General features: G+C 68.5%; 216 protein-coding genes and 1 other RNA gene (2 of these 217 cut by a window edge). 104 read left to right on the top strand and 113 right to left on the bottom strand.

The features are described 5' to 3' along the window. The 3 genes in view from chlG to LHU95_RS13965 are tightly spaced (at most 49 nt apart) and all read right to left on the bottom strand, a layout consistent with a single transcriptional unit that may run on beyond the window. A protein-coding gene (gene chlG, locus LHU95_RS13975) for a chlorophyll synthase ChlG (protein ID WP_248707572.1) crosses the window boundary here: on the bottom strand, positions 1–226 show its start. Its footprint begins 662 nt before the window's first position; 226 of the gene's 888 nt are visible here — the first part of the coding sequence; the start codon lies at positions 224–226; its stop codon lies beyond the left edge, outside the window. A 4-nt stretch (positions 227–230) separates the two neighbouring features. Next, positions 231–1,634, bottom strand: coding sequence for a transcriptional regulator PpsR (gene ppsR, locus LHU95_RS13970; protein ID WP_248707571.1), 1,404 nt, complete (start codon positions 1,632–1,634; stop codon positions 231–233). 49 nt (positions 1,635–1,683) lie between these two features. Beyond that, the gene (locus LHU95_RS13965) at positions 1,684–2,463 is read right to left on the bottom strand and encodes a cobalamin B12-binding domain-containing protein (RefSeq protein ID WP_248707570.1); all 780 of its coding nucleotides are present in this window, start codon (positions 2,461–2,463) and stop codon (positions 1,684–1,686) included. A gap of 338 nt (positions 2,464–2,801) precedes the next feature. Between LHU95_RS13965 and bchF the strand changes: the two genes are divergently transcribed. From bchF to LHU95_RS13875, 18 genes are all read left to right on the top strand, one after another. Beyond that, positions 2,802–3,293 carry a 2-vinyl bacteriochlorophyllide hydratase gene (gene bchF / locus LHU95_RS13960; protein ID WP_248711560.1) on the top strand — a complete coding sequence of 164 codons (492 nt, stop codon included), beginning with the start codon at positions 2,802–2,804 and terminating at the stop codon, positions 3,291–3,293. Next, positions 3,290–4,618 carry a ferredoxin:protochlorophyllide reductase (ATP-dependent) subunit N gene (locus LHU95_RS13955; protein ID WP_248707569.1) on the top strand — a complete coding sequence of 443 codons (1,329 nt, stop codon included), beginning with the start codon at positions 3,290–3,292 and terminating at the stop codon, positions 4,616–4,618. Before bchF ends, LHU95_RS13955 begins: the two co-directional genes overlap by 4 nt. 4 nt (positions 4,619–4,622) lie before the next feature. After that, on the top strand, positions 4,623–6,188 hold the full coding sequence (bchB, locus tag LHU95_RS13950) for a ferredoxin:protochlorophyllide reductase (ATP-dependent) subunit B (RefSeq protein WP_248707568.1): 1,566 nt from the start codon (positions 4,623–4,625) through the stop codon (positions 6,186–6,188). A 34-nt stretch (positions 6,189–6,222) separates the two neighbouring features. Further along, complete coding sequence (locus LHU95_RS13945; RefSeq protein ID WP_248707567.1) at positions 6,223–9,780, top strand: magnesium chelatase subunit H; 3,558 nt, start codon at positions 6,223–6,225, stop codon at positions 9,778–9,780. Between the two features lie 80 nt (positions 9,781–9,860). Beyond that, positions 9,861–10,691, top strand: coding sequence for a ferredoxin:protochlorophyllide reductase (ATP-dependent) iron-sulfur ATP-binding protein (bchL, locus tag LHU95_RS13940; protein ID WP_248711559.1), 831 nt, complete (start codon positions 9,861–9,863; stop codon positions 10,689–10,691). Further along, positions 10,691–11,389 carry a magnesium protoporphyrin IX methyltransferase gene (gene bchM, locus LHU95_RS13935; RefSeq protein ID WP_248707566.1) on the top strand — a complete coding sequence of 233 codons (699 nt, stop codon included), beginning with the start codon at positions 10,691–10,693 and terminating at the stop codon, positions 11,387–11,389. The genes bchL and bchM overlap by 1 nt, the downstream gene beginning before the upstream one ends. After that, a complete protein-coding gene (locus LHU95_RS13930) occupies positions 11,386–12,807 on the top strand; it encodes a PucC family protein (protein ID WP_248707565.1) in 1,422 nt (473 codons plus the stop codon). The genes bchM and LHU95_RS13930 overlap by 4 nt, the downstream gene beginning before the upstream one ends. Before the next feature lie 20 nt (positions 12,808–12,827). Next, a complete protein-coding gene (gene puhA, locus LHU95_RS13925; RefSeq protein WP_248707564.1) occupies positions 12,828–13,607 on the top strand; it encodes a photosynthetic reaction center subunit H in 780 nt (259 codons plus the stop codon). Next, positions 13,604–14,254: a photosynthetic complex putative assembly protein PuhB gene (puhB, locus tag LHU95_RS13920; protein WP_248707563.1), complete on the top strand. Its 651-nt coding sequence runs from the start codon at positions 13,604–13,606 to the stop codon at positions 14,252–14,254. Before puhA ends, puhB begins: the two co-directional genes overlap by 4 nt. Continuing rightward, complete coding sequence (puhC, locus tag LHU95_RS13915; RefSeq protein ID WP_248707562.1) at positions 14,254–14,697, top strand: photosynthetic complex assembly protein PuhC; 444 nt, start codon at positions 14,254–14,256, stop codon at positions 14,695–14,697. The genes puhB and puhC overlap by 1 nt, the downstream gene beginning before the upstream one ends. Then, positions 14,697–15,032 (top strand): hypothetical protein, encoded by a 336-nt coding sequence (locus LHU95_RS13910; RefSeq protein ID WP_248707561.1) that lies wholly within the window; start codon positions 14,697–14,699, stop codon positions 15,030–15,032. Before puhC ends, LHU95_RS13910 begins: the two co-directional genes overlap by 1 nt. Beyond that, on the top strand, positions 15,029–16,102 hold the full coding sequence (gene acsF, locus LHU95_RS13905; RefSeq protein WP_248707560.1) for a magnesium-protoporphyrin IX monomethyl ester (oxidative) cyclase: 1,074 nt from the start codon (positions 15,029–15,031) through the stop codon (positions 16,100–16,102). Before LHU95_RS13910 ends, acsF begins: the two co-directional genes overlap by 4 nt. Positions 16,103–16,114: 12 nt before the next feature. Next, positions 16,115–16,930 (top strand): putative photosynthetic complex assembly protein PuhE, encoded by an 816-nt coding sequence (gene puhE, locus LHU95_RS13900; RefSeq protein WP_248707559.1) that lies wholly within the window; start codon positions 16,115–16,117, stop codon positions 16,928–16,930. 23 nt (positions 16,931–16,953) lie between these two features. Continuing rightward, positions 16,954–18,165, top strand: a complete 1,212-nt coding sequence (gene hemA, locus LHU95_RS13895; RefSeq protein ID WP_248707558.1) for a 5-aminolevulinate synthase — start codon at positions 16,954–16,956, stop codon at positions 18,163–18,165. A gap of 47 nt (positions 18,166–18,212) precedes the next feature. Further along, positions 18,213–19,265: a magnesium chelatase ATPase subunit I gene (bchI, locus tag LHU95_RS13890; protein WP_248707557.1), complete on the top strand. Its 1,053-nt coding sequence runs from the start codon at positions 18,213–18,215 to the stop codon at positions 19,263–19,265. Further along, entirely contained in the window at positions 19,262–20,935 is a 1,674-nt protein-coding gene (locus tag LHU95_RS13885; RefSeq protein ID WP_248707556.1) for a magnesium chelatase subunit D, read from the top strand. The genes bchI and LHU95_RS13885 overlap by 4 nt, the downstream gene beginning before the upstream one ends. Continuing rightward, positions 20,932–21,819, top strand: coding sequence for an alpha/beta fold hydrolase BchO (gene bchO, locus LHU95_RS13880; protein ID WP_248707555.1), 888 nt, complete (start codon positions 20,932–20,934; stop codon positions 21,817–21,819). Before LHU95_RS13885 ends, bchO begins: the two co-directional genes overlap by 4 nt. Then, on the top strand, positions 21,819–22,856 hold the full coding sequence (locus LHU95_RS13875; protein WP_248707554.1) for a phytoene/squalene synthase family protein: 1,038 nt from the start codon (positions 21,819–21,821) through the stop codon (positions 22,854–22,856). The genes bchO and LHU95_RS13875 overlap by 1 nt, the downstream gene beginning before the upstream one ends. On the opposite strand, the gene LHU95_RS13870 is transcribed toward LHU95_RS13875, so the two are convergent. The 12 genes from LHU95_RS13870 to LHU95_RS13815 all read right to left on the bottom strand — a co-directional run bounded on the left by LHU95_RS13870 (position 22,857) and on the right by LHU95_RS13815 (position 34,452). Next, the gene (locus LHU95_RS13870) at positions 22,857–23,645 is read right to left on the bottom strand and encodes a DUF2189 domain-containing protein (RefSeq protein WP_248707553.1); all 789 of its coding nucleotides are present in this window, start codon (positions 23,643–23,645) and stop codon (positions 22,857–22,859) included. A gap of 176 nt (positions 23,646–23,821) precedes the next feature. Then, positions 23,822–24,883: a photosynthetic reaction center cytochrome PufC gene (gene pufC, locus LHU95_RS13865; RefSeq protein WP_248707552.1), complete on the bottom strand. Its 1,062-nt coding sequence runs from the start codon at positions 24,881–24,883 to the stop codon at positions 23,822–23,824. A 14-nt stretch (positions 24,884–24,897) separates the two neighbouring features. Beyond that, positions 24,898–25,854, bottom strand: coding sequence for a photosynthetic reaction center subunit M (pufM, locus tag LHU95_RS13860; RefSeq protein ID WP_248707551.1), 957 nt, complete (start codon positions 25,852–25,854; stop codon positions 24,898–24,900). A 17-nt stretch (positions 25,855–25,871) separates the two neighbouring features. Continuing rightward, a complete protein-coding gene (gene pufL / locus LHU95_RS13855; RefSeq protein WP_248707550.1) occupies positions 25,872–26,696 on the bottom strand; it encodes a photosynthetic reaction center subunit L in 825 nt (274 codons plus the stop codon). A 224-nt stretch (positions 26,697–26,920) separates the two neighbouring features. Further along, entirely contained in the window at positions 26,921–27,100 is a 180-nt protein-coding gene (locus tag LHU95_RS13850; RefSeq protein ID WP_248707549.1) for a light-harvesting protein, read from the bottom strand. Between the two features lie 66 nt (positions 27,101–27,166). Continuing rightward, positions 27,167–27,352 (bottom strand): light-harvesting protein, encoded by a 186-nt coding sequence (locus LHU95_RS13845; RefSeq protein WP_248707548.1) that lies wholly within the window; start codon positions 27,350–27,352, stop codon positions 27,167–27,169. A gap of 140 nt (positions 27,353–27,492) precedes the next feature. Next, positions 27,493–28,950, bottom strand: coding sequence for a chlorophyllide a reductase subunit Z (gene bchZ / locus LHU95_RS13840; RefSeq protein ID WP_248707547.1), 1,458 nt, complete (start codon positions 28,948–28,950; stop codon positions 27,493–27,495). Further along, positions 28,950–30,449, bottom strand: a complete 1,500-nt coding sequence (gene bchY / locus LHU95_RS13835) for a chlorophyllide a reductase subunit Y (RefSeq protein WP_248707546.1) — start codon at positions 30,447–30,449, stop codon at positions 28,950–28,952. The genes bchZ and bchY overlap by 1 nt, the downstream gene beginning before the upstream one ends. Positions 30,450–30,452: 3 nt before the next feature. Beyond that, positions 30,453–31,379: a chlorophyllide a reductase iron protein subunit X gene (locus LHU95_RS13830; RefSeq protein WP_248707545.1), complete on the bottom strand. Its 927-nt coding sequence runs from the start codon at positions 31,377–31,379 to the stop codon at positions 30,453–30,455. A 44-nt stretch (positions 31,380–31,423) separates the two neighbouring features. Continuing rightward, complete coding sequence (gene bchC / locus LHU95_RS13825; RefSeq protein ID WP_248707544.1) at positions 31,424–32,311, bottom strand: chlorophyll synthesis pathway protein BchC; 888 nt, start codon at positions 32,309–32,311, stop codon at positions 31,424–31,426. 144 nt (positions 32,312–32,455) lie between these two features. Beyond that, the gene (locus LHU95_RS13820) at positions 32,456–33,583 is read right to left on the bottom strand and encodes an acetylserotonin O-methyltransferase (protein ID WP_248707543.1); all 1,128 of its coding nucleotides are present in this window, start codon (positions 33,581–33,583) and stop codon (positions 32,456–32,458) included. A 2-nt stretch (positions 33,584–33,585) separates the two neighbouring features. Next, on the bottom strand, positions 33,586–34,452 hold the full coding sequence (locus tag LHU95_RS13815) for a polyprenyl synthetase family protein (RefSeq protein ID WP_248707542.1): 867 nt from the start codon (positions 34,450–34,452) through the stop codon (positions 33,586–33,588). A 168-nt stretch (positions 34,453–34,620) separates the two neighbouring features. Here LHU95_RS13815 and LHU95_RS13810 point away from each other — a divergent pair, with 168 nt between their 5' ends. Next, the gene (locus LHU95_RS13810; RefSeq protein ID WP_248707541.1) at positions 34,621–35,583 is read left to right on the top strand and encodes a carotenoid 1,2-hydratase; all 963 of its coding nucleotides are present in this window, start codon (positions 34,621–34,623) and stop codon (positions 35,581–35,583) included. 29 nt (positions 35,584–35,612) lie between these two features. After that, positions 35,613–36,410, top strand: a complete 798-nt coding sequence (locus LHU95_RS13805; protein WP_248707540.1) for a class II aldolase/adducin family protein — start codon at positions 35,613–35,615, stop codon at positions 36,408–36,410. 49 nt (positions 36,411–36,459) lie between these two features. Here LHU95_RS13805 and LHU95_RS13800 read toward each other — a convergent pair whose 3' ends face one another. After that, the gene (locus LHU95_RS13800) at positions 36,460–38,709 is read right to left on the bottom strand and encodes an HlyD family efflux transporter periplasmic adaptor subunit (protein ID WP_248707539.1); all 2,250 of its coding nucleotides are present in this window, start codon (positions 38,707–38,709) and stop codon (positions 36,460–36,462) included. Beyond that, positions 38,702–40,198, bottom strand: coding sequence for a TolC family protein (locus LHU95_RS13795; protein ID WP_248707538.1), 1,497 nt, complete (start codon positions 40,196–40,198; stop codon positions 38,702–38,704). The genes LHU95_RS13800 and LHU95_RS13795 overlap by 8 nt, the downstream gene beginning before the upstream one ends. A gap of 155 nt (positions 40,199–40,353) precedes the next feature. Between LHU95_RS13795 and LHU95_RS13790 the strand changes: the two genes are divergently transcribed. Continuing rightward, on the top strand, positions 40,354–40,581 hold the full coding sequence (locus LHU95_RS13790; protein ID WP_248707537.1) for a hypothetical protein: 228 nt from the start codon (positions 40,354–40,356) through the stop codon (positions 40,579–40,581). Here the strand turns inward: LHU95_RS13790 and LHU95_RS13785 are convergent. From LHU95_RS13785 to hisI, 7 genes are all read right to left on the bottom strand, one after another. Further along, positions 40,535–41,707 carry an ABC transporter permease gene (locus LHU95_RS13785; protein WP_248707536.1) on the bottom strand — a complete coding sequence of 391 codons (1,173 nt, stop codon included), beginning with the start codon at positions 41,705–41,707 and terminating at the stop codon, positions 40,535–40,537. The two genes, LHU95_RS13790 and LHU95_RS13785, sit on opposite strands and share 47 nt — an antisense overlap. Positions 41,708–41,762: 55 nt before the next feature. Then, a complete protein-coding gene (locus LHU95_RS13780) occupies positions 41,763–42,443 on the bottom strand; it encodes an ABC transporter ATP-binding protein (protein WP_248707535.1) in 681 nt (226 codons plus the stop codon). A gap of 123 nt (positions 42,444–42,566) precedes the next feature. Further along, positions 42,567–43,682: a lipid-A-disaccharide synthase gene (gene lpxB / locus LHU95_RS13775; RefSeq protein ID WP_248707534.1), complete on the bottom strand. Its 1,116-nt coding sequence runs from the start codon at positions 43,680–43,682 to the stop codon at positions 42,567–42,569. 10 nt (positions 43,683–43,692) lie between these two features. Next, positions 43,693–44,568 (bottom strand): carbon-nitrogen hydrolase family protein, encoded by an 876-nt coding sequence (locus LHU95_RS13770; protein WP_248707533.1) that lies wholly within the window; start codon positions 44,566–44,568, stop codon positions 43,693–43,695. Beyond that, positions 44,565–45,200, bottom strand: a complete 636-nt coding sequence (locus LHU95_RS13765) for a GNAT family N-acetyltransferase (RefSeq protein WP_248707532.1) — start codon at positions 45,198–45,200, stop codon at positions 44,565–44,567. The genes LHU95_RS13770 and LHU95_RS13765 overlap by 4 nt, the downstream gene beginning before the upstream one ends. Beyond that, positions 45,197–46,177 carry a GTP-binding protein gene (locus LHU95_RS13760; protein WP_248707531.1) on the bottom strand — a complete coding sequence of 327 codons (981 nt, stop codon included), beginning with the start codon at positions 46,175–46,177 and terminating at the stop codon, positions 45,197–45,199. The genes LHU95_RS13765 and LHU95_RS13760 overlap by 4 nt, the downstream gene beginning before the upstream one ends. Continuing rightward, the gene (gene hisI, locus LHU95_RS13755; RefSeq protein ID WP_248711558.1) at positions 46,174–46,578 is read right to left on the bottom strand and encodes a phosphoribosyl-AMP cyclohydrolase; all 405 of its coding nucleotides are present in this window, start codon (positions 46,576–46,578) and stop codon (positions 46,174–46,176) included. Before hisI ends, LHU95_RS13760 begins: the two co-directional genes overlap by 4 nt. Before the next feature lie 69 nt (positions 46,579–46,647). On the opposite strand from hisI, the gene LHU95_RS13750 reads away from it, so the two are divergent. After that, positions 46,648–47,109 (top strand): Fur family transcriptional regulator, encoded by a 462-nt coding sequence (locus tag LHU95_RS13750; protein ID WP_248707530.1) that lies wholly within the window; start codon positions 46,648–46,650, stop codon positions 47,107–47,109. On the opposite strand, the gene LHU95_RS13745 is transcribed toward LHU95_RS13750, so the two are convergent. The 7 genes from LHU95_RS13745 to LHU95_RS13715 are packed head-to-tail and all read right to left on the bottom strand — an operon-like array spanning position 47,091 to position 52,731. Continuing rightward, complete coding sequence (locus tag LHU95_RS13745; RefSeq protein WP_248707529.1) at positions 47,091–47,372, bottom strand: cupin domain-containing protein; 282 nt, start codon at positions 47,370–47,372, stop codon at positions 47,091–47,093. The genes LHU95_RS13750 and LHU95_RS13745 overlap by 19 nt on opposite strands. Positions 47,373–47,429: 57 nt before the next feature. After that, positions 47,430–49,076 (bottom strand): molybdopterin-binding/glycosyltransferase family 2 protein, encoded by a 1,647-nt coding sequence (locus tag LHU95_RS13740; RefSeq protein WP_248707528.1) that lies wholly within the window; start codon positions 49,074–49,076, stop codon positions 47,430–47,432. Beyond that, complete coding sequence (locus LHU95_RS13735) at positions 49,073–49,747, bottom strand: XdhC family protein (RefSeq protein WP_248707527.1); 675 nt, start codon at positions 49,745–49,747, stop codon at positions 49,073–49,075. The genes LHU95_RS13740 and LHU95_RS13735 overlap by 4 nt, the downstream gene beginning before the upstream one ends. Next, entirely contained in the window at positions 49,744–50,058 is a 315-nt protein-coding gene (locus LHU95_RS13730) for an XdhC family protein (protein ID WP_248707526.1), read from the bottom strand. Before LHU95_RS13730 ends, LHU95_RS13735 begins: the two co-directional genes overlap by 4 nt. Then, entirely contained in the window at positions 50,055–51,248 is a 1,194-nt protein-coding gene (locus LHU95_RS13725; RefSeq protein WP_349292621.1) for a VWA domain-containing protein, read from the bottom strand. The genes LHU95_RS13730 and LHU95_RS13725 overlap by 4 nt, the downstream gene beginning before the upstream one ends. Beyond that, positions 51,245–52,123 carry a MoxR family ATPase gene (locus LHU95_RS13720; protein ID WP_248711556.1) on the bottom strand — a complete coding sequence of 293 codons (879 nt, stop codon included), beginning with the start codon at positions 52,121–52,123 and terminating at the stop codon, positions 51,245–51,247. The genes LHU95_RS13725 and LHU95_RS13720 overlap by 4 nt, the downstream gene beginning before the upstream one ends. 8 nt (positions 52,124–52,131) lie before the next feature. Further along, positions 52,132–52,731, bottom strand: a complete 600-nt coding sequence (locus tag LHU95_RS13715; RefSeq protein WP_248707525.1) for a carbon monoxide dehydrogenase subunit G — start codon at positions 52,729–52,731, stop codon at positions 52,132–52,134. Positions 52,732–52,865: 134 nt separating this feature from the next. Between LHU95_RS13715 and LHU95_RS13710 the strand changes: the two genes are divergently transcribed. The 5 genes from LHU95_RS13710 (at position 52,866) to LHU95_RS13690 (ending at position 57,620) form a co-directional block, all read left to right on the top strand. Next, on the top strand, positions 52,866–54,257 hold the full coding sequence (locus tag LHU95_RS13710) for a sodium:proton antiporter (RefSeq protein WP_248707524.1): 1,392 nt from the start codon (positions 52,866–52,868) through the stop codon (positions 54,255–54,257). A gap of 49 nt (positions 54,258–54,306) precedes the next feature. Then, positions 54,307–55,224 (top strand): methylisocitrate lyase, encoded by a 918-nt coding sequence (gene prpB, locus LHU95_RS13705; RefSeq protein WP_248707523.1) that lies wholly within the window; start codon positions 54,307–54,309, stop codon positions 55,222–55,224. A gap of 145 nt (positions 55,225–55,369) precedes the next feature. Then, a complete protein-coding gene (locus LHU95_RS13700) occupies positions 55,370–56,464 on the top strand; it encodes an acetoin utilization protein AcuC (RefSeq protein WP_248707522.1) in 1,095 nt (364 codons plus the stop codon). 8 nt (positions 56,465–56,472) lie between these two features. Next, positions 56,473–56,946: a DUF192 domain-containing protein gene (locus tag LHU95_RS13695; RefSeq protein ID WP_248707521.1), complete on the top strand. Its 474-nt coding sequence runs from the start codon at positions 56,473–56,475 to the stop codon at positions 56,944–56,946. 191 nt (positions 56,947–57,137) lie between these two features. Beyond that, positions 57,138–57,620: a hypothetical protein gene (locus LHU95_RS13690; protein ID WP_248707520.1), complete on the top strand. Its 483-nt coding sequence runs from the start codon at positions 57,138–57,140 to the stop codon at positions 57,618–57,620. Between the two features lie 215 nt (positions 57,621–57,835). Here the strand turns inward: LHU95_RS13690 and LHU95_RS13685 are convergent, their stop codons facing one another. The 4 genes from LHU95_RS13685 to LHU95_RS13670 form a co-directional block, all read right to left on the bottom strand. Further along, complete coding sequence (locus tag LHU95_RS13685; protein WP_248707519.1) at positions 57,836–58,273, bottom strand: SgcJ/EcaC family oxidoreductase; 438 nt, start codon at positions 58,271–58,273, stop codon at positions 57,836–57,838. Then, positions 58,273–58,707 carry a hypothetical protein gene (locus LHU95_RS13680; RefSeq protein WP_248707518.1) on the bottom strand — a complete coding sequence of 145 codons (435 nt, stop codon included), beginning with the start codon at positions 58,705–58,707 and terminating at the stop codon, positions 58,273–58,275. The genes LHU95_RS13685 and LHU95_RS13680 overlap by 1 nt, the downstream gene beginning before the upstream one ends. Before the next feature lie 139 nt (positions 58,708–58,846). Beyond that, the gene (locus tag LHU95_RS13675; RefSeq protein WP_248707517.1) at positions 58,847–59,380 is read right to left on the bottom strand and encodes a lipocalin family protein; all 534 of its coding nucleotides are present in this window, start codon (positions 59,378–59,380) and stop codon (positions 58,847–58,849) included. Continuing rightward, positions 59,380–60,267, bottom strand: a complete 888-nt coding sequence (locus LHU95_RS13670) for a polysaccharide deacetylase family protein (protein WP_248707516.1) — start codon at positions 60,265–60,267, stop codon at positions 59,380–59,382. The genes LHU95_RS13675 and LHU95_RS13670 overlap by 1 nt, the downstream gene beginning before the upstream one ends. A gap of 235 nt (positions 60,268–60,502) precedes the next feature. Here LHU95_RS13670 and cydD point away from each other — a divergent pair, with 235 nt between their 5' ends. From cydD to recQ, 4 genes are all read left to right on the top strand, one after another. Next, positions 60,503–62,095: a thiol reductant ABC exporter subunit CydD gene (gene cydD, locus LHU95_RS13665; RefSeq protein ID WP_248707515.1), complete on the top strand. Its 1,593-nt coding sequence runs from the start codon at positions 60,503–60,505 to the stop codon at positions 62,093–62,095. Continuing rightward, a complete protein-coding gene (gene cydC, locus LHU95_RS13660) occupies positions 62,085–63,731 on the top strand; it encodes a thiol reductant ABC exporter subunit CydC (RefSeq protein ID WP_248707514.1) in 1,647 nt (548 codons plus the stop codon). The genes cydD and cydC overlap by 11 nt, the downstream gene beginning before the upstream one ends. A 61-nt stretch (positions 63,732–63,792) precedes the next feature. Next, complete coding sequence (locus LHU95_RS13655; protein WP_248707513.1) at positions 63,793–64,191, top strand: OmpA family protein; 399 nt, start codon at positions 63,793–63,795, stop codon at positions 64,189–64,191. 14 nt (positions 64,192–64,205) lie between these two features. Then, entirely contained in the window at positions 64,206–66,014 is a 1,809-nt protein-coding gene (recQ, locus tag LHU95_RS13650) for a DNA helicase RecQ (protein ID WP_248707512.1), read from the top strand. 92 nt (positions 66,015–66,106) lie between these two features. On the opposite strand, the gene hemF is transcribed toward recQ, so the two are convergent. Beyond that, complete coding sequence (gene hemF / locus LHU95_RS13645; protein WP_248711555.1) at positions 66,107–66,985, bottom strand: oxygen-dependent coproporphyrinogen oxidase; 879 nt, start codon at positions 66,983–66,985, stop codon at positions 66,107–66,109. Between the two features lie 262 nt (positions 66,986–67,247). Between hemF and petA the strand changes: the two genes are divergently transcribed. From petA to LHU95_RS13610, 7 genes are all read left to right on the top strand, one after another. Next, on the top strand, positions 67,248–67,808 hold the full coding sequence (gene petA / locus LHU95_RS13640; RefSeq protein ID WP_248707511.1) for a ubiquinol-cytochrome c reductase iron-sulfur subunit: 561 nt from the start codon (positions 67,248–67,250) through the stop codon (positions 67,806–67,808). A gap of 78 nt (positions 67,809–67,886) precedes the next feature. Next, on the top strand, positions 67,887–69,173 hold the full coding sequence (locus tag LHU95_RS13635) for a cytochrome b N-terminal domain-containing protein (protein WP_248707510.1): 1,287 nt from the start codon (positions 67,887–67,889) through the stop codon (positions 69,171–69,173). A 4-nt stretch (positions 69,174–69,177) separates the two neighbouring features. Then, positions 69,178–69,939, top strand: coding sequence for a cytochrome c1 (locus LHU95_RS13630; protein ID WP_248707509.1), 762 nt, complete (start codon positions 69,178–69,180; stop codon positions 69,937–69,939). A 144-nt stretch (positions 69,940–70,083) separates the two neighbouring features. Continuing rightward, a complete protein-coding gene (locus LHU95_RS13625) occupies positions 70,084–71,286 on the top strand; it encodes a pyridoxal phosphate-dependent aminotransferase (protein ID WP_248707508.1) in 1,203 nt (400 codons plus the stop codon). A 135-nt stretch (positions 71,287–71,421) separates the two neighbouring features. Beyond that, positions 71,422–73,503 carry an elongation factor G gene (fusA, locus tag LHU95_RS13620; protein WP_248707507.1) on the top strand — a complete coding sequence of 694 codons (2,082 nt, stop codon included), beginning with the start codon at positions 71,422–71,424 and terminating at the stop codon, positions 73,501–73,503. Positions 73,504–73,617: 114 nt separating this feature from the next. After that, positions 73,618–73,860 carry a hypothetical protein gene (locus tag LHU95_RS13615; protein ID WP_248707506.1) on the top strand — a complete coding sequence of 81 codons (243 nt, stop codon included), beginning with the start codon at positions 73,618–73,620 and terminating at the stop codon, positions 73,858–73,860. Positions 73,861–74,608: 748 nt separating this feature from the next. Continuing rightward, positions 74,609–74,866, top strand: a complete 258-nt coding sequence (locus LHU95_RS13610) for a BLUF domain-containing protein (protein ID WP_248707505.1) — start codon at positions 74,609–74,611, stop codon at positions 74,864–74,866. A 31-nt stretch (positions 74,867–74,897) separates the two neighbouring features. Here the strand turns inward: LHU95_RS13610 and LHU95_RS13605 are convergent, their stop codons facing one another. Both LHU95_RS13605 and LHU95_RS13600 read right to left on the bottom strand, forming a co-directional pair. Next, a complete protein-coding gene (locus LHU95_RS13605) occupies positions 74,898–75,239 on the bottom strand; it encodes a cell division protein ZapA (RefSeq protein WP_248707504.1) in 342 nt (113 codons plus the stop codon). A 14-nt stretch (positions 75,240–75,253) separates the two neighbouring features. Continuing rightward, complete coding sequence (locus LHU95_RS13600; protein WP_248707503.1) at positions 75,254–75,493, bottom strand: hypothetical protein; 240 nt, start codon at positions 75,491–75,493, stop codon at positions 75,254–75,256. Positions 75,494–75,546: 53 nt separating this feature from the next. Between LHU95_RS13600 and LHU95_RS13595 the strand changes: the two genes are divergently transcribed. The 5 genes from LHU95_RS13595 to LHU95_RS13575 all read left to right on the top strand — a co-directional run bounded on the left by LHU95_RS13595 (position 75,547) and on the right by LHU95_RS13575 (position 79,401). Next, positions 75,547–75,984: a hypothetical protein gene (locus LHU95_RS13595; protein ID WP_248707502.1), complete on the top strand. Its 438-nt coding sequence runs from the start codon at positions 75,547–75,549 to the stop codon at positions 75,982–75,984. A gap of 56 nt (positions 75,985–76,040) precedes the next feature. After that, positions 76,041–76,961, top strand: coding sequence for a class I fructose-bisphosphate aldolase (locus LHU95_RS13590; protein WP_248707501.1), 921 nt, complete (start codon positions 76,041–76,043; stop codon positions 76,959–76,961). Positions 76,962–77,014: 53 nt separating this feature from the next. Further along, positions 77,015–77,731 (top strand): TSUP family transporter, encoded by a 717-nt coding sequence (locus tag LHU95_RS13585; protein ID WP_248707500.1) that lies wholly within the window; start codon positions 77,015–77,017, stop codon positions 77,729–77,731. Between the two features lie 39 nt (positions 77,732–77,770). After that, positions 77,771–78,727 carry an MBL fold metallo-hydrolase gene (locus tag LHU95_RS13580; RefSeq protein ID WP_248707499.1) on the top strand — a complete coding sequence of 319 codons (957 nt, stop codon included), beginning with the start codon at positions 77,771–77,773 and terminating at the stop codon, positions 78,725–78,727. Between the two features lie 104 nt (positions 78,728–78,831). Then, positions 78,832–79,401, top strand: a complete 570-nt coding sequence (locus LHU95_RS13575; protein WP_248707498.1) for a transposase — start codon at positions 78,832–78,834, stop codon at positions 79,399–79,401. A 5-nt stretch (positions 79,402–79,406) separates the two neighbouring features. Here LHU95_RS13575 and LHU95_RS13570 read toward each other — a convergent pair whose 3' ends face one another. Further along, positions 79,407–80,468 carry a nitronate monooxygenase gene (locus tag LHU95_RS13570; RefSeq protein ID WP_248707497.1) on the bottom strand — a complete coding sequence of 354 codons (1,062 nt, stop codon included), beginning with the start codon at positions 80,466–80,468 and terminating at the stop codon, positions 79,407–79,409. An 86-nt stretch (positions 80,469–80,554) separates the two neighbouring features. Between LHU95_RS13570 and glmM the strand changes: the two genes are divergently transcribed. The 6 genes from glmM to LHU95_RS13540 all read left to right on the top strand — a co-directional run bounded on the left by glmM (position 80,555) and on the right by LHU95_RS13540 (position 85,670). Next, positions 80,555–81,931, top strand: coding sequence for a phosphoglucosamine mutase (gene glmM, locus LHU95_RS13565; protein WP_248707496.1), 1,377 nt, complete (start codon positions 80,555–80,557; stop codon positions 81,929–81,931). Continuing rightward, on the top strand, positions 81,928–82,734 hold the full coding sequence (gene thiD, locus LHU95_RS13560) for a bifunctional hydroxymethylpyrimidine kinase/phosphomethylpyrimidine kinase (RefSeq protein ID WP_248707495.1): 807 nt from the start codon (positions 81,928–81,930) through the stop codon (positions 82,732–82,734). The genes glmM and thiD overlap by 4 nt, the downstream gene beginning before the upstream one ends. A 1-nt stretch (position 82,735) precedes the next feature. After that, the gene (locus tag LHU95_RS13555) at positions 82,736–83,671 is read left to right on the top strand and encodes a C4-dicarboxylate ABC transporter (RefSeq protein WP_248711554.1); all 936 of its coding nucleotides are present in this window, start codon (positions 82,736–82,738) and stop codon (positions 83,669–83,671) included. Positions 83,672–83,684: 13 nt separating this feature from the next. Further along, positions 83,685–84,173 (top strand): ureidoglycolate lyase, encoded by a 489-nt coding sequence (locus tag LHU95_RS13550; protein ID WP_248707494.1) that lies wholly within the window; start codon positions 83,685–83,687, stop codon positions 84,171–84,173. 35 nt (positions 84,174–84,208) lie between these two features. Then, entirely contained in the window at positions 84,209–84,898 is a 690-nt protein-coding gene (locus LHU95_RS13545; RefSeq protein WP_248707493.1) for a glutathione S-transferase family protein, read from the top strand. Between the two features lie 73 nt (positions 84,899–84,971). Next, positions 84,972–85,670 (top strand): DUF1223 domain-containing protein, encoded by a 699-nt coding sequence (locus LHU95_RS13540; RefSeq protein WP_248707492.1) that lies wholly within the window; start codon positions 84,972–84,974, stop codon positions 85,668–85,670. A 247-nt stretch (positions 85,671–85,917) separates the two neighbouring features. Here the strand turns inward: LHU95_RS13540 and LHU95_RS13535 are convergent, their stop codons facing one another. From LHU95_RS13535 to LHU95_RS13520, 4 genes are read right to left on the bottom strand one after another with little or no spacing between them, the layout of a single operon-like run. After that, positions 85,918–86,499 carry an aminodeoxychorismate/anthranilate synthase component II gene (locus LHU95_RS13535; RefSeq protein WP_248707491.1) on the bottom strand — a complete coding sequence of 194 codons (582 nt, stop codon included), beginning with the start codon at positions 86,497–86,499 and terminating at the stop codon, positions 85,918–85,920. A 33-nt stretch (positions 86,500–86,532) separates the two neighbouring features. Further along, the gene (locus tag LHU95_RS13530; RefSeq protein ID WP_248707490.1) at positions 86,533–87,417 is read right to left on the bottom strand and encodes a hypothetical protein; all 885 of its coding nucleotides are present in this window, start codon (positions 87,415–87,417) and stop codon (positions 86,533–86,535) included. Between the two features lie 60 nt (positions 87,418–87,477). Then, positions 87,478–88,974: an anthranilate synthase component I gene (gene trpE / locus LHU95_RS13525; RefSeq protein ID WP_248707489.1), complete on the bottom strand. Its 1,497-nt coding sequence runs from the start codon at positions 88,972–88,974 to the stop codon at positions 87,478–87,480. A 1-nt stretch (position 88,975) separates the two neighbouring features. Then, positions 88,976–90,856, bottom strand: a complete 1,881-nt coding sequence (locus tag LHU95_RS13520; protein WP_248707488.1) for a peptidylprolyl isomerase — start codon at positions 90,854–90,856, stop codon at positions 88,976–88,978. Between the two features lie 105 nt (positions 90,857–90,961). On the opposite strand from LHU95_RS13520, the gene tpiA reads away from it, so the two are divergent. Beyond that, complete coding sequence (gene tpiA / locus LHU95_RS13515) at positions 90,962–91,699, top strand: triose-phosphate isomerase (protein ID WP_248711553.1); 738 nt, start codon at positions 90,962–90,964, stop codon at positions 91,697–91,699. A gap of 65 nt (positions 91,700–91,764) precedes the next feature. On the opposite strand, the gene LHU95_RS13510 is transcribed toward tpiA, so the two are convergent. From LHU95_RS13510 to LHU95_RS13490, 5 genes are all read right to left on the bottom strand, one after another. Continuing rightward, positions 91,765–92,457, bottom strand: coding sequence for an NUDIX domain-containing protein (locus LHU95_RS13510; RefSeq protein WP_248707487.1), 693 nt, complete (start codon positions 92,455–92,457; stop codon positions 91,765–91,767). Next, on the bottom strand, positions 92,450–93,265 hold the full coding sequence (locus LHU95_RS13505; protein WP_248707486.1) for a nitroreductase family protein: 816 nt from the start codon (positions 93,263–93,265) through the stop codon (positions 92,450–92,452). The genes LHU95_RS13510 and LHU95_RS13505 overlap by 8 nt, the downstream gene beginning before the upstream one ends. Continuing rightward, the gene (locus LHU95_RS13500; protein ID WP_248707485.1) at positions 93,262–95,274 is read right to left on the bottom strand and encodes an acetate--CoA ligase family protein; all 2,013 of its coding nucleotides are present in this window, start codon (positions 95,272–95,274) and stop codon (positions 93,262–93,264) included. The genes LHU95_RS13505 and LHU95_RS13500 overlap by 4 nt, the downstream gene beginning before the upstream one ends. A gap of 76 nt (positions 95,275–95,350) precedes the next feature. Beyond that, positions 95,351–96,505, bottom strand: a complete 1,155-nt coding sequence (locus tag LHU95_RS13495; RefSeq protein ID WP_248707484.1) for an acyl-CoA dehydrogenase family protein — start codon at positions 96,503–96,505, stop codon at positions 95,351–95,353. Between the two features lie 2 nt (positions 96,506–96,507). Then, entirely contained in the window at positions 96,508–97,416 is a 909-nt protein-coding gene (locus LHU95_RS13490) for an SDR family NAD(P)-dependent oxidoreductase (protein ID WP_248707483.1), read from the bottom strand. Between the two features lie 127 nt (positions 97,417–97,543). Here LHU95_RS13490 and LHU95_RS13485 point away from each other — a divergent pair, with 127 nt between their 5' ends. Continuing rightward, positions 97,544–98,365: a sulfite exporter TauE/SafE family protein gene (locus tag LHU95_RS13485; protein WP_248707482.1), complete on the top strand. Its 822-nt coding sequence runs from the start codon at positions 97,544–97,546 to the stop codon at positions 98,363–98,365. Between the two features lie 6 nt (positions 98,366–98,371). On the opposite strand, the gene LHU95_RS13480 is transcribed toward LHU95_RS13485, so the two are convergent. The 9 genes from LHU95_RS13480 to LHU95_RS13440 form a co-directional block, all read right to left on the bottom strand. Further along, entirely contained in the window at positions 98,372–98,740 is a 369-nt protein-coding gene (locus tag LHU95_RS13480; protein ID WP_248707481.1) for an iron-sulfur cluster assembly accessory protein, read from the bottom strand. A gap of 12 nt (positions 98,741–98,752) precedes the next feature. Then, positions 98,753–99,109, bottom strand: a complete 357-nt coding sequence (locus LHU95_RS13475; protein ID WP_248707480.1) for an SUF system Fe-S cluster assembly protein — start codon at positions 99,107–99,109, stop codon at positions 98,753–98,755. Further along, positions 99,102–99,566, bottom strand: coding sequence for a Fe-S cluster assembly sulfur transfer protein SufU (gene sufU / locus LHU95_RS13470; RefSeq protein WP_248707479.1), 465 nt, complete (start codon positions 99,564–99,566; stop codon positions 99,102–99,104). The genes LHU95_RS13475 and sufU overlap by 8 nt, the downstream gene beginning before the upstream one ends. Further along, positions 99,563–100,810, bottom strand: coding sequence for a SufS family cysteine desulfurase (locus tag LHU95_RS13465; protein WP_248707478.1), 1,248 nt, complete (start codon positions 100,808–100,810; stop codon positions 99,563–99,565). The genes sufU and LHU95_RS13465 overlap by 4 nt, the downstream gene beginning before the upstream one ends. Before the next feature lie 58 nt (positions 100,811–100,868). After that, complete coding sequence (gene sufD, locus LHU95_RS13460; RefSeq protein ID WP_248707477.1) at positions 100,869–102,128, bottom strand: Fe-S cluster assembly protein SufD; 1,260 nt, start codon at positions 102,126–102,128, stop codon at positions 100,869–100,871. Between the two features lie 5 nt (positions 102,129–102,133). Continuing rightward, the gene (sufC, locus tag LHU95_RS13455; protein WP_248707476.1) at positions 102,134–102,874 is read right to left on the bottom strand and encodes a Fe-S cluster assembly ATPase SufC; all 741 of its coding nucleotides are present in this window, start codon (positions 102,872–102,874) and stop codon (positions 102,134–102,136) included. A 3-nt stretch (positions 102,875–102,877) separates the two neighbouring features. Further along, positions 102,878–104,332, bottom strand: a complete 1,455-nt coding sequence (sufB, locus tag LHU95_RS13450; protein WP_248707475.1) for a Fe-S cluster assembly protein SufB — start codon at positions 104,330–104,332, stop codon at positions 102,878–102,880. An 8-nt stretch (positions 104,333–104,340) separates the two neighbouring features. Further along, positions 104,341–104,796 (bottom strand): SUF system Fe-S cluster assembly regulator, encoded by a 456-nt coding sequence (locus LHU95_RS13445; protein WP_248707474.1) that lies wholly within the window; start codon positions 104,794–104,796, stop codon positions 104,341–104,343. Between the two features lie 67 nt (positions 104,797–104,863). Then, entirely contained in the window at positions 104,864–105,964 is a 1,101-nt protein-coding gene (locus LHU95_RS13440; protein WP_248707473.1) for a ring-opening amidohydrolase, read from the bottom strand. 87 nt (positions 105,965–106,051) lie between these two features. Here LHU95_RS13440 and LHU95_RS13435 point away from each other — a divergent pair, with 87 nt between their 5' ends. Next, positions 106,052–106,936: an alpha/beta hydrolase gene (locus tag LHU95_RS13435; RefSeq protein ID WP_248707472.1), complete on the top strand. Its 885-nt coding sequence runs from the start codon at positions 106,052–106,054 to the stop codon at positions 106,934–106,936. Continuing rightward, the gene (locus LHU95_RS13430) at positions 106,936–107,529 is read left to right on the top strand and encodes a nuclear transport factor 2 family protein (protein WP_248707471.1); all 594 of its coding nucleotides are present in this window, start codon (positions 106,936–106,938) and stop codon (positions 107,527–107,529) included. Before LHU95_RS13435 ends, LHU95_RS13430 begins: the two co-directional genes overlap by 1 nt. Here LHU95_RS13430 and LHU95_RS13425 read toward each other — a convergent pair. Further along, entirely contained in the window at positions 107,519–108,001 is a 483-nt protein-coding gene (locus LHU95_RS13425; protein ID WP_248707470.1) for a CinA family protein, read from the bottom strand. The two genes, LHU95_RS13430 and LHU95_RS13425, sit on opposite strands and share 11 nt — an antisense overlap. Further along, positions 108,001–108,636, bottom strand: a complete 636-nt coding sequence (locus LHU95_RS13420; protein WP_248707469.1) for a DsbA family oxidoreductase — start codon at positions 108,634–108,636, stop codon at positions 108,001–108,003. The genes LHU95_RS13425 and LHU95_RS13420 overlap by 1 nt, the downstream gene beginning before the upstream one ends. Before the next feature lie 41 nt (positions 108,637–108,677). On the opposite strand from LHU95_RS13420, the gene pobA reads away from it, so the two are divergent. The 3 genes from pobA to LHU95_RS13405 are packed head-to-tail and all read left to right on the top strand — an operon-like array spanning position 108,678 to position 111,659. Further along, positions 108,678–109,838: a 4-hydroxybenzoate 3-monooxygenase gene (gene pobA, locus LHU95_RS13415; protein ID WP_248707468.1), complete on the top strand. Its 1,161-nt coding sequence runs from the start codon at positions 108,678–108,680 to the stop codon at positions 109,836–109,838. Positions 109,839–109,842: 4 nt separating this feature from the next. Further along, the gene (locus tag LHU95_RS13410; protein WP_248707467.1) at positions 109,843–110,790 is read left to right on the top strand and encodes a Gfo/Idh/MocA family oxidoreductase; all 948 of its coding nucleotides are present in this window, start codon (positions 109,843–109,845) and stop codon (positions 110,788–110,790) included. Then, positions 110,787–111,659: a 3-keto-5-aminohexanoate cleavage protein gene (locus tag LHU95_RS13405; RefSeq protein WP_248707466.1), complete on the top strand. Its 873-nt coding sequence runs from the start codon at positions 110,787–110,789 to the stop codon at positions 111,657–111,659. Before LHU95_RS13410 ends, LHU95_RS13405 begins: the two co-directional genes overlap by 4 nt. Positions 111,660–111,683: 24 nt before the next feature. Here LHU95_RS13405 and LHU95_RS13400 read toward each other — a convergent pair whose 3' ends face one another. From LHU95_RS13400 to LHU95_RS13355, 10 genes are all read right to left on the bottom strand, one after another. Then, a complete protein-coding gene (locus LHU95_RS13400) occupies positions 111,684–112,823 on the bottom strand; it encodes a benzoate/H(+) symporter BenE family transporter (RefSeq protein ID WP_248707465.1) in 1,140 nt (379 codons plus the stop codon). A 5-nt stretch (positions 112,824–112,828) separates the two neighbouring features. After that, positions 112,829–115,114: a penicillin acylase family protein gene (locus tag LHU95_RS13395; protein ID WP_248707464.1), complete on the bottom strand. Its 2,286-nt coding sequence runs from the start codon at positions 115,112–115,114 to the stop codon at positions 112,829–112,831. Position 115,115: 1 nt separating this feature from the next. Beyond that, positions 115,116–116,081, bottom strand: coding sequence for a tripartite tricarboxylate transporter substrate binding protein (locus LHU95_RS13390; RefSeq protein ID WP_248707463.1), 966 nt, complete (start codon positions 116,079–116,081; stop codon positions 115,116–115,118). 21 nt (positions 116,082–116,102) lie between these two features. Next, the gene (locus tag LHU95_RS13385) at positions 116,103–117,314 is read right to left on the bottom strand and encodes a M20/M25/M40 family metallo-hydrolase (RefSeq protein ID WP_248707462.1); all 1,212 of its coding nucleotides are present in this window, start codon (positions 117,312–117,314) and stop codon (positions 116,103–116,105) included. Positions 117,315–117,316: 2 nt separating this feature from the next. Continuing rightward, positions 117,317–118,216 (bottom strand): tripartite tricarboxylate transporter substrate binding protein, encoded by a 900-nt coding sequence (locus tag LHU95_RS13380; RefSeq protein ID WP_248707461.1) that lies wholly within the window; start codon positions 118,214–118,216, stop codon positions 117,317–117,319. A gap of 80 nt (positions 118,217–118,296) precedes the next feature. Beyond that, positions 118,297–119,685 carry an amidohydrolase family protein gene (locus LHU95_RS13375; protein ID WP_248707460.1) on the bottom strand — a complete coding sequence of 463 codons (1,389 nt, stop codon included), beginning with the start codon at positions 119,683–119,685 and terminating at the stop codon, positions 118,297–118,299. Then, positions 119,686–120,654, bottom strand: coding sequence for a D-2-hydroxyacid dehydrogenase (locus LHU95_RS13370; RefSeq protein ID WP_248707459.1), 969 nt, complete (start codon positions 120,652–120,654; stop codon positions 119,686–119,688). It lies immediately after the preceding gene. Further along, positions 120,651–121,700: an alpha/beta hydrolase gene (locus LHU95_RS13365; RefSeq protein WP_248707458.1), complete on the bottom strand. Its 1,050-nt coding sequence runs from the start codon at positions 121,698–121,700 to the stop codon at positions 120,651–120,653. The genes LHU95_RS13370 and LHU95_RS13365 overlap by 4 nt, the downstream gene beginning before the upstream one ends. Before the next feature lie 72 nt (positions 121,701–121,772). Then, positions 121,773–122,282 (bottom strand): BPSL0067 family protein, encoded by a 510-nt coding sequence (locus LHU95_RS13360; RefSeq protein ID WP_248707457.1) that lies wholly within the window; start codon positions 122,280–122,282, stop codon positions 121,773–121,775. 78 nt (positions 122,283–122,360) lie between these two features. Beyond that, positions 122,361–123,434 (bottom strand): trypsin-like peptidase domain-containing protein, encoded by a 1,074-nt coding sequence (locus LHU95_RS13355; protein ID WP_248707456.1) that lies wholly within the window; start codon positions 123,432–123,434, stop codon positions 122,361–122,363. 85 nt (positions 123,435–123,519) lie between these two features. Between LHU95_RS13355 and LHU95_RS13350 the strand changes: the two genes are divergently transcribed. The 3 genes from LHU95_RS13350 to LHU95_RS13340 are packed head-to-tail and all read left to right on the top strand — an operon-like array spanning position 123,520 to position 126,485. Next, positions 123,520–125,874 (top strand): heavy metal translocating P-type ATPase, encoded by a 2,355-nt coding sequence (locus LHU95_RS13350; RefSeq protein ID WP_349292620.1) that lies wholly within the window; start codon positions 123,520–123,522, stop codon positions 125,872–125,874. Continuing rightward, the gene (locus LHU95_RS13345) at positions 125,871–126,260 is read left to right on the top strand and encodes a MerR family transcriptional regulator (RefSeq protein WP_248707455.1); all 390 of its coding nucleotides are present in this window, start codon (positions 125,871–125,873) and stop codon (positions 126,258–126,260) included. Before LHU95_RS13350 ends, LHU95_RS13345 begins: the two co-directional genes overlap by 4 nt. 12 nt (positions 126,261–126,272) lie before the next feature. Continuing rightward, complete coding sequence (locus LHU95_RS13340; protein WP_248707454.1) at positions 126,273–126,485, top strand: cation transporter; 213 nt, start codon at positions 126,273–126,275, stop codon at positions 126,483–126,485. 225 nt (positions 126,486–126,710) lie between these two features. Here the strand turns inward: LHU95_RS13340 and LHU95_RS13335 are convergent, their stop codons facing one another. The 3 genes from LHU95_RS13335 to LHU95_RS13325 form a co-directional block, all read right to left on the bottom strand. Then, a complete protein-coding gene (locus LHU95_RS13335) occupies positions 126,711–127,499 on the bottom strand; it encodes a Bax inhibitor-1/YccA family protein (RefSeq protein WP_248707453.1) in 789 nt (262 codons plus the stop codon). A 124-nt stretch (positions 127,500–127,623) separates the two neighbouring features. Next, positions 127,624–130,122, bottom strand: a complete 2,499-nt coding sequence (locus tag LHU95_RS13330; protein WP_248707452.1) for an FtsX-like permease family protein — start codon at positions 130,120–130,122, stop codon at positions 127,624–127,626. Then, on the bottom strand, positions 130,119–130,838 hold the full coding sequence (locus LHU95_RS13325; RefSeq protein WP_248707451.1) for an ABC transporter ATP-binding protein: 720 nt from the start codon (positions 130,836–130,838) through the stop codon (positions 130,119–130,121). The genes LHU95_RS13330 and LHU95_RS13325 overlap by 4 nt, the downstream gene beginning before the upstream one ends. Here LHU95_RS13325 and LHU95_RS13320 point away from each other — a divergent pair. The 11 genes from LHU95_RS13320 to LHU95_RS13270 all read left to right on the top strand — a co-directional run bounded on the left by LHU95_RS13320 (position 130,837) and on the right by LHU95_RS13270 (position 143,611). Then, entirely contained in the window at positions 130,837–131,493 is a 657-nt protein-coding gene (locus tag LHU95_RS13320; protein ID WP_248707450.1) for an arylesterase, read from the top strand. The two genes, LHU95_RS13325 and LHU95_RS13320, sit on opposite strands and share 2 nt — an antisense overlap. A gap of 31 nt (positions 131,494–131,524) precedes the next feature. Then, complete coding sequence (gene thpR / locus LHU95_RS13315; RefSeq protein ID WP_248707449.1) at positions 131,525–132,061, top strand: RNA 2',3'-cyclic phosphodiesterase; 537 nt, start codon at positions 131,525–131,527, stop codon at positions 132,059–132,061. 53 nt (positions 132,062–132,114) lie between these two features. Further along, positions 132,115–132,474, top strand: coding sequence for a DUF2946 family protein (locus tag LHU95_RS13310; RefSeq protein ID WP_248707448.1), 360 nt, complete (start codon positions 132,115–132,117; stop codon positions 132,472–132,474). Positions 132,475–132,540: 66 nt separating this feature from the next. Continuing rightward, the gene (locus tag LHU95_RS13305; RefSeq protein ID WP_248707447.1) at positions 132,541–134,595 is read left to right on the top strand and encodes a TonB-dependent receptor; all 2,055 of its coding nucleotides are present in this window, start codon (positions 132,541–132,543) and stop codon (positions 134,593–134,595) included. Between the two features lie 12 nt (positions 134,596–134,607). Then, a complete protein-coding gene (locus LHU95_RS13300) occupies positions 134,608–135,102 on the top strand; it encodes a YcnI family protein (protein WP_248707446.1) in 495 nt (164 codons plus the stop codon). An 80-nt stretch (positions 135,103–135,182) separates the two neighbouring features. Further along, positions 135,183–135,413, top strand: a complete 231-nt coding sequence (locus LHU95_RS13295) for a hypothetical protein (protein ID WP_248707445.1) — start codon at positions 135,183–135,185, stop codon at positions 135,411–135,413. A gap of 25 nt (positions 135,414–135,438) precedes the next feature. Continuing rightward, entirely contained in the window at positions 135,439–135,912 is a 474-nt protein-coding gene (locus tag LHU95_RS13290) for a copper chaperone PCu(A)C (RefSeq protein ID WP_248707444.1), read from the top strand. Positions 135,913–135,974: 62 nt separating this feature from the next. Further along, positions 135,975–136,769, top strand: coding sequence for an enoyl-CoA hydratase/isomerase family protein (locus LHU95_RS13285; RefSeq protein WP_248707443.1), 795 nt, complete (start codon positions 135,975–135,977; stop codon positions 136,767–136,769). 108 nt (positions 136,770–136,877) lie between these two features. Next, positions 136,878–140,237, top strand: coding sequence for a transglutaminase family protein (locus LHU95_RS13280; RefSeq protein ID WP_248707442.1), 3,360 nt, complete (start codon positions 136,878–136,880; stop codon positions 140,235–140,237). Beyond that, entirely contained in the window at positions 140,230–142,680 is a 2,451-nt protein-coding gene (locus LHU95_RS13275; protein ID WP_248707441.1) for a circularly permuted type 2 ATP-grasp protein, read from the top strand. The genes LHU95_RS13280 and LHU95_RS13275 overlap by 8 nt, the downstream gene beginning before the upstream one ends. Positions 142,681–142,732: 52 nt before the next feature. Further along, positions 142,733–143,611, top strand: coding sequence for a transglutaminase family protein (locus LHU95_RS13270; protein ID WP_248707440.1), 879 nt, complete (start codon positions 142,733–142,735; stop codon positions 143,609–143,611). Between the two features lie 174 nt (positions 143,612–143,785). On the opposite strand, the gene LHU95_RS13265 is transcribed toward LHU95_RS13270, so the two are convergent. The 4 genes from LHU95_RS13265 to pdxH all read right to left on the bottom strand — a co-directional run bounded on the left by LHU95_RS13265 (position 143,786) and on the right by pdxH (position 147,823). Then, positions 143,786–144,493: a pirin family protein gene (locus LHU95_RS13265; RefSeq protein ID WP_248707439.1), complete on the bottom strand. Its 708-nt coding sequence runs from the start codon at positions 144,491–144,493 to the stop codon at positions 143,786–143,788. A 336-nt stretch (positions 144,494–144,829) separates the two neighbouring features. Next, positions 144,830–145,708: a universal stress protein gene (locus LHU95_RS13260; RefSeq protein WP_248707438.1), complete on the bottom strand. Its 879-nt coding sequence runs from the start codon at positions 145,706–145,708 to the stop codon at positions 144,830–144,832. Positions 145,709–145,739: 31 nt separating this feature from the next. After that, on the bottom strand, positions 145,740–147,245 hold the full coding sequence (locus LHU95_RS13255) for an AAA family ATPase (protein ID WP_248707437.1): 1,506 nt from the start codon (positions 147,243–147,245) through the stop codon (positions 145,740–145,742). Then, complete coding sequence (pdxH, locus tag LHU95_RS13250; RefSeq protein WP_248707436.1) at positions 147,245–147,823, bottom strand: pyridoxamine 5'-phosphate oxidase; 579 nt, start codon at positions 147,821–147,823, stop codon at positions 147,245–147,247. Before pdxH ends, LHU95_RS13255 begins: the two co-directional genes overlap by 1 nt. An 81-nt stretch (positions 147,824–147,904) precedes the next feature. Here pdxH and fabI point away from each other — a divergent pair, with 81 nt between their 5' ends. Then, on the top strand, positions 147,905–148,744 hold the full coding sequence (gene fabI / locus LHU95_RS13245; RefSeq protein ID WP_248707435.1) for an enoyl-ACP reductase FabI: 840 nt from the start codon (positions 147,905–147,907) through the stop codon (positions 148,742–148,744). A 10-nt stretch (positions 148,745–148,754) separates the two neighbouring features. Continuing rightward, the gene (locus LHU95_RS13240) at positions 148,755–149,261 is read left to right on the top strand and encodes an N-acetyltransferase (protein WP_248707434.1); all 507 of its coding nucleotides are present in this window, start codon (positions 148,755–148,757) and stop codon (positions 149,259–149,261) included. Here LHU95_RS13240 and LHU95_RS13235 read toward each other — a convergent pair whose 3' ends face one another. Both LHU95_RS13235 and LHU95_RS13230 read right to left on the bottom strand, forming a co-directional pair. Next, complete coding sequence (locus tag LHU95_RS13235; protein WP_248707433.1) at positions 149,262–150,992, bottom strand: cation:proton antiporter; 1,731 nt, start codon at positions 150,990–150,992, stop codon at positions 149,262–149,264. Between the two features lie 39 nt (positions 150,993–151,031). Then, positions 151,032–151,292 carry a hypothetical protein gene (locus LHU95_RS13230; RefSeq protein WP_248707432.1) on the bottom strand — a complete coding sequence of 87 codons (261 nt, stop codon included), beginning with the start codon at positions 151,290–151,292 and terminating at the stop codon, positions 151,032–151,034. Positions 151,293–151,342: 50 nt separating this feature from the next. Here LHU95_RS13230 and aroC point away from each other — a divergent pair, with 50 nt between their 5' ends. Next, positions 151,343–152,461, top strand: coding sequence for a chorismate synthase (gene aroC, locus LHU95_RS13225; protein WP_248707431.1), 1,119 nt, complete (start codon positions 151,343–151,345; stop codon positions 152,459–152,461). 81 nt (positions 152,462–152,542) lie between these two features. Then, complete coding sequence (locus tag LHU95_RS13220; protein ID WP_248707430.1) at positions 152,543–153,757, top strand: hypothetical protein; 1,215 nt, start codon at positions 152,543–152,545, stop codon at positions 153,755–153,757. 120 nt (positions 153,758–153,877) lie between these two features. Here the strand turns inward: LHU95_RS13220 and LHU95_RS13215 are convergent, their stop codons facing one another. Next, positions 153,878–155,521, bottom strand: a complete 1,644-nt coding sequence (locus LHU95_RS13215; protein WP_248707429.1) for an ABC transporter substrate-binding protein — start codon at positions 155,519–155,521, stop codon at positions 153,878–153,880. A 244-nt stretch (positions 155,522–155,765) separates the two neighbouring features. Between LHU95_RS13215 and LHU95_RS13210 the strand changes: the two genes are divergently transcribed. After that, positions 155,766–157,040 (top strand): hypothetical protein, encoded by a 1,275-nt coding sequence (locus LHU95_RS13210; RefSeq protein WP_248707428.1) that lies wholly within the window; start codon positions 155,766–155,768, stop codon positions 157,038–157,040. A gap of 237 nt (positions 157,041–157,277) precedes the next feature. Here LHU95_RS13210 and LHU95_RS13205 read toward each other — a convergent pair whose 3' ends face one another. Next, positions 157,278–157,952 carry a cytochrome b/b6 domain-containing protein gene (locus LHU95_RS13205; RefSeq protein ID WP_248707427.1) on the bottom strand — a complete coding sequence of 225 codons (675 nt, stop codon included), beginning with the start codon at positions 157,950–157,952 and terminating at the stop codon, positions 157,278–157,280. Between the two features lie 67 nt (positions 157,953–158,019). Here LHU95_RS13205 and LHU95_RS23390 point away from each other — a divergent pair, with 67 nt between their 5' ends. The 8 genes from LHU95_RS23390 to LHU95_RS13165 all read left to right on the top strand — a co-directional run bounded on the left by LHU95_RS23390 (position 158,020) and on the right by LHU95_RS13165 (position 165,853). Continuing rightward, complete coding sequence (locus LHU95_RS23390) at positions 158,020–158,796, top strand: hypothetical protein (protein WP_283094260.1); 777 nt, start codon at positions 158,020–158,022, stop codon at positions 158,794–158,796. Between the two features lie 76 nt (positions 158,797–158,872). Further along, on the top strand, positions 158,873–161,203 hold the full coding sequence (locus tag LHU95_RS13195; RefSeq protein WP_248707426.1) for a xanthine dehydrogenase family protein molybdopterin-binding subunit: 2,331 nt from the start codon (positions 158,873–158,875) through the stop codon (positions 161,201–161,203). Between the two features lie 88 nt (positions 161,204–161,291). Then, positions 161,292–161,540 carry a type II toxin-antitoxin system PrlF family antitoxin gene (locus tag LHU95_RS13190; RefSeq protein ID WP_248707425.1) on the top strand — a complete coding sequence of 83 codons (249 nt, stop codon included), beginning with the start codon at positions 161,292–161,294 and terminating at the stop codon, positions 161,538–161,540. Positions 161,541–161,727: 187 nt separating this feature from the next. After that, positions 161,728–161,934, top strand: coding sequence for a hypothetical protein (locus LHU95_RS13185; protein ID WP_248707424.1), 207 nt, complete (start codon positions 161,728–161,730; stop codon positions 161,932–161,934). A 57-nt stretch (positions 161,935–161,991) separates the two neighbouring features. Further along, the gene (gene hisS / locus LHU95_RS13180; RefSeq protein WP_248707423.1) at positions 161,992–163,245 is read left to right on the top strand and encodes a histidine--tRNA ligase; all 1,254 of its coding nucleotides are present in this window, start codon (positions 161,992–161,994) and stop codon (positions 163,243–163,245) included. After that, positions 163,242–164,294 carry a peptide chain release factor 1 gene (gene prfA, locus LHU95_RS13175; protein WP_248707422.1) on the top strand — a complete coding sequence of 351 codons (1,053 nt, stop codon included), beginning with the start codon at positions 163,242–163,244 and terminating at the stop codon, positions 164,292–164,294. Before hisS ends, prfA begins: the two co-directional genes overlap by 4 nt. Next, positions 164,291–165,178 carry a peptide chain release factor N(5)-glutamine methyltransferase gene (prmC, locus tag LHU95_RS13170; protein WP_248707421.1) on the top strand — a complete coding sequence of 296 codons (888 nt, stop codon included), beginning with the start codon at positions 164,291–164,293 and terminating at the stop codon, positions 165,176–165,178. The genes prfA and prmC overlap by 4 nt, the downstream gene beginning before the upstream one ends. 138 nt (positions 165,179–165,316) lie before the next feature. Then, positions 165,317–165,853 carry a DUF4167 domain-containing protein gene (locus LHU95_RS13165; RefSeq protein WP_248707420.1) on the top strand — a complete coding sequence of 179 codons (537 nt, stop codon included), beginning with the start codon at positions 165,317–165,319 and terminating at the stop codon, positions 165,851–165,853. A 260-nt stretch (positions 165,854–166,113) separates the two neighbouring features. On the opposite strand, the gene LHU95_RS13160 is transcribed toward LHU95_RS13165, so the two are convergent. The 9 genes from LHU95_RS13160 to LHU95_RS13120 form a co-directional block, all read right to left on the bottom strand. Beyond that, the gene (locus LHU95_RS13160; RefSeq protein ID WP_248707419.1) at positions 166,114–166,899 is read right to left on the bottom strand and encodes an SDR family oxidoreductase; all 786 of its coding nucleotides are present in this window, start codon (positions 166,897–166,899) and stop codon (positions 166,114–166,116) included. 84 nt (positions 166,900–166,983) lie between these two features. Beyond that, positions 166,984–168,336, bottom strand: a complete 1,353-nt coding sequence (locus LHU95_RS13155; RefSeq protein ID WP_248707418.1) for an SAF domain-containing protein — start codon at positions 168,334–168,336, stop codon at positions 166,984–166,986. Positions 168,337–168,361: 25 nt separating this feature from the next. After that, on the bottom strand, positions 168,362–169,648 hold the full coding sequence (hisD, locus tag LHU95_RS13150) for a histidinol dehydrogenase (protein WP_248707417.1): 1,287 nt from the start codon (positions 169,646–169,648) through the stop codon (positions 168,362–168,364). Between the two features lie 121 nt (positions 169,649–169,769). Continuing rightward, positions 169,770–170,453: an ATP phosphoribosyltransferase gene (gene hisG / locus LHU95_RS13145; RefSeq protein ID WP_248707416.1), complete on the bottom strand. Its 684-nt coding sequence runs from the start codon at positions 170,451–170,453 to the stop codon at positions 169,770–169,772. Continuing rightward, positions 170,453–171,715 carry a UDP-N-acetylglucosamine 1-carboxyvinyltransferase gene (murA, locus tag LHU95_RS13140; RefSeq protein WP_248707415.1) on the bottom strand — a complete coding sequence of 421 codons (1,263 nt, stop codon included), beginning with the start codon at positions 171,713–171,715 and terminating at the stop codon, positions 170,453–170,455. The genes hisG and murA overlap by 1 nt, the downstream gene beginning before the upstream one ends. Positions 171,716–171,865: 150 nt before the next feature. Further along, the gene (locus tag LHU95_RS13135; RefSeq protein WP_248707414.1) at positions 171,866–173,095 is read right to left on the bottom strand and encodes an HlyD family secretion protein; all 1,230 of its coding nucleotides are present in this window, start codon (positions 173,093–173,095) and stop codon (positions 171,866–171,868) included. Positions 173,096–173,098: 3 nt separating this feature from the next. Further along, positions 173,099–173,521, bottom strand: coding sequence for a hypothetical protein (locus LHU95_RS13130; RefSeq protein WP_248707413.1), 423 nt, complete (start codon positions 173,519–173,521; stop codon positions 173,099–173,101). A 116-nt stretch (positions 173,522–173,637) separates the two neighbouring features. Next, positions 173,638–174,192, bottom strand: coding sequence for a dCTP deaminase (gene dcd / locus LHU95_RS13125; protein ID WP_248707412.1), 555 nt, complete (start codon positions 174,190–174,192; stop codon positions 173,638–173,640). A 167-nt stretch (positions 174,193–174,359) separates the two neighbouring features. Next, positions 174,360–175,268, bottom strand: coding sequence for a polysaccharide deacetylase (locus LHU95_RS13120; protein ID WP_248707411.1), 909 nt, complete (start codon positions 175,266–175,268; stop codon positions 174,360–174,362). A 73-nt stretch (positions 175,269–175,341) separates the two neighbouring features. On the opposite strand from LHU95_RS13120, the gene LHU95_RS13115 reads away from it, so the two are divergent. Next, on the top strand, positions 175,342–175,728 hold the full coding sequence (locus tag LHU95_RS13115) for a nuclear transport factor 2 family protein (RefSeq protein ID WP_248707410.1): 387 nt from the start codon (positions 175,342–175,344) through the stop codon (positions 175,726–175,728). On the opposite strand, the gene LHU95_RS13110 is transcribed toward LHU95_RS13115, so the two are convergent. Next, positions 175,725–176,702 carry a tripartite tricarboxylate transporter substrate binding protein gene (locus LHU95_RS13110; RefSeq protein ID WP_248707409.1) on the bottom strand — a complete coding sequence of 326 codons (978 nt, stop codon included), beginning with the start codon at positions 176,700–176,702 and terminating at the stop codon, positions 175,725–175,727. The two genes, LHU95_RS13115 and LHU95_RS13110, sit on opposite strands and share 4 nt — an antisense overlap. A gap of 125 nt (positions 176,703–176,827) precedes the next feature. Between LHU95_RS13110 and LHU95_RS13105 the strand changes: the two genes are divergently transcribed. Then, complete coding sequence (locus tag LHU95_RS13105) at positions 176,828–177,817, top strand: tripartite tricarboxylate transporter substrate-binding protein (protein ID WP_248707408.1); 990 nt, start codon at positions 176,828–176,830, stop codon at positions 177,815–177,817. A 51-nt stretch (positions 177,818–177,868) separates the two neighbouring features. Here the strand turns inward: LHU95_RS13105 and LHU95_RS13100 are convergent, their stop codons facing one another. Both LHU95_RS13100 and LHU95_RS13095 read right to left on the bottom strand, forming a co-directional pair. Continuing rightward, complete coding sequence (locus LHU95_RS13100; protein ID WP_248707407.1) at positions 177,869–178,642, bottom strand: class II aldolase/adducin family protein; 774 nt, start codon at positions 178,640–178,642, stop codon at positions 177,869–177,871. 66 nt (positions 178,643–178,708) lie between these two features. Further along, complete coding sequence (locus LHU95_RS13095; RefSeq protein ID WP_248707406.1) at positions 178,709–178,912, bottom strand: hypothetical protein; 204 nt, start codon at positions 178,910–178,912, stop codon at positions 178,709–178,711. A 164-nt stretch (positions 178,913–179,076) separates the two neighbouring features. On the opposite strand from LHU95_RS13095, the gene LHU95_RS13090 reads away from it, so the two are divergent. Both LHU95_RS13090 and LHU95_RS13085 read left to right on the top strand, forming a co-directional pair. After that, complete coding sequence (locus LHU95_RS13090) at positions 179,077–179,871, top strand: 3-hydroxybutyrate dehydrogenase (protein ID WP_248707405.1); 795 nt, start codon at positions 179,077–179,079, stop codon at positions 179,869–179,871. Next, positions 179,871–180,932, top strand: a complete 1,062-nt coding sequence (locus LHU95_RS13085) for a patatin-like phospholipase family protein (RefSeq protein ID WP_248707404.1) — start codon at positions 179,871–179,873, stop codon at positions 180,930–180,932. The genes LHU95_RS13090 and LHU95_RS13085 overlap by 1 nt, the downstream gene beginning before the upstream one ends. 12 nt (positions 180,933–180,944) lie before the next feature. Here the strand turns inward: LHU95_RS13085 and LHU95_RS13080 are convergent, their stop codons facing one another. Both LHU95_RS13080 and LHU95_RS13075 read right to left on the bottom strand, forming a co-directional pair. Continuing rightward, positions 180,945–182,396 carry a M81 family metallopeptidase gene (locus LHU95_RS13080; RefSeq protein WP_248707403.1) on the bottom strand — a complete coding sequence of 484 codons (1,452 nt, stop codon included), beginning with the start codon at positions 182,394–182,396 and terminating at the stop codon, positions 180,945–180,947. 55 nt (positions 182,397–182,451) lie between these two features. Further along, entirely contained in the window at positions 182,452–185,382 is a 2,931-nt protein-coding gene (locus LHU95_RS13075; protein WP_248707402.1) for a bifunctional [glutamine synthetase] adenylyltransferase/[glutamine synthetase]-adenylyl-L-tyrosine phosphorylase, read from the bottom strand. Positions 185,383–185,405: 23 nt separating this feature from the next. On the opposite strand from LHU95_RS13075, the gene LHU95_RS13070 reads away from it, so the two are divergent. From LHU95_RS13070 to radC, 4 genes are read left to right on the top strand one after another with little or no spacing between them, the layout of a single operon-like run. Then, entirely contained in the window at positions 185,406–189,470 is a 4,065-nt protein-coding gene (locus LHU95_RS13070) for a hypothetical protein (protein ID WP_248707401.1), read from the top strand. Positions 189,471–189,529: 59 nt separating this feature from the next. Further along, positions 189,530–191,617 carry a methyl-accepting chemotaxis protein gene (locus tag LHU95_RS13065; protein WP_248707400.1) on the top strand — a complete coding sequence of 696 codons (2,088 nt, stop codon included), beginning with the start codon at positions 189,530–189,532 and terminating at the stop codon, positions 191,615–191,617. Positions 191,618–191,668: 51 nt separating this feature from the next. Next, positions 191,669–193,918 carry a molybdopterin cofactor-binding domain-containing protein gene (locus tag LHU95_RS13060; protein ID WP_248707399.1) on the top strand — a complete coding sequence of 750 codons (2,250 nt, stop codon included), beginning with the start codon at positions 191,669–191,671 and terminating at the stop codon, positions 193,916–193,918. 55 nt (positions 193,919–193,973) lie between these two features. Continuing rightward, positions 193,974–194,777, top strand: a complete 804-nt coding sequence (gene radC, locus LHU95_RS13055; protein ID WP_248707398.1) for a DNA repair protein RadC — start codon at positions 193,974–193,976, stop codon at positions 194,775–194,777. A 5-nt stretch (positions 194,778–194,782) separates the two neighbouring features. On the opposite strand, the gene LHU95_RS13050 is transcribed toward radC, so the two are convergent. The 4 genes from LHU95_RS13050 to LHU95_RS13035 form a co-directional block, all read right to left on the bottom strand. Continuing rightward, positions 194,783–195,301: a GNAT family N-acetyltransferase gene (locus LHU95_RS13050; protein WP_248707397.1), complete on the bottom strand. Its 519-nt coding sequence runs from the start codon at positions 195,299–195,301 to the stop codon at positions 194,783–194,785. A gap of 63 nt (positions 195,302–195,364) precedes the next feature. Then, positions 195,365–195,706: an SMR family transporter gene (locus LHU95_RS13045; protein WP_248707396.1), complete on the bottom strand. Its 342-nt coding sequence runs from the start codon at positions 195,704–195,706 to the stop codon at positions 195,365–195,367. Then, positions 195,703–196,656: a glycosyltransferase family 2 protein gene (locus LHU95_RS13040; RefSeq protein WP_248707395.1), complete on the bottom strand. Its 954-nt coding sequence runs from the start codon at positions 196,654–196,656 to the stop codon at positions 195,703–195,705. Before LHU95_RS13040 ends, LHU95_RS13045 begins: the two co-directional genes overlap by 4 nt. Then, positions 196,653–197,426, bottom strand: coding sequence for a class I SAM-dependent methyltransferase (locus tag LHU95_RS13035; RefSeq protein ID WP_248707394.1), 774 nt, complete (start codon positions 197,424–197,426; stop codon positions 196,653–196,655). The genes LHU95_RS13040 and LHU95_RS13035 overlap by 4 nt, the downstream gene beginning before the upstream one ends. A 91-nt stretch (positions 197,427–197,517) precedes the next feature. On the opposite strand from LHU95_RS13035, the gene LHU95_RS13030 reads away from it, so the two are divergent. From LHU95_RS13030 to LHU95_RS13015, 4 genes are read left to right on the top strand one after another with little or no spacing between them, the layout of a single operon-like run. Next, the gene (locus LHU95_RS13030) at positions 197,518–198,342 is read left to right on the top strand and encodes a MaoC family dehydratase N-terminal domain-containing protein (RefSeq protein WP_248707393.1); all 825 of its coding nucleotides are present in this window, start codon (positions 197,518–197,520) and stop codon (positions 198,340–198,342) included. After that, entirely contained in the window at positions 198,335–199,273 is a 939-nt protein-coding gene (locus tag LHU95_RS13025; RefSeq protein ID WP_248707392.1) for a DMT family transporter, read from the top strand. Before LHU95_RS13030 ends, LHU95_RS13025 begins: the two co-directional genes overlap by 8 nt. After that, a complete protein-coding gene (locus LHU95_RS13020; protein ID WP_248707391.1) occupies positions 199,257–200,165 on the top strand; it encodes a DMT family transporter in 909 nt (302 codons plus the stop codon). Before LHU95_RS13025 ends, LHU95_RS13020 begins: the two co-directional genes overlap by 17 nt. Continuing rightward, positions 200,162–201,037 (top strand): MBL fold metallo-hydrolase, encoded by an 876-nt coding sequence (locus tag LHU95_RS13015; RefSeq protein WP_248707390.1) that lies wholly within the window; start codon positions 200,162–200,164, stop codon positions 201,035–201,037. Before LHU95_RS13020 ends, LHU95_RS13015 begins: the two co-directional genes overlap by 4 nt. A gap of 118 nt (positions 201,038–201,155) precedes the next feature. Here LHU95_RS13015 and LHU95_RS13010 read toward each other — a convergent pair whose 3' ends face one another. The 6 genes from LHU95_RS13010 to LHU95_RS12985 all read right to left on the bottom strand — a co-directional run bounded on the left by LHU95_RS13010 (position 201,156) and on the right by LHU95_RS12985 (position 205,801). After that, positions 201,156–201,404, bottom strand: coding sequence for a ribbon-helix-helix domain-containing protein (locus LHU95_RS13010; RefSeq protein ID WP_248707389.1), 249 nt, complete (start codon positions 201,402–201,404; stop codon positions 201,156–201,158). A 2-nt stretch (positions 201,405–201,406) separates the two neighbouring features. Continuing rightward, positions 201,407–202,792 (bottom strand): class II fumarate hydratase, encoded by a 1,386-nt coding sequence (locus LHU95_RS13005; RefSeq protein ID WP_248707388.1) that lies wholly within the window; start codon positions 202,790–202,792, stop codon positions 201,407–201,409. 115 nt (positions 202,793–202,907) lie between these two features. Further along, complete coding sequence (locus LHU95_RS13000) at positions 202,908–203,306, bottom strand: VOC family protein (protein WP_248707387.1); 399 nt, start codon at positions 203,304–203,306, stop codon at positions 202,908–202,910. A 4-nt stretch (positions 203,307–203,310) separates the two neighbouring features. Further along, on the bottom strand, positions 203,311–203,700 hold the full coding sequence (locus LHU95_RS12995) for a RidA family protein (protein ID WP_248707386.1): 390 nt from the start codon (positions 203,698–203,700) through the stop codon (positions 203,311–203,313). Between the two features lie 197 nt (positions 203,701–203,897). Then, the gene (locus LHU95_RS12990; protein WP_248707385.1) at positions 203,898–204,137 is read right to left on the bottom strand and encodes a DUF1272 domain-containing protein; all 240 of its coding nucleotides are present in this window, start codon (positions 204,135–204,137) and stop codon (positions 203,898–203,900) included. Then, positions 204,137–205,801 (bottom strand): fumarate hydratase, encoded by a 1,665-nt coding sequence (locus tag LHU95_RS12985; RefSeq protein ID WP_248707384.1) that lies wholly within the window; start codon positions 205,799–205,801, stop codon positions 204,137–204,139. The genes LHU95_RS12990 and LHU95_RS12985 overlap by 1 nt, the downstream gene beginning before the upstream one ends. A gap of 110 nt (positions 205,802–205,911) precedes the next feature. Between LHU95_RS12985 and LHU95_RS12980 the strand changes: the two genes are divergently transcribed. Beyond that, positions 205,912–208,170, top strand: a complete 2,259-nt coding sequence (locus LHU95_RS12980; RefSeq protein ID WP_248707383.1) for a DUF3604 domain-containing protein — start codon at positions 205,912–205,914, stop codon at positions 208,168–208,170. Further along, positions 208,140–209,129 carry a tripartite tricarboxylate transporter substrate binding protein gene (locus LHU95_RS12975; RefSeq protein ID WP_248707382.1) on the top strand — a complete coding sequence of 330 codons (990 nt, stop codon included), beginning with the start codon at positions 208,140–208,142 and terminating at the stop codon, positions 209,127–209,129. The genes LHU95_RS12980 and LHU95_RS12975 overlap by 31 nt, the downstream gene beginning before the upstream one ends. Positions 209,130–209,152: 23 nt before the next feature. Here the strand turns inward: LHU95_RS12975 and LHU95_RS12970 are convergent, their stop codons facing one another. Beyond that, entirely contained in the window at positions 209,153–209,647 is a 495-nt protein-coding gene (locus LHU95_RS12970) for a ClpXP protease specificity-enhancing factor SspB (protein WP_248707381.1), read from the bottom strand. Positions 209,648–209,792: 145 nt separating this feature from the next. Next, positions 209,793–210,129, bottom strand: a transfer-messenger RNA (tmRNA) gene (gene ssrA / locus LHU95_RS12965). Between the two features lie 36 nt (positions 210,130–210,165). On the opposite strand from ssrA, the gene thyX reads away from it, so the two are divergent. From thyX to LHU95_RS12950, 3 genes are read left to right on the top strand one after another with little or no spacing between them, the layout of a single operon-like run. Beyond that, positions 210,166–211,104 (top strand): FAD-dependent thymidylate synthase, encoded by a 939-nt coding sequence (gene thyX, locus LHU95_RS12960; protein WP_248707380.1) that lies wholly within the window; start codon positions 210,166–210,168, stop codon positions 211,102–211,104. Next, entirely contained in the window at positions 211,094–211,732 is a 639-nt protein-coding gene (locus LHU95_RS12955; protein WP_248707379.1) for an HD domain-containing protein, read from the top strand. Before thyX ends, LHU95_RS12955 begins: the two co-directional genes overlap by 11 nt. Next, positions 211,729–212,613 carry a ribokinase gene (locus tag LHU95_RS12950; RefSeq protein ID WP_248707378.1) on the top strand — a complete coding sequence of 295 codons (885 nt, stop codon included), beginning with the start codon at positions 211,729–211,731 and terminating at the stop codon, positions 212,611–212,613. Before LHU95_RS12955 ends, LHU95_RS12950 begins: the two co-directional genes overlap by 4 nt. Here the strand turns inward: LHU95_RS12950 and LHU95_RS12945 are convergent. The 3 genes from LHU95_RS12945 to LHU95_RS12935 are packed head-to-tail and all read right to left on the bottom strand — an operon-like array spanning position 212,610 to position 214,418. After that, on the bottom strand, positions 212,610–212,963 hold the full coding sequence (locus LHU95_RS12945; protein ID WP_248707377.1) for a cupin domain-containing protein: 354 nt from the start codon (positions 212,961–212,963) through the stop codon (positions 212,610–212,612). The two genes, LHU95_RS12950 and LHU95_RS12945, sit on opposite strands and share 4 nt — an antisense overlap. Further along, a complete protein-coding gene (locus LHU95_RS12940) occupies positions 212,956–213,303 on the bottom strand; it encodes an MmcQ/YjbR family DNA-binding protein (RefSeq protein WP_248707376.1) in 348 nt (115 codons plus the stop codon). The genes LHU95_RS12945 and LHU95_RS12940 overlap by 8 nt, the downstream gene beginning before the upstream one ends. Continuing rightward, on the bottom strand, positions 213,300–214,418 hold the full coding sequence (locus LHU95_RS12935; RefSeq protein WP_248707375.1) for an Mrp/NBP35 family ATP-binding protein: 1,119 nt from the start codon (positions 214,416–214,418) through the stop codon (positions 213,300–213,302). The genes LHU95_RS12940 and LHU95_RS12935 overlap by 4 nt, the downstream gene beginning before the upstream one ends. A 313-nt stretch (positions 214,419–214,731) precedes the next feature. On the opposite strand from LHU95_RS12935, the gene hflK reads away from it, so the two are divergent. The 3 genes from hflK (at position 214,732) to LHU95_RS12920 (ending at position 218,349) form a co-directional block, all read left to right on the top strand. Continuing rightward, positions 214,732–215,808, top strand: coding sequence for an FtsH protease activity modulator HflK (gene hflK, locus LHU95_RS12930; protein ID WP_349292619.1), 1,077 nt, complete (start codon positions 214,732–214,734; stop codon positions 215,806–215,808). Beyond that, complete coding sequence (gene hflC, locus LHU95_RS12925; protein ID WP_248707373.1) at positions 215,805–216,686, top strand: protease modulator HflC; 882 nt, start codon at positions 215,805–215,807, stop codon at positions 216,684–216,686. Before hflK ends, hflC begins: the two co-directional genes overlap by 4 nt. Before the next feature lie 109 nt (positions 216,687–216,795). Then, positions 216,796–218,349 (top strand): DegQ family serine endoprotease, encoded by a 1,554-nt coding sequence (locus LHU95_RS12920; RefSeq protein WP_248707372.1) that lies wholly within the window; start codon positions 216,796–216,798, stop codon positions 218,347–218,349. Positions 218,350–218,423: 74 nt separating this feature from the next. Here the strand turns inward: LHU95_RS12920 and LHU95_RS12915 are convergent, their stop codons facing one another. From LHU95_RS12915 to LHU95_RS12900, 4 genes are all read right to left on the bottom strand, one after another. Further along, complete coding sequence (locus LHU95_RS12915; RefSeq protein ID WP_248707371.1) at positions 218,424–219,290, bottom strand: glycosyltransferase family 2 protein; 867 nt, start codon at positions 219,288–219,290, stop codon at positions 218,424–218,426. A 10-nt stretch (positions 219,291–219,300) separates the two neighbouring features. Next, positions 219,301–219,873 carry a hypothetical protein gene (locus tag LHU95_RS12910; protein WP_248707370.1) on the bottom strand — a complete coding sequence of 191 codons (573 nt, stop codon included), beginning with the start codon at positions 219,871–219,873 and terminating at the stop codon, positions 219,301–219,303. Continuing rightward, a complete protein-coding gene (locus LHU95_RS12905) occupies positions 219,870–221,381 on the bottom strand; it encodes an aldehyde dehydrogenase family protein (RefSeq protein ID WP_248707369.1) in 1,512 nt (503 codons plus the stop codon). The genes LHU95_RS12910 and LHU95_RS12905 overlap by 4 nt, the downstream gene beginning before the upstream one ends. Before the next feature lie 153 nt (positions 221,382–221,534). After that, positions 221,535–222,305 (bottom strand): methyltransferase domain-containing protein, encoded by a 771-nt coding sequence (locus LHU95_RS12900; protein ID WP_248707368.1) that lies wholly within the window; start codon positions 222,303–222,305, stop codon positions 221,535–221,537. Between the two features lie 179 nt (positions 222,306–222,484). Between LHU95_RS12900 and LHU95_RS12895 the strand changes: the two genes are divergently transcribed. Continuing rightward, positions 222,485–223,684: the 5' portion of a CaiB/BaiF CoA-transferase family protein gene (locus LHU95_RS12895; RefSeq protein WP_248707367.1), read on the top strand. It continues 6 nt past the right edge of the window; the window shows 1,200 of its 1,206 coding nt (coding positions 1–1,200); its start codon is at positions 222,485–222,487; the stop codon falls past the right edge of the window.

Here is a 223,684-nt window from a genome sequence, read left to right as displayed (position 1 = left end):
CGTCCACATGGCGGTCGAACCAGTCATTCACCGCCTGGCTGGTGGCGCAGACCATGGGCCCGGCCAGCAAGAGGCCGAGTGCCGCATAGCCCCAGCGCCCCTGCATCGGCGCACCCGAGGCGACGACGCCGCAGAGAAACGCCCAGACCGGCGGGAACCAGGTGACCGGCTTGAACAATTCCAGCACGGCGGACCAGTCCGGACGGGTGAGGGTGGTACCGGACATGCGGCTATACCTCCTCATCCGCATCGGCTTCGCCGATGCCATAGCGCCGCAGCTTCACGTAGAGCGACTGGCGGGAGAGGCCGAGCATCTCGGCCGCCGAGGCGCGGTTGTTGCCGGTGAGATCGAGGGCCGCCTCGATGGCCAGCTTTTCGATCACGTCGGTCGCTTCGCGGACCAGCTCCTTGAGCGGCACCCGGCCGACGAGGTCGGTGAGCTGGCCGGCCGGCGGCAGGGCGGGGCCCGTATCCGTGTTGCTGGCGGGGCGGGTGCCGATATCGCGGATGGTGAAGCCAAAGCAGGTCTGCCCGCCATCCAGCACCGAGACGGCCGAGACTTCGACATCTGCCTGCGAACCCTGGTCGCCGCGCAGGATGGTGCGGAACATGCGCACCGGGCCGCGGCCGCGCACCTGGGCCAGCAGCACATCGAGCTCGATGGATTGGCGGCCCAGGAAGCGGGAGAGTTCCTCGCCGCGCGCCTGCGCCTCATTCGGCAATTCGGCGAGTTCAAGGAAGGCCGGATTGGCGGTGATGATCCGCCCATCGGCGCTGATCAGCACGAAGGCATCGGGCGTGCTCTCGACGAAATCGGCCAGACGGGTGCTGGCCTGCGGCGCGGCGAGCGGCTGGCGCTCAGCGCCCATGAAAGCGAGGCGGACCAGAAAGAGCGAGCTGCGCTCATGCCGCAGCAACGAGGCGGAGAGCAGCACCTCCCGCGCCGAGTCGGCGAGGGTGACGCGGCGCTCTTCCGCCGTGCCGGCGGCGCGGACGGCCGCGAGCAGGGCCTCGATTCGCGGCCGCTCCTCGGTGGCGAAGGCGTCGAGGAAGCTGGGCTCGGCGCCGAACAGGCGATCAGCCGCCAGATTGGCCTCCAGCACGCGCAGATTGGCGGCATCCAGCACCAGAACGGGCTCGCCCGACATCTGGAATAGCAGGCGGTAGCGTGTCTCGGCCTGGCGCAGGCGGCCATATTCCCGCTCCATAGCCTGCTGCGCCTCGACCAGGCGTTGCTGCAGGGAGGCGAGCAGCCGCAGATCCCGCGCGAAAACGATGCTGCGGTCAGACCCCGTGACGTGATTGGCCGCGCACAGCAGCGGCAGGCTGAGGCCGTCCAGGCCGCGCAGATTCAGGTGACGCCAGCGCGGCATCTCCTGTGCGGCGGCGCCGGTCAGCATGTCATGCACCTTGCCGCGGCTGTCCTCGGCCACGGAATCGGAGAGGACACGGCCCACCCACGCCTTGCGCCCACCCAATGCGGCGGCAAGGTCGGCATTGCCGAAGGCCATGTCGCGGATCACACCTTCACCATCAATCACCAGCGTCGCGTCGGCGGCGGCGGCAATCAGGCGCGATGCGGCTTCCGCATCCATGTCTCCAAGCGACTGGCCCGGGGTGCCAAATCCCAACACGCGATGTGCGATCCTTACGGGGTCAGGGTTGAAAGCGGGTTCGCGCGGCTCATCGCGCGCCAGCCATGAGCGCCACCAGGGCTTCGGCCCGGCTCAGCGCCTCGGCCGCGTCGGACGCGGTGGCATCGGCGCCGGCGGCGGCCGCGATTTCGGGATGCGCCAGCAAGGCCGGCCCGCCCAGCATGACAGCCACCTCGGGGTTGCGGGAATGCTTGCGGATCGCGGCGATCTGCCCGGCCAGGCCCGGCAGGTTCTCCGAGGAACCGGCGGAGATCGCCACCACGCCGAACCATTGCGAGGAGACGAGGGCGATCAGCGTCTCCATGCTGTCAATGCTGTCATCCACGATGGCCCAGCCGCCGGCGCGGAAGAATTCCGCCACCATGGCGATGCCCAGGCTGTGCTGGCTGCCGATGGCGGTCATCATCAGGGCGGAGCGCCCACCACCGATGGTGCTGGCCGTAACCAGGCCCGGGGCCAGCGCGCGCAGCTGCTGGTGCAGGATGATCATGCCGAGTGTCACCTCGACGAAGGTGCAGCGGTCTTCCTCCCACCATTCGCCCAGGCGGCGGGCGATCAGTGTCAACAAAGTCAGACAAAGGGTCTCCGAGGATTGGCCAGACGCACGGCGGCGGGCGATGACCGTGGCCAGCGCCTCACTCTCGCCGCGGCTGACGGAACCGGTCAGGCGCTCGATCTCTCCGACATCCACGGCCTGGCGCAATTCGGTGAGCAGGGGGAGGACCTCCTGGCCCACCGCGCGCTCGATTTGCCGAGAGATGACCTCGAGGCGACGGCCATAAATGGCTTTGGCGAGCGGTCGTTCCATGGTTCTGATCCGGGTGATTGGGGCCGCGTGCCTCACCGAGCTTTGCATCATGTAATCGGCTTCCTCAAACACCCGTCTGGTCGGATCATCGTCCGGCGCGTCGAACATTGTCAATTGATCTTTACGTCAATCTTGCTTGACACCAGGGAGGGGCCTCTCCTAGCCTTCGGATATCCAAAGGGAGCCGAGACGGCCGGGAGATGCGAGTGGTTCGGACAAGTTCTGACCCGAAAAGCAGCCCAGGCATCGCGCTCCCGCAGCGGAGGGGTAGTCCAAAGATGCTTTCCAACCCGGTTCTCGATCGTCTGATCAACGCGGTGGACTCTTGCCCTTACGGCATGGCGTCGGGCCGCAAGCACAAGCATGCCCAGCAGCGCGCCCCGCTCTACACCGTTGAGGAGAAGGCCCGCCGCGACGCGACGCCCTGGACGCTGGTGCAGGGCATCCTGGCCCCCGTGCAGTTCCTGGTCTTCATGGTCAGCCTGGGCCTGGTGATCCGCTACCTCGGCAGTGGCGAGGGCCTGGCCTGGGCCGAGGGCTCCATCGTCCTGAAAACGCTGCTGCTGTACACGATCATGATCACCGGCTGCATCTGGGAGCATGAGGTTTACGGCAAGTACCTCTTTGCCCCCGCCTTCTTCTGGGAAGACGTGTTCAGCATGCTGGTCCTGGCCTTGCACACCGGCTATCTGGCCGCGCTGTTCAGTGGGTGGGGTGATACGAATTTCCAGATGTGGCTGGCCCTTGCCGCCTATGCCGCCTACGTCATCAACGCCACGCAGTTCATCCTCAAGCTGCGCGCCGCGCGCCTGCAGGCCGCAACCGCATGAGTGTCACTCTCGACCGTACCGTCGAGGCCGGCTGCGACTCGCGCCCCATCCTGCGTGAGCGTGGCCAGCGCGAAGTCTTCTGCGGGCTGACCGGCATCGTCTGGATGCATCGCAAGATCCAGGACGCCTTCTTCCTCGTGGTCGGCAGCCGCACCTGCGCGCATCTTCTGCAATCGGCCGCCGGCGTCATGATCTTCGCCGAACCGCGTTTCGCCACCGCCATCCTCGATGAGCGTGACCTCGCGGGCCTGGCTGACGCGCAGGAAGAGCTGGACCGCAATGTGACGCGCCTGCTGGAGCGCCGGCCGGACATCAAGCTTCTGTTCCTGGTGGGCTCCTGCCCGTCCGAGGTGATCAAGCTGGATCTGGCCCGCGCGGCGCAGCGGCTGGATCGCCGCTTCAATGGGGTGCGCGTGCTGAATTATTCGGGCTCGGGAATCGAGACCACCTTCACCCAGGGCGAGGATGCCTGCCTCGCTGCACTGGTGCCGGAACTGGCGCAGAGCGATGCGTCGCAGCTGCTGGTCGTCGGTGCGCTGGCCGATGTGGTGGAAGACCAGTTCATCCGCCTTTTCGCCGCCATGGGAATCGAGCGCGTGGCCTTCCTGCCCTCGCGCCGCGCGGGTGGCATGCCGGTGGTTGGGCCGGGCACGAAGTTCCTGCTGGCGCAGCCTTTTCTCGCCGAGACGGGGCGCCTCCTGGAAGCTCGCGGCGCACAGCATCTGCCGGCCGTTTTCCCGCTGGGGGCCGAAGGCACGACGCTCTGGCTGCGTGCCGCGGCCGAGGCGTTCGGCATCAGTGATGGGCACTTCCGCGAAGTGACCGCGGCGGGCGAGGCGCGGGCGCGCCAGGCGCTGGCGGCCCCGCGGGCGCGCTTGGCCGGAAAATCCGTGTTCTTCTTTCCCGACTCGCAGCTGGAAGTGCCGATGGCGCGGTTCCTCACACGCGAATGCGGCATGCAGGCGATCGAGATCGGCACGCCCTATCTGCATCGTCAGCACCTCGCGCAGGAAATGCCGCTGCTGCCGGAATCGGCGCTGATCTCCGAAGGCCAGGATGTCGAGAAGCAGCTGGATCGCTGCCACGCGGCACGGCCTGATCTTGTCGTGTGTGGCCTCGGCCTTGCGAATCCGCTGGAGGCGCAGGGCATCACGACCAAATGGTCCATCGAGCTCGTCTTCACCCCCGTGCAGGGCTACGATCAGGCGGCGGATCTCGCTGGCCTTTTCGCGCGTCCCTTCGCGCGGCGCGACCTGCTGAGGGTGCCTTTGGCCGAGCGGCCGATTCACGCCTCCGGGCAAAGCCCTGCGGCGATCGGACGCTAACGCCATGCAACTCACCCTCTGGACCTATGAAGGCCCGCCGCATGTCGGCGCGATGCGAATCGCCGCCGCGATGGAAGGCCTGCATTACGTGCTGCACGCCCCGCAGGGCGATACCTATGCGGATCTGCTGTTCACCATGATCGAGCGGCGCAATACCCGCCCGCCCGTGACCTACACCACCTTCCAGGCGCGTGACCTGGGCGGCGACACGGCGGAATTGTTCAAGACCTCGCTGCGCGATGCCTATGCGCGGTTCCAGCCCGAAGCGATGCTGGTGGGCTCTTCCTGCACGGCGGAGCTGATCCAGGATGATCCGGGTGGCCTGGCCGCGACATCGGGCCTGCCGATTCCCGTCATCGCGGTGGAATTGCCCGCCTACCAGAAGAAGGAAAACTGGGGTGCGGCGGAGACGCTCTACCAGGTGATCCGGCGCTTCGCGGTGAAGATGGAGCGCGCGCCGGGTGCGGCACCGCGCTGCAATATCCTGGGGCCGACCGCCCTTGGTTTCCGCCACCGCGATGACATCAAGGAGGTGCGCGGCCTGCTCGCGCGCCTTGGCGTCGAGGTGAATGTGGTCGCCCCCTTGGGCGCGCGCCCTTCGGATCTGGCGCGGCTGGGCGATGCGGATTTCAACGTGGTGCTCTACCCCGAGATCGCGGGCCAGGCGGCGTCCTGGATGCAGCGGAATCTCGGCCAGGAATTCACCCGCTGCATTCCCATCGGCGTCGGCGCCACGCGCGATTTCATCACGGAGGTGGCGGGCCTTGCTGGCATTGATGCCAGTGAGTTCCTGGCCGAGGAGACGTCGCGCCTGCCCTGGTATTCGCGCAGCGTGGACAGCACCTATCTGACCGGCAAGCGCGTCTTCATCTTCGCCGATGCGACGCATGCCGTGGCGGCAGCGCGTGTCGCGGCCGAGGAGCTGGGCTTCCAGGTGGTCGGGCTGGGCACCTATTCGCGCGAACAGGCGCGGGATGTGCGCGAAGCGGCCAAGCGCCACGGCCTCGAGGCGCTGATCACCGATGACTATCTGGAGGTTGAGGCCGCCATCGCCGCCGCCCAGCCCGAACTCGTGCTCGGCACGCAGATGGAGCGCCATGTCGCCAAGCGCCTCGGCGTGCCTTGCGCCGTGATTTCAGCGCCGGTGCATGTGCAGGATTTCCCCGCGCGCAACTCTCCGCAAATGGGATTTGAGGGTGCGAACGTCCTGTTCGACACCTGGGTCCATCCGCTGATGATGGGCCTGGAGGAACATCTCATCGGGATGTTCCGCGAAGATTTTGAATTTCACCATGAGGCTGCTCCCTCGCATCTCGGCCATGCCGCGACCGCGATCCCCGAGAGGGTTCAGGAGCCTGCCCCGGCGGAGCTTTCCGCCGTGCCAAGCCTTGCTGTGGAGCTTCCGGCCGAGACGGTCTGGAGCGCTGACGGTGAGAAGGAATTGAAGAAAATTCCCTTCTTTGTCCGCGGCAAGGCGAAGCGCAACACGGAGCGCTTCGCTGAGATGAACGGCATCCGTACCATCACGGTAGAGACCCTGTATGACGCAAAAGCACACTTCTCCCGCTAAGGGGGGGCAACCCCTCAACTTCGTCATCGTGACCATGGATGGTCACTTTGGTGCTGCGGTTGAGCGTGCCCAGGCGGAACTCGCGGCCGAGATGCCGGGGCTTCGCCTCGTGGTCCACTCGGCCGATGAGTGGGCGAGCGACGCGCATGCGCTGGCCGCCTGCCACGCGGATATCGCCCGCGCCGATATCGTGATTTCCGCCATGCTCTTCCTCGATGATCATGTGCGCATGGTGATGCCGGCGCTGGAAGCGCGCCGCCCGCATTGCACGGCCATGGTGGGCATGATGTCGGCGGGAGAGGTCGTGAAGCTCACGCGCCTCAATCGCTTTGACATGTCGGTCGAGGCGAAGGGCGTGCTGGGCATGCTCAAGAAGCTGCGCGGCTCCAAGGGCCCGAAATCATCCGGCGCGGGCCAGATGAAGGTGCTGAAGGAGCTGCCGAAGCTGCTGCGCTTCATCCCGGGTGTCGCCCAGGACGTGCGGGCCTACATGCTCTGCCTGCAATACTGGCTGGCCGGCTCCTCCGAGAACCTGGCCAATCTGGTGCGGATGCTGGCACATCGCTACGCCGACGCGCCGGTCGCCAAGCCTGGCAAGCCGGTCGAGTATCCGGATATCGGCCTGTATCACCCGCGCATCGCCGGGCATTTCGCGGATGACGTCGCGGCATTGCCGCGTGTGGCCCAGCCCCAGGGCCGGGTTGGCCTGCTGGTGCTGCGCTCTTATGTGCTGGCCGGCAATGCCGGGCATTATGACGGCGTCATCGCCGAATTCGAGAAGCGCGGCATCGAAGTGGTGCCCGCCTTCGCCTCCGGCCTGGATCAGCGCCCGGCGGTGGAGCGCTTCTTCATGCGGGACGGCAAGGCGACGGTGGATGCCGTGGTCTCGCTCACCGGGTTTTCGCTGGTGGGTGGCCCCGCCTACAATGATGCGCGCGCGGCCGAGGCCATCCTCGGCGCGCTCGATGTCCCCTATATCGGTGCGCATCCGCTGGAGTTCCAGCCGATCTTCCAATGGCGCAAGGACCCGCGCGGGCTGACGCCGGTCGAGGCGACCATGATGGTGGCCCTGCCGGAGCTGGACGGCGCCATCATGCCGATGACCTTTGGCGGACGCTGCGGCGCCACCACGCCCACGGATCGCTGCCCGGGCTGCGATGGCGTCTCCTGCGGGCGTGACATGGTCGCGCATTACGAGCGCGCCGGCATGCTGGCCCAGCGCGTGGCGAAGGTGATCATGCTGCGCCGCAAGGCACGGGCGGAGCGCCGCGTCGGCATCGTGCTGTTCAACTTCCCGCCCAATGCCGGCAACACGGGCACCGCCGCCTATCTCTCCGTGTTCGAGAGCCTGCACGCGACGATGCTCGGCATGCGCGATGAGGGCTACACCATCGAAGTGCCGGAAACGGTGGATGCGCTGCGGGAGCACATCATCAACGGCAATCGTGAGACCTTCGGCGCGCTCGCCAATGTCGGCGCGCGTGTCACCACGGATGATCACGTTCGCAAGCAGCGCTGGCTGGGCGAGATCGAGAAATCCTGGGGCCCCGCACCAGGCCGCCAGCAGAGCGATGGCGCTTCCATCCATGTGCTGGGTGAGCGCTTTGGCAATGTCTTCGTCGGCGTCCAGCCGGGCTTCGGCTATGAGGGCGACCCGATGCGGTTGCTGTTCGAGCATGGCTTCGCGCCGACCCACGCCTTCGCCGCCTTCTATCGCTGGCTGCAGGAAGATTTCCGCGCCGATGCGGTGCTGCATTTCGGCACCCATGGCGCGCTGGAATTCATGCCCGGCAAGCAGGCCGGCATGTCGGCCGAATGCTGGCCCGACCGGCTGATCGGCGACCTGCCGAATTTCTACCTCTACGCCTCCAACAACCCCTCCGAGGGCATGCTGGCCAAGCGGCGCGCGGGCGCCACGCTGATCAGCTACCTGACACCGCCGGTGGCGAGTGCGGGGCTCTATCGCGGCCTGATGGACCTCAAGGCCAGCCTGGATCGCTGGCGCGCGCTGGAGCCCGATACGGATCCCGCGATGCGCGCGAATATGGCGCAGCTGGTGCAGGCGCAGGCCGCGGCCGTCGAGTTGGCCGAGGCCGAGCCCGCCTGGGAGGCTGAGGCCTGCGAAGTCCGCATGATGAAGCTGACGGCCGAATTGCTGGAGCTGGAATACACGCTCATCCCCTATGGCCTGCACGCGTTGGGCAAGCCGATGAGCGCGCAGCAGCGCATCGAGATGCTGAATTCAGCCGGCGTGACCGACCCGGCCGAGCGCGAGCGCCTGGATCACCTGCTGGCGACCGAGCATGAAATCCCCGCGATCCTGCATGCGCTGGATGGCGGCTACACGAAGCCGGCTCCGGGTGGCGATTTGCTGCGCACCACGGATGTGCTGCCCACCGGCCGCAACCTGCATGGCTTTGATCCCTTCGCCATCCCCTCGACCTTCGCGATCCAGGATGGCGCGCAGCAGGCCGACCGCCTGCTGGAGCGGCATTCGGCCAATGGCGCGGCGCTGCCCGAGACCATCGCGATGGTTTTGTGGGGCACGGATAACCTGAAGACCGAGGGCGGTCCCATCGCGCAGGCGTTGTGGTTGATGGGCGCGGAACCGCGGCATGACGCCTATGGCCGGCTGTGCGGGGCGCAGCTTGTGCCGCTGGAGCGTCTGGGCCGGCCGCGCATTGACGTGATGATCAGCCTCTCCGGCATCTTCCGCGACCTGCTGCCCCTGCAGACCAAGCTGCTGGCGGAGGCGGCGCTCTTTGCCGCCCAGGCGGATGAGCCGCAGGAGATGAATTTCATCCGTAAGCACGTCCTGGCCTTCATGGCCAAGAATGGCGGCTGCATCGAGGATGCGGCACTGCGCATCTTCGGCAATGCGGATGGCACCTATGGCGCCAACGTCAACCAGATCGTCGATAATGGCGGCTGGCAGGATGAGGATGAACTGGCCGAGGCCTATGTGAAGCGCAAGGGCTTCGCCTATGGCGCCGATGGCCGCCCACGCCGCCAGGACGCCGTGATGAATGACGTGCTGGGCACGGTGGAATGCACCTACCAGAACCTCGACTCCGTCGAGAGCGGCATCACCACCATCAGCCATTACTTCGACAGCCTGGGCGGCATGAGCCGCGCCGTGCTGCGCGTCCGTGGGCAGGAGCCTTCGGTCTATATCGGCGACCAGACCAAGGGGGCCGGCACCATCCGCTCGCTGGCCGAGCAGGTCAGCCTGGAGACACGGACGCGCGCCCTGAACCCGAAATGGTTCGAGGCGATGCTCAGCCACGGCTATGAGGGCGTGCGCCAGATCGAGGAGCACGTGACCAACACCATGGGTTGGTCCGCCACCACCGGCCAGGTGCAGCCCTGGGTGTATCAGCACCTGGCGCAGACCTACATGCTGGATGAAGAAATGCGGGCGCGGTTGGCCAACCTCAACCCGACCGCATCCGCCAAGATCGCAAACCGCCTGATCGAAGCCACCGAACGCTCCTACTGGACCCCGGATGCAGCAACGCTTGAAGCGCTGCGCCGTGCCGGTGAGGAGCTCGAAGACAGGCTTGAAGGCATCACCCCGGAGATGGCAGCATGAATATCGTGACGCGCAAGGAATTGATCCGCGGGGCCAACACCGAAAAGGTGGGCGACGGCGTGGGCAGCGTGCAGGTCCATATGGACCAGATGGCGAAGATCGAGACGGCGAAGGTCTTCGCCGTCTATGGCAAGGGCGGGATCGGCAAGAGCACCACAAGCTCCAACCTCTCGGCCGCCTTCGCCAAGCTGGGCAAGCGCGTGCTGCAGATCGGCTGCGATCCGAAGCACGACAGCACATTCACCCTCACCAAGCGGATGATCCCGACGGTCATTGACGTGCTGGAGAGTGTGGACTTCCACGCGGAAGAACTCCGCGCGGAAGATTTCGTGGTCGAGGGCTATGGCGGCGTCATGTGCGTGGAGGCCGGCGGGCCGCCAGCGGGCACGGGCTGCGGCGGCTATGTCGTGGGCCAGACGGTGAAGCTCCTGAAGGAGCATCATCTGCTGGAGGACACGGATGTGGTGGTCTTCGACGTGTTGGGCGATGTGGTGTGCGGCGGCTTCGCGGCCCCCTTGCTGCACGCGGATCGCGGGCTGATCGTCGCCGCCAATGACTTTGACAGCATCTTCGCGATGAACCGCATCGTGGCCGCCATCCATGCCAAGGCGAAGAATTACGGCGTGCGGATCGGTGGCGTCATCGCCAACCGCTCGAAGGATGTGGATCAGATCCAGCGCTACAATGACGCGACGGGGATGCAGTTGCTCGGGCATTTCCCCGACCTCGACGTGATCCGGCGTTCGCGCCTGAAGAAGTGTACGCTGTTCGAGATGGCGGACAGCCCGGAAGTGGAGGCGGTGCGCGCGGAATATCTGCGTCTGGCCGCCAGCCTCTGGGCCGGGGTGGAGCCCCTGGCGGCCGAGCCGATGAAGGATCGCGAGATCTTCGATCTGCTGGGCTACGACTGATGCAGAACGCCAGCTACACCGAGCGCCGCGGCAAGCTCGAAGCCTATTTCGACCGGACGGCCGCTGTGGCTTGGCAGCGCCTCACTTCGGACGCGCCGGTCAGTGGCATCCGCGCCACGGTCCGCGCCGGGCGGGAGGAGATGCGCAATACGCTGCTCTCCTGGCTGCCCGCGGACATGACCGGCCTGCGCGTCCTGGATGCGGGCTGTGGCACGGGCGCCCTGGCGAGCGAGGCCGCGATGCGCGGGGCCGAAGTGGTGGCCGTGGACCTCTCGCCCACACTCGTCGCCTGCGCGCGGGAGCGTGCGCTGGAGATTGGCGGCCCGCAGCCTGAATTCCACGCCGGCGACATGCTGGGAGAGGAGCATGGCGAATTCGACCACATCGTCGCGATGGACAGCCTGATCCATTACGACGCGCCCGACATCGTGGCGGCCCTGGCGCGTGCGGCGAAGCGTTGCCGCCGCTCGATGCTGTTCACCGTGGCGCCCAACTCGCCCATGCTGAGCGCCATGATCACCGTGGGCCGGCTGTTTCCGCGCGGCGACCGGGCACCCTTCATCGCGCCGCTGGCCGAATCCAAGCTGCGCCGGTTGATCGCGGCGGAGCCCGCGCTGCGGGGCTTCACCGCCGGCCGGCACAGGAAGGTGCAGCGCGGCTTCTACACCAGCCAGGCCTATGAATGGGTGCGCGCATGAAGGGTTTCAGCGTCGCCAGGCAGTGGATGAAGCTCTCGCCTTCGATGCTGCCCTTCGCCGATGCGGCGACGGATGAATTGCCGCTCTCGCGACTGTTGCGGCTTTCGCTGTTTCAGATTTCCGTCGGCATGGCGGCCGTGCTGCTGATCGGCACGCTGAACCGCGTGATGATCGTGGAATTGCAGGTCCCGGCGGGGCTGGTCGCGGTGATGGTGGCGCTGCCGCTGGTCTTCGCGCCGCTGCGCGCGCTGATCGGCTTCCGCTCGGATAATTATGCCTCGGCGTTGGGCTGGCGGCGCGTGCCCTATATCTGGTTCGGCACCATCTTCCAGTTCAGCGGCTTCGCGATGATGCCCTTTGCGCTGATCCTGCTCTCGGGCGATACCACGGGCCCGATGTGGGCGGGGCAGGTGGCGGCCGCCATCTCCTTCCTGCTGGTGGGTGCGGGCATGCACATGGTGCAGACGGCCGGTCTCGCGCTGGCCACCGATATTGCGCCGCCCAAGGTGCAGGCCAAGGTGGTGGCGCTGCTCTCGGTGATGTTCCTGCTGGGGATGCTGCTGAGTTCCATCGTCTTCGGCGCGCTGCTGACGCCCTTCACCCAGCTCAAGCTGATCCAGGTGATCCAGGGTGCGGCCGCCATCACCATGGTGCTGAACTTCATCGCCGTGTGGAAGCAGGAGCCGCGGGTTCCGAACCGCAACATGGACCGCGTCGTGGAGCCGAGCTTCATGGAGGCCTGGCGCGAATTGCGCGCGACGGGGCCCTGGGGGCGGCGGCTGCTGGCGACGGGCCTGGGCACCTATGCCTTCTCCATGCAGGACATTCTGCTGGAGCCTTACGGGGGGCAGATCCTCGGCCTCTCGGTCGGCACGACGACGCTGCTGACGGCGCTCTTTGCCTCGGGCGGCATCCTGGGTTTCTGGCTGGCGGCCAAGCGGATCGGCGATGGCTCTGACGCCAACCGGATCGCGGGCTTTGGCGCCATGTTCGGCACGCTCGGCTTCGCTGGCGTCATGCTGGCGGCGCCTTTCGGCAGTGCGGGGCTGTTCGCCTGCGGCATCGCGGTCATCGGCTTTGGCGCTGGCCTGTTCGGCCATGGCACATTGACGAGCTGCATGCAGGCCGCGCCGACGGACAAGGTCGGCCTGGCTCTTGGCAGCTGGGGTGCGGTGCAGGCGACGGCAGCGGGGCTTGCCATCGCCTCGGGCGGCCTCCTGCGGGACACATTGGCTGAGCTGGCCGCCAACGGCCTGCTCGGTCCCGTGCTGACGGGGCCGGCGGTGGGCTATTGCGCCGTCTACCTCGTCGAAATCGCGCTGCTCTTCGCGACATTGGTGGTGATCGGGCCTCTGGTCCGCGCTCCATCGCGCTATGCCTCACCGCTCGGGCTTTCCGAGCCGCAAACTGCAACCTGAAGCCAAAAAGGAGGTCCGCCATGCAGGCCGGCACCTATCTGACCAACATCGATTACGCCACGGTCGCGATCTACTCGTTCTGGATATTCTTCGCGGGCCTCGTCCTGTACCTGAACCGTGAAAGCAAGCGTGAGGGCTATCCGCTCATCACGCCGGGCAAGCCCTTGCAGACCAATGTCGGCTTCATCCCCGGCATGCCGGAGCCCAAGACCTTCCTGCTGGCGAATGGCACGACGGTCCAGGCGCCCAAGCCCGAGGTGGAGCGCCAGATCGCCATGGTGCCGATGGACCCCTGGCCCGGCTCGCCGATGATCCCGACGGGCGATCCCATGGTGGATGGCGTGGGCCCCGCGGCCTATGTGATGCGCGGCATGCACCCCGCCGTGCTGCATGATGACGGCACGCCCTCCATCGTGCCGCTGCGCCTCGCCCCCGAGTTCAACGTGGACGGCAAGGACCCCGACCCGCGCGGCTATGACGTGCTGGACGCCGATGGCGTGGTGGCCGGCAAATGCGTGGATGTCTGGCTCGACAAGTCGGAGATGATCTTCCGCTACATCGAGGTTGCGGTCGGCCAGGGCGGCTGGACGCGGACGATGATGATCCCCGTGCCGCTGATCCGCGTGGATGGTGATCGCCGTGTGGTGAAGGTGCGCACCCTGCTCGCCAAGCACTTCATGAACGCGCCCACGCTCAGCTACCGGGATTCGATCACGCTGCGCGAAGAGGACATGGTCTCGGCCTATTGCGCCGGCGGCCAGCTCTACGCCAAGCCCGAGCGCTCGGAGCCCTTCCTGTGAGGGAGCATGAGATCGAGCCGGTCCCCGGCCTGCCGGAGAAGCTGCCGGAAGGCGAGGGCATTCTCTGGCAGGGCAGCCCCCGCTGGTGGTCGCTGACCACCCGCGCCCTGCATCTGCGCGGCCTTGCGATCTACTTCGCGCTGATGGTGGCCTGGAGTGTCGCGAGTGCCGCGACCTCGGGCGGCACATTCGGCGAGGCGGCGCTGGCCTCGGCCACATCCCTCGGCCTCGCGGTGTTGTGCCTGGGCGTCCTGGTGGCGATCGGGCGGGCCCTGTCCCATGCCGCGCTCTACACCATCACCAACCGGCGCATCGTGCTGCGGGTTGGGGTGGCGCTGCCCATGACCATCAACATTCCCTTCTCCGCAATTGAATCGGCCGCGGTGAAGCAGCATGCGGATGGCACGGAGGATATCGTCCTCACGCTCTCGCCCGACCACAAGGTGGCCTGGCTGGCGCTGTGGCCGCATGCGCGCCCCTGGCGCGTTGGCCGCGCCGAGCCGATGCTGCGCGCCGTGCCGGTCACCTCCGGTGCCGCACAGGCCCTGGCGCGCGCCCTGGCCGCCAGCGCCTCCGTGGCGGTGGCGCCACGCCCCGAGGGCATCGTGGCCGAGCGGCCGCGCATGCGTGGCGCGGTGGCCGTCTGATGTTCACCATCACGGATCGCGGCAATTTCCTGCCCATGATGACCGGCCTTGCCATCATCTGCGGCGTGCTTTTCGTCGTGGGCGGGCGGCAGCCGCGCTCCGTCGATGTTCGGGGGGCGGAACAACCGGCCTCCGAGCGGATGGTTCGTTTCGAGGACGCTTCGGATGGCTCCGTTGTCATCCGTGATGCGCAAAATATGCAGGTTCTGGCGCGGTTTCCGGTAGCGGAAGGCGGCTTTGTGCGTGGTAGCATTCGGGCATTGGCGCGTGAACGCCGGCAGGAAGGCCAGGGCAGGGAGGCACCGTTTCGCCTCGCTGTCTGGTCCGACGGCCAGCTCACGCTCGATGATTCGGCGACGGGACGCCGGATCGACCTGACGGCCTTCGGCGCGACCAATGCCGGGGTCTTTTCGCGGTTGCTGACCGCGCAAGGAGAAGATTGATGAGGAAGGTGGTTGCTGGCCTTTGGGCTGGTTTGTGGGAAGGTGTCACTGGCCCACGCACCATCACGGTTCCCTGCACGGTGGAGATCGAGCAGAGCTTTGACAGCCTGCACGCCCACGCCGTTCCTGAAGGTATCATGCTGCGCCCTGGTGACCGCGTCGTGGTGAATGCCGCGCCGGCCGGCATCGCCTATGGCCAGAGCACGTCCTATGAAACGACGGCCACCATCTACCGCGCCGGCCCCCTGACCCGCCTGTGGACGGAGATTTCCGCCTTTGCTGAATTGACTGAGCTTTATCACTGCGGTTTTGAGCCGAAGGAGTACACGGCATGATTCCGATCGAACCCAACCCCGTTCGCGAGTTGAACGAGACCACGCGGATGGCGACGACGGATACCGTGCTCTCGCCGCGCTTCTACACCACCGATTTCGCGGCGATGGACGCGCTCGACGTCAGCTCCGTGCGCCGCGAGTGGGATGAGCTCATGGCGGAATTCCGCCGGGACCCGAACCGGGGCCACTTCGTCCGCAGCGCCGTCTTCGACGAGTTCCGCCTGGGCGACCTGCCGGAGCCGCTGCAAAAGGAACTGCTCGATTTCCTGGTGAGTTCCGTCACGGCCGAATTCTCCGGCTGCGTGCTCTATGCCGAGATCAAGAAGCGCATCAAGAATCCCGACATCAAGGAGCTGTTCGCGGTGATGAGCCGGGATGAGGCGCGGCATGCCGGCTTCATCAATGACAGCCTGAAGGATCTCGGCGTCGGGGTGGATCTGGGCTTCCTGACCAAGGCCAAGAAGTATCACTACTTCCAGCCGAAATTCATCTTCTACGCGACCTATCTGAGCGAGAAGATCGGCTATGCGCGCTACATCACCATCTACCGCCAGTTCGAGCGGCATCCGGAATTGCGCTTCCACCCGATTTTCAATTGGTTCAAGGAATGGTGCAACGACGAGTTCCGCCATGGTGAGGCCTTCGCGCTGCTGATGCGTGCGAACCCCAAGCTGACCAGCGGCGTGAACCTGCTGTGGTGCAAATTCTTCCAGCTCGCGGTCTTCGCCACCATGTATGTGCGCGACCACGCCCGGCCTGAATTCCACAAGGCGCTCGGCATGACGCCGACCGATTACGACATGGAAGTGTTCCGCATCACCGCCGAAATCTGCCGCCAGGTCTTCCCGGTGACGCTGGAGACGGATACCCCCGCCTTCCGCCGCAACCTGGACCGCATGCTCGCGATTTCCACCGCGATGGGCGAGACGCGGCGCAAGCCTGGCGTGCTGTCCAGCGTGAAGCGGTTGGGCCTCGGCCTTGCCGCGGGCGCTGTCTTCGCCCGCCTGTATTTCCTGCCTGGCCGCAAGTCGGAACTGCCGCAGCAGATCCGCCTCAGCCCCGCCTGGTAAGAGGAGCCCCGCGTGCTGCAGCACATCCTCCCCGTCCTCTTCGCGGTCTTCGTCTGGTGGTTCGGGACCGCGCTCGTGTTCCTGCTGGATCAGTTGCCGCGGCGCAGCTTCCGCTGGACGATGGCGGGGGCGACTGCGGCCTTGGGCGGGGCGCTCTATGGTGTCGTGGCGCTGGCGGATGATGTCAGTGTCTCGGCCGCTTATCTGGGTTTTGCCTGCGGCGTCCTGGTCTGGGCCTGGGGGGAGATCGGCTTCCTCACCGGCCTGGTCACCGGGCCAAGCCGCAAGCCCTGCCCGCCGGGTGCGGAGGGCTGGGTGCGTTTCATCGCGGCGCTGCGCACCATCCTGCATCATGAGCTCGCCATCCTGGCGCTGGGGCTGTTGTTGGTCGCACTGCTCTGGGATGCGCCGAACCAGGTGGCGCTGCACACCTACCTCGTGCTGTGGGTGATGCGGCAGAGTGCCAAGATCAACATCTATCTCGGCGCGCGCAATCTGGGCGAAAGCATGCTGCCGCCGCATCTGGCCCATCTGGCGAGCTATTTTCGCCGCCGCACGATGAATGCGCTGTTCCCGGTCTCCATTACGGCCGGCACGGTTGCGGTCGCGGTGCTGGTGCAGCGCGGCCTGGGTGCTGGTGATTTCGAAGCGGCGTCCAGCACGCTGGTGGCGGCGCTGATGGCGCTGGCCGTGATTGAGCATTGGTTCCTGATGCTGCCCCTGCCGCTGGATGGTCTCTGGACCTGGGGCAGGCCGGGGCAGGCGCCCGCGAATACGGCCCCATGCCCGCAGCATGTGGAAACGGCTCGGCTGCCGTCGCGGCCATGAACAAAGAGGAAGGCCAGAAAAACATGAATTACGATACCCTTTTCCGCACACAGCTTGATGGCCTTCGCAAGGAAGGCCGCTACCGCGTCTTCGCCGATCTCGAACGCCAGGCCGGCGCCTTCCCGCGCGCCAAGCACCACGGCGCGAGTGGCGTGGGCGAGGTGACGGTCTGGTGCTCCAATGACTATCTCTGCATGGGCCAGAACCCCAAGGTGTTGAGCGCCATGCATGAGGCGCTGGACCGCAGCGGCGCTGGCGCCGGCGGCACGCGCAACATCGGCGGCACCAACCATGAGCACATCATGCTGGAGCGTGAGCTCGCGGATCTGCACGGCAAGGAAGCGGCGCTGCTGTTCAACTCCGGCTATATGTCCAACTGGGCGACGCTGAGCACGCTGGCCTCGCGCCTGCCGGGCTGCATCGTGCTCTCCGATGAGTTGAATCACGCCTCGATGATCGAGGGCATTCGCCACAGCCGCGCCGAATGTGTGGTCTGGAAGCATAATGACCTGGATGACCTGCGCGCCAAGCTGGCCGCGATCCCGGCCGAGACGCCCAAGCTCATCGCCTTCGAGAGCGTCTATTCCATGGATGGCGACGTCGCCCCCATCGCCGAGATCTGCGATCTCGCGGATGAATTCGGCGCGATGACCTATCTTGACGAGGTGCATGCGGTCGGTCTCTACGGCAAGCGCGGCGGCGGCATTTCGGAGCGCGATGGCGTGCAGGCACGCCTGACCGTGATCGAGGGCACGCTGGCCAAGGCCTATGGCGTGATCGGCGGCTACATCGCGGGTTCCGCCGATATGGTGGATTTCGTGCGCAGCTTCGCCTCGGGCTTCATCTTCTCGACCTCGCTGCCGCCGGCCGTGGCCGCTGGTGCCGCCGCCAGCATCCGCCACCTCAAGGAGAGCGCCGTCGAGCGGGACCGGATGCATGAGCGCGTGGCCAAGGTGCGGGCGCGGCTGGATGAGCTGCAGATCCCGCATCTCGACAATCCGAGCCATATCGTCCCGGTGATGGTGTATGACGCCGTCCTCTGCAAGCAGATCAGCGATCTGCTGCTGGAGGAGCACGGCATCTATGTGCAGCCCATCAATTTCCCGACCGTGCCGCGCGGCACGGAGCGGCTGCGCTTCACGCCTTCGCCCGCGCATACGGATGCGGATATTGACCACCTGATGTCGGCCCTGCAGCAGGTCTGGGCGCGGTTCCAGCCGCGGCGGGTCGCCTGAGCATGGATGGTTCGATTATCGGAACCAGGTCATCTGAGGGTCGTGGCGTGAGGAAGGCGGGGCGCAAGGGCGCCACGCCGCCGGCGCCACGGCTGGTCTTCCCCTTCTCGGCCATTGTCGGCCAGGAGGAGCTTCGCCTTTCACTCAGCCTTTGTGCCGTGGATCCCAGCATCGGCGGCGTCCTCGCCCTGGGCGATCGGGGCACCGGCAAATCAACCGCCATCCGGGCGCTTGCGGCGCTGCTGCCGCCCATGCGCGCCATTCGCGGCTGCGCCTATAATTGCGAACCGGGCAAGCCCACGCCGGGCTGCGACATCTGCGCGCGCCGCCGGGCGGAAGCGATCTCGGTCAGTGTCCCGGTGGTGGACCTGCCGCTCGGCGCCTCCGAGGATCGCGTGGTCGGCGCGCTCGATCTGGAAAAGGCGCTGACCCAGGGGCAGAAGGCCTTCGAGCCTGGCCTGCTGGCCCGCGCCCATCGCGGCTTTCTCTACATTGATGAGGTGAATTTGCTGGAGGACCACCTTGTGGACCTCCTGCTCGATGTCGCGGCCTCCGGCGAGAATGTGGTGGAGCGTGATGGCCTGAGCATCCGCCACCCCGCGCGTTTCGTCCTGGTGGGCAGCGGCAACCCTGAAGAGGGCGAGCTGCGGCCGCAACTGCTCGATCGCTTCGGCCTCTCCGTCGAGGTGATGACGCCGACCGACCTGCCGATGCGCATCGAGGTCATCAAGCGCCGCGATGCCTTCGAGCGCGATCCGCCGGCATTTTGCGCGAAGTGGCAGCCCGAGGAGGAAGCCTTGCGCGCGCGCATCCTCGCCGGGCGGGAATTGCTGCCCCAGGTGACGATGGACGATGCCGTGCTGGAGATGGCGGCGAAGCTCTGCATCCATGCCGGCACGGATGGGTTGCGAGGCGAGCTGACTCTGATGCGCACCGCGCGCGCCCTCGCCGCCTTCGAGGGCGAGCAGGCCGCGACGCTGGAGCATCTGCGCCGCCTGGCGCCGCTGGCCCTCCGGCACCGTCTGCGCCGCAACCCGCTGGATGATGCGGTGGCGACAACCCGCGTGGCGCGCGCCGTGCAGGAGGTCTTTGGGCCGTGAGCGAGCCCTCGCCAGGCGAGGATGCGGCCATGGCTGCCTGCCTCCTGGCGGTGGACCCCGTCGGGCTCGGGGGGGCGGTGCTGCGCTGCCGCCCCGGTTTCGAGCGGGATCGCTGGCTGGCCACGCTGCGTGCGCTGTTGCCGCAGGACATGCCGCAGCGCCGCCTGCCGCCCGGCATTGGCGATGACGCGCTGCTGGGCGGCCTCGATCTGACGGCGACCCTGGCCAAGGGCCGCCCGGTGCAGCGCCCCGGCCTGCTGGAAGCCACCGCCGAGGGCATCCTGGTGATGCCCATGGCGGAACGCCTCTCCCGCGCCACCGCCGCCCGCCTGACCCTGGGGCAGGAGGCGCATCGCTACGCCATGGTGGCCCTCGATGAAGGGCTGGAGGATGAGGCCCCGCCGCCCGCCCTGGCGGACCGCCTGGCCTTCCAGCCCGATCTGAGCGAGCCGCCGGCCGTCAGCCTCTTCAACGGCGGCCAGGTCGCCGCCGCCCGCGCGCGGCTGGCGAAGGTCGAAAGCGATGACGCGCTGATCGAGGCCATCCTGGGCACGGCCATGGCGGCGGGCATCGCCTCGCTGCGCGCGCCGGCCCTGGCCTTGCGGGCGGCGCGGGCTTCGGCCGCGCTGCATGGCCGCACCGCGCCCGATGCGTCCGACGCGCAATTGGCGGTGCGCCTGGTGCTGGGCCCGCGCGCCACCATGCTGCCCGCGCCGGCGGATCAGCCCCCGCCCGAACAGCCCCCGGAAACCCCGCCCGAGCCGGAAGCCAAGACCGAGCAGGAGCCCAAGACCTCCGACAAGCTGGAGGATGTGGTGCTGGCGGCAGAGCGCGCGCTGCTGCCCGCCCAGCTCCTCGCATCGCTGGCCGAGGCCGGGCTGCGTGCCCGCGCCCCCACCGCCGGGCGCGAAGGGGCGGAGCGCATTTCGCTCAAGCGCGGCCGCCCCATCGGCACCCGCCCGGGTGAGCCGCGCAACGGCGCCCGCATCGCCTTGCTGGAAACCTTGCGCGCCGCGGCCCCCTGGCAAAAGCTGCGCCCGCGCGCCGAGCATGCGGTGATCGCCGTCCGGCGTGAGGATTTCCGTATCAAGCGCTTCCGCGAAAACAGCGAGAGCACGGCGATCTTCGTGGTGGATGCCTCGGGCTCCGCCGCGCTGAATCGCCTGGCCGAGGCGAAGGGCGCGGTCGAGCTTCTGCTGGCCGAATGCTATTCGCGGCGGGATCGCGTGGCCGTCATCGCCTTTCGCGGCAAGGCGGCCGAGATGCTGCTGCCGCCGACGCAATCCCTGGTGCGTGCCAAGCGCGCCCTGGCGGGCCTGCCGGGCGGCGGGGCCAGCCCGCTGGCTTCGGGGCTGGATGTGGCCTTGACCATGGCCCGGCTGGAGCGCCGCGCCGGGCGCACGCCGCTCATCGTCGTGCTGACCGATGGCCGCGCGAATATGGCGCGCGACGGCCGCACCGGCCGCCCCATCGCCGAGGAAGACGCGCTGGCCGTCGCCAAGCTGCTGCGGGCCGAGAACCACACCACCCTCATCGTGGATACGGCGCCCCGGCCACAGCCCTTTTCCACCACGCTGGCCACGGCGGCGGGCGGGCGCTGCCTTCCACTGCCCCAGGCCGGCGCCCAGGCGCTGGCGGGTGCGGTGCGCCTCGGGATGATGGCGGCATGAGCCTCGCCTTGGCCCTGTTACCCGATGCGGCGAGCCAGGATTGGACGCAGGCGCAGGATTGGCCGCATCGCGCGGCGAGCCGCTTCGTCCATGCGGGCGGGGTGCGCTGGCATGTGCAGGTGATGGGTGAGGGGCCGGTCGTGCTGCTGCTGCACGGCACGGGCGCTTCCACCCATTCCTGGCGGGAGCTGATGCCGCTCCTCGCTCAGCGCTTCACGGTGATCGCGCCCGATCTGCCGGGGCAGGGCTTCTCGGGCGAGGCGCCGGCCGCGGCACTCTCCATGGTGGCCATGTCCCAGGCCATGGCCGCCCTGCTGGCCGCCCTGGATGCGCGGCCGGCGCAGATCATCGGCCATTCGGCGGGTGCGGCGCTGGGGGCGCGCATGTGCCTCGATGGGCTGGTGGCGCCGGACCGGCTGGTCTCCATCAATGGTGCCTTGCTGCCGCTTGGCGGCTGGGCCGGCCAGGTGTTTTCGCCCCTGGCGCGCCTCATGGTGCGGCTGCCCGGCATGCCGCGCCTCTTTGCCTGGCGCGCGGCCGATGCCGCCGTGGTGCGGCGCCTGCTGGATGATACGGGCTCCCGGCTGGATGAGGCCGGCGTCGAGCTCTATGCGCGGCTGTTCCGGCGGCCCGGGCACATCGCCGCGACCCTCGGCATGATGGCGGCCTGGGACCTGCACGCCCTGGCGCGGGACCTGCCGAAGCTCGCCACGCCGCTGCTGCTGATCATCGGCAAGCAGGACCGCACCATTCGCCCGACGGAGGCCCGGCGCCTGCATCGGATGCTGCCGCAGGCGCGCATTCTCGCCCTGCCTGGACTTGGCCACCTGGCCCATGAAGAGGCGCCGGAGAGCGTCCTGCATGCCATTCTGGAGGACGTATGATGACGGATCAGTTCCAGGCCGACCTGGCCGCCTGCCGTGACCTGCTGCGCGTCGGCTCCAAGAGCTTCCACGCCGCCTCCCTGCTGCTGCCGCGCCGCGTGCGGGACCCGGCGACGGCACTCTACGCCTTTTGCCGCCTGGGCGATGACGCGGTGGATGAGGCGCAGGACGCGGCCCTCGGCCTTGCGGAAATGCGCGCGCGGCTGGATGCGGCCTATCGCGGTGAGCCGATCGACCACCCGGCGGATCGCGCCTTCGCGCATGTGGTGGCGCAGCACGCCATGCCGCGCGAATTGCCCGAGGCGCTGCTGGATGGCTTCGCCTGGGATGCCTCCGGCCGCCGCTATGAAACGCTGGAGGATGTGTACGGCTATGCCGCCCGCGTGGCCGGCACGGTGGGGGCCATGATGACGCTGCTGATGGGCGTGCGCCGTCACGCCGCCCTGGCGCGCGCCACGGATCTGGGCACCGCCATGCAGCTCACGAACATCGCGCGGGATGTGGGGGAGGATGCGCGCAATGGCCGCCTCTATCTGCCCCGCCAGTGGCTGCGCGAGGCGGATATCGACCCCGATGCCTTCCTGGCCGCACCCAGGTTTTCCGCCGGCGTCGCCAGCGTCACGGCCCGCCTGCTCGCCGAGGCCACGCGCCTTTATGCGCGCGCCGAAGCCGGCATCGCCATGCTGCCGCGCGATTGCCGGCCGGCGATCCGGGCCGCGCACAGCATCTATGCGGAAATCGGCGCCGAGGTGGTGCGGGCGGGCTATGACAGCGTCTCACGCCGCGCCGTCGTCACCTCCAAGCGCAAGATCGCCTTGCTGGCCCAGGCCTGGTTGCCGGGCATGCCGCGCCGCGCCGTGCCGCATGAGCCGCCGCTGGCCGCCAATGCCTATCTGGTCCATGCCGTCCCGGCGACGGAACTGGCCATTGGTGCGCAGAGCCTGGGCGATCGCATCGGCTGGGCGATCGAGCTTTTCGCCCAGCTCGAGGAGCGCCAGCGGCTGGCCGAGCGCGATATCGCCCCCAATGCCGGCTGATCAGGCGATCAGCCGCCGGTAGAGATGCCAGGTGGCGTGCCCGAGCAGCGGCAGCACCACCGCCAGGCCCACGAACAGTAGCGCCATGCCCAGCGCCAGAAGCACCGCCACGATGGCGCCCCAGGCCAGCAGCACCAGCCAATTCGTCTGGAATGCCACCCATGAGCAGCGCACCGCCTCGCCCGGGGTGACGTTGCGGTCCAGCAGCATGGGGAAGGAGACGATGCTGAGTGCCAGCACCAGCACGGCGAAACCCGCGCCGACCAGGTTGCCAAGGGCAATGAGCCAGACGCCGCGCGTGGTTCCCATCACCGCGTCCAGCATGGCCATCGGGCTGGCGGGCATCGCGGTGCCGAGTGTGACGAGGTAGAGCCCGCGCGCCGTCATCAGCCAGAGCGCGAAGATGGCGAGCAGCCCGAGGCCCAGTGCCGCGATCGAGAAGATGGCGGGGGAGCGGAGCACGCCGAACATGGCGGTCCAGCCGGCACTCAGCCCCGCCTCGCGACGCCGGCTGATCTCATAGATGCCCAGGGCGGCGAGGGGCCCCATCAGCGCGAAGCCGGCCAGCAGCGGATAGATGAGCGGCAGCAGGGCGCCCCCGGCGGCGGCGCTGCCCAGCACAAAGCCGATGATGGGGTAGATCAGGCAGAGAAAGACGATCTGCGTCGGGGCGGCCACGAAATCCGCCCAGCCCAGGCGCAGCGCGATGCCGAGGTCCTGCAGGCCGATGCGCCGGATCTGTGCCGGGGCCTCGGCCATGCCGAGGGTTTCATCCCATGTGCTTGCCATCTGCGTGGCTCCTTGGCGGCACTGCGAAGCCGAGGCCGCTGGGCGGCGGCCGGGGCGGAAACCCCGACCAAGTGTCAGGCTACACCCAGGCGCCCCGCGCCGGGCACAAAAAAACGCGGGAAGCTTGCGCCGCCCGCGTTGCTGGGAAGGGGTGCTTGCGCCCCGTTCGGCCGAGGCTACTCGAGGCTGGCCCGGCGCGGCGGCGGGTTGAGCTCCGGATAGTCCCGCAGCATCCGGGCACCACGCAGGGGCTCATTCACGCCCTGGTGGCAGGTGGTGCAGTTGACCTTGAGCGTATCGCCCAGCGGGCCGAGGCGATGCGGCGGGAATTCAGGCCGCAGCGGCTCGATGTAGTCATTGTTGATGGCCCGCACCATGCGAATGCCATGCCAGGCCGTGACACGTTGCGGCGTGCTGTCCTGCCAGCCCGAGAAGTTGCGGCTGTTGTGGCAGAAGGTGCAGTTCACGCCGAGCGAGGAGGACATGTGCATCATCAGCGAGTAGGTCCACTCGGTCTGAAGGATGCTCGCATTGTTGTCCGCCTGGCGCGCGGCGCCGGACTGCACGCCGATGGGATTGTCACGCAGCAGATAGGGCGTGAACGGATCGGTCGGCAGCGTGCTGTAGGCCGTGGCCGCCACCGGGCGGTTCTGCTCGGGCGCCGTCGAAAGCAGGCGGTGCATGCGGGCATTCGGCGGTGCGCTGGACCACACGGCTGCCGGGATCGCGTTGCCGCGGTGGCAGGTGTAGCAGGTCACGCCCACCGGCTCCGCGCCTGCGTTGACGTGGCTGGAGTAGGTGGTGTTGATCGTCTGCACCATCTGCAGCATCCGCCGCGCCACGGTCTTCTGGTACTTGCCCTCGGCCGCGAAATTGCCTTCGACATGGCAACCATTGCAGCCCTGGTTCGGACCTTCGCCGGGATACACCCACTCGGTCATCGCCTGCATGATGCGGCCGAACTGCTCGACGCTGAGATGGCCGAGGACGCGGACGTTCTCGTAGATCTCGGAGGCGCGCGGGCTGGTCGGATCATCCTCCGCCGCCTCGATGGCGGGCGGGGCCTGGTTGCGTGCCGTGAGCGCCGCCACGGTGCGGGGGTTGTCCACCCGCCCCATGGAGGTACCGCGGAAGCCGCCCTGCTCCGTCACCGGGGATGGTCGCTCGAAAGTGACCACCACGAAGGCGAGGCCAGCCACTGCGGCGACAAGTCCGCCGAAGATGAGATTGAACTTCATGTCCGGTTCTCCTCTCAGCGGCCCGGCACGGGGATGACACCCCATACCGACGGATAGGCAGGTGCGAAGCGCTTATCCACCGCCCAGAGATACCAGTTATCCACCACGGTGCCGGTCAGCAGGATGCCGATGCCGCCGGTGATGCCGGTCAGGATGGCGAACCACCAGGCCCAGCGATGGATGCTCTCGTAGCTGGCGTTGAAGCCCATGGTCCAGCGCCAGAACAGGCCTGCGCGCTCGGCCGCGGTGCCGCGGTCAATCGCCTGTTCCACTTCACGCTCGCCGCCGAAGCGGCCCACCGCGAGGATCGTGGCGCCATGCATCGCAAAGAGCAGCGTGGAGCCGTAGAGGAAGACGATCGAGAGCGCGTGGAACGGGTTGTAGAAGAGGTTGCCGTAGCGGATGGAGAAGGCCGCCGTCCAATCCAGGTGCGGGAAGATGCCGAAGGGCACCGCCTCGGACCAGGAGCCCATCAGGATCGGGCGGATGAAGCCCAGCACCAGGTAGAGCCAGACCGCGCCGCAATAGGCGTAGAAGGTGTGCTGCCCGAGGCCGAGTGCGGCCGCACGGCGCCAGATGCGCGCCAGCCACAGGAAGATGGCGGCGGTCAGGAAGAAGCCTGCCATCAGCCACCAGCCACCTTCGGCCAGCGGTGGAATGCGCAGGCCATGCTTGGGCAGCGGGGCCTCCAGCGCGAGCCACGGCAGCAGCTTGATGAACTGCACCACATTCCAGTTCACCGAGGCCAGCATGTTCAGGCCGATGATCTCGAAGGCGATGAAGCCGCAGAGGATCGAGAGCACACCGAGCGTGCCGAGGTAGAACGGCCCGATCTGCGCATCCGCGAAGTAACCCAGCAAGCGGCTGGTCTTGGGGTGTCCGACGCGGGCACCGTTGCCCGGTGGGAGCTTCACGCCGGGGTAGTGCGGCCCTGTCGGCTGCAGCCGCGTGAAGAGGTATTGGTATTCCATTGTGGCTTCCCTTCCTCTCAATTCCAGATCGGCAGCTGAAGCCACCAATTCCACCATTCCGGCCAACCGCGGGTCCAGAACGGGCCGCTGATGACAATGCAGACCGCGCTCCAGAAGCCGGCCGATAGGGCTATGAACAGGCCCAGCCGGTGGATGCCGAGTGTGCCGATCGAATAGCCGATGAAGTCGCGGTAGAAGGTGTTCTCATGCTCGGGGGTCTTCACCGGCTCGCCCTTGGCGGGGTTGATGGCCGCGAGAACCAGCGAGGCGTGCAGGCCGAGGGCCAGCGTCGTGGTGAAGAAGAAGCTCACCGCGATCATGTGCGCCGGATTGTAGTGGAAGTGCAGGTACTGGTACCCGACATTCGACACCCAATCGAGGTGGCTGAAAATGCCATAGGGGAAGGCGTGCCCCCAGGCGCCCATCAGCACGGGGCGGATCACGACGAGCGTGACATAGGCGAAGATCGCCATGCTGTAGGCCCAGGGGATGTGCATCCCCATGCCCAGCTTGCGGGCGATCTCGGCCTGGCGCAGCGCCCAGGAGACGAAGGCGCCGATCGCGCAGATGGTGATCGCCTGCCAGAGCCCGCCCTCATACATCGGCGCGAGGCCGAGGCCGTATTTGATGTCGGGTGGCGCGATGTTGATCAGCCAGGGGTTCCAGGTGCCGCCTTGCGCGGCGCCCACCATGATCAGGCTCACACCGATCAGGGTGAAGAAGATCGTCGTGACGCCGAAGAAGCCGACGAAGAAGGGTCCGACCCAGAAGTCAAAGAGGTCCCCTCCCACCAGTGTTCCACCGCGGACACGGTATTTTTGTTCAAAACTCAGCATCGCCATCGCTTGATGCTCCTGTGAGGGCAGTGCAACGGCCTGCCCGGGTGTGTCGTCATCCTTGGCAGCGGGCGACGCCCGCTGCTCATGCCTCGCCCACTGCCGTGGAGCGACACGTTTCGCCCGGCCTGGGGAAGGATCGGATCACGCCTGGTTGGCGTGATCCGTATGTCCGTCGCCAGATCGAGCTACGAGGTCCGCGGGCACTTCCCGAAGGAAATGCTCGTGGATCAGCGGCCGACCGGCTGCCCGGGGGTGAAGGTCGGCGTGGTCGCGCACCAGCCCCAGTGATCGCAGTAGCGGGGCGAGCTGAGGACGACGAGGTGAAGGATTGCCGAGATGGCCACGACGCCAGCAGCGCCAAGGACACCAAGACGGAGTGGGTTAACCACCATCCAGATCTTATGCATTGAGTTATCTCCTCTCAGTTTCAGAAAGCCGGGCTGCCGGTCAGGACCGGAATGCCCGGCCGCGGATCACAGGAACATCCGCCAATCCGGCGGAACAACCTGCGTCCCGTAGACGAGCGGGCGCCACAGCCAGACGAGGATGTGTGCTCCCATCGAGGCGAAAACGGAGAAGATCCACCCCTGCATCACCAAGCGGTGAATTTCACGCGCTTCAGGCTCCGTAATTCCGGACCTTGTGCTCATTTCGGCCATTTAATGACCTCCAACTGACCTTGCGGCCATTACCGCGCACTTCCCGCGCGGCAAGGATGTACGTGGCGCTTGCGCGTCACGCACGACTGACGGCCTGGAAGAACCAGGCTGGCAGGAGGGTGCGGTGCAAAGGTGCCGGCTCATGCGGGCATCCTTTCCACCGAAAGGGAATCTTCGACGCCGAGCGTCCGCGCGGCGCGCGCGCGCGTCACGCGCGCCTCGCCCGCATCGCGTGCCGCCTGCTCGACCTGCTCGCGCATGCGCTTGGCGGCCGAGATGCGGATCAGGAAGGGCTCGCGCTCGACCAGCGCATCCAAGAGCGCCTGCGCATCCTCGTCCCACACATCGGAGGGGCGGGCGGGGGTTGCGGGGATCTTGTCCATCTCCGTGCCCAGCGGGAGGATGTGGAACAGCGCGTCGAACAGCGCGTTGCAGTATTCCTGGATGATGTACGTCGCACCCGCGAAGCCCATATAGGGCGTGCCGGTGGCGCGGCGGATGATGGCACCCGGGAAGCTTGCCGGGATATAGGCGGCACGCGTGCCGGCCTCGGCCATGTACATGCGCTCGTTGAAGCTGCCGAAGACCACGAGGCCGGGCTTCTTCATCGCCTCACGCGTGGCGGCATTGTCGGGCTTCTGGCCGGCGCGGCGTTCGGCCGCATAGGCGCAGGGAATGCCCATTTCCTCGGTGAGGAATTGCGTGAGCCCATGCGTGTAGGTATGCGTCGCCACCACGGAATAGGGGGCGGAGGCGAAGAAATCCTGCGTCACCGAACGCCAGAGATCCCACATGGGCTTCAGCGTCGTGTGCTTCTCACGCTCGATGAAGGGCTCGGGGTCGAGGCCCGTCAGCTCACCCAGCTTGCGCAGGAAATTCGTCGTGGCGAACATGCCGATCGGCGCCTGGAGGTAGGGGCGCTCCAGCTCCTCGCAGAGCTTGCGGCCGAATTCGCGGTACATGCAGATGTTCACATCGGCGTTCGGCAGCTTGCCGATATCCTCGACGTGGCTGCCCAGCGGAAAGACCAGGTTGATCTCGCAGCCGATGCCTTCGACCAGGCGGCGGATCTCATGCAGGTCGGACGGCATGTTGAAGGTGCCGTAGATGGGGCCGATGATGTTGACGCGCGGCACCTCGCCTTCCTTGCGGACGCGTGGCTTCATCTTGCGGCCCTTGGCGCCGAATTCGGTCCAGAGCCAGTTGATGGCGCGGTCCGCGGCTTGCCACTGATCCTCGTCGATCGTGCGGCAGATGAAGCGCTGCAGGTTCGAGCCCTGGGGCGTGACACCACCACCGATCATCTCGGCGATGGAGCCGGTGACGACGACCGCGGGGAGGTCCGGGTCCTGCGTCGCGGAGGCGCGGCGCATATTGGGCTCGGTGCCGTTCTGGCTCAGGCTTTCCTCATCGAGGCCGGTGACGACGATGGGCAGCTCATGCGGCGGCAGGCCGTCCGTGTAGTGCAGCACGGCGGTGACGGGCAGATTCTCGCAGCCCACCGGGCCATCAATGACGACGCGCATGCCGCGCACCGCCGAGAAGGCATAGATGGCGCCCCAATATCCACCGGCGCGATCGTGATCGAGGACGAGCATCAGGTGCCCACCGCTTCTTCGGATTTCGCCTTGGCCGCGCGCAGCTTGCGCTGGCGGTCGCGGAAACCTGGCGGGTCCACCGGCTTCTCGCGGAAGCCGTAGCCCGCGCCATCGGGCGTGCCGACACCTTCGAAGAAGCTGACCATGCGGCCGAAGCGCTCGCGCCCTTGCGTCTGCGCCGCGACGATGCCGGCCATGGAGGCCGCACCCGCGATGGAAAACAGCGGCCGCGCGCTGACCATGTTCGTGAAGTAGAGGGCGGGGATGCCCATCTCCTTCGCCTTCTGCACCAGCGGCGTGGTGCCGAGTGCGAGGTCGGGCTTGGCTTCCTTCATCGCCGCCATGTCCTGCTCGAGCGAGGCGCGATACTGGACGTGGCAGCCCTGGGCCTTGAGCCATTCGGCGTCGGCCGCACTCCATTCGGTGCGCGGGCAGGCGGTACCGACATAGGGCACTTCCGCGCCGGCTTCGATCAGCAGGCGGGCGACCAGAAGTTCGGAGCCTTCATAGCCGGAGACGGTGATGCGCGCCTTGATGGGGTTGGCGGCCAGGGCCGCGCGGATCGCCGGCAGCACGGCCTGGCGGGCGGCTTCGCGCTCGGATTCCGGGACGCCGGCGGCGATACCGATGGCCTCGATCCAGGCGGCCGTGCCATCCACGCCGACCGGGCCGGAGCCGACCACGTTGCGGCCGGCGGCGCGGAATTCGCGGACACTCGCCGTGTAGAAGGGATGCAGCGCGGCAACGGCCACGGAGTCCAGGGCCGAATAGAGATCCCGCCACTCGCGGCAGGGCGCCTGCGCGCCGGCGGCGAGGCCCATCGGCGCCAGGATCTGGCCGATGCCCACCGGATCAGCCGGGAACAACTCGCCGATCAGGCAGATGTTGCGGGCTTCCTTGTGGTTGCGCGGACGCGCCACGGGGCCTTGCTCGGCCTCGTTGCGGGCATAGCGCAGCATGGCGCCGGTCAGCACGTCCTTCGCTTCCGCATGCGTCGGCACGCCAAAGCCCGGCACGTCAATGCCGATGATGCGCACGCCGTTGATCTCCTTGGGCAGGAGTTCCAGCGGCACGCCGGAGGCCGTGGGCACGCAAAGATTGGTGATGATGACGGCGTCATAATCCTCGGGCTTCGCCGTCTCGATCACCGCGTCGCGGATATCCTCGAAGAGCTTGCCGGTGACGAGCGTCTCGGAGTTGAAGGGCACGTAGCCCACCGTCCGCTTGGCGCCATAGAAATGCGAGGTGAAGGTCAGCCCATACACGCAGCAGGCCGAGCCCGAGAGGATGGTCGCCACGCGGCGCATGCGCAGCCCCACACGCAAGGACCCGAAGGCCGGGCACATGCTTTGCGGCTGGTCATGCGGACCGCGCGGATAGTCCTTCATCAGCTGGTCCATGACCTCCGTCTTGCCGGCGGCGCGGGCCGCGGCATCGAAGGTCTCGCGCCCTGCGTGGCAGGGCGAACCATCGGGCGAGGGAGGGGGGGCGACATCCATGCGTCAGACGCCCTCGTAAACCACTTCGAGGGAGGGCTTGTTCAGCACTTCACTGCCGCACATGTCTTCCATCGTCGCCGGGTTCAGCACCACGCCACGGCCGACCGCATCGCCCTTGAACAGGTTCAGCAGCGCGTCATGCGTCAGCGGGTTGGGCCGCAGCGGCGGCGCTTCGGCCACCTGCACGCCGAGGGCTTCGAACAGCCCGGCCCATTGGCCGCCAGGTGTTCCGACGATCTCGTAATTGGCGCTTTTGCGGCGGATGTCGTCATCGGCCGGAATGGCGGCCAGCACGGGAATGCCCACGGCGTCCGCGAAGGCCTGCGCCTCACCCGTGCCGTCATCCTTGTTGATGACGAGACCGGCGACACCGACATTGCCACCCAGCTTGCGGAAGTAATCCACCGCCGAGCACACATTATTCGCCACATACAGCGACTGCAGGTCATTCGAGCCGACGACGATGACCTTCTGGCACATGTCGCGGGCGATCGGCAGGCCGAAGCCGCCGCAGACCACATCGCCCAGGAAGTCGAGCAGGACGTAGTCGAAATCCCATTGGTGGAAGCCCAGCTTCTCCAGCAATTCGAAGCCATGGATGATGCCGCGCCCGCCGCAGCCACGGCCGACTTCCGGGCCACCGAGCTCCATGGCGAAGACGCCATCGCGCTTGAAGCAGACATCGCCGATCTGCACCTGCTCACCGGCGGCCTTCTTGCGCGACGAGGTCTCGATGATGGTGGGGCAGGAGCGCCCGCCAAACAGCAGGGAGGTCGTGTCGCTCTTGGGATCGCAGCCGATGAGCAGCACGCGCTTGCCCTGCGCCGCCATCATGTAGCTGAGATTGGCCAGGGTGAAGGACTTGCCGATGCCGCCCTTCCCGTAGATCGCGATGATCTGCGTCTCCTTCTTGGCCGGCGGCACTTCCATGGAGGCGGACTCATCGGAAGGCTGAACATTCCCGGTCACGGCATTCATGCTTGTGTTCTCCAGTCGAGGACCATTTTGAGGCAGCGCGCATCGCCGAAGGCGGTGCGGTAGGCATCCGGTGCATCACCGGCCGATTGACGATGCGTGATCAGATGGTCGAGCGAGAGCTTGCCCGCCGTGATCAGCGCATTGAGCGAAGCCATGTCCTGCGCCTGCCATTCGGCGGCGATGCGCAGGCTGGCCTCGCGCATGAAGGCGGGGGCGAAGGCGAAGGAGAGGCGGTCATAGAAGCCCGCCAGCGTGATCTCGCCGCCCGCCCGCAGGCGGCTGACCAGGGAGTCGAGAATGTTCGAGTCGCCACTTGCGTCGCAGATGCGCGCATAGTCGCGGCGGGTGTCGCTCTCCGGCGTCAGCACGGTGTAGCCCTCGGCACCCTCGGCGCGTTCGGCGCTGAGTTCCCAGACATTCGGCGCCGGATGGCCCATGGCGATGGTGATGCGCGCCAGCAGGCGGCCCAGCACGCCATGGCCGATGATCAGCTCCGGCGGGTGGTCCACGATGGCGTGATAGGCGGTGGCGGCCAGCGCCAGCAGGATGGCCTTGTCACCCAGGGCTTCATCCACGGGGATGACGCGGGCGCCTGGTGTGACGAGGCAGCCAGCGGCGCCGCCGAACAGGCCGCGCACATCGCGAAACCCGCGTGAGCCAGGGATGAAGACGCGGCTTCCGATGGTCTGGCCCGAACTTGGCCCGGCCTCGACGATGCGGCCGACGCTCTCGTAACCGGGGACCAGCGGGTAACCCATGCCGGGGAAATTCGGCATCTTGCCCAGCCAAAGCAGCTTCTCGGTGCCGGTGCTGATGCCCGACCACTCGACATGAACCACCACGTCCGCCTCGCCCGGGGGGAGAAGGTCAACGCGCTGGAGCATGAGTTGCTCCGGCTTGGTCATGAGGACTGCAATGGTGTCCACCGGTCTAGAGGCCTCCCCCGTTTGATTGAAGTGTCAATCTAGAAGGACAAAGCAGAGTGTCAAGCAAAATGGACATTTCATTTGATCTAAAGCAAAAGCGGGTCATGCCGTCGCCACCAGGACGCGGGTGAGCAGCGGGGTCGCGGTCGGCAGAAGGCGCGGCTGGCGGAAACCCGCTGCCTCCAGCAGGCCAGAGAGCCTGGCCGGGCTGCGCGGCCGGCCGGTGCCCATGGCACGCAGATAGAAGCCGAAATAGGCGGCCCCCATGGCTTCGGCGCCTCGGGTTTCGGCCATGGGCTCGGCCACCAGAAGCGTGCCGCCGGGCGGCAGGGCGGCGTGGGCGGCGCGCAGCATGCGCTCCACATCCGACTCGTCATGATCATGCAGGACACGGACGAAGCTGATGATGTCAGCCCCCTCGGGCAGGATCCCCGCATGGAAATCCCCGCCCACGGCGCGCGCCCGGGCGCCAAGGCCGGCGGCCGCGAAGCGCGACTCGGCGCGGGCGGCAACGGCCGGAAGGTCGAACAGGATGACGTTCAGGCTGGGCGTGGCCGCGGCCACGGCGCGCAGGAAACTGCCATCGCCACCGCCCACATCCAGCAGGCAGCGATGCTTGGAGAAATCATAGGTATCAATAACTTCTGAGGAGATCATCGGCTGGGACGCCGCCATCAGCGCCGTGTAGGGGGCTATTTCCGCATCCCCCAGCGCCTCGGGCTTCGCCACGCCGGCATAGGGCCAATAGGCCGCCAGCTGGCCGCCACCGCGCCCGCCGCGCAGCAGCGCCACGGGGTCCGTCAGGTCGGCGTAGAGCATGGCGTGATGCTCCACCATGGATTCGATGGCCGTATTGCCCACCATCACGGCACCCAGCTGCCCCAGCGCCCAGCGCCCGTTGCGGCGCTTGGTCAGGCCGAGCGACTCGGCCGCTTCCAGCAATTGCCCGGCCGCATCGGCGGGCAGGCCCAGCCGGTGCGCCAGCGCTCGCTCCTCCTGCGGACCCTCGGCGAGGATGGTGAAGAGATCGAGCCGCACACAGGCATAGAGCACCTGCGAATAGACAAACCCCGCCGCCAGATCGAAGAGCGAACGCGCCCGGCGCCGCGCCATGCCGCGCGTCAGCGGAAAGCGGCCGGCCCAGCGGCGGAAATCGGCGCTGGCCACCAGCCGGTCATGCCAGGCGGCAAAGCGGTCCCGCCAGGTGAGGGGTAAGGTCAGGGCCACCATACTCAGTAGGCGTGCGCGGGCAGGGTCTTGGGCACGAGGCGCCGCGCCTCATGCCGCATCAAGGCGCCCAATTCGGCGCGGCCGGGGCAGGGGGGAATCGCCTCCACCGCCAGATCCGCCAGTTCCTCCAGGCGCTTGACCGCCCCCTTGAGGCCAAGTTCGCGCACCGCGCTCGGCCTGTCATGCGCGGCATCCTGGCCGACCGGCTTGCCGAGCTGCTCGGCATCCGAAATCGCATCGCCAATATCGTCGGCCACCTGATAGGCCTCGCCCAGGCGCATGCCGACATGGCTCCAGGCTTCGACCGGGCCGCCGGCGGCGGCGGCACCCGCCATGGTGGCGCCGGCAAAGAGGGCCGCGGTCTTGGCGCGGTGATAGGCGGCCACATCCACACGGGTCTCACATTCCCAGGCCTGGCCGGCGACGATGCCGAGCGGCGTGCCGACCGCATCGCCCACGATTCGCATCACCGCACCCAGCCGCTCGGGATGGGCGCAATGGGCCGAGGCGCGCGCGATGGTCTGGAAGGCGAGGACGATCAGCGCATCCCCGGCCAGCAGGGCCAGCGGCTCGCTGAAGGCGCGATGCACGGTCAGGCGGCCGCGCCGGGTCGCCGCATCATCGAAGCAGGGCATGTCATCATGCACGAGGGAGGCGCAGTGCAGCATCTCGATCGCGGCGGCGGTCGCGTCCACCAGCACGGGGTCATCCATGCCGCAGGCGGCGGCGGCGGCCACGCAAAGCCGCGGGCGAACCCGCGCCCCACCGGGGAAAACGGCATGATGCATGGCGAGTGACAGCAAGGGCGGCGTGGCCCCGGGCGCCAGGGCCTCGGTCAATTGCCGTTCGATGCGGCGGTTCGCGTCCATGGAAGTGCTCCCTTCGAAGTCGGGAGGATGGCACTCTCCTGATTGACTGTCACGCGCAATTGACACCATTCTGGCCGCTCAGACGAAAAAACTGTCAACCACGCCTGACTTTCCCGGCGCGGCGTCGCGGCGGCCCGCCTACGCGTTGTCTTTGCAGGAGATTTGCCCTTGCCACTTGATGAGGCTGGCCCCGTGCTGGGTCCCGTGCTGGGCCCCGGCTTCCACCACACGCCGCCGCGCGACGGCTATGCCTGGTGGTATCTCGATGCCCTCAGCGAGGATCAGCAGCATGGGCTGACCATCATCGTCTTCCTGGGCTCGGTCTTCTCACCCTATTACGCGCTCGCGCGCCGCCAGGGGCCGGCGGACCCGATGAACCATTGCTGCATCAATGTGGCGCTCTATGGCAGCCCGGCCCGCTTCGCCATGACGGACCGCCCGGCCCAGGCGCTGAAGCGCGACGCCACCAGCATCACCATCGGCCCCTCGGCGATGCGCTGGGATGGCAAGGTGCTGACGCTGGACCTGAACGAGGTGGCCGTCCCGCTGCCGCGCGGCATTCGCGGCCAGGTGCGCCTGACGCCGGGCCCGATGAATGAGCGCGTCTTCACCCTGGATGCCGCGGGCCACCATCATTGGCGGCCCATGAGTGCGGCAGCCCATGTCGAGGTCGAGCTGGAGAAGCCCGGCCTCTCCTGGCAGGGGCATGGCTATTTCGACAGCAACTGGGGCTCGGCCCCGCTGGAGCGCGATTTCCAGGAATGGGATTGGTGCCGCGTGCCGCTGAAGGAGGGGGCGGCCATCCTGTATGATGCAAGGCGCCGAGACGGGACGCGCCAGCAACTCGCCCTGCGCTTCCATGCCGATGGCCGCATCGAGGAGATGCCCGTGCCGCCCGATGTGACGATGCGCCGCTCGCTCTGGGGCATCCGCCGCGCGACGCAGAGCGAAGGCACGGCGCGCATCGTGAAGACACTGCTGGACACGCCCTTCTATGCCCGCAGCGTGCTGGAAACCACGCTCTGCGGCGAGACGGCGATGGGCGTGCATGAAAGCCTGGATTGCGACCGATTCGCCGCCCTGCCCATTCAGATGATTCTGCCGTTTCGGGTTCCGCGGCGTTGGTTCTAGGATCACGCCAATCCTTCGGAGGAACGACCATGCTCGAACAATCCCCCATGCCGGTCCTGGACATCCCCTCGCTGCGCGACAAGGTCTCGCCCGCCGAGTGGCAGGCCCGCGTGAACCTCGCCGCCTGCTATCGCCTCATCGCGCTCTACGGGATGAGCGACATGATCGCGAACCATATCTCCTGCCGCGTGCCGGGCGAGGAGGGGGCCTTCCTCATCAACGCCTATGGGCTGCTCTATGAGGAGATCACCGCCTCCTCCCTCATCAAGATCGATGTGAAGGGCAATGTCCTGCACAAGCCCGATTTCGGGGATCTCAACTACGGCGTGAACCGCGCGGGCTTCGTCATCCATGGCGCCATCCACGAGGCGAGCCACGAGATTGACTGCGTGATCCACACGCACACCTGGCCCGGCATGGCCGTTTCCTCGCTGGAATGCGGCCTGCTGCCGATGAACCAGACGGCGATGCGCTTTCTCAAAATTGGCTATCACGACTATGCGGGCGTCGTGCTCGATACGGCGATGCAGGCCAAGCTGGTGGCCGACCTGGGCAGCAACAACGCGCTGATCCTGCGCAACCACGGGCTGCTGACGGTGGGCCGCACCATCGCCGAGGCGTTCAACGCCATGCATCGGCTGGAGCTGTCCTGCCGCGCGCAGCTCGCGGCCCTCGCCTGCAACGCCAAGATCATCCAGGTGCCGCAGGCGGTGTTGGACGAGACCTACATGAACTACCAGCCGCAGACGCGCCGCCCCTATGGCGTGATGGAATGGCCGGCGCTGCTCCGCCGGCTCGACCGGATTGATCCATCCTTCCGGAACTGATGCCGACGATTCACGTTTCAGGCTGAAGTGCGCCTGACACGATCGCAGGCTATTCGCGCAGCACCACCACATCGCCGGGCGAGAGCCCGGTGCGGATTTCCACGCCCTCGGGCGTGCTGATCCCGAGCGTGACGGGGCGAGAGACGATCCGCCCGCCTTCCCGCACGCGGACGATGCGCGTGCCGCCCTCATCGCGCACGGCGTTGGGCGGCATCACCACCGCGTCATCGCGCTCATGCGTGATGATGGCGAGGCTGGCGGACATGCCGACGGCCAGGCGCGCGCGCTGCTCGGCCGTCAGGTCGGTGATGGCGATGCTGACGGCGAAATTCGGCATGCCGCGCCCCATCCCCCCCTGCTCGGCGCTCGCCTGCGCGGCCACGGATGCGACGCGTCCGGTCAGCACCTCGCCCGCGAAGGCATCGCCCGTCACGGTCACATTCTGGCCGGGGCGCACCTGGTTCACGTCAATCTCATCCACCTGGCCGCGCACCAGGAAGCTCGCCAGATCGCCGATGCCGAACATGGTCTGCCCGCGGCTGACGCGTGAGCCGACTTCGATCGTCTCCCGCCTTTGCTGGCCGCCCTGGTTTTCCGGCGGCATGAGCACGACGCCCGAGACGGGGGCCCGCAATTCGGAATTGCCGAGGTCATTCTCGATCTCGCGCAGCCGCGTCTCGGCATTGGCGAGTTCGAGTTCGGCGGTGCGCAGATGCAGCTCATTGCCACGATCCAGCGTGGCCGCGAGGTCCTGCTGCGCCGCCTGGAATTGCAGCTCCTGATTGCGCTGCTGCTGGATGAGGTTGCGATGCTCCTCCGCCGGGATGATGCCGCGGCTCAGAAGCATCGCGCTCTGCTGCACGCGGGCGCGCAGATTGCTGGTCTCCAGCTCGGCCCCGGCCAATTGGCGCCGCGCGCGGGAAGCCTCGAAGCCGGTCGCCCAGCCGCGCAATTCCTCGACGCGCTGGCGGGCGCGGATTTCGGCGGCGCGCGCCTCGCGCAGGCGGGTTTCCACCTCGCCGCGATCCATCCGCAGCAGCACATCGCCCTGCGTCACCGCGCCGCCATAGCGGAACAGCCGCTCACGCACGGTGCCGTCATAGGGTGCGACGACGCTGACATTGGCGCCGGGTTCCAGCACGCCCACCACCGCGATGCGCGCGCTGATCGGCTGCGCGCTGGCCGTCATGGTCACCACGCCGCCGGGCGCGCCCGCCGCGAAGGCATCCGGCTCACCCGGCGAAAACCACGTCCAGGCGGCAACGCCGAAGACGCCGAGGAAGGCCGCCACCACCGCCGCCATGCGCAACAGCGCGATGCGCCGCGTGATCAGGGCCGAGCGCGTGGCCGAGTTTTCCAGCTTCAGGAAGGCATCCTGCAACTGCGTGTATTGCGATGCGAGCTCGGCCTGGAGGCGCTCATTCTCGGTCACATCGGCGAAGACGGCGGTGATGGCCGGGCGCCCGGCGAAGGGGCCGCTCTGCACGCGCCAGGCGCTGGCTTCGACGGAAAGCCGGCGTTCGCCCGGAAAATCCAGCGTGCGGCGGCCTTGCGGCCCCTCGGCCTGCAAGGGTGCCAGCACGGCGTCAATGAAATCATCCGTGCCGTCACGCTCGCTCAGCAGCAGGGCGATGCTCTGGCCGATCGCCTCCTGCGCATCAATGCCCAGCATGCGGGCGGCGGCGGGGTTCACCGTCATCACCCGCGCATCCGGGCCGATGGCCAGCACGCCATCGGTCATCACATCAAGCGCGCGGCGGTAATCGAGGGAGATGCTCTCATTCAGGCCGCGCAGCGCCGCTTCATTTTCGGCGAGCCTGGCACTCATCCCCTGGAGCTCGGCCGTCTGGCGGCGCAATTCCAGCTCCGCCGTGGCGCGGGTGGCGAGCCTGGCCAGGCCATCGCGCTGGGCTTCCGTCAGCTGGCGCGGCACATGGTCCAGCACGCAGATGGTGCCGAGCGCCTCGCCCGTCATGCTGCGGATGGGCATGCCGGCATAGAAGCGGATCGCTTCCTCGCCCGTCACCAGGGGGTGGTTGGCGAAGCGCGGATGCTGCGAGAGATCCTCGATCTCGGTCAGCGCGTCCCGCGCCAGGGTCTCGTCGCAGAAGGCGTGTTCGCGCGGGCAATTCAACGTGGCGGGCTGCATGCCCTCGGCGCCGATGATCCATTGCTGCGTGGTGTTCAGCAGCGCCACATAGGCGGCCGGCGCCGCGCAGAGAATGGCGGCCAGCCGGGCCAGGTCATGGAAGGCGGGGGCTGCCGTCATCTCGGCCGAAAACCCGCGAAGATCAGTCATTCAGCGAGATCCGCCAGGTGTCCAGCGTGGTGCCCAGCACCTGGTCCAGCTGGGTCAGCGCATTGGCATAGGCGATGACGGCCGCCAGCTCAGCACTCTCGGCCGATTGCAGCGAGCCCTGGAAGGAGACCACCTGGAAGTTGGAGGAACGCCCGGCCTGCAGCTTGATCAGCTCCGCCTCCAGCTGGAGCCCGGCAAGTTCACGCGCGCGGCGCGCGAGCTCGGCCTGGCGGCGCAGCGTATCAATGTTGCGCGTCGTATCCTCGACCAACTGGCGCAGCCGGTCGCGCGCCTGTTCGATGGCGAGTTCGGATTGGCGCAGCGCGATGGTGGCATTCACCTCGGGCTGTTCGCGCGCGATCTGGCCGATGGGGATGTTGAATTGCAGCCCGATGTTGAAATCATTGCGCACCTCGGCCAGGGCGCCGAGCGTGCGTGCGATCTCGGCCCGCTGCGCCGCCAGCCCCGTGCCCGCCACCACCGAGACATCCCAAAGCCGCTGATTGCGCGCGACATCGAGGTTGATGCGGTTCACCTCCACCGCCAGCAGCGTGCGCAGATATTCGGGCTGGTTGGCGGCGGCGGTGGCCAGGGCGCGCGCGGGGTCCACGCGGGCGGATTGGGCGGCCGGGCGTTCCACCGCCCAGATCATCTGGTTCTGGTTCACCGCCAGCAGCGTCAGCAAGGCCAGCCGCGCTGCCGCATGCTGGTTGCGCGCGCCGAGCAGCGCCAGCTCCTGCTGCGCGATGCTGGTCTCGGCCTGGATGAGTTCGACCTGTGCGAGGCGCCCCGCGGCGAAGAGCGCCTGGTTCACGCTGGCCAGTTCGCGTGCGCGGCGCAGCGCCTCGATCGAGATGCGCAGCTGCTCCTGCGCCTGGAGCAGCGTGCGATAGCCCGCGATGGTCTGGCTGATCTGGTCAATCACCAGGGATTTCAGCTGGAGCTGGCTGTTCACCTCCTGGATGCGGCCGATGCGGATGGGGGCCATGGCGTAATCGATGCCGCCGCCGGCCAGCAGCGGCTGGATCACCTGGAAGGTCGCGCGCGCCTGGCCGCTGGGGGACGCACCCCGCGCATTGCTCTGCACGCCGAGCCAGCCGAACTGGAATTGCGCGCCCGTGGGCGTCGCGATGTTCACCACGGGGCCCAGCGTGGTCTGCGTGAGGTTGGTGTTGCCCGTGCGTGAGCGCGTGATGCCGCCACTGACGCCGAAGCGCGGATCAAAGGTGGCCTCGGTCACGCGCAGCGAAAACCGGTCCGCCACGCGCTGCAGATACTGGCTGCGGATGGCGCGGTTGCTGCGCAGCGCGAGAAACACGGCCTCGGGCAGGGTCAGCGGGATGCTGCCCTCGGGCATATGGGTCGAGGGCATGGTGGTGTTGGCGCGCGGCGCCGGGCGCTCGCGCGGTGCGGCCGCTTCACGCTGCGCGAGGGCCGGGCCAGCGCCAAGGGCCAGCATCGCGGCAAGGATCGCAACACCTCCCTTCATCCTGGCCTGCTCCGTTTTCGTGACCGCTCAACTATCTCACCCTGGGCACCCGCACCGCAAGCCATGCGCCGCTCCGCGCCGATGGGTAGCACCGATCGGCCCGATCGGCGGCGGCCCCTCTCGACCTACCCCGCCGCATGGTGTTGGCTGCCAGCATGATGCGTTGTGCCCCGCTGCTGCTCATCCTCCTGGCACCCGCCTGCGCGCCGCCCGGCGCGCTGCGCCAGCAGGTGACGGGGGCCAGCTACGCGCCGGTCCAGGCCGAGTTTCCGCCCTTGCCCGCCATCATGGAACTCACCGGCGATCCGCCGATCGCCCTGCCGGAGCCCTCCCGCTTCACTCCGATCGCAGCGCCTCGATCGGATCCAGCCGCGCGGCCATGACCGCCGGGTAGAAGCCGAAAAACACCCCGACGGCGAGCGAGACGCCCGCCCCCAGCGGGGCCGCCATGGGCGAGAAATGCACGGGCCAGCCCGACATCCAGGCAAAGCCGACGCCGCCGGCAAAGCCCAGCGCCACGCCAAGCGCCGCCCCCAGCACCGAGAGGATCAGCGCCTCACTGAGGAACAGCCGCCGCACATCGCGGCGCCGCGCGCCAATGGCCAGCCGGATGCCGATTTCCCGCCGCCGTTCCGTCACGGACATGAGCATGATGTTCATCACGCCGACACCGCCCAGCACCAGCGCGATGCTGCCCACGGCCCCCAGCAGCAGCGCCACCAGCCGCACCTGGTTGTTCATGCCGGCGATCAATTGCCGCGCGGAGAGCACATTCAGCGTCGCGTCGCGCAGCCCGGGGCCCAGATGCTGCTGCAATTGCTGCGTGGCGATTTCGGGATCGGCCTCACCGCGCAGGCGGCCCACCGCCATGGAGAGTTGCGGCACGGCCATGACGCGGCGCGCATTGGGCAAGGAGATGAACAGCGTGCCGTTCACATCCATGGGCAGCATCGGGTTCATCAGCACGGGCTCGATCACGCCGATCACGGTGAAGATGTAGCGGCTGACGCGAATCTGCGAGCCGACGCGGATCGCCGAGAAGGGGGTGGATAATTGCTGCGCGAGGTCGGAGCCGAGCACGGCATGCAGCTCAAACCGGTCATGCGGGGAGAGGAACCGCCCCGCCGCCATGGGCAGCCGTGCCACATCGGCGAAGCTGCCCGTGGCGCCGATGAAGCCCGCATTGCGCGTCTGCCCCTCATAGGTCACCGGCCCGCCGCCGATCATGAAGGGCGCGATCTCGCCCACGGTGGGCACCATGGCGGGCACGGATTCAATGTCGCCCAGGCGGAAATTGCCCAGGCCCTGCGGGCTGTCGGCGCGCAGGATCAGCGTATCCGTCCCCATCTGGCGAAACTGGCGAATGGTCTCCTGCCGCGCCATCGTGCCGGCATGCAGCATGGCGATCACCGCCCCCGCGCCCACCACGATGCCGATGAGCGCGAGGAGGCTGCGCTGCCAGGCCGCCAGCAGATTGCCGGCCGCTTCCATGAGGGTCTGGCGGATCATGTTTGCGCCACCGATTCACGCCTCCGGGCAAGCGCCCTCCAGCGATCGGGGGCGGTCATGCCAGCACCGTCTGGTCGGCCAGATGGCCCTGCGTCAGCATCAGCCGGCGCCGGCAGCGCGCGGCAACCCCCGGATCATGCGTGATGATCAGCACCAGCACGCCCAGATCACGGTTCATCTCCTCAAACAGGCCCATGATCTCGCGGCTGACGATGGGGTCCAGCGCGCCGGTCGGCTCATCGGCCAGCAGCACCGCGGGCTCGCCCACCAGGGCGCGGGCGATGGCCACGCGCTGCTTCTGCCCGCCCGAGAGCATGTTGGGCACATGGTTGAGATGCTGGCCCAGCCCCACGCGCTCCAGCATGGCTTCGGCGCGGCGGCGGGCCTCGCCCTCCGGCGTGCCGCGATACATCAGCGGGAGTGCGACGTTGCGCCAGGCATTGAGGCGCGGCATCAGGAAGAATTGCTGGAAGACGAAGCCGATCATCTTGTTGCGCATCAGCGATTGCGCATCCGCCTGGGCGGCCAGCACATTCTCGCCCCGGATGCGATAACTGCCCGAACTGGGCCGGTCCAGCAGCCCGACGATGTTCATGAAGGTGGTCTTGCCCGAGCCAGAGCCCCCCATCAGCGACACCAGCTCGCCCCCGGCGAGGTCGAGGTCAATGCCGTGCAGCACCGTGCGCTCGGTGGGGCCGATCTTGAATCGCCTGGTGATGCCGCGTAGCTCAAGCATGGAACAAGGCTAAGCCCGTTTCATCGAAAGCGAAGGGGGGAAATCCGCCCCCGCTGCGATTTCCGGCCAGGTTCCGGCTTCGCTGGTGCGGCCGCGCGGCACTGCGGCCGGGTTGCGCCAGGCTCACAGCTGCCGCAGCACGGCATCGGCCGCGGCTTCGCTGGGCAGGCCATGTTCGGGGTGCAGCCGCGCCAGCGCGCGGGTGAAGCCCTCGCGCTGGCGCGCCACCGCTTCGTCATCCTCGATCAGGCGGCGCAGCGCGGCCGCAAGCCCTTCGGGCCTGCATTGGTGCAGCAGGAATTCGGGCACCAGCGGTTCATCCAGCAGCAGGTTCACGAGGCTCGCATATTTCACCAGATGCAACTGCCGGATGATGGCGTTGGAGATCGGGTTGAAGGTGTAGCCGATCACATGCGGCAGCCCGGCCACGGCGGCTTCCAGCGAGGAGGTGCCCGATTTGATCAGCCCCGCCCGTGCCGCGGCGAAGGCATCTGCCTTGTCCTGCGGGCTGCGCACCAGGCTGACAGGGCGTCCCCATTCGGCAGTGCGTGCGCGGACCATCTCCTCCACCGTGCCGGCCAGGCCGATGATGGGATGGAGATCGCCGGGCAGGCGCTTCAGCGTCTCGGCGAAGATGGGCAGCAGGCGCGAAACCTCGCCGCGCCGGCTGCCGGGCATGATGATGAGGCGGCGGCCATCACCGGGCGCATGCTCGGCCACGCCATGCGCGGCCTCACTCTCCAGGATGGGGTGGCCGACGAAATCCACGGGAATGCCGGCGGCTTCGAAGATCGGCGCCTCGAAGGGCAGCAAGGCGAGGATGCGGTCCACGCACTGCGCGATCTTCTTCACCCGCCCCGGCCGCCAGGCCCAGACCTGGGGGGCGACGTAATGGATGACGGGAATGCCCAGATGCTTCACCCGCGCGGCGAGGCGCAAGGTGAAGCCGGGGCTGTCAATCGTGATGATCAGGCGCGGGCGGCGGGCAGTGATGTCGGCCACCGCTTCCTCCATGCGCTGCTTGAGGCGAAACAGGCTGGGCAGCACCTCCGCCACACCCATCAGCGCCAATTGCCTGATGTCGAACAGCGAGGCGAAGCCCTGCTCGGCCATGCGCTCGCCGCCGATGCCGGCGAATTCCAGGCTGGAGTCGCGCGCGCGCAGGGCCGCGATCAACCGCGCTCCCAGGATATCGCCCGAGGCTTCGCCGGCGGCGAGGTAGAGCATCATGCGGAGCATGCCCGGGGAATCATGCGAAGGCCGCCGGCAGGGGGCGGGGGATGGGCGCGCGTGGCCAGTCGTGGTGGTTGCGCACGGCGCCATCGGCGCGCACGGCCTCCAGCCGCGCGGGATCGAGATCGGTGATCAGCAGGCCGGGTGCGTCGAGGGCGGCGGCGGCCACCACGCCATCCTCGGCGAAGCCGCGATCCACCGGGCCGAACACGCTGGCGGCGCCGTGATTTTCATCGAGTGCGACCGAGGCCGCAAAGCCGCCCACGGTGGGGGCGAGGGCCACGAAGCACTGGTTTTCCATGGCGCGGGCGGCGGCGCCGATGCGCACGCGGTGGAAGCCATGGAGTGTGTCCGTGCAGGTCGGCACCAGGATCAGCCAGGCGCCGGCTTCCACCTGGGCGCGCACCAGCTTGGGGAATTCCGCGTCATAGCAGATGGCGATGCCGATCAGGCCCCAGGGCGTCTGGAACACGCTGGGCGGCGCACCCGGCGAGATGCCCCAGCGCTCATCCTCAAAGCGCGTCATCTGGCGCTTCTCCTGGAAGGCGAGGCTGCCATCCGGCGCAATCAGCGGCGCGCGATTCACGATGCGCGCGCCATCCCGCATGGGAAGCGTGCCGGGTTGCAGCCAGAGGGCGTGGCGGCGGGCGGCTTCGCGCATCGCCGCCAGGATGGGCCCGGCCTGATCCACCATGGCGCGCAGCTCAGTCGCGGCATCCGGCGCGCCGCCGGCGAGTGCGGCCCCCAGTTCCACGCAGGCATATTCGGGCATGTGCAGCAGATCCGCGCCGGCGCGCTTCGCCTCAGCGGCCCAGTGGTCGAGCTTCGCGGCATAGGCCGCCACATCCGGCGTGGGTTCCACCGGCCAGGCGAGGGTGGCGAGGCGCATCATGTCGGGGCCTGCGATGGATGCCCCGGCGGAAGGGCGCCGGGGCGATCGCGGCCGAGCTGCTTGATCCAGAAGGAGAGCGCATGCGGCGAAGGCTTGCCGTCGCCGATCTCGGTCCAGTCGAAGACGCAGGAGAGTTCCGGATGATGCGTGTAGCCGCGCTTGCCCCAGAAGCCATCGAGCGGCGTGTAGCTGGCCGGGCGGCGTGGATCATTCACGTTGCGGACCACGGCGCAGAAGGTGGAGCAGGGTAGGCCGAGGCTCGCCGCATGCGCCTCCCGCGCCGCGAAAAAGGCGACGCCGATGCCCTGGCCGCGATAGGCCGGCAGCAGCACGGATTCGCCGAAATAGGCGTAGTCCGTGGGGTTACGGCCGGCGGCCTCGAAGCAGGCGCGCACCGGGCCGTGCGTCGCGGCCATGGGCTGGCAGGTGGCGGCCCCCACGATCTCCACGCCGTCGCGCGCCAGGATGATGGCCGCCCCTTCGCCCTCGATATAGTGCCGGAGGTAACGCTCCTCCTCGCCGGGCGGGCTTTGATAGAGGTAGGGCCATTCGGCGAAAACCGCGCCGCGCAGCCGAGCGAGGGCTGAGACATGCGGCAGCAGCGCGGGGCCAGTGACGGTCTCGACCTTCATGCGGCGGCGTCCAGGAAGGCGCGCAGTCCATCTTCCACCACACGCGGATCCAGGTCCCGCAGGATGAAGACGAGGCGGCTCGATCGGTCATCCCCCGCGGGCCAGGATTCCAGCATGCGGGGCGGGTGGAAGCTGTGCTGCACGCCATGCATCACCACCGGGCCGCGCTGGCCTTGCAGGTTCAGCACGGCCTTCATGCGCAGCATGTGGCTGCCCTGCGTCATCGCCATCATTTCCAGGTAGCTGGCCAGCCCCTCCCAGGGGAGTGGTGCCTCGAAGCGCAGGCAAAGGGCGCGGATGCGGGCATCATGGCGGTTTACGTCGTGCTGGTGATGGTGGTGGTGATGGCTGCTGGCGGCGATCCAGTCGGTGATCTGCGGCAGCTTGCCGTCGCTGGAAAAGGGGCCGGAATGGATGAGTTGGGCGGCCGAAACCTCGCCGACCAGGATGGGCGCCATCGGGTTGAGCGCCGCCAGCCGCGCGCGCAGCGGTGCGGGGTCCGCGAGGTCGCTTTTCGTGATGACGATACGGTCCGCCACGGCCGCCTGGCGTAGCGCCTCGGGCTGGTCATCCAGGGTGGCCATGCCATGCACGGCATCCACCAGCGTCACCACGCCATCCAGCCGGTAGTCGCGCAGCAGCAGCGGGTCGCTCATCAGGGTTTGCAGGATGGGGGCGGGGTCGGCCAGGCCCGTGGTTTCGATCACCACGCGCGCGATGGGCTGCGGGCGTTGCGCCAGATCCCTGAGGGCGCGGGAGAGATCGCCCCGGATGGTGCAGCACAGGCAGCCGGCGGCGAGCAGCACCGCATCCTCATCCAGCCGCTCCACCAGCAGGTGATCGAGGCCGATCTCGCCGAATTCATTGATCAGCACGGCGGTGCCGGCCATTTCGGGCTCGCGCAGCAGGCGGTTCAGCAGGGTGGTCTTGCCGGCGCCGAGAAAGCCGGTGAGCAGCGTGACGGGCGTCTGGCTCATGCGCCGTAGAGGCTTTCGGGGCTGACCAGGGGCTGGGCGATTTCCACCAATTCTCCCGCGCGGGGCGCGAAATAGAAGCAGTTGCGCCGCCCGGTGTGGCAGGCGACGCCGGTCTGGTCCACCAGCAGCAGCAGCGTATCGCCATCGCAATCCAGCCGCAGATCCATGACGGCCTGCGCCTGGCCCGAGCTTTCGCCCTTGCGCCAGAGCCCGCCCCGGCTGCGGCTGAAATAGCAGGCGCGGCCGGTGGCGAGAGTTTCGCTGAGCGATTCGGCGTTCATCCAGGCCATCATCAGCACCTCGCCCGTGTCATGCTGCTGCGCGATGGCGGGAACCAGGCCGCGCGCATCAAAGCGCACGGCCGCGATGATGCGGGCGCGCGCCGCTTCATCCGGGATCATGAGGGGGGGAGGGGTGCTGGCCATGTCGGAGCACTATATGGCATCCAGCAACCGCAAGTGAGGCCCCCGATGGATATGGAAGCGACGCTGGACCGTGCGGCCGGGCAATGCGCGGCGCGCGGCGCCCAACTCACCCCGCTCCGGCGCCAGGTGCTGCGCCTGGTGCTGGCGGCCGAGCAGCCGATGGGCGCCTATGCCCTGCTGGACCGCCTGCGCGAGGAGCGCGGGGTGGCTGCCCCGCCCACCGTCTATCGCGCGCTGGATTTCCTGCTGGAGCAGGGCCTGATCCACAAGCTGGAGCGGCTGAACGCCTTCCTGCCCTGTGTGGAGGCCGGGCACGCCCATGCCGGGCATGACCACCAGCATCAATTCCTGATCTGCGGCACCTGTGGCGCCACGACGGAACTGACCGACCACGCCGTGGCCCATGCGCTGGAGGCAGCGGCTGCGCGCGCCGGCTTCAAGCCGGGGCGGATGACGGTGGAGGTGGAGGGCGTCTGCGCGCGCTGCTCTCAGCCTGCCGGCGCCTGATGCCGCCGGCCCACCAGGTTGCGCACGCCAGTTGGCCCCACCGCCTCGGCATGCGGGCAGCCGGCCGCCATGGTGAAGACCTCGCCCGGGCGGTAGGTGCGGCTGCCCCCGGCACTGGAGAGGGTGATCTCGCCCTCCAGCACCAGGGCGCGGACGTCAAACGGGTGGCTGTGCTCGGGTGTGACGCGGTCAGGCTCGATCGCGCGGGTTTCGGCGCTGAAACCATCGCGCAGCAGGGCGGCTTCGAATTCGGTCGGCGTCATCGGGGCATCCTCCTGGGCTGAGGCAAGGTAGCGCGGGGCGGGCGTGGCAAGAAGCCGCTATTTCTTGCCGCCGAAGCCGGGCGCGCCTTTCAGCGAATCCACCGTGTCAAAATCGCGCAGCACGCCGTCATCGGCCACTTCGACCTCGATCAGCCGGTCGGCATGCTTGCCGACCAATTGCCGCGCGCCGACATCGCCGGTGATGGTCATCATCTCGGGCAGGAATTCGCGGCCCCAGAGCACCGGGTTGCCCTGCTTGCCGCGGAAGGTGGGCTGCACGATGGCGCGGCCTTCCTCCGGGTCGAAGCCGGCCAGGATGCGGGCCATCACGCCCGGTTCCACCAGCGGCATGTCACCGAGGGCGATCAGGACGCCCTCAGGCTCCGGCGGCAGGGCGGCGAGGCCGGCTTTCAGGCTGGCGGAGAGGCCTTCGGCGTAATCCTCGGCATGGACGAAGATGATGGGGCGGCCGGAGAGCGCCTCCTCCACGCGTTCGCGCTCATGGCCGGTGACGACCAGCACGGGGCGGACGCCGCTGGCGATGACGTTGTCCACCACGCGCGTCACCATGGCGACCCCCTTGGTGTCGGCCACCAGCAGCTTGTTCAGCGGCGCCATGCGGCGGGAGCGGCCGGCGGCGAGCACCAGGCCCGCCACCTGGCGCGGCTTGCGCGGCGCGGAGGCGAGGGGAGCGGTCTGCGGCGCCTTGGCGCGGGGCAGGGGCCGCGTCTCGATCTCCTTGAGCAGGCCGCCGACGCCCATGCCCATCACATCCCGCGCATGGACGGGGAGCCCGGCAAAGAGGCGCTGCAACACCCAGTCAAAGCCGTTCAGCTTGGGGCTGCGGGCACAGCCGGGCAGGACCAGGGCCGGGATCTCCCCGACGGCGCCAAGGCAGATCAGATTGCCCGGGTCCACCGGCATGCCGAAATGCTCGATCCGCCCGCCCGCCTTGACGATGGCGGCGGGGCCGACATCGCGGCGGTCCACCGTGGCGGAGGCGCCCGCGATGAGCAGCATTTCGGCGCCCTGGCGCAGCAGGCGGCGCAGTGCTTCGGCCGTCGCGGCGGTTTCGTGGCGCACGCGCTCGACGGGCAGCAGGCTGCCCATCAGCGCCTCGATGCGCGCCTGCGTCACCTCGACCGCGCCTTCCATGACGCTTTCCTTCACGCCGGGCAATTCGGTCAGCACCAGACCGACCTTGAGCGGGCGGAAGGGGTGCAGCGTCAGCACCTTGTGCTGGCGGAGCAGGGCTTCCGCCACGCCCAGCGCACCACCGGGCACGGCGAAGGGGATGACCTTGATGGTGGCCAGCATTTCGCGCGGCTGCACCAGACTGAAATTGGGCAGGGTGGCCAGCGTCAGGCTCTCATCCAGCGCGTTCAGCCGGTCAATGATGCCAGCATCCACGACAAAGAGCCCGGCGGTTTCGGCCAGCAGGTTCACGCGGCCGGTTGCGGCGCGGCTGCGGGCGAGCAGGGGGGACATCAGCGCATCGGCGATGCGGCTGGCCGCCTCATCCTCCGGCACATCGCCCTGGCCGAGCCGGGCGGCGATCACCTCGGCCATGCCGCTGGCGCGCAGGGCGGTGATGGCGGCCGCATCCAGCACCGTGCCCTTCTTGATGGCGCGATCCTTGAGGCGAACGCTGTGGGCGAGGATGGCGCCCTCGGCTTCGTCCAGCGGCGTGGGGCCGAAAATCATTTGCCACGCCTGCGCGCGACGATCTGCGCAACGATGGAGAGCGCAATCTCAGGCGCCGTCACCGCGCCGATATCGAGGCCCACGGGGGCCGCGATGCGCGCGATGGCGGTGGCGTCATGGCCGAGCTCCGTGAGGCGCTCGACGCGCTTCGCATGCGTGCGCTTGCTGCCGAGTGCCCCGATGTAGAAGGCGGGGCTTTTCAGCGCCACGTCCAGCGCGGGGTCATCCAGCTTGGGGTCATGCGTCAGCGTCACGATGGCGGTACGGGCATCGGGGGCGAGTGCCGCCATCGCCTCATCCGGCCAGTCATGGTTGAGGGTGACACCGGGGAAGCGCTCGCTGGTGGCGAAGCTGCCGCGCGGGTCAATCACGGTGACGGCAAAGCCCATGGCGGCACCCAGCGGGGCGAGGGCCTGGCCGGCATGCACGGCGCCCACGATGATCAGCCGCAAGGGCGGGTTGTGCGGCTGGAGGAACCAGGCCTCCCCATCCAGCGGAAATTGCGCGGTGCGGTCCGAGTTCAGTGCCTGCTGCGCGGCATCGGCCAAGGCACCCGGCAGTGCATCCTCGGGCCAGAGATGCTGTTCGCCATCGCTCAGGCGTGTCAGCAGCACGACGGGGCGCTGTGCCGCGCGGGCGGCCTGGAGGCGGGCGAGAAGTTCCGGCGTCATCCGAGTTTTTCCACGAAGACCTTGAGCTTGCCGCCACAGGCGAGACCCACTTCCCAGGCCCGCTCATCCGAGATGCCGAAATCCAGCAGCTGCGGCCGGCCATCGGCCATGGCCTGCTTGGCCACATCGGCCACGGCACCCTCGATGCAGCCGCCCGAAACCGAGCCCGCCATGCGGCCGGACGCCGTGATGGCGAGCATGGAGCCGGCCGGGCGCGGGCTGCTGCCCCAGGTCTCGACCACGGTGGCCAGCGCCACCTGCTCGCCCTCGGCGGCCCAGGCGGCGGCGGTCGCCAGAATATCCTCGGTCATCGGCGCTTTTCCCCTAGGGCCTCGATCAGCTCGCGCAGGCTGGCGAGGTTATGGACCGGGCGGAATTCATGGACATGCGGCAGCATCGCCTTGATGCCCTGGGATTTGGGTTGGAAGCCCGCGTATCGCAACAGGGGGTTCAACCATATCAGCTTCCGGCAGGAGCGTTTCAGCCGGTCCGTCGCTTCGGCGAGGCCCCGCCCGCCCTCGCGGTCCAGCCCATCCGTGATGAGCAGCACCACGGCCCCCTGGCCCAGCACGCGGCGGCCCCAATGCTGGTTGAAATCCTCCAGCGCTTCGCCGATGCGGGTGCCGCCGGACCAGTCTGGCACCATGTGGGAGACCATCTCGAAGGCGATTTCGGGGTCGCGGTGCTTGAGCTGGCGGGTGATGTTGGAGAGGCGCGTGCCGAACAGGAAGCTGTGCACGCGCTCCCGGTCATTGGTCACCGCATGCAGGAAATGCAGCAGGATCTGCGCATAGCGCGCCATGCTGCCGGAGATGTCGCAGATGGCGACCAGCGGCGGCGGGCGGGTGATGCGGCGGCGGCGCAGGATGGCACGGAAATCCCCGCCATTGCGGGTGGTGGCCCGCAGCGTGGCGCGCATGTCCACGCGTGGGCCCAAGGGGTCGGTGCGGAAGCGGCGCGTCGGGCGCTCATCCAGTGGCAGGACGAGGCGGCGGATTTCCTGCTTGGCGGCGTTGATTTCGGCCGCACTCATCGCCTCGAAGTCCATGGTCTGCAGCCGCTCGCGCTCGGAGACCGTCATGGCGGCGTCGAGCTGGCGGGGCTGTTCCTCCGGCGTGGGCGGCGGGGGCTTGGGGCGGTCGCCCGCCATGGCCTCGGCGATGCGGCGGCCGCCGGGCTTGGATTTTTCCTCGGGCTTTTGCGCCTCCATCAGGGCGAAGGCCGCGGCCGCATTCGCGCGCTCGGGGTCGCGCCAGAAGAGGTCAAAGGCGGCGGCGAAGATTTCGGTCTGTTCGTGGCGGCGCAGCAGCGTGGCCTTCAGCGCCGCGCGCACACTGCGGCGGTCACCGAGTTCCACCAGCGTCAGCGCCTCGGCCGCCCCCAGCGCATCACCGGGGCCGACCTGCATGCCCGCCCGGCGCAGCAGCCGCACGAAGGCCAGCAGGTTGGGTGCGAGGGCGTGCTCGGACGGAAAGGCCAGGTCTGACCGGGGCGGAATCACGCGCTGTCGCGCGCTTCCGCCACCAGGCGGGCGGCCTCCTCGCCCTTCAGCTTGGCGATGTCATCCTGGTATTTCAGCAGGACGCCGAGGGTGGCATCCACTGAAGCCGGCTCCAGCTCGCGGGCATTCAGCGCGGTCAGCGCATTGGCCCAGTCAATGGTTTCGGCGACACCGGGCAGCTTGAAGTAATCCCCCTCGCGCAGCTTCTGCACGAAGGCGACGACCTGGGCGGACAGAGTGGCCGAGACGGCGGGCGCGCGCAGCGCCAGGATGGCCTTCTCCCGCGCCGCATCGGGGTAATCCACCCAATGATACAGACAGCGGCGGCGAATGGCGTCATGCACCTCGCGCGTGCGGTTGGAGGTGATGATGACCACCGGCGGCGTTGCGGCCTTCAGCGTGCCGAGCTCAGGCACGGTGATCTGGAAATCGGCCAGGACCTCCAGCAGGAAGGCCTCGAAGGGCTCATCCGCGCGGTCCAGCTCATCAATCAGCAGGACGGCGGGCTCGCCCTCCAGCGCCTGGAGCAAAGGGCGGGATTCGAGGTAGCGGCGGTCATAGATGGAGGTCTCGATATCCGCGACATTGCCGGCGACTTCGGCCAGGCGAATGGCCATGAGCTGGCGCGCATGGTTCCACTCATAGGCCGCGGCCGAGAGATCCAGCCCGTCATAGCACTGCAGCCGCACCAGCTTGCGCGGGAGCTGCGCCGCCAGGACCTTGGCGATCTCGGTCTTGCCGGTGCCGGGCTCGCCTTCGAGAAACAGCGGCCGGCCCATGCGCAGCGCCAGATGGACGGTGGTGGCGAGGGCCGTGTCCGCGACATAGCCGCCCGCCGCCAGCATCCCGGCCGTTGCGGCCACATCCGCCGGCATCGGCTTGCTCACGAGGAGAGGAAGATCAGGTAGAGCACCCAGAGCATCGCGCCGCTGCCGAGCCAGAAGAAGAGAGGCATACCCAGGAACTCCGAGGGAATGAGGGAGAAGATCGAGATGGCGGCCGGCGCGGGTGCGGCGGGGGCAGCGGGTGCGCCGGCCAGCTTGGGCGCCAGGGCGGCGGCGAAACGGTCAAAGAACTGGTCGGCCATCTGCTTGGCCGTGCTGTCGATCAGCCGCGCACCCAACTGGGCCATCTTGCCGCCCACCTGCGCCTTCACGGAATAGCGCAGGATGGTCTCGGTGGGGCTGACTTCCTCCAGCGCCACATCGGCGCCGCCCTTGGCGAAGCCCATGGCCCCGCCATTGCCCTCGCCGCTGATGGTGTAGCTGGCGGGCGGGTTGAGGTTTTCCAGCTTCACCTTGGCCGAGAACTTGGCCGCCATCGGGCCGATCTTGATGGCCAGCTTGGCCGTCAGGTCGGTGTCGGACAGTTTTTCGATGGATTCGCAGCCGGGAATGGCGGCTTTCAGCGCCTCGGGGTCGTTCAGCGCTTGCCAGACCAGTTCACGCGGGGCGGCAATATGCCGTTCGCCGTTCATTTCCATGGGAGTACTCCGCCAGATGCACCGTTATTAGGGGCGTGGCTGGCGCGGCGCAAACCCCCCTGGGCGCCACCCCGTGGGTCATTGACGCGGGCGGGATTTCCGGGGAAGCCAAGTCATCTGACGGGAGCTTCATCTTGCGCGCTGCCAGCCTTGCCCTCCTCCTCGCCTGCCTCGCCCTGCCGGCGGAGGCCGCCGCGATTGACGGGCGGCAACTGGGCCTGGTCTGGACGCTGCCCTTTGTGGGCATCCTGCTGTCCATCGCGCTCATGCCGATCCTGACGCCGGGCTTCTGGCATCATCACTACGGCAAGGTGGCGGCCTTCTGGGGGGCGATCTTCCTGCTGCCTTTCCTGATCATCTTCGGCCCGGCGATGGCGGCGCAGGAAGTGACCTTCGTGCTGGTGCAGGAATACATTCCCTTCATCGTGCTGCTGCTGGCGCTCTACACCACGGGGGGCGGGGTGCTGCTGCGCGGCACGCTGGTCGGCACGCCGCTGACCAACACGGCGTTGCTGGCCATCGGCACGGTGCTGGCCAGTGTCATGGGCACGACGGGCGCCTCCATGCTGTTGATCCGGCCAGTGCTGCGGGCCAATCAGCACCGCACGCGCAAGGTGCATATCTTCGTCTTCTTCATCTTCCTGGTGTCCAACATCGGCGGCAGCCTGACGCCGATCGGCGACCCGCCGCTATATCTGGGCTTCCTGAAAGGCGTCTCCTTCTTCTGGCCGACGACGCACCTGTTCCTGCCTTTCCTGTTCTGCGCCGTGATCCTGCTGGCGATCTTCTACGCGCTGGACAGCATCCTCCATGCCCGCGAACCCAAGCGCCCGGCCGATGCCACCCCGCATGAGAAGCTCAGCATCGAGGGCTGGCCCAATGTTGGGCTGATCGGCGTGGTGGTCTTCGGCGTGCTGATCCAGGGCGTCTGGAAGCCGGGCGATGTGCAAATCCTCAGCGAGACCCTGGGGCTGGAGCGGATTGTCGCCATCGGCATCTTCCTGGCCGTCACGCTGGTGTCCATGCTGATCACCTCCAACGCCCTGCGCGAGGCCAATGGCTTCGCCTGGGGTGCGATGGCCGAGGTCGCGAAGCTGTTCGCCGCCATCTTCCTCTGCATGGGGCCGGTGCTGGCCATCCTGAAGGCGGGTGCCGAGGGCTCCGCGGCGGGGCTGGTGGCGCTCACCTCCGATGCCTCGGGCGCCCCCATCCCCTGGGTGTATTTCTGGATGTCGGGCGTGCTCTCTAGCTTCCTGGACAATGCGCCGACCTATCTGGTCTTCTTCAACCTGGCCGGCGGCGATCCGAATTACCTGATGACGCAGGGGGCGGCCACGCTGGTGGCGATTTCGGCGGGCTCCGTCTTCATGGGGGCCAACTCCTATATCGGGAATGCGCCCAATTTCATGGTGAAGGCCATCGTCGAGGAGAATGGCGTGCGCATGCCCTCCTTCTTCGGCTATTGCGCCTGGGCGTTGATCTTCCTCGTGCCGCTCTTTGTGCTGGTGACCCTGATCTTCTTCTGAGCGACGGGGCAGGCTAAAGCTGGGGTATCCAAGAGGAAGGCCAAAGCCCATGCCCTATGTGATCGGCGCCGATCTGCCCCATGAACCCGCCGGCGAGCGCTTCCGCGCCCTGCTGGACCGCCCGGAGATCCTGGGCATGCCGGGGGCGCATCTGGGCATCGCCGGGCTGCTCGCGAAGAAGCATGGGTTTGAGGCGCTGTATCTCTCGGGGGCCGCCATGTCGGCCAGCATGGGCCTGCCGGATCTCGGCATGATCACCATCGAGGATGTTTGTTTTTTCATCCGGCAGGTGGCGCGCTCCACCGGCCTGCCGCTGCTGGTGGATGGCGATACCGGCTATGGCGAGGCGCTGAACGTCATGCACATGGTCCGCAGCTTCGAGGATGCGGGGGCAGGGGCTGTCCATCTGGAAGACCAGTTGCTGCCCAAGAAATGCGGCCACCTGAACGACAAGAAGCTGGCCGGCCCCGATGAGATGTGCGCGAAGATCGCCGCCGCGCACCGCGCCCGCCGCCACCTCTACATCATCGCCCGCACCGATGCCGTGGCAGCTGAGGGGATGGACGCCGCCGTCACGCGCGCCAAGCGCTACCTCGATGCCGGCGCCGATGCGATCTTCCCCGAGGCGCTGACCACGGTGGAGATGTTCCGCGAGTTCCGTGCCCGGATGCCCGGCGTGAAGCTGCTGGCCAACATGACCGAATTCGGCCGCACGCCCTTCCTGACGAAGGAGGAGTTCCAGGCGCTGGGCTATGACATGGTGATCTGGCCGGTGACGCATCTGCGCATCGCGGCCAAGGCCTGGGACCAGCTTTACGCGCAGATCGCCGCCGAGGGCGGGGCGCAGAACGCGGTGGACCGCATGCAGACCCGCGCGGAGCTGTATGAGACGATTGGCTATCATAAATATGAAGAGTTGGATGCGAGCCTGGTGCGGACCATCATCCCGACGGCGATGCCGCAATAGGCCTCCGGCGGCTGGGGCCCCGTCGTCAAGGATGGGCGGCCCCAGACCCCTTTCCTTTGTGCGTACCCAACTCCACTTACGGATCAGATGAAAAATTCATGGGGTCTGGGGCCTTTCGGCCCCAGCCGCCGGAGGCCCTTTCACTTTGGCGCAACCCCTCCTCATCAGCTCCGAGATCTACCGCCGCTCCACCTATGGCCCGAAGCACCCGCTGGCCATTCCGCGCGTCTCCACCACGCTTGATCTGATCCGCGCCCTGGGCTGGCTGCCGCCCGCGCAGTATCGCGACAGCCCGATGGCGAGTGTCGCCGAACTCACGCGTTTTCACGACGCCGACTATATCGCCGCCCTGCAACGCGCCGAGGACAGGCAAGCCATCCCGCCCGAGGATCGTGAGCGCTACCGCATCGGCGCCGATGGCAACCCCGTCTATCGCGAGGTGTTCCGCCGCCCCGCCACCAGCGCGGGCGGCGTGCTGCTGGCGGCGCGCATGGGGGGCATCGTGCATGTGCCGGGCGGGGGCACGCATCATGGCCAGCGGGCGCGGGCCAGCGGGTTTTGCTACGTGAATGACGCCGTGCTCGGGGTCATGGAATGGCTGGACCAGGGCCTGACGCGCATCCTCTACCTCGACATTGACGCGCATCACGGCGATGGCGTGGAAATGGCCTTCGCGGAGGAGCCGCGCGTCACCACGCTTTCCATCCATGAGGCCGGGCGCTGGCCCTTCACCGGCGCGTGCCACGCCGCGCCCCATGCGCTCAACCTGCCCGTGCCGCCGGGCTTCAATGACAGCGAGATGCGCGCCCTGCTGCACGGGATCGTGCTGCCCTTGATCGCCCAGCTGCGGCCCCAGGCCATCATGCTGCAATGCGGCGCCGATGCGCTGGAGGAGGACCCGCTGGCAAAACTCAGCCTCTCCAACAACGCCCATGCCGGATTCATCGCGGCTGTGATGCACGCGGCACCGCGCTTCATCCTGCTGGGCGGCGGGGGCTACAACCCCTGGACCGTCGCGCGCTGCTGGGCGCGGGGCTGGGCCGTGCTGAACAACCACCCGGTCCCCGCGCGCCTGCCCGCGGCCGCCGAGGCGGTGCTGCGCGGCCTGACCTTCCACCGCGCCGCCGGCCGCAATCCGCCGGAGCACTGGTTCACCACCCTGGCCGATGCGCCGCGCGAAGGCCCAATCCGGCCCGAGGTCGCGGCCCTTCTCGCCCAGGGGCTGGAAGCTGTGGCATGATCCGCGTCATGAAGCGCATCCTCCTGGCCCTCGCCCTCATCCTCCCCACGCTGGCTCAGGCCCAGCCCGGCATAGACCGGCCGCAGCCTAGGCTGGCGGAGGAGCCGATGGTCATCGTGACGCGCGATGGCACGCGGCATGCGTTCCGCGCCGAAATGGCGGTGCAATCGGCCGACCAGATGATCGGCATGATGTTCCGCACCAGCATGGCGCCGGATGACGCGATGATCTTCGACTGGGGCGCCCCGCGTGAGAGCAGCATGTGGATGCGCAACACGCTCATCCCGCTGGACATGCTGTTCGTAGCGGCCGATGGGCGCATCCATCGCATCCATGAGCGCGCGGTCCCGCAGAGCCTGGCCACGATCGACAGCCGCGGCCCGGTGCGCGCCACCATCGAGGTGGCCGGCGGCACGGCCGAGCGGCTGAACCTGCGCGTGGGCGACCGCGTGCTGCAACGGATTTTCGGAACCGCGCCATAAGCCAGCCCTGGCTCGCGGGGCCGCGCCGGAGCCGCTGAACCCAGGCGGGGTTTCCGCGAATTTGGCTTGCGCGGCACATCGCAGCTTCACCAATGGCGACAATCGCCATTGCCGATTGGATTTATCATGTGATGGTGTCGCATGATCCTGGGGTGTCTAGGCTCACGCGACACAGAAAGGAAGCAGAGACTATGCTTCGCAAGACAGTCCTGGTGGCAGCCTTGCTCTCCGCCTCCCCGGCCCTGGCCCAGCAGCAGCCACAGGGCTTCACGCGGCCGCCGCCGGTGACGCAGCCGGCCCTCTGTGCGGGCCTGGTGGTGGTGGAGAGTGTGCGCCCAAAGCTCCCCATCCCCGGCGGCTACACCTACGAGGTGTTACTGCAGAACAGGAACCCCACGCGTCAGGGCTATACCGTCTCGGTCAGCTTTGAGAACTTCGCGCAATTGGCCCGCGACCACTCCGCCACCATCACGATCCCGAACCTTTCGCTTGAAATAGCCGTCCCGGCTGGCATCGGCTCGCGCTCGCAGGAGACGCAGTTCGGAACGGTTTCGATCAATACCCCGCGAATTAGCCTCGGGTCGGGTGTCGGCGATCGCTATGACTCGGGGCCTCTCACCCGAGGGAGCCCCGCCGCCGTGCGCCTGACGAATTGCCGGCCAGTCGGCGGCTGACGCCAGGGAGCGCAGCTGATATCGGCCCAGCGGCCAGCAGGTCGGTCCAACCCGACTTTCCCATCGGCGCACGGCCGCGCCGATGGACGCTGCGTGGAGCTAAGCAGTGCCCAGCGCCGCTGCTTGGCGGACCTCCCGGACCGCGCCGTTGAATGGATGGCGGGGCTGCTTCACGCCTTTGGTTTTTCCAGCGAGGCGCCCAGGAAGTAGCTATCTCAGCGCGGCAGGCGTGAGGAGTGGTGATCCGCGATGCGCCACAACCCATCGGTGCCGCGGACCATCACCATGCTGAATCGCGACGGCTCCTGCCCCTCGCTGCCATCGGGCAGGCGGCGGAGGAAGGTGTAGTGCCCGGAGGCGACGGCGATGCCGGGTGCCAGCATGCGCAGCGCGAATTCCCCGAAGCGGACATCAATGCCGGTGGCGCCGGGCCGCACCCGCGCGAAATAGGCGGCGATGGCGGCGCTGCCCACCGTCTGCTCACGGCTGACGCTGCCCCAGAGGCGTGCGTCGGCGGTGTAGCGCGCGGCGGCTTGCGCGCCGTCATTCGTGGCATAGGCGGCGGCCCAGGCTTGCAGCAGGCTGGCGGGGTCGGGCGCGCTGGCCTGGGCGGAGCCGCAGGCCAGGCTGAGCGCGATCAGGCAGGCCCGCATCAGCGGCGCTCCTCCGGGCGATAGCGATAGCCGCCAAAGCCCGCGCGGTCCCGCGGGTCACTGTCGGATTGCCCGGTGCGGGCGCGGCCCTGGCCGGGGCGGTCATTCGGATCGCTGTCGGATTGCCCGGTGCGGGCACGGCCCTGGCCTGGCCGGTCGCGCGGGTCACTGTCGGATTGGCCGGTGCGGGCGCGGCCTTGTCCCGCAGCGTCACGCGGATCGCTGTCCGAGGTGCCGGTCCGCGCGCGGCCGCGGCCGGCCGGATCATTGGGGTCGCTGTCGGAGGTGCCGGTCTGTGGCCTGCCGCGCCCCGCCGGGTCACGCGGGTCACTGTCGCTCACGGCCTGAGCGGGTTGCGGGATGGCCAGCCCCGCCGCGCCGACGGAGAGGATCAGAAGCCGCCGCCGGAGCCGGCTGGAGGATGGATCGGACATGACGGGTGACGCCTTGTTGCCTCGATGCTCAGCTTAGCACCGCATCGGGCGTTTCGAAGGCCGAATCATGACCGCATCGGGCCGGACGGGTTCGGCGGCGGGCCTGGCCTGCCCCCCTGGCGTCGTGGCCGCCGCCATCTCACCGCCCGCTCAGGACCAGCGGCGCGAGGTCGAAGCCCTGCGCCCGCGCAATCGCCAAGGCGCGCTCCAGCTCCGCCGGCGGCAGGCTAGGTGTGCGGGAGAGCAGCCACAGGGAGCGGCGCGAGGGCGCGCCGACGAGGGCCCAGCGATAGTCGGGGTCGAGGCCCAGCACCCAGTAATCGCCATGGAAGGGCCAGAAGAAGCTGACGCGCAGCCGCGTGTTGTTGCTGCCCTCCACCACATAGGCCTCGCCCCGGGCCACACGGGTCGGCCGGGCCGGGTCCAGCGCGTTCACGCAGGAATTCACCACGCTGATGCGCCCGGCGCCGAGGGGCGCGTATTCGGCCGTCACCTCCTCGCAGCGCAGCGAGGCGCTGTCCTGGAAGCGCTGCGGCAGCCGCGCCACCTCATGCCAGAGGCCCAGATAGCGGGAGACATCCACGCTCTCCACCGTGCGCGGCGTCTCGGCCGTGGGCTGGGTGGCGCCGCAGGCGGCAAGGCCCAGCAGCGCCGCGAGCAGGAGGGCGCGCATCAGGCGATGCTGCCTTCGGGCCAGGTCAGGCAATGGTCATGGATGCCGCCCGCCGTGGTGATCCAGACCGCATCCCGATGCGCCGCAATGACCGAGAGCGCTTCGCGCAGGGCGCGCATCCGGTAGGGCTGGCCGATGATATAGGGGTGCAGCGCGATGCCCATCACCTGGGGCACGCCATCGGCCGTCTGGCGCAGGCGTTCGTGGAAATCCTCGATGATCATGTCGGCGAAGTGGCGGGCGCCATCCTTGCGCGCGATGATGGCGGGGATGTCGTTCACCTCCTGCGGGTAGGGGATGCTGAGCAGGCGGCCCGCGCGCGTCGTCATCCAGACGGGCTGGTCATCCATGCACCAGTTCAGCGTGTAGCGGTAACCCATCTCGACCAGCAGATCGGGAGTGACGCGGCTCTCCGCGATCCAGGGCGAGAGCCAGCCGCGCGGGGCCTGGCCTTCCTGGCGCAGGATTTCGGCGGTGCTGTCGAGGATGAGGCGGGCTTCCTCGGCCTCGGGCAGGGTGCTCTGGCGCTCGCTGTTGGTGCGGCCATGGCCCGCCATCTCGTCGCCGCGCGCGCGATGGGCGGCGACCAGCTCGGGGGCGTGCTGGTACATCGCGCTGTTGAGCAGCACGGTGGCGGGCAGGTTCAATTCGTCCAGCAGCTGGATCAGGCGGAAACCGCCGACGCGGTTGCCGTAGTCGCGCCAGGCATGGTTGAGCACATCCGGTTGCGGGCCGCCGGGGGCGAGCTCGGCCCCCAGGCCCTCGCCAAAGGCGAAATGTTCGAGGTTCACGCCCAGATACACCGCGAGCTTGCGGCCGAAGGGCCAGCTTTCCCGCGTGCGGGCGGTCCAGGGCGAATAGGGGAAGCGGCCGTGATGGGGGAGCATGGGAAACCCGTCTCTGAAGGAGGCGCTCATCTGGCCCCCCAGGGCCGGGCCGGCAAGACGCAGGCGCAAGTGGCGGGGCGAGATGCGGGGGCAGACGCCTGGGTCCCGGAGCATAGGGTTGGGGCGTGGCGCTCCACGAAATTCTCACTTAATCTTGGCGGCAATGGAATCGCCTCGTAACGGTCGCCAAGGTTCGGCCTGGCTCATGCGGCAGGCACGCGCCCAGGGTGGCCGCGTGGCCTTGCCTGTTGGCCTGGGCCTGGCCGGCATCCTCTGCCAGGTGACGCTGGTCTTTCTCATCGCGCGGCTGCTGGCGACGATCCTGGGCTTTCCGGGCGGCGGCTGGGGCGAATGGGCGGCGGCCGGCGCGCTGGCCCTGCTGGGTTCCGGGCTCGGCATGGCGCAGGAGGTCGCGCAGCAGGCGGCGGGGGAGCGGGCGCGGGCCGAAATCCGGGCGGCCCTCTTTGCCCGGCTGCTCGAACTCGGCCCCGATGATCCGCGCGGCGTGGGTGAGAAGGCGACGCTCCTGGTGGACCGGGTCGAGGCGCTGGACGGGTTCTTCGCGCGCTGGGTGCCGGCCGCGGTGCTGGCCGTGCTGGCGCCCAGCCTGATCATCCTCATCGTGGCGCAGGCCGATGCCACCAGTGCGCTGGTGCTGGCCGTCATGGGCCTCATGGTGCCGGTCGCCATGGCGCTGACCGGCATTGGTGCGGCGGTGGAGAGCCGCAAGCAGATGGATGTGCTGGGCCGGCTCTCGGGCCGCTTCGTGGACCGGCTGCGCGGGCTTTCCACCCTGGTGCAATTCAACCGCGCCGAGGATGAGGCACGCGCCCTCGGCGTTGCCGCCGGCGAATTCCGCCTGCGTACGATGCGCGTGCTGCGGGTGGCGTTTCTCTCCAGTGCGGCGCTGGAATTGCTGGCGGGATTCACGCTCGGCTACCTCGCCTGGCGGCACGGCATCCTGCTGGCGCCGCAATCCACCGACCCGACGCTGGCGCTGTTCTGCATCCTGGTGGTGCCGGTGTTCTTCGTGCCGCTGCGCAATTTCTCCCAGGCCTATCATGAGGCGATGTCGGCGCGCGGCGCCTCGGCCGAAATCGCGCCGCTGCTGGAAGCCCCGCCGGCCGAGGGGCTGCTGCTGGAGGAAATCCCGCCGCGCGTCGCGCTCGTCTTCAATGAGGTGGAGCTGCGCTATCCGGGCATGGACAAGCCGGCCCTGGCCCGGCTGACCTTCGCCCTCGCCCCGGGTGAGACGCTGATGCTGGTGGGGCCATCGGGGGCGGGCAAATCCTCCGTGCTCAAGCTGCTGATGGGCTTCGTGCGGCCCAGTGCCGGGCGCATCGCCATCAATGGCCAGGATGCGACGCGCCTCAAGCCCGCCGAATTGCGCCGGCTCAGCGCCTATATCGGCCAGCGGGCGCATCTGTTCGGCGGCACCCTGCGCGCGAACATCCTGCTGGCCCGGCCCGAGGCGAGCGAGGCGGATGTGCTGCGCGCCGCCGAGGCCGCGCGCGTCATGGCCTTCGCCGCGGATCTGCCGCAGGGCCTGGATACGCTGGTGGGCGAGGGGGGCTTTGGCCTCTCCGGCGGGCAGGCGCAGCGCGTGGCGCTGGCCCGCGCCTTCCTGCGCGACTCGCCGCTCGTGCTGCTGGATGAGCCCACCGCCTCCCTCGACCCCGGCACCGAGGCCGAGGTGATGGAGGCCATCGCGCGGCTCTGCACCGGCCGCACCGTGATCATCGCGACGCATTCGGCCCAGCTCATGGGGCTGTCCGGCCGGGTGATCGAATTGGGCGGCAAGCGCCAGGTGGCGCAGCATGTGGGCTGACCTTGCGCGCATCCTGCGGCTCTGGGCACCGCGGCGGAATGCGCTGATCCTGGGCCTGATCATCGGCATGCTTTCGGCGCTGAGCGGCGTCGCGCTGCTGGCGCTGGCCGGCAAGGGTGTCGCGGCCGGGGCCGGGGCGGTGGGCCTGGTCGGCGTGGCCGCGCTGATCTGGCTGCGGCCGCTCGTGCTGCTGCGGCCCTTCCTGCGCTGGTGGGAGCGCATGGCCTCGCATGCCGGCGCCTTCCAGGCCCTGGCCGATACGCGGGTGTGGTTCTTCGGGCGCCTGGCGGAGCGCATGCCGGCCGGCATCGGCCTGCGCGGCTCGGGCGATCTTCTGGGGCGCGTCATCAGCGATGTCGAAGCGCTGGACCGCCTCTATCTGGGGGGCCTGGTTCCGGCGGCGGCGGCGATGGCCGTGGTGGCCGCCATCGCCGTCTTGCTGGGGGCCGAGCCCTTGTTGATGGTGCTGCTGGTCGGGCCGCTCAGCCTTGCCTTGCTGCTGCCGCTGCTGCTCGCACCCGCCGCCGCGCGGGCGGCGCAGCGCGCGGCCGAGGAGCGCGGCGCGCTGCGGGCCGCCGTGGTGGACCCCATCGCCGGGCTGGAGGATACGCTGGCCGCCAATGGGGAGGCCCGGGCCCTGGCGCGATTGCGCGAGGCGGATGCGACGCTGATGGCGGCGCAGCGGGAATTGTCCTGGCGCTCCTCCACGGCGGGCACGGCGGGCAGCTTCCTCACGCAGGTCGCGGTGCTGGCCGCCCTGGGCTGGGGGCTCGCGACCGGCTCGGCCGGGGCTGCGCTGGCCGTGCTGGCGCTGTTCCTGGCCATCGCGGCGGCCGAGTCGCTGGGGCTGATGCCGCGTGCCGGCGCCCTGCTGGCGGCGGCGGCGGCCAGTGCGCGGCGGCTGTTCGAGGCGGCGGATACCGCACCCCCGGTGGCGGAACCCGCCAGCCCCGCGCCACTTCCCGCCGGCAATGACCTCGTGCTGCGCAACGTCACCTTCGGCTGGCGGCCTGATGCGCCGCCCGTGCTGGAACAGCTGGATTTCACCCTGCGCGCGGGGGAGCGCGTGGCCATCCTGGGCCCCTCTGGGGCGGGCAAGTCCAGCCTGACCGCGCTGCTGCTGAAATTCGCCGCCCCGCAATCCGGCACGATCACCCTGGGCGGCACCGAGATCGGCCAACTCGCCAGCCCCGAATTGCGCCAGCGGATCATCTGCCTCTCGCAGCAGGCGCGGCTGTTTGATGTGAGTATCGCGGAAAACCTGCGCCTGGCCGCCCCCGAGGCGCCGGATGCCGCGCTGTGGCGGGCGCTGGCCAAGGCCGGGGTCGCGGAATTCGTGCGCAGCCTGCCCGAAGGGCTGGAGACACGCTGCGGGGAAGGCGGCGCCCGCTTCAGCGGCGGCGAGGGGCGGCGCATCGCCCTCGCGCGCGCATTGCTGCCACCGGCCGCCATCCTGATCCTGGATGAGCCGACGGTGGGCCTCGATGCCGAGGCGGAGCGCGGCTTCATGGCGACCCTGGCCACCGCCTGCGAAGGGCGCAGCCTTTTGCTCATCACGCATGAATTGACCGGCGCCGAACCGCTGGACCGCGTGCTGCGGCTGGCGGGTGGGCGGCTTCTGCCGGCGGCGGGCTGAGTCAACCGCGCTTGACCTGATGCGTTGCATCCGCGACCACAACTCTCAACGGAGAATCGCCATGCATCGCCGGACCCTCTCATTGCTTGCCCTGCTGCCCCTGCTGGGCGCCTGCGCCAATCTCAACCGTGATCCCGCGGCCGAGCCGGTGCGCGTGGTGTTCTTCAACGAAGATAGCGACACGCTGGACGCGCCCGCGCGCGCCGTCGTGCAATCCGCGGCCGAGGCGGCGGCCCGGTTTTCCAATGTGCGCGTGAATGTCTTTGGCTATGCCGGCCCGGTCGGCGGCGCCGCCTTCAACCGCGCCCTGTCCGAGGAGCGGGCGCGGCATGTCTCGGAATTGCTGCGGCAATACGGCGTGCCGGCGGAGCGCGTCTTCATTCTCGGCCGTGGCGAAGTGCCCTTCGACATGGCGCCCGTCGAAAGCCGCCGCGTCGAGATCCGGCTCGCCACACCCTGATGCCGAAAGCCGGGATGCGTGACCCCGCCCATGTGCTGAGCGAAGTTTTTGGCCATGCGGGGTTTCGCGGCCGGCAGGCGGAGATCGTCGAGCATGTGATGGGCGGGGGCTCCGGCCTCGTGCTGATGCCCACGGGGGGCGGCAAGTCGCTGTGCTTCCAGGTGCCGGCACTCTGCCGGGACGGGCTGGCCATCGTCGTCTCGCCGCTCATCGCGCTGATGGAGGACCAGGTGGCGGCCCTGCGCCAGCAAGGTGTCGCCGCCGCCGCGCTGCATTCCGAGCTGGAGGAAAATGAGCGCCGTGATGTCTGGCGCGGCATCAATGAGGGCACGCTGAAGCTGCTCTATATCAGCCCCGAGCGGCTGGGCATGGATGGCATGCTGGAGCGGCTTTCGCAGCAGAACATCGCGCTCTTCGCGGTGGATGAGGCGCATTGCATCAGCCAATGGGGGCATCATTTCCGCCCCGAATACCGCGCGCTGAGCTTCCTGCGCTCGGGCTTTCCCGAAGTGCCACGCCTCGCACTCACCGCCACCGCCGATGCGCGCACCGTCACCGATATCCGCGCGCAGCTGGGGCTGGAGGATGCGCCGGTGTTCCGTGCCTCCTTCGACCGCGCGAATATCCACCTGGCGGCCGAACCGCGCGACCGCGAGCGGGAGCAAATTCGCGCCTTCCTGCGCGAGGCTTCGGATGGGCGGGGGGCTGGCATCGTCTATTGCGGCACCCGCGCGCGGGCCGAACAGACCGCGGACTGGCTGCGCGCCGATGGCTATGACGCGGCCCCCTTCCATGCGGGCATGCCCGCCGAGGACAAGCGGGATCTGCACCGCCGCTTCGCCCGCGGCGATGCCGTGGTGATGTGCGCCACCATTGCGTTTGGAATGGGTATTGACCGGCCGGATGTGCGCTTCGTCGCGCATCTCTCGCTGCCGCAGGGGCCGGAGGGCTGGTATCAGGAAATCGGCCGGGCGGGGCGCGACGGGCTGCCGGCGAAGGCCCTGCTGCTCTATGGCGCGGGCGATATCTCGCTCGCGCGGCATCGCATCCAGTCGAGCCCGGCTTCGGAGGAGCAGAAGCGGATCGAGCGCATGCGCCTCGATGCCATGGTGGGCATCGCCGAAGCCGGCACCTGCCGCCGGCGTGTGCTGCTGCGCTGCTTTGGCGAGGATCTGGCGCAGGATTGCGGGCATTGCGACGTGTGTGCCGCGCCGCCGAAACTCACCGACGGCACCATCGCGGCGCAGAAGCTGCTCTCGGCCGCCTTGCGCACCGGGTCGCGCTTTGGGCTGGGGCATCTGGTGGACGTGCTGCAGGGCAAGCTGACCGACAAGGTCGCGCAATTCGCGCATGACAAGCTGCCGACCTTCGGCGTGGGCCGGGATGTGCCGGAAGGCGCCTGGCGCGGTGTGGCGCGGCAATTGGTGGCGCAGGGCGCACTCGACATCGCCGTGGAGAATCACGGCGAGCTGGTGCCGACCGAAGCCGCGCGCGCCATCCTGCGGGGCGAGGAGCGGGTGATGCTGCGCGAGGAGATCATCCGCCCGCGCAGCACCCGCGGCCCGGCGCGGGGTGGCCGGGCCGATGCGCCGCGCCCGGCGGCCGATGACCCGCTCTTTGCCGCGCTGCGCGAATGGCGCAAGGCCGAAGCCAAGGCACAGCAGGTGCCGGCCTATGTGATCTTCCATGACGCGACCCTGGCCGAGATCGCCTCACGCCGGCCGGTCTGCCTCGACACGCTGCGCGGCGTGCCGGGCGTGGGGGAGAGCAAGCTCGCCCGCTATGGCGAGGCGGTGCTGACGGCGCTCGCGGGCGCCGAATAGGGCATCATCCGTTCAAACCGATCACGATGCCCGAGAAGCAATAAGCCGGGGCTGGTGCGATGAGCCCTTGCGAAAGGAGCCCGCCCCAGGCGCTACCAGGCGGCTTCGGGCGGCAGGCTCATCAGGATGGCTTCGACATTGCCGCCGGTCTTGAGGCCGAAGATCGTGCCGCGGTCATGCAGCAGGTTGAACTCCACATAGCGGCCGCGGCGCAGCAGCTGGTGCTGGCGTTCCTCGGGCGTCCAGGCCTCATGCATGCGGCGGGCGACGATGGCGGGGTAGGATTCGAGGAAGGCGAGGCCGACATCCTGCGTGAAGGCGAAGTCCAGATCGGCGCCGCGCCCGGGCGTGCGATCCCCCAGCCAGTCGTAGAAAATGCCGCCCAGGCCGCGGGTTTCGCCGCGATGGGGCAGGAAGAAGTATTCCTCGCACCATTGCTTGAAGCGCGGATAATAGGTGGGGTCGTGCTTGTCGCAGGCGCGCTGATAGGCGGCGTGGAAGAAGGCCGCATCCTCCAGGCTCTCGGGCGAGGTGACGTTCATCGGCGTGATGTCGCCGCCGCCGCCGAACCAGGCCTTGCTGGTCAGGATGAAGCGCGTGTTCATGTGGGCCGTGGCCGCCCGGGGGGAGCGGGGATGCGCGACGAGGGAAATGCCCGTGGCCAGGAAGCGCGGGTCTTCCTCGGCCCCCGGGATCTGCTTGCGGAATTCGGGGCTGAATTCGCCATGCACGGTGGAGACGTTGACGCCCACCTTCTCAAAGACGCGGCCGCGCATCAGGCCCATGGTGCCGCCACCGCCCTCGGGGCGCTGCCAGGGCGTGTAGGTGAAGCGCCCCGCCGGGAGATCGGCATGCGGCCCGCTGGTCAGGCCATCCTCAAGCGATTCGAAGGCGGCGCAGATGCGGTTCCGCAATTCGGCGAACCAGGCCTCGGCCGGTGCTGCGAGGGGGTGCGCCAAGGGGGCGGGCATGGGGGAGGAGGGGGTCAGAGTAGGGGTTTCGCTCATGCGGTCAGCCTATCACCAAAGGCGGCGGCTTCCAGCCCGGGGGGATTTTCCGGGAGGCCGGTTTTTCGCGGCCGATTGCGTGTTCTTAAGGCTGCGCGCGGTTGCCAGTTTCGGGAAGCATCCCTAATAGGCAGCAAGCGTGAGGCGGGGTGCCGGCAAAGGCTTGTGCGGCGCCTGAGTTGTGGGTTTCAGCCGGTTCATCCGGCGGAACGGAAAGGTGAGCTGGATGGCGGACACGATGGCATCGCACACGACGGCCGAGGGCAGCGCCCCGGGCGTCACCAAGCGCGATTTTCTCCAGTTGACGACGACGGCCTTTGCCGCGGTGGGTGTGGGCGCCATTGTCTGGCCCTTCATCGGCTCGCTGGCGCCGTCCCGGGACGTGCTGGCCATGGCCAGCACCGAAGTGGATATCAGCCCGATCGCCGTGGGGCAGAGCGTCACGGTGATGTGGCGCGGCAAGCCGGTCTTCGTGCGCCACCGCACGGCCGAGGAACTGACCGCCGCCCGCGCCACGCCGATGAGCGAATTGAAGGACCCCGCGACCGACCAGTCGCGCGTCCAGCGGGACCCCTGGCTGGTGGTGGTCGGCGTCTGCACCCATCTGGGCTGCGTGCCGCTCGGCCAGAAGTCCACGGATGCCAAGGGCGATTACAATGGCTGGTTCTGCCCCTGCCATGGCAGCCACTACGACACCTCCGCCCGCATCCGCAAAGGGCCCGCGCCGGCCAATCTGCTGGTTCCCGACTACACCTTCACCTCCGACCGGGCGATCCGCATCGGCTGAGGCAATCCGGGCGCGGGGTATGGTCCCACGCTGCCCCATCGCCCCCATCAGGGGCGTTACGTTTTGAGGACGAGCACCATGGGTATGGGTCTGCACGACTCTCAGGTCGCCAATCCGGTCCTGCGCTGGGTTGACCAGCGCCTGCCGGTCATCACGATGATCCAGAAGGAGTACGGGGTGTTTCCGACCCCCCGGAACTTCAATTATTTCTGGAATTTCGGCGCATTGGCCATGATCAACCTGATGATCATGATCGCGACCGGCATTTTCCTCGCGATGAATTACGTTCCCCACACGGCCTACGCCTTTGACAGCGTCGAGCGCATCATGCGTGACGTGCATTTCGGCTGGCTGATCCGCTATGTGCACATGAACGGCGCCTCGATGTTCTTCATCGTGGTCTATATCCACATCTGGCGCGGTCTCTATTACGGCTCCTACAAGGCGCCGCGCGAGCTGCTTTGGATGCTGGGCGTGGTCATCTTCCTGCTGATGATGGCGACGGCCTTCATGGGCTACGTGCTGCCCTGGGGCCAGATGTCCTTCTGGGGCGCTACCGTCATCACCAACCTGTTCAGTGCTATCCCCGTGGTGGGTCCGACCATCGTGACCTATCTCTGGGGTGGCTTCTCGGTGGACAACCCGACGCTGAACCGCTTCTTCTCGCTGCATTACCTGATGCCCTTCATGATCGTGGGCGTGGTGTTCCTGCATGTGGCGGCGCTGCACATCACGGGTTCGAACAACCCGCTCGGCATCGAGCCGAAGGGCCCGCAGGACACGCTTCCGTTCCACCCCTACTACACGATCAAGGATTCGGTCGGCATCGTGGTGTATCTGGCGGTCTTCGCGGCGCTGGTCTTCTTCGCGCCGAACTATCTGGGCCACCCCGACAACTACATCCCGGCCAACCCGCTGGTCACGCCCGCGCATATCGTGCCTGAATGGTACTTCCTGCCGTTCTACGCGATCCTGCGCGCGGTGCCGGACAAGCTGGGCGGCGTGGTTCTCATGGGTGCGGCCATCATCGTGCTGTTCTTCCTGCCCTGGCTGGACACCTCGAAGGTGCGCTCCATGCGCTTCCGCCCGCTGACGCGCATCATCTTCATGCTCTGGACGGTGAATTTCTTCGTCCTCATGTGGGTGGGCGGCAAGCCGGCCGAGCAGCCCTATGTGCTGATCAGCCAGATCTGCACGATGATCTACTTCGCCTATTTCCTGGTGGTCCTGCCCGCGATGGGCCGCCTGGAATTGCCGATGAAGCTGCCGGAAAGCATTTCCCGCGCGGTGCTCGGCGCCAAGGCGAGCCTGGGTGGTGGGCCGATCCCCGGTGCCGCCGTCGCCAAGCCGATGGAAAAGGCCTGAAACCATGCGTCTTCTCAAGGCTCTCACCCTCGCTGCCTCGCTGTTCGCCGCCGGCCCTGTGCTGGCGGCCGGTGAGGCGCTGCATCCGCCGGATGCGCGCTTCGGCTTCAACTCGCTGTTCGGCACGGTGGACCGCGCCGCGGCCCAGCGCGGCTTCCAGGTCTATAAGGAAGTCTGCTCGGCCTGCCATGCGATGCGGCAGATGTCCTACCGCAACCTGATGGATCTCGGCCTGACCGAGGCGCAGGTGCGCGAAATCGCCGCCACCTTCACGGTGACGGATGGCCCGAATGATGAAGGCCAGATGTTCGAGCGCCCCGGCCGCGTGCCGGATCGCTTCCGCCGGCCCTTCCCGAATGAGCAGGCCGCGCGCACCGCGAATAACGGCGCCTATCCGCCCGATCTCTCGGTGATGACCAAGGCGCGGCATGATGGCGCCAACTACATCCATGCCCTGCTGACCGGCTATGCCGACCCGCCGGATGGCATGACGATGATGGACGGGATGAACTACAATCGCTGGTTCCCCGGCTTCCAGATCGCCATGCCCAATGTGCTGAATGATGACCAGGTGGAATACGCCGACGGCACCAAGGCGACGGTGGACCAGATGGCGCGCGACGTCGTCACCTTCCTTGCCTGGGCGGCCGAGCCTGAGATGGAAACGCGCCGCGCCATGGGCGTGAAGGTGCTGATCTTCCTGACCATCCTGGGCGGCTTGACCTATGCCGTGAAGCGCAAGGTCTGGGCTGACGTGAAGCACTGAGCTTCATCGGCCCTCACCACGAAAAGCCGCCCCTCGGGGCGGCTTTTTTGTTGGCCGGGCTTTGTCGCTTTTGTCCGGCCCGGCCGGGTTGAAACGCAGCCGGCACGGGAATAGGGTCCGACACCTCTCAGGACCCGGAAGACCATGCACCTCACCGCCGATCGGCTTGACCGCATCTCGCCCTCGCAGACCATCACCATCACGGCCAAGGCGCGCGCGCTGAAGGCGGCCGGCCGTGACGTGATCAGCCTCTCGGTCGGTGAGCCCGATTTCGATACGCCCCAGAACATCAAGGATGCCGCCATCGCTGCCATCCAGCGCGGCGAGACGAAGTACACGGATGTTTCGGGCACGGTGGAGCTGCGCCGCGCGGTGGCGGCCAAGTTCAAGCGCGACAGCGGGATCGACTACAAGCCCGAGGAAATCATCGTCACCACCGGCGGCAAGCAGGTGATTTTCAACGCCCTGCTGGCGACCATCAATCCGGGCGATGAGGCGATCATCCCCACCCCCTGCTGGGTCAGCTATCCTGACATTGTCGCCCTGGCGGAGGGCACGCCGGTCTTTGTGCCGTGCGGCATGAACTCGGGCTTCAAGATGTCGGGCGAGCAGCTGGAAGCGGCGATCACGCCCAAGACCAAGTGGCTGATCCTGAACAACCCCTCCAACCCCACCGGTGCCGCCTATAATGCCGAGGAGCTGAAGCAGCTCACCGATGTGCTGCTGCGCCACCCGCATGTCTGGATCTTCACCGACGACATCTATGAGAAGCTGGCCTTTGACGGCTTCAAGCCCGCCACCATCGTCGAGGTGGAGCCCCGGTTGCGGGACCGCACCATCACCATGAATGGCTGCTCCAAGGGCTATGCCATGACCGGCTGGCGAATCGGCTTTGCCGGCGCGCCGCTCGCCCTCATCAAGGCGATGGACAAGCTGCAGGGGCAAAGCACCAGCAACACCAGCAGCATCAGCCAGGCCGCCGCGATCGAGGCGCTGAACGGCCCGCAGGATTCGGTGACCGCCATGGGCAAGGTCTTCGAGCGCCGCCGCAACCTGGTGGTGGAGATGCTGAACAAGGCGGAGGGCCTGCGCTGCCACAAGCCCGAGGGTGCCTTCTATGTGTACCCTTCGCTGAACGCCTGCCTGGGCAAGACCACCAAGGGCGGCCGCAAGCTGGAGACCGACGCCGACTTCGTGGAGGCGCTGCTAGAGGAAGAGGGTGTGGCCGCCGTGCACGGCTCGGCCTTCATGTTCCCCGGGCATTTCCGCATCAGCTACGCGACGGATGACGCGACGCTGGTGGAGGCCTGCACGCGCATCCAGCGGTTTTGCGCCGGGCTGGTCTGACCTGCGCGCCACACCGCTTGCAAATTCACGCGGGAGAGGGCATCTCCCGCACCACTGATTTATCCTGATCGCAAGACATTGGGGCAGGCGGCGCCACTCCGGCGCTGTCCTGCCTTGCCGCATGGAGGCCTGACCGTGGCTCATTCACCGCTCGAGAAGATTCGCAACATCGGCATCACCGCGCATATCGACGCGGGGAAGACGACGACGACGGAGCGCATCCTCTACTACACCGGCAAGAGCCACCGCATCGGCGAAGTCCATGACGGCAACACCACGACCGACTACATGGAGCAGGAGCGCGAGCGGGGCATCACCATCACCTCCGCCGCCGTGACCGCGATGTGGAATGATAACCGCATCAACATCATCGACACCCCCGGCCACATCGACTTCAACATCGAGGTGAATCGCAGCCTCCGCGTGCTCGACGGCGCGATCTTCATCATCGAAGGCGTCGCCGGCGTGCAGCCGCAATCCGAGACCAACTGGCGCCTGGCCGACCGGTATCGCGTGCCGCGCATCATCTTCATCAACAAGCTCGATCGCACCGGCGCCGATTTCTACAAGGCCGCCGAAACGCTGACCGAGAAGCTCGGCATCAACTGGGTGGCCCTGCAGCTGCCCATCGGCATCGAGGACCAGCTCAAGGGGATCGTGGATCTCGTTGAGATGAAGGCGCTGATCTGGGAAGGCGACGAACTCGGCGCCCTCTATCACGAGGCGCCGATCCCGGCCGATATGGCCGACAAGGTGGCCGAATACCGCCAGATCCTGCTCGACACCGCGGTCGGCATTGATGAGACGGCGATGGAGGAATACTTCGCCGACGGCAATGTCTCGGTCGAGACGCTGAAGCGCTGCATCAAGAAGGGCACCATCTCGGGCGAGTTCCGCCCGGTGCTCTGCGGCTCGGCCTTCAAGAACAAGGGCGTGCAGCCGCTGCTGGATGCCGTGATTGACTACCTGCCGAGCCCCTTGGACGTGGAAGGCATCAAGGTCGCCCCCGAGGAAGGTCAGGATGAGACGGCCGAGCGCCGCATCATCCCGGTGAAGACGGATGGCCCCTTCGCCGGCCTCGCCTTCAAGATCATCAACGACAAATACGGCAACCTCACCTTCGTGCGCGTCTATTCGGGCGTGCTGCGCCAGGGCGATATGGTCATGAACACGACCAAGGGCCACAAGGAGCGCATCGGCCGCATGTTCCAGATGCACGCCGACAAGCGTGAGGAAATCAAGGAAGTCATCGCCGGTGACATCGCGGCCTTCGTGGGCCTGAAGGACACCGGCACGGGTGACACGCTGGCCAGCCAGGAAGACCCCGTGATCCTGGAGCGCATGGCCTTCCCGGTGCCCGTGATCGACATCTCCGTCGAGCCCAAGACCAAGGATGCGGTGGAGAAGATGTCCATCGGCCTCGGCAAGCTGGCCGGCGAAGACCCGAGCCTGCGCGTGAAGACCGACCAGGAAACCGGCCAGACCATCCTCTCCGGCATGGGCGAGCTGCACCTGGAAATCATCGTGGATCGCCTGCGCCGCGAATATAACGTGGATTGCAACATCGGCGCGCCGCAGGTGGCCTATCGCGAGACGATCACCAAGACGCATACCGAAACCTACACCCACAAGAAGCAGTCGGGCGGTTCGGGCCAATACGCCGAGGTGAAGATCATCTTCGAGCCCAAGGAGCGCAACACGGGCATCGAGTTCGTGAACGCGGTCGTTGGTGGTTCGGTGCCGAAGGAATACATCCCGGCGGTGGACAAGGGCATCAAGGTGCAGGCCGATACCGGCGTGCTGGCCGGCTTCCCGACGGTGGATTTCAAGTACAGCCTGGTGGATGGCAAGTACCACGACGTGGACTCCAGCGCCCTGGCCTTTGAAATCGCCGCCAAGGCCTGCTTCCGCGAAGGCATGAAGAAGGCGAGCCCCGTCATCCTCGAGCCGATCATGGATGTGGAAGTGACCACGCCGCAGGATCACGTGGGCGACGTGGTGGGTGACTTGAACCGCCGCCGCGGCGTCATCCAGAACCAGGACATGGCCGGCACTTCGGTCATCGTTCGCGCGCATGTGCCGCTGAAGGAGATGTTCGGCTACATCTCCAACCTGCGTGGCATGACGAAGGGCCGTGCGTCCTTCTCCATGCAGTTCCACCACTATGACCCCGTGCCCCGCAACGTGGCGGACGAGATCATGAAGGCGGCGGGCTGAACCAGCCCAGCCCTTCAAGGGCATGAAATAGGGCGGGCCAGGGCAACCTGGCCCGCCCTTTTTGCTTTCGAGGCTGGCCGTTTCGGCGCAACCTCCGTTCATAACGGAGGGCGAATGATGCGCATCCTGATCATCCTGGCCGTGCTGGGCATGGCTCTGCCGGCGGCGGCGCAGACGCGGTATTCGGTCTATTGCGCCAACAACAAGATCGAGGTGGATAGCCGCACGCCGGAGCAGATGCGCAGCGCGCGGGGCTCGGGCGCATGCCTGTTGCAGAGCTTCAACTTCGCCACGGATGCCCGGGATTTCGCACGGCGCAATTTCGGTGGCGAAGGCTCGCGCTGCTCCTGCCGGTAGGGATGGCATGGGGCGCTGTGACGGCGCCAGGTGAGGGGAGTGCGAAGCCACCCTGGCCGTTGGTACATGCATCCTCCCAAGGCCTGCCATAAGCAGGTGGGCACCAGGTAGTCGGACCACGGCCCGACCAGCGCCAGTTCCCGGGAGATGCGTATTGGCCCTGGGGATGTCTTACCGGACGCACCGGGCAGCCTCGCTCCTTGCAGGTAGGCGCTCGGGCCCGGAATGGCAAGGAATGCGTGGCCCGCTCAGAGCGTGGCGGGGTTGCGAAACTTCCTTGCGCCTGCGGACCGAGCGGGATGGTGCAGCGCAACGTAAGGGTGCATGCAGGAACCAACGGCCAGGATCAGTTTCCCCAGTCATGACGCACCTGATGATGCACCCCGCGTAATGAGCCGCAAGGACGACAAGCCCCTCCTGGCTGCCATGCCGGCGGAAGCCCCGCGGGACCAGGTGGCGATCTCCCTGCTGGACATGGCGCAGCTCGCGGCGGGGCGGGGCCTGGTGACGCCGGCCTTGCTGCTCCGCCTGGCTGGCGATGCGCTGCTGCAGCGCGTCGCCATCGCCCGGAAGCCGCGCGAGATCCAGCCGGAGCTGGAGCGGCTGATCTATGTGAGCGAGCCGACCACGCAGGAGCCTGATCTGGCGGCGCGCCGCGTCAGCCAGATCCTGCTCTCCGCCCAGTTGCACAATCCCAAGGCCGGGCTGACCGGCAGCCCTGCTGCGCAGCCGCCGCTGGTTCGCCCAGGTGCTGGAGGGCGAGAAGCCGGCGCTGGACGCGATCTATGCGCGCCTCCTCACCGATCCGCGCCATTGCGATGTGCGCCTGCTCTGCCGCAACCGGATTGCCAGCCGTGGCTTCAGCCACTGGGCCATGGCCGATGCCGGCAACGCGCCGGACCGGCTGATCCGCCGCGCGCTGAATGAAATGCTGGGAAGCGGGCTGCAGCGCGCCACGCAGCGTGAAGTGGTCAATCTGATGCAGGGGCGGCTGCGCCTCGCCTGATTGCCTGGGCGTGCGGGGGCGGTGCTGGGCGTCAGGGCTGCTGGATGGCGGTCGCGATGCCTTCGATCCGCTCGGCCATGCGCGTCAGGCGCTCGGCCAGGCGCGGGTCGGCGGCGGCGGGGGCCGGCGTGCCGCCCACGGCACCCTGGCTGCGCATCCGGGCCAGATCCATCCGCAGGTCATTGGCTTCATCGGCAAAGAGCAGCGCCACATGCAGCAGCATCCGCGATTCGCTGAACTGCCCGCCCATCGAGCGGATGACGCGGACCTTTTCCTCCAGCTGGGCGATGAGGTCCTGGACGTGCTGTTCCTCGCCATCCTTGCAGCCGATGGTGTGGTTGTAGCCATTCACGCGGATATTGACCTGGCCCATCGGAGCCTCCCTTCTCAGATCTCGGAACCGGCATCATCGCCCAGCAAGGCGCGCAGCCGGCCCAAAGCCTCGTCGAGCCGGGCGGAGAGGCGTTCCACCTCGGCGCGCGGAACCATGTCCTGCGGGGCAGCGCCAGCCTCCTGGCGGGTTGCGGCTGGCGGTGCCGCCAACCGCGCTTCGAGCGAGGTGGCCAGGCGTTCCAGCGCGGCTTCGAGCCGTTCCGCCGCGAGAAGGGTGATGTCGTTCTGGTCCAAGGACTGCTCCGGGGCGCTGGACGTCGCAGCGCTTCACATGGGAAAGCGTTGACATGCAGCCGGGCCAGGGTCAACCGCAGGAATGGCGGATCGGCGCGCGGCGCGCCGTGATCGTGCATGCGGCGCGCGATGTCGCCGTCACGCTGGAACTGGCGGCGGGCCAGGATGTGGCGCTGCTCTCAGCCCCCGGGGCGGCGGCCTATCTGGGTGTGGCCGGGTTTGCCGCACTGCTGGCGCCGCATGGCGCGCTGGGCCTTGGCATCCTGGATGCGGCCGATGCGCCGGGCCATGCGCTGGCGGCGCTGCGGGCCGGATTCGCCTGCGTCGTGCTGGCGCCGCATGTCGCGGCCTTCCCGGCGCTGGCGGGGCTGGCGCAGGGCATGGGTGCGCGGCTTTTGCCCTCGGCCCCGCCGGCGCTGGACCTGGCGCGGGTGGATTTGCGCAAGCCCCAGGGGCGGAAGCATCTGGCACGCTGGCTCGATCTGGCTTAGAGAGCCGGCCATCCGTAAAATACGCTACGTCCGGAATCATCGAAAGGAAGCGCCCCATGAAGCTGACGCGCAAGGTCAAGGACATCCTCTCCTGGTATGAGAGCGACAACCCCGGCACCAAGGGCAACATTGCCCGCATCCTGATGACGGGCAAGCTCGCCGGCACGGGCCGCATGGTCATCCTGCCGGTGGACCAGGGCTTCGAGCATGGCCCCGCCCGCAGCTTCGCGCCCAACCCCGATGCCTATGACCCGCGCTACCACTTCGAGCTGGCGATCGAGGCCGGGCTGAATGCCTATGCCGCGCCGCTTGGGCCGATGGAGGCCGCCGCCGCATCCTACGCCGGCTGCATCCCGACCATCCTGAAGGTGAACAGCAGCAACAGCCTCTCCACCACCAAGGACCAGGCCGTGACGGCCACGGTGGGTGATGCGCTGCGCCTCGGTTGCTCGGCCATCGGCTTCACCATCTATCCGGGCTCCGAATACCAGTTCGAGATGATGGAGGAACTGCGCGAGCTTTCGGCCGAGGCGAAGTCCGTCGGCCTCGCCGTCGTCACCTGGTCCTATCCGCGTGGCCCGATGCTGGACAAGGTGGGTGAGACGGCGCTGGATATCGCCGCCTATGCCGCGCATATCGCGGCCCTCACCGGGGCGCACATCATCAAGGTAAAGCCGCCGACGGATGCGATCTTCCTGGATGCGGCGAAGAAGACCTATCAGGCGCATCCGGTGGATGTGAAGGATGCGGCCGCGCGGATCGCGCATATCGTGCAGGCCTGCTTCGCCGGGCGTCGCCTCGTCGTGTTCTCGGGCGGTGAGGCCAAGGGTGCGGATGCGCTGCTGGCCGAGGTGCGCGCCATTCATGCGGGTGGCGGCAATGGCTCCATCGTCGGCCGCAACGCCTTCCAGCGCCCGAAGGCCGAGGCGCTGCAGCTGCTGTCCGACATCATCGACGTCTACAAGACGAAGATCTGATCGCTTCGGCTCCTTCCGAAGCATGGCATGGCCCGGGGCACTAGCCTCGGGCCATGTTTGATTCCGCACTCATCGCCCTCGTTTTCCTCCTGGCCGGCTTCAGCAAGGGGCTGATCGGCCTCGGGCTGCCCACCATCGCCATGGCGCTGCTCACGCTGCTGGCCAGCCCGGCCGAGGCGGCGGCCTTGCTGCTGCTGCCCAGCTTTGTCACCAACCTCGTGCAGATCGCCCCTGCGCGGGCGGCCTGGCGCCTCACGCTTCGGCTTTGGCCCATGCTGGCCGGGGTGGTGCTGGGGACGCTGCTGGGCGGCCTCGCCTTTGGCGGGTTCGGCGGGCGGTTCGGGGCCTTGCTGCTGGGCGTGGCCCTGGCTTGCTATGGCGCGCTGGGGCTGCTGGCCTGGCGGCCGCATTGGCCGGAGCGGGCAGGGGCGCTGGTGGGGGCCGCCACCGGCGCCCTGACCGCGGCGACAGGCGTCTTCGTCATCCCGGCGGTGCCATGGCTGCAGGGCATCGGCCTCACGCGGGATGAGCTGGTGCGCGCACTCGGGCTTGCCTTCCTGGTTTCAACCCTGGCGCTGGGCGGGCTGCTCGGCGGCTCGGGCCTGCTGGATGGCGGGCGTGTGATCGGCTCGGCGCTGGCCCTGCTGCCAGCGCTGGCCGGGCAGGCTTTGGGGGCGCGGCTGCGCGGCCGCCTTTCGGAGCCCATGTTCAAGCGGGTCTTCTTCGCGGGGCTCCTGGCCCTGGGCCTGGGCATCGCCTTGCGCGGTTGAGCCTTGCCCCGGCGCGGCCAGCAATGCCAAGAGAGCCGCGTGAAGATCCAACCCGCCGAGCGCGACGCCAAGGGCCGATTCCGCAACCCCGATGGCGGCCCCGCCGGCCAGGCCCTGCCGCGCGTGGCGCGCATGCTGCTGGAGGGCAAGGGCCGGCTTTGGCCGCCGGCGGTCACGGACCCGCCCCAGCCGCCGCCGCCCCATGCCGTGCCCGAGGGACACGCCGCCTTCACCTTCATCGGCCATGCGAGCTTCCTGGTGCGGCTGGCCGATGGCACCACCCTGCTGACCGATCCGATCTTCTCCGAGCGTTGCAGCCCGCTCTCCTGGTGGGGGCCGCGGCGCGTCCGGCCGCCGGCGCTGGCGCTGGATGCGCTGCCGCGCATCGATGCGGTGCTGCTCAGCCACGGGCACTACGACCACCTGGACCTGCCGAGCCTGCGCGCCCTGCATGCCCGCTGGCAGCCGCGCCTGATCACCGGCCTAGGGCATGCGGAATTCCTGGCGCGCAACGGCGTGCCCGGTGCGACCGAGCTCAACTGGGGCGAGGGGGCGGCGCTGCCCGGCGGCCACCACGCCACCTATCTGCCGATGCGGCATTTCTCGGCCCGCGGCATCCGCGACCGGGCGCGCGCCCTGTGGGGCGGCTTCGCGGTGGAAGCCGCATCCGGGGGCCGCTTCATCTTCGTCGGCGATACGGCGGCGGGTGGGCATCTGGACGTGATCGGCGCGCATTTCGGCGGCTTTGGCGTGGGCTTGATCCCGATTGGCGCCTATGAGCCCACCTGGTTCATGCAGGCCGTGCACATCACGCCGGAGCAGGCGATCGAGGCGCAGAACCAGCTGCGCGTGCGGACCGCCATCGGCATGCATTTCGGCACCTTCAAGCTGACGCAGGAGGGCATTGACGAGCCCGCCGCGCGGCTCCGCGCGGCCCGTGGGGCGCAGGATTTCCGGGTGCCAGGGTTTGGCGAAAGCTTCGTGCTGGCGCTTTGAGGCCAGCAAAACATCGCGCTTCCCGATGTTGCCGCAGGGGTTTGGGGAGCCCGTGGCTCCCCAATTTCCTTGACTTTCAGGGCATTAACGGCATAAATTCCTAAATGATCCAACGCATCCCCTTCACCCGCCTCACTGACCGCCAATGGGCCGCCCTGCAGCCCTTCCTGGCGCGCGCCGCCCCGCAGGGCCGCCCGCTGAGCGATCCGCGGCACCGCATGGACGGCATGTTCCACCTGCTCTCCACCGATGCGCCCTGGCGCGCCATGCCGGCCGAATACGGCCCCGGCGCCACCATCGCCCGGCATTTCCGCCGCCTGACCGAGGCCGGGCTGTGGGAGCGCCTGTTGCAGGCCCTGGCCGATCTCGGGCCCCGCCACCCTTTGCAGCAGTTGCGGCGCCTGATCTTTCGCGCGGCCCGGCGGGCTTACCGAATGCGCGGAATGGGCATCATCGTGCTCGCCCGCCGTTTGGGCTTTCTCGGCGCCCTGCCTGGGCCGGCCTGGATGCTGCCTGATCCGGATTTGTCCAAAAGGCTGGTGGCGCTGCAAATGCGCCATCGCGAAAATTTCGGGCGCTTCGTGCTGCGCTGGGGCCGGCCTTTGCGGAACCTGATGGGGATGGTCGGCGGCCGGGCGCATATCCCGCGCTACCTCAGGCTGTGCATGCCATGAAGGGCTCAGGGCAGCAGCGCCTGCGCCTCGCTCCAGAGGCGGCGCACCACCTCGCCGGCCGGTTCCGCGCGCGACATGGCTGCACCCTGGCCGGCCCAGGCCTGCATGCGGCTGAGGTCATTCTGCCGCGTCGCCTCGGCCCGCATTGGCGTGGTCAGCACGCGTTGCAGCGGATAGGGCGCGGGGGCGGTGCCCTCGAAGGCGCGGGTCGCGTCATTGGCGATGCCGCGTGCCAGGCGGCCGGAGAAGGCGCGGGTCAGCACCGTATCCTCGGGCGCCGCCACGGCCAGGCCATCGGCCCAGGCGGGGGCGAGGGCGGTTTCCGGGCAGCGCAGGAAGGCCGTGCCGAGCTGCACGGCACTGGCCCCGAGCGTGAGTGCCGCCGCGATGCCGCGCCCATCCATGATGCCGCCCGCCGCGATCACGGGGACGGAAAGCGCATCGGCGAAGCGCGGGATCAGCGCGAACAGCCCGATCAGCTGCGCCTCGGCCGCTTCCGGCGTGAAGGAGCCGCGATGCCCGCCCGCCTCGGCCCCCTGGGCGATGATGGCATCCGCGCCGGCGGCCTCGGCCGCGCGGGCTTCGGCCAGCGTGGTCGCGTTGCAGATCCACAGAATGCCGCGCGCCTTCAGCTCGGCGATGAAATCCGCCTCCCACAGGCCCATGATGGTGGAAACCACGGGCGGGCGGGCCGCCAGCACCGCCGCGCATTGGGCGGCGAAATCCGGCAGGAAGGGGCCATCGCCCAACGGTTCCGGCAGCGGGCCGAGCTCTCCCAGCGCCAAGCGGGCCGCCGCCTCGCGGTCAGGGTCGCGGATGGGGGGCGGGTCGGGCGCCCAGAGGTTGATCTGGAAGGCGCCATTGCTGGCGGCGCGGAAGCCCTGCACCCAGCCCGCGATCTCGTCCGGGCCCATCTGCAGCGCGCCCAGACCCGCCATGCCCCCGGCATTGGCCACCGCCATGCCGAGAGCGACGGGGGAGGCGCTGGCCATGGGCGCCTGGAGAATCGGCGCGCGCAGGCCGAAGCGGGCGCAGAATTCCTCGGCACGGGCGATGGCGGATGGCATGCGGGAAGGCTGGCCCGCGCCAGCGATTGTGTCCATCCCGACGCGGCGGTAGCAATCGCGCCATGGCCAGAAAAAAGGCGCCGCCGATGAGCCCCGATACCCACCAAGCCCCCGCGCGCCGCAAGCTGTTTGGCACGGATGGCATTCGCGGCACCGCGAACAAGGCGCCGATGGATGCGGTGACGGCGCTGCGCCTGGGCCAGGCGGCGGGCAAGTATTTCAACCGTGGCAATCATCGCCACCGCGTCGTCATCGGCAAGGATACGCGGCTTTCGGGCTATATGCTGGAACCCGCGCTGACGGCGGGCTTCGTCTCCGCCGGCATTGACGTCGTGCTGGTCGGCCCGCTGCCCACGCCCGCCATCGCGCTGATGACGCGTTCGCTGCGCGCGGATCTGGGCGTCATGATCAGCGCCTCGCACAACCCGCATGAGGATAATGGCATTAAGCTCTTTGGCCCCGATGGGCTGAAACTCTCCGACGAGCAGGAAAGCGACATCGAGGCGCTGATGGCCGGGGACCTCAGCTCGGCACTGGTCACGCCGGCCAAGCTCGGCCGCGCCTCGCGGCTGGAGGATGCGCCGGGCCGCTATATCGAGGCCGTGAAGCAGAGCTTCCCGCGCGGGCTCACGCTGGAGGGGCTGCGCCTTGTGGTCGATTGCGCGCATGGCGCGGCCTACAAGGTGGCGCCCACCGTGCTGTGGGAATTGGGCGCCGAGGTCGTCAGCGTGGGTGTGGCGCCCGATGGCTTCAACATCAACCGGGGCGTCGGTTCCACCGCGCCCGGCCCGCTCGCGGAGCTGGTGCGCGAACGCCGGGCCGATCTGGGGATTGCCCTGGATGGCGATGCGGATCGCGTGGTGCTGGTGGATGAACTCGGCACGGTGATCGACGGGGACCAGATCCTGGCCGTCATCGCCGATTCCTGGGCGCGGGAGGGCAAGCTCAAGGGCGGCGGCCTGGTCGCCACCGTGATGAGCAATATGGGGCTGGAGCGCTTCCTCACCTCGCGCAATATCGCGCTGCATCGCACCGCCGTGGGCGATCGCTATGTGGGGGAGCGGATGCGCGAACTCGGCTGCAACCTGGGCGGCGAGCAATCGGGCCACATGATCATCAGCGATTTCGGCACGACCGGCGATGGCCTGGTCGCGGCCTTGCAGGTGCTGGCCGTGCTGGTCGAGGAGAAGCGCCCCGCCAGCGAAGTGTGCCGCCGCTTCGAGACGCTGCCCCAGCGGCTGGTGAATATCCGCTTCTCGGGCGTCACACCGCTCAAGGATGCCGGCGTGCAGGCGGCGATCGCGGCCGAGGAAGCGCGCCTGGGCACGCATGGCCGCGTGCTGATCCGCGCCAGCGGGACCGAGCCCGTGATCCGCGTCATGGTCGAGGCGGAGGAGGAGGAGATGCTGACCGAATCCATGGACAGGCTCTGCGGCGTCATCCGCGCGAAGCTGGCCGCATGAAGGGGCGGGTCCTGATCTGCGCCGGCTCGGATTCCGGCGGGGGCGCTGGCATCCAGGCCGATATCAAGGCCGTGACGGCGCTGGGCGGCTTCGCCATGACGGCGATCACGGCGCTGACCGCGCAGAACACGCTGGGCGTGCAGGGCGTGGTGGGCGTGGCACCCGAATTCATCCGCCGGCAGATGCAATCCGTGCTGGAGGATCTGGGTGCCGATGCGATCAAGACCGGCATGCTGCATGACGTGGCGACGATCAACGCGGTGTGTGACGAAATCACCTGGCGCGCGGCGGATGTGCCGCTGGTGGCGGACCCGGTGATGGTGGCCAAGGGCGGGCACCGGCTGCTGGCGCAGGATGCGGTGGAGACGCTCAAGCGCCGCCTGCTGCCGCTCGCCGCCGTGATCACGCCCAATCTGCCCGAGGCCGAGGAACTGTCCGGCCTGGCCATCACGAATGAAGCCGGGATGCATCAAGCGGCCGCGGCGCTGCTGGCGATGGGCGCGCGGGCCGTGCTGCTCAAGGGCGGCCATATGGAGGGGGATTTGCTGGTGGACCTGCTGGTCACGCCGCAGGGCACCCATCGCTATGAGGATCAGCGCATCGCGACCCGCCATACCCATGGCACGGGCTGCACGCTGGCTTCGGCCATCGCGGCGGGACTGGCGCAGGGGCTTGCGCTGGAGCCCGCGGTGCGGCGCGCGCGGGCCTATGTGCGGGCGGCGATCCAGGGCGCGCCGGGCTTCGGCGCGGGGCATGGGCCGCTGGATCACGGCGTGACCGTGGATGCCAGCCGCTTTGACTGACGTGCAACCGATCCCGCAGGCGCGCAGCCTCGCGCATCTGCCGCTGCCGCTGCTGGCCATCCCGCTCGGGCTGGGTGGGCTGGGCCTCGCCTGGCGGCATATGCAGCTCTGGCCGGTGAGCGAGGCGCTGATGGCGCTGACGGCCCTGGCCTGGGCCGGGCTGCTCGGCCTGCATCTGTGGCGCGCCTTTCGGCACCGCGAGGCCGCGCTGGCGGATTGGCGCAACCCGCTGCGCTGCGGCTTCGTGGGGGCGGCCTCGATCGGCATGATGCTGACGGCGGCCGGCCTCTCGCCCTATTGGGCCGCGGGTGCGCGTGGCTTGCTGCTGCTGGCCATCACGCTGCATCTGGCCATTGGCCTCGCGTTGCTGGCGCGCGTGCTGCGCGGCGAGGGCAGCGCCGCCATGCTGGTGCCGCCGCTGCTGATCCCCCTGGTGGGCAATGTGCTGGCGCCGATCTTCTGCGCGCCGCTGGGGCTGGAGGCGCTGGGCTGGATGCTGTTCGGCGTCGGCATGCTGCTCTGGCTCGGCTTGCAGCCGCTGCTGCTGGGCCGCTTGTTCGAGGCGCCGCTGCCGCCGCCGCTGCGCCCCTCGCTCGCCATCCTGCTGGCGCCCAGTGCGGTGGGGGCGCTGGCCATCGAGGCGCTGGGCGGGCCGTTGCCGGCCTTCCTGGCGCTGTATGGCTTGGCCGCCTTCACCTTCGCGCTGCTGCTGATGGTGCTGCGCCCCATGCTCGGCGCCGGCTTCGCGCTGAGCTACTGGGCCTTCACCTTCCCGCTTGCCGCCTTCGCGACGGCGACGATGAAGATCGCCCCGGGCTGGATCGGCCTTGGCATGCTGGCCATCGCCACGCTGGTGATCGGCGCCATCGCGGCCGCGACGCTGCGCCTTGCCTTCAGCGGCGCCCTGCTGCGCCCCCCCCTCCTGCCCCCCCGTTGAACCGGAGAGCCCCATGACGACCCCGCCGAAAATCCTGCGCCTGATGCCCCGCATGGCGACGCCCGAAAGCATCGCGCCCTTCGGCACGCTGATCGAACCCAGCGATGACGGCACGCCCTTCGGCGCGGGCGACGCCGATCTCGATCTCAGCGCCGGCACGCCGCGGCTCTACATCATGCGGCTGCGCCACAAGCCGCTGCAGATCCGCGGCATCACGCGGCATGCGCGGGTGACGCAGTGCCTGGCCAGCATGAAGGGCGAGGAGTGGTTCATCGGCCTCGCCGAGCCTGGTGACGCGCCGGAGCCCGAGGAGATCAAGCTGTTCCGCATGGGTGGTGACGTGGCGCTGGCGCTGCATGCCGGCACCTGGCACGCGGGGCCTTTCTTCACCGCGCCCTCGGTGGATTTCCTGAACCTCGAACTGAGCGACACGAATGAGACGGATCACGAGACGTCGCGCCTCGATCAGGAGCATGGCGTGGTGATCGAAATCCTGGCGTGAGCCGCGCCACACCTGCTCCGAAAGGCAATTGAACCATGGCCCGCCAACTTTTCGAACTCGTCGGCAGCGATCCCGCCCGGCGCTTCAGCCCCTATTGCTGGCGCAGCCGCATGGCGCTCGCGCATAAGGGCCTTGATGCCGAGATCATCCCCTGGCGCTTCACCGAAACGGCGCGGCTGGCGGCGCATGGCGGCAAGACGGTGCCCATCCTGCTGGATGGCGATGCGGTGGTGACCGATAGCTGGGACATCGCGCTGCATCTGGAGCGCGCCCATCCCGCCGCAGCCGCTCTGTTCCAGGGGCCGCCCGAGACCTATCGCTTCATCGCCGCCTGGACCGATACGGTGGTGAGTGCCGGCGTGGCCCGGCTCATCGTCTCGGATATCGTGGCCCTGCTGGGCGAGGCGGATGCCGCCTATTTCACGGAAAGCCGCGAGAAGCGCTTCGGCATGAAGCTCACGCAGGTGACGGCGGACCGGGAGGCGCGGCTGCCGGAATTCCGCGCGAGCCTGGCGCCGCTGCGCCGCACGCTGGGGATGCAGCCCTTCCTCGGCGGGGCGCAGCCGGACTATGCCGACTACATCGTGTTCGGCAGCTTCATGTGGGCGCGCGTGGTCAGCCCCTTCGCACTTCTCGCGGAGGATGATGCGGTGTTTGCCTGGCATGAGCGCCTGCTGGACCTGCATGGCGGCCTGGCGCGCGCCGTTCCCGCGATGACGGCATAGCGCCTGCTAACCGCGCGGCACCGCGTGGCGAATGGAAGGTGGCGCGTATCTCCGCGCCACCGGAGAACGCCCCATGCAACGCCGCCCGCTGCTCGCCGTCCTGCCCATCGCCGCCATCCTGCGGGGCCGCATGGCGCAAGCGCGGCCGCATGCCATCCTGGCCGAGCTCTTCACCTCGCAATCCTGCAACTCCTGCCCGCCGGCCGATGCGCTGCTGATCGAGCTGATCCGCGACCGGCCGGAGATCCTGGCGCTCTCCTTCCACGTCACCTACTGGGACCGGCTGGGCTGGAAGGATCGTTTTTCCCTGCCGGCGGCGACCGAGAGGCAGCGGCGCTACGCCGCCCTGCTGCGCGAAGGGCGCTATGCCGGCCAGGTCTATACGCCGCAGCTGGTCATCCAGGGCCGGCGCGACGCCATCGGCTCCGAACGCGCGGCCGTGCTGGCGGAATTGCGCCAGGCGGCCCCGGCCGGCAGCGCCGAGATCGCGCTCGGTCTGCGCGAGAATGGCGTGGTGGTGGAGGTGGGGCCGGGCTCGGGCGCGGGGATGCTGTGGCTGATCGGCTTCGATCCGCTGCACGTCACCGAGATCCGCAGCGGCGAGAATGGCGGAAGGCGCCTGGCCTATGGGAATGTGGTGCGCAGCATCGCCCCCCTCGGCGGCTGGCAGGGCGCGGCCTTGCGCCAACAGGTGCCGCGTGGCGCGGGCGAGCGTGTCGCGGTGCTGCTGCAAGGCGCCGATGGGGCGATCCTGGCGATGGCCTCCGCGTAACTGGTTTTCAAGCCGTGCGGTTCCGTGCGGCGGTGCGGAGACAGCATGGCAATAAGGCCTGGGGGCGCTTCGCCGACGACGCGTCTGGTGGAGCGGCGCTGGAAAGCCTTCGCCATGGGATCGAAGGCCCAGCCCCGATCCCGCACCTTCATCCGGGCATTGCGGGACTGGCAAAGCCGAAGATCCAAGCTACCGCTTGTCTCGGTGGCAAAGCCCTCGCGCTTCCTGCTCCTTCCCTGGCAGCGCGCTAGGCCGCGACCTTCGCCGCGGACAGGAAGTTCTTCAGCAGCGCGTGCCCATGTTCGGAGGCGATGCTTTCGGGGTGGAATTGCACGCCATGGATCGGCAATTCGCGGTGCGAGAGCCCCATGATCAGGCCGTCCTCCGTTTCCGCCGTGACCTCGAGTTCGGCGGGCAGGGTGGCGCGCTCGACGATCAGGGAGTGATAGCGCGTGGCGCGGAAGGGCGAGGGCAGGCCGGCGAAAACGCCGCGCCCCTCATGCAGCACATCCCAGACCTTGCCGTGCACGGGCTCGGGCGCGCGCAGCACCGTCCCGCCGAAATTCTGGCCGATCGCCTGGTGGCCCAGGCAGACGCCCAGCAGGGGCAGCTTCGCCTCCGCGCAAGCGGCGATCAGCGGCAGGCAGATCCCCGCCTCATTGGGCGTGCAGGGGCCGGGCGAGAGCACCACCGCATCGGGCCGCATGGCGAACACGTCCTGCACGGTCAGCGCGTCATTGCGGCGCACCACCGGCTCCACGCCCAGGTCCCCCAGGAAGTGGAACAGGTTGAAGGTGAAGCTGTCATAATTGTCGATGAGCAGGAGCATGACCGGCAAACTGCCCGCACCCCCGGCATCCGGTCAAGCGCCGGCTTCGGCTGCCATCTGGCGGAGTGCTACCCGGGCGGCGCCGCGGCTGTGCCGGTCCGTGCCGGCTTCGGCGCCGCTCGCGCGGGCTTCCTGCTTGGCGGCCAGCATTCCGGGCAGGCCGAAGCGTTCCAGCAGCGCCTGGAACGCCGCATGGCGGGCCGCATCGAAGGCGCGGGGCTCCAGCATGGGCGTGCGCAGCGGATGCGCCGGGAAGATATCGAGCACGCTCACCCAGCCCTCGGGGATCGGGCTGGTCGCCGCATGGGCGCGCCCGGTGGCGAGCAGCTTGGGCAGCAGATGCGTGTGCGGCCCCTCGGGCGAGCGGCCATCAGGCGGCGGGATCGGCTGATATACCTCGATCCGCGCCAGCTTCGAGAGGAAGACGCGGTGCGGCGATTGATGAATGATGGCCATGGCGGCGGGGTTGGCCGGATCGAGCAGCGCCATCCCGCAGCCCGCGCGCAAGGTGGCGATCAGGCCGGAATCGGCCGTGCGCACGCCGGCGCGCAGATGGGCGAAGCCGACCCCCATGTCAAAGAGGATGGCCGCGCGATCCTCCGCGCGCAGCGCCTCGGCATCGGGGCCGACTTCGGTGACGAGCGCAGCGCCACCCATCGCCGCCTCCGCCTCGGGCAGCAGCAGCGCCGCAGCCTGGCGCCAGAGGCGCGGATCGCTGGAGGGCTCCTCCCAGGCGATGAGCCGGGCTGTCGCGTGATCCAGGCGCAGCGCGATGCCACCGCGCGCGGTGATGCGGCCGAGCGGGCTGGCCGTGGCTGGCTCCTCCGCATCCCGGATGAACTCGCCGATGGCGCCCATGACGCCGATGGCAAAGCCGGTTTCGTGGTCATCGAGCAACTGTGTCAGGGCATCCCGCATGCGGCATGCTGGCGCGCGGCGCGTGATGCGGCAAGCCGGGCGTTACCTGATCGGCAAGCCTCAGCGGCCGCCGGCTGCGAAGCGGACCGCTTCTTCCGCCGCGCGGAACAGCGCCTTGGCCTTCTGGATGCATTCCTCATGCTCGGCCCGCGGGTCGCTGTCGGCGACGACGCCGGCGCCGGCCTGGACATGCAGGACGCCCTCCTTCACGAGGGCGGTCCGCAGCGCGATGCAGATATCCATGTTGCCATCCACGCCGAAATAGCCGAGGCCGCCCGCGTAAAGCCCGCGCCGCGAGGGTTCCAGCTCCTCGATGATTTCCATCGCCCGCACCTTGGGCGCGCCCGACAGCGTGCCGGCCGGGAAGCCCGCCTGCAACGCATCCAGCGCGGAAAGCCCAGTACGCAGCCGGCCGCGCACTTCCGAGGCGATGTGCATCACCTGGGAATAACGCTCGATGCGGAATTGCGCCGTCACCTTCACTGTCCCGATGGCGGCAACGCGGCCGACATCATTGCGACCAAGGTCGAGCAGCATCAGATGCTCGGCGCGCTCCTTCGGATCGGCCAGCAGCTCGGCTTCCAGGGCCAGGTCTTCCTCGGGCGTCGCGCCGCGGCGGCGGGTGCCGGCCAGCGGGCGGATGGTGACCTCGCCCTCCTTTACGCTCACCAGGATTTCCGGCGAGGCGCCGACGGTCGCGAAGCCACCGAAATCGAAGAAGGTCAGATAGGGGGCGGGGTTGATGCGGCGCAGCGCGCGATACAGCGCGAAGGGCGGCAGCGCGAAGGGGGCTGAGAAACGCTGGCTTGGCACGATCTGGAAGGCATCGCCGGCGCGGATATATTCGCGCGCGCGCTCGACCGCGGCCATGTAGCCTTCGGGCGTGAAATTGGAGGTGGGCGCGGGCGGGGCGGGCAGGCGCGCGGCAGGTGCGGGCCGGGGCAGGGGGCGATCCAGCGCTGCTTCCGCCTCATCCAGCCGGGATTGCGCGAGCGCCCAGGCGGCCTCGGCGTCCAGCCCGCAATCGGCCCAGACGGGCGTGACCAGCGTCAGCGCATCGCGCACATGGTCAAAGACGGCGACCAGCGTTGGGCGGATCATCACCGCCTCGGGGATGCCGAGCACATCGGGGTTGGTGGCCGGCAGGCGCTCCATCTGGCGCACCATGTCATAGCCCAGATAGCCAAACAGCCCGGCGCAGATGGGCGGCAGCCCTGGCGGCAGAGTCATGCGGATGGCGGCGATGCGGCCAGCCAGCGCCTCCAGCGGCGGGAGGGTTTCCGGCTCGAAGGCGTGCGGCGCGGCCAGCGCCTGGGTGTTGCATTCGGCCGCCCCGGCACGGCAGCGCCAGATCAGGTCCGGCGCCATGCCAATGGCCGAGAAACGCCCACGCGCGGCGCCACCCTCGACGCTTTCCAGCAGGAAGGAATGCGCCTGCCCATGCGCGAGCTTGAGGAAGCTGCCGACCGGCGTTTCCAGATCGGCCACGCGCTCACGCCAGAGAAGCTGCGATTGCCCGGCGGCGAAGCCTGCCCGGAATTCCGCGAAGCCGATCATCTCAATTGCCTGCCATCTGCTCGACCAGGCGTGGATTGATGCGGACATTGGCCCGCGCACGCAGCGCCGCCTGATATTGCGCTTCGAAATCCTCGGCCATCGCCTGCGCCGTCTCGCCGCGCAGGGTCGTGAGGGCCTCCGTCTCGGCCGAGAGATCGGCCGGCGTGACACCCAGCAATTGCACCACCGCGAAGGAGAGGGGGCGCTCGATCATGGTGGCGGCATTGCCGCGCAACTCGAAGACCGGGGCCAGCAGGTCGCGCGGCATGGGGTTGCCGCCGCCCGCCTCACGGCCGAAGGGGCCAAGCTCCTCGGCGGTGATCTGCGCGGCCTCCGCGGCGGCGGCCAGGGTCTGGCCGGCGCGGGTGGCGGCCAGCAGCGCGGCCGCGCGTTCCTCCTGCCAGCGGCGGCGGGCGGCGGTCAGGAAGCCCGCAACCACCTGCTCACGCACCGTCTCCAGCGGGCGCAGGGCGGGTGGCGTCACTTCGCGCACATCCACCGCGAGGAAGCCCCACTCGCCCTCCTGAAGGCGGGGGGCCGCGCCGCGCTCGGCCGTGAAGATGGCGCGCAGGGCAGCGGGGCGGACGGCGGGTGCCAGGCCAAGGTCAACCTCCGTGCCATCCGGCGCGCGGCCCGTAGCATCCAGCCGCGCCTCGACATAGCCGAGGGAATAGCGGCGCGCGGCTTCAGCGAGGCTCGCCCCGCCGGCCAGCGCATCCTCGACGCGGTTCACCCGCTCAAAGGCGAGATCGGCGGCGCGTTCGGCCTGGATTTCGGCGCGCAATTCGGCGCGCACCTCATCCAGGCTGCGTTGCGCGCCCAGCTCGATGGTGCCGACGCGCAGGACGTGCCAGCCGAAGGGCGTGCGCACCGGGGCCGAAATGCCGCCGGGTGGGAGGGCGAAGGCCGCCTCGGCCAGGGCGGGCAGGGGCAGCTCGGCGCGGGTGGAGAGGCCAAGCGGGGTGGCCAACCCACCCGCCGCGCGTGCTGCGGCCTCGATCACGGCGAAATCCGCATCGGCCGCCCATTGGGTGGCGATGGCCTGGGCCGCCGCTTCATCCTGCATCAGGGCCTGGAAGACCTCGCGCTTCTCGGGCGTTTCGTAGCGGGCGCGGTTGGCGGCGTAGCCATCCTCCAGATCGCGCTCGCTCACTTCGACTTCGGCCATCAGGCGGGCGGCGTTCAGCGTGGCCAGCGCCACATCCCGGTATTCGGGCGTGGAGAACTGGCGGGCGTTGTTCTCATGATAGCGGGCGAGCTGGGCTTCGCTCGGCGCCTCCGGTTCCGGCGCGTCGGCGAAGGGGAGTTCGACCAGCGTCGCGGTGCGGCGCTCCATCGTCCAGGCCAGCATGCGGCGGGCCAGGGCATCGGGGGCGGCGGCGCCGGCGCGCACGGCGCCCGACAATTGCTGCCGACCGAGATCGGTGCGCAGCAGATCGAGGAAGCGGGCCTCGGTCATGTCGTTGCTGCGCAGGAAGTTGTTGAACGTCTCGCGCGAGAAGCGACCATCGAGGCCGGCGAATCCGGGGATCTGGAAGATGTAGTCGCGCACCACGTCATCGGGGACGACGATGCGCATGCGCCCCTGCTCCTGGCGGAGCACGCGGTCCAGCACCAGGCCCTCCAGCGCCTGTTCGGCGACGGCGCGGCGGATGCGCGCATCCATTTCCATGCGCCCCTGGAGCTGGCGCTGGATGCGCTGCAGCTCACGCCGGGCGGCTTCCTGCGCTTCCTCGACCTCGATCGAATCGCTGCCGATGCGGGCGACGGCGGTGTCCCGCCCGATATTGCGCAGCATGTCCTCGATCCCCCAGACGGCGAAGGAGAGGATGAGCAGGACGAAAAGGAGCTTGGCGAACCAGGTGCCGGCCAGCCGGCGCATTGCGGTGATCATTCGAGGCGAATAGCGGTTTGCCGGGCGGTTGCCAAACCGGGCGGCTGGCCGGAGAATAATGGCTTGCAAAAGGGCTAGATCATGACCCCCGGGATCCGTCCGCTCATCGCCGGCAATTGGAAGATGAATGGCAGCCAGCGTGAGGCCGCGCGCCTTGCTGACGCGCTGCGCGAGGGGGTGGAGAGTGTCGATCTGCTGATCTGCCCGCCCTTCGTCCATCTGCATGCGGTGGCGGCGCTGATGCTGGGCAGCCGCGTCGCCGTGGGTGCGCAGGATTGCCACGCGGCGCATCACGGCGCGCATACCGGCGATGTCAGCGCGACCATGCTGCGTGATGTGGGCGCGACGCATGTGATCCTGGGCCATTCCGAACGGCGGACCAACCATGGTGAGAATGACGCGGCCGTGCTGGCCAAGACGGAAGCCGCGCTGACGGCCGGGCTGATCCCCATCATCTGCGTGGGCGAGACGGAGGCCGAGCGCCTGGCGGGGCTGGCGGATTCGGTGGTGGAGAAGCAACTGGCCGGCTCCATCCCCTATGGCTTCATCACGGCAGGCGGTGTTGTGGCCTATGAGCCGGTCTGGGCCATCGGGACGGGGCGGACGCCGACAGAGCGCGATATCGTGGCCATGCACGCGACGATGCGCATGGCGCTGGTGGAGCGCTTCGGGCCGGCGGCCCGGACGACGCGGCTGCTCTATGGCGGCTCGGTGAAGCCGTCCAATGCGGCGGAAATCCTGGCGCTGCCCGAAGTGGACGGGGCGCTGGTGGGTGGTGCAAGTCTGGTGGCGGCGGACTTCCTGGCGATCGGGCGCGCCGTGCCGGGGTGACTGGCTGCCGATCTGCCGTGTTCCATCCTATTCCAAGTCCATCTCGCTGACGGATGGCGGCAGGCTCAGCCGGCACCCTCCGGCAGCCGATTGTCGCGGCCCTGGATGCTGAACAGCTTGCGCCGGCCGCGGGCCTGAGGGCTCAGCGCCATCCAGGCCACGAATTCCTCCAGGATCATCGCGGTGATCTTCGCCAGCGGCTGTGCCGGAATCTCCGTCAGGGCGAAGAAGCGCACCTCCTCCAACTCGCCTGAGCCGCGGATGTCACCCGTCGCGTGCCGGGCCTCGGCGATCAGGAAGCGCGCATGGAAGCGCATCGGCCGGTCAGCCGGCGTGATGGCGCGGGTCAGGTAGTGCAGGGGGGCGAGTGCGGGGTGCAACCGCCCCGCCACCATCTGCCCCAGGACAAGCCCTGCCTCTTCCTCCAATTCGCGCAAGGCGCAGACGGCCAGGGCCGTCGCGAGCGAGGGCCGCGCGCTGATTTCCAGCATGCGCCGCGTTGTCGCCGGCAGGTCACTGGCCAACCGCGCGCGGTAGTCCGCCAGGTCCACGCGGCCGCCGGGAAACACCAGCACACCCGGCATGAAGCGCATGTCGCGGTGCCGGCGGCCCATCAGCACCTCGATGCCCTTGGGGCCATCGCGCCAAAGGATCAGGCTGGCCGCATCCTTGGGGCGGACGGCGCGGCGGGGCTTGCGGCCACCGGCATCGGCGCCGCCGGGATTGTCATCCGCCCGGGTCGGGGAATGCCTAGTCAAGCGCCAAGCCGCGTGAGCGCAGCCAGGTGCGGAAGCCGGCGCGCTCTGGCACCGAGAGTTGCCGGGCCACATTCTCGGTCCAGCTGCAGCCTTCCGGGGCGGGGCCATGGATTTCCGGATAGCGTGGCTTGGCGCGCTCGCGCCGCGCATCATAGGCGCTGAGGGCCTGGGCCTCGCCCTCGCTCGAATAGCGGTCGCGGTGGATCACGACCGAAGGGGGCAGCCGGGCGCTGGTTTCATTGCGCGCGGCAGGCCAGCCGAGCGAGAGCCCGGCGATGGGGAAGACGCCCTTCGGCAGGGAAAGCAGCGGCGCCACCTTCTCCATATGGTTGCGCACATAGGAGATGGGGCAGGTGCCAAGCCCCGCCGCATCGGCCGCCGCGATGCACATGCCCATGGCCAGCGCCGCATCCACTGTCGCGTTCAGCATGGTGTCCAGGTTGTCATTGGCGTGCTCGCGGCCCGCACGTTCGCAGATGTCGCGGTTGCGGCGGATATCGGCGCAGAAGATCAACAGGTTCGGCGCATCCTTGATCCAGGGCATGGTGCCGATCCAATCCGCGATGGCGGCGATGCGCTTCGCATCCTCCAGCACCACGATGGAGAATTGCTGCATGTCGCTCTTGCTCGGCGCCGATTGCGCGGCGGCGAGTACGGTGTTCAGCAGCGGCTCCGGGATGGCATCGGGCTTGAAGCGGCGGGTGACGCGGCGGTCCAGCAGGGCGGCCAGGCCGGCCGGGATTTCGGCGGGCGGCTCGAAGGGGAGATGGCCGAAGCGGGCCTCGATCAGGGAACGGGGGTCGGTCATGCGCGCACCATCCAGGCATCAGCGACGGTCAGGCCCGTCTCGTGAATCATCAGGGGATTGATTTCCGCTTCGCGGATCGCGGGTATCGCCGCGAGGCGTGAGACGGCCACGATGGCCTGCACCAGCGCCTCCACATCTCCGCGCGGCAGGCCACGCCAGCCTTCGATGACGCGCAAGCTCCGCACCTCGGCGATCATCTCGCGCGCTTCGGCGGCGTGCAGGGGGGCGAGGCGGATGGCAACGTCGCGGTGCAATTCCGCCAGGACACCGCCGGCACCGAGCAGCACGATGGGCCCCACTTCGGGGTCACGCCGGAAGCCGAGGATGACCTCGGCCAGGCCGCGCGCCATGGGCTGGATCAGGAAGCCGGTCAGCCTTGCTTTGGGTTCGGCTGCCGCCACCCGGGCCTGCATGGCGCTGGCCGCCTCGCGCAGTGCCGCCGTGTCGGGGATATTGAGCGTGACACCGCCCGCCTCGGTCTTGTGGGCGATATCGGGCGAGAGGATTTTCAGCGCGACGGGAAAGCGATGCGCCGCCTCCAGATCGCGCGAACAGGCGGTGTGCAGGCCGAGGGCGGCAAAGAGGTCACGCGCATCGGCTTCATCCGGCGCGTCGGGCAGCGTCATTTCGGGTAGCGCCACATGCGGTGCGGCCAGCGGCGCGCGCCAATCGAGATAGGCGCGCATCGCATCGGCCAGGCTTTCCGGCGTGCGGAAGGCGGGGATGCCGGCCTCGGCCAGGAGCTGCAGCGAGGCATCGGCCTGGGGCACCAGGAAGGCCGCCAGCGGGCGCACATGCGCGGCCGCGGCCAGGATGCCCGCCACCGCATCGGCCGGGCGGAACTGCGCGGAGGAGCCGATGACGGGGATGATGGCATCCGTATCCTGGGCTTCGTTCAGGGCGCGGATCGCGGCCTCGATGCGCTCAGGCTTGGTGCCGGCCAGCGTCATGTCCAGCAGGCGGCCATGGCTGTGCATCTTCACGGCGGCCAGTGCTGCGGATGCGGCGCTGTCCGGCGCGCGCGCCTCGATACCGGCAACCCCCAGCGCATCCACGACCATGGCACCCCCGCCGCCCGTGGTGGTCAGCACGGAGACGGCGCGATGCGGGTGGGCGATGGGGCGGCGGCCGAGGGCCAGGGCGGGGAGTTCCAGAAAGCTCTCCAGCATGGTGGCGCGCAGGATGCCATGGGCGCGGAAGAAGGCCTCGGCCGCGGCGTCGGAGCCGGCGAGCGCGCCGGTGTGGCTGGTGGCGAGTTCCGCCCCATAAGGCGAGCGGCCGAGCTTATAGGCGATGAGCGGCTTGCCCGCCTGATGCGCCTTCCAGGCGGCATGCGCGAAATGCTCCGGCGCGCGGATCGCCTCCAGAAACAGCATCACCGCATCCACGCCAGGGTCATCCACCAGCATGGCGGCGATTTCGCCGGCGCTGAGGTCGGCCTCATTGCCGGTCGCGATCAGGTGGCTGAAGCCCATGCCGCGCGCCGCACCGCGCGACATGATCGCACCCAGCATGGAGCCCGATTGGCTGACCAGGGCGACGCGCCCGGCGGGCAGGCTCTCGGCCTCCAGCGCCGCATTCACGCTGACGGCGATGCGCGCGGGGATGTTGATCAGGCCCATGGAATTGGGGCCGAGCAAACGCAGGCCGGCAGCGCGCGCCGCATCCAGGCAGCGCTGCTGGCGGGCCAGGCCCTCGGGGCCGGCTTCGGCGAAGCCATCGGCCAGAATGCAGGCGACCTTGGCGCCCTTGGCGGCAACGGCAGCGATCTGGCCTTCGACATGCTCGGTGTTGAGGAGAATGTAGGCGAAGTCGATCTCGCCCGGGATCTCCTCGACGGTGGCGTAGGCGCGCTCGCCCAGGACTTCGGGCGCACGGGGATTCACGGGGTGCAGGGCGCCCGTGTAGCCGTGTTTGCGGAGGTAGATTTGCGCGCGTGCAGTGAGGCGGGTGGGGTCGCCGGAGGCGCCGATCAGGGCGATGCTGCGGGGGGCCAGGAGTTCCTTCAAAGAAAGAGGCCTCCGGCGGCTGGGGCCGAGAGGCCCCAGACCCCATGACTTAAGGGATGGGGTCTGGGCGCATTTTTCATGCGCGCGGCGGCCGCTGCGAGAAGCTCTGGCCGAACACGCCCTCGGCGATGCGGTTCTTCATCACCTCCAGGCTGCCGCCCGCGATCATCCAGCCGCGCGTGCGGCGGACGCAGTATTCGATCAGCAGATCCTTCGAGTAGCCCGTGCCGCCCATGACCTGCATGGATTCATTGGACGCCATCCAGCCCGCCTGGTTGCAGGCGTATTTGGCGATCGCGACTTCCTGCCCATCCGGCAAACCGCGCCCGGCATTGATCGCCGCGCGATAGAGCAGCAGCCGCGCGCCATCGAGGGCCACGCGCATCTCCGCGAATTTCCATTGCAGCCCCTGGAACTCCATGAGCTTGCGGCCGAATTGCGCGCGCGTGCCAGCGTGCTCCCGCGCCGCCGAGAAGCAGTATTCGCCCAGCGCCAGGGCGCGCGTCGTGTTGCCCACGCGCTCGACGTTGAAGCCGCCGATCTGCTTCTTGAAGCCACCCGGGCCCAGCAGCACCATCTCGGGCGGGATATACACATTGTCGAAGTAGAGGGCGCACCACTCCTCGTCATTCATGTAGAGGCTGGGTTGGCCGAGGCGGAAACCCTCCATCCCGCGCTCCACCAGCACGGAGCCGATGCCACCCACGCCAGGCCCGAAGCGGCAATAGATGACGAAGACATTGGCCTCGGCGGAGTTGGTGGTGAAGACCTTCTGGCCGTTCAGCCGGAAGCCCTCGCCATCCGGCGTGCAGAAGGTCTTGAGGTCGGTCAGGGCCGAGCCTGCGTCAGGTTCGGTCATGCCAACGGCGGCCACGGCCTCACCGGCCAGCAGCGGCTTGAAGAAGCGTTCCTTCTGATACGGGGAGGCATATTCGGCAAAGGTCCGGAAAGCGCCGAAATTGCCGGCCTGCAGCACATCGGCACTGCGCGGGCAGACCTGGGCGATCTGCTCCATGGCCAGCACGGCGTCAAAGACGGTGCCGCCGGCGCCGCCATCCTCCTCTGGGATCATGATGCCAAACAGGCCCTGATCGGCCATCAGCTTCGCGACATCCCAAGGGAAGCCGACAGTGTGCGCGCGCTCAACAGCGCCCTTCGCCAGGTGGCGCTCGGCAAAGCCGCGCACCACCTGCTGAAAAGCCGCTTGTTCCTCGTTCAGTTGGAAATTCACGTTCAGATCGGATCCCAGCTGAACACATCGCCCGAGCGTTCCATCGGCACGAAATTCGCGCGGAAGGCGGGGAGTGCGATCTCGGCGATCTTCTCCGGCGTCCAGCCGCTTTCGCTGTGGACGGAGCGGATCGGCCGGTTCTGGCTGAAGAGAAACAGCTCATGCATGCGGGGCGCGAAGATCTGGCCCGTCACTTCCTTCGCCGCGTCCGAGGCGAGGAAGACGGCGAGCGGCGCGTTCTTCTCCGGCCCCATGCGCATGATGCGCTCGACGCGCGCCTTCTGCTCCGGCGTCTCGGCCGGGATGCTGCTTGTCATGCGGCTCCAGGCGAAGGGTGCGAGGCAATTGGAGCGCACATTGTAGCGCTTCATGTCCAGCGCGATGGACTTGCTGAGTGCCACGATGCCGAGCTTCGCCGCCGAGTAGTTCGCCTGCCCGAAATTGCCGATCAGGCCGCTCGTGCTGGTGATATGCACCAGGCTGCCGCTCTCCTGTTTCCGGAAATGCTCGGCCGCCGCACGGCTGACGAAGAAGCTGCCATTCAGATGCACATTGATGACCGAGAGCCATTCCTCCGGCGTCATCCGGTGGAAGATCTGGTCGCGCAGGATGCCGGCATTGTTCACCACGATATCCACGCGGCCAAAGGCATCAATGGCGGTCTGGACGATCTTCTTCGCGTTCTCCCATTCGGAAACGCTGTCGGTGTTGATGACGGCCGAGCCACCCTTCTGCTCGATGATGGCCTTGGTCTGCTCGGCCGGGCTGGTGGAGAAACCTTCACCGCCCAGTGAGGCGCCGATGTCGTTGATCACCACCTTGGCACCGGCTTCCGCCATGGCGATGGCGATTTCCCGCCCGATGCCACCGCCTGAGCCGGTGACGATGGCAACCTTGTCCTTGAGCATCATGGCGCGATTCCTCCTGCCGTTGTTCAGGACAAGGCTAGAACGCGATGCGCCAGGCGGGAAGGTGGGGCTTCGCGCCGGATGACGCTGCGGTTACACGCATGCGCGAACACAAGGGTCATGATGCGCGATGAACGAGATGTGGTGGCTGGCCGGGCTTGCGGTGGCGATGGCGGCAACGGGCCTGGTGTCGGGCACGCTGGCGGGGTTGCTGGGCGTGGGCGGGGGCATCGTCATCGTGCCGCTGCTGTTCAATGTCTTCCCGCTCTTTGGTATCCCTGAGGCGATGCAGATGAAGCTGGCCGTCGGCACGTCGCTGGCCACCATCATCCCCACCTCCATCGTCTCGGCGCGTAAGCACCGGGCCTCGGGCGCCATGGATGAGGCGCTGCTGCGCTCGATCTGGCTGCCCATGATGCTGGGCGTCGCCCTGGGCACGGCACTCGCCGTGCATGTGCGGGGTGAGGGGCTGACCGCGGTGTTTGGCATGGTGGCGCTGCTGGTGGCGCTCAATATGGGCTTCACCGGCATTGATTTCCGCGTGGCCGAGAAGCTGCCCGATGGGCCCCCGCGTGCGGCACTCGGCATCGGCATGGGCAGCGTGAGTGCGATGATGGGGATCGGCGGCGGGACGCTCGGCGTGCCCATCCTCTCCATGTTCGGCTACCCGATCCGCGCGGCGGTCGCGACCTCCAGCGTATTCGGGCTGATCATCTCGGTGCCGGCGACGATCGGCTTCATCTGGGGCGGGTGGAGTGATCCGAACCTGCCGCCCTTCTCGCTCGGCTATGTCAGCCTGATCGGCTTCGCGCTCATCGCGCCGACTTCCATCATCGCCACACCCTGGGGCGTGAAGCTGGCGCATACCATCCGGCCGATCTGGCTGAAGCGCGCCTTCGCGATCTTCCTGGCAGCCACCAGCCTGAGGATGTTCTACAGCCTGTTCAGCTGAGGTGCCTCAGACGTGGAAGCTCTCGCCGCAGCCGCAGCGGCCCTTCTCATTCGGGTTCACGAAGACGAAGCCGGCACTCATCGGCTTCACCTCGTAATCCATGACGGTGCCGATCAAATGCAGGGTGGCCTTGCGGTCCACCAGGATGGTCAGCCCCTTGTCGTTCACGCGCTCATCGCCCGGGCCTGGTTCCTCGACGAAGCTCAGGTCATAGGCCATGCCGGAGCAGCCCTTGGTCTTGACGCCGATGCGCAGCAGCTTGCCGGCTTCGCCCTTGTCGTAGAGGCCGCGCAAACGCTCGGCCGCGCTGTCTGACAGGGTCATCAGCGGCGGCAATTCGCGCCGGATACGCGGGGTGGCGGTGGTGGTGCTCATCGCGTGTCTCCCTCAGAACATGTTGAGCGCAAGGCGCGCATCTTCGCTCATGCGTGACTGATCCCATGGCGGATCCCAGACGATCTCGACCTCGCAGTCGGTCACGCCAGGGATCTGGCGGATGGCTTCTTCCGCCATGCTCGGCAATTCCTGCGCCGAGGGGCAGGACGGGGTGGTCAGCGTCATCTCCACCTTGATCTTGCCGTCATCGCCAAGCTCGATCGCGTAGATCAGGCCGAGTTCGTAGATATCCACCGGGATTTCCGGATCGAACACGGTCTTGATGGCGGCAATCACGCCCTCCTCGGTAACCTTGGGGAGGGCTTCGCCCGCGGGCGTCCAGCTGCCATGGGTCGCATTTTCACTCACTGCTGGTCTCCTTCACGCCCGCAAGCGCGGCATCAAGCGCGTGCCAGGCGAGGGTGGCGCATTTCACGCGGCTCGGGAAATTCTTCACGACGGAAAAGACGGACAGGCGGGCGAGATCCTCGCTGGTCTCGTCGCGCTCGCCGCTGCGGGCGAGGCGCGCCACGGCCTGGCCAAGGGCACGGGCCTCAGCTGGCGACTTGCCGCGAACCAGCTCCGTGAGCAGGGCCGCGCTGGCCTGGGAGATTTCACAACCACGGCCGGTGAACATGGCTTCCGTGATGCGCGGGCCATCGAGGTTGATGAAGATTTCTACCCGGTCCCCGCACATCGGGTTGTCACCGCGCGCGGTGGCGGTGGCATTCTCCAGCCGGCCACGATGCGCCGGATTGCGGGCAAGGTCCCGCAGCACCTTGGAGTAGAGGTCCTGCAGCTCGTCAAATCCCGCCGGCGCGCTCACGCAAAGAACCTCCGCGCATCGGTCAGCTTCGTCGCGAGGAAATCAATCTCTCCCCGCGTCGTGTAAAGCCCGAAAGAGGCCCGCGTGCTGCCGCCCTCCAGCCCGAAGCGGGTGTGCAGCGGCTCGGCGCAATGGCGGCCGGCGCGAACGCAGATGCCCGAACGGTCGAGATAGGTGGAGAGGTCATGCGGGTGCACGCCCTCCAGCGTGAAGGCGAAGACGCCGCCACGATCTTGCGCCCCGCCCAGCAGCGCCAGGCCCTCCACCTGGGTCAGCGCGCGCATCGCGTGGTCCACCAGGGCGCGCTCATGCGCCTCGATCGCGGCCATGCCGATGGCGTTCACATAGTCAATCGCCGCGTGCAGGCCGACCGCTTCGATGATGGCGGGCGTGCCGGCTTCGAAGCGGGCAGGGGCGGCCGCGAAGGTCGAATGCTCCAGCGTGACGGTCTCGATCATGTCGCCGCCGCCGAAGAAGGGCGGCATGGCATCGAGCAGCGCGCGCTTGCCATAGAGCACGCCAATGCCAGTGGGCCCGTAGAGCTTGTGGCCGGTGAAGATGTAGAAATCAGCATCCAGCGCCCGCACATCCACGGCGCGATGCACGGCGGCCTGGCTGCCATCGAACAACACGCGGGCGCCGGCCTCATGCGCCATGCGCGCGATCTGTGCTGCAGGTGTCACGGTGCCCAGCACGTTGGACATGTGGGTGACGGACACCAGTCCCACCTTGCCATCGGCCAGCTTGGCGGCGAGGTCCTCCAGATCGAGCTCACCCGCATCGGTCACGCGCACGAAACGCAGCCCGATGCCGAGGCCCGCATCCCGCAGCATCTGCCAGGGGACGAGGTTGGCATGGTGCTCCATCTCGCTCACCAGCACGCACTGGCCAGGCTTGAGCATGGCGCGGCCGAAGCTGTGGGCGACGAGGTTGAAGGCGCCCGTGGCATTGGGCGTGAAGATGATTTCCTCCGGCTCGGCCGCGTTCAGGAAGCGCTGCACGGCGCCGCGCGCTGCCTCATGTGCTTCCGTCGCCACTTCGCTGAGGTGATAGGCGCCGCGATGGACATTGGCATAGGCCGTCTCCATCGCGCGCGTCATGGCGTCCATCACCACGCGCGGTTTCTGCGCCGAGGCTCCGCTGTCGAGGAAGACGAGCGGCTTGCCGCGCACCTGCGTGGACAGGATGGGGAAATCCTGGCGGATGCGGGTGACGTCAAAGCCGGAGGCGATGTTCGTATCCATTACCTCGCATCCGATCGCTGGAAGGCGTTAGCCCGGAGGTGTGAAGCGGCTGCGCGGATCATGCGACCTCGCGTTCCCACCAGCCATCCGTCGCTTCCGCCAGGGCGGCCTGGGCGAGGGGGTGGGTGACGCCCTCGATGGCCTCGACCAGGAAGGCCTGCACCAGCATGGCGCGGGCCTGTTCGGCCGGAATGCCGCGGGCGCGCAGGTAGAAGAGCTGCGCCTCATCCAGCGCGCCGACCGTCGCGCCATGGCTGCACTTCACGTCATCGGCGTAGATTTCGAGCTGCGGCTTGGCGTCAATCTCGGCCTCTTCGGAGAGCAGCAGCGCCTGGTTCATCTGGTAGCCATCGGTGCGCTGCGCCACCTGCCGCACCAGGATCTTGCCCTGAAACACGCCGCGCGACTTGCCGGCCAGTACGGTCTTGTAGGTCTGGCGGCTGGCGCAGTCGGGGGCCGCGTGATCGAGAAAGGTGGTGGTGTCGGCGTGCTGGCCGTCGCCCGCCAGCTGCGCGCCATTCATGTGGCAGGCCGCCTTGGGGCCGAGGAGGGCCGTGTGGATCTCGTTGCGAACGAGCTTGGCGCCGGCGTTCAACGTGAAATTATCATAAGTGCCGCCAGCCTGCACCGCGGCCAGCACGGTGGAGAGCTGGAAGCCCGAACGTCCCTCACGCTGGATGCGCACATGGGAGAGGGTCGCACCCGCGCCGACATGGATTTCGAACACCGGATTATGGAGGTAGCTCGCGCCATTCGGCCCCATGCTGGTTTCGATGAGCGTGAGCGAAGCGCCCGCGCCGATGCGCAGCAGATGCCGCGGATGAAAGGCGATCGGCCGCTCGGTATGGGTGACGATGCTCAGCAATTCCAGCGCGCCGCCCTCCGCCCCGTCCGGCAGGTCCAGCAGCAGGCCATCCTCGAACAGCATGGTGTTGAGCGAGACGACGGGCAGGCTTTGCGCGATGGCGCCGAGCAGCCCCTCGGCATCGCCCAGATGGGCGGCGAGGGAGCGGCACCAGCCGGGCAGCACGGAGAGCCCTTCGGCGAAGCGGCCATCCACGAAGACGGCGCGGAATGCCGCGCGCATCGGCGGCAGGGCCGGGTTTTCCACCACCAGCGTCAGCGCCTCGGTGAAGCCCGCCTGGGCGATGGGGGTAAGGTCGGTGTAGCGCCAGGCTTCGAGCTTGCGGCCAGGCAGGCCGGCCAGCGCGAAATGCTCGGCCGCTTCGCTGCGCAGCGCCGCCACCCAGGGCGTGCGGCCGCCAGGGAGATGCGCGCGCAGCCCCTCGAAGCGCGCGACGAAACCGCCAGAGGTCATGGCGTTCATGCGGCCACGCGGGCGTAACCCTCCGCCTCCAGCTCCAGCGCGAGTTCCTTGCCGCCGGATTTCACGATGCGGCCACCCATCAGCACATGTACGCGGTCCGGCACGATATAATCCAGCAGGCGCTGGTAATGCGTGATGACGAGGGCCGAGAAATTCGGGCCGCGCATCGCATTCACGCCATCGGCCACGATCTTCAGCGCATCGATGTCGAGGCCGGAATCCGTCTCGTCGAGGATGGCGAGAGAGGGCTCCAGCAGCGCCATCTGCAGCACCTCGTTGCGCTTCTTCTCACCACCCGAGAAGCCGACATTGACGTTGCGCTTGAGCATGTCGTCGCTCATCTGCAGCGTCTTCAGCTTGGCGCGGGCCAGCTTGAGGAAGGCCATGGCGTCCACTTCCGGCTCGCCCTTCGCCTTGCGGATGGCGTTCAGTGCGGTGCGCAGGAAATTCGCATTGCCCACGCCCGGCAATTCCACCGGATACTGGAAGGCGAGGAACAGGCCCGAAGCCGCGCGCTCCTCCGGCGCCATCGCCAGGATGTCCATGCCGTTGAAGCTGGCGGTGCCGCCCGTGATCTCATAGCCCTCACGCCCGCTCAGCACGTAGGAGAGGGTGGATTTGCCCGAACCATTGGGGCCCATGATGGCGTGGATCTCGCCCGTCGGGACTTCGAGATTGATCCCCTTGAGGATCTGCTTGCCATCAATTTCGGCCGTCAGGCCTTCGATCTTCAACATGACTTAACCAACGCTCCCTTCGAGCGAAATCGCCAGAAGCTTCTGTGCTTCCACGGCGAACTCCATCGGCAATTCCTTGAGCACTTCGCGGCAGAAGCCGTTCACGATCAGCCCCACCGCCTCTTCCTGCGTGAGCCCGCGCGAGCGGCAGTAGAACAGCTGGTCCTCGGCGATGCGCGAGGTGGTGGCCTCATGCTCGATCTTCGCGGTGGCGCAGCGGTTTTCGATATAGGGCACGGTATGCGCGCCGCATTGATCGCCGATCAGCAGGCTGTCGCATTGCGTGAAGTTGCGGGCACCTGTCGCCTTCGGGCTGATCTTCACGAGGCCCCGATAGGTGTTCTGGCCCTTGCCCGCGCTGATGCCCTTGGAGACGATCGTGGACTTCGTGTTCTTGCCCACATGCCACATCTTGGTGCCGGTATCGGCCTGCTGGTGGTTGTTGGTGATGGCCACCGAGTAGAACTCGCCCACGCTGTCATCGCCGAGCAGGATGCAGGAGGGGTATTTCCAGGTGATCGCGGAACCCGTCTCCACCTGCGTCCAGCTCACTTTGCTGCGGGCACCGCGGCAGGCGGCGCGCTTGGTGACGAAGTTGTAGATGCCGCCCTTGCCTTCGGCATCGCCCGGGTACCAGTTCTGCACCGTGCTGTACTTGATGGTCGCGTCATCCATCAGCACCAGCTCCACCACGGCGGCGTGCATCTGGTTCTCATCGCGCATCGGCGCGGTGCAGCCTTCCAGATAGGAGACGTGCGAACCCGCTTCGGCGATGATCAGCGTGCGCTCGAACTGGCCGGTGCTCTTGGCGTTGATACGGAAATAGGTGGAAAGCTCCATCGGGCAGCGCACGCCCTTGGGGATGAAGACGAAGCTGCCATCCGTGAAGACGGCCGAGTTCAGGCAGGCGAAGTAGTTGTCGCCCGGCGGGACCACGGAACCCAGATATTGCTGCACCAGTTCGGGGTGCTCATGCACCGCCTCGCTGATCGAGCAGAAGATGATGCCATCCTTTGACAGCCGGTCCTTGAAGGTGGTGGCGACGGAGACGCTGTCGAACACCATATCCACGGCGATGCCCTGCAGCCGCTCCTGCTCGCGCAGGGGGATGCCGAGCTTTTCGTAAGTACGCAGCAGCTCGGGGTCCACCTCGTCCAGCGACTTCGGCACCACCTTGTTGGTGGGGGCCGCGTAGTAATACGCGTCCTGGTAGTCGATTTTCGGATAGTTGACGGCGGCCCAGTCGGGCTCCTCCATCTTCAGCCAGTGGCGATAGGCCTTCAGCCGCCATTCCAGCAGCCATTCGGGCTCATTCTTCTTCGCGCTGATGAAGCGAACGATATCCTCGTTCAGCCCCTTGGGCGCGTATTCCATGGCGATATCGGTCTCAAAACCCCACTTGTAGCCGCCATCGCTGGCGGCCTGGACGGTCTCGAGGGTCTCTGCAACGGCAGGCATATGCGCTCCTACTCGGCGGCGGCGAAGTGATCAGGAATGGTCATGGAACTGGCACCGCAGCCGCCCCTTGCAAGCTCGGCCACGGAAATGCCGGCCAGTGCTGCGCGGATGGCATGGTTCACCGGGTCCCAGCGGCCCCGGACGGGGCAGAGATGCTCGCTCTCGCAGCCGCCCATGCCGCCATCCACACAGGCGGTCAGCGCGATGGGGCCGTCAAACGCGACGACCACCTCGGCCAGGGTGATCTCGCTCAAGGGGCGGGTCAGGCGGTAGCCGCCGCGGGCGCCGCGCAAGCCCTCGACGATATCAGATTGGGCCAGGATTTTCAGCACTTTGGCGACCGTCGGCTCGGCCAGGCCGGTGCGTGCGGCAATGCCTGGCGCGCTGAGCAACGGAGCATCCGTCCGGCCCATGCGCGACAGCACCACCACGGCGTAATCGGTCAATCTGGAGAGTTTCAGCACCGGCGTTCTCCTGCGGCCCCATTCAAATAGGACCAATCGCGTCCGGTTTCCAGTCCCCGCCGCTGGTTTATCGCCGCGCGATCACCGCGACGGGTCCGCCGCCATCCGGCCCCTGATGCTCCGCACCGCCCGAGACAAAGAGGTCCGTGCGGCCCACCGCCGCCGCGATGACGCCGCCGACCAAGGCGCGGGCGTGGCGCGTCGCGTTGATGTCGCTGTCGTCATTCATGATGTGGCGCAGGCCGCGAATGCTGCCCGTCGTCGCGGGTTCGGCCTTGGCCAGCACGGCGACCAGTTGCCCGCGCGCCGCCGCCTCCAATTGCCCGGGGGCGGCGAGGCCGACCGACGCCAGCGCCCGCTGCACCGCGCCGAAATCCAACGCATCGGCCATCACATCATGCCCGATGATGAGATCGCCCGCCCAATCGGGGCTGTTGCCCAGCACGATTACCTCGCAACGCTCCAACTCCACTCCGGCCGAGCAGCTGGCGCGGCCCGAATGCAGCGACCAATCGGCGCCGATCACCGCATCCGACAGTGCGGCCTCGGGGATTTCGCCGAGCGCCAGGGCCACGCCGAGTGCCGCCGCCCCGCGCGAAAGCCCCATGGAGGGATAGGTTTCATGCGTGGCGACGCTCTGCCCGCGCGCCGCAGCCTCCATCACCTTCGCCGAGGTCAGCAGCGGGCATTTCACCTGCACGTAATGCACCTCGGCCGGGTTGGTGATGCCGGCATCGGCCATCGCGGCGCGTACGGCCTCAGCCGTCGCACGCAGCTGCGCCAGGCGGCCGATCTCCTCGGGGGCGAAATCCGGCGTGAAGCCGATGCCGATGGCGAGTGCGCCGGTCGCGGGCGCCGTCACCTCGCGCACCGCCAGCACCAGGAAATGCGGCGAGAGCCCGCCCTCGGTGCCGCCCGACATGACGAGCGCCACGCGTGCGATCACAGCCTCCGGCGTGGTGCCGAGACGCCCGGCCAGCATCGCAGCCAGGGCACTGACGGCATAGGCGCGGGTGAAGTCATTCACGCAGCCATTGCCCTCGGTCTTGCCGAGGATGGCGACCACTTCCGCAGGGTTCAGCGCGCCCTCCTCGAACAGGGCCGCGATGGCGGAAACATCGCCCGGATGGCGCATGGCGACGCGGAAGGCGAGGGCTTGGCGGGGCATGATGGGACACTCCTGGCTGGCCGGCCTCCCTTGCCGCGCCGCGCCCCCCGCCGCAAGTTACGCCCGCGACAAAGGAGCCCAGCCCATATGCCCAGCATCCGCACCGAGGATGGCGTTGACCTGCATTACATCGAAGCGGGTGAGGGCACGCCCCTGGTCTTCGCCCATGAATTCGCCGGCGATGCGCGCAGCTGGGAGCCGCAGCTTCGCTTCTTTGCCCGGCGCTACCGTTGCATCGCCTTCCATGCCCGCGGCTACCCGCCCAGCAGCGTTCCCTCCACGCCGAAATCCTACGGCCAGGACCGCGCGACGGATGATATCGCCGCTGTCATCACCGCGCTGAACCTGGCGCCCGCCCATGTCGTCGGGCTTTCCATGGGCGCCTTCGCGACACTGCATCTGGGCCTTCGCCACCCGCATCTGGCGCGCAGCCTGACGGCGGCCGGCGTGGGCTATGGCGCGGCACCCGATAAGCGTGCGCAGTTCCAGGCCGAGATTGACGGCTCCGTCGCCAAGCTGCGCGCGGGCGGCATCGAGACATTCGCAACCATCTACGCCCATGGCCCGACGCGGCTGGTCTTTGAGGAAAAGGACCCGCGCGGCTTCGCCGAATTCGAGGCGCAGATGGCCGAGCACTCCACCGAAGGCTCGGCGCTGACCATGCTCGGCGTGCAGCGCGAACGGCCCTCGCTGTTCGAGCTGGATGCCGAATTCCGCAAGCTGAAGCTGCCCACCTTCATCATCGCGGGCGATGAGGATGACCCGACGCTGGAACCCGCCATCTACCTCAAGCGCACCATCAGCAGCTCGGCTTTGCTGGTCATGCCGAAATGCGGCCACACGATGAATCTGGAAGACCCCGACGCCTTCAATCGTGCCGTGCTGGACTTCATCACCGCGGTGGATTCCGGCGCCTGGAAGGACCGTATCCCCGCCAGCCTGTCGGGTGCCATCATCGCGGCGAAGCCCTGATGAGCGACGCTCTGGAAATCCGCGCCCTGATCGAGAATTGGGCGGTCTGGCGCGATGCCGGCGACTGGCAGCGCTTTTCCACCTGCTGGCACCCCGAGGGCCGGATGATGGCCACCTGGAAGCAGGGCACGGCCGCCGAGTTCATCACGGCCTCCATCGAGGGCTGGAATCGCGGCGTCTCCATCCTGCATTTCCTGGGCGGGCATAGCAGCGAGATCGTGGGCAGCCGCGCCATCAGCCAGACCAAGATGACCATCAGCCAGCGCGCCGAGGTCGAGGGCGTGCTGGTGGATGTGGTCTGCACCGGCCGCTTCTATGATTTCATCGAAAAGCACGACGGCGTCTGGAAGCTGCTGCTGCGCCAGCCGATCTACGAGAAGGACCGGATGGACCCCATCGCCCCCGATGCGCGACTTTCGCTGGATGCCACGCTGCTCGCGGAATTTCCGGAGGGCTATCGGCATTTAGCCTATCTGCAGACCCGCATCGGCTATGCGGTGAAGCGGGATATGCCGGGGCTGAAGGGGCCGGAGGTCGAAGCGCTTTACGCCGATGGCAAGGCCTGGCTGGCCGGCGCGCCGCTCACGCGCTGAGCGCCTCATCCAGCAGGCCGAGTGTGGCCAGCGCGAATTCCAGCATGTTCGGCCAGCGCTCGGCCTGGCCGGTTTCCAGCGTTCGCACCATCTCGACTGGCCCCGAGATCGCGAAGCAGGTGTGGCCCGCCGCATCGCCATAGCGATTGCCTGTCGGCCCCGAAGCCCCCGTCTCGGCCAGGCCCCATGTCGTGCCCATCCGCTCGCGCATGGTGCGGGCCAGCAGCATCGCATAGGGCTCGCTGGAGGAACGCAGCCCTACCATCTGCTCTGGCGTGATCCCGACCAGAACGCCGCGCGCGGTGGTGGTGTAGGTCACCGCCCCACCCACGAAATAGGCCGAGGCGCCGGGCAGGGCGAGCAAAGCCGCCGAAACCAGCCCGCCCGAGGAGGATTCCGAGATGGCGATGGTCTCGCCCCGCGCGCGCAGGCGTTCACCCAGCGCGGCGGCCCGGTCCAGAAGGGCCTGCATCAGGCGGCCTTCCGGCCAAAGACCTGCGCCATATGCTCGGCCGGATAGGCGCCGCTGAACATTACGGCACCGTCCAGCGCGAAGCTCGGCACACCATTGATGCCGATGCGGCGGAAATGCGCATCCTCGGCCCGCACCTCGGCATCGCCCTCGTCGGAAGCGAGGAATGCCTTGGCATCCAGGCCGATGGTGGCGGCAATGGCCGCCAGGACCGCATGGTCGCCGATATCCTGGCCATCGTGGAAATAGGCCTGGAACAGGGGCTCGACGATGGGCTCGCCCGCCCAGCGGATCAGCCGATGGGCCGCGATGGTGTTGGGCGTGCGCAGCATCCGGTCATGGCGGAATTCCAGCCCCACGGCGCGGCCGGCGGCGGCGACATTGGCGTCCAGCTCCGCGCCCCGCTCCACGCTGCCGAATTTCGCGGCGCGGTAGGAAGCGCGCTCCACTCCTTCGGCGGGCATGTCAGGGTTTAGCTGATAGGGCCGCCAATGGATGGTGAAGTTCTGGTCCAGCATGGCCAGCGCCCGCTCCATCTGCCGCTTGCCGATCCAGCACCAGGGGCAGATCACGTCCGAGATCACATCAATGCGGCGCGGCTGGTCCATCATCATCCCCGTTGTCGTCTGGCGCATTCTGCGCCATTGCCGGGGTTGAGGGTAGCGGGGGTTTGGCCATGCGGACACAGGTGGGGATCTTGGGGGCAGGGCCTGCCGGGCTGTTGCTGGCGCACCTGCTGCACCGTGCGGGCATAGACAGCGTCATCATCGAGGCGAAATCCCGCCCCTATATCGAGGGCCGCATCCGTGCCGGCCTGCTCGAACAGGGCAGCGTGGACACGCTGACCGAAGCCGGCCTCGCGACCCGCCTGCACCGCGAGGGCCTGGCGCATGACGGCATGGAGCTGCGCTTCAACGACCAATCCCACCGCATTGATCTGCACGGCCTCACCGGCAAGCGCGTGACCATCTATGGCCAGCAGGAGGCGGTGAAGGACATGGTAGCCGCGCGCCTCGCCACGGGCCGCCCGCTGCATTTCGAGGTTGAGGATGCGGCGATCCATGACATCACCACCGACCAGCCGCGCATCACCTTCACGCTCGATGGCAGCCCGCGCGAACTCCGCTGCGACGTGATCGCCGGCTGTGACGGCTTCCACGGCCCCTCCCGCGCCGCCATGCCGCCCGAGGTGCTGCGGGTTTATGAGCGCGTCTACCCCTTCGCCTGGCTCGGCATCCTGGCCGAGGCCAAGCCGATCAGCCATGAGCTGATCTACGCCCGCCATGCCGATGGCTTCGCGCTCGCCACCATGCGCAGCAACACCGTCTCCCGCCTTTATCTGCAATGCGCGCCGGATGAGGACCTGTCCCAATGGTCCGATGCGCGCATCTGGGAAGGGCTGCATCAGCGCCTCGGTGGGGTGAATGAGGGGCCGATCTTCCAAAAGGGCGTCACCGCCATGCGCAGCTTCGTGGCGGAGCCCATGCGCCATGGCCGCCTCTTCCTGGCCGGCGACGCCGCGCATATCGTGCCCCCCACGGGGGCCAAGGGCATGAACCTCGCCGTCGCTGATGTGCGCGTGCTGGCCCAGGCGCTGGTGGCGTTCTACCGCGGCCAGGGCATGGCGCTGATGGACCGCTACAGCGAGACCTGCCTGCGCCGCATCTGGAAAGTGCAACGCTTCTCCTGGTGGATGACCGCCATGCTGCACAAATTCAGCGACAACGACCCCTTCGAGCATCGGGTGCAGGTCGCTGAACTCGATTACCTGGTGAATTCCGAGGCCGCGCGCACCGGCCTTGCCGAACAATATGTGGGGCTGCCTTACGATGCATGAACCGTTGAAATTGGGCATTCTGGGCCTGGGCATCATGGGCGAGCGGCTGATGCGCGCGGCCCTGGCGCATGGCAATACGCGGGTCACCGCCGTCTGGGACCCGGGTGCCGCCGCCGTGGCGCGGCTCGCTTCCATCACGCCCGATCTCACGATGAGCGCCGATGCGGCGGCCGTGATCGCGGCGAGTGACGCGGTCTACATCGCCTCGCCCCCCGCCTCGCATATCGCGCTGGGCCAGCAGGTGTTGGCGGCCGGACGGGCGCTGTTCCTGGAAAAGCCGCTCGCCTCGGACCTCGCCGCTGCCCGCGCCTTCGTGGCGGCCGCGAAGGGGCAACGCGCGGCGGTGAACTTCCCCATGGCTTCCTCGCCCTCCATCGCGCAGCTGCGCGAATGGCTGCCGGGCATCGGCAATATCCACGGCATCGACATCAGCGCCGCTTTCGCCGCCTGGCCGCGCGGCTGGCAGCAGGGGGCCGCCTCCTGGCTCTCCGAGCGTGCCGAGGGCGGCTTCACGCGTGAGGTCATCTCGCATTTCCTGTTCCTGGCGCAGCGCCTGGTCGGGCCGCTGGCGCTGGAAGCCGCGCGGGTCACCTATCCGCCCGGAGCCGGCAGCGAGACCGCCATCGCCGCCCGCCTCTCGGCCGGCGATGTGCCGGTGACGATCTCGGGCGGCGTTGGCATCACCCTCGCCGATGACCACAACATCACCCGCATCCAGGGGGCGCAGGGTGCGATCCGCCTGCGCGACTGGTCCTTCGCCGAGAAGCTTGCGCCCGCCGGCACCTGGCATGCCGCTCCCGATGCCCTGCCCAATGAGAAAATGCGGCCCCTGACGCTCTCGGGCCAGCTCGACAAGCTCGCCGCCCTCACGCGCGGCGAGGCGGTGGACCTGGCCACCCTTCAGGAGGCACTCTCCGTCCAGGAGATCGTCGAAGGAATCCTCGCCGCATGACCCGCCCCGTCATCATCACGGCAGCGCTCACCGGCGGTGCGGACAGCACCGGCGCCTCGCCCTACGTGCCCATCACACCGGCGCAACTGGCGAGCGAAGCGCTGGCGGCGCGCGCTGCCGGTGCGGCCATCGTCCATATCCACGTCCGCAACCCCGAGACGGGCAAGCCCTCACGCGATGTGGCCCTGTATCGCGAGACGGTGCAGCGCATCCGCGATGCCGGCAGTGATGTGCTGATCAACCTCACCACCGGCCCCGGCGCCAGCTTCGCCCCCGGCGAGGACCCAAACATCAATTCGCGGCCGAAGGGCATGGCGACGCCTGCGGAGCGCGTGGCGCATGTGCTGGAATTGCGCCCGGATATCTGCTCGCTCGACATCGCCACCATGAACTTCGGGCCGGCCGCCTTCGTGAACACGCCGGCCCATCTGGCCCAGATGGCGGAGATGATCCGAGCGGCCGGCGTGAAGCCGGAACTGGAAATCTTCGACCTTGGCCACGCCATGCTGGCGGCCGATATGGTCAGGCGCGGATTGTTCGAGGCGCCGCCCTGGTTCCAGCTCTGCCTCGGCATCGCCTGGGGCGCGCCCGCCACCACTGAGGCCATGCTGGCGCTCAGGCAGCTTGTGCCGCCGGGTGGCCTCTGGTCCGCCTTCGGCATCAGCCGCGCGCAATTCCCGATGGTGGCGCAGGCCGTGATCCTCGGCGGGCATGTGCGCGTGGGGCTGGAGGACAATCTCTATCTGGCGCGCGGCGTGCTGGCGGAAGGCAATGCGCCGCTGGTGGCGCGGGCCAGGCGGATCGTCGAGGAATTGGGGGAGCACGCGGCCTCGCCGGCGGAGGCCCGCAACATCCTCAGCCAGAAGTAAGCCAGGGCGCCCCCCGGCCCCCGGTCACTTGCCGCGCAACATCCACATCAGCGCGCCCCCTGCCAGCAGGCCCCAGAACGCGGCGCCGATGCCCGCCACGCTCAACCCCGAGGCCGAGACCACGAAGGTCACGATCGCCGGCACGCGCAACGCCTCCACCGACATGGCCGCAGTCAGCGCGCCCGCCAGCGAGGCCAGCAGGGCCAGGCCTGCCACCGCCTGGATCAGCAAGGGGGGGGCGGCCGCCACCACGCTCGCCGCGATGCCCGCCACCAGCGCAAAGCCCAGATAGCCCAGGCTCGCGACCAGGCCCGCCACCCATCGCCGCGCGGGATCGGGATGGGATTCCGGCCCGGCGCACAAGGCGGCCGTGATCGCCGCCAGATTGACCAGTTGCCCGCCGAAAAACCCACCCAGGAAGCTGCCCGCACCCGTCACCAGGAAAACCGGCCGCATCTCCGGCCTGTAGCCATTCGCCTGCAACACCGCGTAGCCAGGCAGGTTCTGCGAGGCCATGGTCACCAGGAACAGCGGCAGCGCGATCCCGACCATCGCGCCCCACTCGAAGCTGGGCGTCACCCAGACGAGGCGCGGTGCCTCCCAGCCGCCGGCTCCGGGCAGCCCCGGCCCCAGCAGCAAGGCCGCCACCGCCACCACCACCGCCACCGGCACGGCCCAGAGCCGGTTCAGCCGCAGCATCACCGCCCAGGCCAGCACCACCGGCAGGGCCAGCCATGGCAGCGCCCCCACCGCCCGTACGGGCGCGAGGCACAGATCCAGCAGCACACCCGCCAGCATGGCGGCGGCGATGGGCGGCGGGATGCGCTCCACGGCGCGGGCGAAAGGCCGCCACAGCCCGGCCGCCACCAGCAGCAGCGAGGCCGCCAGGAAGGCGCCCACGGCCGCGGAAAACCCGCCCTCCGGCGCGCCCGTCGTCACCAGCAGCGCAGCCCCGGGCGTGGACCAGGCGATGGAGATCGGCATGCGCCAGACCAGCGAAAACCCAGCCCCCAGCGCCCCCATCAGCACGCACAGCATGACGAGGCCGGAGGCCGCCTGCTCGGGCGTCGCGCCCATCGCGGCAAAGCCCGCCAACACCACCGCGAAGGAGGAAGCAAAGCCGACAAAGGAGGCCAGCAGCCCCAGCAGAACAGGTTGCAGCATAAGGGCTACGGCGCGAGCCGGATGGTGGCCGAAACCTGCGCCGCTTCACGCCCGAGCTGCCGCATGCCGCCGCTGCGCCAGGCTTCCAGCAGGTCCCCCCAATGGCGCGAGAGCGGATGGCCCGATTGGCCGGTGCCGATGATCGCGAAGCTGGTTTCCGGACCGCCGAGATCGGCCACGAAGCGCAGCCCCGCGCCATGCATGGCCTGGTAGGGCTCCGCGCCGCCGCCGCGCAGCCCTTGGCGTTGCACCGTCTCGCCATCGCCGGAGACAGCCGCGCTGAGGCCGATCACCCGGTTCATGCCAGGGATGAAGCGCAGCAAAGGATGCTCGAAGCGCGCCTGATGCGCCTGGCCCCAGCGCCAGGCAACCGGGTCCGGGCCGAATTGCGTGGCGAGTTCCGCCACAGCTTCCGCGAGGGCGAGCGCCGCCATGGCCCGGCAATCCCCGCCGCACCACCAGCCCGCCTCGGCCGAGGTGAGCAGGAAGCGCAGGAATTCCGCGCGGGCAGGTGCATCGGCCACGCGCGCCTGGCGCAAGGCAAGCAGCGGCATGCGGCGGGCGAAGGCATTCCAGATCAGCGGCTGCGGCAATCCGGCCGCCATTTCCCCATCCCATTCGGCCAGCAGCGCCTGGGCCTGGCCAAGGGCGCCCGTCCCGCGCGGCAGGCTGTTCAGGAAGGGCAGCGTTTCGCGCGCCAGGAGCGAGACGGCGTCCATCTGGATGGCGGCGAATTCCGCGGGGCCATTCACCTCCTGCGCGGCCAGGCGCTCATGGATGCGGCGGAAGCGCCAATCCGCATACCATTCGCGGGAGAGATGCACGGGGTGCCCCTCCGGGCTCACGCGGTTATTGGCGTTGACCAGCAGGCCCGTCTCCGGATTTTCCACATGCGGCAATTCGTCGAAGGGCACGAAGCCCGTCCAGGGCTGATCTCCCGGGGTGGGCAGGCTGCCATCGCCCGCGGCGCGAACGGGGGTGCGCCCCGTGAGATACATCGCGATCCCGCCCGCACGATCCGCCACCATGAGGTTTTGCGGGGGCGAGGCGATCAGTGCCGCCGCCGCCCTTGCATCGGCGATGTTCCTGGCACGGTTCAACGCGAGGATGCCGCGTGCCGTGGTGTCATTTGGCTCCAGATTGGCCATCCGGACGCTGAGCAGGCGGACATCGCTGCGCGGCGCCTCTTCGAGATCGGAGATGACCGGGCCATTCGCGGTCTCGCGAACCACCAGGATCACGGGCTCGGCGCCGCGCACGCCGATGATCTCGGTGCGCGTCCGGCGCACCGCATCCGCCGTCTCGATGAAGACATCCTGCGTGTCGGAATGGGTGGTGGTGAAGCCCCAGGCGAGATCGGCGTTGCGGCCGATGATCATCAGCGGCGTGCCAGGTGCCGTGGCTCCGGCAAGCATGCGGCCATCGGCCAGCTCCACCCGGGCCAGATACCACAACACCGGCGCGCCATAGCCCAGATGCGGATCGGAGGCGAGCAGCGGCGCGCCCGATGCGCTGCGCGAACCGGCCACCGCCCAGGCATTGGAGGCAGAGGCGGGCAGGGGGGCGTCGGTGCCAAACACCGGTATGGCCGCGAGGATGCGCTCCAGCCCTGGCAGCGCCGCCACATCCGGCCGACCGGCCGTGCGGTCCGCCGGCCAAAGGTCCCAGAGGCGCTCCGGCGGCAGCACCGCGGCCAGCCGCGCGCGCTCCAACTCCGTGCGCCAATTGCCCGAAAGCCAAAGCCCCATCACCTTGGCCCAGAGCAGCGAGTGCTGCGGCTGCCAGGGCTCAGGTTGGCCCAGCAGCAGGAATTCGGGTGCCGCGAAGCGCCCGCGCTCCCGGATCAGCGCATTCACACCCAGCGCATAGGCCTCCAGCAGCCCGCGCGTCTCGGCATCCAGTGCCGCGAAATCCGCCTCGGCGCGCTGCCTGAGGCCGAGCGTCCGGCTGAAGCGATCAAGCCGCAGCGAGGCGCTGCCCGCGACCTCGGAGAGGCGGCCTTCGGCACCGCGCCGCATCATCTCCATCTGGAACAGCCGGTCCCGCGCATGGAGATAGCCCATGGCGGTTGCGGCATCGCGTTCATTCGCCGCCTGGATGCGCGGCATGCCGGCCTCATCCAGCGTGATGCGCACGGGCGCCGTCAGCCCCTCGATGCGCAATTCCGTCGCGTCCGAGGGCAAGGTCCACCAGAGGAGGCCAAAGGCGCCGAGCGGAATCGCCAGCAGCAGGACCAGAAGGCCCAGCAGGAGGCGGCCCCAGAAGCCGGTTTTGCGCCGCCGCCGGGCCATCCTATTCGGGTTCGATCCCGGCGCCGCGGATCATCTCGCCCCAGGCGGCGATCTGCTCGACCACGAAGCGGTTCAGTTCTTCCGGCGTGGAGGTGAAGCCATCGAAGCCGAGCTCGGCCATCCGGGCGCGATATTCGGGCCGCGCGCCGATGCGCTGCATGGCGGCCGAAATCGTGCCCACCACTTCGGCCGGCAGTCGCGCGGGGCCAAAGATGGCGGCGAAGCTTTGCAGGTCAAAGCCGGTCAGCCCCACCTCATCCAGCGTCGGCACGTCGGGGATCAGGGCCGAGCGGCGCTTGTTGGTCTGCCCGAGTGCCCGCAGCCGCCCGTCCCGCACATGGCCGAGGGTCGGTGTCAGGTCCACCACGATCGCGGTGACGCGCCCGGCCAGCACATCGGTCAGCGCGGGCGGCGTGGAGCGGTAGGGGACGTGCAGCATCTCCACCCCCGCCAGGCGCGCGATGGTCGCACCCGCCACGATGCCCGTGCCGTTCCCCGACGCGTAGCTGATCTGGCCGGGCCTGGCGCGGGCCAGGGCGACGAATTCCTGGAAGTTGCGCGCCGGCACATCGGCGCCGACGGTCAGCCAGAACACATATTGGCCAAGGCGCGAGATCGGCGTGAAATCGGCGATGGGGTCATAATCCATTCGCTTCAGCAGCCAGGAATTGGCGCCATGCGTGGTGTTGGTGGTGATGAACAGCGTGTGGCCATCGGCAGGGGCGCGCATCACGGCCGCGGCCGCGATCGTGCCATTGGCGCCGGCGCGGTTGTCCACCGTGATGTTCACGCCCAGCTCCGCCCCCAGCATCTGCGCCAGCACGCGCGCCACGGCATCCGTCCCCGAACCGGCCGCGAAGGGCAGGATGAAGGTGATGGGGCGCGTGGGGCGCCACTCGATCTGCGCCTGCGCAAGTGAGGGGGCGGCAAGGCTGGCGGCGAGCAGGCTTCGGCGTTGCATGGACATGTCTCTCTCCCAGGTTGGCGGTTATTCCGCCATTTCCATTTCCGCGATGGCGAGGATGGTCGCGAGGCTCGCGCGCATGCCGCGCAGCGAGCTTTCGATCTCCACGTCAATCCACTCCTCCAGCGAATGCGCCCGCCCGCCCGTGCCGCCCGAGCCGATGCGCAGCGCGGGAATCCCCAGGCTCATCGGGATATTGGCGTCGGTGGAGGACCATTCGAAGCTGGGCGCATAGCCCTCGGCCGCCACCGCCGCCGAAGCCAGGCGCGCTATGGGCGAGCCGTTGGGCGTATGCCCGGCCGGGCGGTCGCCCACGGGGATGAGCTCGGCCGCGATCTCGCCCTTGCGGGCCGCATTCTCGCCCGCCACGGCCGCGTGCACGCCCTCCAGGAATTGCTTTTCCAGCCGGCCCAGCTGCTCGGCGCTGGCGGAGCGCAAATCCACCTCCATCGTCACCGTCTCCGGGATCGCGTTGATCGAGGTGCCGCCGGACACCACGCTCACGCAATGGGTCGTGACAGGCTCACGCGGGACCTTGATCGCCGCCAGCGTTCGTGCCGCCTCGGCCATGGCATACATGGGATTGACCAGGCCGAAGGCGGCGTAGCTGTGCCCGCCGGGGCCGCGGAACGTCACGCGATACCGGCGCGAACCAATGCCGCCGGTGACGATGCGATCCACATCCGGGCTGTCCACCGTCAGGAAGGCGCGGATGCGTTCGCGCTTGGGATGATGCGCGAACAGGTGGCGGATGCCGCGCAGATCGCCGAGGCCTTCCTCGCCCACATCACCGACAAAGAGGATGTCATGCCGCGTGCGCAGCCCCGCCGCATCCATGGCGCGCAGGAAGGCGAGGTTCACGGCCAGGCTGCGCGTGTCATCGCCCACACCGGGGGCAAAGAGCTTCGTGCCCTCGCGCCGCACGCGCACATCCGTGCCGGCGGCGAACACCGTGTCCAGATGGGCGGCGACGACGAGGATATCGCCATTGCCGAAGCCGCGGCGCAGGCCCATCACATTGCCCACTTCATCCTGCGTCACCTCCTCCAGCCCATGGGCGCGCAGCATGTCGAGATAGGCGCTCGCGCGTTTTTCCTCGGCGAAGGGGGGTGCTGGGATTTCCGTCAATGTGATGATGTCACTGACGGTGCGATCATGCTCGGCGCGCATCACCTCGCAGGCCTTCAGATAGCCGGGATGGGCGCGGATGGCCGCGATGGTCTGGTCGGTCGTCATGTTCAATGCACCCGTGCGCCGGAAAGCCGAACCAATTCGCGCCAGCGCGGCGCTTCCTCGGTGATGAATTGCCGGGCGGCCTCGGGACTGTCCGAGACGACGGCATCATAGGAGAGCGGGCGCAGGGCCGCGCGGAAGCCTTCGTCACGGCCGATACGGGTGAGGGCGGCAAAGAGGCGCGCGCGCTCGGCCTCCGGCGTGCCGGCGGCCAGCATCAGCATGTTCCAGCTGCGGATATCAAAGCCCGCCAAAGCCGGCACTTCGCCGAGGGATGGCACATCGGGCAGGAATTGCAGCCGGGCGCGGGAGGAGACGGTCAGCGCCACAAGCCGCCCGGCCGTCACCTGCGGTGAGAGCGTGGGCGGCAGATCGCAGACGCCATCCACCTCGCCCGCCAGGACCGCTTGCACCGCTTCGGCGCCGCCACGATAGGGGACGTGCAGGAACTCAACGCCAGCCCCCGAGGCGATGGCGGACAATGCCAGGTGCGAGACGGTGGCCACACCCGTGGTGCCCATGCGGATCGCACCCGGACGCGCGCGCGCCGTGGCCAGCATATCGGCCAGGTTGCGCCAATTCTCCCGCCGCGCCGTATCCGCGTTCACCACGCAGAGCACGGCGGCGTCGGTGATCTGCGTGACAGGCATCAGGTCCCGCATCGCATCGAAGGGCATGGCGGGTTGCAGCAAGGGGGCGGCGAGGATGCTGGCGGCACCCACAATGCCCAGGGTGCCGCCATCCGGCGCTGATTTCGCCACTGTATCGGCCCCCACCACGCCGCCCGCGCCGACGCGATTCTCGACGATGACATTCTGCTCCAGCACCGGCGTCAGCCGGTCGGCCAGGATGCGGCCCAGGCTGTCCACGGCGCCACCGGGCGGGAAGGGGACGATGATGCGCAAGGGCCGGCGCTGGGCCCATGCTGAATGGAGAGGCGCCAAGGCGGGCGTTGCGAGCCCTGCTGCGATGAAAAGCCGGCGCTTCATGCGAATTCCCTTTGTGCCGCAAGGCTCGCCGGAATGGCGCCCCGCCTTGCGGCCTCGGCCCAGACGGCCTCGATGGCGGCGCGCCCGCGGCGCGTGATGGCGGCGGCATCGCCGCGTTGCAGCTGGCGGTCCCGTACGCGGATTTCGCCGGCGGTGATGACGGTATGCGCATCGCTGCCCTGGCCATTGGTGAGCAGGGCGCGCAGCGGATTCCAGACCGGCTGGTAGCGCGGGCGGGAGAGGTCGAACATCACCACATCCGCGCGGCTGCCCGGGGTCAGGCGGCCCAGGTCGGGGCGTTGCAGCGCATCCGCCGCATCGCGCGTGGCGGCGGTCAACAGACGCTCGGCGCTGCCAAAGCCTGCACGGCCCGATTGCGTCTTGGCCAGCATGGCGGCGGCGCGCAACTCATCCACCATGTCCAGCGTCACACCATCCGTGCCGATGCCGAGCCGCACGCCGGATTCCAGGAAACGCGCCAGCGGCACGCCGCGCCCCGAACGCGCGAAGCCGAGCGGGCAGGAGGCGATGGTGGAACCGGCATCGCGCACCATCGCGATTTCCTCATCCGTCGCGAACATCGCATGGCCCAGGATGACGCCCGGCCGCAGCAGGCCGCAATCGGCGATATGCGCCACGCTGCCCTTGCCATGGGCGGCCTTCACGGCGGCAACTTCCATGGGATTCTGCGCGCAATGGATGGAGACGATGGCGCCCAGTTCCCGTGCCGCGCGGTCAATCCGCCGCAGCAGCGCGGGCGAGTTGCTGTCCGGCCCATGCGGGCCGAAGCCGATGGAAGCGAGGCCATCCGGCCCCTGATGCCGCTCGGCATGCAGGCGCATCACGAAATCGAAGCTGGCATCGCTGGCATCGGCACCGCGCCATGCGGGTTGGCCCGCCTCATCCATCGTCAGGTTGGGCTGGGTGAAGAGGTAGGGGCAGGACCATGTGCGCAGGCCAAGGCCGGTCGCGCGCGGCACGAATTCATGCTGCTGCGGCCGCCAGATATCGAGCATCGCCGTGGTGCCCGTCATCAGGCTTTCCAGCAGCGACATTTCCACCGCATCGCCGATCGCCTCGGCCGACATGATCTCGGAAACCAGATCACCGAGCGGCATGAGCAGCGAGAACAGGATATGCCCCGGCAGATCACCGGGCTGGATGTCATCGGCCAGGCCCCGGAACAGCGGTGCCGAGAAGGCATGGTTGTGAAGGTTGATCAGGCCCGGCATCAGCAGCCCGTCCGGCAATTCGATGCGCTGGGCATCGCCGTTGGGGCGTTCGCTGACGATATCGGCGATGCGGTCACCCGCGATGATCAGATGCGCCCCCTCCCGCAGGCCGGTTTCGGCGCACCAGAGCCAGCGGGGGGAGAGCACGATCATTCAGACGATCCGGTTCACGAGGTCTTCGCGGCCAGCCTGCAGCCGCGCGATATTCTCCATCATCAGGTCGAGGACGTTATCCTCATAGGCACAGGTTTCGCCCGCCGTGTGTGGCGTCAAGAAGGCATTGGGCAGCGTCCACAAGGGCGACTCCGCGGGCAGCGGCTCGGTCGCCATCACATCGAGGCCGGCGCCGCGGATCACCTTGTTCTGCAAGGCCGCGATCAGCGCATCCTCGTCCGCCACCTTGCCGCGCGCGCAGTTGATCAGATAGGCGGTTGGCTTCATGGCAGCGAGGGCCGCGCCATTGATCAGCCCCGTGGTCTCGGGCGTCAGCGGGCAGACCAGCACGACGAAATCCGCGCGCGGCAGGATCTGCGGCAGGGCCGAGGTGGCATGCACCTCATCTGCACCCTCAGCGCCCGAGGCGGGGTTGGCGCGCACGCCGATCACGGTCATGTCCAGCGCCTTCAGCACGCGGATCACCCGCTTGCCGATGGCACCCATGCCGATGACGATGGCGGTCTTGCCGTTCAGCTCATCCTCGCGCTGGGTGAAATCGCCCTTCATGCCGGACCAGAATTTCTTGTGCTGGTCATCGCGCGCGATGAAGAGCTTGCGCGTGATGCCGAGCATGAGGCTCACCGCATGCTCGCTGACCGCCGCCGCATTGCCGCCTGCCGCCGAGGCAAGTGCTATACCGTGCTCCTTGAAGGTCGGCCGGTCATACTGGTCCGTGCCGGCCGAGAGCGACTGCACGAATTTCAGCCGCTTGGTGAGCGTTGGCAGCGTGTTGCGCCAGAAGCCGCTGACCACCAGCGCATCCGCCTCGCCGATGCGGGTCTGGAGTTCATCCAGGCTGCGCACCTCGAAATAGGGGAAGGGCGCGCCGCGGGCTTCGAAGCGCGCACCCACCTGATAGGCCACATGGGCGAAGCAGATGGTGGGGTTTGCGGGGAACTGGCTCATGCTGCGGCCTCCTCAAGGAACACCTGGACGGCCTGGAACAGCGCGCCGCGATTGCGCTCCATCCACATGCCATGCGTGCCTTCACCCAGCACCACAAGGCGCTTGCCGGGTGAGGCCGTCATCAGCGGGAACAGCGTCTGCGCCATGTAGGGCGGCGTGTCCTGGTCCCATTCGCCCAGTACCAGCAGGGTGGGGGCGGTAATCCTGGCGGGGTCATAGAAGGGCCGTCCGGCGGCCCAGTATTCCCGGCCATCCGCCACGCTGCCATTGGGGGCCCGCAATGCGGGCGGGTTGCGGCGCAGCCCGTCAGGGTCGGTCGCCCAGGTCACGCCGGCCCAATGCTCGAACCAGCCAGGCGGCACCAGCCCCGCGCGTGCCGCCTCCGGCACGCCAGCCCCGCGACGGGCGCGCGCCGCGTCCTGCGTCACGAAGCGATAGGCGCCGAGCGTGCCGCCCGGATCGGCGAGCGAAGCGCCCTGGCGCAGCCACACGGGCGCATATTGCACCAGGCGCTCCACCACGGCGGGATTCTCGGCGGCGAAGCGGCCCATCAGGGCAGTGCCCCAGGAATAGCCGAGATGCACGCATTTGGGGATCGCGCGCCTTCCGCGCACGAAGTTGGATACGCTCAGGATATCGCCCACCGCCGTCTCGCCCCGCACCAGCGGCGGATTGGCCTCGGGCGGCTGGGACATTTCGGCCGGGCGGGTGCTGCGGCCATAGCCACGAATATCCATGCACCAGACGTCAAAGCCGCGCCCGGCGATGTAATCCATCCAGGACAGGCCGCCGAGCGGCAGGTCAAACGCCGTATGCGCCGGATAGGTCGCGCCATGCACCATGATCAGCGTGCGCCCCGGTGAGAAGCTCGTCATGCTCTCCAGCCGCTTGTTGCGCACGAAGATCTCGATCCCCGCATCGCTGGCGGGCACCATGAATTCCTCCGTGATGATGCGCGGCGCCTGTGCGCCAGCCTGGCCCTGGGCCTGGACACTGATCAGCGGCGCCGACAGCGCGGGTGCGGCAAGCAGGACACGGCGTTGCATGCGGAATTCTCCCTTGGATGGAGCAGACACTACCCAAGGCCGCGAAACTCCGCGAGGGGGCAGCCCAGCCCCTCAGCTGAGGAGTGACAGCCAGGCCTGGCGCAATTCCTCGCTGGTGATGCGGCGCGGCGTCAGGATGACGAAGAAGGCATCGCCATCATTGCTCGGGCTGCCATCGCCGCCCCGAAAGGTCAGCAGGCGGCGGCCGGGGCGGGCGGGTGTGCGGGTCTGCCACTGATCCACCACCATCAGCCCTTCCGAAGTTTCCCCCAGATAGACCGCCGCATGGTTGCCCGTGTCGAGATTGGCGTAGCGGCCGGCAGGGGTGAAGGTGGCGATGGCGGTGCCGCGCGGGATGGCCGGATTGGCGCGCACCCATGGCCCCTTGCGCCACAGCATCGTCACCGGCGCGCCGCAGGCGGCCTGGACCAGCGGCACACAATGCCCATTGCCGAGGAAGGAGACCTGCTGCTCCCAGAATTCGGGGTTCTGGGTCAGGTAGAACTCGAAATCCTCGGGGCGCGTCTCGCCCGTGGCATAGGCCAGGATGTTTTCCAAGGCACTTCGCGAACCGGCACCCATGACGATGCTCCCTGCCTGGCTGGCCCCAAGGCTAGACCCGCCGGGCTCGGTGCAGAAGCCTCCCGGTGGCGGTGGGCGCTACTTCTCGCAGCGGATGAAGACAGTGCTGCGGTGGGTGATCTCACCCACATCGGCCGTGCTGCGCTCCGGGCCGGTGGATTCCACGACGCGGGGCTGCACGCCGGCGCGCCGGGCGAAGGCCAGCGCCGCCTGGCCCTGGACGGCGAAATTCACATTCTGCGCGATATCCCCGGTGCGGCGGCTGACGGCCTGGGCGTTCAGCTTGGAGACGACTACGCCGACGATATGGCCCTGCATGTCCACCAGCGGCCCTCCGGAATTGCCCGGCTGCACCTCGGCGCTGATCTGATACTGGTTGGGGTTGTCGCCAATCCCGCGCAAGCCGTTCACTTCGCCCCGGGTCAGCTTGGGGTCGGAACTCAGCAGCCCGGCGAGCGGAAAGCCATAGGCCACCACGCCCTCGCCACGCCGCACGGCGGGGCCGGTGCGGAAGGCCAGGGCCGGGCCGACCAGCCCGGGCACGTTCAGCAGCGCGACATCGAGCGCCGCATCCATCCGCGCGGGCGGGCTGGCGGCGAGCCAATGGCCGGAGGGGGTGCGCAGCAGCACGCGGTTGCAGCCGTCAATCACGTGATGATTGGTCATCACCCGCTCATCCGCGATCAGAAATCCCGTCCCGGTCGAAACCTGGCGCGCCTGCTGGTTGGGCTGCGCGAGCGGCGTTTCGCGGCTGGCGGGTGAGGCGACAGGGAGCGGGCGCGCGGCGGCCGGCGCTGTGGGGCGGCCGGCATTGGCGAGGTCGATATTGCGATTCACGCAGATATCCTGGTCGCGCAGGACGGCCTCGCGCCCATCGGCCAGCACCAGGCGGAGATCGAAGCGGCAGCCGGCATCGGCGGCGGGGTTGACGCGGAAGCCGCCGCCCTCGGTCAGCGGCCGGTCGGGGCGGAGCAGGTTGCCGCCCCAGTCGCCCTGGCCGCCACGGGGGCTGCGCACGGCGAACAACTGCGTCGCATCGCCGCCCGCCCGGTTCACGACGCGAAAGCCAGGCGGCTCGGCGGCATTCTGCGCGAAAGCGGCCGGCGCGTATGCGGACAGGGCGAGGACGAGCAGGATCAGGAGCAGGCGCATAGCAGAGGATGTGCCCATCACTTTGCGCCAGCGCAAGGTGCGGTCCCCTTGACCCTGCCACTATGGCAAGTGCCACCTCGGAATCATGATGGACCGACACACACCCCTGCCGAAGATCTCGCTGCCCGTTTCGGGCATGAGCTGCGCCTCCTGCGTGGGCCGCGTCAGCCATGCGCTGGAGGCGGTCCCTGGCGTTGCCGGCGTTCAGGTGAACCTCGCCAGTGAAATGGCCGAGGTGACGGGCACGGCCGCGCTGCCCGCGCTGGACGCAGCCTTGCGCAAGGCCGGCTATGGGCTGCGCGAGCAGGTGATCGAGCTGCAGGTGACGGGCATGAGCTGCGCCTCCTGCACCAGCCGCGTGGAGCGCGCGTTGGCCGCCGTGCCCGGCGTGCTGGCGGTGGCCGTGAACCTCGCTTCCGAACGCGCGACCCTGCAGGTGCTGGCCGGCACCACGCTGGAATCGCTGGAAGTGGCGCTGGACCGCGCGGGCTATGGCGTCTCCTCCGGCACGGCCGAAGCGCGCTTCCCGCGGGAGGCTCTGGAGCTGGCGCTGGCCGGCCTGCTGGCCGCGCCCTTCCTGGTCGGCATGCTGGGCATGGGGCTGGGGCAGGACTGGATGCCCGGCGGCTGGTGGCAACTGGCCTTGGCCACGCCGCTGCAATTCGTGCTGGGCGCGCGGTTTTATCGCGGCGCGCTGGGCGCCTTGCGGGCGCGCACGGGCAATATGGACCTGCTGGTCGCCCTGGGCACCAGCGCCGCCTATGCGCTGTCCGTCTGGCAGTGGCTGGGCGGCCATCATCATCTGTACTTCGAGGGCTCGGCCCTCGTCATCTTCTTCGTGCTGCTCGGCAAGCATCTGGAGTCGCGCGCCAAGCACGCGACGGCGGGCGCGATCCGCGCCCTGCTCGACCTCAAGCCGCGCACGGCCATGCGCCTCGATGCCGGGGCCGAGCGCGAGGTTCCAGCCGCGCTGCTGAAATTGCAGGACCTGGTGGTGATCCGCCCGGGTGAGCGCGTGCCGGCCGATGGCGTGGTGACGGAAGGCGAGGCGGGCCTCGATGAAAGTGCCCTGACCGGCGAGAGCGAGGCGGTGGCCAAATCCCCGGGTGCGGCACTTTCCACCGGGACGGTGGTGCTGGATGGGCGCCTGATCATGCGCGTCACCGCCGTGGGTGAGGAGACGGTGCTGGCCCGTGTGGCCGCCCTGGTTTCCGCCGCCCAGGCGAGCCGCGCGCCGATCCAGAAGCTGGTGGATCGGATTTCGGCGATCTTCGTGCCGGTGGTGATCGGCATCGCGCTGCTCAGCTTCCTGGGCTGGCTCTCGGCCGGTGCGGGGGCGGAAGTCGCGTTGATGCACGCCGTGGCGGTGCTGGTGATCGCCTGCCCCTGCGCGCTGGGCCTTGCCACCCCCGCCGCCATCATGGCGGGGACGGGGGCGGCGGCGCGCGCGGGCATCCTGGTGCGCGATGCCGAAGCGATCGAGCGTGCGGCGGGCATCACCTTGGTCGCTTTCGACAAGACCGGCACGCTGACCGAGGGCAAGCCCATCCTGGCCGCCCTGCATGAGAGTGAGCCCGGCGCGCTGCGTCTCGCGGCCGGCTTGCAGGCGGGCAGCGAGCATCCGCTGGCGCGCGCTGTCCTGGTCGCGCATGGCGCCCCACCGCCGCCGGTCAGCGCCTTCCGCGCCCTGCCGGGGCGCGGTGTCGAGGGCGAGGTGGAGGGACGGCGCCTGAGCCTGGGCTCGCCCCGGCTGCTGATCGAATCGGGGGCCGCGCCCAATCCGGTACTGACGGCTGCCGCCGTGGCGGAGTCGGCGCAGGGGCGGACGCTGGCCTGGCTGGTGGAACGGGGGCGGGTGCTGGCACTCCTCGCCTTCGAGGATGCGGTGAAGCCCCATTCGGCGCAGGCCGTGGCCACGCTGAAGGCCATGGGGCTGCGTGTCGTGGTGCTCTCGGGCGACAGCCCGGCGGCGGCCGGCGCGCTGGGGGCAAGGCTCGGGCTCGCCGAGATCGAGGCTGGGCTGCTGCCGGCCGATAAATCCGCGCGGATTACCGCCTGGCGCGATGCGGGCGAACGCGTGGCAATGGTGGGCGACGGCGTGAATGACGCCCCGGCCCTTGCCGCGGCTGATCTTGGCATCGCCATGGGGACCGGGACGGATGCGGCCATCGCGGCGGCGGGGGTCACGCTGTTGCGCGGTGATCCGGCGCTGGTGCCACAGGCGCTGGAGCTGATGCGCCGGACGCGCGGGAAGATCCGCCAGAACCTGTTCTGGGCCTTTGCCTATAACGCCGCCGGCCTGCCGCTGGCGGCCTTCGGCGGATTGTCACCGGCACTGGCGGGGGCGGCCATGGCGGCTTCTTCCGTCTCGGTGCTGGGGAATGCCTTGTTGCTGGCGCGCTGGCGCCCGCCAGGGAGTGCGAGGGAGGAAGCCAAATGAACATCGGCGAAGCAGCGATGGCGAGTGGGGTCAGTGCCAAGATGATCCGGCATTACGAGACGTTGGGCCTGATCACGCCCCAGCGCCGGGCCAATAATTACCGTGCCTATACGGAGCAGAACGTCGCGGTCCTGCGCTTCATCCGGCATGCGCGGGACCTGGCGTTTCCACTCTCCGAAGTGAAGCGCCTCCTGGCACTGTGGAAAAATGACGGGCGGCAGAGTGCCGAGGTGCGACGAATCGCCCTCAGCCACGTTGATGCCCTTGAGGAGAAGGCGCGTTCGCTCAAGGCCGTGGCGGATTCCCTGCGGCATCTGGCCCAGGCCTGCCAGGGCAATGCGCGGCCCGAATGCCCGATCCTGGACCACATGGCCTCGTCCACATGAAAGGAATTGCCGATGCCCATCATTGAAATGCAGGTCGAGGGAATGACCTGCGGCCATTGCGTGCAAAGCGTCACGAAGGCGCTGCAGGCGCGGGATGCGCATGCCCGGGTGGTGGTGGATCTGGCCGCCGGGCTGGTGAGTGCCGAGACGATGCTGGAACGCGCCAGCGCGGTCCAGGCGATCGAATCGAGCGGCTACAAGGTCCTGCCCTGCAACCGCGCCTGAGAGTGGCGCGCAGGAAGCGGGATGCCATCGCCGTGGCTTCCCCGATGCTCGTCCCCGGCACCATGCTTCGCCATCGCAACTGACGGTCCAGGACAGCTGATGTCCTGGCGGGTGAGCCGGGGAAGCGCCGCGCCCCGGCCACCCAGGAATCCACCCCCAACCCCACAAAAAAACCCGGCGGATGGCTCCGCCGGGTTTCGTTCGTTGATGCGGCTGGTTGCCGGATCAGCCCTGGTTGCGGTTGCCCATGAAGGACAGCAGCAGCTGGAACAGGTTGATGAAGTTCAGGTAGAGGCCCAGCGCGTCCATCACGCTGCGCTTGCCGGCTTCATCCGTGCCCTCGGCGTAGGAATGCTCGATGTAGTCGTTCTTGATCCGCTGCGTGTCATAGGCCGTGAGGCCGCAGAAGATGATCACGCCCAGGATCGAGATCGCGAAGGCAATCGCCGGCGAGGCCAGGAAGATGTTGACCAGCGAGGCGAGGATGATGCCGATCAGGCCCATCAGCATGAAGCTGCCCAGCTTCGTCAGGTCCCGGTTCGTCGTGTAGCCGATGAGGCTCATCGAGGCGAAGGTGGCCGAGGTGATGAAGAAGGTGCTGGCGATCGAGGCGCCGGTATAGATGACGAAGATATTCGCCATGCTGGCGCCCATGACGCCGCAGAAGGCCCAGAACAGCGCCTGCACCGTGGACTTGCTCATCCGGTTGATGCCGAAGGAGAGCGCCAGGATGAAGGCCAGGGGCGCGAACATCGCGACATAGCCGAGGATCGTCGGCGCCGTGGCGAGGCCACGCGGCGTGCGGACGACCGTAAAGAACAGCTCGGACACAGCCGGAATGCTGGCCACCGCATAGGCGACGATCGCCGTCAGCAGCAGGCCCGAGGCCATCCAGTTGTAGACGCGGAGCATGTAGGCGCGCAGACCGGCGTCAATCGCCGCGGCGTCCACACCCGCGGTGCGGCCCCAGCCTTGAGCAGGCTGCGTCCAGCGCGATTCGGGTTGCAAAGCCATTGTGTTCGATCCTCCAAAAGGCCAGGGCCATGAAAGGCCGGGGCCAGGGCGAATGCCCTTGCCCGTATCATATGGAACTTCTGTAATCCGGTTCAATGGATTTCGGAAGCCTGTCCGCCAAGATTCACTCGTTGCGGAGCAACGGGGCCGGCCGGACGCGCAGCGCCATGGCCGTGCCGGCATAGCCAAAGGCCAGCACCAGGAACATGCAGCCCGCCACTGTCAGCGCAAGAGTGCCCGGCAGGAATACCCATTCCTGCCGCATGATGCCGACGACCACGCCCCAGGCCGCCGCCGTCCCGGCCAGCGCCGCCAGCAGCCCGGCAAAGCCGCCCAGCACGCCGAACTCCACCAGGAAGGCGCGCAGGATCTGCCCCCTGGTGGCGCCCACCGTCTTGAGCAGCACCGCCTCGCGGATGCGGCGCTGCTGCCCGGCCGCGACGGCCCCCGCCAGCACCAGGGCGCCGGCCATCAGCGTGATGGAGCCCACGGCCGTGAGTGCCGTGCCGATGCGCCCCAGCAGCACGCCCACCTGCTCCAGCGCCTCACGCACGCGGATACCCGAGACATTGGGCAGCGCATCGGTGATCCGCCGCAGCAGGTTCTGGTCCTGCGCCGGATCGCCCCGCACGGTGGCGATATGCGTGTGTGGCGCCGAGGACAGCAGCCCGGGCGAAGCGATGAGGGTGAAGTTCATCCCCAGCGAACGCCATTCCACGCTGCGCAGATTGGCGATCTTGAGGTCCATCTCACGCCCCAGCACATTCACCGTGATGGTGTCACCCAGGCCGATGCCCCAGCCGCGCGCCAGGTTGGCGTCAAAGGAGACCAGCGTCGGGCCCTCATAATCCGCCGCCCACCAAGCGCCCTCGGTGATGCGCGTCCCTTCGGGCATGCGGGCGGAATAGGTGAGGCCGCGGTCGCCACGCAGCGCCCAGGCGGTCTCAGGCGTGGCGCGCACCTGCTCGGCCGGGGTGCCGTTCACGGCGGAGATGCGGGCCCGCAGGCTGGGCACGCGGCGCACCTCGTCCACGCCGGGGGTCTCGCGGGCCAGGCTGTCGAAGCGCGCCACCTGGTCGGGCTGGATATCGATGAAGAAGAAATTGGGCGCGCGGGCCGGCATTTCATTGCCGATGGCGGCCCGCAGATTGCCCTGGATCTGCGCGATGGCAGCCAGCGTGGTCAGCCCCAGGCCGAGTGCCACCAGCATGATCGGCGTGGGGGCGCCGGGCCGGTGCAGATTGGCGAGGCCGAGGCGCCAGGCCGGGCGGCGAATGCCGCGCAGAGCGCGCGCCGCCGCCATCAACCCCCAGGCGCCAAGGCGGAACAGCAGCATCGCCGCCGCCGCGCCGCCGCAAAAGGCCATGGCGAAGAAGCGCTGCTCGGCCGTGAGGATGACGAGGGTGACCAGCGCCGTCGCCGCCAGCGCATTGGCGATGGCCACCCCCCAGCCGGGCCAGAAGCCGCCAGCCCCCAGCACATCGCGGAACAGTGCGGCCCCGGGGATTCGCCCGGCGCGGCCGAGCGGCCAGAGCGCGAAGGTGAGTGCGGTCAGCACGCCGTAGAGAGCGGCCAAGGCCAGTGGTGCCGGGTAGATCCCGATCCGCGCCGGGACGGGCAGGGCGCCACTCAAGGCCGAGGCGGCCAGCACGGTCAGCCCCCAGCCGGCCACCAAGCCGATCAGGATGCCAAGGGCCGAGAGCACCAGCACCTGAAACAGATAGGCCGAGAAGATCGCCGCCGTCGGTGCGCCCATGCAGCGCAGCGTGGCGATGGTGCGGCTGCGGGCGTCAAGCCAGGCGCGCACGCCCGTCGCCACGCCAATCCCGCCCACCAGCAGGGCCGTCAGGCCGGCCAGAGTGAGGAAGGAGGCCGCACGATCGAGAAAGCGGTTTACGCCGGGCTCGGCCTGGTCGGCGCGGCGGATGCGCCAGGGGGCGGCGGGAAAGGCCGCCCTCAACTCGGCGCCGAACAGCTTGGCCGAAGCGCCTTCGGGCAGGCGGATGCGGTATTCATGGGTGATCATGCTGCCCGGCTGGGCCAGGGCGGTGGCGGCCAGCAGCTCCAGCGGGATGATGGCGCGCGGGCCGAAGACGGTGGGTGTGGCCACCCGATCCGGCTCCTCGGCGATGCGGCCGGCGAAGCGGATGCGCGCCTCGCCCAGGCGGACCTCGTCGCCGGGGGTGAGGCTGAGGCGCTCGGCCACCGATGGCTCGGCGACGAGCATGGGGCCGGTGAGCGGCTGCGCCGGGTCCAGCGTCAGCGTGCCATAGAGCGGGTAGAGCGTGTCGGCCGCCTTGAGTTCCACCAGCGTGCGCTCGCCATTGGGCGCGATGAGCATGGCGCGCAGCAGCGCCACCTCGCTGATGACGCCGCCTCGGGCGCGGACCCAGGCGAGGGCTTCCGGACTGGCTGGCTCATTTCCGGCGCGGATTTCGAGGTCCCCGCCCAGGATACGCGCGCCATCCGCCTGCAGGCCGGCCTCGATGCCGGCCCGCAAGGTGCCGACCGCCGCGATGGCAGCGACGCCCAGTGCCAGGCAGGCCAGCACGATGCGCAGCCCCTTCACCCCGCCGCGCAGCTCCCGCCGCGCCAGCTTCACGCCGAGGAGAAGGTTCCTCATTCGGCGGCGAGGGGGATGGTGGCGGTGTCGCTGGAAATCAGCCCGTCCTCGATGCGGATTTGCCGCTCGCACCGGGCGGCCAGGGCCGGGTCATGCGTGATGAGGATCAGCGTGGTGCCGAATTTCGCCCGCAGGTCGAAGAGCAGGTCCATCACGGCAAGGCCGGTGGCGCGGTCCAGATTGCCGGTGGGTTCATCGGCCAGGATCAGCCGCGGCAGCGCGACAAAGGCGCGGGCGACGGCCACGCGCTGCTGCTCGCCGCCCGAAAGCTGGCCCGGATAATGTGTGATGCGATGCCCGAGGCCAACCGATTTCAGCGCGGCCTCGGCCCGGGTGAAGGCATGCTCGTCGCCGGCGAACTCCAGCGGCATGGCGACGTTTTCCAGCGCCGTCATGGTCGGCACCAGGTGGAAGGACTGAAAGACGATGCCCACCTCCTCGCGCCGGAAGCGGGCCAGGTCATCCTCGCTCATCCGCGCGAGGTCCCGTCCGGCGACGATGAGTTGGCCGCTCGTGGCGCGCTCCAGCCCGGCCAGCAGCATGAGGAGCGAGGTCTTGCCGGAGCCGGAGGGGCCGATGATGCCGACGGCCTCGCCCTCACCGATGCTGAGGCTGACGCCCTTCAGGATGTTGACCCGGCCGGCCGAGCCCCCCACTTCGAAGGTGAGGTCGCGCGCCGCGATCAGCGGGGCAAGGGAGATTTGGGCATTGTCCATGATGGTCGCATATGGGCGGCGCGCTGCGCTGCAAAAGGGCCTGTTGCTGTTTGCGACAGGTGCCGCTGCGCAAAATCCCGCGCCGATCCGGCTTCTGGCGCTGGGGGATTCGCTCACCGCCGGCTACGGGCTGCCGCGCGGCGAGGGCTTCGTGCCGCAACTCCAGGCGGCGCTGGTGGCGCGCGGGCGCGCGGTGCGCGTGCTGGATGGCGGGGTTTCGGGCGATACCATGGCGGGCGGCGCGGCCCGGCTGGATTGGGCGATGGCGGACCGGCCCCAGGCGGCGATGGTGGCTCTCGGCGGCAATGACGGGCTGCGGGGCCTGCCACCCCCCCGCATGGCCGAGGCGCTGGAGAGCATCCTCAGCCGGCTGGAAGCACGGCGGATCCCCACCTTGCTCGCGGGCATGCATGCGCCTCCAAATCTGGGGGCCGATTATGCCAGAAGCTTCCACGCCGTCTTCACCGAGGCATCCAACCGACGGCCCCAGTTGATTTTTGTTCCATTTTTCCTGGAGGGCGTGGCCGGCGATCGGGCGCTCAACCAGGCCGATGGCATTCACCCTAATCCGCGCGGCGTCGCCGAAATGATCCGGCATATCCTGCCCGCCACAGAACAACTGCTGGACCGCGTGGCGTCACCCCCGGCAGGATAGGGGGGCGAATCCGGGAAGGGGGTCTTGGCCCATGCGTCTCTTTGTCGCCCTTGAACTCCCAGAGGAAGTGAAGGATCGCCTCGCTTCCCTCACAGGCGGCCTGCCCGGGGTCCGCTGGGTGCGGCCAGAAAATTACCACCTGACGCTGCGCTTCATCGGCGAGGTGCCCGGCTACCTGGCCGAGGAACTCGACCTCGCCCTGGCCAATATCCGCGCCAAGCCCTTCGCGTTGCGGCTCTCGGGCCTCGGCACCTTTGAAAAGGCGGGGCGGGTGCAATCCCTGCATGTGGTGGCGGAGCGCAGCCCGGGCCTGGCGCATCTGCAATCCAAGATCGAGACCGCCCTGCAACGCTCTGGATTGCCAGCGGAACGCAAGCGCTTCGCACCGCATGTCACGCTGGCGCGGACGGAAGCCGCGGCGCCGCCCAAGCTCGCCGGCTTCATCCAGGCGCATAACCTGTTCCGCACCGATGCCGTGATGGTGGAGCGCTTCGTCCTCTACTCCTCCCAGCTCGGCAAGGAGGCGGCGGTCTACACGCCCGAGGTGGAATACGCCCTGGCGGCTTGAGGTGCGCGGCTTCCTCGCCTAGACCTTCCCACGTGGCACGGTTTCGTCCCCTGTTGATACGCGTCCTTGCGGCCCTGCTGTTCCTGCAGTCGGGCATCGCAGTCGCGCATTGCCTGCGCGGCATGGGCGCTGGCGAGGGGATGATCATCGAGATCTGCTCGACCGATGGCATGCGCAGCATTCGCCTCGACGCGCAGGGCGATCCCGCGCCGGAACACACGCCCGGCGGTGAGGGCGGCTTCTGCCCGATCTGCCATGGGTTGCCTGGCATCCTCCTGCCGGAACCGCCAAGGCTGGCCGGCCCGGCCTGGCTGGGCGAGGCGCTGGCCTGGCATGCGCCCGGAACCCGGTATCTGCGCCCGGCGGCCCACGCTCCGCCATATTCGACGCGCGCCCCTCCCTTCACGGTCTGAACACCCCGCCCGCGCCGCCCGGTTGCCGGGCGCGCCGTTGTTCCTGCCTGTGATGGATTCCCCACCATGTCGCTATTGCGCCGCGTGCTGCTGAGCACGCCTCTTCTTGCCATGCCCGCCCTGGCCCAAACCGAAATTCGCGCCGCCCCCGATACGGTGGTGACGGCGCCGCAGCCCGCTCTCACGGTGGACAGCAACACCCAGGCGCAGGTGAGGCTCTGGTCCTCGCCAGGCGCCAATACCATGGTGCCCGCGTCGCAGTTCCTCGACCGCCCCGGCACGCTCTCCGTGCGCGACATGTTCGAGTTCACGCCCGGCATCTTCGCCCAGCCCAAATGGGGTGAGGATTCCCGGCTCTCGATCCGCGGTTCGGGCCTGGCACGGAATTTCCATCTGCGCGGGGTGCGGGTGTTCCAGGACGGTATCCCGATCAACCAGGCTGATGGCAGCGGTGATCTGCAGGAGCTGGACCCCACCAGCTTCATGCGGGCCGAGGTGTTCCGTGGCGGCAACGGCTTCGCGCTTGGGGCCAATACGCTGGGCGGTGCGATCAACTTCGTCACGCCGACCGGGCGCCAGGCCGAAGGGCAGGGGGTCGCCTTGCGCATGGAGGGCGGCAGCCGTGGCTTCGCCCGCGGCAACATCGCCATGGGGGGCGCCACCGGGCCCTGGGATGGCTGGGTGAATGGCACGATGTCCAGCCAGGATGGCTGGCGCAACAACTCGTCGGGCAGTGCCGGGCGGATGAATGCCAATCTCGGCTATCGCATCGCCGAGAATGCCGAGACACGGCTGTATTTCACCTACAACGCGATCCAGCAGGATATTCCGGGCGCCGTCTCGCGCAATTCGGCGACGCAGACGCCCCGCCTCGCCAATGCCGCCAATGTGCGGCTGAATTACCAGCGCAACATCGAGAGCTTTCGCCTGGGCTCCATCACCGCCATCCAGTTGAACACGGATACTCGGGTGGAGTTCGGCGGCAGCTATGTCGGGCGGCAGCTTGACCATCCGATCTTCCAGTACATCGACAACCAGACCAATGATTTCAACCTGTTCGGGCGGATCATCCGGGACGGGACACTGGGTGGCTTTCGCAACCGCTTCGTCGCCGGAGTGAACTACGCCTATGGCACGAACGACAACCGGCGCTTTGCCAATCTCAGCGGCGTGCGCGGCGCCCAGACCTTCGCCGCCTGGGACACGGCCGCGACCTCGGACGCCTATGTCGAGAACAGCTTCTATATTCTGCCCGACCTGGCCCTGGTGGCCGGCCTGTCCGGTGGGCAGGCCATGCGGCGCAGCGAAAACCGCCTCAACCGGGCGCTGGGCGGCCAGGGCAGCTGGGGCTTCATCAACCCCCGCGCCGGCCTGCTCTGGCAGGCGACGCCGACGGCGCAGCTCTATGGCAATGTCACCTGGTCCACCGAGCCGCCGACCCTCTCGGACCTGGTGGCGCTGGTGCCGCTCGGCGGTTTTGCCCTGCTGGACCCGCAGCGGGCCGTGACGCTGGAGGTTGGCGCACGTGGCCAGACCGGGCCCTTCACCTACGAGGCGGCGCTCTACCGCGCCTGGATTGACAAGGAAATCCAGATCTTTGCGGGCCCGACATCAGGCACGAGTTTTGCCCGCAACGCTGACAAGACCATTCATCAAGGGGTCGAATTGGCGGCCAGCTACCTGGCGCTGGAAAGCACGCTCACCCCGCAGGACAGCACGACGCTTCGCCTCGCCTACACCTACAGCGATTTCCGCTTCGATGGGGATCGCGTCTATGGCAACAACCAGCTTCCGGGCGCGCCACCGCATGTGCTGCGGGCCGAGGCGCGCTATCGCCATCCCTCCGGCCTCTGGGTCGCGCCCAACCTCGACTATGTGCCGTCCGGCTTCTACGCCGACAACGCCAATACCGTGCGGACCGACAGCTATCTCCTGCTTGGGCTCCGGGCGGGTGGCGAGTTCATGGATGGCCGCATGGGCGTCTTCTTCGAGGCGCGCAACCTGACCAACCAGCGCTACATCAGCTCCACTTCCGTGACGAATGTGGCGCTGCCGAATGCGGCCCTCTTTGAACCCGGCTACGGCACCACCGCCTATGCCGGCATGCGCTACCGCTTCTGAAGGAACCAGATCATGAAACGCATCCTGACCCTGCTGCTGGCCCTGGCGACGCCCGCGGCGGCGCATGTGACCATCGCGCCCCCCGAGGTGCCGGCCAATTCCTACGCCCGCCTCGCCTTTCGCGTCGGGCATGGCTGCGCGGGCGCAGCCACGATCGCGATCGAGGTGGCCCTGCCCGAGGGAATCACCATGGCGCGGCCCATGCCCAAGCCCGGCTGGGAGATCGCGATCGAGACCCGGCCGCTGCCCCGTCCCGTCTCCGGCGGGCATGGCCTGGTGCGGGAGGCGCCCTCCGGTATCGCCTGGCGCGGCGGGCCGCTGCCCGATGCGCATTACGAGGAGTTCGTCCTGCTCATCCGCGCGCCGGACATGGCGGGGGCGACGCTGAGCTTTCCCGTGATGCAGCGCTGCGAAGGCGGTGCGCAGCACGCCTGGATCGAACTGCCGACGGCCGAGCAGTCCCGCCCGCGCAGCCCGGCTGCCACGCTGCGCCTGGGGGCACGCTGATGCGCGCGCCGCTTGCCCTGTGCTGCCTTCTCCTCGCCGCGCCAGCGGGAGCCTGCGATCCGGACGAGCTGGAACGCGCCATGACGGAGATCTGTACCGCCACCACCCTGGGTGCGGCAGAGGCCGTGGAGGCCGCGATCCCGCATGCCCGCGCCGAGGAACGAACGGCGATGGAGGCGCAACTGATCCAGCTTCAGCACAATTGCGCGCATGGTGACCCAGCGGTGGTGGCGCGGGGGGCGACGCGCCTTGCGCGCCTCGCCGGCCGCATCGAGGCCCGCGCCAACCAGCCGCGCCCGGCCTCGCTTTGACACAACAACAACAAGGAACCCTGACATGAGCACACGACGCAGCCTGATCCTCGCCGCCGGGCTTCTGCCCCTGGCCGGCCCCGCATTGGCCCACGACACCGTCACGGAACTCGGTGCCCTGCGCATCGTGAATCCCTGGACCCGCGCGGCGGGGCAGGGGATGCAGGGGGGTGGATACCTCATCATCCGCAACACCGGCGCCACGCCGGATCGCCTGGTCTCGGCCACGTCCCCCGCGGCCGGGCGCATGGAACTGCACACCCATATCCGCGATGGCGACGTGATGCGCATGCGCCCGGTGACTGACATCCCGGTGCCGGCGAATGGCGAGGTCACGCTGCAACCGGGCGGGCTGCACCTGATGCTGATCGGCCTGACGCGGCCGATGAATGACGGCCAGAGCATCCCGGTCACGCTGCGCTTCGCCCAGGCGGGCGAGGTGACGGTCCAGCTGGCGGTGCAGGCGGCCGGGGCACGGACGCCGGCGCATCGCCACTGAAGCGAGGCTTCCGCCGCCAGCCCTTCCCTGTATCCTGCCAGGCAGTATCGGGGAGAACGACCATGGATGGCACGCATGCCGAGGCGACCACGCCTCTGCTGAGCATTTCGGGCGCGCGCGCAACCATCCGGCTGAACCGGCCGGCCGTGCATAACCGCATCGAGCCGGCCGATCTTCTCATGCTCGGTGAGCATTTCGCGGCGATCGAGGCCAATCCTGCGATCCGGGTGATGGTGCTGACCGGGACGGGCAAATCCTTTTCCTCGGGCTATCACCTGGGTGACATGGCCGAGCGCCCGGGCGCCGAAGTCACGGCGCGCGAGGATGCGCCCTCCTTCGAGGGGGTGGCGAGTGCCCTCGAAAACCTCCGCGTGCCGACGATCTGCCGGCTGAATGGCGGCGTCTATGGCGGCTCCACCGATCTCGCCTTGTGCTGCGATTTCCGCATCGGCGTGGACACGGCCGAGATGTTCATGCCGGCCGCGCGGCTTGGGCTGCACTACTATCCCTCGGGCATGCTGCGCTACGTCAGCCGGCTGGGGCTGAACGCCGCCAAGAAGCTGTTCCTCACGGCCGAGAAGATCCTGGCCCCCGAAATGCTCGCCATCGGCTACCTGACCGAGATGCTGCCCGCCGCCGAACTCGATGCCCGGGTGGATGCCCTGGCCGAGCGGCTGGCCGCCATGGCGCCGCTGGCCGTGCAGGGCGTGAAGCGCAGCCTGAACGAGATCGCACGCCAGGAATTCGACGTGCAGGGGGCGCTTGACCGCGCCAAGGCCAGCCAGGCGAGCGAGGATTTGCAGGAGGGGCTGAAGGCCTTCCGGGAGAAGCGGGCGCCGGTTTTCAAGGGCCGCTGAGCGCGGGGCCGGGACCCACCGGCCAAAAACAGCGAATCCATTGGCTGCCAGGGCTGCGAAAGATAGTTATAAGCAGCGCAGCATTCTGCCTTGGGAATATCCGCGCGCATGTCCATTCACGCTGCCCTCACGCACCGCACCACCTATCGCTATGACCGGCCGGTGGCGCTCGGGCCGCAAACCATCCGGCTGCGGCCCGCCCCGCATGCGCGCACGCCCATCCTCGCCTATTCGCTGAAGGTCGAACCGCAGCCGCATTTCATCAATTGGCAGCAGGACCCGCAGGGCAATTTCCAGGCCCGCGTGGTCTTCCCCGAGCGCGTCACATCCTTCGAGGTCACCGTTGATCTCGTGGCCGACATGGCGACGATCAACCCCTTCGACTTCTTCCTGGAGCCCGAGGCCGAGAATTTCCCCTTCACCTACGACCACATCCTGGATGAGGAGCTTGCCCCCTTCCGCAAGCTGGCCACACCCGGCCCCCTGCTGAAATCCCTGCTGGCCGAGGTCCCGCGCGATGAAAAGCGCATGGTGGATTTCCTGGTCTTCATCAATCAGCTCGTGCAGTCGCGTATTTCCTACATCGTGCGCATGGAGCCCGGTGTGTGGGACCCGGAGCGCACCCTGGGCGAGGGCCGGGGTTCCTGCCGGGATTCCGCCTGGCTGCTGGTGCAGGCGCTGCGCCACCTGGGCTTCGCCGCGCGCTTCGTCTCCGGCTACCTGATCCAGCTCGTTGCGGACCAGAAGCCGCTGGACGGCCCCGAGGGCCCGACGGCCGATTTCACCGATCTGCACGCCTGGGCCGAAGTCTATCTGCCGGGCGCGGGCTGGGTCGGCCTTGACGCCACTTCCGGCCTGATGGCGGGTGAGGGGCATATCCCCCTGGCGGCTACGCCGGAGCCCGCCTCCGCCGCCCCCATCTCCGGCCTGATCGAGAAGGCAGAGACGGAATTCGGCTTCGAGATGGCGGTGACGCGCCTCGCTGAAATCCCGCGCGTCACCAAGCCCTATACCGACGAAACCTGGGCCGCGATCCGCGCCGCAGGGGACCGCGTGGATGAGGCGCTGGCGCGCCAGAACATGCGCCTGACCATGGGTGGCGAGCCGACCTTCGTCGCCGCTACGGACCGCGAGGCGCCCGAATGGAACACCGATGCGCTGGGCCCCACCAAGCGCCTCTATGCCAATCGCCTGCTGCGCCGGCTGATCCCGCTCTGGTCCAAGGGGGCGGTCATCCACACCGGCCAGGGCAAGCAATATCCGGGCGAGCCGCTGCCGCGCTTCGCGCTCTCCGCCCATTGGCGGCTGGATGGGGAGCCCGTGTGGCGCAACCCCGAGCTTCTCGCCTCGGATGACGACACGGATGACGCGACGCATGAGACGGCCGCGCATTTCGCGGCGAGCCTGGCCGAGCGCCTGCAAGTGCCGCCGGAACTGGCCAATGCGGCCTATGAAGACATCCACTACTACCTCTGGCGCGAAAGTCGGCTGCCCGCGAATGTCGTGGCTGAAGCGAGCAAGCTGAGTGACAAGCTGGAGCGCGCCCGCTTCGCGCGGCTGTTCCGCGGTGGCCTGACGACACCGACCGGCACCGTCCTGCCGCTGCGCCGCGTCGTGCAGGGCGGGCAGCGCCGCTGGCAATCGGGCCGCTGGTTCTTCCGCGACGACACGCTGTTCCTGACGCCGGGCGATGCGCCGATGGGGCTGCGCCTGCCGCTTGCCTCGCTGCCCTGGGTGGACCCTGCGGAACTCGCCAAGGAGCTGGACAGCCCGGCCGATCCCTTCGCGCCCAAGACGGAATTGCCGCTGCTGGAGCAGATCCGCGCCAGCTTCCGCACGCCGGGTGCCGGCACCAACCCCTATGCCCTGCCGGCCGATCAGCGCCCGACGCCGCAGCCGGCGCCGGAAGTGGGCATGGATGAACCCTCCCAGGTCCGCACCGCGCTCTGCGTCGAGCCGCGCGGCGGCATGATCCACGTCTTCCTGCCGCCGCTCTACGCGATCGAGGATTGGCTGGAGCTGATCGCCGCCATCGAGGACACGGCCCAGGAGACCGGCCGCAAGGTCTTCATCGAGGGCTACATGCCGCCCGAGGATTCGCGGGTGCAGCATTTCTCCGTCACCCCCGATCCGGGCGTGATCGAGGCCAATATCCACCCCGCCACCTCCTGGCGCGAAATGGTGGAGCGCACCGAGCAGCTTTACGAGGAAGCCCGGCAGGTCGGCCTCGCCACCGAGAAATTCATGCAGGATGGCAAGCATGTCGGCACCGGCGGCGGCAATCATGTGGTGATGGGCGCGGCGCGGGCGGAGGACTCGCCTTTCCTGCGCCGCCCCGATCTGCTGCGCAGCCTGGTCTCCTTCTGGCACAACCACCCTTCGCTCAGCTTCATGTTCAGCGGGCTTTTCATCGGCCCGACCAGCCAGCATCCGCGCGTGGATGAGGCGCGGATGGATGCGCTGCGCGAACTCGACATCGCCTTTGGCGAGCTCGACCGCATGGGTGGCGATCCGCCGCCCTGGATGACGGACCGGCTGTTCCGCAACATCCTGGCCGACATGACGGGCAATACGCACCGCACCGAGTTCTGCATCGACAAGATGTATGACCCGAACTCCTCCAGCGGCCGTCGTGGCCTGGTGGAATTCCGCGCCTTCGAAATGCCGCCCCATGCGCAGATGAGTGCGGCGCAGATGCTGCTGATGCGCTCAGCACTGGCGGCCTTCTGGGAGACGCCCTATCGCCGTTCGCTGGTGCGCTGGGGCACCTCGCTGCATGACCGCTTCATGCTGCCGCATTACGCCAAGGCCGATCTGACGGATGCCCTGGAGGAGCTGGGCCAGCTTGGCTTCGGGCTTGATCCGGCCTGGTTCGCCCCGCATGTCGAATTCCGCTTTCCGCAGATCGGCGAGGTGAACGTGGCCGGCCCAGGGGGGGCCATGAGCCTGGAACTGCGCAGCGCGCTGGAGCCTTGGCATGTGCTGGGCGAGGAACAGGCCGCCGGCGGCACCGTCCGCTATGTGGACAGCAGCGCCGAGCGTGTGCAGGCCCGCGTGACCAACTGGGTGCCGGAGCGCTTCCTGCTCGCCGCCAATGGCGTCGCCGTGCCCTTGCAGCCCACCGGCCGGGCCGGCGAATTCGTCGGCGGCATCCGCTTCAAGGCGTGGGACCCGCCCTCGGCCCTGCATCCTTCCGTGCGCGCCCAGGCCCCGCTGGTGCTGGATGTCCAGGACCGCTGGAGCGGCCGTTCGCTCGGTGGCCTGGCGCATCACGTGGCGCATCCGGGCGGCCGCGCCTATGAGGATTTCCCGGTCAACGCCAATTCGGCCGAGGCGCGGCGCCGCTCGCGCTTCTTCGCCCATGGCCACACCGCGGGCGCCACCCAGGTGGCGGAACCCCGGCCGAGCCTGGAGCACCCTTGCACCCTCGACCTGAGGGCCTTCGCGGGTGGTGGCGAAAATGGCTGATCTGCTCGCCGGCGGACCTGATGAAATGGTCTCCGGCGAGGGGCGCATCCGGCCGCATTGGCGGGGCATCATGGGGGTGGTGGGCAGTCTTGGCCGCCCTGGCCTCGCCGAGCGCGGTGAGCGTCTGGCGCGTGCCATGGCCGATGATGGCGTGGCCTCGCTGCTGCCTGGTGCGTCCGGGGCGGCGCTGTGGCGGCTGGACCCTTTGCCCCTGCCGATCCAGATCGAGGAGTTCGAGGCGCTGGCCGCCGGCGTTGCGCAGCGCGCGCGGCTGCTGGATGCGGTGCTGGCCGATCTCTATGGCGCGCAGGAATTGCTGGCGGGCGGGCAGATCCCGGCCCCGCTGATCTTTGGCAGCCCGGCCTTCCAGCGCACGGCGCGGCGCGGCAAGGGGCCGCCGCGCAGGCCCCTGCTGCATCTCTATGCCGTGGACCTGGTGCGCGCGCCCGATGGCAGCTGGGCCGTGTTGCAGGACCGCACCGGCCTGGCTTCGGGCCTCGGGCAATTGCGCGAAAATCGCCGGCTGATCGCGGCCGGCATGCCGGAGGTCGCGCGCGCGAGCCAGCCGCGCAGCATCTCGCCGTTTTTCGACCTCTGGCAGGATTCCCTGAGCCGACTTGGCCCGCATGGGATGAATGATCCCGCCATCGCGCTGCTCTCGCCCGGCACGCGCGATCCGCATTGGTTCGAGCATGTGGTGCTCTCCCGGGAACTCGGCTGCGCGCTGGTCGAGACGGGCGATCTTACCATGCGTGGCGGTGCGCTGTTCCTGAAGACACTGGGCGGATTGCAGCCCGTGGATGTGGTGCTCTCCCGCGTGGATGCGGCGGCCCTCGATCCGCTGGACCAGCCCGAGGCGCCGGCGGGCAGCGGCGTGCCCGGCATGCTGGATGCGGTGCGCCATGGCGCGCTCACGCTGCTGAATGCCCCGGGGGCCGCGCTGGGCGAGGCGCCGGCGCTGTGCGCCTATCTCGCGCCGCTCGCGCCGCAGATGCTGGGTGAAGCCTTGTCCCTCAACAACCTGCCCACCCATTGGCTGCCCGACCCTTCCTGCCCCGTGCCGCCGCTGCCCGAGGGGTATGCAAGCTGGATTTTCCGCCCGGCCGGGCAGGGCGCCTCATCAGAAACCATGGCGCGCCCGGCCCAGGGCGGTGTCGCCGCCATCGCCCTGCCGGCCTTGCCGGTGGCGCCTTCCCTCGAAAACGGGGCGCTGACGCCGGCGCCTTTCGTGCTGCGCATGTTCGCCGTCTCCGACGGCGCGGGCTGGCATGTGCTGCCCGGCGGCATTGCGCGCTTGGTGACACCGGGTGCCAAGCTGACCGGGCGCCTGCCGGGTGGCGGCTGGTGCAAGGATGTCTGGGTTCCGGCCGACACTTCGGAGGCCATCATCGGCCCGGCCGCGCAAAGCGGCCCGCCCATCGCCATCCGCCGCACCGCCGGGGCCATTCCCTCCCGCGTGGCGGATAACCTGTTCTGGCTGGGCCGCTATGTGGAACGGCTGGACCTCGCGGCACGGCTGATGCGCGCCACCATCACGCGGCTGCGCCGGGGTGCGCCCCTGCCGCGCGAATTGGCCGAGCTTGGCACCCTCGCCATCTGCCTGCGCGAGGCGCAGCTGCTGGATGAGGAGGCGCGGCCCAGCGCGGGCAGCCTCTCCGCCCTCGCCACCGCGCTGGAGCGCGATTCGCGGCCGGCTGTGCGGCAATTGCAGGGCACCATCGGCTCCCTCATCGAATCCGTGCGGGACCGGCTGACCGCCGACATGCACGCCACCCTGACGCAAACGCTGCGCACCGCGGAGGAGGCGCTGGACAATGCCGCCGCCGAATTGCCCGATCTGGCGCGCGCCTTGCTCCCCTCGCTCCGCTTCGCCAATGCGGTGGCGGGCATCGCCTCCGAAAATATGGTGCGCGGCGGTGCGCGGCTCTTCCTGGAGCTGGGCCGGCGCATGGAGCGCGCCCATGCGGTGGCGAGCGAAGTGGCGGTGGCGCTGGATGCGCCGGCGGCCCGAATCGAGGCCGGGCTTCGCCTGACGCTCGAACTTTGCGATAGCGTGATCACCTATCGCAGCCGGTACCTCGCGGTGCTGCAACCCGCCCCGGCGCTGGACCTGGTGCTGGCGGATGCTTCCAACCCGCGCGGGCTCGCATTCCAGCTTGACGCCATTGCCGCCGCATTGCGGGAGATCACTGAGGAGGCGGAGGACGGCACCGTGCGGGAGGTGCAGCGCCTTCTGGCCCAGGCGGAGGGGATCACCGCCCGGCTGCTCGCCGCTTCCGACCAGGCCGAGGCCGCGACGACGCTGCTGCCCCCGCAATTGCGCGCCATGGCGGCCGAGATCGCGACCCTCTCGGACCAGGTGTCCCGCCGCTATTTCGCGCTGCTTCCCGCCGCCCGGGTCCTGGGGGTGGATGTGGGCGAGGCCGCTGTCATCGAGGCGTAATCCTCGGCTGGCCCGGTAGGCGCGGCGCCAGCCATCCGTCACAATGGCGACAATGATATATTGGCTTCGACACCGCACCGCCTACGGCTATGCCCAGACCGTGGACCTGGCCGCGCATCTGCTGCACCTGAAACCCCGGGCGCTGCCGGGCCAGCGCGTGCTCTCCGCCCGGCTGACCTGCCTGCCCCGGCCGGACCACCACACCGAGACGCATGATCATTTCGGCAATGCCGCCACCCGGCTGTTCCTGGTGGCGCCGCACACCAGCTTCGAGGTGACGGCGGAAAGCCTGGTCGAGGTGGATTTCGAGCCGCCGCCGCCCGCCGCCGAAACCCTTCCGTGGGAGAAGGTAGCAGCCAGCGCCCACGCCGCCGAGACGGCGGATTTCCTGCAAGCCACGGCGCATGTCCCCATCCTGGCCGAGGCGACGGCCTATGCGCGGATTTCCTTTCCGCCCGGCCGGCCGGTGCTGGAAGGGCTGCTGGAGCTCAACCGCCGCATGCGGCAGGAATTCGTCTTTCAGGCGGGTGTGACCAGCATCACGACACCTATCGCGGAGGTGCTGCGGGAGCGGCGCGGGGTCTGCCAGGATTTCACGCAGGTGATGCTGGCGGGGCTGCGGGGCCTGGGCCTGCCGGCGCGCTATGTCTCGGGCTATGTGCGCACACGCCCGCCGCCGGGGCAGAAGCGAAGGCGCGGGGCGGACCAGTCGCATGCCTGGGTTTCGGCCTGGCTGGGCGAAGGCCATGGCCAGGGGGGGGGCTGGGTGCAGCTGGACCCGACCAACGGAATCGTCGTGCGGGATGAGCATGTGATCCTCGCCTGGGGGCGGGATTTCTCGGATATCTCGCCTTTGCGCGGCGTCCTGCTGGGCGGCGGCGAGCATCGCCTGGAAGTGAATGTGGATCTGGAGCCGGAGGGCGAGGGCTGATCCCTCGCTCGGCCTTCCGCCGCGCCTGACCGGCGAGCGGCAGCCGCCAACCTCCAGGAGGGCTTCACCGGATGGGCGGGCGAAACGGTTTCGCGCCGCGTCACATGACCCATTCCCGGCCGTAGCCGGCTGCCCTTGGGGCCAGGTTGCGCCTGGCCCCAAGCCCTTGCAGCGTCAGGCCGCGACTTCGACCAGGACGAGTTCGGCCTCATCATTTGCGATGATGGTGACCTCGCTCTCGCCCTCGATCGCGGCACCGTCCCGCTCGCCCAGCATCTGGCCATTCACCGTGGCGCTGCCCCGCGCCGGCACCAGATAGGCGGCGCGGCCCGGCGCCAGGGTCAGCTTCAATTCCTGGCCCTTGGCCAGGGTCGTCGCCATCACCGCGGCATCGGCGTTGATCGGCAGGGCGCCGGCTTCCGCATCGCCCTCACGCCCGCCGGCCAGCACTTCGAAGCGCGCCTCGCGCTCGGCCTTCGGGAAGGTCTTGGCCCCCCAATTTGGCTTGGCGCCGCGCAGATCGGGCAGGATCCAGATCTGGAAGATCTTGGTGGTCGTGGGTTCCAGATTGTATTCGCTGTGCACCACACCCGTGCCGGCCGACATGATCTGCACGTCGCCCGCCTCGGTGCGGCCCTCATTGCCCATATTGTCGCGGTGGGTGATCGCGCCCTCGCGGACATAGGTGATGATTTCCATGTCGCGATGGGGATGCGGATCGAAGCCGGTGCCGGCGGCGATCTCGTCATCATTCCAGACGCGCAGGCGGCCCCAGCCCATGCGGGCGGCGTCGTTATAGTGACCGAAGGAGAAATGGTGGCGGGCGTTGAGCCAGCCGAAATTGGCGTTGCCGAGGGTATTGAAGGGGCGGATATCAATCATGACGTGGTCCTGACGCGCCGGTTTGTGGCTGCGTTGGAAGCCAGATAAGGCCTTCACCGCGCGGTTTCCACTCACGCCCGGTGATGGGCGTCATTCAGGGCCGTGATGCCGGCGGCGCAGCTGCGCACAGCGACCCGGAAAATGCGTGAAAACAGCAGCCTGGAGGCGTCTCGTCGGCTTCGCTGCGGGTGAAACGACTCCGGCCTCCGTCAGAAAAGCCGCTTCCGCCCGGCCTGGAGGTTGGCCCGCTCGCAAGGGCTCACGGAACAACCTCCAGCGCCTTGATTTCAGGGCATCTTTATCCGTTCCAACGATTCCGTTGGAACGGATGCTGCCCTAGCGACACATCAGCACCGGCACATCGGCATTTTCCAGCACATGCCGCGTCACGCCGCCCAGGATCAGCTGGCGCAGCCGCGAATGGCTGTAGGCCCCCATGCAGAGCAGATCGGCCTGGAAGTCCCGCACGGCGCCCAGCAGGCCGGCGCCGACATCCTTCGTCACCGGCTTGAACTGCATCGCCTCGGCCTGGACCTCGTGCCAGTGCAGATAGGCCAGGATGCCCTCCACCTTCGGCCCGCGCCGCTGGTAGTCATCGGCGTAGAGGATGCGGCGGGCATCGGCGCGGTGCAGCCAGGGCAGGGCGGCGGCCATGGCGGCCGCCGATTCGGCGGTGCCGTTCCAGGCGCAGCAGATGCGCGTGCCCAGCGTCGCGGGCGCCACGCGGGGGGCGATCAGGACGGGGCGGCCGGAATCGAACAGCACGGCATGCAGCGCATCCGAACTGCTGACATCCTCGCCCCCCTCGGGGTGGGGAACCACGGCCATGTCATAGAGGCGCGACTGCTGCGCCACCACATCTTCCTCACGGCCCGCGATGCTCTCGAAGGAGAGGGTGGGGCCGCCGGATTTCAGCGCCGTCTCGGCCGAATTGGCGATGGTGATGTCGCCGGCCGTCGCGGCGAAACGCTCGAACAGGGCGCGGACGCGGCCGGCGCGGTCGCCGCTTTCGCGTTCCGTCGCGGCCATCATCTCCTCGATCATGGCGCCCGAGAGGCCCTCCCCGGCCAGGGGGGCCACGTCACGCGCATCCACGCGCACATGCAGGCAATGCACATGCGCCCCCCAGATGCGCGCCACCATCAATGCCGTGGCAAGTGCGGCTTCCCCGGCGGCGGTTCCGGTCATCGGCAGCAGCAGGCGGCGATAGGCCATGTTTTTGATCCCTCAACCAATTATGGCCACCTTATGGCGAAACCGGGGGGGGCAAGTCCAGTAACTTGCGGGCCATGACCTCGGTGCCTGCCGCGGCATCCAAACGATGCCAGGTGATCTCCCCGACGTCGCGCCGCGCGGCTTCCTCCAGCACATCGGGCGTTGCGTCGGAGGCATCGCCCACGGGGGCTGCCAGCCGCGCCGCGACGCGCGCCCGCAGGAGATCCAGCGGCGCTTCCAGCCAGAGGCCGGTGAAGCCGGGGGAGAGCGCCGCCAGCCCATCGCGCTCGGCCGGGCGCTGAAACACGGCATCGGCGATGACGCAGTGCCCGGCCGCAAGCGCCATGCGCGCCAGATCACGCAATTCGGCAAAGACGGAGGCGCTGGCCTCGGGCGCATAGGCGGCCGGTGGCAGGCGGGTTTCCGGAGTGACGCCGGCCTGGCGCTTGCGGATTTCATCGCTGCGCAGGATCACCGCCCCCGGCGCCGCGCCCAGCTCCGGCGCGAGACGCCGCGCGAGGAAGGACTTGCCGGTGCCCTGCAAGCCCCCCACCGCGACCAGCCGGGCTGGCGGGGGCTGCAAATAGCCCAGCGCCGCGTCCAGCAGTGCGGCGCCATCCTGACCTGAGCGGGCGGCGACATGGGCGCGGATCAGGGCGCGCAGCGAGAGCCAGAGCGGCAAGCCCCGCAGCAGGGCGACATCGCCCGTGCGCGCCAGATAGCGGTTCAGCACACGGTTGGCGGCGGCGCGGCTGCCATGCTGCTCCAGATCCATGAGCAGGAAGGCGAGATCATAGCCGACATCGATCGTCGCCAGCGCTTCGTCGAATTCCAGCGCATCGAAGGGGGTGGGGCGGCCTTCCAGCAGGCAGATGTTTCCCAGATGCAGGTCGCCATGGCAGCGGCGCACAAACCCCTGGGCAGCCCGCTGGCCGAGCCACGGGGCAAGGCGGGCTTCGGCGGCCAATGCGGCCTCGGCCCAGGCGGCCACGCGGGCCTCGCCGAGGCCAGCGGAGAGTGCGGCCGCCTGGTTGCCGGTGATGACGCGGATCATGCGGCCATCGGCGTCCCGGCCTGGCGCGGCTGCGTGCAGCGCCACGACGGCATCGGCCAGCGGATCGAGCAGGGCATCCGGCACGGCGCCGGCGAAAAACGCCTCGGGCGGCAGGCGCTTCATGCGCAGCACCCACTCCAGCGGCGTGCCCTCGCCCCCCAGGCGCAGCGTGCCATCGGCGCCGCGCGTGATCGGCACGGCGCCGAGATACAGGCCCGGCGCATGCGGCGCATTCAGCGCGTGCTCAAACTTCGTCAGCCTTTCGCGCTCGGCCAGGGTGGTGAAGTCGAGGAAGCCGAAATCCACCGCTTTCTTGAGCTTGAACGCCTCCTCGGCCCCCAGGAAGACGGCGGAGATATGGGTTTCCACCACGCTGCCCCCGGTGAGGCGCGCGAGGAATTCCGCGGCTTCGCGTTGCCCGGCGGGGACCGCCACAAGACTGGTTGCGGGGACCGCCACGGGCTCGGCGGCGGGCGTCGGCATCAGGGGTAGAGCGTCTCAAGCTTCCAGCCGCCATCGGCCGCCAGGAAGACGCGCCGCTCGTGCAGCCGGAAGGGCATGTCCCGCCAGAATTCGATGCGCGCCGGCACCAGGCGGAAGCCGGACCAATGCGGCGGGCGGGGAATCTCGCTCACGCCGAATTTCACCGTGTATTCCGCAACGGCCTTCTCCAGCGCCCAGCGCCCTTCCAACTCGCGCGACTGGCGTGAGGCCCAGGCGCCGATGCGGCTGCCGCGCGAGCGGGAGGCGTAATAGGCATCGGCCTCGGCGTCGCTCACGGGCTCGACGGGGCCTTCGACTCGCACGCTGCGAGTCAGCGTTTTCCAGTGGAAGCAAAGTGCGGCATGCGGGTTGGCGGCCAATTCGCCACCCTTGCGCGATTCGAGGTTGGTGTAGAACACGAAGCCCCGCGCATCCTGCCCCTTGAGCAGGACCATGCGTGCGGAAGGCCGGCCATCCGGCGTGGAAGTGGCCAGGCACATGGCATTGGGGTCATTGGGCTCGGTGCGCGTGGCCTCGGCGAGCCAGTCGGCGAAGAGGGCGTAGGGGTCTTCGGTCATGCGGACATCCTGTGGGGCCTTGCCCGGTTGTGGGGCATGTGCCACCACCACTTGGCCCCCGCAACCGGATCACGGAACCCCATGAAGGAAGATTCTGCCCCCGCTCTGCCGACGGGAACCCTCATGCAGGGTCGCCGCGGCCTGATCATGGGCGTCGCCAATGACCGTTCTATCGCCTGGGCCATCGCGCGGGCCTGCGCGGCGCAGGGGGCGGAACTGGCCTTCACCTATCAGGGCGAGGCGCTGGAAAAGCGCGTCCGGCCGCTTGCCGCGAGTGTCGGCAGTGAATTCGTGGTGCCCTGTGACGTTGCCAGCGACGAGGACATGGACGCTGCCTTCGGCGCCGTCGAGGAACGCTGGGGCAAGCTCGATTTCTTCGTGCATGCCGTGGGTTTCGCCGACAAGCAGTATCTGCGCGGCCGCTTCCTCGATACCCCGCGCGAGGCGTTTCTCCAGGCGCTCGACATCTCCTGCTACTCCTTCGCCGCCACCGGCCGCCGCGCCGCGGCGCTGATGAGCGAGGGCGGTTCCCTGCTCACGCTCAGCTATCTGGGTGCTGAGAAATGGGTGCCGCACTACAATGTGATGGGTGTCGCCAAGGCCGCGCTGGAAGCCAGCGTGCGCTACATGGCGGCCGATCTCGGTGCCGACGGTATCCGGGTCAACGCGATCAGCGCCGGGCCGATCAAGACGCTGGCGGCAAGCGGGATCGGCGATTTCCGCTATATCCTCAAATGGAACCAGTACAACGCCCCGATGCAGCGCAATGTGACGCTGGATGAGGTGGGCGGGGCCGGGCTGTATCTCCTAAGCCCGCTCAGCACCGGCGTCTCGGGTGAGGTGCATCACGTGGATTGCGGCTACCATATCGTCGGGATGAAGAACCCCGATGCGCCGGATCTGACCATCGAAAAGAGCTGAGGCGCGGCCCATGCCCCTGCGACGCCTCACGCCCGACGACGCCGAGGCGTTCCGGGCCTTGCGGCTGGAGGCGCTTCGCCTGGCCCCCGCCGCCTACGGGACCGCCTTCGAGGAGGAGGCGGGCAAGCCGCTCTCCTGGTTCGGCGAGGCGCTCACGCGGTCCGATGTGTTTGTGGCGGAGGGCGCATCGGGATGTCTGTCCGGCATGCTGGCCTATCGGGGCGATCCGATGCTCAAGCGCCGCCATATCGGCCATCTCTGGGGCATGTATGTGCGCCAGGAGGCGCGCGGGCAGGGGCTGGGCGCCGCACTTCTGGCCGCCTGCATGGCCCATGCGCGGCCGCGCGTGGCGGTGCTCCAGCTGATGGTGGGCGCAGCCAACCCGGATGCGATCCGGCTTTATGAGCGCGCCGGCTTCAGGACCTACGGAACCGAAGCGGATTCGTTGCGCGTGGCCGGGGTGACGGCGGCCACGCTGCTCATGGCCTGCCGCCTGGACGAAACCAAAGCCGGCTGATCAGGCCGTCGCCCCCGAAGCCGCCAGGGCGCGAAGCTGATCCACCGTGCGCTGCATGCCCGCCGACTCGACGCCGAAATGCAGCAGCGCGAAGCCGGCCATGCCAAGCGCGATCTCCCGCTCACCCATCACCACCAGCCCGACACCGTCGAGCTTGCCGAGAAGCGCTGCCTCCTCCTCGGTATGCGCGCGGACGGCGGCGGCCAGGTTGGGGTTGGCCGCGCGGGCCAGCTCCAGAACGCGCCGGCAGCCAAAGGCATCCGGCATCGCCAGCACGATGAGCCGCGCCGCTTCGGGATGTGCCGCCTTCAGGACTTCGGGCTGCGCCGCATCGCCCCAGATCACCGCGATACCCTCCTGCCGGAGTGTCTCGGCGAGGGCGTGATCGGCCTCGATCGCGATGAACGGGATGCCGTGCTCCACCAGCGCCTGCGCCACCACGCGCCCGACCCGCCCATAGCCCGCGATCACGGCATGGCCGGAGGGCTTGGTGGGCAGCGGGGGCAGCGGGTGCGCGCCGGCCCTGCGCGCCTGCCAGGCCTGGAAGCGCCCCGCCCCGCCCACATAGCCGGCCAGCCGCTCGGTCAGCAGCATCGAGACGGGGGTCAGCACGATGGCGAGTGTCGCGGCGGCCAGCAGCGGGGCGCGGACCTCGCCAGGCAGGATGTCACGGCCGATGGCGAGTTCCAGCAGCACGAAGGAAAACTCGCCGATCTGCGCCATGCTGCCGGCGACCACGGCGGCCGTGGGCAAGGCCACCCGCAGCGCCACCAGCAGCAGCAGAATGGCCACCCCGGTGCCGAGCAGGATCACCAGCAGGGCCGCCAGCGCCAGCCACGGCGCGGCCACGACGGCGAGGGGGTCCACCATCATGCCGACCGAGACGAAGAACAGCGCGACAAAGATCCGCTGCAACGCCGTGGTCTCGGCGGCGGCCTGATGGCCGAGCGGGCTTTCGGCGAGCAGCACGCCGGCGAAAAAGCCGCCCAGCGCCGGCGAGACGCCAAACAGCGCGGCCGAGCCAAACGCCGTCCCGAGCGCCACGACCACGACGGCGAGCGTGAACAACTCCCGCGAGCCGGTGGCCGCGACCAGGGCCAGCAGCCGCGGCAGCATGACGCGACCAACCACCGCCATCACCACCAGGAAGGCGACGAGCTGGGCCCCGGTTTTCGCCAGGGCCATCTGGAGCCCCTTGTCATCGCCACCCGCCGCCATGGCGGGCAGCAGCACAAGGGCCAGCACCACGACAAGATCCTGAACGACCAGCCAGCCCAGTGCGAGCCGGCCGGCTTCGCCACCCAGCCTGCCGCGCTCCTCCAGGCTGCGGGTGGCCACCGCCGTCGAGGAGATGGCGAGTGCGATGCCCAGGGCGATGGCCGGGCCCATCCCCAGGCCAAAGGCGAAATGGCCAAGCATGGCGCCCAGGGCCGTGCCAGCCGTGATCTGCGCCAGCGCGCCGGGCAGGGCCACGCGCCAGACCGTCAACAGATCCCGCGGGCGAAAATGCAGGCCGACGCCGAACAGCAGCAAGGCGACGCCGATCTCGGCCATGGCGGAAGTCAGGCTCGCATCGGCGACGAATCCGGGCGTATGCGGCCCGACCATCAGGCCCGCCGCGATATAGCCCAGCAGCGGCGGGACGCGCAGCATCCGCGCCCCCAGCCCCAAGGCAAAGGCCAGGGCCAGGGCAATGACGAGGGTGGCGAGCAGGGGGGAGGCTGGGTGCACGAAGCAGCGTAACCCGCATCCGATCGTGCCGCGATGGCGTCAACGCCCCGGGCTGCGGCCCCTTTCGCGCTGCTGCGCGCAACGTGCCGGATCGCTGAGTTCGCGGCGCAGGGCCCGGCAATCCGGTGCGCCCACATCGCTCCAGCGGGCGCAGCGCCCATCCGCCTTGCGCCAGCCGGGGCCGCCGCAAAGCCCGCAATTGGCGTGTTCGCCATCGCGCGGGTAAAGCCGGCACAATTCCGTCACCTGCGCCTGGGCGGGTGCGGCCAGGGCCAGAAGCAGGATCAGCGCGGAACGCATGGCTTGCCTGATGGCGCATCATGCGGCTCTGCGCTAGTTGCGGTTCCACCATGTCGCATAACAGCTTCGGCCACCTCTTTCGCGTTACCACCTGGGGCGAGTCCCATGGCCCGGCCATCGGCTGCGTCGTGGATGGCTGCCCGCCCGGGTTGAAGCTCGACGAGGCCTGGATCCAGCCCTTCCTCGACAAGCGCCGTCCAGGCTCGGGCAAATATGTGACCCAGCGGCAGGAGCCGGACCAGGTCCGCATCCTCTCGGGCGTGTTCCAGGGCGTCACGACGGGCACGCCCATCGCGCTCATGATCGAAAACCAGGATCAGCGGAGCAAGGATTACGGCGAGATCGCGCAGGCCTTCCGGCCCGGCCATGCCGATATCGCCTATGAGTGGAAATATGGCGTGCGCGATTATCGCGGCGGCGGCCGGGCCTCGGCGCGCGAGACGGCGATGCGCGTGGCCGCCGGCGCCATTGCGCGGCTGGTCCTGGGCGAGGGGGTCATCATCCGCGGCGCCCTGGTGCAGATCGGGGCCGATGGCGTGGACCGCGCCGCCTGGGACTGGGCGCAAACCACCGAGAATGAATTCTGGTGCCCTGATGCTGCTGCCGCCATCCGGTGGGAATCCCTGCTGGCGGGCGTGCGCAAATCCGGCTCCTCCATCGGCGCCGTGATCGAGGTCCAGGCCGAGGGCGTGCCGGTGGGGCTGGGTGCGCCGATCTACGGCAAGCTCGACGCCGATATCGCGGGCGCGCTGATGTCCATCAACGCGGTGAAGGGTGTCGAGATCGGCGATGGCTTCGCCGCGGCCGCACTCTCGGGCGAGGAAAACGCGGATGAGATGCGGATGCGCCAAGGGGGCAATAATGATGGGAGCGTGGAATTCCTGGCCAATCACGCGGGCGGCATGCTGGGCGGCATTTCCACGGGCCAGCCCATCGTGGCGCGCTTCGCCGTGAAGCCGACCTCCTCCATCCTCACGCCACGCCAGGCTGTCACGCAGGAGGGGCGCAACACCGATATCCTGACCAAGGGCCGGCATGACCCTTGCGTGGGCATTCGCGCCGTGCCGGTGGGCGAGGCGATGCTCGCCTGCGTGCTGGCGGATCATCTGCTGCGACATCGGGCGCAAAATCCGGGCGCGCCGGTCATCGGGCGGCTTCCGCGCGGATAAACCCCGTTGAGGTCCTGGAACGAAACCGCTAAGTTTTGTGGGTTGCGCGACATCCTCGCGCACGAAACACATCGAGAACCCATGCCCCATCCGGACCCCCAGTGGGACCCCAAGACGGACCCGACGGCCTTGAAGGCGTTTGTTGCCCTGGCGGGCGGCGTGGTCTGGCGGAAACGCATGGCGGATCTGGGCACCAGGCTGCAGCCGGGTTCGCTGGCTGGGCGGGCGATGCAGCAGCGCCACGCGCTGGAACTGATTCTGGCCCGGCTCTCCAAGCCCGAACTCCTGGCCAAGGCCGGCCGCGCCGAACGCCGCGCGCTGGCTTTTGCGCGGGAAGCGGCCGACTTGGCCAAGACCCTCCCCGAGGGCCCGCGCGCAAGGCTGCGGGCGCTGGTGGGTGAGGGGCTGACCGGCCACGCGACTCTGGTGCCGCTGTTCCACCTGGTCCGGACCGCGGCGCTGCTGCGCGCGCGGGGCTTCCAGGTCTCCTTCGACGGTTTGCTGCACGGCACGGCCTATGACCTGCTGATCCAGCGCGACGGTGCCGCAGCTGAGGTGGTGTGCGAAACCGTCTCGGCCGAGGAGGGGCGCCCGTTGCTCAAGGGCGATTGGGCCCGCCTCGTGGACCGCGTGAACCCCGAGCTGCAAACCTGGCTCGCGGCCCATCCCGGCCGCTACATCCTGAAGATGACGCTGCCCGAGGGGGTCACGGACCAGACCCAGCTTTCCGAGTTGCACAGCCGCATCACCACCATGCTGGCGGCCGAGAAGCGGCAGGATTCCAGCGCCGATGCCGTGCTGAAGCTGGACCCGCTGGTGCTGGCCGGCGCGCAGGCGGCGAGCGACCCGCAGCGCGCCTTGCCGGCCCGGCTGCGCGAAGTCTTCGGGGTGGAGGCCCATCTGGCGGTGACGGCCGATCCCTCCAGCGGCAGCGTGCTGGTGATGGCGGCCCGCGCCGGCCGCGAGAATGAGATTTCGCAGGCGGTGAAGCGGCGCGCGGCGGCTGCGGCCACCTCGCGCTTCTCCGGTGAGCGGCCGGGCATCGTCGCCGTCTTCCTCGATGACCTCGAAGCCGCCGAATGGAATGCGCTGCGCGATACGCTGGAGCTGGAGGGCGTCATCCGCCGCTTCCTGACGGAGCCTGAGGCCAAGCTGGTGGTGGCCGTGACCTGCACGACGCGGCAGGAGTTCTTCGCGCTGGGCGATTGCGCGCCGGAGGGCGAATTGCGGTTCCGCAATCCGGGGCATCCTGCGGCGAAGAATGCCGGGTTGGGGCCTGCCGTCAGCAGCAATTGAGGGGCTCTGCCCCTCAAGCTCCCCGGCAGGAAACTTAGTTTCCTGCACCTTCGATAGACAGGGGTGCAGGGGACCAGTCCCCTGCTGGGGGTCGAGGGGGCAAAGCCCCCTCGCATCAGGTCAAGCCAGCGTGGTCAGATCCTGGAACCAATGCTGCGCCGGCACATAGCCGCGCACCGCTCGGCCCGCCGCCTTGGGGTTCGTGTCATGCACCACGAAGACCCACAGCGCCTCATTCACCGCCTTCTCATGCGCGCGCTGCATCAGGCGGTTCTGCTCCGTCTCGTCGAAGCTGTTCATCGCGGCGTTGAGGATGGTGTCCATATCCGCATCGCGATAATGCCCGTAATTCACGCCGCGCGGCGCGATCTGGTCCGAGTGGAAGAACCGGATGAAGGCATAGAGCGGGTCGCTCGTAAGATACGCCACGTTGTTGGCGGTGATGTTGCCCGCACGGCTGATCTCGCCGAGCGCGCCCTGGCGCCAGGCTGTGTAGAGCACCTCCAGCTCCACCACCTGGAAGTCCACGATGATGCCGACCTCGCGCCAGGCGGACTGGATATACTCGTTCATCGGCATGGAGAGCATCTGGCCCGAGCCGCCTGACGGCACGATGAAGCGCGTGCGCAGCGGGTTGGTGCGGGAGAAGCCGGCCTCGGCCAGCAGGCGCCGCGCCTCGGCCGGATCGAAGCGGATGCGGAATTCCGGATTGCCGAACCAGGGGGAGGAGGGGTCCACCACGCCCACCGCCGGCTTGGCCAGCCCACCCAGCAGCGCCACGACTTCATCGCGGTTGATGGCGAGGTTGGCGGCGCGGCGCAGGCGGACATCGCGCCAGGGCGAACCCTCGGCGAGGCTGAGATGGTAGTTCCAGACGTGCGGGGTGACATTCTCGATGATCCGCACCCCAGCCTGGCGCAGGCGCGGCAGGAGATCGGGTGCGGGGCTCTCGATGATATCTACCTGGTTGGTCAGGATGGCGTTGGTGCGCGTCACCGTCTCGGGGGCGACGATCAGGATGATGCGGTCGAGCTTGGGTGCCCGGGCCGGGTTCCAGTAGGTCGGGTTCTTGATCAGCTCGGCCCGCTCACGCGGCACGAGGCGGCCCAGGCGGAAGGGGCCGGTGCCCGAGGGCTCCTGCGCGAAACGATCCCAGCTGCGGCCCAGGCGCTCATATTGCGCGGGCGAGGATATCAGGAACCACAGCATCTGGTAGGGGAAGAAGCTGTCCACCGCGCGGGTGGTCACTTCCACCGTCATGTCGTCAATCTTGCGATAGCTCGCGACGGAGGGCAGGCGCGGGCGGACCTGGGCGGCTTGGCGATTATCGAAATGCGGCGCCTGGGCGTTCAGCACCTTCTCGAAATTCCAGATGACCGCATCGGCGTTGAAGGCCGAGCCATCATGGAAGGTGACGCCGGGGCGCAGGCGGAACTCCCACTTCGTCCGGTCCGACGGAGTCGCTTCCCAGGAGGTGGCGAGGCCGGGAACCAGCTTGCCCGGGCGGTCCGAGACGTCCATCTCCCAGGCAACCAGCGGATCATAGAGGGTGTGGCCGGTGAACTGGTAGGCGCCGGCGCCGCGATCGGGCTGGCCGGTGGTCTGGGGGATATCGGCCATGGAAATTCCATAGCGCAGCACGCGTTCCCCGCCCGCTGTTTGGGCATGCGCTTCCATATCCGCCCAGGAGAAGGGCAGGGTGGCGGCGGTGGCGGCCCCGGTCAGGGCCAAAAGATCGCGACGTGAAAAGGAGTTGGACGACATTCAGGGCAGATCCTGGTTGTTGGATGCCTGCCGCCTAGCAAAAGCGGGGCCAGGACCCACGCCCCGGACGCAGGGGCCGCTTGCCGGGGCGTTCGTCGCGGTCCAGGCTGTTCCGTATCGTCAATGATCGGTGCGGACTGTCGCGCCGATCGGAAACCTCTGCTCTCTTCTGCCTGCCCATCTGGCTACATGTTTGGGTGCCCTGCGGCCGCCTGGCCTCGGCAACGAACCCATGGAGGACGACATGCCCAAGATCACCAATGGCGTGCGCGACTACGGCAATCTCATCGCCAGCGGCCTGCTCAACATGGGCCGGCCGCGCAGCAAGACGGAAGCCTATGCCAATCTCGACCGCTACTGGACGGGCAAGCCCGAGACGGACCAGTTCACCTTCGATGCTGCCATGTGGTGCGGCGCCCTGGTGCGCCCCGGGGATCCCAGCATTGCGACCTTCCTGAAGAAGCTGTTCGGCGTGCTCTATCTCTCGGGCGTGATGTGCAACACGAACACCCGCTCGGGCCAGTTCACCTGGGCGGATGCCGAGGCCAACAACCTGCCCATGGGGGCCTTCCTCTCGCATGGCGGGCGGCTGATCATCCAGTTGCCGGTGCGGACCGCCTATGACAATGCAGGCCAGGCCTTCTTCAACTGGCTGACGGCCGAAGTCGCCGCTGCCGGCCGCCTGATCACCCGCTCCGCCGCGACGCATGCGCTGAAGGACCGTGAGCCTGGCATTCCGATCATCGGCAGCCGGCGCTACCGGATGGAGGAGAAGCGCGGCAAATCCACCGGGCTGCGCGGTTTCTTCAAGAACATCTCAGAGCATAATCATTTCGGGGTGAATGTGGCGCTGGGCGGGGATGGCAACACCAATCCCTTCAGCGGCAATGTGGTGCGGGCCGATGGCGCGCACGGGCACTTCTACATCTACTTCAATGCGAAGGACGTGGGGCAGTGCGCCGGCATCATGGTGGGCTGCGAGAATTCGGCGCCCCATGTTACCTCGCAGACCTTCGTGCCGCATGACTGGAAGGCGATCAGCGAAGATTTCTCGCCCTGCGGGACGCGCAAATGGCCCGATATGGTGGCCGGCCCCAAGCCCAAGGCCGAGGCCATGCTGGTGGACCTGCAGGATGGCTGGACCTGGCTGCAAGGCCTTGCCGAGAACTTCACCGAGACGGAGCTGGATTTTACCCCATCGCCCGTGCTGCCGGTGATGCGCGCCGGCGATGACCAGCGGGCGCTGATCTATGCGTTGAAGGATGTGCTCGCCATGCCGGCCGTGACGGGGGCCAGGAAGACCGCGCTGAACCTGCATCTGACGGCGCTGTTGACCACGCAGGGCCTGACCAAGGCGCGCTTGCGGGAAATCCTGCAGGAATGCGGCCGGTTGCTCGGCATGGCGGTGCCCAATGTGAATGGCGCCGGCAGCCTGACCAACCCGATGCCCATCGCCATGCCGCCCTCGGTGCAAAGCACGCTGACCGCCTGCAGGACGGGCTGGGCACTGGCGGCGTAGGGCGCTGGACGGCTGGCTCGGCCCTCCGGAGGTTGTTGAGGAAGGCCAGGAAGCGAGAGGGATTTGCCCTCTTGCCTTGTCTCCGCTCTGCGGTCAACCCCACCAGGAAGCCCAGTTTCTGGGAATTTCGGTTGCGCACATCCCCTGACGAAGGTGCAGGAAACGAGTTTCCTGCCGGGGAGCCCGAGGGGCTGGCCCCTCGGGCTCCCCGCTGCGCCCATGTGGCGCCACAGCCCGCTAACCGAAGCGCGAGATCCAGTTCACCAGCCCGGCACTGGCGCCGAGCAGCGCGAGGGCCAGCACTGGATGCCCCATCCTGGGCGGCGTCGTCCCCTGGGGCATGGGCTTGGTGCCGATCATCATCGCCTGCACCAGATCATGCCCCAGGCTGACGCGGTACCAGATGACGGCCGCGATATGCAGGACAATGACGATGCCGATCACATTGATCAGGCGGATATGGATGAAGCCCGCTCGGTCGCTCCAGGCGCCGCTGACCAGGCCCGCCAGGGGGCCGCGGGTGAAGATCTGATCATCGGTGAAAAGGCCCGTCACCGCCTGGGTCAGCAGCACGCTCAGGATCACCACCACCATCCAGCCGCCGGCCGGGTTGTGGGTGAGTTCCCGGTCCGGCCCCGGCGCCCGCTTCACATGCCGCAGATGCGCCAGCGCCGCGAAGGGCGAGCGCAGGAAGGTCATGAAGCGCGCGGGCTCGGAGCCGACGAGGCCCCAGAGGATGCGGAAGATCACAAGCGTCAGCAGCGTGTAGCCGCTGCGCATGTGCCAATCCATGTTGTGCGAACGGGCCGTGAGGTAGGAAACCGGGATCAGGATGACGATGGACCAATGCACCAGCCGCACCCAGCCATCCCAGATCTTGACCCGGGTTTCCTTCACGCGCGTTTCCGACATGCCGCAACCTTTCCGTTCCGCGATGCAGCATAGCTTCCCAAGGGGGGAGTGAGGCAAGCTGCGCCAGATGCTGCCCGATTCGATGATTGAAGCCACCGCCGCACTGGCCGCCCTTGCCCTGGCGCTGCTCTGGGCCGGGCTGTTCCGCTGGCGCAAGCGGCCGGCGACGGCGGGGCTGGGGCTTGCCCTGGCCGCGCTGCTTGGCGTCACGCTCCTGCTTGGGGTGGTGAATGCCTCGCCGCGGCAATTGGCCGAGCGGCTGCCGATGCTGGCGCTGGCGGGGTTGCTGATGGCAGCCCCCCTGGCCTCGGGCCGGCGGGGCTTGCTGCTGTTCAGCCTCGCGCTGGGCGGTGCGGGCTTTACCGCGTGGTGGATGGCCGGCGCCCCCCTGACCGAGGCTGATCTGCTGCGCGCGGCTTCCGTCATGCTGGCGCTCTCCCTGCTGGTTCCCGTGCTCCTGCTGGAGGTTGCGGCGCCCTGGCGCGGGGTATTGGCCGCGGCCGCGCTGTTCGCGGGGCTCCTGGCGTCGGGCCTTGCCGGCCCCTGGGTGATGCTGGCGATGATCCTGCTGGCTGCGGCGCTTGGCCAGCAATTGGCCGGGGGCGCGGTGATGGCGGATGCGGCCAGGCTGCCCTTTGCCATGCTGCTGGCGGCCTTGGTCGCGGGCCCCATTCTCGCGCGGGGGGCGCCGGCGGATTGGGCGGCGGCACTGGCACCCGTGGCGCCTTTGATGCTGGGCGGCCGGCTTGGCGCGCGCCTCAAGGGTTGGCGGGCCACGGCGCTTCTGCTCGCGCTGGCGGCGCTGCCGGTGGCGCTGGCCTGGGTTCTGGCCAGGGCGGGTTGAAGGGGGCCGGCTGAAGCTCTCGTCAGGCGCTTAGCCCGCCTGCTAGGCTCGTCTCCGCAACACCAAGGACGTGACCATGCCCGACGGAAACCCCCCGCAAATCGGCCGCTTCGGCAGTGGTCAGGCGGTGCGCCGCATCGAGGACAAGGCGCTGCTCGCCGGCCAGGGCCAGTTCACCGATGATTTCGCGCCGGCCGGCGTCACCCACATGGTCTTCCTGCGCTCGCCCCACGCGCATGCGCGACTGGTCTCCATCAACACCGATGCGGCGTCGGCCTTGCCCGGCGTGGTGGCCATCCTGACCGGGGCGGATCTGGTGGCGGCGGGCGTGAAGCCGCTGCTGGTGGCGCTGCCCTTCAAGCGGCCCGATGGCTCGCCGCTTACGGCGCCGCCGCGCGATGTGCTGGCCACCGGCCATGTGCGCTTCGTGGGCGAGGCCGTCGCCGCCGTGATCGCCGAGACGCTGGCCCAGGCGCGCGACGCGGCCGAGGCGATCGAGGTGGATTACGACCCGCTGCCGGCCGTGATCGGCCCCGGGAATGCCGCGGCCGAGGGCGCGCCGCTGGTCTGGGAAGGTGCTGCCGGCAATGTGGTGGCCGAAAGCCGCTATGGCGATGCCGCCGCCGCCGAAGCGGCCTTTGCCGGTGCCGCCCATGTGGTCGGCCTCGATATCGAAAATCAGCGCCTGGCGCCGGTCTCGATGGAGCCGCGCGTGGCCCTTGGCGAATATGACGGTGAGACGGGGCGGATCACGCTGCGCCTTTCCTGCCAGATGCCCTCGGGCGTGCGGGATGCCATCTGCAAGGAATTGCTCGACATCCCGACCGACAAGCTGCGCGTCCTGGTGGGCGATGTGGGCGGTGGCTTCGGCATGAAGACCGGGCTGAACCCGGAGGAGGGGGTGGTCGCCTATGCCGCCCGCATGCTGGGCCGGCCGGTGAAGTGGGCGGCGACGCGGATGGAGGATTTTCTGTCTGCTCTCCATGGCCGCGCGACCGAAAGTCGAGCGGAAATGGCGCTGGATGCGCAGGGCCGGGTTCTGGCGCTGCGGGTGCGCACCATCGCCGATATGGGCGCCTATCCGCGCAATGCGAGCGTCGCCATCCAGCTGCTGGTGGGGCCCTGGGTCTCGACCAGCATCTATGACATCGGCCTGGTGGATTTCACCTTCAAGGCGGTGCTGACCAACACGGCGGCCACCGGCCCCTATCGCGGCGCCGGCCGGCCCGAGGCGATCTATCTGCTGGAGCGCCTGTTCGACACCGCTGCCCGCAAGATGGCGCTGGACCCGGCGGAACTGCGCCGGCGCAACATGATCGCCCCCACCCAGATGCCCTACAAGAACGCCATGGCGATGACCTATGACAGCGGCTCGTTCGAGCGGATCATGGATCAGGGCCTGGCCCTGGCGGATTGGAACGGTTTCCCCGCCCGCGCGGCGGCGTCACAGGCGAAGGGGCGGCTGCGCGGACGCGGCATCGCGACCTTCCTGGAATGGACCGGCGGCAATGTGTTCGAGGAGCGCGTGACCATCGCCGTGAAGGGCGATGGCAGCATCGAGATCTACGCCACCACCCAGGGCATGGGGCAGGGCATCGCCACCAGCTACGCCCAGCTGGCGGTGGATGTGTTCGGTGTCGAACTGGACCGCATCCAGGTGGTCTTCGGCGACAGTGATCGCGGCAGCGGCTTTGGCAGTGCGGGCTCGCGCTCACTCTTCACCGCGGGCTCGGCCGTGAAGGTGGCGGCTGACAAGACCGTGGATGAAGCGCGCGACCTGGCCGCCGAGGCGCTGGAAACGGCAAGCGCCGATATCGAATACCGCGCCGGTCTGTTCACCGTGGCCGGCACGGACCGTGCCATCGGCCTGTTCGAACTGGCCGCGCGCCAGCCGGAGGGGCGCATCTTCATGGACAGCACCAGCAGCGTCTCGGGCCCCACCTGGCCCAATGGCTGCCATATCTGCGAAGTCGAGCTGATCCCCGAGACGGGTGAGGTGGTGGTCGCCTCCTACGCCTCGGTGAATGATGCGGGGCGGGTGGTGAACCCGATGATCGTGGAGGGCCAAGTGGTGGGCGGTGCCTTGCAGGGCATCGGCCAGGCGCTGTGCGAGCATGTGATCTATGACGCCGAGACCGGCCAGCCGCTGACCGCGAGCTTCATGGATTACTGCCTGCCGCGCGCCGATATGGTGGCCGATTACGCGACGAAGCTGGACCCCAGCATCCCCTGCCTGACCAACCCGCTGGGCGTGAAGGGCGTGGGCGAATTGGGCACGATCGGCGCGACGCCGGCCGTGATGAATGCGGTGGCGGATGCGCTGGCGCGCAGCGGCCGGGCGCAGGCAGCGGATCAGGTGCGGATGCCGCTGATGGCGCCGCAGGTTTGGGGGCTTTTGCAGGGGTAGGGGGCGCGGCCCGGCAGGGGTTTTATCCTTGCCGGCCGCCATCTCGCAGATGGTATTACCTCGCCTGTCGGAGGTAATACCCATGGGCATGCCCGTCACCATCAAAGGCCAGGTCACCATCCCCAAGCCTATCCGGGACAGGCTTGGGCTGGTGCCTGGCAATCGCGTCGAATTCGAAGCGCTGCCGGATGGCCGTATCGCCATCAGCAAGGCCCTGGACCCCGAGGATGCCTATGCGCAACGCATCGCGCGCGCGCGGGGCATGGCCAAGGGGCTTGATGGCCTCTCCACCGATGAGGTCATGCGCCTGCTGCGCGGCGATGACGACGCGGCGTGACCTTCCTGGACAGCAATATCCTGCTCGATATCGCCGAGGGCCAGGGGGAATGGTTCGCCTGGTCCAGTGCCCGGCTGCGGGAGCGTCGCCGCGCCGGTGCCTTCCGGATCAATGATGTGGTCTATGCCGAAATCTCGGTCGGCTTTGCCGCCGGGGGGAGGTTGATGCCTTTCTCGACCTGCTCGGCGTGGGGGTCGAGCGTTCGCCCAAGCCGGCACTCATCCTCGCCGCGCGCGCGCATCTCGCTTATCGCCGCCAGGGGGGCACGCGGTTGGGGACGCTGCCGGATTTCTTCATCTGCGCCCATGCCCTGCATGCGGGCCTGCCCCTGCTGACGCGCGAGGCCAGCCGCTATCGCGCCTATTTCCCCAGCCTCCAGATCATCGCCCCCTGAACCGTCACGCCGAACCCTTGCCGCCCGGCCCGCCAGCCGCTACCCGCCATCCCCATCATGTCCAGCATCAAGCTCCAGCCCCCGCGCGGGACCCGCGATCTCATCGGCGAGGAATTCCGCCGCCACCACCGCGTCATCAAGACCGCGCGCCGCATCTCGGCCCTGTACGGCTTCGAGGAATGGGCGACCCCCATCTTCGAGGACACGCGCGTCTTCTCCCGCGGGTTGGGCGAGACCTCGGATGTCGTCAGCAAGGAGATGTACGAATTCAAGGATCGCGGCGGCGAAAGCGTCACGCTGCGCCCCGAGAACACCGCCGGCGTCTGCCGCGCCCTCGTCTCCAACGGCCTGACCCAGGCCCTGCCGCGCAAGGTGTTCTATGCCGGCCCGATGTTCCGCTATGAGCGCCCGCAGGCCGGGCGCTACCGCCAATTCCACCAGATCGGCGCCGAGGTGCTGGGGGCCGCCGAACCCCTGGCCGATGCCGAAGTCATCGCCTGCGGCTATCACATCATCCGCGAACTCGGCCTGGATGAGGGCGTGATCCTGGAGGTGAACACGCTGGGCGACGCGGACAGCCGTGACGCGTATCGTGCCGCCTTGATCGCGCATTTCACCGCCCATCGGGAGGCCCTCAGCGAGGACAGCCAGCGCCGGTTGGAGAAGAACCCGCTGCGCATCATTGACAGCAAGGAGGCGCAGGACCGCGCCTTGGTGGCGGATGCGCCGACCATCGAGCCCTTCCTGACCGACAATGCCCGCGCCCACTGGGACACGCTGCGCCGTCATCTCGCGGCCTTCGCCGTGCCCTTCCGCGAGAACCCGCGCATCGTCCGCGGCCTGGATTACTACAGCCACACCGCCTTCGAATTCGTGACCGACCGTCTGGGGGCCCAGGGCACCGTGATGGGCGGCGGCCGCTATGATGGCCTGGTGGAGGAGATGGGCGGACCGGTGACGCCCGCCGTGGGCTGGGCCGCCGGGGTGGAGCGGCTGGCCATGCTGATGGAGAAGGCCGGCCTGACGCCCGCCGCCCCGCGCCTGGTCACCGTGATCCCGGTGAGCGAGGCCGAAGAAGCCGTGGCACTGGGCATCCTGCAATCCCTGCGCGCGGCCGGCATCGGCGCCGAGATGGGCTATCGCGGCAATCTCAAGCGCCGGATGGAGCGCGCCAACAAGCAGGGCGCCCGCGCGGCGCTCATCATCGGCGAGACCGAGGCGGCGCAAGGTGTCGCCCAGCTGCGCGACCTCGATGCCGGCACGCAGGAGCAGGTGGCCTTTGCCGCGCTGGTGGAGCGGCTGAAGAAGTGAGCCTTCCCACCTCACTGGACCGCGTAATGATCCGCGCCGAGGAACTCCGCGCGCAGCTGGAAACGGCCGATGGCGCGCAGGTCGGCAGCTTGTCCAAGGAGCTCTCCGGCCTCGAACCCCTGGTCGAGAAGGTGCGCGCCTACCAGGCGCTGGAGGCCGCGCAGGCCGAGGCCGAAGCCCTGCTCAGCGACCCCGAGATGCGCGAACTGGCCGAGGCCGAGCTGCTCGACGCCAAGCATCGCCTGCCCAGGTTGGAGCGCGAAATCCGCCTCATGCTGCTGCCCAAGGATGCGGCCGATGAGCGCAACGCCATCCTGGAAATCCGCCCCGCGGCCGGCGGTGACGAGGCCGGGCTTTTCGCCGGCGAGCTGTTCCGCGCCTACCAGAAATACGCGGAATCCGTCGGCTGGCGCTTCACCATCCTGGAATACGACGAAAACGAGTTGGGCGGCATCAAATCCGCCACGGGCGAGATCGAAGGGCAGGGGGTCTTCGCCCGGCTGAAATTCGAAAGCGGCGTGCACCGCGTGCAGCGCGTGCCGGCCACCGAAACCCAGGGCCGCATCCACACCTCCACCGTCACCGTCGCTGTGCTGGCCGAGGCCGAGGAAGTGGATGTGCGCATCGAGGACAAGGATCTGCGCATCGACACCTACCGCGCCCAGGGTGCGGGCGGGCAGCATGTGAACAAGACCGACAGCGCCGTGCGCATCACCCATATCCCGACCGGCACCGTCGTCGCGATGCAGGAAGAGAAAAGCCAGCACAAGAACAAGGCCAAGGCCATGAAGATGCTGCGCGCCAAGATCTACGACGCGCAGCGCCAGGCGCTCGATTCCGCCCGCGCCGCCGACCGCCGCGGCCAGGTCGGCACCGGGGATCGCAGCGAGCGCATCCGCACCTACAACTTCCCCCAGGGCCGCGTGACGGACCATCGCATCGGCCTCACGCTCCACAAGATTGACCGCGTGATGATGGGCGAGATGGCCGAGATCTTCGACGCGTTGATCAGCGAGGATGAAGCCCAGCGCCTGGCCGCCAACGGATGAAGTGCGAGCCGGGCGAGAGCATCGGCGCCTTTCTCTGCCAGGCCGGCCAGATGCTGCGCGCCGCGGCCATCGAAAACCCGCGCATCGAGGCGCGGATGCTGCTGGCCCATGCCATGGGCAGCACCACCGAGGCCCTGTTGCGCGAGCCACGCGCCCCCGTCCCGCCCGAGGCCATCGCGGCCTTCCGCGTGGCGATCGAGCAACGCCTCGCGCATCTGCCCATGGCGCGCATCCTGGGGCAGGCGGGGTTCTGGACGCTCGATCTGGAGGTGGGCGCCGAGACACTCATCCCCCGCGCCGATTCGGAAACGCTGATCGAGGCGGCGCTGGCCCAGGACATCCGGCCGGCCCGCATCCTTGATCTGGGCACGGGCACGGGCTGCCTCCTGCTTGCGGCGCTGAGCGAGTTTCCCGGGGCCTTCGGTATCGGCCTCGACCTGCGGCCCGAGGCAGCGGCGCTTGCTGCCCGCAATGCCCGGCGCAATGGCCTGGGCCAGCGTGCCGCGTTCCTGGCCGGGGATTGGGCGGAGTCGCTCCAGGGGCGGTTCGATCTCATCCTCTCCAATCCGCCCTATATCGAAACCGCCGCCCTGCCGGGCCTGATGCCCGAGGTCCGCCTGCATGAGCCCGCCAGCGCGCTGGATGGCGGCCCGGATGGGCTTCTCGCCTACCGCGCGATCCTGGGCGATCTGCCCCGGCTTCTGGCCCGGGATGGGGTCGCGGTGCTGGAACTCGGTGCCGGCCAGGCTGCCGATGTTTCGGCACTGGCTGCGGCCCAGGGGCTGGCGGTGGCGGGGCTTCGCGCTGATCTGGGTGGCATCGAACGCGCCCTGGTGTTGAAAAAATCGCAGAATCCGGTTGGCGGGACGAATTGTTCAGTCTAGGGTGATGTTTGTCAGCACAGGCCGGAGGCCGGCCGATGGGCGCCACCACCCGAAAGGGCGCGGTGCCGGACGACACCCAGCCAGCGTGGAGACTTCAGACCTGCGCGGCAGCATCAGACAGCAGAAGCACAAACACGAATGAACATGAAGCGCATGCGCCGTGGCCATCGCCATGGCGGCGGTGGTGGCAATGGCGGCGGCGGCGGCGGGCAGTTTCGCTCTGCGGGCGGCGGCAGCGGCGGTGGGAGCGGCAATCAGCCCCTGAACCGTAACCACGTTTTCGATTCCAGCGGCCCGGATGTCCGGTTGCGCGGCACCGCTCAGCAGCTTTTCGAAAAATACCTCCAGCTTGGCCGGGACGCGACCAGCGGTGGCGATCGCGTGGCGGCGGAAGGCTATTTCCAGCATGCGGAGCATTACTTCCGCATCCTCGGCGCCATGGCCGCCGTGCAGCAGCAGGCCCAGCCCCAGCAGGATCGCCGTTACCGCGAGCAGGGCGGCGAGAGCTACCAGGGCGAAAACCAGGCGAATGAGGGCCAGGAGGCGCAGGATGGCAGCGGCCCGGCCAGCCTGGAGGCCGAATTGGCGGGTGAGGCGGAGACCCTGCCCATGCCGCAGCCGCGCCATGTGGCCCCTCCGGCCGAAGACGCCGCACCCGAGACGACCAGCCGCTGACGCTCCGCCACGCCTTGCGTCCTCGCAAGGCGTTGGAGCGGTTCCACCGTCTTCGCGATTGGTGAAACCGTTCCTGTCCGCGCAAAACCTGCCTCGGCGATAGCGTTCGGCCGTCGAAGCCGTCATGCCGCCGCAGGCAACCACCCGTACGGCATGCCCAGGCCGGGGTCTTCGGGAAGATGGGCCTGCGTCATTCGGGCGCCCTCTCCCCAGTGAACCCGGCGGCACATTGGCCGCCGGCTGCATTCAGGGCCGCCGCGTCACTCCTCGCCCAGCCATGGCGGCCCGGCCAGCACGCCGCCGTCAATCACCATGCTTTGGCCGGTCATGAAGCCCGAGGCCGCACTCGCCAGGAACACCGCAGCACCGGCGATTTCATCCGGCTCGCCAATGCGCAGCAGCGGTGTGTCGCGGGTGCGCTTCTTCAGATTGACCGGGTCCTCCCACAGCGCCCGGGCGAAATCCGTCTTGACCAGGCCCGGCGCTATGGCGTTGACCCGCACGCCGGAGGGCCCCCATTCCGTCGCCAATGCGCGCGCCAGCTGCATGTCCGCCGCCTTGGACACGCCATAGATGCCCAGGCGGGGCGAGCCCCGGAAGCCGCCGATCGAGCTGACGATGATGACCGAACCGCCCCCCCGCGCCGCCATGCCCGGGATGCTCATCTGGCACAGCCACAGATTGCTGCGCACATTCGAGTTCATGATGCGGTCGTAGGATTCGTCGGGGATATCCTGCGTCGGGCCGAAATAGGGGTTCACCGCCGCATTGCACACCAGGATGTCAATCCGGCCGTAGCTGGCGACGGTGGTATCCACCAGCGCCTGCAACTCCGGCTTGCGGCCGATATTGCAAGCCACGGCCATCGCCGTGCCGCCCTGGGTGGTGATGCTGTCCACCACCTCCTGGCAGGCCTCCAGCTTGCGGCTGCTGACCACCACCTTCGCGCCATGCTGCGCCAGGCGTTCGCAGATGGCGCGGCCAATGCCACGGCTGCCACCGGTCACGATGGCGACCTTGCCAGTCAGGTCAAACAGGTTCTTCACGCGGGCTTCCTCCATTTCGTTGCGGGAAGCGTAGCGGTCTTGCCCGGCGGCCAGAAGGGGGAGGGGCGGAGCCGCCCGGCCGGTTCAGCCCTGAGTCATGCCGGCCCGGGCCGTGTGCTCCATCTCGTGCCGCAACCGCACGGCATCCTGCGCCGCATCCAATGCCACATCGGATTGCCGCAGCACCGCGCCCTGCGGCACGTCCCGCAGCAGCTTGACCCCATGCGCGAGGCCGATCGGCAGCGCACTCTCCGCGAGGCTCCGTGCGGCGGGGATGCATTTGCCCCAGACCATGGCGCCGCCTTCGCCGTCCAGGATTTCGCCAGCGCGCAGCGCACGCTTGGCGGTGGCGACGGCATCGCCCCGCCAGGCCTCGCTGCATCCCGTCGGCTCGCGGCGCAGGGCCACGGAAGCGACGGACACCGCGAGTTCCAGCCCGATCAGGTGATAGGGCCGCCACAGGGCCGCGTAATGCCCCGTGCTGTCGGTGTGGACGCCATATTCCGAGAAGCAGCGGCGGATATAATCCGTCTCGCCCTCAAATACGGCATAGACGCCCCAGCGCAGGTCCCCCACCACCTGGCGGGCGTCCCGCTCCAGGCTGCTGATGACCTCCACCATGCCCTTGCGCGGCAGGATGCCGCCCGCTTCACGCGGGCGCAGCAGATGCGGCAGGTCCTGCACGCCGCAGGGTGGGAAAGCGAGGCCATCCTCGGGCGGCAGCAGGCCCGTGGCATTGGCGATGGCGGCCATCTCGATGCTGGATTTGGTGCCATCCAGGAAGGAGTTGAACATCTGCGGGTTCATGCCGCCGGCCGCTGCCTGCTCGGGCGTCAGGCCGTAATGGCTCCAGACGGTCTCGGGCGTGGAGGCATGGAAGATGGGCAGGTATTTCGTGCCCTTGCCGGCCGCGATGACGGGCAGGCCCATGGCGCGGATGGTGTCCACCATCTCGCAAACCAGGGCCGGCTGGTCGCCATAGGCCATGGAATAGACGACGCCGGCCTGGGCCGCGCGCGCGGCGAGCAGCGGGCCGGCCAGGACATCAGCCTCCACATTGACCATGACGATGTGCTGGGCCGCCGCGATCGCGGCAAGCGCGTGCCGGATGCCGGCGGCCGGATTGCCGGTGGATTCCACCACCACCTCGATGCGCGGATCATTCACCAGCGCGGCATTCTCGGTGACGAAGGCCGCGCGGGTGGCGAGGGCGTCATCCAGGCTGCCGGCGGCGGACTGCTCAGGCGCCCAGCCGATCCGCGTCAGATTCTCGCGCGCCTTGGCCGGCGCCAGATCGGCGATCACCGCGACATGAATGCCGGGCGAGCGTGCCGCCATGGCGAGGAACATCGCGCCGAACTTGCCCGCGCCGATGACGCCGACGGTGATGGGCTTTCCGGCGGCCGCGCGGGCGGCGAGGAGGCGGGCGAGGTTCATCGGTCAGGCGTCCCGGATCAGGTTGCTAAAGTCGCAGCGCCACACTCGCCGCATGCGCGCCCAGCCCCTCGGCCTCGGCCAGCTTCACGGCGGCCGGGCCGATGGCGGCCAGCCCCGCCGCATTGGCTTCCACCCAGGTGGTGCGCTTCAGGAAGTCAAACACGGAAAGCCCCGAGGCGAAGCGGCTGGTCCGCCCCGTCGGCAGCACATGGTTGGGCCCGGCCACATAGTCGCCGATGGCCTCCGGCGTATGGCGGCCCAGGAAGGCGGCACCGGCATGGCGGATGCGGGAGAACAGCGCCTGCGGATCGGGCGTCATGATCTGGAGATGCTCGGGCGCCAGGCGGTTGGTCAGCGCCACCGCCTCAGTCCAATCCCGCACCAGGATCACGGCGCCATGCCTGGCCCAGCTTTCGCCGGCGATGGCGCGGCGGGGCAGGGTGGTCAGTGCGGCCTCCACCTCACGCGTCACGGCCTGTGCGAAGGCTGCGTCATCGGTGATGAGGATGGATTGCGCGGCCTCGTCATGCTCGGCCTGGGCCAGCAGGTCCATCGCCACATGGCCAGCGTTGTTGCTGCCATCGGCAAGGATCAGCACCTCCGACGGGCCGGCGATGGAATCGATGCCGACGCGGCCAAAGACCTGGCGCTTGGCCTCGGCCACATAGGCATTGCCCGGCCCCACCACGCGATCCACGGGGGCGATACTGGCCGTGCCCCAGGCCAGGGCCGCGACAGCCTGCGCGCCGCCGATCCGCCAGACTTCCGTCACACCGGCGCGTCGCGCGGCGGCCAAGACCAGCGGGTTGAGAACACCACCAGGTGTCGGCACCACCATGGCCAGCCGCGCAACACCCGCGACCCGCGCGGGAATGGCATTCATCAGCACCGAGGAGGGATAGGCGGCCTTGCCGCCCGGGACGTAAAGCCCCACCGCATCCAGCGGATTCCAGCGCAGCCCGAGGGCCACGCCATCCGTGCCGGGCAGCACCAGGTCGGCCGGCAATTGCGCGCGATGAAAGGCCTCGATCCGCGTGGCGGCGAGATCGAGCGCCGCCATCAGGCCGGGCTCGATGCTGGCGACGGCTGCATCCATCTCCGCCACGGTGACCTGCAGCGCGGTGGTATCGGCGGGTGCCCAGCCGTCATAGCGGGTGGTCAGTCGCAGCAGTGCTACGTCACCCTCGGCGCGGATCTCCTGGATGATGGCCGAAACGGCGGCGTCCACACGCGTCGTCGTATCGCGTCCATCCTCGAGGATGGCGGTGAAGGCTGTCTCGAACCCGGCGTCACTGGTGCTGATGAACTGCATGTTCCACTCATGGTTTCCAAAGGCCTTTCGGCCTTTGGCGGGGTCCAGGTGCAGCGCCCCTGGGTGGTTTGCTGCAAGGCTGAGCCGCGCCTTTGGTGATTCCACCAAAGGCGATCAGACTCTAGGTGAGTGCTGCCCGAAACCGCGCAATCCAAGCGCCGATCTCTTCCGGCCGGGTCTTCAGCGCGGTGCGGTTGACGATCAGGCGTGAGGTGACATGCGCGATCACCTCCGTCTCCACCAGCCCATTGGCCTTGAGCGTCGAGCCCGTCTGCACCAGGTCCACGATGACGCGGGAGAGGCCGAGCGAGGGTGCCAATTCCATCGCCCCGTTCAGATGCACCACCTCGGCCTGGACGCCGCGCGCGGAGAAATGCCGGCGCGCGATATTGGGATACTTGGTGGCCACGCGAATGCGCGACCAGCGCGAGGCATCGTCCTGCCCCGCCGTCACCGCCTGTTCGGCCACCGAGACCCGGCAGCGGCCGAGCCCCAGATCGAGCGGCGCGTAGATCTGGTCGGTGTCGTATTCCATCAGTACATCGCCGCCGCAGACGCCGATCTGGGCGCCGCCATGCGCCACGAAGGTCGCCACGTCGAAGGGGCGCACGCGCACCACGTCGAGGTTCGGGTCATTGGTTTCGAAGCGCAGGCGGCGGCTGTCTTCGTCGGCGAAATCGGCGGCCGGGATGATGCCGGCGCGCGCCAGCACGGGGCCGAGTTCCTTCAGGATGCGGCCCTTGGGCAGCGCCAGGATCAGCCCGGTTCCGGCCAGGCTCTCGGTCAGGGCCATCGGCATGTCCATCAATTGGGCAGCCGCGCGATATCGGCGCCGACGGCGGCCAGCTTCTCCTCGACACGCTCATAGCCACGGTCGAGGTGATAGACGCGGTTGACGATGGTCTCCCCCTCGGCTGCCAGCCCCGCCAGGATCAGGCTGACCGAGGCGCGCAGATCGGTCGCCATCACGGGGGCGCCGGCCAGCTTCGGCACGCCGCGCACGATGGCCGAAGTGCCGTGGAAATTGATCCGCGCCCCCATGCGCATGAGTTCCGGGACGTGCATGAAGCGGTTCTCGAAGATGGTCTCGGTGATCATGGCGGCCCCATCGGCCACGCACATCAGCGCCATGAATTGCGCCTGCATGTCGGTGGCGAAGCCGGGGAAGGGCTCGGTCACCACATCCACGCCGCGCAGGCCATTCATGCGGCTGACGGTCAGGCCCGTGTGGGTTTCGGCCACATCCACGCCGGCATCACGCAGCACGCGGGCCACGGCGCCCAGATGCTCCATCTTGGCACCTTGCAGATGCAGCGTGCCGCCGGTGATGGCCGCGGCACAGGCATAGGTGCCGGCCTCGATCCGGTCGGGCACGATGGGGTGGGTCGCGGGCATCAGGTTGGCGCCGCCCTCGATCCGCAGGGTGCCGGTGCCGATGCCTTCGATCCGCGCGCCCATGCGCATCAGGCACATGGCAAGGTCACTGATCTCGGGCTCGCGCGCCGCATTCACCAGCTCCGTCTCGCCCTCGGCCAGGCAGGCGGCCATGAGCAGATTTTCGGTCGCACCCACGCTGACCTGCGGGAAGATGATCTTGCAGCCGCGCAGCTTTCCGTGCGGGGCGCGGGCTTCGATGTAGCCGGCATTGATCTCGATCTCGGCGCCGAGCTGCTCCAGCCCCTTGATGTGCAGATCCACCGGGCGCGTGCCGATGGCGCAGCCACCGGGCAGGGAGACGCGGGCCTTGCCATACCGCGCCAGCAGCGGCCCGAGCACGAGCACCGAGGCGCGCATCTTGCGCACGATGTCATAGGGCGCTTCGAGGTTGTTCGCCCCCCCGCTCAGCGTCAATGTGCGCGCCTGGCGGTCATGTTCCACGGTCAGGCCGTGCTGCACCAGCAGGGCGCGCATCGTGGCGATATCGGCGAGGTCCGGCGCATTGGTCAGCACCAGCGGCCCATCGCTCAGCAAGGCGGCCGCCATCAGCGGCAAGGTCGCGTTCTTGGCGCCCGAGACCGGCACCGTGCCGTTCAGCGCAACACCGCCGCGGATGCGTATCCGGTCCATCGTGATCTCTGCCCAATCCTGAAAGCCAGCCTGCCGCCCGCGTCATGTGCCACCGGCCCAAGGCCAAGACAACCGCGCCGGCCGCATGGGAGGGTTCAGGTCAGCCTGGCCCCCGCCTTGCCGGGCCGAGGGCCTCTCCGGGACCGGCGCTCAGTGCCCCCCACCGAAGACCAGCGCCTTGAAGGGCATCAGCAACGTCTGGATTCGCAGCAGGATGGCATGCACCACCCCTACCGTATCCACCACATGCAGCCCGATGGCCCGCGCCGTGCCGATCCCCGGCTGCGACAATTCCTCATGGCTCGAGGTATAGGCGTTGGCGATGCAGTTGCTGCCCGGGATCACATTGTCCAGGCCATCCTTGTAGAGCGGCTCCAGCGTCGCCAGCACCGTGCCCGGCCGGCTGAATTGCTGGGCATCGAGCAGCTGGTCCCCGCCACGCACCTGCCCGCCGGCGACGAAGCCCTGCACCTGCGTGACCACCATCGGGATCACCGTCCATGGCAGGGAAACGCAGCTCGCCTCGGCCAGCATGCCGACGCGCAGCACGCGCGCCTCGATCTGGCCGAAGCCAGCCACCAGCCGCGGCGACCGGGCCCCAAGGTCATCGGGCACGAGGACGCCGGCCGGGCGGGCAAAGGGGTTCACGACATCCCCCACCTGGAGCAGGAATTGCTCCACCCGCCCGGCCACGCCGGCGCGGATCACGGTCTTGTCGAGCTCGGCCTGGGCCTGGGCGAGGGCGGCGACGGTGCTCGCGCGCTCAGCCGGCAATTGGTCGGAGATGCGCGCGGCTACGGCCTCGCGCGCGGCCTGGGCAGCGGCGACGCCCGCCTCGCGGGTTTGCACCGTCACCTGCATGCGCTCCACGTCGCGCCGGGCCGCCACATCGCGCAGGGCCTGGCGCATGGCCAGCTCGTCACTCGCCTGGCGCAGGGCGCCCTGGGCTTCGAGGACGCGCGCATCGGCCGCGGCGAGGTCGGCGCGGGCGACCAGCACGGCCGCATCCACCTGGGCCACGGCACGCCGGGCCGTCTCGACCGCCGTGCGCTGGCTCTCATCGGCCAGGCGGAACAGTGGCGCACCGGCCGCCACCGGCTCGCTGCCGCGCACGTAGATCTCGGCCACGCGGCCATTGGTCTGCGGCACGATGGGCACCGTGCGAAACACCGAGCTGACATGGATGGTCGAGGGGTGGAAGTAGAACACCAGCGTGATCAGGCTGATCGCCAGCAAAAGGCAGGTGACGATCCCCCAGCGCAGCTCGAACCAGACGGAGAACAGCGTGATCTCATGCCCGAAGCGCTTGCCCTGCACGAAGCGGCGGAACAGGTAGTCCGGCAGGATCGTCAGCAGCGAGCAGAGGATCAGTTCCAGCATGGCTCAGTGCCCCTGCGTCTTGGGGGGCAATGCGGCCTGCGCCTTGATGGCCGCGTCCATGTCGCCACCGCCCGGTTGCAGCCCCGCGATGCGCTCGCTGGAGCCCGCGATCCGGCGCATCGGGCTGACAATGTCCGGGATGTCGATCAGCGCCAGCAGCAGACCCGCCACCCAGAACATGTGGATATGCGTGAACAGGGCCAGCAGGCCGAGCACGGCCACGATCTCGAATTGCAGCTTGTGGGTGCGATGCGCCATCCGTTCCGGCAAGGTGTGCAGCCGGAGGAAGAACAGGCCGAAGGCGACGACCGAGACCACGAGGATAGCACCCGTGATCCACATCAGGCCATCGCTGCCGTCAGCCCCGGGGATGAAGATCGGCAGGTGGTGCGGGGCGGCGGGGTGAGTCTCAGCCGAGCTGCTCATAGCATGTCTTTCCGGGATGCAGGCTTCCTTGGGTGCCGGAAGGCGCCCCTGCCAAGCCCTGCATACGCATGAATGCTATGCCCTTGGGCGGCGCTGGGGAACTCCCCTTGCGGCCATCACAGCTTTGGCAGGGCCACGCCGCGCTGGCCCATGTATTTGCCGGCGCGGTCGGCATAGCTCACTTCGGGCGCGCTGGCGCCCTGCAGGAACAGGAATTGGCAGATGCCTTCATTGGCATAGACCTTGGCGGGGAGGGGGGTGGTGTTGCTGATCTCGATGGTCACCTGGCCCTCCCATTCGGGCTCCAGCGGCGTCACGTTCACGATCAGCCCGCAGCGCGCGTAGGTGGATTTGCCGAGGCAGACGACGAGGATGTCGCGCGGGACCCGGAACACCTCGATGGTGTGGGTCAGCACGAAGGAATTGGGCGGGATGATGCAGACCGGGCCGCGGCGCGTGACGAAGCCGGTTTCCGAGAATTCCTTCGGGTCCACCACCGCATTGTCCACATTGGTGAAAACCTTGAACTCATCGGCCGCGCGCGCGTCATAGCCGTAGGAAGAGAGGCCGTAGGAGATCACGCCCTCACGCTTCTGCGCCTCAATGAAGGGCGAGATCATGCCGTGTTCGGTCGCCATGCGGCGGATCCAGTGGTCGGGCATGATGGGCATTCAGGGCTCTTTCCGGAGGTTTTCAGGAGGCGTCGGCATAGCCGCCTTGGGGGCCTCGCGTCCATCGGCGGATGTCTGGGGTGCCTCGGCCCGCGCGCGTGCCTGGGCTTTGCGCTTGCGCAGATTGGCGCGCAAGGCGGCCGCGCGCCGCGCTTCCTTATCCGCCGTCATGCGGCGGCGTGGTCCCGGCACCAGAGGGCGATTTCGGCGTGGGTTGCGAACCAGCAGCCACCTTTCGCCTTGGCATGGGCGATCACCTTCTCCAGCACCGGCATGCGGCTGCGATGGCCGATGTAATGCGGGTGCATGGTCAGCAGGAACATCCCGCCCTCCTCCCAGGCCCCATCCAGCTCCGCCAGGAAGATCTCGGCGACGGCGGAGGGCGGGGTGTAGGGCCGCAGGGCGGAGAAGCGGTTCATGTTGAAATAGACGGCGTCATCGCGAATCCATTCGGGCGGGAGTTCGACGATGCCGGTCGCTTCGCCATCGGCCAGCAATTCATAGGGGTCGTCATCGGCCATCAGGCTGCTGTCATAGAGCAGGCCCATCTCGCGGATGATATCCAGCGTCCTCAGCGAGAAATCCCAGCTGGCGGTGCGCATGCCGACCGGGCGCTGGCCGGTCACCTTCTCCAGCGTGTCCCGCGCGCGGAAGGCGAGGTCCCGCTCCACCTCATAGGGCAGCACGGTATTGCGCTCGTGAATCCAGGAATGGATGCCGATTTCATGGCCATCCTGGGCCACGGCGCGGGCTTCATCCGGATAGAGCAAGGCGGAGACGGCGGGATAGAAGAAGCTGGCCTTCACGCCCTCGCGCTCCAGCAGGCGGCGGATGCGCGGTGTGCCCTGGCGGTTGCCATATTGGCCCTGGCTGATGCGCATCGGGCTTTCATCGCCGTCACGCAGCGGGATGGTGTCGTGATCCGCATCGAAGGAGAGGGCCACGGCGCACCGGGCGCCGTTCGGCCAGGCGGTGGGCCTGAGCGAGCGGCCGGCGCGGGCACGGCCGGTGATGCGGCGCCAGACCGGCTCCGGCCAGGTCCAGGGCTCGCCTTCGGGGTGGTTGGTTGTGGTCATGCACGGGGTCCGATCAAATGCCCGGGCGAATCTTGCGCCGATCCGGCGCCGCTTGGAAGGAACCCCCAGCCTGATGCCCGGCGAATCTGAGCCAGCCACTGCCGTCCTTACGCAATTCCTGGCCAGCTTCGCCGCCGCAGATGGGGCGGCGGCGGCCCGGCTTTTCTGGCCCGATGCGCTATTCTGGGGCACCGCGGCGCCGGACCTCGCCACCGAGGCGGAGCAGGTCCGTGCCTATTTCAGCAGCTTCGCCCAATGGCGCCCGAACCAGCGCCGCGCGGAGTGGATATCCGGCACCACACTGCCGCTCTCCGACAGCGCGGTGATGATCTCGGGGCGCTGGCAAATCGTGAGCGGCGAGATTCTTCGCCCGCTGCGCGTCAGCATGCTGGTGACGCGGCGGGGCGAAGCCTGGCGCATCGCCCAGTTCCACAACTCGCCGCGGCCGGAGGCGGCCTAGCCCGCATCCATCTGGATGCCCTCGCGGCGGATCACCTCGGCCCATTTACGGGTCTCGCCCGCGACGAAGCCCGCGAATTCATCGGGGGAGAGGCGCAGCGGCACGCCGCCCAGGGCGGTGAAACGCTCCTTGGTCTCGGCCAGGTCGAGCCAGGCATTCACCTCGGCATTGACCGTGGTGACCACGCCCGGCGGCAGGCCGGCGGGGCCGAAGACGCCGAACCAGGTGTTCACCTCATAGCCGGCCAGTTCCGGCAGGGTTTCGCGCAGCGCGGGAACATCGGGCAGCTGCGGGCTGCGCTCGGCGCTGGTGACGGCCAGGGCCCGCACGCGGCCGGCGCGGATGTGCTCCATCACCCCGGTCAGGTTATCAATCATGAAGGCCACATGCCCGGCCAGCAGATCCACCTGGGCAGGGCCCGAGCCGCGGAAGGGCACATGGATGGCCTGGGCGTTCAGCATCTGCAGCATCAGCACGGGCGAGAGATGGGTGGATTGCCCCACACCCGTGGAAGCGTAGGGAATCTGCCCGGGCCGGGCGCGCAGCAATGCGGCCAATTCCGCGACATTGCGGGCCGGCGTGTCATTGTTCACGACCAGCACATTGGGGCCGCGGATGGTGCCGGCGATGCAGGCGATCTGCTCCGCGCGATAAGGCAGGTTGCGAAACAGCGAATAGGCGATGGCCTGCGGCCCGATATTGCCGGACATGAGCGTGAAGCCATCCGGCCGCGCCCGCACCAGCTCCAGCGTGCCGATGGTGCCGCCCGCACCGGCGCGATTCTCGACCACGACATTCACGCCCCAGCGCGACTGCAGCCGCGGCGCCATCAGCCGCGCCATGATATCCGTGGTGCCGGCCGGGGCCGCCGGGACGAGGATGCGGACCGGCTGGGCGGGCTTCCAATCCTCGGCCCGGGCCGTGAGCGGCAGGAGCGGCAGGACCATCGCGGCGCGGCGCGTGACATGGGGCATGGGAATCCTCCGGGCGTTGTTCTTGCCCGCAGCATGTCCCGCTTTTGCGTGGCGGTCACGCGCATCCGTGATGGACAGGAACTGCCCCGCACCGCCATGCTGCCGCAGCCCCGGAGGCCCTGCCGATGACGATCACCCGCCGCTCCAGCCTCGCCTTGCTTGTCGCGCCCACCCTGGCCGCTCCGGGCATCGCCCGCGCGCAAAGCGGCCCCTGGCCGAACCGGCCGATCCGCATGATCGTGCCCTTCGGCACGGGCGGCGGCTCGGACATCACGATGCGGCTTTTGGCGCCCAAGATCGCCGCCGTCCTGGGGCAGAATGTGATTGTCGAGAACCGGCCTGGTGCCGGCTCCACCGTGGGGACGGATTTCGTCGCGAAATCCGCGCCGGATGGCTATAATTTCGTGCTGGCGACGCTGTCCTCCACCGGGCTCGCGGTCGGGCTGTATCGCAACCTGCCTTATGATCCGGTGCGGGATCTGACGGCGATCTCGCCCACGAATTTCATCCCGATCTGTCACACGGTCACCACGCGCGGGTTGCAGGTGCGCGACACGGCCGACTGGATTGCGCAGCTGCGCGCGCAGCCCAACCGCTTTTCCTATGGCAGCAGCGGCGTCGGCTCCTCGGGGCATATCGGCAGCGCCAGTTTCCTGGCGCAGACCGGCACCACGGCGGTGCATGTGCCCTATCGTGGCGGCGGGCAGGTTTATGCGGCGCTGATTGCGGGCGACATCCAGTTCACCAGCGACATCCCGAGCCAGGTGCTGCCCTTCCACCGCGATGGCCAGGCGCGGACGCTGTTCGTCGCGACGGATGAGCGTTCCACGCTGATGCCCGAAGTGCCGACGGCGGCCGAGGTCGGGCTGCCCAACTACAAATCCTATTCCTGGTTCGGCATTTTCGGCCCGCCCAATTTGCCGCCCGCGATCACGGAGCGCATGTGGAGCGCGATTGATCAGGCGCTGGCGGACCCGGATGTGGCACGGCGCTTCAACGAGATGGGCACGCCGGCCATGCGGGGCTATTCCCCCGCGCGCTTCGCCCAATTCGTCCGCGATGAAATCGCCCTCTGGGTGCCCATCGTCCGCGCCTCAGGTGCCACCGCCGACTGACGGGTTCCAAGGGCCTTTGGCTGGGGGAGTTTGAGGGGGACCGGGTCCCCCTCAATCCGCGTAGCTGGGGTCTTGCTTATCCAGCACGCGCTTCAACGCCGCAAAGTGATATTCCGGCCCGGTCATGGACAGCGTCGGGTCCTTCCAGGCGGCCTGGGCCTTCATCTTTTCCAGCACCTCCTCCTTCACGAAGCGGCGGCGGGCGTTGGTCCACATGGAGAACATCTGCGTCCGGCAGGCGCGTTCCAGGTAATAGAGCCGGTGATAGGCCTGGGCGACCGAGTTGCCGGTGACGATCACGCCGTGATTGGCCAGCATCAGGATGGGCTTGCCGTCCATCAGGGCGGCCATGCGCGCCCCTTCCTCATGCTCGATGGCGAAGCCGTTATAGTCGTAGTCATAGGCAATCCGGCCATGGAATTGCAGCGCGCTCTGGCCCGTCATCTCGATCGTCATGTCCTCAAGCTGGGAGATGGCGGTGACGTAGGGCATGTGGGTGTGCAGCACGCACTCCGCGCCGGTCATCTCATGGATGGGGGCATGAATGCAGATGGCGCTGCGATCGGCCGGGCCGGAGCCCTCCAGCACGGTGCCGTCATACGCGACCTCAATGAGGTTGCTGGCGGTCACCTCGGACCAGTGCAGCCCATAGGCGTTGAGGTAGAAGCGGCCAGGGCGGCCGGGCACCATCAGGGTGAAGTGATTGTCGATCGCTTCATGGAAATCATGCAGCACGGCCAGGCGATGGGCGGCGGCCATGTCAATGCGGGCTTGTTGGCGCTGCTCGATCAGAATGGCGGCGGCAGGGTCCTGGACGGCAGACATGGGGACTTCTCCAGCGCGTGTTGCGGAGCAGCATTAACCCCTGCCATGCGCCCCCGCGCAAGGCTTCTATTCGGCCTTGGCTGCCGCGATCTGGGCAAGCTGGGTGGCCTGCGCCGCCTGGGCATCGCGCGGCAGAGCGGGGCGGGCGCCATGGCCCAGCCCGCCGGCGAGCTGGATGCCGGTCATCACCGGGGCGGGGATGCGCGAGGCGGCATCGGCATGGGCCGCGAAGGCGATCAGGGTGACGGTGGCGAGGATGATCTGGCGCATGGGAGTGTCTCCGAGAGGGTGAGCCGGGGTGCCCGGCGTCGTGAGGGGAATATGCGGCCGCTGTGTCGCGGCGTGATCGCCCGCTCTGTCGCGTTTGTCGCGTGGTTGAGCCATCCTGGGTTTCGCGGTATCGCAGTGCACAATTCAGGGCAGAGGCAAGGCGCATGGAACGGATTCTGGCGGGGCAGGCTGCCCTAATCACCGGCTCGACCAGCGGTATCGGCCTGGGCATCGCCAAGATTTACGCCGAGGCCGGCGCGCGCGTGATGCTCAATGGCTTCGGCAAGCCCGAGGAAATCGCGGCCGCGCGGGCCGAGATCGGCGCCCTGATGGGCGTGGCCGCAGCGCCCTACAGCCCGGCCGACATGTCCAAGCCTGCCGAGGTGCGCGCCATGGTGGCGGCCGCCGAGGCCGAGTTCGGCAAGCTCGATATCCTGGTGAACAATGCCGGCATCCAGTTCGTCTCGCCCGTGCAGGATTTCCCGGCCGAGAAGTGGGACGCCATCATCGCGATCAACCTGAGCAGCAATTTCCACGCGATCGCCGCCGCCCTGCCGGGCATGCTGGCGCGCGACCATGGCCGCATCATCAACGTCGCCAGCGCGCATGGCCTGGTGGCGAGCCCCTACAAGACCGCCTATGTGGCGGCCAAGCATGGCGTGGTGGGGCTGACGAAATCCGTGGCGTTGGAAATCGCGCAGGCCAACGTCACCTGCAACGCCATCTGCCCCGGCTTTGTCCGCACCCCGCTGGCCGAAGCCCAGGTGAAGCCGCTGGCCGAGAAATTCGGCGTCTCCGAGGAGGTGGCCCTGAAGGAGCATCTGCTGGGCAAGCAGCCCTCCAAGCGCTGGATCGAAGTGGAGGAAGTGGCGCGCATGGCGCTGTGGCTCGTCGGTCCCGGCTCGGGTGGGGTCAATGGCGCGGCGCTGTCCATTGACGGCGGCTGGCTCGCCGCCTGATGGACATCAACGCCACTCTCACCTCCGCCGTCATCGCGCAGAAGACCACCCGGCGCATCAACCTCGCTTTGCAGGGCGGCGGCACGCATGGTGCCTTCACCTGGGGCGCGCTGGACCGCCTGCTGGAAGATGACCGGATCGAGTTCGACGGGCTTTCCGGCACCTCGGCCGGTGCCATCAATGGCGTCATCCTCGCCCTCGGCCTGCTCGAAGGCGGGCGGATGGGGGCCAAGGATGCGCTGAACCGCTTCTGGCGTTCGCTGGGCGCCAAATTCGCCGTCTCGCCCCTCAAGGCCACGCCGCTGGAGAAGGCGCTATGGGGCTGGGACCTCAAATACAGCATGGCGTGGAACGCGTTCGACACCATGACGCGGCTGATGTCGCCCTATCAGATGAATCCCTTCCCGATGGAGTTCAACCCGCTGCGCAAGTCGCTGGATGAAAGCCTCGACCTTGCGCGGTTGCGGGAAGACAAATCGGCGATCCGGCTGTTCATCTCGGCCACCAATGTGCGCACCGGCAAGCCCAAGGTGTTCACCCGGGCCGAGATGACGGTGGATGCGCTGCTCGCTTCCGCCTGCCTGCCCAATGTGTTCAAGGCGGTCGAGATTGACGGCGAGGCCTATTGGGATGGCGGCTACCTCGGCAATCCGGCCCTTTGGCCACTGTATCATGAGCGCATGGCCGCGGACATCGTGCTGGTGCAGCTGAACCCCCTGCTGCGCCCCGAATTGCCGACCAGCACCAGCGACATCATGAACCGGCTGAACGAGATCAGCTTCAACGCCTCCCTCATGAGCGAGATGCGCGCCATTGATTTTGTGCAGCGCATGCTGGATTCCGGGCGCCTCGAACAGCCGCGCTACCGCCGCATCTTCCTGCATGCGATCGAGGATGAGGAGCGCATGCGCGCCTTCAAGCTCAGCACCAAATTCAACGGCGACTGGGATTTCCTGACGACATTGCGCGATTACGGCCGCGACGCCGCGGATCTCTTCATCCGCGAAAGCCTGGACAAGGTGGGGCGCGAAAGCACGCTGGATATCCAGCGCTATCTGTAGCCGCCTGTCGGATCACGGGTTCTCCACCTTGGGCCAATACGCCCCGGTGAAGCGCCGATACGGGATGGCGGCGAAATCGCGCAGGATGCCGACCTCGGCCGCGCAATAGCGGATCTCGCGCGCGATGGGCGCGAAGCCTGCGTAGAAATGCTGCGAGGATTTCACCACCACCAGCCGCTTGTCCTGCAGCGTGCAGCCCATTCCGGTGAAGGCATCGGGATGGAACACCTGCTGCCTTTCACTGCCGATGATGATGTGGATGCCTTCCGCCTCGATCCAGGCCGAGGGCCCCATCTCGCTGCGCCCGCCTGAGAGGCCGGATTGCACGTGGCTTTGCGCCACCGCATGCACCCGCACCATCAGATCGAGCGGATCGCCCGACATCAGGCCGCATTTGCCCCCCAGCCGCAGCGGCATGACGGCGCCCACGCCGGCTTCATGCACGAAGGAGACGGCAATCGGGTCCCAGAAGATCCCGATCGCGGCATCGCGCACGCCGCGCGCCAGCATGCGCGCCAGCATGGCCGTGCCATCGGATGGCGCGCCGCCGCCGGCATTGTCCGAGGTTTCGGCGACCACCATGGTGCCGCCTGGGGCCGCGAGCGCCGCATCAATCGCCTGGTCCGGTGTGTCGAAATGCTTGCGCGTCGCCTCGCGCACCGCCCAGAGGCGCTCGCCCCAGGCCTGCGCCGTGCGTGCGGCGAGCGCTTCGTCAGCATCGGCGATGGCGACCATCTTCGCCCCGACATGCGGCACATCCCCCCAGGGAAAACCATGCGCGAAGGAGAGGGAGAGGATGTCGCCGCGCGCCTCGGCGACCAGCATTCCGGCGACGAGGGATTTCATGGGCTCCACCGGCGTATGCCACATGCTGATCATGTGCAGCGGGTGGTAGGCGATGACCGGCCGGATCTCCCGCCGCGCCGTGCGCAGCGCCAGGCGGAACAGATCCTCGGCCCGTTCCGCCATGTCCACATGCGGGTACTCCTTGTAGATCACCACAAGATCCGCGTTCTCGCGCAGGGTCTCATCCAGGTGGCAATGCAGGTCGAGCTCGACGCCGATCACCACATCGGGGCCGACAATCTCCCGCACATGCCGCACCAGGTCGCTTTCGCAATCGTCGTGGCCCTCGGCCACCATGGCGCCATGCAGGTTGAGCAGCACGATCTCAACCGGGCCGGCGGCGCGAAGGTCGCTCAGGATCAGTTCGCGCAGTTCCTCATAGGCGGCACGCACCGTGGTGCCGCCGGGCTGGGCGTTGGCAGTGAGGCTTTCCACCACCTCCATCCCCGCCGCCTGGGCCATGCGCCGCCAGGCGATCAGCGGGATATTGCCCCAGAAGGGCGGCTCCAGGCTGCCGGCGTTCCGGCTGAAGCGGTTGCCGTAGAAGGCCGCGCGCCCGGTCGGCAGGGGCGAGAAGGTGTTGGTCTCGGTCAGCAGCGCCGCCATGAAAAGCTTCATCGCAACTTGGTCCCTCCTGGGTGAAAGGCAGCCTCGCGCAGGTCAGCGCCGCGTCTCAAGGCCCCAGCGGGCCGATATGCCGCAGGAAGCTGGCGCGCACGCTTGCGGCATGGGCCTGCATCACCTCCCGCAGATGCGCCATGCTCAGGATTTCCTCATGCACCAGCGTGCCGACGCCATGGCGCAGCGCCTCCTCCACGGTGATGGGCAATTCCGGTACGCGCCACTTGCCGACCGTCAGGCGCAGCAGGCCCAGCATGGCCCGCCACAGCCGCTCGGCCTGGATCAGTGTCGCGGCCTCGCGCTCATCAAGCAGCCCGGCCTGGCCGAGTTCGCCGAGGACGAGCCGGGTGGTGCGGCGCAGCAGCTTGGGGTGGCGGGCGGCATGCGCCACCGTCAGCGCCTGGGCGATGAATTCCACCTCCACCAGCCCGCCGGTCATCGCCTTCAGATCCCAGGGGCCATCGGCCGGCAATTCGCGCAGCATGCGGCCGCGCATCTGGGCGGCATCGCGCAGCACGGCCGGGGCGTCCCGCGCCGCGGTCAGGGCGGCATCGAGTGCGGCTTCGATCTGGCGCGTCAAGCCGGCCGGGCCGGCGATGACGCGCGCCCGCGTCAATGCCATCCGCTCCCAGGTCCAGGCCTCCTCGGCGTGGTAGCGGGCAAAGGCGGAGAGCCGCACCGCCACCGGCCCCTTATTGCCCGAGGGGCGCAGCCGCATATCCACCTCGAAGGCGCGGCCATCGCGCCCGGGCGTGGTCAGTGCCGCGACGATCTGGTGCGAGAGGCGGATGAAGTATTCCGAGGGTGCCAGCGCCCGCTGCCCGCCTTCGCTGGCTTCCGTCTGCGGGTCATGCTCATAGATCATGATCAGGTCGAGGTCGGAATTGGGCAGCATTTCCCGCCCACCGAGCTTGCCCAGCGCCAGCACGGCCAGGCTGCCGCCCGAGACGCGGCCAAAGCGGCGGGCGAAGTCGCGCTCCACCCCGGGCAACAGGGCGGCGATGGCGGCTTCGGCCACGGCGCTGCGGGCCTCGCCGCTGGAATCCGCGTCCAGCCTGCCCTCCAGCTCCGCCGCATCCACCTCGAACAGCCGTTCGGTGACGAGGCGGCGGGTGGCTTCCAGCGCCTCCTCGAAATCCCGCGCCTCGCGCAGCAGGGCGGGCAGGGCAGCCAGAGGCTTCTCGCCCGGCGCGGCGTAGCTGCCGGCGAGCAACCCCTCCAGCGCGGCCGGCCGCCGTGCCAGGTGGTCGGCCAGTTGCGGGGCCGCGCCGAGCATGGCGGCGAGGCGATCCATCAGCCGCGGGTTGCGGTGCAGCAGCGAAAAGAACTGCACGCCGGCCGAGAGCTGGCCCAGCAGCCGGTCAAAGCGGGTGATGGCGGCCTCCGGCTCGCGCTGGCGGCCAAAGGCCCTGAGCAGGCCGGGCATCAATTCCGTCAGCAATTCGCGGGCGCGCTCGCTGCGGGTGGCGCGCGGGCGGCCGTGATGCCAGCCGCGCACCATGGCCGCGATCGAGGCCGGCTCGCCAAAGCCCAGGCCGCGCAACGTCTCCAGCGTTTCCGGATCATCCTCGACCCCGGTGAAGACGAGGTTCCCGGCACCCTCGGTCGCGGTCAGCTGGGGGGCGGCCTCGAAGAGGTGGCTGTAATGCCCCTGGACGCGGCGCTGAAACGTGGTCAGCGCTTCGGCGAAGCTGGCGGTATCTGGATAGCCCATGAAGCTCGCGATGCGGGCAAGCTCATCGGGCTCCTCCGGCAGGCGGTGCGTCTGGCGGTCATTCACCATTTGCAGCCGGTGCTCGGTGTTGCGCAAAAACACATAGGCATCAGCGAGGTCGGCCGCGGCGCGCCGGTCCATCTTGCCGGCGGATGCAAGGAGGGAGAGGGCGCCCAGCGTCGTCGGGTCCCGCAGCGCCGGGTCCCGCCCACCCCAGATGAGTTGCAGCACCTGGACGGTGAACTCGATTTCGCGGATGCCGCCACGGCCAAGCTTGACGTCATGCCCCGCCACGGCAATCTCGCCCCCCGCGCCGCGTTCGGCCTTGTGCAGATGGATTTGCCGCTTGATGGAATGGATATCGGCCACGGCCGCGAAATCCAGGTGACGCCGCCAGATGAAGGGGCGCAATTCGCGCAGGAAAGCCTCGCCCGCCGCGCGGTCGCCGGCCACGGGGCGCGCCTTGATCATGGCCGCGCGCTCCCAGTTCTGGCCCAGGCTTTCGTAGTAGGAGAGGGCCATGGGAACGCTCACGCAAAGCGGGGTTGCCGCCGGGTCCGGGCGCAGGCGCAGATCGGTGCGGAAGACGTAGCCCTCGCTCGTGCGTTCCTCCATCAGGCGCACCAGGTCCCGCGCGATCCGGATGTAGGGAGCCGCGCCGAATTCTTCGTGATAGGAAGACCCGTCAGGGTCATGCAGCAGCAAGAGGTCAATATCCGAGGAGTAGTTCAGCTCGCGTCCGCCGAGCTTCCCCATGCCCAGCACGATGAGGCCCGAGCCCTTCGTGATCTGCTTCGGCTCGCCCTTGGTGCGGGCCAGCTTGATCTGGCCGCGCCGCGCGGCATCCAGCAGCAGATGGGCGCAGGCGAAGTCGATGGTGAGGTCCGCCAGGTCACTCAGCGCGCCGGTCACGCGGTCCAGCGGCCAGAGGCTGCCGAGGTCGGCCGCCGCCGCCACCAGGGCACCCTGGCGCTTGGCCCGGCGCAGCAGGCTCATCACCGCATCGCGCGGGGAGGCCGGGTCCGCCTTGGTGAGGGGATCCAGCGCGCATTGCATGGCATCCTCCGCGCCACGGTCGAGCAGGCGCAACAGGCTCGGCGCTTCGGCCCAGCAGAGATCGGCCAGATAGGGGCTGTGGGCGGCCATCACATCGAGCAGGGGGGCCGCATCTTCCCGCGTGGCCAGGGCCTGCTGGGCGGCATCGCCTTCGGCAAGGCGGCTGCGCAGCCGGAGAATCGCGGCCGGATCATGCAGGGGTTTCGGGTTCATCATCCGGCAGGGGAGCCGCCTGGATGAGCCAGGGTCAAGCCCCCATCCCATTGCCGGCCCGGCGCGCGCCGCATCCCCGGAAGCTGCGGCCATGGCACCTGCTGCTGCGGCTGGGCCTCGGCCTCGTGGTGGCCATGCCGATGCTGCTCGGGCTGGCCGTGGGCGTCTTCGCCTGGCGGCTCTCCAAGGGAGAGGTAGAGACCAGCTTCCTGGCGCGCCGCATCGAAGCCGCGGTGAACCGCCCGGATGGCGAGGCGCGGCTGGCCATTCGCCGCGCGGCCATCGCGTGGGAGGGTTGGCATGGCGATGGCGCGCCGCTGGATATTCGCCTCTCCGGCGTGACCTTGCATGACCGTGCCGGGCATCTGCGCGCCAGCCTGCCCGATGCCAGCATGACGCTGGCACTCGGCCCGCTGCTGCGGGGTGTGCTGGCGCCCGCCACCATCGAGCTGAACGGGCCGACCCTGACGCTGCTGCGCGATACCGAGGGCGCGCTGGCGCTGGATATCGGCGGCAGCGCCACTGCTCAGGCCAGCCCGGCGGGCGATACCCCCGCCACCGACGCCCCGGATGACACCGGCGAGATGCTGGCCGATCTCATGGCCCCGCCCGAGGAGCGCGCCACGCACACCTCGCTCCGCCGCATTCGCGTGACGGGCGGGCATGTGACGATCCGCGATGCGGCACTCGGCCGGGATTGGGCGCTGCAGGACCCGCAGATGGAGTTGCGCCGCCTGGCCCATGGCGGCGTGGAGGGCGATGGCGAGGCGACGCTGCGGGTGGCCGGCGTGGATATCCCGGTGCATCTGCTGGGCCGCATCCGGGGCTCGCCGCTGCGCTTCTCCCTGCGAATGGACCTGCCCGTGCTGCGCCCCGGCGATGTGGCGGAGATCCTGCCGCCCCTGGCCCCGCTTCGCATGCTCGACGCCCCCGTGGCGATCCAGGCCTCGGGCGAGTTCGACGCGTCCGGGCGCCCCACCGGCTTTGGCCTGACCCTGCAGGCCGAGCAGGGCGGCGATCTGCGGCTGGCGGGTGATTCGCGGCTGCCCTTCACGCGGCTCTCGGCGCGGCTTCTGGGCGATCGGTCCAGGATCGTGCTCGAGGAAGCCGTGCTGCAACTGGCCGGCACCGAGGGCATGGTGCTGACAGCCGATGGCGACCTGACGCGCGGTCAGGCGGGGTGGGAGGGCGGCGTGAATGCCGCCGTGGCCCGGCTGGACCTCGCCGACCTGCCACGCCTGTGGCCCGAGGGCCTGGCCCCCGAGGCGCGGGAAGCGGCCCGGCTGGCCCTGCCCAATGGCACGCTGGCCGAAGCCACCCTGCGCCTCGGCCTCGCCGCCGATGCCGCCTTCAACACCTGGCGACCGCTGAGTGGCAGCCTGATGGCCATTCTGGCCGATGCGCAGCTCGTCACGCCGGATGGCCAGGCCCTGGCGGTGGACCGCGCCGAATTCCAGATCAATGCCAGTCCGGCGCGCCTCGCGCTCGACGGGCTCAGCCTGCGCCTCAAGCCGGACCCGGGCAGGGCCAAGGAAGGCACGCTGCTGCTGGCCGATGGCCGGCTGACGCGCGAGGGCGAGGGCTGGACCGGCAGCCTGACCATCGGCCTTGAGCATCTGGACCTGACCGATATTCCGCGCCTCTGGCCCGAGGGTGTGGCGATGGATGCGCGTGACGCCGTCCGCCGCAGCCTGCCGCGCGGGATGCTGCATGCGGGCAATGCCAGCCTGGACTTCGCCACGGATGCGGCCTTTGGCGACTGGCGGCCGCTTGGCGGCAACCTCTCCGTCAACCTGGCAGCGACCCGGGTGGTGACACCGGAAGGGGCGGGCATCGAGCTCCAGAGCGGAGAAATCCGGGGCAGCGCCAACGCCACGCAGTTGGTGCTGGACTCGCTCAACCTGCGCCTGGGCGTCCCCGACCGCCCGGCCAGCACCGTCAGTGCCTCGGGCGCCGCGGGGCTGGATGCGGGGCGCTGGAGCGGCGCGCTGGACCTGGAGCTGGACCGGCTCTCCTTCGCTGACCTGCCCATTCTTTGGCCGAGGGCGGTGGCGCATGGCGCCCGCTCCTGGATCGTCGAGAACATCCCCGCGGGTGAGGTCAGCAACGGCCGCTGGCGCCTGCGGGCCGAAAGCGCGGCAGGTCTCGCCGCCGCGCAGGTGACCGAAGTCTCGGGCGAGGCGGAGCTGCAGCAAGGCGTGCTGCATTGGCTGCGCCCCATCCCGCCGATGCGCGGTGTGGCCGGCCGCGCCAATTTTACCCTGACGGAAATCACCGTGCAGACCACGGCGGGCCGCCAGGACAATGGCGCGGGCCAGCCGGGCGGCCTGGAGTTGCGTGGCTCCACCCTGCGTTTCCTGCTGCCGCCCGATGCCCTGCCCAATACCGAGATGTCCATCAACATGGCCGGGCCGCTGACCGAGACGGTGGCCCTGCTGCGCCACCCGCGCCTCAAGCTGTTCGAGCGCCGTCCCTTTCCCGTCCAGGTGGCCTCCGGCACGCAGGTGGGCCGGATCAATATCGCCTTTCCGCTGATCGAGGCGCTGCCGCCCGAAATGGTCCGGCTGAGTGCCGAGGCCCGGGTCAGCAACGCGCGCCTTACGCGGGTGCTGTTCAACCGCGATCTCGAAGATGCGAATTTCGAGATGACGATCGAGAATGACCAGCTGCGCCTCAATGGCGCGGCGGTGCTGAACACGGTGCCCGTCCGCGTCGCGGTCGAGGCTGATTTCCGCCCTGGCCCGGCCAGCCAGATCGTCACGCGGGAGGTGCTGACAGCACGGGCGGATGCGAGGCGCATCGCCGAACTGGGCTTTGACACCGGCGGGCTGCTGAGCGGCCCGGTGGCGCTGGAGGCGCGGACCGAGCGGCGGCGCAACGGCCAATATGTGGTCAATCTGCGGGGCGATCTGCGGGATTCGGTGCTGAGCTTCACGCCGCTGGGCTGGACCAAGCCCGCCGGCAGCCCCGGCCGGGCCGAGGCCGTGCTGCGGCTGCAAGGCGACCAGATCACCAGCATCGAGGGCATTCGCATCGAGGCGCTGGAATTGGCCCTGCGGGCGCGTGCCGTTGCGCGCGCCGGGCGGATCGAGCGCGTCGAATTGCAGGAGACCGGCTTTGGCGGGAGCCGCCTCGTTGGCGATGCGCGGGCCCCCACGACGCCGGGCGGCCCCTGGGCGATCACCCTGCGCGGGCCGGTGCTGGATCTGCGCTCCATCTTTGGCCCGGCCGGGCATGTCGCGGGCGGGGCCGCACGCGAGCGCGAGCCCGCCCCCGCTGCCGAGCCAACCACCCAGACGCCGCTCTCGCTGGATTTGCGCTTTGACCAGGTGATGCTCGCCCCAGGGCGGGACGTGTTTTCCGCCCAGGCGCGCGGCCGGCTGGATACGGCCGGCGTACTGCGCGAGGCCATGGTGCGCGGCCGCACCAGCCGCCAGGCCGGCGCCTTTGAACTCACCATGACGCCGCGCGGCGAGGCGCGGCAATTGCGCGGCACCGCCGAGGATGGCGGCGCCTTGCTGCGGGCCATGGGGCTGATCGGCACCATTGATGGCGGGCGGATGCAGGTGAATGCGGAATACGCCGAATCCCGCCCCGGCGTGCCGCTGACCGGCACCGCGGAGCTCGAGAGCTTTACCGTCCGCAATGCCCCGGCCCTCGGCAAGCTGCTCCAGGCGATGACGCTGTTTGGGCTGGTGGAGGCGGTGCAGGGCGGATCGGGCCTGGTGTTCAGCCGCGCCGTGGTGCCCTTCAGCCTCTCAGCGACCGAGCTGCGGCTGAACGACGCGCGGGCATTCTCTGCCTCGCTCGGGCTGACGGCGCGTGGGCGGGTGCTGCGGGAGCGCGTGATCCTGGACCTCGATGGCACCATCGTGCCGGCCTATTTCTTCAACACGCTGCTGGGGAATTTGCCGCTGGTCGGCCGCCTTTTCAGCCCCGAAGCCGGCGGCGGCGTTTTCGCGGCCACCTTCCGCGCGCAAGGCCCCCCCGATGACGCGGAAGTGACGGTCAACCCGCTGGCCATGGTCACGCCCGGCTTCCTGCGCGGCATGTTCGGACTGGCGGAAGCGACGCGGCCGGGGCGTTAGCGGATTTTTCACGCCCGGCGGTGGATGGTCCGGACATTCTGAACCCTTTGAGGTGTGGCATGTCGTCCATTCTGCGCTCCGTGCGCGCCCCGATCCTGGGGGGGTGCCTGCTGCTTGCGGGCCTCGCCATCGTGCCTGCTGGCCTGTCGCTTCGCGCCGCCTGGGTGGAGTGGGGCGCCGCCGCCCAGGCGCTGCGCATGGACCATGCCGGCAATCGGCTGAATGAGGGGTTGTTCGAACTCCTGCTGGAGCGGGCCATCACGAATGCGGCGCTCGGCGCCGCGTCCGCCGTCTCGGCTGACAACCAGGCCGCGATCGGGCGGCATCGCCAGCAGCTCGATGCCAAGCTGGCGGAGGTGCGCGGCGCCATGCAGCGCAGCCAGGGCAGCGACGTGGCGCGCATGCTGCGCGAGCTGGAGCAGGGCCTCACGCGCCTGGCCAGCCTGCGCAGCCGGGCCGATGCGGAGCTGGCCCGCCCCATGGCGGAACGCCAGGCCGAATTCGCCCGGGGCGGCTTCTTCCGCGAGATGTCCGGCTTCGTCGAACTGCAACAGGGCATCTGGGCCACGCTGCTGCAACAGGGCGGGGCGATTGATCCCATGGTGGCGCGGGTCAACACCCTCAAGCAGGGCTCCTGGCTGGCGCGTGACGCCGCGGGGCGGGAGCGCAGCACGGTGGCCAATGTCATCTCCGGCAATCGCGCGCTGACGCCGGAGGAACGCGCCACGGTGCAAGCCTCACGCGGTGCGGTGGATATCGCCTGGCGCCTGATCGAGGCGGACCCCACGGTCCGGGTGGAACCTCGGCTGGTGGCCGCGATCAACGTGGCGCGGCAGCGCTATTTCGAGGAATTCCGCAACCTCGCCCATGCCCAGGCCGAAGCCGGGCCCCATCGCATGAGCGGCCCGGCCTTCATCGAGCGCACCACACCCCTGATCGGCGGCCTGCTGGCGGTGCGCGACGCCGCCACGCTGGTCACCGAGGAACGTCTGGCGGGGCTGGTGTGGGCGGCCGAGTGGCGCGCCGGCGTGGCACTCGCGGTCGTTATCGCGGCGGTGCTGGGGCTGCTTCTCTCGGGTTGGCTGCTGCTGCGCCGCGTGCTGCGGCCTTTGGCCCGGCTTGATGCGGCCACGGCACGGCTGAAGGCGCGTGACTATGCGACGGAAGTGCCGGGCACCGAGGGAGGCGACGAGTTCGCCAAGCTGGCCCAGGGGCTGGAAGCGATGCGGCTGGAGGCTGCCCGCGCCGAGGCGCTGGAGCGCGCGGCGGAGGCCCAGCGCCTCGCGACCGAGGGCGAGCGCCGTGCCGCGCGACTCGCTTTGGCACAGCGGATCGAAGGCTCGATCGGCGGCGTGGCGGAACGGCTGGGCGAGCAGGTCGGCGCATTGCGCGGGGCCGCCCATGCCCTGCGCGAAAGCGCCGATCAGACGGCGCTGCAATCGGGCGAGGTTTCCGCCAGTGCCGGCCAGGCCAGCGGCAATGTGCAGACGGTCGCCGCGGCCGCCGAGGAGCTTGCAGCCTCGGTCGGCGAAATCACCCGCCAGGTGGCCCAGGCGGCCCAGGTGGCGGGCCGCGCCCTGGACGAGACCCAGCGCACCGATGAGACCATGCGCGAGTTGACGAGCGCAGCCGAAAGGATTGGCGAAGTGGTGCGGCTGATCAGCGATATCGCCGGGCAGACCAATCTCCTCGCACTCAACGCCACCATCGAGGCGGCGCGCGCGGGCGAGGCTGGCAAGGGCTTCGCGGTGGTGGCAAGCGAGGTCAAGAGCCTGGCCGCGCAGACCGGCCGCGCGACGGGCGATATCGGCGCGCAGATCAGCGCGATCCAGGCGGCGGCGGGGGCCGCGGTGCGCTCCATCCAGGGCATCGGCGCCGTGGTGGCCGAGATCAATGAGGTGGCGGGCGCCATCGCCGCCGCCGTGGAGCAGCAGGGGGCCGCCACGCGTGAAATCGCCCGCAATGTGGCCGAGGCGGCGGCCGGAACGGATGCCGTCTCGACGCAGATCCAGGCCGTGGGGGAGGGTGTGGCGGCGGCCCAGCGCGCCGTGGCGCAGCTCACCGGCAGCACGGATACCGTGGCCGGCGAGGGCGAGGCGCTGCGTGCGGAGCTCTCGGTCATGCTGGGGGAAATGCGGGCGGCCTGACGCGGCGCGACATTTCATCGTAAAACCGCCCGGGGCTTTCGGGAGGCACGCATGTTCGGTCAATCCATCCGGCGATTAGAGGATGATCGCTTCCTGCGTGGGCAGGGGCGCTACATGAGCGACCAGGCCGCGCCGGAGGGCACGCTGCAGGCCTATTTCCTGCGCAGCCCGCATGCCCATGCCGCGTTGGGCGGGATCATGCTGGATGCGGCGCGGGCCGTGCCCGGCGTGCAGCTGATCCTGACGGGGGCCGATCTTCGCGCGGGTGGCATTGGCAGCCTGCCCTGCCTTCCCATCCTGGAGGCGGAGCGTCCGCTGCTCATCCCGCCACGCCCCGCGCTGGCGCAGGGCCGCGTGCGGCATGTGGGGGAGGCTGTAGCCTGCATCATCGCCGAAACCCGCGAAGCGGCCGAGGATGCAGCCGAGCTGATCGAGGTGGATTACACCCCGCTCGACGCGGTCAGCACGACTGGCGCCGCCTTGGCCCAAGGCGCGCCGCAGCTCCATGCCGAGGTGCCGGGCAACCTCGCTTTCGTCTGGCGCCGTGGCGATGCGGCGGCCGTTGCGGCAGCCATGCAGGCGGCGGCGCATGTCACCACGCGACACATCCCCAACCAGCGCGTGACCTGCGCGCCGATCGAGCCGCGCGCGGCGCTGGCGCTGCTGGAGGATGGCCAGCTGACGCTGCATCTCAACGGGCAGAACATGCACGCCATCCGCGGGCAGATCTGCGCGGCCATGGGCCTCCCGCCCGAGGCGCTGCATCTGCTCGCACCCGATGTGGGCGGCGGGTTTGGCGTGAAGAACGTGGCCTTTGGCGAGCATGTGGTGCTGCTGCATGCCGCCCGCCTGCTGCGCCGGCCCATCCGCTGGGTGGCGGAAATGGCCGAGGATTTCGCGGCCTCCGCCCATGGTCGCGGCATGGATGCGACGGCGCGGCTGGCGCTGGACGCCGAAGGGCTCATCCTGGCGCTGGAGGTGGATGCGGTTTCGGAGATGGGAGCCTATCTCTCCTCCAACGGACCCTATTGCGCGAGCCACACGCCGGCCACGGCATTGAGCGGCTGCTACGACATCCCGGCCATCCATTTCACCGCACGCGGCGCCTTCAGCAACACCGCGCCGATGGAGGCCTATCGCGGCGCCGGCAAGCCCGAGGCGAATTTCATCGTGGAGATGATGATCGAGGCGGCGGCGCATGAAACGGGCCGTGACCCGCAGGCGCTGCGGGCGCTGAACATGGTGCGCGCCTATCCGCATCGGACGGCGCTGGGCCAGCAAATTCGTGATGGCGATTTTGCCGCCCGCCTCGATGAATGCGCCGTTCTGGCGGATCGCGCCGGATTTGCCGCCCGGCGGGCGGAGAGCGCGGCGCGCGGCAAGCGGCGCGGTTTCGGCCTGACCTGCTTCCTGGAAACGGCGCGCGGTGCGCCGGGCGAATGGGCGCGGCTGCGCGCCTCCAGCGATGGGCTGGTGGAACTTGCCATCGGCACCCAGTCCAACGGGCAGGGGCATGAGACGAGCTTTCCGCAATACATCGCCCATCTGCTGGATATCCCGATCACCGATATCCGCTATGTCCAGGCCGATACCGCGCGCATCGAGCGTGGCAACGGGCATGGCGGCGCCCGCAGCCTGCATATGGGCGGTGAGGCGATGCGCCAGGCGGCGGGCGTGTTGCTGGCGCATGGGCGTTCGGTCGCGGCGCGGCTGCTGCAATGCATGCCGGATGCGCTGCACTATGCGGCCGGCCGCTTCGGCCTTCCCGATGGACGCGGCCTGACGCTGGCCGAAATCGCCACCGAGGAAGGCACGCTGGAGGGTGAAGTCGCCCATAGCGTGGATCTCGTCACCTTCCCCAATGGCGCCCACGCGGCCGAGATCGAGCTGGACCCCGAGACGGGTGAGATCCGGCTGCTGCGCTACACGGCGGTGGATGACTACGGCCGCCTGCTCAACCCCATGCTGGCGCGCGGCCAGGTGATGGGCGGCGTGGCGCAGGGCATCGGCCAGGCGCTGATGGAGCGCATCGCCTATGATCCGGAGACGGCGCAACTCCTCTCCGCCGGCTTCATGGATTACGCCATGCCACGCGCGGCCGATCTGCCGGATCTGCGGGTGGAACTGCGCGAGGATCAGCCGACGCTCGCCAATGGGCTGGGCGTGAAGGGCACAGGCCAGGCCGGCTGCATCGCCGCCCCCCAGGCCATCATGGCGGCGATCCGCGATGCGGTGGGGGCTGACGTGGCGATGCCGGCAACGCCCGAGGCGGTGTGGCGGGTGCTTGCCACAGGTAATTGATTGAATTTCTTTTCCGAATTGCTACCTTGGGTAGCAATTCGGTTAAGGAATGCGCGTGGCTTGGCTTCGTGAATGGTTCGGCCGCCGCGCCGCCGTGCAGGCGGAAGCGCCCCTCCGCCCCCCGGCGCGCGGCTTCGCCGAAGCGCCGCAACCCTTCACCCGGGGCGGCCATCCAGCGCCCTTTGCTTCCACCGGCCCGCACGGCCATCGCGGCCGCATGCGGGACAAGCTGCTGGATCGCGGCCCGGATGCGCTTGCCGACTACGAAGTGCTGGAGATGCTGCTGTTCTTCGCCTTCAAGACCGGCGACACCAAGCCGCTCGCGAAATCCCTGATCAACCAGTATGGCAGTTTCGCGGGGCTCATGGCGGCGCCGAATGACACTCTGCTCGCCACGCGGGGCCTCGGGCCGCACAGCGTCGCCGCGCTGAAGCTGGTGCAGGCCGCGGCCCTTCGCATGATGCAGGCCGAGGTGGCCGAACAGCCCGTGCTGAACAATTGGGACCGGCTGCTGGACTACCTGACCGCCCGCCTCGCGCGCGAGAAGGTGGAGCAATTCCGCGTGTTGTTCCTGGACAGCCGGAACCGCCTGATTGCCGATGAAGCCCAGGCGCGCGGTACCGTGAACCACACGCCGGTTTACCCGCGGGAGGTGGTGAAGCGCGCCATCGAGCTGCATGCCACAGCCCTCATCCTGGTGCACAACCACCCCTCGGGCGATCCGACGCCGAGCCGCTCGGATATCGAGATGACGCAGCAGGTGAAGGCCGCGGCCGGCGTGCTCGACATCGTGCTGCATGACCACCTGATCCTCGGCAACGGCACGCACACGAGCTTCCGGCGCGAGGGGCTGCTGTAGCCCGTTCAGCCTGGCGGCGTGCCGCGCCCGGCGCCCAGCTCACGCGTCATCAGCACGGTGTCCACCCATTGGCCATGCTTCCAGCCGGTGCCGGGCAGCAGCCCCGCGTGCTGGAAGCCGGCCGCGCCGTGCAGGCGGATGGAGGCTGTGTTGGCGCTGTCGCCGATGACGGCGATCATCAGCCGGAAGCCGCTGGCCGTGCAGCGCGTGACGAGTTCATCCAGCAGCGCCCGCCCGGCACCCTGGCGTGCCTCGCCCGGCCGGACATAGACGCTGTTCTCCACCGTGAAGCGATAGGCAGGCCGCGCGCGGTAGAGGCTGGCATAGGCATAGCCCAGCACCTGGCCCGCGTGTTCGGCCACCAGATACGGATAGCCACCCGCCTGCACCGTGGCGCGCCGGCGCGTCATCTCCGCAAGGTCGGGCGGGTCCAGCTCGAAGCTGGCGCGCCCATGCGTGACCCAATGGGCGTATATGGCGGTGATGGCGGGCAGGTCGGAATCGCGGGCGTCACGGATGAGCATGCAACGGCGCATAACGCCGCCCCCCATGGGCGGGAAGCGGGATCAATCGCCGGCTTGTCGCGTTCAGGCAGCGGCCAGCAGCACCACGCCGGCCGCGATCAGGGCGATGGCGGCGATCTTCTGGGTACCCAGCGTCTCGCCGAAGAAATACCAGCCGATGGCAGCGATCACCACATAGCTTGCCGCCGTGCAGGGCAGGGCTACGCTCATCGGGATGCGGCGCAGAGCCGCGATGTAGAGCATCGCCCCGCTGCCGTAGAAGCAAAGCCCAAGCATGGTCTGCCAGCGCAGCATCTGGCTGATGAAGCTGACGCCCTGCACCGCCTCGGCCCCCATCTTGAGCAGCACCTGGCCGATCAGCGAGGAGGTGATGGCGGCGATCAGCGCGCCCCAATACAGCGTCATTCGCCCAGCACCTTTTCGCGCGGGCGCAGCACTTCGCGCACGACACCCTGCGGCTTGCCATTGGCCGAGAGAAAGGCGCGGCCGAGATATTCGCCCATGACGCCCAGGATCGTGAATTGCACCCCGGCGATCAGCAGCATCAGCATCATGGTGGAGGCCCAGCCGGAGGGCGTGTTGAAGAAGACCGCCTCGATGATCACCACGATGGCGAGGACAAAGCCCAGCACCCCCATGCCCACACCGGCGAAGATCGCCAGGCGCAGCGGCAGCACCGAGAAATTGGTGGCGAGGTTCAGCCACAGCCGCACGAGGCGGCGCATGTTGTAGTTGGAGACGCCATCGGCGCGTGCGTAATGCGCGACCTCGATCGAGGAGATGCGCTGCGTCACCTGCATGATCAGGCCGTCAATATAAGGGTAGGGGCCGGAATAGCGGGTGATTTCCTGCACCACCATCGCACTCATGCAGCGGAAGGAGGAAAGGTAGAGCCCCTGTGGCTTGTCCAGCAGGCTGTCCGCCACCTTGTTGGCAAAGCGGCTGCCCAGGTTGCGCCAGCCCTCATGCTCCTTCTTGGCGTAGCGCGTATAGACCACGTCCCAACCGCCGAGCCTTGCGTGGTCATAGAGGCGGATCACCTCCTCCGGCGGGTTTTGCAGATCATCATCCATGTTGATGACATAGGCGCCGCGGGCATGGCGCAGCCCTGTCATCACCGCATTATGCTCGCCGAAATTCCGCGCGTGCTCGATATAGGTGAGCGGCACGGTCGCTGTCTCCGCCAGGCGCCGGCAGACATCGCCGCTGTCATCCGGGCTGCCGTCATTGACGAGGATGATCTCGATTCCGCCGGCGGGCTTGAGCAGGGAGACAGCCTCCACCAGGCGCCCGATGGTGCTCGCCCCGCGATAGACGGGGACGATGATGCTCAGGCCAATGGGGTGTTCGGTCATGGCGATGCGGGATCCGAAGGGCGGGTTGCGGTGGCGAGGAGGGAGCCGCCTGCCGGAAAGCGAAGCCCGGCGCCCAGCAGCGCCGCCTCCAACTGGCAGACGGAATAGAGGCTGGCATCCAGCCAGGGCGGAAAGGGCGCCACATCCGAGGCCGCGCCCTCATCGCTTTTGCGCAGCTTGCGCTGGACGATCATGAGCGGCAGCAGCAGGGAATTCCAGTGGCGCGAGGCGGGGCTCTCGAACCCGGCCCCGGCCAGCAGCGTCGCCGCGCGGGTGCGGTCATAGCGGCGGGCATTGTGCACCCGCCGGTCATGCGCCGAACGCAGCCATTCATGGCCCGGCAGATTCAGCACCAGCAGGCCGCCCGGCCGCAGGACGCGGCGGAATTCGGCCAGGGCGGCTGCCTCTTCGACGCCGCCATGGCAGAGGACATCCAGGCTCACCACGGCATCGAAATAGGCGCTGGGGAAGGGCAGGGCGTTCACCGTGCCGGCGGCGACATGGGTGCCGGCCTTGCTGGCGGCGCGGGCCGCCGCTTCCTGCGCGTATTCCAGGCCGAACAGCCTCGCCTGCGGATGCGCAGCGCGGAGCCTCGCCAGGAAGCCGCCCGTGCCGCAGCCCGCATCGAGGATGCGCGCATCCTCGGGCAAATGGGCCAGCGCGCGCAGGGCGTGGCCGTGCATGGCGCGATACCACCACATCCGGTCCTCGACCGCGTCCATCAGGGCGTATTCCGCTGCGTCCATGCTGCGGTTCTGACGGCGCGCCATGGCGGTTGCAAGCCCGGAACATGGCGGAGGGATGGCAGATGCGCGGAAAACCCGGTTGCGGCACCGGCGGCAAGCGGGGAAGGATGTCCGGATGACCTACCAGGATTTCCTCGGCCGCACGGAGACCCGTGAGGACCGCCTTGACCCCCGGCTGATCGAGGGCCTCGCCGCCACGCTCGACCGTCCGATTCCGGACGGGGATGTGCCGCCGCTCTGGCACTGGATGCTGTTCCAGGATTGGCGGCCACCCGCGGGCGTGGGGCCGGATGGCCACCCAAGGCGGGGCGGGTTTCTCCCGCCCGTGCATGAATTGCCCCGCCGCATGTGGGCCGGCGGGCGGCTGGATTTTCACGCCCAGGCGCTGCGCGCGGATGACCGGGTGACGCGGGTTTCGACAATTGCCGCCATCTCGGAGAAATCCGGTGGCTCCGGCAAGCTCGTCTTCGTCACCGTCCGGCATGAGATCACCGGCCCGCGCGGCCACGTGCTGAGCGAGGAGCATGACATCGTCTATCGCGGCGCCGAGGGGGCGGCCGTGCGCCCGGCCGAGGCGGCGCCGGATTTCGCGCATGACGCGCGGCTGGACCTGACGCCCGATGCGCTGCTGCTGTTCCGTTATTCGGCGCTGACCGGGAATGGCCACCGCATCCATTACGACATGCCCTATGTGACGGGCGAGGAGGGCTATCCCGGCCTGATCGTGCACGGGCCGCTGCAGGCCACGCTGATGGCGCAGACCATCCTGGATGCCGCACCTGATCGTCGCCTCAGGCACTTCGCCTTCCGCGGCAAGCGGCCCTGCTTCGCGGGCAACGCGCTTTCGGTCCTGGCCCGCATCGAGGGCGGCACCGCGATCGCCGAGACGCGCGACCACGGAGGTGCGGCCTGCATGCAGGCGGAAGCCGTGCTTGGATAAGGACCCACCCGGCCGGTCCACCAGCGGCGAGGCGGCGGTGCGTGGCCTGATGCTGGCCGCACTCGGCTATGCCATCATTTCCTTTGCCGATGCGGCGGTAAAATTCGCGCTGCCGCTGATCGGCGTTGCGGGTGCCATGCTTTGGCGCGGCAGCGTGGGTGCCACCTCCATCGCCATTCTCAGCGGCGGGCGGGGGCTTTGGCCGCGCAATGCGCGCCTGGTTGCCCTGCGTTCCGTGGTGCATTGCTCGGTCTCGATCCTTTGGTATTTCGTCTGGATGTCGGGCTTTGGCCTGGCCGACAGCTACGCCGTGGCCGCCGCATCACCCCTGCTGATGACGCTGCTGGCCATTCCGATGCTGGGCGAGCGGGTGGGCTGGCGGCGCTGGACCTCCTGCGCGGTCGGCTTCCTCGGCGTGCTCTTCATGCTGCAACCGGGTGGCGAGTTGTGGCGCTGGGAGACGGGCGTGCTGCTCATCGCCGTCTGCGGCATGGCGCTGAGCCGCATCTGGACGCGCATGCTGGCCAGCACGGACACACCCGCCTGCATCTCCTTCTGGCTGATGCTGACGCACATCCCGCTGGGGCTGCTGGTGCTGCCCATCGCCGCACTCTGGCCGCCGCAGGGCTTTCCGGAGATCTTTCCCTCGGGCGGCTGGCTTGTGCTGCTGGTGTTTTTCGGCGCGGCCAATGCCGTGGCGCATCTGCTTTTCGCGCGCGGCTATGCCATGGCGAATATCGCCTCGCTCGCGCCCCTGGAATACACGCCGCTGCTGTGGGGCCTCGCCCTCGGCTTCGTCATCTGGGGCGAAATTCCGGCCTGGACCACGCTGGTTGGCGCCGTGATCGTGATCTGCGCCGGGCTCTACAATCTGCATCGCGAGCGGCTGCGCCGCGCGCAGGAAAGGGTAGCACGTGGCGCTCAGGCATGACGCGAAGCGCGGCGCGCTGCTGATGCTCGCTTCCACCGCGCTCTTCACCATGATGAGTGCGGTGGTGAAGCTGGTGGGGGCGCGCATTCCCTTCTTCGAGATCATGTTCTTCCGCAGCATCCTTGCCTTGCCGGTGGTGTTCCTCATCGTGACCCGCATGGGGGGTGGGGCGAGCCTCACGACACAGCGCTTTCCACAGCATGTCCTGCGCGCCATGACCGGCACGGCGGCCATGTCCTGCTCCTTCTTCGCGCTGACCGTCCTGCCGCTTGCCGAGCAGACGGCGCTGACCTTCACCACGCCGATCTTCGTGACCCTCCTGGCCATTCCGCTGCTGGGCGAGAAGGTCGGGATTCACCGCTTCGGCGCGGTGGGGTTGGGCTTCGTCGGCATCCTGGTGATCGCGCTCGGCAAGGGGGCCTTCATGGGGCCGATGGACCCCTGGATCATCTTCGGCATGGCCGTGGCCGTCATGCATGGCGTCTTCTCAGCCGCCACCACGCTGCTGGTGCGCAGCCTTTCGGCGACCGAGCGCTCCACCACCATCGTGCTCTGGCAATCCCTGCTGATGACGGGCTTCACCGCCCTCACGCTCCCCTTCGTCTGGGTGACGCCGATGGGCCAGGAATGGCTGCTGCTGATCCTGATCGGCGTGGTGGGCGCCATCGCGCAGGTGATGCTGACCGAGGCCTTCGCGAGTGCGCAGGTCTCCTCCCTCGGGGCCTATTCCTATACGGGGATCCTCTGGGCGGTGCTGCTGGGCTGGATCCTCTTTGGCGAGGCGCCGGGCATCGCCACCTTCATCGGCTCGGGCTTGATCGTGCTCGCCGCCCTTTACATCATGCGCCGAGAGATGATCCGTGCCGCGCAAAAACGAGGAAATACGCCTTGAACATCCCCTTTCGGCGCGACGATACGCTGGTGCATGGCGCGGTGGAGCAGATCGCGCCCGGTGTGCGGCGGGTGCTGTGCAACAACCCGGGCCCCTTCACCTTTCGTGGCACCAACACCTATCTGATCGGCGGCGGCGCCTCGGTCGCGGTGCTCGATCCGGGGCCGGTGGATGCGGATCACCTGGCCGCCATCCTGGCCGCGACCGAGGGTGAGCGGATCACGCATATCCTGGTATCGCATACGCATCGCGACCATTCTCCGGGTGCGGCCCCGTTGCAGGCCGCAACCGACGCTGCGACCCATGCATTCGGCCCGCATGCCACGCCCGGCGTGGAAAGCGGCGATCACGATTTCCAGCCCGATGTGAAGCTGCATGACGGCGTGCCGCTGGATGGCGGCGATTGGCGCGTGACGCCCATCTTCACGCCCGGCCATTGCGGCAACCACCTGTGTTTTGCGCTGGAGGGTACGGGCATCCTGTTCAGCGCGGATCATGTGATGAGCTGGTCCACCAGCGTGGTCAGCCCGCCCGACGGCAATATGCGCGACTTCATGACGAGCCTCGCCAAGCTGCGCGCGCGCGAAGGGCAGGACCACCTCTACCTCCCCGGCCACGGCCCGAAGCTGCCCGACCCGATGCCCTTCCTGGATGGCCTGGCCGAGCACCGCCAGCGGCGCGAAGCGCGCATCATCGCGGCGCTGCGTGAGGGCGGGGCCATGGCGATCCCCGCGCTGGTGGGGCAGGTCTATGGGCCGCTCGATCCGAGGCTGGTCACGGCGGCGGGGCGCAGCCTGCTGGCACAGCTCATCATGCTGGAAGAGGATGGCCTGGCGCGGCGGGAAGGCGAGGCCTGGCGCATCAACGGCTGAGCGGCCCCGCTTCCGGATCGGCTTGCGGCATCACGGCCCCCCAGCGGGTCCCCTCCGGCTTGAATGCCGCCTGATCTGGCGGATGCATCGCCGTCGGTTCGCAATTATGCCCGGCAGGTCATGCTGGCCCGTCTGATCCGTCCATGCCATGTACGGCGGTCACGGTGCTGACGGCAAAGACGCGCAGCCGGCTGGCCAGTGGCTCCCCGGTTTCCGCGCGCAGCGCATCCTGCTCGGCGATCAGCGCCGCGAGTGTCGCGCCGCGGCGTGCAGCTTCGCCTTCCAGCACCGCCCAGAAGATCGGCTCCAGTGCGATGGAGGTGGCGTGGCCCGCCAGGCGCAGGCTGCGCTTGCGTAGGTGCCGCATGCTCAGGCTTGCGGGTGGAGCATGGCGTCCGGCCGCACCCAGGCGTCGAACTCCTCCTCAGTGACGGCGTTCAGGCGCAAGGCCGCCTCACGCAACGTCAGATCCTCATGCAGGGCGAGCTTTGCCACGGCCACCGCCCGGTCATAGCCGATATGGGGGTTGAGTGCGGTCGCCAGCATCAGCGACTTCGCGAGGTTCTCGGCGATGCGCGGCAGGTTGGGCGCGAGCTTCTCCACCATGTTGCGGGCGAAGCTCTCGGCCGCATCCGCCAGCAGCAGCGCCGATTGCAGCACGGCATGGATGATGACGGGCTTGAAGGTGTTCAGCTCCAGATGGCCTGAGCTGGCGCCGATGCTCACCGTCACCTGGTTGCCCATCACCTGGGCGCAGACCATGGCCAGCGCCTCGCTCTGCGTCGGGTTGGTCTTGCCGGGCATGATGCTGCTGGAAAGCCCGTCCTCGGGCAGGATCAGCTCCGCGATCCCGGCGCGCGGGCCGCTCCCCATCAGCCGCACATCATTGGCGATCTTCATGAGCGAGGCGGCGATGGTGTTCAGCGCGCCGTGCAGTTCCAGCAAAGCGTCATGCGCCGCCATGCCCTCGGATTTGTCGGGGTTGGGGGTGAAGGCGAGGCCAATGCGCGTGGCGATCACCTCGCAGAAGATGACATCGAAATCGGGATGGCGGTTCAGGCCGGTTCCGGCCGCGGTGCCGCCCTGGGGGAGTTGCAACAGGCGGGGCATGCAGCCCTCCAGCCGCGCCACGCCATGCATCATCTGGCGCGCATAGGTGGCGAATTCGCCACCCAGCGTGACCGGCACCGCATCCATCAGATGCGTCCGGCCGATCTTGATGATGCCGGCCCATTCCTCCGCCCGGGCGTTCAGGCTGGCGGCAAGCGTTTCCAGCGCCGGCTTCAGCCGGAACTGCACGGCCTGGGCGGCGGCTAGATGCATCACCGTAGGGAAGCTGTCATTCGAGGATTGGCCGCGATTCACGTGGTCATTGGGATGCACCGGCTCCCGCGCGCCGAGCGGATGCCCGAGCAGCTGGTTGGCGCGATTGGCGATCACCTCATTGGCGTTCATGTTGGTCTGCGTGCCGGAGCCCGTCTGCCAGATGGTCAGCGGAAAATCCTCGTCCCGGCTGCCCTGGATGATTTCATTTGCCGCCTGGCGGATCGGGTCGGCGAGATGGACCGGGAGTTCCCCCAGCCGCGCATTGGCCTCGGCCGCGGCCCATTTCTGCTGGCCCATGCTGCGGATGAGGATCGGCGGAAAACGCTCCGTGCCGATGGCAAACAGGGCGCGGGCGCGCTCGGTTTGTGGGCCCCAGAGGCGATCCTCCGGGATTTCAATGCTGCCCAGGCTATCGGTTTCGGTGCGCATCGGCTTGCTCCTTGAGGGGGGCTTGCCCCCTCAAACTCCCCGGCAGGGAGCACGTCCCTGCATCCCTGCTTGCGGCAGGTGGGCGGGGGCGGCGTGCCCCCCTGGTTACTCTCGGTCAGTCACTATACGTCGAAATCTCGATCAGGTTGCCGTCCGGGTCACGGCAATAGACCGAGTTGATGGGGCCGAGCGCGCCATCCTTCGGCACCGGCCCCATGTCGATCATCACGCCGCAGCGGTGCAGATGTTCCACCACCTGATGCGCGCTGACGGTGACGATGAAGCAGAGATCCTGCCCGCCCGGTGCGGCGGCCGGGCCGGTCCACCATTCGGCCTGCGTGGCTTCCACCGGCCGCAGATTGATCTTCTGCCCGCCGAAGCGCAGCGAGGTGCGGCGATGCGGGCCGAATTCCGCCCGCTCCATGCCCAGGACGCGCTGGTACCAGGCGGCGCTGATCTCGACATCCTTCACGGTGATGACGAAGTGATCCAGGCGATCGACGGAAAACCGCATGGCGTCAGGCCTTCTTCTGGCGGCGGGCAGTGACTTCGATCTCGATGCGCATCGCGTCATTTTGCAGCAGCGCATGGATCAGCGTGGAGGCGGGGCGCGCCTTGCCCAGGTATTTCTTGATGACGGGGTAGCAGGGCTCCCAATCGCCACGCCGCGGCACGATGAACAGCACGCGCACCACATCATCCAGCGTGGCATCGGCCTTCGCCAGCGCCTCGGCGATGTTGCGGAAGGTCTGGTCGGCCTGCGCCACCACATCATCCACGATGGTCATGGTGGTGTAGTCATAGCCGGTGGTGCCGGAGACGAAGATGTCATCCCCATCCACGACGGCACGGGAATAGCCGATTTCCTCCTCGAAGCGGGAACCGGACGAGATGCGGGTGCGGGCCATGGCTCAGTGTCCTGTGCGGATGCGTTGCCCCGAGGGCGAAAATGCGCCGGGGGAATGGAAGCGGATGGTCTTGGCGATGCGCGGATCGGCCGCGCTGTCCCGCAGGAGAGCGCAGTGCGGGCGACCGATGCCGGGGAGGGCGTGCCACGCAAACCGCCTGGTCCACCGGGGGCCGGATGCCACTGCGCGCAGGCCCGTCACGCGCAGCGCTCCGGGCGGAATTTGCGCTCGGTCGAAGCCGGGTGTTTCGCCAGCATCGCGGCGGGGCGGATGGGGCGCGGCACAAGGTTGCCCTGGCAGTTCGGGCAGGTCATGCCGAGCTTGGTTTCGGCGCAATCGCGGCACCAGGTGCATTCATAGGTGCAGATGAGCGCGAGGGGGCTTTCGGGCGGCAGGTCCCGGTCGCAGCATTCGCAATTAGGGCGCAGCGCGAGCACTATTCCAGGCCTTCGTAGAAATCATTCCCCTTGTCATCCACGACGATGAAGGCCGGGAAATCCTCCACCTGGATTTTCCACACCGCTTCCATGCCGAGTTCCGGATATTCCAGAACCTCGACATGCTTGATGCAGTCCTGCGCCAGCCGCGCCGCCGGGCCGCCGACCGAGCCGAGATAGAAGCCGCCATAGGTCCTGCAGGCGTTCAGAACGGCCTTGGAGCGGTTGCCCTTGGCCAGCATGACAAGCGAACCACCGGCCTTCTGGAAGGCCTCCACATAGCTGTCCATGCGCCCGGCCGTGGTGGGGCCGAAGCTGCCGGTGGCCATGCCGTCCGGCGTCTTGGCGGGACCGGCGTAATAGATGGGGTGGTCCTTCAGATACTGCGGCAGGCCCAGGCCCGCATCCAGCCGCTCCTGCAATTTCGCATGCGCGATATCACGGCCGACGACGATGGTGCCGGTCAGTGAAACGCGCGTCTTCACCGGGTATTTGGTCAGCGTCGCGCGGATCGCGTCCATTGGCTGGTTGAGGTCGATCTTCACGACCTCGCCGCCGAGAATGTCTTCCGTGTGCTCGGGCAGGTAATGCGCGGGGTCGGCCTCCAGCTGCTCCAGGAAAACGCCTTCCGGCGTGATCTTGGCGCGGATCTGCCGGTCCGCGCTGCAAGACACGCCAATGCCGATGGGCAGCGAGGCGCCGTGCCGCGCCATGCGGATCACGCGCACATCATGGCAGAAATACTTGCCGCCGAATTGCGCGCCGATGCCCAGATTCTGCGTCAGCTTGTGGATCTCGGCCTCAAGCTCACGGTCGCGGATCGCGTGGCCCGACTTGTCGCCCGTGCCGGGCAGCCCATCCAGCCATTTCGTGCTGCCGAGCTTGACGGTCTTGAGGTTCATCTCCGCACTCGTGCCGCCAATCACCACCGACAGGTGATAGGGCGGGCAGGCGGAGGTACCCAGCGTCTTCACCTTCTCCTCGATGAAGGCCAGCAGCTTGGGCTTGTTCAGCACCGCCCGCGTCTGCTGGTAGAGGAAGGTCTTGTTGGCCGAGCCGCCGCCCTTGAGGATGAACATCAGGTGGAACTCATCGGCGTGGTGATCGCCGGGGGCCGCCATGATGGAGAATTCCACCGGCATGTTGTTGCCGGTGTTCACCTCCTCGAACATGGAAACGGGCGCCATCATCGAGTAGCGCAGATTGGTCTCCAGATAGGTGCGCGCGACACCGTAGCTCAGCGCCTCCTCCTCATCGCCCTCGACCCAGACGCGCTGGCCCTTCTTGCCGAAGACGATGGCGGTGCCGGTGTCCTGGCACATGGGCAGCACGCCGCCCGCCGAAATATTCGCGTTCTTCAGCAGGTCCAGCGCCACGAAGCGATCATTCGCGCTCGCCTCGGGGTCCTGCAGGATATTGGCCAGTTGCTGGAGATGCGCGGGGCGCAGCAGATGGGAAACATCATGGCAGGCGATGCGGGCCAGCTCTTCCAGCGCCGCGGGCGCCACCTTCAGGACCGTCTTGCCTTCGACCTGGATCGTGGAAACGCCCGCGATATCGAGCTTGCGATAGGGCGTCGTATCCTCGGCCAGCGGGAAGGTCGTGCTGAAGGCAAAGCCGGGGGGGCGCCCAGCGGAGGGGCTTTTGGGGGCATCAAGCGGCATGGCGGCCTCGGCAATCTGTGGTTGTTGCAGGAATAGCCCGAGTGGGGCGGCGCGTCATCCCGCTTGCCGGGCCTCGGCCTGGGGGGCACGCTGCCGCAATGAATCGTCCCTTGCACCTCGACCTTCCCAATGCCCATCCGGGCCATAGCGCCCATTTCACCGATTACCGCGCGGCCGAGATCGGCCAGGTGAGCCTTTCGCCGGATGGGCCGGTCGAGGCAGGGTCCCATGCCAGCTTCACCCTGGTCTTCACCGCCGGCCGCTTCGGCATGGACGATACGGGGTCCTTGCGCATCTGCACGCGCCAGGTGAGCGATGTGGGCCGCCCGCAATTCACCGACCCCAAGGCCGCGAACTACGTCTCGGCCGAGGCGTCGAATGGCGCGAAGCTGACGCTGGAATTCAACCCCAAGCTCGCCATGCGGCCCTGGTCCCGCACGCTGACCGTGACGGTCGCGCGCGGCTTCCTCAGCCCGGGGGATACCATCACGGTCCGGCTGGGCGATCAGCGTGGCGGCTCGCCCGGGCTGCGCATGCAGACCTATTGCGAGGCGAAGTTCCATTTCCTGGTGCTGGCCGATGTCTTTGCCACCTGCAACTGGGCGCTGCTGCCGGTGCAGCCTGGCGTGCCGGTGATTCCTGGGCCGGCCGTGCGCCCGCTGGCCATCCTGCCCACGCGCCGCGCCCCGGGCGAGGGCTTCGCCCTGCTGCTGCGCGCGGATGACCGCTGGGGCAATCCGGCACCGCTGCCGGCCGGGCGCCACGTGCTACGCGCTAGCGCGCCGATCGCTGGCCTGCCTGAGAGCTTCGACTGGCCCGCCGGCGCCCGCGCCCATCGCATCGAGGGGCTCAGCGCCGAAGCCGCCGAGGCGCTGGTGATCCATTGGAACGGCACCCCCTCCAACCCGCTGCGGATCGAGGCCGGGCCACTCACCCCCTACTGGGCCGATCTGCACGGCCAATCGGGCGAGACGGTGGGGACTGGCACGATTGACGCGCTGGCCACCTATTCGCGGGACCTCGCGGGCGTGGATGCCATTTGCCACCAGGGCAATGACTTTCAGATCACGCCCGAAGGCTGGGCGGATTTTGACCGCGCTTTCGCGGCCTTCGACAAGCCCGGCCGCTTCGTCTTCCTCCCCGGCTATGAATGGTCCGGCAACACGGCCTTGGGCGGGGATCGCAACGTGATCTTCCCCGACGGCGGCCGAATCATCCGCCGCTCCTGCCATGCGCTGGTCGAGGATCTTTCGGACCACGCGACGGACGCGCTGGATGCGCGCCAATTGCACGCGGCACTGCGGGCCGAGGGGCGGCCGGTGCTTTGCATCCCGCATGTGGGCGGGCGCTATGCGAACCTGCATTTCGCGCATGACCGGATGCTGGAACGCGCGGTCGAAGTGCATTCGGATTGGGGCACCTTCGACTGGCTGCTGCATGATGCCTTCGATGTGGGCGCGCGCGTCGGCATCGTCGCCAATTCGGATGGGCATAAGGGCCGACAGGGCGCCTCGCATCCGGGCGCTTCGCAATTCGGCAGCTATGGCGGGCTGACCTGCCTGCTGGCGGAAAACCTTTCGCGCGCCGGCATTTTCGAGGCGCTGCGCCGACGCCACCACTACGCCACCACCAATGCCGCGCGGGTGCATGCCGATGCGCGGGTGACGCTGGCCACACAAGCTGCGCTGCATATTGATGACCCTTCGCTGGCCGGCGCGCCCGATGCGCAAACGGCGCAGGCGATGATGGGCGATATCCTGGCCGGTGTGGCGGATGACACGGCGCTGTTCGCGGCCGAGCTCATGGCGGGCTCGCCCATTGAGCGTATCCAGTTGTTCAACCGCACGGAATTGCTGGAGGTGATCCGCCCCGCCGCCCCCCTCGGCCAGCGGCTGCGCGTGGTGTGGGAAGGCAGCGAATATCGCGGCCGCGGGCGGGAGACGGTCTGGACCGGCGAGATCAGCGTGAGCGGAACAAGCTGGGGCGCCGTGCGGCCAATCAACAAGTTCAACCTGGATCACAAATTCGCGGCGGATGCGACGACGCTGCGCTTCCAGGGCGTGACCACCGGTGGCTTCCAGGCGATGGAGGCGCCGCTCCTTGGGCTGGATGGCACGCTGCATATCCGCACCAACCTCGTCACTGCCGAGGTGCCGTTGCGCCAATTGCTGGCGGGCGAGGCGGTGTGGGAGGCAGGCGGGCTGGGCCGGCGCATGCGGGCCTTCCTGCTGCCGGATGCTGCGCCATCGGTCCTGCGCTTCGAGCGCCGGGTACCGCTGCGGCGCGATGCCGACAACGCCCTCTATCTGCGGGCCAATTTCGAGGATGGGAGTGTGCTGTGGACCAGTCCGATCTACCTGCTGCGCTGACGCGGCGCGGCGTGCTCGCTGCGGGCGGGTTGCTGCCCTTCGCGGCCCAGGCCCAAGCCTGGCCGACGCGCTCGATCAGCTTGGTCGCACCGCTCGCCGCGGGCTCCTCGGTGGACATCATGGCGCGGCTGCTGGCCGAGCAATGGTCGCTGCGGCTGGGTGTGCCGGTGCCGGTTGAAAACCGGCCGGCGGCGAATGGAACGGTGGCCCTCGGCCAGGCCGCGCGGGCGGCGCCCGATGGCTATACGGCCGTCATCACGGGGCAGACCTCGGTGGCATTCAACCCGCATCTCTATGCGGCGCTGCCTTATGATCCGTTCCGGGACTTCGCCTATATCGGGCGCATCGCGGGGGTGTCCAACGCGCTGGTGGTGCGCGCTGGCTCGCCCTTCCGGTCGCTGGATGATCTGCTCGCCGCGGCGCGGGCGCAGCCGGGGCGGCTGACCTACTCCTCCGGCGGGGTGGGCAGCACGCATCACCTTTCCTCGGCCTTGCTGGCGCAGCAGGCGGGGGTGGAGTTCACCCATGTGCCCTATCGGGGCGCGCCCCAAGGCATTCTGGCGGCACAAACCGGCGAGGTGGATTTCGCCTATTACAACATCTCGACGCTGCTGACGGGCATCCGCTCCGGCGCGCTGCGCCCGCTGGCGGTCACTTCGGCCCGGCGCTCGCCCTTCCTGGCCGAGGTGCCGACCATGCGGGAGCTCGGTTTTCCGAATTACGAGATGACGACCTGGATCGGCGTGGCCACGGTGGCCGCGACACCCGCGCCGATCCTCGCGCGCATGGAGGAGGTCACGCGCGCCATGCTGGAGGATGCGTCCGTGCAGCGGCGGCTGGGCGAACTCGGCTTCGAGCTTCTGCCGCCCGTGGCGTCGGCCGACATGCTGGCGCTGATCCGCGCCGAGCATGAGCGTTGGGGCGTGGTGATCCGCGCGAGCGGCGCGCGGCTGGAATAGCCGGCCGGCGAGGGAAGGGGCCGCTATTCCCGCTTGCGGCGAAACGCGTCCAGGCTGACCACCTGCGGCACATCGGCCTGGGATTCGGCGCCCGGGGCTTCGGGCGCGGGGGCAACGGGCTCTGGCTCGGCCTGCGCTTCGACGGCGTCAGGCTCGAAGCGCAGGCCGAAATTGGCCTGCGGGTCCTGGAAAGCAGTCAAGGCGCCAAACGGCACGGAAAGCATGGAGGGCACCCCGGAAAAAGAGAGCCCCACCGAAAAACGCTGCGCCGCGCGATCCACCACCAGGTCCCAGAAGCGGTGCTGCAGGACGATCGTCATCTCATTGGGATAACGGGCCTTGAGGTGACCGGGGATATTGGTGCCGGGGTGATCCGTACGGAACGAAATATAGAAGTGATGCTCGCCGGGCAGGCCCTCGCCTGCCGCGAATTCGAGGGCGTCCACCGCCACGCCACGCAAGGCGCGTGCGGCCCAGTTTTCGTAGGGGAGGAGGCTTTCGGGGGGTGCGTTGCTCATCAATACCTACCTTGCGCCCGCAACATATGGCGGGATGACGGCGAGGGGAAGGAAGGGCGAAGCTCTGGGGGCGTTTCGCGATGCCGCGCGCGCCTTGGACGGCGGCAAGCTCGGCTCCCGGTGTGGCACGGCGCTTTGGGGCGAAAGTGGGGGGCTTCTGTTGCCCGGTGCCCCCCGAACCGCGCTTACCTATTCCTAGGCAGCGAGCGCCATGTCCTCACGGACATTGTCATTGGCACTTGTGATTTAGCCCGATAACGGCGGTACAATGCCGGGCAAAAGCAACGTCTTTACCACGCACGTCGAGCCTGTTTCGTCCCCAAGACCAAACCCCTGACAAGGGGCGGAAGATGGTGGAGACGCCGGGCACTGCCCCCGGGTCCGTAACGTTTATGCCACGTTGCGTTTATCGCCATAGACGGGGGCGGCGAACCGCCCGCGACACGATTGATATAGGGGGCCGCGTTGGCGAAAGCCAGGGCCTCGGCTAAGTCATCCTGCATCAGAGGGTTGCGCAGATGGCATTGACGGAAGCCCAGCGGGCAGAATTGGAACAGGCGCGGGAAGCGCGGGCGGAAACCCGGCGGGCCACGGTGCCCGCACTGGAGGCCATGCTTTTCCAAGCCATGCCGGTGCTGGATCACGGCTTTCTGCGCGTGGTGGACTACATGGGGGATGACGGCGCGGTGGTGCAATCGGCCCGCGTCTCCTACGGGCGGGGCACCAAGGCCGCCAATGAGGATCGCGGCCTGATCCGCTACCTGATGCGGCACCGCCATTCGACGCCGTTCGAGATGTGCGAGATCAAGTATCACGTGAAGCTGCCCATCTTCGTGGCGCGGCAATGGATCCGCCACCGCACCGCCAATGTGAACGAGTATTCCGCGCGGTATTCCGTGATGGACCGCGAATTCTACATCCCCGAGCCCGAGCAGCTCGCCGCCCAGTCCAGCAGTAACCGCCAGGGCCGCGGCGATGTGCTGGAGGGCGAGGATGCCGCCCTCGTGCTCGACATGCTGCGCGAGGATGCGACGCGCAATTACGATCATTACGCCTGGATGCTGAACGAGGATGCGGCGGGCGAGCCGATGGAGCGCGGCCGCACCGGCCTCGCGCGCGAACTGGCCCGCATGAACCTGACGCTGAACACCTACACGCAATGGTACTGGAAGACGGATCTGCACAATCTGCTGCACTTCCTCAGCCTGCGCGGCGATGCCCATGCGCAATACGAAATCCGCGTCTATGCCGAGGCGATGCTGGAGACGGTGAAGGCCTGGGTGCCACTCACCTATGAGGCTTTCGCCGATTACCGCATGGGGGCGGTGATGATGTCCGCGCAGATGCTGGCCATCGTGCGTCGAATGCTGGGGGGCGAGGTGGTGACGCAGGAAAGCAGCGGCCTCTCCAAGCGCGAATGGCGGGAATTGATGGAGGTCCTGGAGCGTGCCGCCTGACGCCGGCGCCGTGCCGGACCACCGCCGCGCCAATGCGCGTGGCGGCCTGGATGCCACGGCGGCGCGGCACGCGGCCCTGCTGGATTTCATCGCCCTCGCTGATCGCCTGAAGCATGTTCTCCGTGCCTCGCGCACCGGGGAGAGGCGTGAAAATGCCGGCGAGCATGCCTGGCACGTCGCCCTCATCGCCGTGCTGCTGGCCGATGAGGTGCAGCCGCGCCCCGATATGGCCCGTGTGCTGGGCATGATCGCCATCCATGACCTGATCGAGATCGAGTCGGGCGATACCTTCGCCTTTGACGAGGCCGGGCTGCTCACCCAGTCCGCGCGCGAGGAGGCGGCCGCCGCGCGCATCTTCGGCCTGCTGCCGGATCACGGCCTGCGCGCCCTGTGGGACGAGTTCGAAGCGCAGGAAACCCCCGAAGCGCGCTTCGCCATGGGGTGTGACCGGTTGCAGGGGTTTGCCCAGCAGGTGGAATGCGGCGCGCCGGCCTGGCTCGAAATCGGGCTGACCCGCGCGCGCAGCCTGGTGCGCATGCAGCCGGCCATCGACCTCGGCCCGCCCTTCGCGCCGATGATCGAGGCGCTCTATGCCCGCGCGATGGCCGAGGGGCTGTTGCGGCCATGACGGTCACGATCTTTGGCTCCGCCATCGCGGACATCATCTTCCGCGTTGGCCAATTGCCTCGCCCGGGCGAGACGGTGCTGGGCGAGGCCAGCGCACCCTTGCCCGGCGGCAAGGGCCTGAACCAGGCGATTGCCGCGGCGCAGGATGGCGCGGATGCGCGCTTCGTGGGGTGCGTCGGCCATGACCCGGCGGGGGCGATGCTGCGTGCGGCCTTGATCGGCGCGCGCGTGAACGTGGCCGGCCTGCATGAGGTGGCAGCACCAAGCGGCCTGGCCTGCGTGTGTGTGGATGCCGCGGGCCAGAACCAGATCGCCGTGGCACTCGGCGCCAATGGCCTGGCCCGCGCGGATCTGGTGGCGGAAATCCTGCATGGCGCCACGCTGCTGCTGCAGATGGAGGTCCCGCCCGAGGAAAATGCCCGCCTCATCATCCGCGCCCGGGCCGCCGGGGCGCGCGTGCTGCTGAACCTGGCGCCGGCCTCGGCGATGGATCGCGGCGTGTTGGGGGCAGTGGATCTGCTGATCCTGAATGAGAGCGAAGCCGCCTGGCTCGGCCAGCAATTGGGTCGGATGGGGGATGCGCTGGCGCTGCATGAAGCGCTGGGCATCGGCATCGCCGTGACCAAGGCCGAACGCGGGGCGGCGGTGGCGACGCATGCGGGGGTGATCCGCCAGCCGGCCTTTCCCATCCAGGTGGTGGACAGCACGGGGGCCGGCGATGCCTGGTGCGGCGTGCTGGCGGCAGCGCTCGATCTGGGGATGCCGATGGAACTCGCGGTGCGCCGCGCCAATGCGGCGGGCGCGCTGGCCTGCACCAGGCCCGGGGCGGCGCCGTCCATGCCGGACAGCGTCGCCATTGATGCGCTGATGGGGCTGGATTAGGCCTCGCGCCGGGGTGCCGCGGTCGCCGGATCGCCCGTATTGGGCGTGCCTGTGGGCTCGACCAGAAGGAGATGCACCTCCTCCCGGGCGACGGGGCGGTGCTTCACGCCCTTGGGAACCACGAAAAGCTCGCCCGGACCCAGCGTCACCGTCTCCTCCGGCATCTCTATGTCCAGGCTGCCGCGCAGCACGAGGAACAGGTCGTCCGTGTCATCGTGATGATGCCACACGAATTCGCCCTTCACCTTCACGACCATCACATCATGCCCGTTGAACCGCGCGATGCTGCGTGGCGCCCAGTATTCATTGAAAAGACCCAGTTTCTCGGCCAGGTTGATCTTTTCAGCCATTTGGAAATTCCTTTCTCAGCAGGGACTTGGGCGCCACCAGCGAAAAACTGCGGCGGACCAGCGCTTCCACCTCGGCCCAATCCGGCTTGCCCGTCAGATGCATGCCGACCCAGCCCTTGTGCCCGAGATAGGGCGGCCGGAAGAATCGTTCCGGCGCCGCCTCAAGCAGGAATTCCTGGCTGCCGCGTGGCGCCTTCACCCAGATGGCGCTTGGCTCCAGCAGCGCCATGCAGAAAATCCTGTCGCGCACCCGGAAGGTGGGTGTCGCCCAGGTTTCGCGCTCCTCCGCTTCCGGCAAAGCGAGGCAGATGCGCCGCAGCCTGGCCAGTGAGGCACTCATTCCATGACGATGCGCGGGCCCGCGGCGGCGGGTGCTTCCACCTTCTCCCAGAGGCGTGCTGCGATCCGCCGATAGGTCGCGGCCTCATCGCTGTCGGGGGCGGCCAGCACGATGGGCGTTCCGGCATCGGCCATTTCCCGGATGGAGAGCTTCAAGGGCAATTCGCCGAGGAATTCCGCCCCCAGCCGCTCCGCCTCGATGCGGGCGCCGCCATGGCCGAAGATTTCGGTGCGATGGCCGCATTCGGGGCAGCAGAAGAAGGACATGTTCTCGATCAGCCCGAGCACGGGGACATTGACCTTCTCGAACATCTTGATGCCGCGCCGCGCATCCAGCAGCGCCACATCCTGCGGGGTGGAGACGATCACGGCGCCGGCCAGCGGCACGCGCTGGGACATGGTCAATTGGGCATCGCCCGTGCCGGGCGGCATGTCCACCACCATGATGTCGAGCTCGCCCCACTCCACCTGGCCCATCATCTGTTCCAGGGCACCCATCACCATCGGGCCGCGCCAGATCATCGCCGTCTCCTGCTCCACCAGGAAGCCGATGGACATGGCCTTCAATCCCCAGCGCTGGATGGGAATGATGCGCTGGCCCACGGCGCGCGGCTTTTCTTGTGTGCCGAGCATCTGCGGCAGGGAGGGGCCGTAGATATCGGCATCCAGCAGCCCAACCCGCAGCCCCTGGGCGGCCAGCGCCACGGCGAGGTTCACGGCGGTAGTGGATTTGCCCACGCCCCCCTTGCCCGAGGCGATGGCCACGATGCGCTTCACATCGGGCAGCAGCATCACGCCCTGGCCCGGTGGCGGGCGGGAGGAACGGGCGGTGGCGGCCGGCGCCTCGGCCGTGGGGGCGGCCACCTCGCGATGCGCGGTCAGCACCACCGTGGCCGAGATCACGCCCGGCACGGCGGAGGCGGCCTTTTCGCAGGCGGCGCGCACGGGTTCCATGGAACGCGCCCGCTCCCGCGGGACGGCGAGGGTGAATTGCACCATGCCATCGCGGGCGGAAATGCCCTCGACCATGCCGGAAGCCACCACATCGAGGCCCGTCGCGGGGTCCATGACCCGGGACAAGGCGGCGCGGATGGCCGTTGTGAGCGTATCGGACATGAGCTTGATCTTTCCTTGACCGGCAGGGCGGCACATATGCACATGCACAAGCTGTCGCGCACCCCTCCCAGAAGGGCGCAAGACACCATATGTTGAAGAGAATTCAGAATTGGCCGATGGGTGCGCCTGTGTAGGCGTGCGTGTGGCAGCAGCGGAGATCTCGGTACAAATGTCTTGGAACAATGGTGGACCGAGCCCCTGGGGCAATCCGCGTCCTCCCGGTGGTGGGGGAAATGGCGGCGGTCCATGGGGTGGACCGCCTTCCGGACCGCCAGGCGGCGGCAATCGCGGCCAAGGCCCCGATATCGAGGAAATGATCCGCAGCGCCCAGAACGCCGTGCGCCGGTTCCTGCCGAGCGGCGGGGCCGGCGGCGGCAAGATGATCGCCCTGGCCGGCGTCGTGCTGGTCGGTGTGTGGGCGGCTTCGGGCTTCTACCGGGTGCAGCCGGATGAGTTGGGCGTCGTGATGCGCTTCGGGGCGTTCGATCGCACCGCGCCGCCCGGCCTGAACTATCGCATTCCCTACCCGGTGGAGACCGTGACCACGCCGCGCGTGACGCGCATCAACCGCGTGGATATCGGCTTTCGCGGGGCGCCTGACAGTGCGCCCGGCGGGCGCGTGGTCTCGGCGCGGGATGTCCTGGCCGAGTCCCTCATGCTGACGGGCGATGAGAATATCATCGACATCGATTTCGCGGTGTTCTGGCGCATCCGGGATGCTGGCGAATTCCTGTTCAACACGCGCAATCCGGAGGAGACGGTGAAATCCGCCGCCGAATCCGTGATGCGTGAAGTCATCGGCAAGACGCCCATCCAGCCCGCCCTGACCGAGGCCCGCGCGCAGATCGAGCAGGATGTCCGCCGTGGCACCCAGGCGATCATGGACCAGTATCGCGCCGGCATCGAAATCACCCAGGTGCAGATGCAGAAATCCGATCCGCCGGCCGCCGTGGTGGAATCCTTCCGTGACGTTCAGCGCGCCAATGCCGACCGCGAACGCGTTCGCAACGAGGCGGAAAGCTTCCGCAACGACATCATCCCCCGCGCCCGTGGCGAGGCCGAGCGCATGTTGCAGGAAGCCCAGGGCTTCCGCGACAGCCAGATCGCCCGTGCCCGAGGTGAGGCCGGCCGCTTCACCGCCGTGCTCAGCGCCTATACCCAGGCTCAGGATGTCACCGTGCGCCGCATCTATCTGGAAACCATGGAAGAAATCTTCAAGCGCAATGGCATGACCCTGGTGGATGACCGCCTGCAGGGCCTCGTGCCCTTCCTGCCGCTGGGCGAGGCGCGCGGCGCCGCGCCGACGGGCCAGACTCAGCCCCGGCCCGCCATGCCGCCGGCGGCCATCGCCCCGGTGATCCAGCAGCAGCGCGGCGGGGTGGGCCGATGAACAAGCTCGCCATCGCGGCCGGCATTGCCGTCGCCGCCCTGTTCGTCGCCGCTTCCAGCTTCTTCACCGTGCAGCAGACGCAGCAGGTGCTGATCACGCAGTTCGGCCAGCCGATCCGCGTCATCCAGACGCCTGGCCTGAATGTGAAGCTGCCCTTCATTCAGGCGGTGATTGTGTTCGACCGCCGCCTGCTCGACTTTGAAGCGCCCGGCGAGGAAGTCATCCTGGGCGATCAGCGCCGCCTGATCGTGGATAGCTTCACCCGCTATTCCATCACCGACCCGTTGCTTTTCTTTCAGACGGTGGGCGCGACTGAGGCCGGCATTCGCGGACGGTTGAACTCCATCGTGACCTCCTCGCTGCGGCGCGTGCTGGCGGGCGAGAGCCTGTTGGCCGTGCTCAGCGCGGATCGCGGCCGAATCATGGGTGAAATCCGCCGCCAGGTGAATGACGAGGCGCGGCGCTTCGGCATCGAGGTGACGGATGTGCGCATCCGCCGCGCCGACCTGCCGGATGAGAACACGCAGGCCATTCTCTCGCGCATGCAGTCCGAACGTGAGCGCGTGGCCCGTGAAGCCCGCGCCGAGGGCGCCGAGGTCGCGGCCCGCATCCGTGCCCAGGCCGAGCGCGACCGGACGGTGCTGCTGGCGGAAGCTGAAGCCACGGCCGCCATCCAACGCGGCACGGGCGAGCAGGAGGCGATCCGCATCTTCGCGGAGGCCTTCCAGCGAGACCCGGAATTCTTCCAGTTCTGGCGCACCATGCAGGCTTATCGGGACGTCTTCTCGACCGGCGAGTCCCGCATGGTGCTGACGCCCGAAAGCGACTTCTTCCGCTACTTCCGGGAGATGCCGGTGCGCCCGGCCACGCCGCGCTGAAACTCTTTCACACTGGCGTGCCGGCCACGCCAGCCTTAGCTTGTCCGTGATGCCCCTGGGGTGGTGTTCCACCACCCCAGGCTTCTCTCTTTCCAGAGGTGCTCGCCCGATGCGGCTTGTCGCAACCGCCCTTCTCCTGGCTTTCTCCTTCCCCGCGATGGCCCAGCAAGCCGCCGCGCCCGCCATGGCGCCTTTCGTGGCGCCCGAAAGCTTTGCCCCCCTCGTGCGGAACCTGCTGCCGGCGGTGGTGAATATCTCCACCTCGCAGAATGTGGCGCCGCGCCCTGGCCGGCCGGATGCGCCGGAGACGCCGCAGGCCCCGCCCGGATCGCCCTTCGAGGAATTCTTCCGCGACTTCTTCAACCGCAACCGTCCGCCCGGCGGGCCGAACGGCCAGCAGGGTGAAGCGCCACCCGCGCCCAACGCCCCGGGTGCGCCCAATCGCCCGGCGCCGCGTCGCGCGCAGTCGCTTGGATCGGGCTTCATCGTGGATGCCTCGGGCATCGTCATCACCAACAACCACGTGATTGACGGCGCCGATGAGATCAATGTCATCCTGCAGGACAACACCTCGCTGCGGGCCACGCTGATCGGCACCGATCCTCGTACCGATCTCGCCGTGCTGCGCGTTCAGCACACGGCCCCCTTGCCCTTTGTCCCCTGGGGCGATTCCGACACGGCCCTGGTGGGCGATTGGGTCGTGGCCATCGGCAACCCCTTCGGCCTGGGTGGCACCGTGACCGCAGGCATCGTTTCGGCGCGCGGGCGGGATATCCGCCAGGGGCCCTTCGATGACTTCATCCAGACGGATGCCGCCATCAATCGCGGCAATTCCGGCGGCCCGCTCTTCAATATGCGGGGCGAGGTGGTGGGCATCAACACCGCCATCTATTCGCCCACTGGTGGCTCGATCGGCATCGGCTTCTCCATTCCCTCCAACCTGGCGCGCGGCGTGGCGCGACAATTGGCCGATGGTGGGCGCGTGCGGCGCGGCTGGCTCGGTGTGAACATCCAGCAGGTGACGGATGAGATCGCCGAAAGCCTTGGCCTGCGCGGTGGCACGCGCGGCGCCCTGATCGCCCGCGCGCAGGAGGGGGCGCCCGCCGCCGCTGCCGGCATCCGCAATGGCGATGTGGTGCTGCGCTTCAACAACCAGGAAGTACGCGAGATGCGGACCTTGCCGCGCATCGTCGCCGAAACCGCCGTGGGCGCGCAGGTGCCCGTGGTGGTCTGGCGTGATGGGCGAGAGGAGACGGTGACCGTCACCCTTGGCGAATTGCCGACGGAAGCGACACCCGCCTCCACGGCGCCCACGCAAACCCCGCGCCCCGACCGGCCGATCGAGCTTTCCGGCCTGGGGCTGCGCGTCACGGCGCTCACCGCCGAGTTGCGGGAGCGTTATCGCCTGCGGCCTGAGGCGCGTGGCGTGGTGGTGATGGAAGTGCTGCCCAATACGCCGGGCGCCGAGCGGGAAATCCGTCCGGGCGACCTGATCCTGGAAGTCCAGCAGGAGCGGGTGACCACGCCGCAGGAATTGCAGGAGCGTATCGAGCGCCTGCGCCGCCAGGGCAGGGCCACAGCACTCTTCCTGATTGAAAGCCAGCAGCAGGGGCAGCGTTTTGTGCCGCTGCGCCTCGCGCCGCCACGCGGCGCGCCGGGCTGAAGCTGGGGGCAGGGCCCGGATTTGGCGCTCTTGTCATTCTGCGGGGCTTGCCCCGCGGAGTGACCGGAGTTGTCTCAGCCCAGCCGGATCTCGCCCGCCTTCCTGCCCCGCATCCAGGCCCACATCCCAGCTGCCCGCCCGGCCCACTTCACCCGCCGCTCATCACCCCGCCGCAGAGCCGCCTTGAGCGCAAGCCCCGGCCATTCCGCCAGCGCCAGCCGCCACGCCGCCGCGCGCCCGTGATGCTTGGCTTCCAGATGCAGCCGCGACCAGCCCTGGTGAAACGCCTTCCAATGCGAAAGCCGGGGTGAGGGGGCTGAGCTGGCCCCGCCTTCATGCCGCACCCGCACCCCGGCCACATGGATCAGTGCATGCCCCGCCGCCCGCACCCGCAGGCACAGGTCATCATCCTCGAAATACAGGAAAATCTCCGGGTCGAAGCCGCCCAGCGCCCGCATTACGGACATCCGCAGGAACATGGCCGAGCCGCCGACATACCAGCAGCAGGCATCGCCCACCGGTTCCACCACCGGCCCGCGCAGGCGCCGGAAGGGCAGGTCATGGCCGAACTGCATGTGGCCTTCCCCGGCGATCACCTCGGGCGCCAACAGTCCGGCCTCAGGGTAGCGGCGCGCGGCGGCGATCAGGCCCGCGATGGTCTGCGGCTCCAGCGTCGCATCGGCGTTCAGCAGCAGGCCGAATTCGGTGCTGACCTCGGCGAAGCCCAGATTGGCCCCGGGCCCGAAGCCCAGGTTGCGCGGTGCCCGTATCACCCGCGCCGAGGGCCGGGCGGCCCGCGCCACATCGGCGCTGTCATCGGGGCTGGCATTATCCACCACGATGACCGGGCAGGCCTCAGGGATCGCGGCCAGGCAGGACGGCAGCAGCGCCGCCGAGTGATAGGCGACGATGACGACCGTGCACTGCGCCTCCGTCTTCACGGACGCGGCCTCACGGACGCGCGGTGGCGATCTCGGTCAGCGCCTGGAAGAAGGCGGCAATCGCGGCCTCCGGCTCCATCGCCACGTCAAAGCCCGTCTTGGATTCGGCGCTGCCGACGGCGACAAGACCACCCGACCAGAAGCCCTCGGCCCCTTCCTCGGGCAGCATGGCGTATTGCAGCATCGCGATGCCACCCGGTCCCCGGTAGGAGATATAGGGGCAGCGCTTGAACTTCTTGGTGCGCACGCCGCCGCCGGTCTTGGGCGCGCCGCTGGAGGCCAGCAGCGCATGCGGCGTGGTGATGCCGCGCGCCTTGGCCGTGGCGGGGGAGAGGTCGAACTTCGTCAACGCCTCGACCGCCACCGCCTTGATGCGGGCCACGGCCGCGTTCAGCGCCTCATCCGGGGGTGCCCGGTTGCCCGGGGGCAGCACGCGGCGCTCGGAGAGGGCCAGCTTCGCGGCTTCCCGGAACTCGGTCGCCTTGCCGTGCAGCTTGGTGTTGGGGCCAGCGAGGATGGCTTCGGCATTGGCCACCATCGCCTTCAGCTCGGCCGCAGTCTTGCCGGAGAGATCGAGGCTCATGCCATGTTGACCATGATGGTCTTCTTGTGGGTGAAGTGTTCGAGCATGGCTTCGAGCGATGCCTCCTTGCCGAGGCCGCTGCTCTTCACGCCGCCATAGGACAGGTTCGCCTGGACGACGAGATTTTGATTGATCTGCACAAGCCCCGCTTCCAGCCGATGCGCGAGGTCAAGCCCGACCTTCAGATTGTTCGTCCAGAGCGATGCCGCCAGGCCGTATTCGCTGTCATTCGCCTCGGCCAGCACGGCCTCGGGGTCGTCGAAGGCCTGGATCACGGTGACCGGGCCAAAGATTTCCTCGCGCACCAGGCGCGAATTGCCATCAAGGCCCGTGAAGATCACGGGGCGCAGGAACAGGCCCTTCTTCAAGGCGCTGTCGGTCGGCATGGCGCTGCATTCATGCGCCACCGCACCGGCGGTCGCCTTGCCCTCGGCGATGAAGCCCTGGACCTTCTCGAACTGGCCCTGGCTGATGATGGTGCCGATATCGGTCTTTTCGTCCAAGGGGTCGCCCATCACCATGCCGTCCACTGCCTTCTTCATCTCGGCCACGAAGGCATCGAAGATCGGGCGTTCAACATAGATGCGGCTGGCGGCGGTGCAGCTCTGGCCCTGGCGGGTGAAGCGCATGGAGGTGAGCGCGCCGGAGACGGTCTTGGCGAAATCGCAATCGGCAAAGACGATCATGGGCGACTTGCCGCCCAATTCCAGCGTGACAGGCACCAGCTTCTGCGAGGCTGCCTTGGCCACGATCTTCCCCGTCTCGACCGAGCCGGTGAAGGTGACCTTGCGCACCAAGGGGTGCTCGACCAGCGGGGCCCCGCATTCCGGGCCCATGCCACTCACCATGTTGAAGCAGCCGGCGGGCAGGACGCGGTTCATCAATTCGCAGATGCGCAGCACGGCGAGTGGCGCTTCCTCGGCCGATTTCACGACGACGGTGTTGCCGGCGACCAGCGCGGGCGCCACCTTCAGCGCCATCAGCAGCATCGGCACGTTCCAGGGGATGATGGCGCCGACCACGCCCAGCGGCTCGCGCACCGTCACACTCAGCACATTGGGGGCGAAGGGCACGCTCTCGCCCTTAAGTTCGGAGCCGAGGCCGCCGAAGAATTCAAACACATCCGCGACGACACCGGCTTCCACGCGGCTTTCCGTGCGCAGCGCCTTGCCGGTTTCCAGCGCGATGAGCCGGGCCAGCTCCTCCTGGTGTTCCTTCAGCAGAGCGGCGCATTGATGCACCAGGGCGCCACGCTTGCGCGCCGGGACCTTGGCCCATTCCTTCTGGGCGCGGGCGGCATCCCGCACGGCGGCATCCACATCCTGCGCATCGCCCTCAGCCGCGCGGGCCACTTCGATCCCGGTGGCCGGGTTCACCACGGCGAAGCTCTGGCCGCTGAGGGCGGGCACATAGCGGCCGCCAATGAAATGCAGGCCGGACAGCGCCGTGGCCAGCTTCTGCTGGTCCAGGCAAGGGGCGGCGGGGGTGGGGTGCGGCGTGTCGAGCATGGGCATGTTTCCTGAGGGCGCGTCTGGCGGCGGACCATGCGCCGGATGGGGGGGCAGGGGCAAGCCTTGCCGGGCCGCACCTTGGGTCCCGCGGGCGCGGGGGGGGTGATCGGGAAGGGGGCATCGCGCGCGTGGTAGCGGCGGGGAAGCCCCCTATCCCGCTGGGCGCTTGATCGAGACCAGCGCCATGCCGGCATTCACCGGGCGCTCGGTGACATTGTAGCGGTGGATCGTGGTCGGCGTGCCCAGGGCCGCGAGATCATCCAGCAGGTCCAGCCCGAAATCATTATAGACCAATGACCGTCCGCCCTTGCCGTCGCCATGGTAAACCTCGGGCAGGAGATGAACATCCTCCGGCCCATCCACCGCCACGCGCTTGGTCGTGTGCGGGACCAGCGGCACCGCCATCGGAATCGTGAAGACATGCGCGCCGCCGGGCGTCAGGATGCGCGCGATTTCTGCGAAGCCCCGCAACGGATGGCGGATATGCTCGAAGATATCCGAGGTGATCACCAGGTCCACCGTCGCATCGGCCATGCTGAGCGCCATCAGGTCCTGATTGGACACGCCGTCGCGCATGTCGCCGCTTCGCAGGTCACTCCAGTAGAAGGACTTCATGTAGTGCGGCAGGCCCTGGAAGATGCGGCGGAACGGGCCGGCGACGCCAGGCTCGAAGATGACCAGCCGGGCGAAGCGCGGCTCCCGCGCCAGGGCGACGAGGCTTGTGGCGCCAGGCCCGGGAAACAGGCTGAGGATGGCGTCCGCCTGCACGCGATAGCGCAGGGTCGCCCCGCAGCCGCTGCAATCATAGGTCTCGCGGATGGCGCGCTTGGCGCGGGTGAAGACGCCCTGGGCGCCGCACACGCTGCAGGTGGATGAATAGGCGTGGTGCGGGAATTCCGCGCCCATCGGTGTCTGTGCCAAGCGAGCGACCTTTCCCGCGCCGAGGGGATGCCCTCCGTCAGGCCGGCATGGCCCAACCGTCTGCGGATTTAGCGGATTTGTGCCCGTGCGGCCACTCGGCCAGGCGGCCCACTTCGCAGGCCCGTCTTGCCGCCGCCCCCGCCCGCGCATAATCACGCGGGACGCACCGGAGCCATGACATGTCCCAGCCTTCCGGCCCCCTCAAGGGCCTTCGCGTTCTCGACCTCACCCGCGTTCTTGCCGGGCCCACCTGCACGCAGATGCTGGGCGACCTGGGGGCGGAGATCATCAAGATCGAAAAGCCCGAGAGCGGCGATGACACGCGCGGCTTCGCGCCCCCCTTCTGGCCCGAGACGAAGGAGAGCGCCTATTTCCTCGGCGTGAACCGCAACAAGCAGTCCGTCACGGTGGATATCGCCAAGCCCGAGGGCCAGGCCATCATCCACAAGCTGCTGGAGCATTGCGATATCCTGGCCGAGAACTTCAAGGTCGGCGCGCTGGCCAAGTACGGCCTGGGGTATGAGCAGTTGCGCGCGAAGTATCCGCGGCTGATCTATTGCTCCATCACCGGCTTCGGCCAGACTGGCCCCTATGCGCCGCGCCCGGGCTATGACGCGCTGATCCAGGCGATGGGCGGCATCATGTCCCTGACGGGTGAGCCCAATGGTTCGCCGCAGAAGGCGGGCGTTCCGGTCGCGGATTTGTTTGCCGGGCTGTATGGCTGCATCGGCATCCTGGCCGCGGTGAACCACCGCCACGCCACGGGTGAGGGCCAGCAGATTGATATCGGCATGCTGGACACGCATGTCGCCTGGCTCGCCAACCAGGGCATGAACTATCTGGCCACGGGCGAGAATCCGCCGCGGCTGGGCAATCAGCATCCCAATATCAGCCCGTATCAGGAATACCCGACACAGGATGGCTACCTGATCCTGGCGGTGGGCAATGACCCGACCTTCGAGCGTTTCTGCAAGAATTTCGGCCTGGAGGAACTGCCGGGTGATTCCCGCTTCGCCACCAATGCCAGCCGCGTCGCCAACCGTGACCTCGTGACGCAGACGCTGACGCCGGTGATGAAGTCCAAGACCACCGCCGCCTGGGTGGAGGCGCTGGAGGCGCTGAAGATCGGCTGCGGCCCGATCAATACGCTGAAGGATGTCTTCGCCGACCCGCATGTGATCGCGCGGGAGATGGTGGTGAAGATGCAGCACAAGAGCGGCCAGGAAATCGAGGTCATCGCCAACCCCGTGAAGCTTTCCGCGACGCCGCCCGACTATCGCTCGCCGCCGCCGGTGCTGGGCGAGCACAGCGACCATGTGCTGGGCGGCCTGCTCGGCATGAGTGCGGCCGAGATCGCGGCGCTGCGCGAGAAGGGGATC

The sequence above is a fragment of the Sediminicoccus sp. KRV36 genome (genome assembly GCF_023243115.1).
Taxonomy (GTDB): domain Bacteria; phylum Pseudomonadota; class Alphaproteobacteria; order Acetobacterales; family Acetobacteraceae; genus Roseococcus.
This window is presented reverse-complemented; position numbering and strand designations above follow the sequence as displayed.

What these genes read in the sequence shown, in the direction of transcription:
- recQ (WP_248707512.1), top strand. Translation starts at nt 64,206, where the DNA reads ATGCGTGACCCCGCCCATGTGCTGAGCGAAGTTTTTGGCCATGCGGGG.
- LHU95_RS13195 (WP_248707426.1), top strand. Translation starts at nt 158,873, where the DNA reads ATGCCCGACGGAAACCCCCCGCAAATCGGCCGCTTCGGCAGTGGTCAG.
- LHU95_RS13695 (WP_248707521.1), top strand. Translation starts at nt 56,473, where the DNA reads ATGAAGCGCATCCTCCTGGCCCTCGCCCTCATCCTCCCCACGCTGGCT.
- LHU95_RS13680 (WP_248707518.1), bottom strand. Translation starts at nt 58,707, where the DNA reads ATGTCCGATCCATCCTCCAGCCGGCTCCGGCGGCGGCTTCTGATCCTC.
- LHU95_RS13090 (WP_248707405.1), top strand. Translation starts at nt 179,077, where the DNA reads ATGGAACGGATTCTGGCGGGGCAGGCTGCCCTAATCACCGGCTCGACC.
- LHU95_RS13965 (WP_248707570.1), bottom strand. Translation starts at nt 2,463, where the DNA reads ATGGAACGACCGCTCGCCAAAGCCATTTATGGCCGTCGCCTCGAGGTC.
- LHU95_RS13390 (WP_248707463.1), bottom strand. Translation starts at nt 116,081, where the DNA reads ATGTCCATGCAACGCCGAAGCCTGCTCGCCGCCAGCCTTGCCGCCCCC.
- thyX (WP_248707380.1), top strand. Translation starts at nt 210,166, where the DNA reads ATGGCATTGACGGAAGCCCAGCGGGCAGAATTGGAACAGGCGCGGGAA.
- pdxH (WP_248707436.1), bottom strand. Translation starts at nt 147,823, where the DNA reads ATGACCGAAGACCCCTACGCCCTCTTCGCCGACTGGCTCGCCGAGGCC.
- LHU95_RS13260 (WP_248707438.1), bottom strand. Translation starts at nt 145,708, where the DNA reads ATGGCCTATCGCCGCCTGCTGCTGCCGATGACCGGAACCGCCGCCGGG.
- LHU95_RS13120 (WP_248707411.1), bottom strand. Translation starts at nt 175,268, where the DNA reads ATGACCACAACCAACCACCCCGAAGGCGAGCCCTGGACCTGGCCGGAG.
- LHU95_RS13105 (WP_248707408.1), top strand. Translation starts at nt 176,828, where the DNA reads ATGACGATCACCCGCCGCTCCAGCCTCGCCTTGCTTGTCGCGCCCACC.
- LHU95_RS13325 (WP_248707451.1), bottom strand. Translation starts at nt 130,838, where the DNA reads ATGGACAATGCCCAAATCTCCCTTGCCCCGCTGATCGCGGCGCGCGAC.
- sufB (WP_248707475.1), bottom strand. Translation starts at nt 104,332, where the DNA reads ATGCCTGCCGTTGCAGAGACCCTCGAGACCGTCCAGGCCGCCAGCGAT.
- LHU95_RS13295 (WP_248707445.1), top strand. Translation starts at nt 135,183, where the DNA reads ATGACGGAGATCTGTACCGCCACCACCCTGGGTGCGGCAGAGGCCGTG.
- LHU95_RS13095 (WP_248707406.1), bottom strand. Translation starts at nt 178,912, where the DNA reads ATGCGCCAGATCATCCTCGCCACCGTCACCCTGATCGCCTTCGCGGCC.
- LHU95_RS13265 (WP_248707439.1), bottom strand. Translation starts at nt 144,493, where the DNA reads ATGATTGATATCCGCCCCTTCAATACCCTCGGCAACGCCAATTTCGGC.
- LHU95_RS13350 (WP_349292620.1), top strand. Translation starts at nt 123,520, where the DNA reads ATGATGGACCGACACACACCCCTGCCGAAGATCTCGCTGCCCGTTTCG.
- LHU95_RS13480 (WP_248707481.1), bottom strand. Translation starts at nt 98,740, where the DNA reads ATGAGCACCACCACCGCCACCCCGCGTATCCGGCGCGAATTGCCGCCG.
- pufC (WP_248707552.1), bottom strand. Translation starts at nt 24,883, where the DNA reads ATGAAGTTCAATCTCATCTTCGGCGGACTTGTCGCCGCAGTGGCTGGC.
- LHU95_RS13010 (WP_248707389.1), bottom strand. Translation starts at nt 201,404, where the DNA reads ATGCGGCACCTACGCAAGCGCAGCCTGCGCCTGGCGGGCCACGCCACC.
- LHU95_RS13330 (WP_248707452.1), bottom strand. Translation starts at nt 130,122, where the DNA reads ATGAGGAACCTTCTCCTCGGCGTGAAGCTGGCGCGGCGGGAGCTGCGC.
- petA (WP_248707511.1), top strand. Translation starts at nt 67,248, where the DNA reads ATGGCGGACACGATGGCATCGCACACGACGGCCGAGGGCAGCGCCCCG.
- LHU95_RS13730 (WP_248707526.1), bottom strand. Translation starts at nt 50,058, where the DNA reads ATGACCGAGGATATTCTGGCGACCGCCGCCGCCTGGGCCGCCGAGGGC.
- puhA (WP_248707564.1), top strand. Translation starts at nt 12,828, where the DNA reads ATGCAGGCCGGCACCTATCTGACCAACATCGATTACGCCACGGTCGCG.
- LHU95_RS12945 (WP_248707377.1), bottom strand. Translation starts at nt 212,963, where the DNA reads ATGGCTGAAAAGATCAACCTGGCCGAGAAACTGGGTCTTTTCAATGAA.
- LHU95_RS13395 (WP_248707464.1), bottom strand. Translation starts at nt 115,114, where the DNA reads ATGGCCCGGCGGCGGCGCAAAACCGGCTTCTGGGGCCGCCTCCTGCTG.
- hisG (WP_248707416.1), bottom strand. Translation starts at nt 170,453, where the DNA reads ATGGACATGCCGATGGCCCTGACCGAGAGCCTGGCCGGAACCGGGCTG.
- LHU95_RS13820 (WP_248707543.1), bottom strand. Translation starts at nt 33,583, where the DNA reads ATGGTGGCCCTGACCTTACCCCTCACCTGGCGGGACCGCTTTGCCGCC.
- LHU95_RS13760 (WP_248707531.1), bottom strand. Translation starts at nt 46,177, where the DNA reads ATGAGCCAGACGCCCGTCACGCTGCTCACCGGCTTTCTCGGCGCCGGC.
- LHU95_RS13490 (WP_248707483.1), bottom strand. Translation starts at nt 97,416, where the DNA reads ATGATGCTCAAGGACAAGGTTGCCATCGTCACCGGCTCAGGCGGTGGC.
- LHU95_RS13520 (WP_248707488.1), bottom strand. Translation starts at nt 90,856, where the DNA reads ATGCGCCGGCTGGCCGGCACCTGGTTCGCCAAGCTCCTTTTCGTCCTG.
- LHU95_RS13430 (WP_248707471.1), top strand. Translation starts at nt 106,936, where the DNA reads ATGAGCGACGCTCTGGAAATCCGCGCCCTGATCGAGAATTGGGCGGTC.
- LHU95_RS13425 (WP_248707470.1), bottom strand. Translation starts at nt 108,001, where the DNA reads ATGCAGGCCCTTCTGGACCGGGCCGCCGCGCTGGGTGAACGCCTGCGC.
- LHU95_RS13590 (WP_248707501.1), top strand. Translation starts at nt 76,041, where the DNA reads ATGAAGCTGACGCGCAAGGTCAAGGACATCCTCTCCTGGTATGAGAGC.
- LHU95_RS13040 (WP_248707395.1), bottom strand. Translation starts at nt 196,656, where the DNA reads ATGACCGAACACCCCATTGGCCTGAGCATCATCGTCCCCGTCTATCGC.
- LHU95_RS13805 (WP_248707540.1), top strand. Translation starts at nt 35,613, where the DNA reads ATGCTCGAACAATCCCCCATGCCGGTCCTGGACATCCCCTCGCTGCGC.
- puhC (WP_248707562.1), top strand. Translation starts at nt 14,254, where the DNA reads ATGTTCACCATCACGGATCGCGGCAATTTCCTGCCCATGATGACCGGC.
- LHU95_RS13385 (WP_248707462.1), bottom strand. Translation starts at nt 117,314, where the DNA reads ATGACGACCGACCAGACCATCGCGGCCATCCGCGCCCATCCCGGCTAT.
- LHU95_RS13005 (WP_248707388.1), bottom strand. Translation starts at nt 202,792, where the DNA reads ATGCGCACCGAAACCGATAGCCTGGGCAGCATTGAAATCCCGGAGGAT.
- LHU95_RS13420 (WP_248707469.1), bottom strand. Translation starts at nt 108,636, where the DNA reads ATGCGCCAGACGACAACGGGGATGATGATGGACCAGCCGCGCCGCATT.
- LHU95_RS13405 (WP_248707466.1), top strand. Translation starts at nt 110,787, where the DNA reads ATGACCCGCCCCGTCATCATCACGGCAGCGCTCACCGGCGGTGCGGAC.
- LHU95_RS13765 (WP_248707532.1), bottom strand. Translation starts at nt 45,200, where the DNA reads ATGAAGGTCGAGACCGTCACTGGCCCCGCGCTGCTGCCGCATGTCTCA.
- LHU95_RS13465 (WP_248707478.1), bottom strand. Translation starts at nt 100,810, where the DNA reads ATGGATACGAACATCGCCTCCGGCTTTGACGTCACCCGCATCCGCCAG.
- LHU95_RS12905 (WP_248707369.1), bottom strand. Translation starts at nt 221,381, where the DNA reads ATGCTCGACACGCCGCACCCCACCCCCGCCGCCCCTTGCCTGGACCAG.
- sufD (WP_248707477.1), bottom strand. Translation starts at nt 102,128, where the DNA reads ATGACCTCTGGCGGTTTCGTCGCGCGCTTCGAGGGGCTGCGCGCGCAT.
- fabI (WP_248707435.1), top strand. Translation starts at nt 147,905, where the DNA reads ATGAAGGAAGATTCTGCCCCCGCTCTGCCGACGGGAACCCTCATGCAG.
- LHU95_RS13595 (WP_248707502.1), top strand. Translation starts at nt 75,547, where the DNA reads ATGCAGCCGGGCCAGGGTCAACCGCAGGAATGGCGGATCGGCGCGCGG.
- LHU95_RS13800 (WP_248707539.1), bottom strand. Translation starts at nt 38,709, where the DNA reads ATGACTGATCTTCGCGGGTTTTCGGCCGAGATGACGGCAGCCCCCGCC.
- LHU95_RS13085 (WP_248707404.1), top strand. Translation starts at nt 179,871, where the DNA reads ATGGACATCAACGCCACTCTCACCTCCGCCGTCATCGCGCAGAAGACC.
- LHU95_RS13230 (WP_248707432.1), bottom strand. Translation starts at nt 151,292, where the DNA reads ATGCGTTCCGCGCTGATCCTGCTTCTGGCCCTGGCCGCACCCGCCCAG.
- hemF (WP_248711555.1), bottom strand. Translation starts at nt 66,985, where the DNA reads ATGCCCGCCCCCTTGGCGCACCCCCTCGCAGCACCGGCCGAGGCCTGG.
- LHU95_RS13435 (WP_248707472.1), top strand. Translation starts at nt 106,052, where the DNA reads ATGCCCAGCATCCGCACCGAGGATGGCGTTGACCTGCATTACATCGAA.
- LHU95_RS13035 (WP_248707394.1), bottom strand. Translation starts at nt 197,426, where the DNA reads ATGGCGCGCCGTCAGAACCGCAGCATGGACGCAGCGGAATACGCCCTG.
- LHU95_RS13300 (WP_248707446.1), top strand. Translation starts at nt 134,608, where the DNA reads ATGAAACGCATCCTGACCCTGCTGCTGGCCCTGGCGACGCCCGCGGCG.
- LHU95_RS13530 (WP_248707490.1), bottom strand. Translation starts at nt 87,417, where the DNA reads ATGCGGGATGCCCTGACACAGTTGCTCGATGACCACGAAACCGGCTTT.
- LHU95_RS13205 (WP_248707427.1), bottom strand. Translation starts at nt 157,952, where the DNA reads ATGTCGGAAACGCGCGTGAAGGAAACCCGGGTCAAGATCTGGGATGGC.
- LHU95_RS13770 (WP_248707533.1), bottom strand. Translation starts at nt 44,568, where the DNA reads ATGATGCGCCTCGCCACCCTCGCCTGGCCGGTGGAACCCACGCCGGAT.
- bchL (WP_248711559.1), top strand. Translation starts at nt 9,861, where the DNA reads ATGGACCAGATGGCGAAGATCGAGACGGCGAAGGTCTTCGCCGTCTAT.
- bchO (WP_248707555.1), top strand. Translation starts at nt 20,932, where the DNA reads ATGAGCCTCGCCTTGGCCCTGTTACCCGATGCGGCGAGCCAGGATTGG.
- pufM (WP_248707551.1), bottom strand. Translation starts at nt 25,854, where the DNA reads ATGGAATACCAATACCTCTTCACGCGGCTGCAGCCGACAGGGCCGCAC.
- LHU95_RS13340 (WP_248707454.1), top strand. Translation starts at nt 126,273, where the DNA reads ATGCCCATCATTGAAATGCAGGTCGAGGGAATGACCTGCGGCCATTGC.
- bchM (WP_248707566.1), top strand. Translation starts at nt 10,691, where the DNA reads ATGCAGAACGCCAGCTACACCGAGCGCCGCGGCAAGCTCGAAGCCTAT.
- LHU95_RS12995 (WP_248707386.1), bottom strand. Translation starts at nt 203,700, where the DNA reads ATGGCCCGCACCCGCATCTCGTCCGGTTCCCGCTTCGAGGAGGAAATC.
- LHU95_RS13485 (WP_248707482.1), top strand. Translation starts at nt 97,544, where the DNA reads ATGAACGAGATGTGGTGGCTGGCCGGGCTTGCGGTGGCGATGGCGGCA.
- pobA (WP_248707468.1), top strand. Translation starts at nt 108,678, where the DNA reads ATGCGGACACAGGTGGGGATCTTGGGGGCAGGGCCTGCCGGGCTGTTG.
- LHU95_RS13360 (WP_248707457.1), bottom strand. Translation starts at nt 122,282, where the DNA reads ATGGGTGCCGGTTCGCGAAGTGCCTTGGAAAACATCCTGGCCTATGCC.
- LHU95_RS13375 (WP_248707460.1), bottom strand. Translation starts at nt 119,685, where the DNA reads ATGATCGTGCTCTCCCCCCGCTGGCTCTGGTGCGCCGAAACCGGCCTG.
- LHU95_RS13605 (WP_248707504.1), bottom strand. Translation starts at nt 75,239, where the DNA reads ATGGGCCAGGTCAATATCCGCGTGAATGGCTACAACCACACCATCGGC.
- prmC (WP_248707421.1), top strand. Translation starts at nt 164,291, where the DNA reads ATGAAGTGCGAGCCGGGCGAGAGCATCGGCGCCTTTCTCTGCCAGGCC.
- LHU95_RS13670 (WP_248707516.1), bottom strand. Translation starts at nt 60,267, where the DNA reads ATGCTCCCCCATCACGGCCGCTTCCCCTATTCGCCCTGGACCGCCCGC.
- LHU95_RS13280 (WP_248707442.1), top strand. Translation starts at nt 136,878, where the DNA reads ATGTCCATTCACGCTGCCCTCACGCACCGCACCACCTATCGCTATGAC.
- LHU95_RS13930 (WP_248707565.1), top strand. Translation starts at nt 11,386, where the DNA reads ATGAAGGGTTTCAGCGTCGCCAGGCAGTGGATGAAGCTCTCGCCTTCG.
- thpR (WP_248707449.1), top strand. Translation starts at nt 131,525, where the DNA reads ATGCGTCTCTTTGTCGCCCTTGAACTCCCAGAGGAAGTGAAGGATCGC.
- LHU95_RS12985 (WP_248707384.1), bottom strand. Translation starts at nt 205,801, where the DNA reads ATGCCGCTTGATGCCCCCAAAAGCCCCTCCGCTGGGCGCCCCCCCGGC.
- prpB (WP_248707523.1), top strand. Translation starts at nt 54,307, where the DNA reads ATGCCCTATGTGATCGGCGCCGATCTGCCCCATGAACCCGCCGGCGAG.
- LHU95_RS13275 (WP_248707441.1), top strand. Translation starts at nt 140,230, where the DNA reads ATGGCTGATCTGCTCGCCGGCGGACCTGATGAAATGGTCTCCGGCGAG.
- LHU95_RS13400 (WP_248707465.1), bottom strand. Translation starts at nt 112,823, where the DNA reads ATGCTGCAACCTGTTCTGCTGGGGCTGCTGGCCTCCTTTGTCGGCTTT.
- LHU95_RS13545 (WP_248707493.1), top strand. Translation starts at nt 84,209, where the DNA reads ATGGCCCGCCAACTTTTCGAACTCGTCGGCAGCGATCCCGCCCGGCGC.
- LHU95_RS13790 (WP_248707537.1), top strand. Translation starts at nt 40,354, where the DNA reads ATGATGCGTTGTGCCCCGCTGCTGCTCATCCTCCTGGCACCCGCCTGC.
- LHU95_RS12970 (WP_248707381.1), bottom strand. Translation starts at nt 209,647, where the DNA reads ATGAGCAACGCACCCCCCGAAAGCCTCCTCCCCTACGAAAACTGGGCC.
- LHU95_RS13215 (WP_248707429.1), bottom strand. Translation starts at nt 155,521, where the DNA reads ATGTCGTCCAACTCCTTTTCACGTCGCGATCTTTTGGCCCTGACCGGG.
- LHU95_RS12920 (WP_248707372.1), top strand. Translation starts at nt 216,796, where the DNA reads ATGCGGCTTGTCGCAACCGCCCTTCTCCTGGCTTTCTCCTTCCCCGCG.
- LHU95_RS13080 (WP_248707403.1), bottom strand. Translation starts at nt 182,396, where the DNA reads ATGAAGCTTTTCATGGCGGCGCTGCTGACCGAGACCAACACCTTCTCG.
- sufC (WP_248707476.1), bottom strand. Translation starts at nt 102,874, where the DNA reads ATGTTGAAGATCGAAGGCCTGACGGCCGAAATTGATGGCAAGCAGATC.
- LHU95_RS13785 (WP_248707536.1), bottom strand. Translation starts at nt 41,707, where the DNA reads ATGATCCGCCAGACCCTCATGGAAGCGGCCGGCAATCTGCTGGCGGCC.
- LHU95_RS13870 (WP_248707553.1), bottom strand. Translation starts at nt 23,645, where the DNA reads ATGGCAAGCACATGGGATGAAACCCTCGGCATGGCCGAGGCCCCGGCA.
- thiD (WP_248707495.1), top strand. Translation starts at nt 81,928, where the DNA reads ATGAAGGGGCGGGTCCTGATCTGCGCCGGCTCGGATTCCGGCGGGGGC.
- aroC (WP_248707431.1), top strand. Translation starts at nt 151,343, where the DNA reads ATGTCGCATAACAGCTTCGGCCACCTCTTTCGCGTTACCACCTGGGGC.
- LHU95_RS13165 (WP_248707420.1), top strand. Translation starts at nt 165,317, where the DNA reads ATGAACATGAAGCGCATGCGCCGTGGCCATCGCCATGGCGGCGGTGGT.
- LHU95_RS13655 (WP_248707513.1), top strand. Translation starts at nt 63,793, where the DNA reads ATGCATCGCCGGACCCTCTCATTGCTTGCCCTGCTGCCCCTGCTGGGC.
- LHU95_RS13220 (WP_248707430.1), top strand. Translation starts at nt 152,543, where the DNA reads ATGCCCCATCCGGACCCCCAGTGGGACCCCAAGACGGACCCGACGGCC.
- LHU95_RS13365 (WP_248707458.1), bottom strand. Translation starts at nt 121,700, where the DNA reads ATGCAACGCCGTGTCCTGCTTGCCGCACCCGCGCTGTCGGCGCCGCTG.
- LHU95_RS13550 (WP_248707494.1), top strand. Translation starts at nt 83,685, where the DNA reads ATGACGACCCCGCCGAAAATCCTGCGCCTGATGCCCCGCATGGCGACG.
- LHU95_RS13000 (WP_248707387.1), bottom strand. Translation starts at nt 203,306, where the DNA reads ATGCGGTTTTCCGTCGATCGCCTGGATCACTTCGTCATCACCGTGAAG.
- LHU95_RS13050 (WP_248707397.1), bottom strand. Translation starts at nt 195,301, where the DNA reads ATGCTCATCCGTGACGCCCGCGATTCCGACCTGCCCGCCATCACCGCC.
- dcd (WP_248707412.1), bottom strand. Translation starts at nt 174,192, where the DNA reads ATGCCCATCATGCCCGACCACTGGATCCGCCGCATGGCGACCGAACAC.
- LHU95_RS12910 (WP_248707370.1), bottom strand. Translation starts at nt 219,873, where the DNA reads ATGAGCCTCGATCTCTCCGGCAAGACTGCGGCCGAGCTGAAGGCGATG.
- bchF (WP_248711560.1), top strand. Translation starts at nt 2,802, where the DNA reads ATGGCGTCGGGCCGCAAGCACAAGCATGCCCAGCAGCGCGCCCCGCTC.
- LHU95_RS13355 (WP_248707456.1), bottom strand. Translation starts at nt 123,434, where the DNA reads ATGCGCCTGCTCCTGATCCTGCTCGTCCTCGCCCTGTCCGCATACGCG.
- LHU95_RS13675 (WP_248707517.1), bottom strand. Translation starts at nt 59,380, where the DNA reads ATGCGCGCCCTCCTGCTCGCGGCGCTGCTGGGCCTTGCCGCCTGCGGC.
- LHU95_RS12940 (WP_248707376.1), bottom strand. Translation starts at nt 213,303, where the DNA reads ATGAGTGCCTCACTGGCCAGGCTGCGGCGCATCTGCCTCGCTTTGCCG.
- LHU95_RS13850 (WP_248707549.1), bottom strand. Translation starts at nt 27,100, where the DNA reads ATGCATAAGATCTGGATGGTGGTTAACCCACTCCGTCTTGGTGTCCTT.
- LHU95_RS13690 (WP_248707520.1), top strand. Translation starts at nt 57,138, where the DNA reads ATGCTTCGCAAGACAGTCCTGGTGGCAGCCTTGCTCTCCGCCTCCCCG.
- LHU95_RS13070 (WP_248707401.1), top strand. Translation starts at nt 185,406, where the DNA reads ATGAGCCAGGGTCAAGCCCCCATCCCATTGCCGGCCCGGCGCGCGCCG.
- LHU95_RS13575 (WP_248707498.1), top strand. Translation starts at nt 78,832, where the DNA reads ATGATCCAACGCATCCCCTTCACCCGCCTCACTGACCGCCAATGGGCC.
- LHU95_RS13155 (WP_248707418.1), bottom strand. Translation starts at nt 168,336, where the DNA reads ATGAACCTCGCCCGCCTCCTCGCCGCCCGCGCGGCCGCCGGAAAGCCC.
- LHU95_RS13270 (WP_248707440.1), top strand. Translation starts at nt 142,733, where the DNA reads ATGATATATTGGCTTCGACACCGCACCGCCTACGGCTATGCCCAGACC.
- LHU95_RS13685 (WP_248707519.1), bottom strand. Translation starts at nt 58,273, where the DNA reads ATGCGGGCCTGCCTGATCGCGCTCAGCCTGGCCTGCGGCTCCGCCCAG.
- cydC (WP_248707514.1), top strand. Translation starts at nt 62,085, where the DNA reads ATGTGGGCTGACCTTGCGCGCATCCTGCGGCTCTGGGCACCGCGGCGG.
- LHU95_RS13030 (WP_248707393.1), top strand. Translation starts at nt 197,518, where the DNA reads ATGACCTACCAGGATTTCCTCGGCCGCACGGAGACCCGTGAGGACCGC.
- trpE (WP_248707489.1), bottom strand. Translation starts at nt 88,974, where the DNA reads ATGATCGGCTTCGCGGAATTCCGGGCAGGCTTCGCCGCCGGGCAATCG.
- hemA (WP_248707558.1), top strand. Translation starts at nt 16,954, where the DNA reads ATGAATTACGATACCCTTTTCCGCACACAGCTTGATGGCCTTCGCAAG.
- LHU95_RS13635 (WP_248707510.1), top strand. Translation starts at nt 67,887, where the DNA reads ATGGGTATGGGTCTGCACGACTCTCAGGTCGCCAATCCGGTCCTGCGC.
- LHU95_RS13255 (WP_248707437.1), bottom strand. Translation starts at nt 147,245, where the DNA reads ATGCCGACGCCCGCCGCCGAGCCCGTGGCGGTCCCCGCAACCAGTCTT.
- LHU95_RS13210 (WP_248707428.1), top strand. Translation starts at nt 155,766, where the DNA reads ATGCCCAAGATCACCAATGGCGTGCGCGACTACGGCAATCTCATCGCC.
- LHU95_RS23390 (WP_283094260.1), top strand. Translation starts at nt 158,020, where the DNA reads ATGCTGCCCGATTCGATGATTGAAGCCACCGCCGCACTGGCCGCCCTT.
- LHU95_RS13945 (WP_248707567.1), top strand. Translation starts at nt 6,223, where the DNA reads ATGGATGGTCACTTTGGTGCTGCGGTTGAGCGTGCCCAGGCGGAACTC.
- LHU95_RS13735 (WP_248707527.1), bottom strand. Translation starts at nt 49,747, where the DNA reads ATGACGCCGGAACTTCTCGCCCGCCTCCAGGCCGCCCGCGCGGCACAG.
- LHU95_RS13345 (WP_248707455.1), top strand. Translation starts at nt 125,871, where the DNA reads ATGAACATCGGCGAAGCAGCGATGGCGAGTGGGGTCAGTGCCAAGATG.
- hisS (WP_248707423.1), top strand. Translation starts at nt 161,992, where the DNA reads ATGTCCAGCATCAAGCTCCAGCCCCCGCGCGGGACCCGCGATCTCATC.
- LHU95_RS13815 (WP_248707542.1), bottom strand. Translation starts at nt 34,452, where the DNA reads ATGGACGCGAACCGCCGCATCGAACGGCAATTGACCGAGGCCCTGGCG.
- LHU95_RS13065 (WP_248707400.1), top strand. Translation starts at nt 189,530, where the DNA reads ATGTCGTCCATTCTGCGCTCCGTGCGCGCCCCGATCCTGGGGGGGTGC.
- LHU95_RS13955 (WP_248707569.1), top strand. Translation starts at nt 3,290, where the DNA reads ATGAGTGTCACTCTCGACCGTACCGTCGAGGCCGGCTGCGACTCGCGC.
- LHU95_RS13570 (WP_248707497.1), bottom strand. Translation starts at nt 80,468, where the DNA reads ATGCCATCCGCCATCGCCCGTGCCGAGGAATTCTGCGCCCGCTTCGGC.
- LHU95_RS13240 (WP_248707434.1), top strand. Translation starts at nt 148,755, where the DNA reads ATGCCCCTGCGACGCCTCACGCCCGACGACGCCGAGGCGTTCCGGGCC.
- LHU95_RS13585 (WP_248707500.1), top strand. Translation starts at nt 77,015, where the DNA reads ATGTTTGATTCCGCACTCATCGCCCTCGTTTTCCTCCTGGCCGGCTTC.
- hisI (WP_248711558.1), bottom strand. Translation starts at nt 46,578, where the DNA reads ATGATCCCGGATGAAGCGGCGCGCGCCCGCATCATCGCGGCCGTGCGC.
- LHU95_RS12950 (WP_248707378.1), top strand. Translation starts at nt 211,729, where the DNA reads ATGACGGTCACGATCTTTGGCTCCGCCATCGCGGACATCATCTTCCGC.
- LHU95_RS13290 (WP_248707444.1), top strand. Translation starts at nt 135,439, where the DNA reads ATGAGCACACGACGCAGCCTGATCCTCGCCGCCGGGCTTCTGCCCCTG.
- LHU95_RS13630 (WP_248707509.1), top strand. Translation starts at nt 69,178, where the DNA reads ATGCGTCTTCTCAAGGCTCTCACCCTCGCTGCCTCGCTGTTCGCCGCC.
- LHU95_RS13740 (WP_248707528.1), bottom strand. Translation starts at nt 49,076, where the DNA reads ATGATTTTCGGCCCCACGCCGCTGGACGAAGCCGAGGGCGCCATCCTC.
- LHU95_RS13075 (WP_248707402.1), bottom strand. Translation starts at nt 185,382, where the DNA reads ATGAACCCGAAACCCCTGCATGATCCGGCCGCGATTCTCCGGCTGCGC.
- LHU95_RS13190 (WP_248707425.1), top strand. Translation starts at nt 161,292, where the DNA reads ATGCCCGTCACCATCAAAGGCCAGGTCACCATCCCCAAGCCTATCCGG.
- LHU95_RS13130 (WP_248707413.1), bottom strand. Translation starts at nt 173,521, where the DNA reads ATGAGCAGCTCGGCTGAGACTCACCCCGCCGCCCCGCACCACCTGCCG.
- LHU95_RS13100 (WP_248707407.1), bottom strand. Translation starts at nt 178,642, where the DNA reads ATGTCTGCCGTCCAGGACCCTGCCGCCGCCATTCTGATCGAGCAGCGC.
- LHU95_RS13535 (WP_248707491.1), bottom strand. Translation starts at nt 86,499, where the DNA reads ATGCTCCTGCTCATCGACAATTATGACAGCTTCACCTTCAACCTGTTC.
- LHU95_RS13285 (WP_248707443.1), top strand. Translation starts at nt 135,975, where the DNA reads ATGGATGGCACGCATGCCGAGGCGACCACGCCTCTGCTGAGCATTTCG.
- glmM (WP_248707496.1), top strand. Translation starts at nt 80,555, where the DNA reads ATGAGCCCCGATACCCACCAAGCCCCCGCGCGCCGCAAGCTGTTTGGC.
- bchC (WP_248707544.1), bottom strand. Translation starts at nt 32,311, where the DNA reads ATGCTCCAGCGCGTTGACCTTCTCCCCCCGGGCGAGGCGGACGTGGTG.
- LHU95_RS13135 (WP_248707414.1), bottom strand. Translation starts at nt 173,095, where the DNA reads ATGCTGGAACTGATCCTCTGCTCGCTGCTGACGATCCTGCCGGACTAC.
- LHU95_RS13780 (WP_248707535.1), bottom strand. Translation starts at nt 42,443, where the DNA reads ATGCTTGAGCTACGCGGCATCACCAGGCGATTCAAGATCGGCCCCACC.
- LHU95_RS13830 (WP_248707545.1), bottom strand. Translation starts at nt 31,379, where the DNA reads ATGGAAGTGCCGCCGGCCAAGAAGGAGACGCAGATCATCGCGATCTAC.
- LHU95_RS13115 (WP_248707410.1), top strand. Translation starts at nt 175,342, where the DNA reads ATGCCCGGCGAATCTGAGCCAGCCACTGCCGTCCTTACGCAATTCCTG.
- LHU95_RS13110 (WP_248707409.1), bottom strand. Translation starts at nt 176,702, where the DNA reads ATGCCCCATGTCACGCGCCGCGCCGCGATGGTCCTGCCGCTCCTGCCG.
- LHU95_RS13750 (WP_248707530.1), top strand. Translation starts at nt 46,648, where the DNA reads ATGGATATGGAAGCGACGCTGGACCGTGCGGCCGGGCAATGCGCGGCG.
- pufL (WP_248707550.1), bottom strand. Translation starts at nt 26,696, where the DNA reads ATGGCGATGCTGAGTTTTGAACAAAAATACCGTGTCCGCGGTGGAACA.
- LHU95_RS13845 (WP_248707548.1), bottom strand. Translation starts at nt 27,352, where the DNA reads ATGGCCGAAATGAGCACAAGGTCCGGAATTACGGAGCCTGAAGCGCGT.
- hflK (WP_349292619.1), top strand. Translation starts at nt 214,732, where the DNA reads ATGATCCGCAGCGCCCAGAACGCCGTGCGCCGGTTCCTGCCGAGCGGC.
- LHU95_RS13715 (WP_248707525.1), bottom strand. Translation starts at nt 52,731, where the DNA reads ATGGAAATGAACGGCGAACGGCATATTGCCGCCCCGCGTGAACTGGTC.
- bchZ (WP_248707547.1), bottom strand. Translation starts at nt 28,950, where the DNA reads ATGCTCGTCCTCGATCACGATCGCGCCGGTGGATATTGGGGCGCCATC.
- LHU95_RS13370 (WP_248707459.1), bottom strand. Translation starts at nt 120,654, where the DNA reads ATGAGCCAGTTCCCCGCAAACCCCACCATCTGCTTCGCCCATGTGGCC.
- LHU95_RS13540 (WP_248707492.1), top strand. Translation starts at nt 84,972, where the DNA reads ATGCAACGCCGCCCGCTGCTCGCCGTCCTGCCCATCGCCGCCATCCTG.
- LHU95_RS13910 (WP_248707561.1), top strand. Translation starts at nt 14,697, where the DNA reads ATGAGGAAGGTGGTTGCTGGCCTTTGGGCTGGTTTGTGGGAAGGTGTC.
- LHU95_RS13625 (WP_248707508.1), top strand. Translation starts at nt 70,084, where the DNA reads ATGCACCTCACCGCCGATCGGCTTGACCGCATCTCGCCCTCGCAGACC.
- LHU95_RS13335 (WP_248707453.1), bottom strand. Translation starts at nt 127,499, where the DNA reads ATGGCTTTGCAACCCGAATCGCGCTGGACGCAGCCTGCTCAAGGCTGG.
- hflC (WP_248707373.1), top strand. Translation starts at nt 215,805, where the DNA reads ATGAACAAGCTCGCCATCGCGGCCGGCATTGCCGTCGCCGCCCTGTTC.
- LHU95_RS13615 (WP_248707506.1), top strand. Translation starts at nt 73,618, where the DNA reads ATGATGCGCATCCTGATCATCCTGGCCGTGCTGGGCATGGCTCTGCCG.
- LHU95_RS13720 (WP_248711556.1), bottom strand. Translation starts at nt 52,123, where the DNA reads ATGCCGGCGGATGTGGCCGCAACGGCCGGGATGCTGGCGGCGGGCGGC.
- LHU95_RS13745 (WP_248707529.1), bottom strand. Translation starts at nt 47,372, where the DNA reads ATGACGCCGACCGAATTCGAAGCCGCCCTGCTGCGCGATGGTTTCAGC.
- LHU95_RS13060 (WP_248707399.1), top strand. Translation starts at nt 191,669, where the DNA reads ATGTTCGGTCAATCCATCCGGCGATTAGAGGATGATCGCTTCCTGCGT.
- LHU95_RS12935 (WP_248707375.1), bottom strand. Translation starts at nt 214,418, where the DNA reads ATGTCCGATACGCTCACAACGGCCATCCGCGCCGCCTTGTCCCGGGTC.
- LHU95_RS13795 (WP_248707538.1), bottom strand. Translation starts at nt 40,198, where the DNA reads ATGAAGGGAGGTGTTGCGATCCTTGCCGCGATGCTGGCCCTTGGCGCT.
- bchY (WP_248707546.1), bottom strand. Translation starts at nt 30,449, where the DNA reads ATGGATGTCGCCCCCCCTCCCTCGCCCGATGGTTCGCCCTGCCACGCA.
- lpxB (WP_248707534.1), bottom strand. Translation starts at nt 43,682, where the DNA reads ATGCTCCGCATGATGCTCTACCTCGCCGCCGGCGAAGCCTCGGGCGAT.
- bchB (WP_248707568.1), top strand. Translation starts at nt 4,623, where the DNA reads ATGCAACTCACCCTCTGGACCTATGAAGGCCCGCCGCATGTCGGCGCG.
- LHU95_RS13505 (WP_248707486.1), bottom strand. Translation starts at nt 93,265, where the DNA reads ATGACCGACCCCCGTTCCCTGATCGAGGCCCGCTTCGGCCATCTCCCC.
- murA (WP_248707415.1), bottom strand. Translation starts at nt 171,715, where the DNA reads ATGGACCGGATACGCATCCGCGGCGGTGTTGCGCTGAACGGCACGGTG.
- LHU95_RS13440 (WP_248707473.1), bottom strand. Translation starts at nt 105,964, where the DNA reads ATGCCCCGCCAAGCCCTCGCCTTCCGCGTCGCCATGCGCCATCCGGGC.
- LHU95_RS13875 (WP_248707554.1), top strand. Translation starts at nt 21,819, where the DNA reads ATGACGGATCAGTTCCAGGCCGACCTGGCCGCCTGCCGTGACCTGCTG.
- LHU95_RS13305 (WP_248707447.1), top strand. Translation starts at nt 132,541, where the DNA reads ATGTCGCTATTGCGCCGCGTGCTGCTGAGCACGCCTCTTCTTGCCATG.
- hisD (WP_248707417.1), bottom strand. Translation starts at nt 169,648, where the DNA reads ATGCAGTTCATCAGCACCAGTGACGCCGGGTTCGAGACAGCCTTCACC.
- LHU95_RS13045 (WP_248707396.1), bottom strand. Translation starts at nt 195,706, where the DNA reads ATGACGCTGTATTGGGGCGCGCTGATCGCCGCCATCACCTCCTCGCTG.
- LHU95_RS13320 (WP_248707450.1), top strand. Translation starts at nt 130,837, where the DNA reads ATGATGGTCGCATATGGGCGGCGCGCTGCGCTGCAAAAGGGCCTGTTG.
- acsF (WP_248707560.1), top strand. Translation starts at nt 15,029, where the DNA reads ATGATTCCGATCGAACCCAACCCCGTTCGCGAGTTGAACGAGACCACG.